Below are 230,686 nucleotides of genomic sequence, written 5' to 3' on the forward strand. Positions count from 1 at the left end.
GAGCAGTTGCTGCGGTGCTACGGCGTGGAGATCGCCGCCTTCCGCACGGTGACGGACGAGGCCGAGGCGGTGGAGGCGGCCCGCGAGCTGGGAGGACCCGTCGCGGTGAAGGCCACCGGCGATCAGTGGCGACACCGCCCCGACCTGAGCGGAGTCCGCCTCGACGTCGTGGGGCCGGACGCCGTCGCCCGCGCGTACCGGGATCTGTTCGAGGCATCGGGCACCCCGGTGATGCAGGTGCAGCGGATGGCGACCAAGGGGATCGGGTGCCTGGTGCGGGTCCAGGACGATCCGTCGTTCGGCTCACTGGTGTCGTTCGGGCTGTCCGGCATCATGTCGGATCTGCTGGGAGACAGGGCGTACCGTGTGCTCCCACTCACCGAGAGGGAAGCCGCGGAGCTCATCGACGCGCCGCGGGCCGCGCCGATGCTGTGGGGGTACCGCACCGCGTCCCCGGTGAACAAGGGCGCGCTGGTGGACGTCGTGCTCCGGGTCTCCACACTGGCGGACGATCTGTCCGAGGTGCGCGAGCTGGTGTGCGACCCGGTCCTCGCGTCACCGAGTGGCGCGGAGACCACCGACGCACGGATCCGCATCGGGCCCGAGCCCAGCCGTATCGATCTGGGCCCCCGCCGCCTGCGCTGAGCCCGTGAACGACAACAGGCCCCCGGCGAGAGCCGGGGGCCTGTCTCGTGATGCGGGGGACGATCAGCTGGCGTAGGACCGCAGTCGCTCGGCGCGGTCGCCCTGACGCAGCTTGCCCATGACCTCACGCTCGATCTGGCGTACGCGCTCACGCGAGAGGCCGAACAGCTTGCCGATCTGGTCGAGGGTGCGCGGCTGACCGTCGTCGAGGCCGTAGCGCAACCGGATGACCTGCTGCTCACGCTCGTCCAGCGTGGCGAGCACGCTGCGCACGTCGGTGTGCAGCAGCCCGGCGATCACGGCGTTCTCGGCGGACGTGGCCTCCGAGTCCTCGATGAAGTCGCCCAGCGGTGCCTCCTCGTCGCTGCCCACGGGCATGTCGAGCGACACCGGGTCTCGGCTGTGGTCGAGCAGATCCGCGATCTTCTCGACCGGGATGCCGGACTCCTCGGCGAGCTCGTCGTCGGTGGCCTCGCGGCCGAGCTGCTGGTGCAGCTCACGCTTGATCCGCGCGAGCTTGTTCACCTGCTCCACCAGGTGCACGGGGAGACGAATGGTGCGGCTCTGGTCCGCCATGCCGCGCGTGATTGCCTGACGGATCCACCAGGTGGCGTACGTCGAGAACTTGAAGCCCTTGGCGTAGTCGAACTTCTCCATCGCACGGATCAGACCCAGGTTGCCCTCCTGGATGAGGTCCAGCAGCGGCATCCCGCGGCCCGTGTAGCGCTTGGCGAGTGAGACGACGAGACGGAGGTTGGCCTCGAGGAGGTGTGCCCGAGCGGACTGGCCCTCGCGGACGATGAGCGCGAGGTCACGCTTCTTGGCGGGGGAGAGGCGCTTGCCGGTCGCGAGCACATGGGTCGCGTACAAACCCACCTCGATCTTCTTCGCCAGATCGACTTCCTCCGCGGCCGTCAGCAGAGCCGTGCGGCCGATGCCGTTGAGGTAGACGCGAACGAGGTCCGCTGCCGGGCTCTGTGCATCCAGGTCGGCATCACTCGGTCGAGGGCGAATGGTGGTGGGGCTGGTCATGACGTGCCTCCTGATCGGTGGTGTCTCACTGGCTACAACGCCGGGACACGTCAGAAAAGTTCCCGAAGCCCACCTCCGTCAAACACTCTGAGCTGCGGTTTCACCACCTCAGCCCTGAGAAGTTGCTGAGAGAAACGACTGCTCGGCTCAGGTGGGGATCACCAACCCGTGCACGACGAGCCCCGCGACCAACGCGACGACCGAGTCCGTCAGCTCCGCCGCGTCCCCACCGCGTGCGGCCGCGAGAAGCTCGGTGAGGTCGCCGACCGTCAGTCCGCCCGCGCGCATCCCGGCCAGGAGTGCCGCCCCGTCCGCGTCGATCTCGTGGGACCACGCGGGCCCGTCGCCGCGGTGGACCCGGCGTACGACGGTGGTCCACCCACCGGCCGGATCGGGGGTGGAGACCTCCTCGAGTGCCGTGGTCGGGGCGACGGCCACACACTCGTCGAGCAGATCGTGTGTGCGGAGCCAGTCCACCCGGTCCAGGACGTCGAGTGCCTCGTCGCCGAGGGGATCCTCGTACCCGTGCATCAGGTCCTCCGCGAGGACGCTGGTGGGCCGGTCGGTCCGGCGGAGGTACACGAAGCCGAAGCCGACACCCGTGACGCCGGCGGCGTCGAGGTGATCGAGCCAGGAGGTCGCCGTCTCGTCGACGGCCGGGTCTCTCAGATCGAGTCCACCGTCCCGCAGCCACGTGCCCACGTAGAGAGCGGGGTCCGCGATGTCGCGCTGCACTATCCACGCGTCGACACCGTGGTCCGGCAGCCAGGAGGCGACCCGTGACCGCCAGTCCTCACCGTCCACGTGAACCCAGGAGGCGAGCAACGAGGCGGTCCCGCCGGGTGCGAGATGCTCCGGTGCCGCTCCCACGACGAGGCTGCTGGCACCGTCGAGGTCCAGGCCGGAATCGCGGTAGGAGTGGGAGACTCGGCCCGATCCGACGACGAAGGGCGGGTTGGCGACGATGCGATCGAAGGTCCGCCCCGCGACGGGTGCGAACCACGAGCCCGGGATCGTCTCGAAGTCCAGACCGTTGAGGGCAGCCGTCATGCGGGTGAGGGCGATGGCCCGATCACTGACGTCGATGGCGGTGATCGACCGAGCGTACGGCGCCGCGTGGAGCGCCTGGATGCCGCAGCCGGTACCGAGATCCAGGACGGTGGGCGGACTCCCGTCGACACGGGTGGGTGTCCCGCGGACCAGCGACAGCGACGCGTGCCCGACGCCGAGCACGTGATCGGATCCGATACGGACGTCGCGCATGCTGCCGTCGATGTCGGACACCACCCACCGCGTGCCCGTGCCGAGATCGAGGGGGCGGATGTCGAGCAGACTGCGCACGGAGTCGCTGCCGGTCTCGAGGAGGCCCGCAGCGACCGCCCCGTCGAGTGTCGTCGGCGCGAGGGCGGTGGTCGCGGCGTCGATCGCCACGTCGTCGGAGAGCAGGAACAGCCGGACGAGCGTGCCGAGTGGACCGAGTTCTCCGCAGCGGCGACGCACCGGTGCGGGTTCGCCACGTCCCAACGCGGCATGGACCGAGTCGCCCAGTGCCTCCAGGATCCCGTCCGCGGTGAAGTCCGCTCGGTCGAACGCGACCCGCAACGTGGACGCGAGGTCGACGAGGCGGTCTGCGTCCACCGGGACGGACGGGGGAGGCGAGGTGCGGTGGTTCGAGTCGGTCACCGCGTCAGTGTGTCAGCAGACCGATCTCGGCACGGACCCGTCTCAGGACGTGGCGCGCGGATTCGAGATCGCGCGGCGGTCGAAATCGGGTTCCTCGTCGAGGTTCACCACCGGGTGGCTGCGGGCCTCCAGCGCGGTGGAGTCGGTCGCCCGCCAGCCGTAGCGGCTGGGCTCGTCCGCGGTCCGCGGCGGTCGGTCGTTGGCGATCAGGACTGCCATCCACGGGAGAGGAATGGACACGCCGACGATGGCCATGGCGATCCACGGGTTCTGCCACGCGCCGTACGACAGCGCCGCGAGGACCAGCGCCGGGATACGGAAAGACATGATGAAGAGGTATTTGCGCACGCGCGCTCGGTGCTGTTCCTCGACCGACGTTCGTGCCTCGGTGATCAGTACGGCCTCGCGAACGCTGTCGCGGGGTGAGATGCCGTCGTGTGCCATGACTCCACTGTGTCACTACTGAACGAAGTGTGCAGTAATCGGAGGTGGTGAGATGTGCGACGCGCGTGTCGGGAACAACCGTCATAATCGATGCATGAGCACGCAGACCAAGGAACGCCCCGACGTCAGCACCGACGAGACCACCGACGACGACACTCCGAAGTTCTTCCACTACGTGAAGAAGAACCGCATCGCCGAGAGCGCGGTGATGGGCACCCACGTCGTCGCACTGTGCGGCGAGGTCTTTCCCGTCACGAAGTCGGCCAAGCCCGGGTCACCCGTGTGCCCCGACTGCAAGAAGGTCTACGACGGCTTGCGCAAGGGCGAGTGATCCTGCCGATCACGCGTCACCTGACGCTTCTCCGGTGACTCGCCGCCGTCCCGATCCGACCGTGCGATGCGGATCGGGCCGGTGGCCAGCCGGCCGAGAGCGCCGACGGTGCCCGCACCCGGATCGGCTGCTTTCTCGGCGATCCATCCCTTGACCTGGTCCATGCGTGTGGCGCGCGCCGGCCAGAACTCCTGGACCGTGGCGTTGAACTCCGCCCCCAGCACCACCGCGAATCCCAGGAAGAACGTGAAGAGCAGGAAGGCGATCGGAGCCGCGAGCGCGCCGTAGGTGTAGCCCGTTCCGGTCACCCAGGACAGGTAGGTGCGCAGCACCGCACTCGCGAGCATGAAGAACACTCCGGCCAGCAGCGATCCGCCGAGCAGGCGGTGCCACGGCAGCGAGGTGTGCAGAGCCACCTTGTAGAGCGTCGTCAGGCCGACGATGAGCAGCAGTCCGACACCCGGGTAGTACGCGATGTCGATCACCTGCGAGCCGATCTCGAACCACGACGACGGCAGCACCCGACCGATGATGGTGGGCCCCAGCGCGACGAGGGGCAGGACGAACACCGCGACGATCAGGAACGCGACGTACAGCAGCAGGGCGAAGATGCGCTGCCACACGGGGTTGCGCGCGTCCTGCTGACCGTGTGCCTCGACGATGGAGTCGACGAAGGTGGAGATCGCCGACGAGCCGGCCCACAACGACAGCAGGAAGCCCACGGACACGACGGGACCGTGTCCGCTGTTGAGGATGTCCGTCAGCGTGGGGGCGATGATCTCGTCCACGACGTTGTCGCTGAACAGCGTGGAGCTGAACGTCACGATCTTCGACTCGATGATGTCGAGAGTGTTCGGTCCGAACCACCCCGCGATGTAGGTGAGGCTGCCGAGGAGTGCGAGCACCAGCGGCGGCAGCGACAGGGTCTGCCAGAAGGCGGCGGTGGCGGACTTGCCGAAGATGGAGTCGTCCCACGCCTTGCCCGCCGTCCTCGCGACGACGCGCCAGGCCGTGCGCAGCGGCCGTCCCGGGACGGGACCGGGCCCCGGCTCTCCGTCGGGCGTCGACGCTGCCGCGGTGTCCCGATCGGACGTGTTGTCGGCGGGTGCGCTCATGATGACTCCAGCATGGCCCACCGGCGTCGCTCGGGCACGTCCCGGCCCGGTGTGTCGCCGTCGCGGGCACCGGCGGCGACGTGCGCATTGGTGGGCGCGCCGACGTCCGCGATAGTCTGATCGACGGATGTGCACACGAGACGACGAGCCGAACGGGAGTTCCATGCCACGGGTGGTTCGCATCCTTTCAGGTGGACGTACGGCGCCGGACGAGGCCCGTTCATGACGGCCGAGATCGGCGAGAAGGTCGACAGCGCAGGAGGTCTCCCTGTGACAGGGCCGGCCGGAGTCGCCCTGCCGCCACTGCGCGCCTGGCAGCGGCGAGCGCTCACGAAGTACCTGTCGGCGGGTCCGACCGACTTCCTGGCCGTCGCCACTCCGGGAGCCGGCAAGACCACGTTCGCGCTCCGCGTGGCGCTCGAGCTGCTGAGCGACCGCACCGTGGACCAGGTCACGGTCGTCGCTCCCACCGAGCACCTCAAGCACCAGTGGGCAGAGGCGGCGGCGCGCGTCGGACTCGCCCTCGACTCCCGCTTCTCCAACAGCACCGGGCAGACGTCCAGCGACTTCCACGGCATCGTCGTCACGTACGCACAGGTGGCGTCGCACCCTTCCCGCCACCGGGTGCGGACCGAGAACCGCAAGACGCTCGTGATCCTCGACGAGATCCACCACGGCGGTGACGCCAAGAGCTGGGGCGAGGGCATCCGCGAGGCCTACGGCGACGCGACGCGCCGCCTGGCATTGACGGGAACGCCCTTCCGCAGCGACGACAGCCCCATTCCTTTCGTGAACTACGAGCCGGACGACGAGGGCCTGCCCCGGTCGCGCCCGGACCACAGCTACGGCTACGCCGACGCGCTGGCGGACGGTGTCGTGCGGCCGGTCGTCTTCCTCGCGTACTCGGGCGAGGCACGCTGGCGCAACAGTGCGGGCGAGGAGTTCGCCGCCCGTCTCGGGGAGCCGCTCAGCGCCGAGCAGACGGCGCGGGCCTGGCGTACCGCTCTCGACCCGTCCGGTGAGTGGGTGCCGTCGGTGCTCGCCGCGGCCAACACCCGGCTGCACCAACTCCGTCAGGGCGGCATTCCAGACGCGGGTGGCCTCGTCATCGCGTCGGATCAGACCACCGCGCGCGCCTACGCGGGAATCCTCGAGGCGGCGACGGGGGAGACCCCGACGCTCGTCCTGTCCGACGATCCCGGGTCCTCGGCCCGCATCGCCGAGTTCGGCGCGGGAACGTCGACCTGGATGGTGGCCGTGCGCATGGTGTCGGAGGGCGTGGACGTCCCGCGCCTCGCGGTCGGCGTCTACGCGACCAGCGCCTCCACACCGCTGTACTTCGCCCAGGCCGTCGGGCGCTTCGTGCGTTCTCGCCGCAAGGGTGAGACGGCGAGCGTGTTCCTGCCCTCGGTGCCGGTGCTCCTGGACCTGGCCAGCCAGCTCGAGGCGCAGCGCGACCACGTCATCGGGAAGCCGCACCGGGAGAAGGACGGTCTCGACGACGACCTGCTCATCGAGGCGAACCAGCAGAAGGACGAGCCCGGCGAGGAGGAGAAGGCGTTCACCTCGCTCGGTGCCGACGCAGAGCTCGACCAGGTGATCTTCGACGGCTCCTCCTTCGGCACCGCGACGTTCTCGGGCAGCGACGACGAGGCGGACTATCTCGGCCTGCCGGGCCTGTTGGACGGCGACCAGATGCGCGCGCTGTTGCGGAAACGGCAGGAGACGCAGCTGGCACGCCCGGCGACGCCCACGGAGACTCCGGCTCCGGTCACCCTCCCGCCCGCCGGGCGGTCCGCGGACGCCGCGAAGCTGGCAGATCTGCGCAAGGAGCTCAACGGCCTGGTGGCGATGCATCACCACCGCACCGGCAAGGCCCACGGCATCATCCACGGCGAACTCCGACGGAGCTGTGGTGGGCCGCCCACCGCGATCGCGACGGCGGAGCAGCTCACCGAGAGGATCTCGGCCCTGCGTTCGTGGTGATCGCAGCACTGCACGAGCCCCGCGCACGACGAAGGGCGACCACCGGATCGGTGGTCGCCCTTCGTGGTGTCAGGAGTCGAGTGCTGATGCTGTGGGACCGAGTGCCCCGGTCATCACGCCATGGCGTCGGAATCCGCGTCCGCGACGATGGTGGCGTTCATCTCGAGGAGACGCGCTTCGTGCTCGTTGGCGTGGTGACGGCAGAACAGCAGTTCTCCGCCGGTGGGGAGGACGGCACGCACGCGCGCTCCCGCTCCGCAACGATCACACCTGTCGGCAGCGGTGAGGGTGGTGTCGGTCAACAATTCGGGCATGACTCCTCCGTACTGACCGTGACTACCACGGTCCTGGGGTCGGTCCGCCACGTCGGTTCGACGCGGTTCGTTCACTCTTACAGACGTATGGGGTTCGTGCGTTGTTCCCACGCGGATGGCCGTGTGTTGTCACAGACACGAAACATGCTGGTGAACCACGTCCCTCCCGAGCATCGTTCGCTGTCGGCAGAACGCACCCGCCCCTGTGCGCCCGTGTCGCGACCGGTGGATACGGTTCGACCATGACGGATGTGGACGCGCGCGGCCTCGCGTCGGTGGGGCGTTCGTTCCCGCCGTGGTCGGTGCCGTTCGTCTTCGTGGTCGGAGCGCTCGCGCAGTATCTCGGTGCCGCCATCGGCGTCCATCTGTTCGACACCATCTCGCCGGCGGCCGTGGCGTGGCTGCGCGCGGCAGGCGCAGCGGCCGTTCTGCTGGCCTGGCGTCGTCCCTGGCGCACGCGATGGACGGCCCGCACCATCGCGGTGGCCGGTGGGTTCGGTGTCGTCACGGTGGGAATGAACCTGGCGTTCTACGAGGCGATCGCCCGCATCCCGTTGGGCACCGCCGTGGCGATCGAGTTCCTCGGTCCTGTCCTCGTCGCCGCACTCGGATCGCGGCGCGCTCGGGACGTGCTCGCACTCGTCCTGGTGGTCGCGGGAGTCGCGCTGGTGGCCGGAGCGCGATTCGACGTGGGCCTGGTCGGGGTCGGTTTCGCACTCCTCGCCGCCGGACTGTGGGCCGGCTACGTGGTGCTCGGGAAGTCGGTCGCGACGGCGGGCGACGGGCTGGACTCCCTCGCCGTCGGCATGGCGGTGGCGTCGGTGATTCTCGCCCCGCTCGCGTTGACGCCCCAGGTCCTCGAGGATCCGTCGGTGTTCACCGCGCCGTCCACGTGGCTGCTGGGTGTCGGGGTGGGTGTGTTGTCGAGCGTGATCCCCTACGCGCTCGACCAGGTGGTCCTGCGCACGGTCGGACGGGCGCGGTTCGCGTTGTTGCTCGCGTTGCTGCCCACCACTGCGACGGTGGTCGGCGTCGTGGTGCTGAGGCAGGTGCCCTCGATCGCCGAACTCGCGGGCATCCTGTGTGTGATCGTCGCCGTCGCGCTGGGCGGTGTGGAACGACGCGCACGACCGGCGCCGCCGGCCGACACGACGCGACTGCAGGACCCGACACGAGAGGACGGCCGATGACCGAGATCCTGGTGCACATGTGCCCGGCGGCGGACTGGGAGGCGAGTGTGGCCGCGGGGGAGGTGGCACCCGCGTCGCTCGCCGAGCAGGGGTTCGTCCATCTGTCGACGCCGCAGCAGGTTCATCTGCCAGCCAACCGGCTGTTCGCTGGGCGCCGGGACATCGTGCTGCTGTCGTTGGACCCCACTCGACTGAAGGACCGTCTGGAATGGGAGCCGGGAGTACCCGGCGATCCGAGTTCGATGCTGTTCCCACACCTCTACGGACCGGTCCCGCTCACCGCGGTGGTCGAGGTGCAGCCCTACCTGCCCGACGACGACGGGACGTTCGTCGCCGTCGGGTGAGGTGCGGAACTGTCAGTCGAGGTAGTCGCGCAGCACCTGCGACCGGCTCGGGTGCCGCAGCTTCGACATGGTCTTCGACTCGATCTGTCGGATGCGCTCACGCGTGACCCCGTAGACCTGGCCGATCTCGTCGAGCGTGCGCGGCTGGCCGTCGGTGAGGCCGAAACGCAGTCGCACGACACCCGCCTCGCGCTCGGAGAGAGTCTCGAGAACCGACTGGAGCTGGTCCTGCAGGAGGGTGAACGACACCGCGTCGACTGCGACGACGGCCTCGGAGTCCTCGATGAAGTCGCCGAGCTGGCTGTCGCCCTCGTCGCCGATGGTCTGGTCGAGGGAGATCGGCTCGCGAGCGTACTGCTGGATCTCCAGCACCTTCTCGGGCGTGATGTCCATCTCCTTGGCGAGTTCCTCGGGAGTGGGCTCACGACCCAGGTCCTGCAGGAGCTCACGCTGGATGCGTCCGAGCTTGTTGATGACCTCGACCATGTGCACCGGGATACGAATGGTGCGGGCCTGGTCCGCCATGGCGCGGGTGATGGCCTGACGGATCCACCACGTCGCGTACGTCGAGAACTTGTAGCCCTTGGTGTAGTCGAACTTCTCCACCGCGCGGATCAGACCGAGGTTGCCCTCCTGGATGAGGTCCAGGAACGCCATGCCGCGGCCCGTGTAGCGCTTGGCCAGTGACACCACGAGGCGCAGGTTGGCCTCGAGCAGGTGGTTCTTCGCCCGGTTGCCGTCGCGGCAGATCCAGGTCATGTCGCGGCGCTGGGCCACGGGGAGCTTCTCGCCCTTCTCGGCGGACTCGGCCATGAGCTGGACGGCGTAGAGACCGGCCTCGATGCGCTTGGCGAGCTCGACCTCCTCTTCGGCGTTGAGGAGGGCGACCTTGCCGATCTGCTTGAGGTAGGCGCGGACGGAGTCGGCGGAGGCGGTGAGTTCGGCGTCCTTGCGGGCCTGTCGCAGCGCCTCGGACTCCTCCTCGTCCCACACGAAGTCGCCCGACGCCTTGTCCTCCGGCGTGGGTTCGGTGGTCGCGTCGTCCTCGACCTCGTCGCCGACGGCGACGACCTCGACGACGTCCGACTCGGCTGCGAGCTCGCCCTCGGGAACGTCGATGTCCTCGATGTCCGCGGTGGGCTCGTCGGCGTCGTCGCCGGTCGCAGGAGACGTCGCCTTCTTCGCTGCGGTCTTCTTCGATGCGGCCTTGCGCGGCGCGGCCTTCTTGGCTGCTGCCTTGCGCGGGGCCGCCTTCTTGGCCGGGGCCTTCGCGGGTGCGGTTCCGACGGCGCCGGGTGCGGTGCCGTCGGCCGACGCGGTGTCGACGGCCGGAGTGCTGTCGACTGCCGGCGCGGTGTCCGCGGTCTGACGAATATCGATGGCTGCCACGTACGCCCTTTCGTGACGGTGTCGTGCGGCGTCACGCCAGAGTGATGATCCGGCGGAGAGGTCTGTGGATTTCCCGGCGTGAAACCGGGGCGTGGACCATTGTAACGACCGCCGCGAGTGCACAGCACCAACGCGCGGGAGGACGCCGAGGTTCCCGGCTCACCGGCAGTGGGGTGTGAGTCACATCGCGCAGCGGCGAGCCGACGCGGCGCAGGTCAGAGGGGCGCGTGGTCGCCCTCGACGAGAATCAGGGCGCCACACCGGACTGTGCGGCGAGGGCCGCGCCGACGATTCCGGCGGCGTTGCGCAGCGTCGCGGGCTGCACCGGGGTGCGGTTGGTGAGCAGGGGGATCCACTTCTCGGCTTTGCGGCTGATGCCGCCGCCGGCGATGAAGAGGTCCGGCCAGAACAGATCCTCGATGCGCTCGAGCACGCGCGAGACCTCTTTGGCCCACGCCTTGTACGACAGTCCGTTGTCGTCCTTGACCGACGACGCGGCGCGGTGCTCGGCCTCCTTGCCGTCCACCTCCATGTGCCCGAGCTCCGTGTTGGGCAGGAGGACACCGTTCTGCAGGATCGCGGATCCGATGCCGGTGCCGAAGGTCAGCAGGATGACCACACCCTTGGAGTCCTTGCCGCCGCCGAACTTGTCCTCCGCGATACCCGCGGCGTCGGCGTCGTTGAGCACGGTCACCGAACGACCCCCGAGATGGTCGCGGAACAGCGCGCCGGCGTCGGTCCCGATCCAGCCCTTGTCGACGTTCGCGGCGGTTCGCGCCACGCCACCGGTGACGACGCAGGGGAGGGTGATGCCCACGTCCCCGGTCCACTCGAAGTGGTCGACGATGGCCGCGACCGTCTCGGCCACGGCCGTGGGAGTCGACGGTTGCGGGGTCTCGATCTTGTAGCGCTCGCCGATCAGTTCGCCGGTGGCGAGATCGACCACGCCACCCTTGACGCCACTGCCACCGACGTCGACACCGAAGCCTCGGCCCTCGGGGTGCGAGCCCGTCTTCCCGGCGATGGAGACCGGGCCGGGTTCGGTGTGGTCGTTCGTCATGACAGAACCTCCTGGTGGCGTACGCACGCGTCGGCGACCGGCGCGTTCGTGCGAGATCTGGTGCGCGCACGTCACCCTAGTTGCTGGCGGCGTTCCCGGTCGCGCGGCACCGCGGCGGGTGGCGCGCCGTACCGTTCCGCCGCCCGATGTGTTCGGATTACCGGGTGACTCCTCATGACGATCTGCCGCAGGACGACTCGACGAGCGCCCTCGACCCGGAGATGTTGCGCCGCATCGCCGTCGACGTCGCACGTGAGGCGGGACGCCACGTACGTCGGCGTCGGCCGGAGGTGTTCGGCGCGGGCGGTGCGGCGGTGGACGCCGTCCGGTCGAAGTCGACGCCCACCGATCCGGTGACGGTGGTCGACACCGAGACCGAACACGTCATCCGGGACCTGTTGAGCCGGCTGCGTCCCGACGACGCGGTACTGGGCGAGGAGGGCGGCGGGGAGGACATCGCCCCGTCCGGTGTCCGATGGGTCCTCGATCCGATCGACGGCACCGTGAACTTCCTCTACGGCATCCCGGCCTACTCGGTCTCCGTGGCCGCGCAGATCGACGGTGCGTCGGTGGCGGGCGCCGTGGAGGACGTGGTGGGGGATCGCACGTACGCGGCGTCGCTCGGCGGCGGCGCGTGGTGCTCGGACGCGGGCGGAGACTGGGTGCGCCTGCGAGTCAACGACATCGACGACGTGGCACTCACGTTGGTGGCCACGGGATTCGGTTACGACGCGGCGCGCCGCCGCCGTCAGGGCGCGCTGATCGCGGCTCTGCTGCCCGAGGTGCGGGACGTTCGTCGCATCGGCTCGGCGGCATTGGATCTGTGCATGGTGGCGGCGGGGCGCGTCGACGCCCACTTCGAGCACGGGCTCAGCCCGTGGGACTGGGCGGCGGGCGCTCTGGTCGCGGCGGAGGCGGGTGCGCGGGTGATCACTCCGTCGCCGCACTCCCGCAGCGACGACGGCGAGGTGACGATCGCCGTGGCGGAAGGTGTGGCAGACGGGTTCCTGTCCGTACTCGACCGTCTCGGTGGCGTCGCCGCCATCGCGAAGGCCTGACCCGCGTCAGCAGTTGACGCGGTGCGCGGCGGCGAGCAGATCGACGTCCAGGTTCGGTGCCGCGGCGCCCGGAGCCACGTCCGCGAGCGAGCGGATGACCTCCTCGCCGTCGGTGTTCGGTTCCAGCGCACGGAAGTTGGTGCCCAGCGCGAGATCCACGGTGTCGTCCTCGCGGGTGTCCTGAACGAACTCGGCGCACGGCGCGACCAGTGCGACGGTGCCAGCGGCGGCCACGCCGGCCGCGCCGAACCGGATCTGAGCTATGCACTGCATGTTCTGGTCGACGTAGACCGGGTCGTTGCCCACCTGCACGTCCGGTGCGCTGGCGAAGCCGAAATCGCTGAGATCGGCGGCGATCTCGGCGGCCTGGCCGCCCTGTCCGTTCGCGTTGAACACGCGCACGCGGGTGGCGGACAACGGGGCGGGCTGGGTGTCCGTGACCACCGAGGCGTCCACGACGCTGCCGGGCTCGGCGGCCGCGGGGGCGGCGGGATCGGAGGCCGGCTGGGGGGCGTTGCAGGCGACGGCGTCCGTGCCGGTCTCGGTCGTGGTCAGGATGTTCACCCACACGGCCGCACCGGCGAGGGCGAGCACGACGAGCACCACGAGGATCGGGAAGGCCCGACGCCGCGCGTACGGCCGCCCCTTGTCGTCGGTCGAGGAGCCGTGAGTGATGAGTGAGACCACGGGAGCGTGCCCTTCTGCTGATACGTGTCGCGCTGTCGTGTCACGGGCGGTGACTCGCTCACTGTAGTGGGCCGCGCCGGCATGTGACGCGCGACGCACGGCGGGTGGGAACGTCTGCACGGTCGACGGCGTTGGGCGGGGTGAACAGGGGAGATGCGGTTCCTGCGGGAGCCGTTCGCGCCACGACACACCGCGCTGGGCAGGGTGTTTTCCACACCGGCTCGTCGTCGGCTATTGTCTGGCGGCCCGGCGGATCGAACTCACGGCCGGTCGGGCTCCTCGGGCCTGCACGCCCGCAGCAAGAGAATGTTTCCCGTCACGGGGATTCGGGCACAGTCGGCTCACCCGCACGCCGGCCGTCATCCGTCAGGACGACGGCTGCGAATAGGTGAGCGAGAAGGACGGAGATCCTCCCGGCGGAAGTCGGGAAGAAGTCCGACCGGATCGATGTTCTGCCACGAACAGCAGACGAGGAACACGAACGACCTGCATCGGGATCCGAGGGTGTGAGTCCGACAGAGGACGAGTTCGTCGAACAAGAAGCGGTCGACGTCTTGAACATCCCCCATGAAGGCGATCGAAGGAGACCGGGCACACCCGGTCTCAGCAGGAAGGTAAGGGGAACAACATGGCCACCGATTACGACGCACCACGCCGTACCGAGTCCGACGACGTGTCGGAGGACTCCCTCGAAGAACTGAAGGCACGCCGCAACGAGGCGCAGTCCGCCGTCGTCGACATCGACGAGACGGACACCGCGGAGTCCTTCGAACTGCCGGGCGCAGACCTGTCCGGTGAGGAACTGTCCGTGCGTGTCGTGCCGAAGCAGGCCGACGAGTTCACGTGTTCGAGCTGCTTCCTGGTGCATCACCGCTCGCGGCTGTCGTCCGACAACGGCGGCGTTCTGGTCTGCCGCGACTGCGCGGCCTGACCGAGGAGACCTCCGTCAGGAGGTCGGTGGCTGCGGAGTCAGAGCCGCAGCCACCGCATCCGGGTTCCGGGTGCTCACCAACCAGTACGGTGTCGGGTCGTTCTCGTCGTCGAGGACGACCAACACCATCGGCTTGACCCACGAACGATGCTGAACGAAGGCGGAGGGGTCGAGCTGGCGTCCGAGGGCGGCACTCTTCGCCGTCCCCGGCACCACCGCCACCCGATCGATCACCGATGCGGGGAGCCGAGCCTTGCCGGCGTGCAGCATGCGCTCGCCGTTCTGCTCCGTCACCTCGACGCGCATCCGGCCCAGGTACGTAACCACCCAGATCGCGAACGGCACCAGCACCACGTACGGCAGCCAGGCCATCACGCCGGGTGATCCCATGTGCACCTCGGCCGACAGGATCGCCGCGACGCCGATCGCGGCCACCCAGTACCAGACGGGTACGCGGAGCCGTTCGCTGTAGACGACCGTCTCACCCCCGCCGTCGTGTGCCGTCCCGGACGTCCGGGTGGCGTGATCTGCTGAGGTCTCTCTCGAAGCTGCGTCGGACACCCCTCCAGAGTAGAGGGTCGGACGGGCGGGAGGTCGACGGTGCATCGGCGAGTAATCTCGACCGATGTGAGCGATCTGACGGCCGAGACGGCGACACGCACGACCCGCGGAGACCAGGGATCGGCACAGGCCGTCGAGACGGTGGCCGTCAGACGACTCGATCCGGACATCCCGCTGCCCGTCCGTGCACACGCCGGTGACGCGGGTGTGGACCTGTGTTCTACCGTCGACGTCGTCATCGAACCCGGTGAGCGTGCCATGGTCGGTACGGGCATCGCCGTGGCGCTGCCGGTCGGCACCGTCGGCCTGATCCACCCACGGTCCGGCCTCGCCGCGCGAGCGGGATTGTCGGTGGTCAACACGCCGGGAACGGTCGATGCCGGTTATCGCGGCGAGATCAGGGTCTGCCTCATCAACCACGATCCACGCACCCCCATCGAACTGCGGCGCGGGGACCGCATCGCCCAGCTGCTGGTGCAGCGGGTCGAACTGCCCGACTTCGTCGAGGTGGCCGAGCTGGACGACACCACCCGGGGTGTCGGCGGCTACGGCTCCAGCGGCGGACACGCGGTTCTCGATGCCGTCACCGCCAGCGAGAAGGAGAACTGAGCATGTTCGGACGCAAGAAGAAGGGGCGCGACGACGTCGACGCCACCGATCTCGACTCCGCGCAGGACGTCGAGGTCGAGGAGGTGGACGAGGTCGACGAGGTGGACGGTACGGCGGACGACACCACCGGGCCGTGGTCGATCGACGACCTCGACGGCGACCGCGAGAGCATCGCGGAGGGACGGCTCGATCTGGGATCTGTGCTGCTGATGCTTCCGGCCGGCGGACAGCTGCAGGTCGAGATGACGCAGGCCGGCGCACCCCAGGCCGTCCACATCGTCACTCCGAACGGGCGCATCACCGTGGCGGCCTTCGCCGCTCCGAAGTCGCCCGGTCAGTGGCGTGACGTCGCCGCCGAGTTGGCCGACACGCTGCGCCGCGACAACGCGCGGGTGGCCACCGAGACAGGCCCGTGGGGCCGTGAGGTGGTGGGCTCCGCGGCCGGCGGGGATCTGCGTTTCATCGGCGTCGACGGGTACCGCTGGATGATCCGCGGCGTGGCGAGCGGACCGGCAGGCAGTGTCGAGGCCGGATCGCCGCTGGTCGAGCAGGCGCGTGCCGTCGTGGCGGCGACCGTGGTCGATCGCGGCTCGGATCCGCACCCGGTGCGGACGCCGTTGCCCATCAGTCTGCCGCCGGCACTCGCTCAGCAACTCGCGGCCGCGCAGCAACAGCAGATGGCGGCCGCACAGGCGCAGGCACAGGCGGCGGTGCAGCAGCAGGTGCCCCAGCAGCAGGTACCTCAGCAGCAGGCCCCCGACGTGGACGCCGCTGCCGAGGCGCAACGTCGGCGCGGGCCCTCCGGTTCGGCGATGCAGCAGCTCGACTGAGTTCTCGGCGAGAGCAGCTCGACTAGGACCCGCCCGTCGCACGCCGGAACGCGGTGACGCCCAGCCTCCCGAGCTCGCCCGGGGACGCGGCGAGGACGTCGAGCGCGAAGGTGTCGAGGTGCGCCGTGGGAAGAGCCGCGCACCAGTCCTGCGCGACGCCGAGCGGATGCACCGGGTCGTCGATCGCTGCCACCACGCCGACCGGCACCGCGAGGGATCGCAGGTCGTCGAGGGTGGGTGCCACGTACCGGGCGGCGTCGTCCAGCGCCGTCGGCAGCTGCGGCCACTGTGCTCGCCACGACCGCGTCAGCGCCTCGGCGAGCCACCGCGGACTCGACTGCGCCATCGCAGCCACCGACGCATCGAGGCCGTGGGCCCGCAGCGTCGCCGCCGTCGCGGCGGCACCGACCGCAGCGGGGGAGTCGCCCGGAGATCCGGTCCACGCCGGCATCGCGAGGACGGCGCCCTGCGCGGCGCCCCGACGGTCGAGCGCCCACCGCGCCGCGACCGCCGCGCCGAGTGAGACACCGCCCACGATCAGGTCCCCTCGAACGGCGCCTCGTACGTGGTCGAGCGCCCGCACGTAGCCCCCGACGACGTCGGCGGGTTCGGGCTCGATCACCCGCAGTGACCAGCCGAGATCCGCCACGGCATCACCGAAGGCCCCCTCGACGAACGACGCGTCGGAGCCGGTGCCGGGTAGCAGTACGACGGTGGTTGTCTCCATGGTGTCCGCATCTTCTCGTGGCGTTCACCGACCCGACCGGCCGGGTGTGGTGAGGCGTGCTCGGAAAGGTCTACAGTGGCGCTGACAGAAGCAGAACATCCGCCGCGGAAGGCCCGCGCGAACCGCTCCAGGAGCACTCATGGCACCCGCTGCCGCAGGATACTTCCGCCGCATGGCCCGGAAGTTGACCGAGGACATCGATCAACTCGATGCCGAGGAGTTGGAGTCGACGTCGAAGGCGTCCGGCGCCCAACGAGCATGCGATTGCACTCGCGGTGACGAGGTCACCATGGTCGGACGGCTCCGCAGCGTCGAGACGTGCAGCAAGGCCGCCAACGCCATCGTCGAGGCCGAGTTCTTCGACGGCACCGACACCATCTCGCTGATCTGGATCGGCCGACGCAAGATCGCCGGCATCGAGTCCGGCACGCAGTTGCTGGTCCGTGGTCGCGTGGGGGAGCGTGAGGGCCGCAAGGTCATCTACAACCCGTACTACGAGCTGCGCACCGAGGACTAGTTCTTCGGGAGCCGCATCGTCTGGCACCCTGAACTGCATGAGCGAGTCACCGAACAGTCAGCCCACCGAGGACGCGCCTCCCGAGACGATCCTGTCCCAGCTCGGTGGGGTCAGCGGACTGGTGTTCTCCACCCTGCCCGTGCTGGTCTTCGTTCCGGTCAACTCCCTCGCCGGTCTCACCGCGGCCATCTGGGCCGCCCTCGGTCTGGCCGTGGCGATCCTGGTGTGGCGCCTCGTGAAGCGGGATCCGATCCAGCCGGCCGTGTCGGGATTCTTCGGCGTGGCTGTGTGCGCGTTCATCGCCTACCGCACCGGAGACGCCAAGGGCTACTTCCTGTTCGGGATCTACACCTCGCTCGCGTACGGCGGGGTGTTCCTCGTCTCGATCCTCGCTCGTCGGCCGCTCGTCGGCATCGTGTGGGGCTACCTCAACGGCACCGGCAAGGCCTGGCGCGAGCATCGGGCCGCCGTCCGCGCGTACGACATCGCGACGTTCGCCTGGGTTCTCGTGTTCGTCGCGCGGTACGTCGTGCAATCGCAGCTCTACGACTCCGACCAGACCGGGTGGCTCGCGGTCGCCCGCATCGCGATGGGCTGGCCGCTCGCGGCGGTCGCGTTCGCCGTCACGTTCTGGGCCGTGCGACGGGCCGACGCTGTCGTGGCCGCAGCGACGCACCGGGAGAGCGAGACCACCGAGGTCGTGGACGCGGACCGCATCGAGCCCTGACGGCTGTCGGTCGGTCCTGTCCGTCAACGCTGGGAGAGTCCCAGCACCTCGCGGAGTTCGTCCTCGACGTCGACGGTGGTGACGAACAGCAGTTCGTCGCCGCCCTCGAGCGGGTCGTCCTTCTCCGGGACGATGACGCGGCCACCGCGCAGGATGGTGACCAGCGCGACGTCGCGAGGAAGCGTGATGCGGCGCACCGGCTTGCCCGCCAGCGGTGTGTTCGCCGGCAACGTGATCTCCACGAGGTTCGCCTTGCCCTGGCGCAACGTCATCAGGCGCACCAGATCTCCCACCGAGACCGCCTCCTCGACGAGCGAGGCCAGCATGCGCGGTGTCGACACGGCGACGTCGACTCCCCACGACGCGTCGAAGAGCCACTCGTTGCGCGGGTCGTTGACGCGGGCGACCACTCGGTCGACGCCGAACTCGGTCTTCGCCAGCAGGCTCAGGACCAGGTTGGCCTTGTCGTCGCCCGTGGCGGCGATGACCACGTCGTACGACTCGATGCCGGCGCCCTCGAGGGTGGCCAGCTCGCAGGCGTCCGCGTGGATCCACTCGGCCGCCTCGACCGATGCAGGGTCGACGTGGTCGGCCTTGCGTTCGATCAGCAGGACGTGATGGTCGGACCTGAGGAGCTCGCGGGCGATCGAACGGCCCACGGCTCCCGCTCCGGCGATGGCGACTCTCATGACGGATCCTTCGGTGACAGGTCTGGTGCGGGGACGGACACGAGGTGAGGCAGGAGCCGTCAGTCCTCGGGCGGAGGGTTGCTCGCGAGCGCCACGGCCTCGGCGACCATGCCGTCGACCGCCGCGATCCACACCTCGTCGTCGGCCTGGATCACTGTCTTGCGGTCGGGCAGGAGTCCGGCACCGAAGCGGATGATGAAGGCCACTCGGGACTTGGTCGCACTCTCGAGCGCGGTCACGCCCTTGCCCACCCATCCCTCGCCGATGTCGAGGCGGGCCACCGCGACGCTGCCCGACGGATCGCGCCACTTGGTGAGCTCGTTGTCGTGGATCAGCGTGTGCAGGAATCGATCCGTCGTCCACGGCACCGTGGCCACCGTGGGGATGCCGAGGCGTTCGTAAACCGCGGCGCGCTTGGCGTCGTAGATGCGCGCGACGACGCGCTCGACACCGAACGTCTCGCGGGCGACACGCGCGGAGATGATGTTGGAGTTGTCGCCCGAGGACACCGCGGCCAGTGCGTCGGCCTTCTCGATGCCCGCCTCGACGAGCACGTCCCGGTCGAACCCCATGCCGATCACCTGACGTCCGGTGAAGTTGGGACCGAGCCGGTGGAACGCGGTGGGATCGCGGTCGATGACCGCGACCTCGTGGCCGATGCGGGTGAGTGCACCCGCGAGGGCGGAGCCGACGCGGCCACACCCCATGACGACTACGTACAACAGACGCTCCGTTCGGGAGTCGAGAGGACGGTGCCCAGGTGATTGCTGCCGGGAGGGACTTCGCGCAACGCTATCGGTCACCCTGCCCCACGGTCGAGCCCGGTACGGCCTACGCTCTGCGATGTGTCCAAGCTTTCGACGGCCACCAAGAGGCTGCTGCTGGGTAGGCCGTTCCGTAGCGACACGCTCGGACACACGCTCCTGCCCAAACGCATCGCCCTCCCGGTGTTCGCGTCCGATGCCATGTCGTCCGTCGCCTACGCGCCCGAAGAGATCTTTCTGGTGTTGTCGGTCGCCGGGATCTCGGCGTACTCGTTCTCCATCTGGATCGGTCTCGCCGTCGCCGTCGTCATGGCGGTGGTCGTGGCGAGCTACCGCCAGAACGTGCACGCCTACCCGTCCGGCGGTGGCGACTACGAGGTGGCCACCACCAACCTGGGACCGACCGCGGGCCTGACCGTCGGCAGCGCCCTCCTCGTCGACTACGTGCTCACGGTCGCCGTGTCCATCTCGGCCGCCGCCTCCAACATCGGATCGGCCCTGCCGTTCGTCGCGGAGCACAAGGTGCTGTTCGCGGTCGCCGCCATCGTGCTCATCACCTCGATCAACCTGCGCGGCGTCCGCGAGTCCGGTACCGCGTTCGCGATCCCCACGTACGCCTTCATGGTGGGCATGGTCGTCATGCTCGTGTGGGGCCTGGTGCAGGTGTACGTCCTCGGCGACGACGTGTCGGCCGAGTCGTCGAACTTCGAGCTGCAGGCGGAGGACAGTCACCTCTACGGCATCGCGTTCGCGTTCCTGCTGGCGCGCGCGTTCTCCTCCGGGTGTGCGGCGCTGACGGGTGTCGAGGCCATCTCCAACGGCGTGCCCGCCTTCCGCAAGCCGAAGTCGCGCAACGCCGCCACGACGCTCCTGCTGCTCGGCTCGATCGGCATCACGTTGCTGCTCGGCATCATCCTGCTGGCGGAGAAGATCGGTGTGAAGTACGCGGCGGACCCCGCGACCCAGCTCGTCGGGGCTCCCGAGAACTACCAGCAGAAGACGCTCATCGCGCAGTTGGCCGAGGCCGTCTTCCGGCACTTCACGCCCGGCTTCTACTTCATCACCATCGTGACGGCGCTGATCCTGGTGCTGGCCGCCAACACCGCCTTCAACGGGTTCCCGGTACTCGGGTCGATCCTGGCCCAGGACCGCTTCCTGCCCCGCCAGTTCCACACCCGCGGCGACCGGCTCGCGTTCAGCAACGGCATCCTGTTCCTCTCGGCCGCCGCCATCTTCTTCGTCGTCATGTTCGGCGCGGAGGTGACCAAGCTGATCCAGCTCTACATCGTCGGAGTGTTCGTCTCGTTCACGCTCAGTCAGACCGGCATGGTGCGGCACTGGACGCGGTTGTTGCGTACCGAGACCGACCCCGCGCAGCGCCGGTCGATGATGCGGTCGCGTGTCGTCAACGGCATCGGCCTGGCCATGACGGGAGCCGTCCTGGTGATCGTCCTGCTGACCAAGTTCCTCGCGGGCGCTTGGATCGCGATCATCGCGATGCTCGCGATCTTCGGACTGATGAAGCTGATCCGCAAGCACTACGACTCGGTGGCCACCGAGCTCGCCGACGTCGAGTGGGACGGTGTGCTGCCCAGCCGCACACACTCCATCGTGCTCGTGTCCAAGCTGCACAGCCCGACGCTGCGCGCCCTCGCCTACGCCCGTGCGACCAGGCCGGACACCCTCGAGGCGATCACGGTCAACGTCGACGAGGCGGACACGCGCACCCTGGTGCGCGAGTGGGAGAAGAGCGACCTCAGCGTCCCGCTCAAGGTGGTCGAGTCGCCGTACCGCGAGATCACCAAGCCCGTGCTCGACTACGTGCGCCGGGTCAAGCGGGACTCACCGCGCGACGTCGTCACCGTGTTCATCCCCGAGTACGTGGTGGGTCACTGGTGGGAGCAGGTGCTGCACAATCAGAGTGCGTTGCGACTGAAGAGTCGCCTGCTCTTCCAGCCCGGCGTCATGGTCACCAGCGTGCCCTGGCAGCTCAACTCGTCCGAGCGGGCGAAGCGCGAGAGCCTCGAGAACGCACCGGGCTCGTCCCGTCGTGGTTACGAGCCCACCTCGGCCGAACGGCGATCCGAACGATGACCGACTCGTGGCTCGGCGCGGTCGTCGAGGTCCGCGTGGGCAAGCCGGGACACGGCGGCTTCTGCGTCGCACGGCACGAGGGACGCGTCATGTTCGTCCGGCACAGCCTTCCCGGCGAGCTGGTGACGGCGCGGGTCACCGAGGACACCGGCAAGTCCTTCTGCCGCGCGGACGCCGTCGAGATCCTGGAGGCCTCGCCCGACCGCATCGCGCCGCTGTGTCCCATCTCCGGCCCCGGTGGGTCGGGATGCTGCGACTTCTCCCACGCGACCGCCGAGGCCGGACGCCAGATCAAGGCGGCCGTGGTCGCCGAGCAGTTGAGCCGCGTCGGGGGCATCGAGCGCACCGTCGAGGTGGAGTCGCTCGGTGATCAGACCGGCTGGCGGACGCGCATCCGGTTGGGTGTGGACGACGAGGGACGGCCCGGTTTCCACCGGCTCCGCAGCGCCGACATCGTGACGGATCTGGCCTGCCCACAAGCGGTTCCGGGGATGTACGACGGGCTGGCCGCCCGGTCGTGGACGCCGGGCGCCGATCTCGCGGTGGCCGTGGACTCCGACGGGACCCGTCACGTCGTGGAGATCGCTCCTGCCGTCGACCGTCGCGTGCGCGCCGACACCGGTCGTCGCGGCGCCTCCTCGCGCCGCGCCGCGAAGTCCGGTGACCGCGCGCACCGGGTGCGCGCGGGCTCGGGTCGGGCCGTCGAGCGCGTCGGGTCGCGCGAGTGGACCGTGGACTCGTGGGGGTTCTGGCAGGCTCACCGGGCGGCTGCCACGCAGTACGCCGAGGTGGTCCGGGAGTGGTCCGGTGCTCGGCCCGGTGACACGGCCTGGGACCTCTACGCCGGTGCGGGCACCTTCGCGTCCGTCGTCGCCGAGGCGGTCGGACCGGGCGGCACCGTCGCAGCGGTCGAGTTCTCCCACCGGGCGGTGGTGGACGGGCGTGCGGCGGTGACGGACCTGCCGCAGCTGTCGATGCAGGCAGCGCCCGTCGAGCGCGCGATCGGATCCCTGCCGCCGCAGCCGTCCGTCGTCGTCCTCGACCCGCCACGATCCGGCGCCGGCAGACAGGTGATCGCGGCGGTCGCCGGTGCGCACCCGGATCGTGTCGTGCACATCGGGTGCGACCCCGCGTCCTTCGCACGGGACGCGGGGCTCTACCTCTCGCACGGCTACCGCCTGGAGAATCTCCGTGCGTTCGACGCCTTCCCGATGACCAGCCACGTCGAGTGCATCGGATCGTTCGTCCGGGACTGACGCGTCACTTGGCGTTGTACAGGCGCATCGTGATCGGTCCGAACACCGCCAGCAGTCCGACGGACCAGATGCCGGTCCACATCAGCGCGTCCGTCTCGAGCACACCGTCGGCGAAGCCGCGCAGCGTCGTCACCAGATGCGACACCGGATTGACCGACACGAACGCCTGCAGCCACTTGGGCATCGTCGTCGGGTCGACGAAGATGTTGCTGGCGAAGGTCAGCGGGAACAGCACGAGCATGGACACGCTCATCACCGCGGTCTCGCTGCGCAGCATCAGCGCGAACATCGTCCACACCCACGAGACGCAGAACGAGAACGCCAGCAGCAACGCCACCGACGCCAGCACGCCGAGCACGCCGCCCGCGGGCCGGAAGCCCAGCGCGAGACCCAGCACGAGCACGATCGTCGAGGCGAGGGTGTAGCGGACCACGTCTCCGAGCAGGGCGCCGACCAACGGCGCCGGCCGCCAGATGGGCAGCGACCGGAACCGGTCGAAGACCCCCTTCTCGATGTCCTTGTTCAAGGTCAGACCCGTGTACATGGTGATCATGACGACGGTCTGCACCAGGATGCCCGGCAGCAGGAACTGGATGTAGGCACTGGTCGAGCCCGCCAGGGCGCCGCCGAACAGGAACGTGAACATCAGCGTGAACATCACCGGGAACATGGTCACGTCGAACAGCTGCTCGGGGACGTGCTTGATCTTCAGCAGTGCTCGCCACCCGAACGAGAGCGCCGCCGACATCGACGACGGTCGATCGGGACGGGGACCGGAGTCGCGGAGCAACTCGGCGATGGTCGGCTGCGCGGTGCCCGTCGCGGCGGTGGGGGAGTTGGTGGTGGTCATTCTCAGGACGCCTCCAGTTCTGTCGTTCGTCCGGTCAGTGCCAGGAACACCTCGTCCAGGCTGGGTTGCCCGAGGGCGTAGGTGGTGACGCCGATGCCGTCGTCCGACAGCGTCGCGAGTGCGCGGGCCACCAGGGCGGTGTCGTCGACCAGCGCGGTGACGGCGAAGGGATCGGACTCGAGAGTCACGTCGGTGTGCAGGGTCGCGCGCAGGACGTCGGCGGCGTCGTCTCGGCGCGACTGTTCCGCGACGCGGACGTGCAGCGACCCCGAGCCGACCGACGCCTTGAGCTGACCGGTGGTGCCCTCGGCGATCACACGGCCCCGGTCGATGACGGCCACCCGGTCGGCCAACTGATCGGCCTCGTCGAGGTACTGCGTGGTGAGCAGGACCGTCGTGCCGCCGGCGACCAGGGAGCGCACGATCTCCCACACCTGGTTGCGGCTGCGGGGATCGAGACCCGTGGTCGGCTCGTCCAGGAACATCAGCTCCGGCGTGACCACCAGACTCGCCGCGATGTCGAGACGGCGCCGCATACCGCCGGAGTACGCCTTGACCTGCTTGCCGCCGGCCTCCACCAGATCGAAGACGCCCAACAGCAGATCGGCACGCTCCCGCGACGCCGGGCGCGAGAACCCGTACAGCCGCGAGAGGAGCACCAGGTTCTCCACTCCGGTCAGGTCCTCGTCCAGCGAAGCGAACTGGCCCGTGAGCGCCACCTTCGACCGCACCGCGTCGGACTCCGTCGCCACGTCGTGGCCGAGCACGCGGGCCGACCCGCCGTCGATGCCGGTCAACGTCGCCAACATGCGCATCGTCGTGGTCTTGCCGGCCCCGTTCGGCCCCAGCACCCCGTAGACCCCGCCCCGCGGGACGGCGAGATCCACGCCGTCCACCGCCACGGTGTCCCCGAACCTCTTCACCAGACCGACCGCCTCGATCGCCAGGCCTCCGGCCTTCCCGTCCGTCGGCGGCCGGCCTCCGGCCTTCCCGTCATGTGTCGTCATGTGAGTGCTGACTCCTGATCCGCCACGATCTCATCGGTATGTCCGGATCGTCCGATCCGGTGCGACGAGCGTCCCGCAGTCATTGCAGGTCCGCAACGGGTTTTTCGCCGGAGACGCCGGTCACCGATCCACTCACGCCCCGGTGACGAATGATTCCTGCACGATGTTCGCGCCGTGGCGTGGGCGCCACTGCCCGGCGACGTGGGCGCCATGACCCGGTGGCGCGTACGCCAGGACCGCGACGCGCAGGACCACGATCGCCGAGGGGGTGAGGATATGACGACGATGGCCACTAGTCTCATGGTCGATGAACTCGACGATGAACGTCTCGCAGCGAGGTGGGGGTCTGTGAGCGCCGGAGGTACGAGCGCAGCCGACCCGAGCGCCGGCGAGCCTCGGCACCGACGCGCCCCGGACGACACCGCCGATCCGTCGTGCCCCGTTCCCGATCCCGACCTCAAGCGTCGGCGTGTCGCCGAGGCCGACGAACTGCGTGCGTTGCTCGCACGTGTCGCCACCGGTGACCGCCGAGCGTTCGCCGATCTGTACGACGCGACCTCGTCTCGGGTGTTCGGCATGGTGCTGCGTGTGCTGCGCGATCCCGGGTTCAGCGAGGAGACCGCGCAGGAGGTGTTCCTGCAGATCTGGAAGACGGCCGACCGATACGACCCCGCGCAGGGGTCTCCGCTCGCCTGGATGATGACGTTGGCGCATCGCCGCGCCGTCGACCGTGTCCGGTCGGAGCAGTCCGGCACGGATCGCGAGGCGCTCTACGGCTCCTCGACCCACAGTCCCGCGCACGACGAGGTCCTCGAATCCGTGACCCAGACCCTGGAGTCGGAGTCGGTGGTCCGATGCCTGGACACGCTGACGGAGACCCAACGCGAATCGGTACGGATGGCGTACTACAGCGGGTTGACGTATCGGGAAGTGGCCGAGCGCCTGGGCGTGGCCGTTCCCACCGTGAAGTCCCGGATCCGGGACGGTCTGATCAAGTTGAAGAATTGTCTGGGGGTGGAGACCGGTGAGTGACGGAGAAGGTCGCCATCGCCGCCATGACGACGCGTCCGCACCCGACGACGTGTCGGAGCAGGATGCGATGCAGGACGTGAACGAGATGAACGACAGCGTGGTGGACGACGCCTACGCCTACGCACTGGACGCGATCGACCCCGCCGAGAGGGCGGACATCGAACGCAGGCTCGCGCAGTCGGACGCGGCGACGCGGTCGTGGTTCGAGAGCATCGTCGAGTCGGTCGACGAGACGATGGCGCTCAGCGCGTCGTCCACGGCCGCGGAACCGCCCTCGTCGTTGCGTGCGAGCATTCTCGCCGCGGTGGAGAGCACTCCGCAGGGTGATGCCCGGCCACTGGCCGATCCGATCGACGACGCTCCGGTCGCCCCGGTGGTGTCGCTCGACGATCGCCGCCGCACACGCCTGCGCGTGCTCGCGGCAGCCGCGGCGGCCGTCGTGATCGTCGGAGTGGGCGGCGCCGTGGTCACGCAGCAACTGGGAGACGCACCGTCGTCGCCCACGTCGCAGGTGCTTGCGGCCGGTGACATCAGGACCAGCACCGTCGAGGTCGAGGGTGGCGGTACCGCCACCGTGCGCTGGTCGCGCTCGCAGGACGCCGCCGTGGTCACGCTCGACGGGCTCGCGAAGCCCGGCGACGGCAAGGTGTTCGAGATGTGGCTCATCGGAGAGGATCCCGCGCCGCGCCCGGCAGGTCTCGTCCCCGCCGATGCCGCCACGCCCGCGCGCGAGCACGTCGTCACAGGCTTGAGCGACGCGACCACGTGGGCGGTGACGGTCGAGCCCGAGAGCGGTTCGGACGCACCCACCACCACGCCCATCGCCGCGGTCACGCTCGACGCCTGAGCGCAGCCGCCGGCTCAGACGACGCCGGAACGGCGCAGTGCGGCGACGATCGACTCGGCCTGCTCGTACGCGCGATCGAGAAGCACCTCCAGCAAGGCTGTCTTCGCAGCGGGGTTGCTCTCGGTCAGCGCGTCGAAGTCCTTCGGGCCGAGGATCGCGACCGTGGTGTCCTTCACCGCGGTGATGCGGAGCCCGAAGCGCGAGCGCCGGACCAACGGCATCTCACCGAAACTCATGCCGGCGGACAGCGTCGACACGGCGCGGGCCCGGCCGTCCGCGCCGATGAAGTCGACCGCGACGCGGCCGGACAGCACCATCACCAGACCCAGTGACACGTCACCGACCTCGGCGATGACGGTGCCTGCGCCGTACTGCGCGTCCGTCGTGCGGGAGGTGACCGCATCGCGGTGGGCCTCGTCCAGCGCGGTGACGATCGGGTGCTGACCGACCGTCACCTCCGTGGGTTGCCGTGCGCCGCCGCACCACCGGTCGAGGACGGTGTCCTCGCCCCAGCGCAGTGCGGAGTCCAGATCGTCGAAGACCCGGCCACTGCCGTCGTGTTCGGACAGGGACGACACGGTGTGCGCCATCGCAGCTCGGGGATCGACCAGGACGGCGGCACAACCCTGTCGGCGGAGCCCGGCGGCGAGGGTGTCCAGCATCGAGCGGGCGACGTCGCTCACCTCGTCGACCCGACGCATGTCCAGGATCACGCCGTCGAGTGCGCTCCCGTCGTCGGCGCCGTGGTCGACGGCCGTGGACACCGCGCGCACGACGCTCTCCGCTGCGGAGAACAGCAGATCGCCGTGCAGTTCGAAGACGCGGACTCGGCGTCCCCGCGCGGCGAGCGTCTCCTGTTCGGCGGCGGTGCGCCGGCGACGAGAGGGGGAGTCGGCGACGGTGTACTCGGCGCGCACGGCGCTGCGTGCGGCCCGGCCGACGTGGAGGAAGTGCAATTCGAGGCGCGAGGACAGCTCGCGGCACGCCTTGACTCCGCGCACGCTGTTGCCGTGGGCGTCGAGTCTGGGTGAGAACACCGAGATACCGAGCTGACCGGGCAGGACCGCGAGCACCGCACCGGCGACACCGCTCTTGGCGGGGAGTCCGACGCGGTTGACCCAGTCGCCGGCTCCGTCGTACATGCCGCACGTCGTCATGACGCTCAGCACACGCTCGACGAGCACCGGTTCGAGGGCTAGGACGTCGGTACACGGGTTGAGGCCGTTGTTGGCGAGGGTCGCCGCCATGACGCCGATGTCGCGGCACGTGACGTCCAGCGAGCACTGGCGGAAGTAGAGATCGACCATCGCGTCGGGATCGCCCTCGACGATGCCGAAGGAGCGCAGCATGTGGCCGATGGCGCGGTTGCGATGGCCGGTGCGTGATTCGGAGGCGTGCACGGCGGCGTTCATGGCGAGTTCGCGTCCCGCGTACCGCGAGAACGAGGCCCGGATCCGTTCGAACTGCTCGTCGGGCGTCGCGCCTCGCACCAGCGACGCGGAGGTGATGGCGCCCGCGTTGATCATCGGGTTGCGCGGGCGCTCGGTGACGGGGTCGAGGCTGATCTCGTTGAACGGCTCACCGGACGGCTCCACGTCGATCTTGCGGGCCACCGCGGTCTCGCCGCGATCGGTGAGAGCGAGGGCGTAGGTGAACGGTTTGGACACCGACTGGATCGTGAAGGGCACGTCCGTGTCGCCCACCTGGTACACGTGGCCGTCGGCCGTCGTGAGGCAGATACCGAAGCGATCGGGGTTCGCGGCCGCCAGTTCGGGGATGTAGTCGGCGACGCCACCGGAGGTGTCCGCCACACACAGCGCGTGGACCTCCTCCAGAATCTCCTGCACGACGTCGGTCATCGTCACCACTCTCTCGATTCTGTGCCGCGGCTCGGCGCTCGTACGGTAACCCGCCGATCCGGGTCCACGTAGACTTGTCCGAACTGGCCTGTCCGAGTGCCTCACGGCACGACGGACGACAAGGCAATCTTCGGAGGGGAGCGATTTCGTTGGGTGTTCTGGACGGCGTGCACGAGCCCAGCGACCTGCGTGCCCTCGGCCCGGTGGAGCTGGCCGAACTGGCGGACGAGATCCGTCGGTTCCTGGTCGAGAAGGTGTCTGCCACGGGTGGCCACCTCGGACCCAATCTCGGTGTCGTCGAGCTGACTCTGGCCATCCACCGCGTGTTCGACTCGCCTCGTGACCCGGTGATCTTCGACACCGGCCACCAGGCGTACGTGCACAAGATGGTCACCGGTCGGGCGGACCGATTCGACTCCCTGCGCAAGGAGGGTGGGCTGTCCGGCTACCCGTCCCGCAGCGAGAGCGAGCACGACTGGGTCGAGTCCTCGCACGCCTCGGCATCCCTCTCCTACGCCGACGGCCTCGCCAAGGCCTTCGAGCTGACCGGGCGCGGCGATCGTCACGTCGTCGCGGTCGTCGGGGACGGCGCCCTCACCGGTGGCATGTGCTGGGAGGCGCTCAACAACATCGCGGCCGGCAAGGATCGTTCCGTCGTGATCGTCGTGAACGACAACGGTCGCTCCTACTCGCCGACCATCGGCGGCCTCGCCGACCATCTCGCGACGCTGCGCCTGCAGCCCAACTACGAGCGCGCGCTGGACACCGGCCGTCACATGGTGAAGAACCTGCCCGTGGTCGGGTCGGCCGCGTACGCCATGTTGCACGGCATGAAGGCCGGCCTCAAGGACGCGATCAGCCCGCAGGTCATGTTCACCGATCTGGGCATCAAGTACCTCGGTCCGGTCGACGGACACGATCAGGCGGCTCTGGAATCGGCGCTGCGCCGCGCGAAGGCCTTCGGCGGGCCGGTCATCGTCCACGCGGTGACGCGCAAGGGCATGGGCTACTCGTTCGCCGAGAACGACGTCGCCGACCAGATGCACTCGACGGGAGTCATCGACCCGCTCACCGGCCTGGCGACCAGCGTCGCGGCTCCGGACTGGACGTCGGAGTTCTCCCGTCAACTCATCGCCCTGGGAACCGACCGCGAGGACGTCGTGGCCATCACCGCCGCGATGGCCGGACCCACCGGGCTCGCCGCGTTCGGCGAGGTGTTCCCGGACCGTTTCTTCGACGTGGGCATCGCCGAGCAGCACGCGCTCACGTCCGCCGCCGGTCTCGCACTCGGTGGTCTGCATCCCGTGGTGGCGATCTACTCGACGTTCCTCAATCGGGCGTTCGACCAGTTGCTGATGGACGTGGCACTACTGAACCTGCCGGTCACCCTGGTGCTCGATCGCGCCGGGGTCACCGGATCGGACGGCGCCAGCCACAACGGCATGTGGGACATGTCGCTGCTCGGCATCGTGCCGAACATGCGCGTGGCGGCGCCTCGCGACGGAGCGACCCTGCGCGAGGAACTCGCCGAGGCACTCGCGGTGTCCGACGGTCCCACCGCGCTGCGCTTCCCCAAGGGCGCCATTCCCGACGACATCGAGGCGGTGCGGCGTCTGGACGACTCCGTCGACGTGCTGCACGAACCCGAGGGGGAGTCGGACGTACTCCTCGTCGCCGTCGGTCCGTTCGCGTCGTTGGCACTGGACACGGCGCGAGAACTCGCCGCGGACGGTGTCTCGGCCACAGTCGTCGATCCGCGGTGGGTGCTGCCCGTTCCGGACTCGCTCGTGAAGCTCGCCGCGGACTTCCGCCTGGTGGTCACGCTCGAGGACAGCGGTCTGCACGGCGGCATCGGTGCATCCGTGTCGGCTGCCCTGCGCGCCGGCGGCGTGGACGTCCCCTGTCGGGATCTCGGTGTGCCACAGCAGTTCCTGGACCACAGCTCGCGGGATCGCATTCACGCCGACATCGGCCTCACCCCGTCGGACATCGCCGGCCGGGTGCGCGGATGGATCGCACACCGGCCCGGCGACATCTGACGGTCGCTACGTCGCCTTGGTGGCGGCGTCCTTCAACTGCGGGAGGATCCGGTCGAGTACCCACGGGGTGCTCACCGGGTTGACGTTGCTCAGACCGGCGATGACCTGCTCGTCACTGAGCGCGACCGCGGATCCGGAGGCGACCGCGGGCAGCGTCGCCACAGCCGGAACCGAGGTGAGGTCGAAGCCCTCCGGAGTGAACGCGACGATCACGTCGGCGTCGAAGCTCTGCACGTTCTCCAGCGACACGGTGGAGAAGAAGGTGTCCGCGGAGTCGGCTTCGTCGAGTGCCACGACGCCGGGGGCGTTGACGAAGCCCATCTCGTTGAGAACCTGCACGCGTGGATCGGACGGCATGTAGACGTTCGCCTGACCGGCGTCCGTGTCCAGGTTCACCACCGCGACGGTCTTGCCGGCGAACTCCGGATTGGCCTCGGCCTCCGAGGCGAGCCGCTGGCCCATACCGTCGATGAGAGCCTGTGCCTCCGTAGGCTTCCCGACTGCCTCACCGATCATCGTGGTCTGGTCCTGCCACGTCGTCTGCCAGGCCTCACCGGGGTAGGCGACGACGGGCGAGACAGCGGACAACGTGTCGTAGTACGACTGCGGGAAACCCTCGTAGGGCGCGAGCACCAGGTCGGGTGCCAGGGCCGCGAGGGCCTCGACGTCGGGCTCACCCGCAGCCGGATCCTCGTACAGGGTGGTGGCGTCCGCGTCGTAGAACTCCTGTGCCCACGGCATCACGCCGTTCTCGTCGGCACCATAGGTGTACTTCGGCTGGCCGACGGGCGTGATGTCGAGGGCGCCGAGGATGTCCTGTGCGTTCCAGCCCATCGTGACGATGCGCTCCGGTGCGGCGTCGATGGTGGTCGAACCGAAGGCGTGGTCGATGGTGACGGGGAACGCGCCACCCGACGCGGCGGCGGGCACGTCGGAGTCGGCATCGGACGAACATCCGGCGACGAGGGCGAGCGCGGCGGTGGCCGCGACGGCGGGCAGAAGGCGAGAGCGTTTCACATGGTTAGCCTAACCTATGTATGGCCTCCGGCCCCGTGCGCCCTTCGCGTATCCAGGGATGCGCAAAGGGCGCACGAGGGCGCAGCCCCATCACACGCTGGCGACACCCTTGTCGAGGAACCGGTGACCGGTGACGGCCTCGGAGGTGCCCGTGCGATCGAGGTACGGAACGATGCCGCCGTTCCAGAACCCGAAGCCGCCGCCGAGGATCAGGCAGAGGTCGATGTCCTGAGCGGCCGCGACGACGCCCTCCTGCAGCATGATGTCGATCTCCTCCGCGAAGGCGCGGCGGGTGCGATCGAGCACCTGCTCGGCCGTCGACGGTGAGTCGCCCTGCGGCCACAGATCGGCGATCTCGGGGTCGACGGTCTTGGCTCCGTCGGCGCCGTAGGTCCACACCGCGGACTTCTTGTTCGCGACCATCGCCTGCAGGCCGGGGGAGTCGTGGAACCGCTCCGGGTAGTACTCGGCCATGGTCTCGCCGGTGTGCAGTGCGACGGCGGGGCCGACGAGCGAGAGCAGCGTGAGCGGGCTCATCGGCATGCCGAGCTCGCTGATGGCGTTGTCCGCGACGTCGAAGGGCGTGCCCTCGTCGATCGCGTTCATGACCTCGCCGAGGGCGCGGGTGAGCAAGCGGTTGAAGACGAAGCCGGGTTTGTCGGCGATCAGCACGGCCGACTTCTTCAGAGACTTCGCCGTCGCGAATGCTGTTGCGAGCGTGGCATCGTCGGTCTTCTCGCCGCGGACGATCTCCAGCAGCGGAAGAACGGCCACGGGGTTGAAGAAGTGGAATCCGACGACCCGCTCGGGGTGCTTCAGCTCCGCCGCCATACGGGTGATGGACAGCGACGACGTGTTCGTCGCGAGGATCGTCTCGGGGGAGACGAACTCCTCGAGCTCGGCGAAGACCTTCTTCTTCACGTCGAGATTCTCGAACACTGCCTCGATGACCCAGTCGGTCGTCGCGAATGCGGACTTGTCGAGCGATCCGGACACCAACGCCTTGAGACGGTTCGCCGCGTCGGGGGAGAGTCGCTTCTTGCCCTGCAGCTTGTCGATCTCGGCGTGAACGTAGCCGACGCCCTTGTCGATGCGCTCCTGGTCGATGTCGGTGAGGATCACCGGCACCTTCAACTGACGTACGAACAGCAGGGCGAGCTGGCTGGCCATGAGGCCGGCGCCCACGATGCCGACGCCGGTGACCTTCCGGGCGAGGGACTTGTCGGGCGCTCCGGCAGGCCGCTTGGCACGCTTCTGCACGAGGTCGAATGCGTAGAGCCCGGCCCGCAGTTCGTCGGCCATGAGAAGGTCGGCCAACGCCTCGTCCTCGGCAGCGAAGGCGGCGTCGAGCGACGCGGAGTCGGTGATGTCGGTCGACTTCGCCAGCTCGAGCAGCTGCACGGCGCGCACCGGTCCCGGTGCGTGGTCTCCCGTCTTGCCGGAGACGATGGCCTTGGCCCGCGCGATCGCGTCGTCCCAGCCCTGGCCGCGGTCGATGTCGGGGCGGGCGGGGGTGACGTCACCGGAGACGACCTTCGCGGCCCACAGCAGCGACTGTTCGAGGAAGTCGGCGCCGCCGAAGACCTCGTCGGCGATTCCGAGCTTCTGCGCGTCCGCGGGCTTCAGCATGCGGTTCTGGTTGAGCGCGTTCTCGATCACCACGGTGACGGCATTGGCCGGCCCGATCAGGTTGGGCAGCAACTGCGTTCCGCCCCAGCCGGGAACGAGGCCCAGGAATGTCTCCGGGAGCCCCAGTGCCGCAGCGTTGTCCGCGACGGTGCGGTAGTGGCAGTGCAGCGCGATCTCGAGTCCACCGCCCAGAGCGGCGCCGTTGACGAACGCGAACGTGGGCACCGTGGACTCGCGCAGGCGGCGGAACACCTTGTGCCCCAACGTGCCGATCTCCAGCGCGACGGCGCGGTCGGAGATGTTCGGCACACCGTTGAGGTCCGCGCCGACGGCGAAGATGAACGGCTTCCCGGTCACCGCGACGGCCACCGGATTCGCCGCGTAGGCCGCGTCCAGTGCCGCATCGAGCTCGGTGAGTCCGGCGGGTCCGAAGGTGGACGGCTTGGTGTGGTCGAAGCCGTTGTCGAGCGTGACGATGGCGACCGGGCCGTCGAGGCCGGGCACGGTGACGATCCTGGTGAACGCGTGGGTCACCACTTCATCGGAGAAGGCAGAAGTCATGGCAATCACTTGCTTCCGTCGTAGGCGGGATTTTCCCAGATGACGCTGCCGCCCATGCCGAGGCCGATGCACATGGTGGTGAGGCCGTAGCGGACATCGGGGCGAGTGGCGAACTGCCGGCTGAGCTGGGTCATCAGTCGAACGCCCGAGGACGCGAGGGGATGGCCGCAGGCGATGGCGCCGCCCCACTGGTTGATCCGGGCGTCGTCGTCGGCGATACCGAAGTGCTCGGTGAACGCGAGGACCTGGATGGCGAAGGCCTCGTTGATCTCGAAGAGGCCGATGTCCTCGATGGACAGGCCGGTGCGTCCGAGCAGCTTCTCGGTGGCGGGGACGGGACCGATGCCCATCACGGCCGGATCGACGCCGGCGAACGAGAAGCCCACCATGCGCATCCCGACCTTCAGGCCGAGTTCCGCGGCGGTGTCCTCGCCGGCCAGGATCGCCGCTGTCGCACCGTCGTTGAGTCCGGCGGCGTTGCCGGCGGTGACGCGTCCGGCGGGCCGGAACGGAGTCTTGAGCTTCGCCAGATCGTCCAGGGTCGTGCCGGGGCGCGGCGGTTCGTCCTCGGTGGCGAGGCCCCACCCGGCGGCGGACTTGGTCGCAACGGGAACGAGCGTCTCGCCGATGAGTCCGGCCTTCTTCGCCGCGTCGTACTTCTCCTGGCTCGCGACGGCGTAGGCGTCCGTGCGGTCCTTGGTGATGGACGGGTAGCGGTCGTGCAGGTTCTCGGCCGTGTTGCCCATGACGAGCGCACTCGGGTCGACGAGCTTGTCGGCCAGGAAGCGCGGGTTCGGATCGACGCCCTCGCCCATCGGGTGCCGGCCCATGTGCTCGACGCCGCCGGCGATGACGACGTCGTACTGTCCGAAGCCGATGCCCGACGCGGTGGTGGTCACCGCGGTCATCGCGCCCGCACACATCCGGTCGACGGCGAAACCGGGCACGCTGCGGGGGAGCCCGGCGAGCAGTGCCGACGTGCGGCCGATGGTCAGACCCTGGTCGCCGGTCTGCGTCGTGGCGGCGATGCCGACCTCGTCGACGCGCTCGGGTGGCAGTTCGGGATTGCGGCGGAGCAGTTCACGGATCGCTTTGACCACGAGGTCGTCCGCTCGGGTGTCCGCGTACATACCCTTGGGGCCGGCCTTGCCGAACGGCGTACGAACACCGTCGACGAACGCGACGCCACGACTGGACGCGGATCGAGCGGGAGCGGATTTCGGAGAAGACATGGTTCCTTCCGGCAGGCGCTGGAACGAGCCGGACGCCCGGCTCGCGCGCCCACTCTAACCCGTGCCTACTCGCCGGTAACTTCGGCCGTCCTCGACTCAGCGGCGGTCCGTAGGCCTGCTGCCACGACGGGGCCCGCCACCGCGCGCTGCCAGGGCCGCGACCCGTGCGCCTCGAGGAAACGGTCGACGATCACGTCCTCGTCCGTCCCGTACTCCGCGACGAGAGCGGGGTGGTCCCAGCAGATGCGACGGACGAGATCGGGAGTCAGCAGGTTCTCGACGGGAATCGCGACATCCGCGGACAGGGCGGCCATCGCGTCGCGGACGGCGGACAGACGCCCGGCGGCCTCCGGATCGCGCCGCGCCCACCGACTGACCGGCGGCGGCCCCACGAAGGGCTGCGTCACCGGGGGCAGCGCATCGTCGGGAAGTGCGCGGGCGTGCTCGATCGCGTCCATCCACACGCGCGCCTGGCGACGCTGACGAGGTCCGCCGAAGACGGGCAACGCGTTCAGCTCGGACACCGTGGCGGGGTTCCTCTGCGCGGCGGCGACGATCGCGGAGTCCGGCAGGACGCGGCTCGGCGCGATGTCGCGGCGGCGCGCGAGATCGTCGCGGGCGGTCCACAGAGCGCGGACGACGGCGAGCGTCCGCGCGTTCTTGATGGTGTGGATACCGGAGGTGCGGCGCCAGCGGTCGGGCTTGGGAGGCGCCGGGGGTGCGGTGCGAATGTACTCGAATTCCTGTGCGGCCCAGTCGGTCTTGCCCTGGCTCTCGAGCTCCTCGGCCATGGCGTCACGCAACTCGACGAGCACCTCGACATCGAGTGCCGCGTAGTTGAGCCAGGTGTCGGGCAACGGTCGGGTGGACCAGTCCGCCGCACCGTGACCCTTCTGCAGCGACAGGCCCAACGTCCGTTCGACGATGGCCGCCAGACCGACACGGTCGAAGCCGGCGAGTCGGCCCGCCAGCTCCGTGTCGTACAGCGACTCGGGCGTCATGCCGAGCTCGGCGAGCCCCGGCAGATCCTGATCGGCGGAGTGCAGTACCCACTCCATGTCGTTCACGACGGCGGCGAAGCCCGCGAGCGCCTCGACACCACCGTCGCGGACCACCGGAATCGGATCGAGCAGGACGGTGCCCGCACCCCGGCGACGGAACTGCAGCAGATACGCGCGAGCCGAGTATCGGAAACCCGATGCGCGTTCCGCGTCGACGGCCAACGGTCCGGTTCCCGACGCCAGCAGCTCCGCGGCCGCTCGCACCGCGTCCGCCGTGTCCGTCAACGGCGGGACCCCCTCGCGTGGAGCGAGAAGGGGAGTCGCCTCCGGCTCGACGGCGGTGTCGCCGGAGGAGGCAGGAGTCGAGTCGGGCGTGTCGGGCATTGTTCGAACTCTAGGCTGTCCGACGATCAGGCGTCGGAGCTGCCCGAGTCGGCGCGTGCACCCAGCGCCGTGATGCCCGCCGGGGGCAGCCCCGCGGCGTAGGCGAGAACCTCACCGAACGCCTCGACGTGCACCGACAGTTCCTCGCTGAGCGCGGTCCACGAGGCCCGCAGCTCGAGCTGGTGGGCACGCGGCGGGCCGGCGATGTCCCCGTACCGCACCGAACTCGTCGAGGTGACCGTGCCGCCCAGCGCCGTCAGCGGCTCGGACCGCGCCTCGAACGCGTCGACCAGCCAACTCCACGCCACCTCGGGCAGCAGCGGATCCGACGCCAGCGACGCGTCGACGTCGGCCTGGATGTAGGCGACCAGGCGCATGGTGCCGTTCCACGCCTCGTCGCCGTCCGGGTCGTACAACAGGATGAGACGCCCGAACGCGTCACCCTCGCTCTGCTCGGGCACCGACTCCGTCTCGGAGTGGCGCACCTCGGCCCCCAGTGCGTAACTGAACGGTGCCAGGCGCTGCGGAGGCCGGATAGGCCCGACCTCGATGCTCGGGTGGACCGTCGCCCGGTGCATCGCGTCGATGGCGGCGCGGAAGGGCGCAGGCTGCGAGGCGCTCTCGGACGTGGTCACGTGTGCGGACGTTAGCCGCGACCGTCGGCCCAGCGGAGGAGGCGCGCCGGGCAGGTGTGCGTCTCTGGCAGCATGGACGCCGATGAACACCATCCCTGACGCCGTCGGCCCGCGTCGAAGCCTGCCCGAAGCTCCCTTCCTCGCGGCCGCGACGGGACGGACGCCGTCGCGTCGGCCCGTGTGGTTCATGCGTCAGGCCGGTCGGTCGCTGCCCGAGTACCGCACGCTGCGGGAGGGCACCTCCATGCTCGCCTCGTGCTTCGACCCCGAGATGGTCTGCGAGATCACGATGCAGCCGGTCCGGCGGCACGGGGTCGACGCGGCGATCCTGTTCTCCGACATCGTCGTGCCGCTCAAGGCGGCCGGCGTCGACCTCGAGATCGTGGCCGGCACCGGTCCCGTCGTGGCGAACCCGGTGCGGTCCGTGGCCGACGTGCAGTCGTTGCCGGTCCTGCAGTCGGAGCAGATCGAGCCGGTCGCGAAGGCCATCTCCCTGCTCCTGGCCGAGTTGAAGGACGTGCCCCTCATCGGCTTCGCGGGCGCACCGTTCACGCTGGCGTCCTACCTGGTCGAAGGCGGTCCGAGTCGTAACCACGAGCGCACCAAGGCGCTCATGCACTCGGATCCGCAGACGTGGCACGCATTGCTCTCGTCGCTGGCCGACATGACCATCGCCTTCCTCACCGCGCAGGCCGATGCCGGCGTCGACGCGGTCCAGCTCTTCGACTCGTGGGCCGGGGCGCTGTCACTCGCCGAGTACCGCGAGTTCGTGTTCCCCCACTCCAGCCGCGTGTTCGAGGCCATGGCGTCGGCCGGCGTGCCGCGCATCCACTTCGGTGTCGGGACGGGCGAGCTGCTCGGGGCGATGGGGGAGGCGGGCGCGGACGTCGTCGGTGTCGACTGGCGGATCCCGCTCGACGTCGCCGCTCGTCGAGTCGGTCCGGGCAAGGCTCTGCAGGGCAATCTCGATCCCGCCGTGCTGTTCGCGGGCCCCGACGCGGTGCGCCGTGAGGTCACCCGCATCGTGGGCGAGGCGGACGCCGCACTCGCGGCCGGCGCCACCGGGCACATCTTCAACCTGGGCCACGGGGTCCTGCCCGCCACCGATCCCGACGTGGTGACGTCGGTGGTGGAGCTGGTGCACTCGCTGTGACCTCGGTCGCCGTCGTCGGAGCGGGCATCAGCGGACTGGTGGCCGCGTACCGGCTGCGGCAGTCGCTGGGACCAGCCGCGCGGATCGTGGTGGTCGAGAAGGCGCCGCGCATCGGGGGCAAACTCCGGTCCGTGGACCTGGCGGGTGGCCCGGTCGACGTCGGTGCCGAGGCGTTCATCGCGCGTCGTCCCGAGGTTCCCGCTCTGCTCGACGAGCTCGGACTCGCCGACCAGCTCGTGCGGCCGTCGCCCGCCGCCCGCCCGCTCCTGCGCTCGGGCGGCGCACTGCACGGACTGCCGACCGGCACGTTGATGGGCATCCCGGCCACGTCCGACTCGGTGCGGACTCTGGTCGACGACGCCACGTGCCGCCGCATCGACACCGATCGTGACCGGCCGCTGCGGTGGACGCCCGGCGACGATGCGTCGGTGGGTGACCTGGTGTCCGAACGCTTCGGCTCCCAGGTGACCGCGCGGAGCGTCGACCCGCTGCTGGGCGGCGTCTACTCCGGGCTGGCCGTCACCACGAGCATCCGCGCCGCGGTGCCGACTCTCGCCGCGGCCCTCGACGCCGGTGCCCCGTCGCTGGTGGACGCCGTCGAGCGAGCGCGCCCGACGCCGGCGCCGGGACCGGTGTTCGGCGGACTGCGCGGTGGCTACGGCGTGCTTCTCGACGCGCTGCTCGCCGCCTCCGGTGCCGAACTCGTCGCCGCGGACGTGCGGCGCGTGACGTCCGACGGCCGGGGCGCGTGGCACGTCGACGGCGTCGGGGTGGTGGACGGCGTCGTCCTCGCCGCGCCCGCACCGCAGACGGTCTCGATGCTGCTCGACACGGCGCCCGCACTCGCGCGGGAACTCGGGGACGTGGAACTCGCCTCGTCGGCGGTGGTGGCCCTCGGGTTCGAGGACGGGGGACTACCGCAGAACTCGGGTGTCCTGGTCGCCACGGGGGAGCTCGATTCCTCCGGTGTTCCGTTGCGCGCCAAAGCATTCACGCTGTCTAGCCGCAAGTGGCCGCATCTCGCCGAGCGCGGCGGCCAGCTGGTGCGGGTCTCCTTCGGACGCTTCGGGGACGCGGACATCGTCGACCGGCCCGACGTCGACCTGGTGTCGGCGGCCCGCACGGATCTGCGTGAGGTGCTCGGTGTGGACGAGGAGCCGACGACGACGTTCGTGCAGCGCTGGCACGGCGGACTGCCGCAGTACCGCCCCGGCCACACCGACCTCGTGGCCCGCGTCGAGGACGCCGCCTCGGCGGTGCGCCGACTCGAACTCGCGGGCGCGTACCTGCACGGCGTCGGAGTTCCCGCGTGCGTCGCGACGGCATCCGCGGCGGCGGCCCGGCTGGCGGAGGCGCTGGCCTGACGGCCCGATCGGGACGGCCGGGTGGCACGATGGGTGTCATGGCACGTCTCGATTTCGAAGCACTCAATTCCACGTTGCGCTACTCGATGCATTCGGTGTTCACGGCTCGGCCGGGCGCCCTCGGTGAAGATCGGGAGGCGGTGCTCGCCGAGGCCCGCGCGTTCTTCGACGGTCTCGACGAGACCGACGTCGTGGTGCGCGGGATCTACGACGTGGCCGGACTGCGCGCCGACGCCGACTTCATGATCTGGTGGCACGCGGAGAAGATCGAGGACCTGCAGGCGGCGTACGCGCGCTTCCGTCGGTCCACGGCTCTCGGCCGCGCGTGCGACGCGTTCTGGAGCAACGCCGCGTTGCACCGCCCCGCGGAGTTCAACAAGTCGCACGTCCCGGCCTTCATCGCCGGCGAGGAGCCGGGCGCCTACATCTGCGTGTACCCGTTCGTCCGCTCGCTCGACTGGTACCTGCTGCCCGACGCGGAGCGTCGCACGATGCTCGCCGACCACGGCAAGGCGGCACGCGGCTACAAGGACGTGCGCGCCAACACCGTCCCGTCGTTCGCCCTGGGCGACTACGAGTGGATTCTCGCGTTCGAGGCTCCGACGCTGGACCGCATCGTCGACCTGATGCGTGATCTGCGTGCGACCGAGGCCAGACGTCATGTGCGGGAGGAAGTTCCGTTCTTCAGCGGACCCCGGGTGACGGTCGAGGCGCTCGTCGAGTCACTACCGTGACCACGCCGGCCGCGGTGCTCTTCGACTTCTCCGGCACGCTGTTCCGTCTCGAGGAGGACGAGAGCTGGTTCACCGATCTGCGTGTCGGCGACGACGAGCAGATCGACGGTCATCTCCAGGCCGAGTTGATGCGCCGCATGACCCAGCCCGTCGGGTCGGTGGTCACCCTGGACGACGACGGCCACCGGGCCTGGGAGGCTCGCGATCTCGACCCCGCGATGCACCGGGCCGCCTACCTGGCAGTGCTGAAGGCGTCGGGTGTGCACCGCGTCGAGCACGCCGAGGCGTTGTACGACAAAGTGATCGACCCGTCCTCGTGGACGCCGTACCCCGACACGGCGCGAGTGCTGCACGGCCTCGCCGATCGCGGCGTTCCCGTGGCGGTGGTCAGCAACATCGCGTTCGATCTGCGCGCGGCGTTCGATCTGCTCGGCGTGCACGACACCGTCGCGCACTACGCTCTGTCGTTCGAGGTGGGCGCCGTCAAGCCCGATGCCGCGATCTTCCGTTCCGCCGTGGACGCTCTGGGCGTCGACCCGGCCTCGTGCCTGATGGTCGGCGACAGCGAGGAGGCCGACGGCGGAGCGCAGGCGCTCGGTATGTCCTTCGCGCTGCTCGATCCACTGCCGACGTCCGAACGACCGTCGGCTCTGCTCGACGCCGTGGCGGCGCACGGTCTCGCGCTCGCGTAGGGCGCCGTGACGTCCGCGCGCCGTGGGGTGCAGCACATGGCCCACTTCGGTATGTACACCGCCGACACGGACGGCCGGGACGTGGTCGCGGTCCGTCCGCCGACGGGCGACGCCGATCCGTCCCCGATCCTGGGCAACGTTCCCGGGTCGGTGACCCATCGCTCGCGTATCCGTCGACCGGCGGTGCGTCGGGGCTGGCTCGAGAACGGCCCCGGACCGTCCACCGCGCGTGGCGCCGATGCGTTCGTCGAGATGGAGTGGGACGAGTTCCTCCCCCTGCTCGCCGGCGAGCTCCGTCGAGTCGTGCGCGAGCACGGCAACGAGGCCGTCTTCGGCGGGTCGTACGGGTGGGGCAGCGCGGGCCGGTTCCACCACGCGCAGAGTCAGGTTCACCGGTTCCTGAACACCCTGGGTGGCTACACGCGGTCGGTGGGCAGCTACTCCCTCGGCGCCACCGGCACGATCATGCCGCGGGTCATGGGGACGCACTGGAAGATGTTCTCGCGCTCCACCTCGTGGGACGTGATCGCCGAGCACACCGATCTACTGGTCGCGTTCGGCGGCGTTCCGCTGAAGAACACGTCGGTCAATCACGGTGGCACCAGCGATCATCCGACACGCGACGCGCTGCATCGCCTCCGTGCGCGCGGCGGCCGGATCGTCTCGATCTCGCCGCTGCGTGACGACACGGACGGAGCGGCGGAGTGGATCGCACCCGTACCGGGGTCGGACGTCGCCCTCATGTTGGGGCTGGCACACGTGCTCGCCTCGGAGGGGTTGCACGACACCGCGTTCCTGCAGCGGTACACCACCGGGTACGACGTCTTCGAGCGCTACCTGCTCGGCGAGACCGACGGTGTCCCGAAGTCACCGGAGTGGGCGCAGAACCTGACGGGGGTCCCGGCGTCGGACATCACCGCCCTGGCGCGGCGCATGGCTCGCGCCACCACGCTGGTCACCGTCACCTGGTCACTGCAGCGCATCCGCCACGGTGAGCAGGCGCCGTGGATGGGTCTCACGCTCGCCGCGATGCTCGGCGGCGTCGGTGTGCCGGGCGCGGGCTTCGGCCACGGCTACGGGTCGATGAACGAACCCGGCCTGGCACCCGTGCCGTATCCGCTGCCCACGCTTCCCCAGGGCATCAACGGTGTGTCGACGTCGATTCCGGTCGCCGCGATCTCGGACATGCTGTTGAACCCTGGTGGGCCGTACGACGCGGACGGCACCGCGTCGACGTATCCGGACATCCGGCTGCTGCACTGGGCCGGCGGCAACCCGTTCCATCACCACCAGGACATCGGCCGGTTGCGCACCGCGCTGGCTCGCCCCGAGACCATCGTGGTGCACGAGCCGTACTGGACACCGATGGCACGACACGCCGACTTCGTGGTGCCGTCGACGACGACCCTCGAACGCGACGACCTGAGCTGCACCCGCAACGACCCGCTGCTCGTGGCGATGCAGGCCGCCGTCCCGCCCTTCGCCGACAGCCGCGACGACTACGACACCTTCGCGCTGCTCGCGCGAGAGCTCGGCGTCGAGTACGACTTCACGGAAGGTCGCTCGTCCGCGGACTGGCTGCGGCACCTCTACGACCAGTGGCGACGTTTCGTGTCCGATGCGGGGCGGGTGACGCCGCCGGTGTTCGACGAGTTCTGGACCGAGGGAACGTTCCGGATGGACACCGAGGACGGTCTGACGCTGCTGTCCGATTTTCGCGACGATCCCGAGCGGGCCCCCTTGCGGACACCGAGCGGGCGCATCGAGATCTTCTCGGCCGACATCGAGTCGTTCGGCTACGCCGATTGCGGGGGACACCCACGGTGGTACGCACCGGACGAGTGGCTGGGCGGTGAACGCGCACAGGCGTTCCCGCTGCACCTGATCGCGAACCAACCGCGGACCCGGTTACACAGCCAACTCGATCACGGGGCCGTGAGCCTCGCGTCGAAGATTCAGGGCCGGGAACCGATGCGGATGCATCCCGCGGACGCCGCAGCGCGCGGACTCCGCGACGGCGAGGTGGTGCGGGTGTTCAACGACCGTGGCTCGTGCCTCGCGGGGCTCGTCGTCGACGATCGCCTGCGCGAGCGCGTGGTGCAACTGTCGACCGGCGCCTGGTACGACCCGCTCGATCCGTCGGACCCGCGCTCGATGTGCGTGCACGGCAACCCGAACGTGCTCACCGCCGACCGCGGCACGTCGTCGCTCGCGCAGGGGTCCACCGGCCAGCACGTCCTGGTGGACGTCCAGAAGTGGACCGGCGAACTGCCGCCGATCCGCGCGCACGATCAGCCGGAGTTCGTCGATCGTGGGGACGTGCGTCAGAAGTAGACGCGGCTGATGACCTGGGCGACCAGCGCGGGCTTCGTCGCACCCTCGATCTCGATGGTCGAGTCGACGGTCATCTGCACCGCTCCGCCCTCCAGCCGATCTGCTGCGGCGAGGACGGCCGTCAGACGAACGCGCGACCCGACGAGCACAGGATTGACGAAGCGAACCTTGTTGCTGCCGTAGTTGACTCCCATCGTGGAGTTCTCGACCGTGTAGGTCTGCCAGGACAGGGCCGGCAGCAGGGACAGCGTGAGGTACCCGTGGGCGACGGGACCACCGAAGGGGCTCTCCTTCGCGGCGCGCTCGGGATCCACGTGGATCCACTGGTGGTCGCCGGTGGCGTCGGCGAACTGGTTCACGCGCTCCTGCGTGATCTCCAGCCAGTCGCTGGTGCCGATGGTCTCGCCGAGGGCGGACACGATGTCGTCCGCGGACGTGAAGGTACGCATGGAGCCGACACTAGCGGCGGCGAGCCGTTCTGCACAGAACCTCTGTCGGGGCGCCACATCCGGCCCTGCGGACCCGGCCTGTGTGCAGGACGAGCGCAGTACGATGCGCCGATGATGTCCCACCCGGAACCCACCGGCCTACTCGAGCGCGCCGAGACGGGTGTCGATCTCGTGCTGGAGCGCGTCCTGGACGTACCGATCGACGACGTCTGGGACAGTCTCACCGTCAGTGAGCGCACCGCGCGGTGGTACGGCAGCTGGGAGGGAACGCCGGGAGCCGGCAGCACCGTGCGGGTGACGATGGGGTTCGAGGAGAACGCACCTGCCTCCGACCTGACGATCCTGGCGTGTGACGCGCCGAGGTATCTCGCACTGGAGTCCGACGGATGGACGTTCGACGTGACGCTCAGGACCACGGGAGACGGGACCACGCTGATGTTCCGGCACCACCTGACGACGACGGACGGCCTCGAGGACATCGGCCCGGGATGGGAGTACTACCTCGACATGCTGGTCTCCACACACACGGAAGGGTGGTCGCCGTCCTTCGACGACTACCACCCGTCCCAGTGTGGGTACTACGGCTCACTCAGCCCTTCGGCTCCAGCGTGAGCGAGATCGAGTTGATGCAGTACCGCTGATCGGTCGGGGTGGGGTACCCCTCGCCCTCGAAGACGTGGCCGAGGTGACTGTGGCAGTTGCTGCACAGGACCTCGGTGCGCTTCATGCCCATCGACCGGTCGACCTTCAGGATCACGGCGTCGGTGTCCTTGGGATCGAAGAAGGACGGCCACCCGCAGTGGGACTCGAACTTCTCGGTGCTGCGGAACAGTTCGGCGTCACAGGCGCGGCACTTGTAGACGCCCTCGGTGGTGGTGTCGGTGTACTCGCCGACGAACGGCCGCTCGGTGCCGGCCTTGCGCAGCACTGCGTACTCGGCTGCGGTGAGCTTGGTACGCCACTCGTCGTCGGACAGCTCGAACGTGGGCTTCTTCTCTGGTGCGGAACTCATGCCTCCACGCTAATGCGTGGCCGCGGTTCCCGCTGTCGTCGCAGGTACAGGCTTCGGTGAGGTCGTGTTCTCGTCGAGCAGGAACGCCGGATCGATGCCGCCGTCCAGCCGGCCCTCGCGGCGCGCGGTGAGATAGCGACCGACGAGCACGGCGAAGATCACGACGATGATCAGCGACCAACCCCACGTCGTGCGGAGGTACTCGATGGAGCGCCCGAACTCCGGGAAGCGGCCGACGAGCCAGCTGTCATAGCTGAGGAACCCGTATACGGCGAGCCACGCCGGCCAGTTGCGCATCACCGAGTTGCGCAGCACCACCGACATGATCAGCGGGAACAGCATCATCGAGTAGTACATCTGGCCGAGCGACGCGAGCAGGAACGATGCGACCAGCAGCAGCCCACCCGCAGTGGTCACGAAGAACAGTTCGTCGTGGCGGTAGTACTTCCACAGCAGCCACAGGGACACGAGCACCATCACGGCGAACACGGCGCGGAGCGCGAGCACCAGCGCGGTGGGCAGTCCGTAGTAGAGGCCGTTGCCGACGATCGCGCTGTTGAAGTAGTCCCGCGTCTCGAGGAGGTACGGCACCGTGTGGGAGACGAAGGCCATCGGGTCGACCGACAGCGGGAGGGCGAGCAGCGTCAGAACGACGGGGATACCGACGGCGGTGACGAAGACCCGCCACTCCTTGCGGACGAGCGGCAGCAGAAGCAGCGGTGCGAGAGTCGGTTTGACGGCGATGGTCAGGCCGATGGCGGCGCCCGACCAGTACGGGTGCCGCCTCAACAGCAGCATCATGAACAGCACTTCGCCGAGCAGGATCAGGCCGTTGATGTTGGTGAAGATCAGTGTGTTGGTGACGGTCTCGGTGGAGAACGCGGCGAGCAGCACCACCGGTGCGGCCACCGACGACAGGCCGAGCTGGAACATGCGCAGCAGCAGGTAGAGCGCGACGATCACGGCGACGGCGTTGACCCCGATGAACAACCAGCGCGAGCGCTCGGGGTCCAGCACGGCCAGCGGCGCGATGATCAGCGTCCCGCTCGGCGGATAGAGATAGTGCGGGTCGACCGAGTCGAAGTTCGCCGTGTAGACCTCGCGCCGGTTCAGAAATGCCAACGCGGCGTTGTAGACCGGGCGGAAATCGTCGGTGATGTTGCCGTTGACGGCCTTGACGATCACGCGATTGAGGACCGTCAGGATGGCGATGGGCCACAACGCGAAACGGATCACCTGCGCGGTGGTCTCACCAGTTCGCGGTTCGAGATGACGGAACGACACCCGGAGACGGTACCCCGGCAACTAGGCCGGACACGCATTACCGCCTTCCGGCACGTCGCCCGTTTCGAGGTACGCCGCGACGGCCGCGCGCCCGCACCCCGAGCCCACCGACACGGGGTGTCCGATGCCGTCCCAGGTGATCGTCGTGGTGGCCGCGCCGGCCGCGCCCAACGCTCCCGTGACCGCCGGAAGCGGCTCCGTACCGGTGACGGCGTCGGCGTTCCCGCTGAGCACCAGGACCGGGAGCCCCAGGGTGGAGGGGACGGGCGGCGGGGTGGTCGCCGGCCACGCCGAGCAGGTGAGCAGGTTCAACGCCGCCGTCGCACCGAAGGCCGGGTACTGGCCCGACCACGACGTCTGCAGCTCCCGGACCCGGTCGGGTGCGGGCCACTGCTGGCCGTCGGTGCAGCGGCTCACGAAATGACCGTCGGTCTCGGTCAGGGCACGCACCTCGTCGACCGCGTCGTCGAGTGCGGTGGTGTTCCCGGCGAGCGCACCTGCCACCGTGTCCGACGTGGAGCGCACCCGCGCGGCGCCGTCGGCGGTGGACGGATACGCCAGCAGGTGGACGACTGCCTGTCGAACGGTGGCACCGGACAGCGGTGCGAGATCACCGGCGTCGGCGCGGCGGAACAGCTCCACCACCTGTGAGCGCGGATCCGCCCCGAGCGAGCATCCGACGGCGGCGCATCGGGTGGCGAACGCCGTCAGGGCGGCCTCCTCCCCGCGCACGGTCTGCTCGGCGCTGGTGACGGCGTCGGTGATGACGCTGGTGGGGGAATCGAGCACGAGGCGGGCGACGTGGTCGCCGTACGCGGCCGCGTACCCGAGCGCGACGAGGGCGCCGTTGCCCGATCCCAGGAGCGACAGGGCACGCACTCCCCACGCCTCCCGGAGCGCCTCGAGGTCGTCGGCGCTGTTGGTGACCCCGAAGATGAGTGCCTCGGGAAGCAGGAAGTCGGTGCACGCGATCGTCGCGTCGCGGGCGAGGGTCGCGACCTTGTCCGCCGCGTCGGTGCCGGGTGAGTACTGCCCGAGGTCGGTCAGCGCGTCGCGGGTGGACGTGGCACCCGAGTAGCAGTCGAACGGCGCGGAGTTGCCGATGCCGCGCCGATCGACACCGACGATCGGGTGGGCGTCGAGGAGCGCGGTGTCCGGCTGCGCGGCGAGCGCCGCCATGTCCGCGGACGACGGTCGATCGGTGCCGGACGTGTAGACCAGCGGCGCCGCGTCCGCCGGCGTGGCGGCCGTGCGCACGCGGACCGCGGAGAGTTCGAACGTGCCGTCCGAGGCGACGGTGCGGTCGATGGGAGCGGGGAAGGTCGCGCAGTCCACCAGCACTCCGGGCGCGGCCGTGACCCCGCGAGCAGCGGTGGTGCGGGCCGTGCAGTCGGTCCAGTTCAGGTCGGTGACCGGTGCCTCGAGAGGACGTGGCCCCTCGTCGGTGGGTTCGGTCGTCGCGGGCCCGCCGTCGGACCCGGCCGATCCACCCTCGATCGCCACGTCCGGACGGGTCGACGGTCCGGCCCCGCACGCGGCGGCGACCACGACGACGGCCGTCAGGGCGGCGAGCCGTGACCCGAACCTCGACATCTGCATACGTTCAGCGTGCCATCTCGCGCGCCCGTACCCAGCGCACCAGGATGGTCCCGTCGTCGTCGAGCAGGATGTGGCCCGGGGTCATCGGGCGGTCGACGGCGGCATCGGACGTCGCCATCCGGCCCGAGGTCCCGGCGCTGAGGGTGGGCGAGGTGGTCACGCAGACCTCGTCGACGACATCCGCGGCGAGAAGCGACCCGAAGAGTCCGGGCCCGCCCTCGCACAGCACTCGCTGCAGGCCGAGGTCCTGCAGCAGCGCGACCACGACGTCGCCGGTGAGGTCGCCGTCGGCGCGGACGACGGTGAGCCCGGCGTCGCGCAGTGCCTGCACCTTGTCCTCGGGCGCGTGCGAGGTGGTCAGCACGATCGGCGGCACCTCCGCGCCCGTCACCACCGTCGACTCGGGATCGACGCTCGCGGAGCCGGTCACCACGACGATCGGAGGGACCTCGCTCTGACCCCGCGCGGTGCGCGCGGCGCGCACCGCGTCGGACACCTCCACACCGCCGTAGTTCTCTGCCGTGACGGTGCCCGATCCCACCAGGACGGCGTCGGCGAGCGAGCGGAGCTCGCCGAAGACCGCCTTGTCAGCAGGGGTCCCCAGCCCACCGGACACCCCGTCCTGCGACACCGCACCGTCGATGCCCGCCACGAAGTTGACGCGGATCCAGGGGGAGTGGAGCTCGGCCGGATACGCGTAGAGATCGGTGAGATCGTCGTCGGTCACTGTGAGGTAGGTCCCATTATCGATACGCTGCACAAAAGCCATCACACCACGTCGTTAACCTCGTCCCATGCCACAACGCCTCGTCGACCGCGATCCCGTGGTGCCCGCCGACCAGCTGATCGCCCAGATGGTGCCGCCGGCGATGTTCGACGACGTGAGTTTCGCGTCCTACATCCCGGACCCGAACGAGCCGACGCAGGCCGAGGCCGTGCGCAAGGCGGAGGAGTTCGCCGGCAAGGTCGCGAAGATCCGGTCGGGCGGGAAGCGCGGTCTGTTCGGCAAGAAGACGCCGGCCTCCGGCGCAGGTCTGTACCTCGACGGTGGGTTCGGCGTCGGCAAGACCCACCTGCTGGCGTCGATCTTCCACGCGTCGCCGGAGCCCAAGGCGTTCGGCACCTTCGTCGAGTTGACGCACGTCGTCGGAGCTCTCGGATTCACGAAGGCGCTCGACGAGCTGTCCGGTCACAGCGTGCTGTGCATCGACGAGTTCGAGCTCGACGATCCGGGCGACACGATGTTGGTGTCTCGGTTGCTCACCGAGTTGGCCGCCAAGGGCGTCTCCATCGTCGCGACGTCCAACACGCTGCCCGGCCAGTTGGGCGAGGGTCGCTTCGCCGCTCAGGACTTCCTGCGAGAGATCAAGAAGCTCGGCTCGATCTTCGAGTCCATTCGTGTCGACGGTCCCGACTACCGACACCGCGACCTGCCCCCGGCTCCGGATCCGATCGGCGCGGACCAGATCGAAGCCGCCGCGGCGGCCGTCGAGGGATCGACGCTCGACGACTTCGACGCGCTGGTGAAGCATCTGAGCACCCTGCACCCGTCGCGCTACGGGAAGTTGATCGAGGGTGTCACGGCCGTCTTCATCGAGAACGTCCACGCGGCACCCGACCAGTCCGTGGCGCTGCGCCTCGTCGTGCTGGCCGACCGCCTGTACGACGCGGGTACGCCGGTCACCGTGTCGGGTGCGAAGCTCGACGAGCTCTTCACCGAGGAGATGCTCCAGGGCGGATACCGGAAGAAGTACCTGCGCGCGACGTCGCGTCTGCTGGCGCTCTCGCGCTTCGCCTCCGTCTGAGTCGCTACCGTCCGAGTCGGCGTCAGGTGAGGTCGCGCTGCATGACGAAGTCCTCGTGCAGCACGGCTCCCAGCGCGAAACGCTTCTCTCCCAGCTGCCGGAAACCGCTGCGCCGATAGAACGCCAGCGCGCGGGCGTTCTGCTGGTTCACTCCGAGCCACAGCGCGCTGCGTCCGAGCCGTCGAGCCTCGTCCGCGGCCGACTCCATCAGTGCTGCAGCAACTCCCGTGCCGTGGGCGGCGGGGTCGCTGTACATCTTGCTCACCTCCACGGCGTCCGTGGCCGTGAGGGCGCTCGACACGTCCGGGTCGGTCGACGCCGACAGGATCAGCATCGTGTACCCGACCAGTGCCGTGCCCTGCGGAGCGACCCGCACGATGCGCTCGTCGTCGTCGAGGTAGGTGCGGAACGCCGACTCCGACAGCACGGTCGCCACGAAATGGTCGATGTCCTCCTGCAGCGTTCCGGGTGGACACGCCAGGGGGAAGGTCCGTCCCGCCAGATCGGCGAGGGCCGGCACGTCGGCGTGCGTGGCGCGTCTCGTGGGCTGTGTCGCCACCCGTCAGGCCGATCGAGGGTGGGCGGCGTGGGGGCGGTCCGTCGCCTCCACGGCGTCTACTACGTTCTTCGCTTGTCGCAGAGGCATTCCCGTGCGATCGCGCAGCAGCGACATCGCCTGCGCCGGCTTGCGCGCGTGCACAAGAGCGGCCACGGCGGTGTGCGTCTCGGCGTCGACGGGATGACGGTCGACGGTCTCGGTCCGTGCGGCGGCGGTGCGGTGTCGCAGCGCGAACCAGGTGACGACGACGGCGAGATCGATGACCACGAGAGCCACGACGAACCAACCCCAGGTAGGCATGAGGCAAGTCAATCACCCTGCGCCGGACGCACACGGCGATTCGGGTGATCGGCGGGCGATCGCCGTTGTGTCTTCTCACTCCCGACGTCCGAGACGTGTCGTTCACGACACCGGACGATCGGGTAGGCGGAGGATGAACGACGAACGATGGCGCGGGGTCACGACGCCGCAGCGTGGCGACGACGAGAGGATCGACATGAGCGAACAGATGACGGTGCAGTACTTCACGGGTCGCGTGGACCGGGTCAAGGCAGCGGTTCAGAAGGCCGTCGACGAGGCGGGCGCGTACGGCAGCGATCAGCTGGTGGCGGATTTCGAGTGGATCCAGTACGCCCACGATCACGTGCACGTGACGACGCGCGACGAGGTGGACTACGTCGACGACGAGACGACGACGCGGCACCTCGACGAGCTGTTCGAGCGGTACCGAGTGGGATGAGGCGGAATGCACGAAGCCCCCGTCCGAGGACGGGGGCTTCGTGTGGTGGTGCGCGATACTGGGATTGAACCAGTGACCTCTTCCGTGTCAGGGAAGCGCTCTCCCGCTGAGCTAATCGCGCGGGACCCGGTGACGGGTGACGAGGTGGAGACGGGAATCGAACCCGTGTGCACGGCTTTGCAGGCCGTTGCCTCACCACTCGGCCACTCCACCGTGGTGACGAGAACCCCGGCTCGTGATAACCGGGGGACTCGATACCCTCGAGCGGACGACGGGATTCGAACCCGCGACCCCAACCTTGGCAAGGTTGTGCGCTACCAGCTGCGCCACGTCCGCACACTCCTCGGTGGCGTTTCCGCCTCCGTGGTGCGGTTCGAAACATTAGCCCACGTCGGCCGGAAGTCACAAATCCGCTGTTCACACCGTGTTTCCCTGCCGTCACTCCTGTCACGACCGCCGCAGGGTCGGTCGGCCGCAGCGGTGGCCGGCGCGGGTCGGGGTCCGTGTTGGGAGCACCCTCGGGGACGTGTTAACGTTTCCCCTCGTTCGGACGGCGTGCTCGCACGCGGCCCGGTCCCGTGGCTCAGTGGAAGAGCGTCCCGTTCACACCGGGAAGGTCGCTGGTTCGATCCCAGCCGGGACCACAGAGAAGACGACAGGCCCTCGCTGCAGCGGGGGCCTTTCGCCGTTCCGAGGTCGGTGTCCCCGGGTATGGTGACCTGGTGAGTACCGACAAGGCCCCCGCAGACAGGGTCGCCCCCGCAGAGCGCGCAGCGACTGCCGACCCGTCCGCGGTGACGGACTCCGGATCGCGTGAGCGCGGCAGCCGCGGGCGCGAGGAGCGCAGCCGGTACCGCGAGTGGCGTGACGGCATCGCCTCGCGCCCGACCGTGGATCGTGCGTACCGCATCGCGGTGGCCGCGGTGGGAACCGTCGTCCTCGCCCTCGGCATCGTCGCCATCCCGTATCCCGGTCCCGGATGGCTCATCGTCTTCGCCGGTCTCGGCATCCTCGCCTCGGAGTTCGCGTGGGCCAAGACCGTCCTGCACTGGGTGCGGGCCCGGTACGACACGTTCATGGAGTGGTTCGGTCGGCAGAACATCGTCGTCAAGGGACTCGGCGCACTGTTGACCACCGTGGTCGTGCTCGCCACGCTGTGGCTGCTCGGCGCCCTCGAGCTGGTCGCCGGTTGGGTGGGCCTGGACTGGGCGTGGCTGCAGAGCCCACTCTGACCGCCGCGGACGTCGTCACGCGCACCGCGAAGGCGCTGCCGTGGACCGCGAACCTCATGGTGGTCCCGCCCGGGGACGGCTGGGACATCCCCGATCCAGCGCTGCTGGACGTCGCACTGGCTCGGTCCGCCGCGCGGTGGCCCGACGTCTCGGACACCACGTGCGCGACGCTGTGGTGGTACGGCTCCAGCTCGACGCTCGCTCTGGTCCTCGGCGCTCAGATGCTCGTCACCGGGCACTGCGTCGACCCGACGGCTCCCGATGCGGTGGTGGCCATCGGCGACACCGGGACCGTTGCCGCACTGATGTCGCCCACGGTGGCGACGTCGGCGGGCACAGTCGTGGCGGACCTGGTCGAGCGCCTGGTCGGGGGGCTCGCACAGCGCGTGCCGGGGCTGTCCGCACCGAGCCTGTGGGCGATCGCCTCGGACTCCGTGGCCAACCGGGTGCTCGACGTGGCCTCCGCACTCGGACGCGTGGCCGACGCCACCGCGATGGCGCGGCTCCTCACGTCGCAGGCTCGGACGCACCGGTTCCCCGAACCGCGTTTCGTGGACGTGACGGCGGACGCGATCGTCACACCGGCGACTGCGAGTGCGCCGGATGCGCACTCGCGCCGTGTAGTCCGTCGTGGATCGTGCTGTCTGGTCTTCGAGGCCGGGGTCGACATGTGCGTCAGCTGTCCGCGTCGCACCCCCGAGGACAGAGCCCGACGGTGGTCGGCGCTTCTCTGACGCGCCAGGCGTTCGGGCGAGGTGTCTGCCGCGTCCCCGATGCCGATACGCTGTGCACGACACCCGACCCACACCTGTCGCCGCCGCCCCACCCGGGCGGCACCGACCCACGTCCGTAGGAGCGCATCACCGTGAGCATGCCCGATTCCGCTGTCCTCGCACCTCGCATCAGCGTGGCCGCAGGGACGACCGCCGGAACGGCGCTGCGCGACACCGGCCTTCCCAACAAGGGGCCGGACGCCATCGTGGTGGTCCGGGACGAGGAGGGTCGACTCCGCGACCTGTCGTGGGCGCCCGAGGCGGACACCGAGGTCGAGCCCGTGCGCGCCGACAGCGAGGACGGCCGTAGCGTCATCCGCCACTCGGCCGCGCACGTGCTGGCCCAGGCGGTCCAGGAGATGTTCCCGAACGCGAAGCTGGGCATCGGCCCGCCCATCGAGAACGGCTTCTACTACGACTTCGACGTGGAGAACCCGTTCACTCCGGAGGACCTGACCAAGCTCGAGAAGAAGATGAAGCAGATCATCAAGAGTGGTCAGCGGTTCTCGCGGCGCGTCTACGACTCCCTCGACGCCGCCAAGGCCGAGCTGGCCGACGAGCCGTACAAGCTCGAACTCGTCGACGACAAGGGCTCGGTCGACGATCCCGAGGTCATGGAGGTGGGCGGGGGAGAGCTCACCGCCTACGACAACCTGAACCCGCGGACCGGCGATCGCGAGTGGGGCGATCTGTGCCGCGGACCGCACGTGCCCACCACCAAGTACATCCCGGCGTTCAAGCTCACCCGCAGCTCGGCCGCGTACTGGCGCGGCGATCAGTCGAAGGCCGATCTACAGCGCGTGTACGGCACCGCCTGGGAGTCGCAGGAGGCGCTCGACGCGTACCTCGAGCTCCTCGCGGAGGCCGAGCGTCGCGATCACCGCAAGCTGGGGTCGGAGCTCGATCTGTTCAGCTTCCCCGACGAGTTGGGATCCGGCCTGCCGGTCTTCCACCCCAAGGGTGGCATCGTGCGCAAGGAGCTGGAGGACTACTCGCGCCAGCGCCATGTCGAGCAGGGCTACGAGTTCGTCTACTCACCGCACATCACCAAGAGCACGCTGTACGAGGTCTCCGGTCATCTCGACTGGTACAAGGACGGCATGTTCCCCGCGATGCATCTCGACGCGGAACTCGCCGAGGACGGCACGGTGCGCAAGCCCGGCCAGGACTACTACCTCAAGCCGATGAACTGCCCGATGCACAACCTGATCTTCGACTCCCGCGGCCGCTCCTACCGCGAACTTCCGTTGCGGCTGTTCGAGTTCGGGTCGGTCTACCGCTACGAGAAGTCGGGCGTCATCCATGGTCTGACCCGTGTGCGCGGTATGACGCAGGACGACGCTCATATCTACTGCACTCGCGAGCAGATGCACGAGGAGCTCACGAACACGCTGAACTTCGTGCTCGGACTCTTGAAGGACTACGGCCTCGACGACTTCTATCTCGAGCTCTCCACCCGTAACCCCGACAAGTCCATCGGCTCCGACGAGGTGTGGGAGGAGGCCACCGCCACCCTCGCCGAGGTCGCCGCTGCCTCCGGGCTGCACCTCGTTCCCGATCCGGGCGGCGCCGCGTTCTACGGACCCAAGATCTCGGTGCAGGCGAAGGACGCGCTCGGCCGGACATGGCAGATGTCGACCATTCAGCTCGACTTCAACCTTCCCGATCGTTTCGGCCTCGAGTACACCGGTAGCGACGGTGTGAAGACGCGCCCCGTCATGATCCACCGCGCACTGTTCGGTTCCATCGAACGCTTCTTCGGTGTGCTGACCGAGCACTACGCGGGTGCCTTCCCGGCGTGGCTCGCCCCCGTGCAGGTGGTGGGCATCCCCGTCGCCGAGGCGTACGCGGACCACCTCTTCGGTGTGATCGCCGCGCTGCGGAAGGCGGGCATCCGCGCCGAGGTCGACGCCAGTGACGACCGCATGCAGAAGAAGATCCGCAACCACACCACGCAGAAGGTGCCGTTCATGCTGCTGGCCGGGCAGAACGACGCGGATGCCGGTGCGGTGAGCTTCCGCTTCCGCGACGGCACCCAGATCAACGGTGTCCCCGTCGACGACGCGGTCACGGCGGTCGCCTCCTGGGTGGCGCAGCGCCGCAACGAGTCCCCGACGGCGGACACCTTCGACACCATCCCCGGCGGGAGTGACGGAGCATGAGCGAGGACGACGCCACCGCCGACGCGGGAGCCATCGTGGACACCGGGACGGGTGACGAGGACCGCCTTCAGCGGCTCTGGTCGCCGCACCGGATGTCCTACATCGCGACGGCTCCGAAGGTCGACGACAAGATGGCGTCGGAGCCGTTCACCCAGATTCCCACGCTGGAGGACGAGGACGGGCTCATCGTCGCGCGCGGAGAGCACGTGTACGCGGTGCTGAATCTCTACCCGTACAACCCGGGTCACCTGATGGTGGTGCCGTACCGCAAGGTGGCCGACCTCGAGGACCTCACGGACGAGGAGAGCGTGGAGCTGATGCGGTTCACGCAGCACGCGATCCGCACGATGAAGCGGGTCTCACGCCCGCACGGGTTCAACGTCGGGCTCAATCTCGGTGCGCCCGCAGGCGGTTCGCTCGCCGAGCACCTGCACCAGCACGTCGTCCCGCGGTGGGGCGGTGACGCCAACTTCATCACCGTCATCGGCGGTGCAAAGGTCATGCCGCAACTCCTCCGAGACACTCGCGCGTTGCTCGCCGCCGCGTGGAAGGACTGACTCCGTCGTGCTGAGCATCTTCGGTAGGGCATCGGCGTCCAAGGTCACCGCGCCGCTGGGCCGCGCCCTCAACAGCACGGGTCTCACGCCGGACTCCGTCACCATCATCGGCACCGTCGCGAGCGTCGTCGCCGCGATCACGCTGTTCCCCGCGGACCATCTGTTCGTCGGCACGCTGGTGATCTGGCTGTTCGTCATGTTCGACATGCTCGACGGTGCGATGGCACGTGCGCGGGGCGGCGGCAGCAAGTACGGCGCCGTGCTCGATGCGACGTGCGACCGCGTGGCCGACGGCGCCATCTTCGCCGGGTTGTCGTGGTGGGCGGTCTTCCACCAGAACGATCGGCCGTTGTTCGTCGCGATGCTCGTGTGTCTGGTCACGTCGCAGGTCATCTCCTACGCCAAGGCCCGTGCCGAGGCGAGCGGACTGTCCGCCGACGGTGGCCTGATCGAACGTCCGGACCGCCTGGTGATCGTCCTCGTCGGATCCGGGCTCACCGGCATCGGCCAACTCGCCGATCTCACCTGGCTGCAGTTCGCTCTGCCCGTCGCGACGTACTTTCTGGCCGCGGCGAGCATCGTCACGGTGTTCCAGCGTGTACTGGCCGTCCGCAACTCCGCCGGTGCCCGCGACATCATTCCGATCCAGCCGAAGGCCAACCGGATCGAGCCGGACAGCACGGCTGGATGAGTCTGTCGGAGCGGCTCGGCGCCGCGGGATACATCGCCGGATGGCGGGTCGTCCGGGCGCTGCCCGACGGCGTCGCGACCCGACTCTTCGACGCCGGCGCCGACCTCGCCGCGCGCCGCAACGGAGGACCGGAGCAGCTGCGCCGCAACCTCGCCCGCGTGCTGGGCACCACCGCGGACGCGGTACCGGACGACCTCGTGCAGGCGTCGGTGCGCTCCTACGCGCGGTACTGGCGCGAGGCGTTCCGGTTGCCGTCCATGGATCTCGCGGCCCAGGCCGCGGCCATCGACGACACCGTCGTCGGCCAGGAACATCTGGACGCGGCGCTGGCGTCCGGCCGCGGCGCCGTGCTCGCGCTCCCGCACAGCGGGAACTGGGACATGGCGGGCGTCTGGCTCACGCGCACCCGCGGCCAGTTCACGACGGTGGCCGAACGGCTGAAGCCGGAGTCGCTCTACCAACGCTTCGTCGCGTACCGCGAGTCCCTCGGGTTCGAGATCTTCCCGCTGAGCGGCGGCGAACGCCCGCCGTTCGAGCAACTCTCCGAGCGCCTGCGAGACGGAAAGGTCGTGTGCCTCCTCGGTGAGCGCGACCTCGCCCGCCACGGGGTGCCCGTCACGTTCTTCGGGGAGCCGACCCGCATGCCGGCCGGGCCCGCGCGTCTCGCGATCAACACCGGTGCGGCTCTGCTCCCGGTGCACTGCTGGTTCACCCCCACCGGCTGGGGTTTCTCGATCGAGCCCCCGATCGACGTCTCCGCCGGCGTCGAGCAGGCCACCCAGTCGCTCGCCGACCACTTCGCCGCCAACATCGCCGCGCATCCGGCCGACTGGCACATGCTGCAGCCGCTGTGGTGGGACGACCTCTCGCAGGGCCGGCGTGACCGCATGACCGGTGAGGCCGACCGGTGAAGATCGGCATCGTCTGCCCGTACTCGTTCGACGTCCCGGGTGGCGTGCAGGCGCACGTCGCGGAACTGGCCGAGGTACTGATCCAGCGCGGTCACCGTGTCAGCGTCCTGGCCCCGGCGAGCGACGAGACGGCGCTGCCCGACTTCGTCGTCTCGACGGGCAAGGCCCTGAGCTTCCCGTACAACGGCTCGGTGGCGCGCCTGGCGTTCGGTCCGGTGACCTACACCCGCATCCGGGCGTGGATCGAGAAGGGCGAGTTCGAGGTCCTGCACATCCACGAGCCGAACGCGCCCAGTCTGTCGATGCTGTCGCTGAAGATCGCGGACGGTCCGATCGTGGCCACGTTCCACGCCTCGACCACGAAGTCGTTGCTGCTGAGCACCTTCCAGGGTGTGCTGCGCCCGTATCACGAGAAGATCGCCGGGCGCATCGCCGTCTCGGAGCTGGCGCGACGGTGGCAGGTGGAGGCTCTGGGGTCCGATGCGGTGGAGATCCCCAACGGGGTCCACGTCCCCGCGTTCGCGACGGCGCCCCTGTTGCCCGGGTATCCCCGGCCGGGCCGGACGCTGGTGTTCATCGGCCGCTACGACGAGCCCCGCAAGGGCATGCAGACCCTGCTGGCCGCGCTCCGGCCCATCGCCGCGGTGTTCCCGGACATCGAGGTGCTGGTCGTGGGCCGCGGCGACGAGCAGAAGCTGTGCCGAGAGGCTGGCGATCTGGCGAAGCACTTCCGCTTCCTCGGCCAGACGACGGACGCCGAGAAGGCGTCGGCACTGCGCAGCGCCGACATCTACTGTGCTCCGAACACCGGCGGCGAGAGCTTCGGCATCGTGCTGGTGGAGGCCATGGCCGCGGGCGCGCCCGTGGTCGCGAGCAATCTGGACGCGTTCCGCCGCGTGCTGCGGGACGGCACGGCCGGTGTGCTCTTCCCGGTGGGAGATTCCGAGGCCATGGCGGACGCGGTGATCCGCGTGCTGTCGAACGACGACGAGCGGGCCGACCTGGTGCGCCAGGCGAGCCGCGCCGCCGTGTCCTACGACTGGCCCGTCGTGGCGGAGCAGATCGTCCGGGTGTACGAAGCGGTCGCGGTGGCCGGTCGCACGGTGAAGGTGATCGACTGATGACGTTCTGGGTGGCCGCCGCCGTCGTGGTCGTGGCACTGCTGGTCCTGCTCCTCGGCCTGTGGGCGTACTCGACGGCGCACCGTCTCGACCGACTGCACGTGCGCTCGGACCGGTCCTGGCAGTCCCTCGAGGCCGCCCTGGCCCGTCGGTCGGTGGTGACACGTGCGGTCGCCGCCGCCCTGGACGCGCCGGGATCGGTGGAGAGCCGCACCCTGACGACGCTCGCGGATCGGGCGGAACGGGCGGAACGTGCCGACCGGGAGCGCGCCGAGAACGCGGTGTCCGTCGCGCTCGGCCGCATCGACCTCGCCCGGCTGAACCCGCAGATGATCTCCGAACTCGCCGACGCGGAGGCGCGGGTGCAGATCGCCCGGCGGTTCCACAACGACGCGGTCCGCGACACCGTCGCACTGCGATCGCGTCGACCCGTCCGCCTGCTCCGACTCGGCGGGACGGCCGCGATGCCGACCTACTTCGAGCTCTCCGAGAGCGAGGCGACCCTCGAGGAGGTCGAGGGCGCGTCGACCCGGACCTCGGCGCGCGTCGTGCTGCTCGACGGGCGCGGCCGCGTGCTGCTGCTGCGGGGTCACGATCCGTCGGTGCCCGACGTGCACTTCTGGTTCACCATCGGTGGGGGCGTCGAGGTGGGGGAGACCCTGCGCGACGCCGCCGTTCGCGAACTGCGCGAGGAGACCGGCATGGTCGCCTCGGCGGAGGACTTGCGCGGGCCCATGTGGCGTCGGACCGCGACGTTCTCCTTCGACGGTGTCGTGATCCGGTCGGAGGAGCTGTTCTTCGCTCTCCGCGCCGAGGCGTTCGAGCCGGTGCGCACGGGCTTCACGGAGCTCGAGCGTCGCGTCGTCACCGGGCATCGCTGGTGCACGGCGGACGAGATCCGGTCACTGGCCGCCTCGGGCGACGCGGTCTATCCGCGCGCGATGGCGGAGCTGCTCGACGAGGCGGACACGGTGCTGGCTCTCCGCACCGATCCGGACGTGCGCGCCATCCACTGACCTGGTGTGATGGCAGCCATAGCGGGCCAGTGCGGTCGAAGTGGTTATCGCGACGAGGTCCAGCCGAGCCTAGGCTCGCGGTGCACACATTCCCGCATGCCTGAGGAGATCACCGTGACCACCACCCTCCCGTCCGAGCAGGACGCCACTCCGTCCACCGGAACCGCTCGCGTCAAGCGCGGTATGGCAGAGATGCTCAAGGGTGGCGTCATCATGGACGTGGTCACCGCCGAGCAGGCGAAGATCGCCGAGCAGTCCGGCGCCGTCGCCGTCATGGCTCTCGAGCGGGTGCCCGCGGACATCCGCGCACAGGGCGGCGTCTCGCGGATGAGCGATCCCGACATGATCGACAGCATCATCTCCTCGGTCAGCATCCCCGTCATGGCGAAGGCGCGCATCGGCCACTTCGTCGAGGCACAGATCCTGCAGAGCCTCGGCGTCGACTACGTCGACGAGTCCGAGGTGCTGACACCCGCCGACTACGCGAACCACATCGACAAGTGGAAGTTCACAGTTCCCTTCGTCTGTGGTGCGACCAACCTCGGCGAGGCGCTGCGCCGGATCACCGAGGGCGCGGCCATGATCCGCTCGAAGGGCGAGGCCGGCACCGGTGACGTGTCCAACGCGACCACGCACATGCGCACCCTGCGTGACCAGATCCGCCACCTGACGTCGCTGCCCGAGGACGAGCTGTACGTCGCCGCGAAGGAGCTGCAGGCTCCCTACGATCTCGTCGTCGAGGTCGCCCGCGCGGGCAAGCTCCCCGTCACCTTGTTCACCGCCGGTGGCATCGCCACCCCGGCGGACGCCGCGATGATGATGCAGCTCGGTGCCGAGGGTGTCTTCGTCGGGTCCGGCATCTTCAAGTCCGGCAACCCCGAGCAGCGCGCCGCCGCCATCGTCAAGGCGACCACCTTCTTCGACGACCCGGACGTGCTGGCCAAGGTCTCCCGCGGCCTGGGCGAGGCCATGGTCGGCATCAACGTCGACGAGATCCCGCAGCCGCACCGCCTCGCCGAGCGCGGCTGGTGATCTGACACCACCTCCGGTCTGCGGGGGGTGGTCAGCGCTCGACGAGCAGGGCCGGGCGGTCGGGGTGGTCCATCCGCACCTCGACGTCCGCCCGTTCGCCGTGCTCCGCGTGCGCCGTCAGGGCAGGCACCGTCCAGCGCTCGTCCTCCGGGGTGAGGCGCGACGCGGTGCGCTCGGTGAGCGTCAGCGCCACCGTGACGTCGAGATCGAGGCCACGCCCCAGCAGCATGGGGCCCGCGACGACCACCACCTGATTCTGCGCCGCCGTTCGCGGCCGAGCGCGAGCGGAGCGATCGGACCGCTCGTCCCACAGCGCGGGCAACCACTGATCGCGCGTGCGCACCGCCGTGATCACCTCGCGCGTCAGTGCGTCGTAGTCGAACCATAGGGTGCGGTAGGAGAGTTCGTCCTCGTGCCCGTACTCGAGTCGCAGCGACGCGGGCCGCACCCAGTCGTGCAGGGAGACGAGATCGGCGGCGCGGCCGTCCGCGCGGAGCCGGGCGACGACGCGCTGAGCGAAGGCCACCGGATCGGCGGCGTCCGCACCGTCGACGGCCACGACACACCGTCCGTCGACGGCGTCGATGCGGTCCACGACGTGGTCCACCACCGCGTCGGGAGTGGTGGGGGAGAAGCGGGGCACGGCCTCGATCCTGCCCGACGCGCCGCCTCCGCCCCCCGCGAGTACGGCCGAAGTGTCGTTCCGGGGCCCGATTCTGCGACACTTCTGCCGTACTCGCGGGGCAGGTCCCGTCTGTCCCGACCGGAAAGGGTGATCATGGCCGGAATCGAAGAGATCCTCGAGCTCGAGCGCATCGAGAACGACATCTATCGCGGGAGTTCCGTCCCGAGTCAGCTGCAGCGCACGTTCGGCGGCCAGGTCGCCGGGCAGTCGTTGGTGTCCGCGGCGAAGACGGTGGATCCCGCGTTCCGCGTGCACTCGCTGCACGGATACTTCCTGCGCCCCGGAAACCCGAACGAGCCCACCGTCTTCACGGTCGACCGCATCCGCGACGGTCGGTCGTTCGCCACGCGTCGGGTCACGGGCATCCAGGACGGCAAGGCGATCTTCACGATGTCGGCGTCGTTCCACGTGGAGGACGAGGGCATCGAGCATCAGGACCGGATGCCGGCAGTGGTGGGTCCGGAGGACCTCCCCGACGTCGCCGAGGACGAGGCGTTGCGGCAGAAGATGTTCTACAAGGAGTGGAACCGGTGGGACGTGCGCCTCGTCCCGCAGGACCGCATCACCCGGAGCTCCAGTCTTGCTGCGCAGCAACAGGTCTGGATCCGATACCGCGATCCGCTGCCGGACGACCAGGTCTTCCACGTGTGCGCTCTGGCGTACATGTCGGACATGACGCTTCTGGGTTCGGCGAAGGTCCCGCACGAGGACGTCGCCACGCAGACCGCGTCGCTCGATCACGCGTTGTGGTTCCTGCGCCCGTTCCGTGCGGACGAGTGGTTGCTGTACGACCAGACGTCGCCCTCCGCCGGCCTCGGCCGCGCGTTGACCCAGGGACGGATCTACGACCGTCAGGGCCGTATGGTCGCGGCCGTCACGCAGGAGGGTCTGATGCGCTACGACCGCTCGGCGCAGCACACGCCGGGCCTCGAGACGTCACGGTGACAGCTCCGACGATCGGAGTGCTCGCGCTGCAGGGTGACGTGCGAGAGCATCTCGAGGCGCTCACTGCCGCCGGTGCGAGCGCGGTGACGGTGCGCCGTCCCGAGGAACTCGACGCCGTCGACGGTCTGGTGCTGCCCGGCGGCGAGTCGACCACGATGGGGAAGCTGCTGCGGATCTTCGATCTCCTCGATCCGCTCCGCGAGCGCCTCGCCGCCGGTATGCCCGCCTACGGGTCCTGCGCCGGCATGATCCTGCTGGCCTCCGACATCCTGGACACCACCCCGGATGCCGTGCATCTCGACGGCCTCGACATCACGGTGCGGCGCAACGCCTTCGGTCGTCAAGTCGACTCCTTCGAGACCGACCTCGACGTCGCTCGGGTGGGCGGCGAGCCGATGCGTGCCGTGTTCATCCGGGCGCCGTGGGTCGAGCGGGTCGGCGACGGAGTCGAGGTGTTGGCCACCGTCCCGGAGGGTCCCGCGGCGGGCCGCGTCGTCGCCGTGCGGCAGGGCGACGTGCTCGCGACGTCGTTCCACCCCGAGGTCACGGGGGACCGCCGGGTCCACGCCCTGTTCGCCGACATGGTGCGGGAGCGAAGGACCTCGTCCACGCCCGCGTAAGATAGGCACGTTCTCTGCCGGTACGAAAGGGGCTATTGCCGATGAGCGGCCACTCCAAATGGGCGACCACGAAGCACAAGAAGGCTGTCGTCGACGCCCGCCGATCGAAGTCCTTCGCCAAGTTGGTGAAGAACATCGAGGTCGCCGCGCGCACGGGTGGTGGTGACCCCGTCGGTAACCCCACGTTGTACGACGCCATCCAGAAGGCGAAGAAGACCTCGGTGCCCAACGACAACATCGAGCGTGCGCGCAAGCGCGGCGCCGGTGAGGAAGCGGGCGGCGCCGACTGGCAGACCATCATGTACGAGGGCTACGGACCCAACGGTGTCGCCGTCCTCATCGAGTGCCTCACCGACAACCGCAACCGCGCGGCCGGCGAGGTCCGTGTCGCGATGACTCGCAACGGCGGCAACATGGCCGACCCGGGTTCCGTGTCCTACCTGTTCTCCCGCAAGGGCGTCGTCACGCTGGAGAAGAACGGCCAGTCCGAGGACGACGTCCTCATGGCCGTGCTCGACGCCGGCGCCGAGGAGGTCAACGACAACGGGGACACCTTCGAGGTGGTCTCGGAGCCGACCGACCTCGTCGCCGTGCGCACCGCGCTGCAGGAGGCGGGCATCGACTACGACTCCGCCGAGGCCAGCTTCCAGCCGTCCGTCAGTGTGCCCGTCGATGTCGACGGAGCGCGCAAGGTGTTCAAGCTGATCGACGCGCTCGAGGACAGCGACGACGTGCAGAACGTGTGGTCCAACGTCGATCTGTCCGACGAGGTGCTCGCGCAGCTCGACGAGGACTGACTCCAGCGCGCCGCCCACACTCGTCACCCACTCGCCGCTAAGGTATCGAACAACAGTTCTACGTGTTCGAAGGTCCGGAGCGGCCGAATCCGGTGAGGGAGTGGGCGTTGCGTGTCATGGGAGTCGACCCCGGGCTGACCCGGTGTGGACTGAGCCTGGTCGAGTCCGGCGCAGGCAGAGCGGTCACGGCGCTCGACGTCGACGTGGTGCGGACGCCGGCCGACATGGAGCTGGCGCAGCGACTCCTCCTGATCGCCGAGTCCGCCGAGTACTGGCTGGACACCCACCGGCCCACGGTGGTCGCCGTCGAGCGGGTGTTCTCCCAGAACAACGTGCGCACCGCGATGGGCACCGCGCAGGCCGGGGGAGTGATCGCCCTCGCGGCCGCCCGGCGCGGTATCCCGGTCGCCTTCCACACCCCGTCCGAGGTCAAGGCCGCGGTCACCGGGAACGGCACCGCGGACAAGGCTCAGGTGACGGCCATGGTGACCCGCATTCTCGGCATGCAGCAGGCCCCCCGCCCCGCCGACGCCGCCGATGCTCTCGCCCTGGCGATCTGTCACTGCTGGCGGGCACCCATGATGGCGCGGATGGCCGCCGCCGAGGCGCAGGCAGCCGCGGCGAAGGCCGCGTACGAGAAGAAACTGAAGCAGCAGCGCGCGGCCGTGCGGGCCGCCGCGAGGACGGGAGCGCAGCCGCGATGATCAGCTCGGTACGGGGCGAGGTGCTCGAGATCGCCCTCGACCACGCGGTGGTGGAAGCGGCAGGCATCGGCTACCGCGTCAATGCGACGCCGGCGACGCTGGCCGGGCTCTCTCGCGGAACCGAGGCGCGCCTGGTCATCTCGATGATCGTGCGCGAGGACTCCATGACGCTGTACGGCTTCGCGGACGCCACGTCGCGCGATCTCTTCGGCCTGCTCCAGACGGTGTCCGGCGTCGGTCCCCGGCTCGCCATGGCCGTGCTCGCCGTCCTCGAACCCGATGCGCTGCGCACCGCGCTGACCGACGGCAACGTCACGGCCCTGATGCGGGTACCGGGTATCGGCAAGCGCGGTGCCGAGCGTCTCGTGGTCGAACTGCGCGACAAGGTGGACGCGGTGGTGTCCGGTCCGGCCGGTGTCGCCGCACCCGGCCACTCGTCGGGCCCGGTGCGTGATCAGGTGGTCGAGGCGCTGCTCGGCCTCGGGTTCCCGGCCAAGCAGGCCGAGCCCGCCGTCGATGCCGTGCTGGCAGACGACCCCGCCGTCGGAACGGCGCAGGCTCTGCGCTCGGCCCTGGTGAGCCTGGGCAGGTCGCGGTGACGGACCCGGACGGCACGGACGACTCACTGGTCACCGCCGAGATGGTGCCGGACGACGGCGATCTCGATGCGAGTCTGCGGCCGAAGTCGCTCGACGACTTCATCGGTCAGCCCCGCGTGCGGGAGCAACTGCAGCTCGTCCTGCAGGGCGCGACGCAACGCGGCGGAACACCGGACCACATCCTGCTGTCCGGTCCGCCCGGACTCGGCAAGACCAGCATGGCGATGATCATCGCGGGGGAGCTGAACTCGGCGCTGCGCCTGACGTCCGGGCCGGCCCTCGAACGAGCGGGAGACCTCGCGGCGATGCTGAGCAACCTCGTCGAGGGTGACGTGCTGTTCATCGACGAGATCCACCGCATCGCGCGGCCGGCCGAGGAGATGCTGTACCTGGCGATGGAGGACTTCCGCGTCGACGTGGTCGTCGGTAAGGGGCCGGGCGCCACCTCGATTCCGCTCGACGTCGCACCGTTCACGCTCGTCGGTGCCACCACTCGGTCCGGCGCCCTCACCGGCCCGCTGCGTGACCGCTTCGGCTTCACCGCGCACATGGACTTCTACGACCCCCGTGAACTGCAGCGCATCCTGACGCGGTCTGCGGGAATCCTCGGAGTGCGCATCGAGGCGGATGCTGCCGCGGAGATCGCGGGACGATCGCGCGGCACACCCCGTATCGCCAACCGCCTGTTGCGCCGGGTGCGGGACTACGCCGAGGTGCGTGCCGACGGCCGCGTGACACTCGAGGTCGCCCGGGCGGCGCTCGAGGTCTACGACGTGGACGAGCTCGGCCTCGATCGCCTCGACCGGGCCGTACTCGGCGCACTCGTCCGCAGCTTCGGCGGCGGGCCCGTGGGGGTCTCGACGCTCGCGGTCGCGGTCGGGGAGGAACCGGCCACCGTGGAAGAGGTGTGCGAGCCCTACCTCGTCCGCGCGGGCATGATCGCGCGGACGCCGCGCGGTCGGGTGGCCACGGCCGCCGCGTGGGAGCGGATGGGTCTCACACCCCCGCCGGATCTCGCGGTCGGCGGCATCTCGGTGCGGACGAACGAGCCGCAACGCATGCTCTTCGACGAGACCTGAGCCGGTGGATCCGGACGATCCCGGCGTTTCGGGCGGTCGACACGCCCGATCGCCCGGCCGAACGTGGCACACTGAAGGTTCCGAGTCCCAAGATCTAAGGATTGACGTTTCTGATGGAACTGCTGTTTCCGCTTCTCGTTCTCGCCCTGCTCGTGCCCATGTTTCTCGGCATCCGCCGCCAGAAGCGTGAGGTGGCCAAGACGGTCGAGCTGCAGGAAGCGCTGTCCATCGGTGATCGCGTCCTGACCACGTCCGGGCTGCACGGCCTCGTCGACGGACTCACCGAGACCACCGTCGACCTGGAGATCGCTCCCGGCATCATCACCACCTGGTCGCGTGCCGTCGTGCGCGACGTGCTGCCCGACGAGGACGAGCTGGACGAGTCGGCTGCGGAGAACGCCGCTCCGACCAGCGACTTCGAGGACCACAGCGACGCCGGATCGCGCGTCGACAGCCTGGAGAACGGCCTCGGCGGAGCGGACGACGGCCGATCGCAGGCACGACTCACCAAGGAGTGAGACAAAGCGGATACACCGCCCCCGAGGTCGTCCTCGGGGGCGGTGCGTCGTTGTGGAGAGGGTACGGTCGGTCAGGCTCCGGCCGTCCGTGACGCCCGCCGCCGCCGCGCTCCACCCCCGTCCGACCAGCAGCAGGTCCGTCTCCTCCAGCCGGTCCGTCTCACTCAGGAGAAGCACTCACCGTGGCCCCATCCAGCGGATCCTCGTATCCGGTGCGGTATCTCGCCGTGTTCGGCGTCTTCATCGCCCTCGTGTACGTCCTGGTCTTTTTCACCGGTGACAAGTCCCCGACTCCCAAGCTGGGCATCGACCTGCAGGGTGGAACACGCGTCACGCTCACCGCGCGCACGCCCGACGGCAGCGCCCCGAGCCAGGAGAGCCTGCGTCAGGCGCAGCAGATCATCGAGACCCGCGTCAACGGTCTCGGTGTCTCCGGCTCCGAGGTGGTCGTCGACGGTCAGAACCTGGTCATCACGGTTCCCGGCGACGACAGCTCGCAGGCCCGCACACTCGGTCAGACGGCCCGGCTGTACATCCGCCCCGTGCTGACGTCCCAGGCCCCCACTCCGGCGGGCACTCCCGCTCCCGCGGCGACCGACCCCGCTGCCGACCCCGCGGCTGCCGACCCTGCGGCCACCACGGCTCCGGCGACACCGGCGCCGCAGAACCGCCCCTTCCCGGCGCAGGACCCCACGGACACCCCCGCCCCGTCCGAGACACCCGCGCCGTCCGACACCTCCGCCTCCGAGCCCGGTGCCGCCCCGCCCGCGTCGTCGGCGGACGAGACCGCCGACGCGATCGCCGAGGCGAAGGCGCAGCGGCAGAGCACCGACCCGACAGTGCAGCAGCAGGCCATGGCCACGATCGACTGCTCCGCGCCCGACCCCCTGCAGGGCAACGACGATCCGGCCCTGCCGCTCGTCGCCTGCTCCACGGACGGCACCGCGGTCTACATCCTCGAGCCGTCGATCATCGACGGACAGCAGATCGCCGACGCCAGCTCGCAGTTCGACACCCAGCAGTCCCGCAACGTCGTCTCCCTCAGCTTCACCACCGAGGGTGGCAACACCTGGGCTCAGTTCACGTCGGCGAACATCGGCAAGCAGGCCGCGTTCACCCTCGACTCCAAGGTCGTCAGCGCACCGGTCATCCAGGGCGCGACCCCCGCGGGCAGCGCCACGCAGATCACCGGCAATTTCACCGCTGACAGTGCCCGCGAGCTCGCCAACACGCTGAAGTACGGATCGCTGCCGTTGTCGTTCGCCGCCTCCGAGGCGGAGACAGTGTCGGCGACGCTGGGACTCGCGTCGCTCGAGGCAGGCCTGATCGCCGGCGCCATCGGCCTCGTGTTCGTCCTCATCTACTGCCTCCTCTACTACCGCATGCTCGGCATCCTCACGGCGCTGTCGCTGGTGCTGTCGCTGGTCGCCATCTACGGGATCCTCGTCCTGCTCGGTCGATGGATCTCGTTCACGCTCGATCTCGCCGGCATCGCCGGTCTGATCATCGGTATCGGTATGACCGCCGACTCGTTCGTGGTGTTCTTCGAGCGCATCAAGGACGAGATACGCGAGGGCCGCAGCTTCCGCTCGGCGGTTCCGCGTGGTTGGGCCCGTGCGCGGCGCACCATCCTGTCCGGCAACGCGGTGAGCTTCATCGCGGCGGCGGTGCTGTACGTGCTCGCCGTCGGTCAGGTGCGCGGCTTCGCGTTCACGCTCGGCCTGTCGACCCTGCTGGACATCGTCATCGTGATCCTCGTGACGTGGCCACTGGTCAATCTCGCCTCGCGGTCCGAGTTCTGGTCCAAGCCGTCGATCAACGGTCTCGGTGCGGTCCAGGAGATCGCCCGCGCGCGCAAACGCGCTGCCGCCGCCAAGACCACCCGCGATGCTGCTACCGCGGCCGCCGGCCCGAGCAAGGAGGCCTGACCCGTGGCCGAGACGACCACCACCACCGAGGACACCGTTCCCGACGCACCCGAGGCCGGTCGCGGACTCCTGTCGCGGCTCTACACGGGCACCGGCGCATTCGACATCATCGGACGCCGTCGCCTCTGGTACGGCGTCACCGCGGCCTTCGTGCTGGTGTCGTTGCTGTCGATCGCGGTCCGCGGCTTCACGCTCGGTATCGATTTCGAGGGCGGCACGCGCGTGCAGTTCCCGGCTCCGCAGGGCGTCGACACCGCGCAGGTCGAGGAGATCTACACCGACACCCTCGGTCAGGACGCCGTCGCCGTCCAGACCGTGGGCACCGGATCCGGCGCCACCGTGCAGATCCGCTCCGAGTCGCTGGACCAGGGGCAGGCGTCCGCGCTGCAGACGGCCCTGTTCGACGCGTTCCAGCCCGCCAACGCGGAGGGCGAGGCCACGCGCGATGCGGTCTCCTTCACCGACGTCAGTGAGACCTGGGGTTCCCAGATCACCGACAAGGCGCTGATCGCGCTCGTGGTGTTCCTGGTGATCGTCAGCATCTACATCGCCGTCCGGTACGAGCGGGACATGGCGCTCGCCGGTATCGCGGCCTTGTTCTTCGACATCCTCGTCACGGCGGGTGTCTACTCGCTGGTCGGGTTCGAGGTCACTCCGGCGACCGTCATCGGACTGCTGACCATTCTGGGCTTCTCGCTGTACGACTCCGTGGTGGTGTTCGACAAGGTCGAGGAGAACACTCGCGGCATCCTGCACCTCAACAGGCGCACCTATGCCGAGCAGGCCAACCTCGCGGTGAACCAGACGCTGATGCGCTCGATCAACACCACCGTCATCAGCGTGCTCCCTGTCATCGCCCTCATCGTCATCGCGGTCTGGTTGCTGGGTGTGGGGACGTTGAAGGATCTCGCACTGGTCCAGCTCGTCGGCATCGTCATCGGCGCCTATTCGTCGATCTTCTTCGCGACCCCGCTGGTGGTCACGCTGAAGGAACGGTGGGGCCCGGTCGCGGCGCACACGAAGAAGGTGCTCGCGAAGCGCGAGGGCACCACGCGTCCGCGCGCCGAGAGCGCGGTTCCGGCCGGCGCCACGGGCACGGCGACCGCCACGGCAACGGCAACGGGTGCTCCGGCCAAGACCGCACGCGCTGCGGCCGCGGCGCCCCGCGCAGGCGCACGCCCGACGGGTAAGCGCGGCAAGCGGAGGAGCTGACATGCGTGCGTCGTCAGGGGTCAGGACAGGCGTCGCCGTCGCGGCGCTCGCCGCGATCACGGCCACGACACTCGTGGCGTGCGGCGACGAGGACACCCGCATCCCGTCCATCGGCTACGCCGTCGACAACACCGTCACCACCTACAACGGCGGAACCGTCGCCGGATCGGTCTCGGCTGCGCCGCAGGCCTTCTCGCGAGTGCTGCCCGGATTCGCGCTCACCGCCCCGAGCGGCGGTGCCGTGAGCGACACCGACATCGGGACGGCCGTGGAGGTACCCGGCGAGCAGCAGGTGGTCACCTACACGCTCGCCGCGCCCGCCGTGTGGTCCGACGGTGTGCCGATGACGTGCGACGACCTCGTGCTGGCGTGGGCCGCACGCAGCGGCCGGACAGCCGCGGACGGAGCGCCGCTCTTCGACGCCGCGTCCACCGCCGGTTACACCGACATCGAACGCATCGACTGCGCTCCCGCGGACAAGGTCGCGACCGTGACGTTCCGCTCGGGACGCGGGTACGTCGAGTGGCAGTCCCTCTTCGGCGCCGGGACGATGATGCCCGCACACGTCGCGGCCCGCATCGCCGGCGTGCCGGACGTCGTGAGCACCCTCGCCGGCGGTGACCAGGACGCACTGCGGCGCATCGCGGACGTCTGGAACACCGGATGGAACCTCACCCCGGCGGAGGGGGAGGACGTCGGAACCGTCGACCCGGCGGTCTTCGTGTCGTCCGGGCCCTTCCGCATCGAGTCGTACTCGGTCGAGAACGGTCTCGCGCTCGTTCCCAACGAACGGTGGTGGGGTGTTCCCGCCGCCACGGATCGTGTCGTCGTGTGGCCCAAGGGCGCCGACATCGCGGCCAAGGCGGCATCGGGCGACATCGAGGTCGTCGACGCCGACGGCGGCACGGCGACTCCCGACGGCTTCACGTCGACGGCTCAGCCGTCCTTCGGCGTCGAGCAGTTGACCATGGCCACGTCCGGTGTCTTCGTCGACCCGGCCGCACGCCGCGCCTTCGCTGCATGCGTTCCCCGCGGCGAGCTGTACGCGCAGCACGGCCACCCCGGATACGAGGCGGAGACCGGCCGCGGGTCCGGCATCGTCGACAGCCGGACCACCCTTCCCGCGACGCTGCCCTACCGCTCGGTGGCGGCCACCGCGGCGGAGCGGTACCGCACCGCGGACGTCGCCGGGGTGACCGCGGGTCTCGCCGAAGCGGGTCTGACCGACCCCGTCGTCCGTGTGGGCTACCTGGGGCCCGACGAGCGCCGCGCGGCCGTCGTCGCCGCCATTGCATCGTCCTGCGCACCTCTCGGCATCGAGATCGTGGACGCGTCGTCGCCGACCTTCTCGCCGCTCGCTCTGCGCGCCGGGGAAGTGGACGCCGTCCTGGCCTCCACCGCCGGACAGGCGGGAGCGTCGGGCACGTCCTCCGCGGATCCCGGTCGCTTCGCCCTGCGCGGCGGACAGGGCGTCAACGTCGGCGGCTACGCCAACGGGCGTCTCGACGAGCTGATCGATCGCCTGGCCGTCGACCAGTCCGACGCCACCGTGCTCTCCGCGGCGGTCGAGGCGGAGAACATCCTGTGGACCGACATGCCCACCCTCCCGCTCTACAACGCGCCGCGCGTCACCGCGGTGGCGTCCGGAATGCGTGGTGTGGAGTCGAACCCGACGGTCGCGGGTGCGGGCTGGAACATGGACAAGTGGATACTCGTCGGATGAGTACACCCGGATCGAGCAGCCCCACCACGAGCGCACCCGGTGGATCGGACGTCGTCGCCCGGTTGACGCGCTGGGCCGACGACTTCCCCACGCCGGGAGTGCGCTTCGCCGACCTCACGCCCGTGTTCGCCGACGCGGAGGGGCTGCGCACCGTGGTGGACTCGCTCGCCGAGGCGGGCCGTGACGCCGACGTCGTGGCCGGTATCGACGCGCGCGGCTTCCTTCTCGGTGCCGGCGTCGCGCTGGCGTTGAACACCGGCGTGATCGCCGTCCGCAAGGCGGGGAAGTTGCCCCCGCCGGTGCACCGGCAGTCGTACGAACTCGAGTACGGCACGGCGGAGCTCGAGATCTCCGCCGAGGGCATCGCGCTCGAGGGGCGCCGCGTACTCGTCGTCGACGACGTGCTCGCGACCGGCGGCACACTCGAGGCCGCCGCCGAACTGTTGACGCGGTGCGGAGCGATCGTGGTGGGTGCCGCCGTCGTTCTCGAGGTGGAAGTTCTGGGCGGCCGCGAGCGTTGGAAGCATGGACCGCTCACGACATTGGGCGTCGTCTGAGCATCCGACCTCGAGAAGATGTGAGGGCGTGCGCTGTGCGCTCCGGTGACGGCGGATAGAGTCGGGTCTCTCGAGCAGCTGAGGAGGTGTCGATCATGACGCGATACATCGGTCGTACCGCCGAGGAATCCGCAGCAGTGCCGCCTGCCGCGGGGGAATCCCTGCCGTCCGACGCCGTCCTGCCTGCCGACGCTGCTGCTGACGAGGCCGCGACGGAGCCCGTGCCCTCCAGGGTGGAGCCTGCCGATCCGACAGCGCGCACCGATGCCCTGACACCGGAGCCGGTCGCACCCGCCGCGGAGCCCGTGCCCGATCCGGCACCCTCCTCCGCCACCCCCACTGCGCCGTCGTCCGCGTCCCGGCGCGTTCGTGCGCGGCTGGCCCGCCGCATCACCGCGCAGCGCAACACCGCGGTCAAGCCGGTGCTCGAGCCGTTGGCCGGCACCCACCGGTCGATGTACCCGAAGGCGGACCTCGGGCTGCTGCAGCGCGCGTACGACGTGGCCGACGAGCGGCACGCCACGCAGATGCGCAAGTCGGGTGACCCGTACATCACGCACCCGCTCGCGGTCGCCAACATCCTGGCCGAGCTGGGAATGGACACCACGACGCTCGTCGCGGCGCTGCTGCACGACACCGTCGAGGACACCGGCTACTCGCTGGACCAGCTGCGCACCGAGTTCGGCGACGAGGTCGCCCATCTCGTCGACGGCGTGACGAAGCTCGACAAGGTCGCGCTCGGCACCGCCGCCGAGGGCGAGACCATTCGCAAGATGATCATCGCGATGGCGCGGGATCCGCGGGTGCTGGTCATCAAGGTGGCCGACCGGCTGCACAACATGCGCACGATGCGCTTCCTGCCGCCGGAGAAGCAGGCGCGCAAGGCGAAGGAGACCCTCGAGGTCATCGCACCGCTCGCGCACCGCCTCGGCATGGCGACGGTCAAGTGGGAACTCGAGGACCTCGCGTTCGCGATCCTGCACCCCAAGAAGTACGACGAGATCGTGCGCCTCGTCGCCGACCGGGCCCCGTCACGCGACACCTATCTCGCCAAGGTGCGCGCCGAGATCAACGCGACCCTGTCGGCCTCCCGCATCAGTGCCGTGGTCGAGGGTCGGCCCAAGCACTACTGGTCGATCTACCAGAAGATGATCGTCAAGGGCCGCGACTTCGACGACATCCACGATCTGGTCGGCGTGCGCATCCTGTGCGACGAGATCCGGGACTGCTACGCCGCCGTCGGCGTGGTCCACTCGCTGTGGCAGCCGATGGCCGGACGGTTCAAGGACTACATCGCGCAGCCGCGCTACGGGGTCTACCAGTCGCTGCACACCACGGTCGTCGGTCCCGAGGGCAAGCCTCTCGAGGTGCAGATCCGCACCCGCGACATGCATCGCACCGCCGAGTTCGGCATTGCCGCGCACTGGCGATACAAGGAGACGAAGGGCCGTCACTCCGGTGACGCCACCGAGCTCGACGACATGGCGTGGATGCGCCAGCTGCTCGACTGGCAGCGGGAGGCCGCGGATCCGGGGGAGTTCCTCGAGTCGCTGCGGTACGACCTCGCGGTCAAGGAGATCTTCGTCTTCACCCCCAAGGGCGACGTGGTGACCCTGCCCGCCGGATCGTGTCCCGTGGACTTCGCCTACGCCGTGCACACCGAGGTGGGGCATCGGTGCATCGGTGCCCGCGTCAACGGGCGCCTCGTCGCACTGGAGCGTCAGCTCGACAACGGCGAGGTGGTCGAGGTCTTCACCTCGAAGGCCCCGACGGCCGGACCGAGCCGCGACTGGGCCACCTTCGTCGCGTCGCCGCGTGCGAAGACCAAGATCCGCCAGTGGTTCGCCAAGGAACGTCGCGAGGAAGCGCTCGAGGCCGGCAAGGACGCCATCGCCAAGGAGGTGCGGCGCGGGGGACTTCCGTTGCAGCGCTTGATGAACGGCGAGTCCATGTCGGCCATCGCGCACGAGCTGCGGTATGTCGACGTCTCGGCTCTCTACACCGCGGTGGGGGAGAACCACGTCTCGGCGCAGCACGTCGTGCAGCGTCTCGTCGCTCACCTCGGCGGTGTCGGCGATGTCGAGGAGGAACTGGCCGAGCGGTCCACCCCGTCCACCATTCCCACCCGTCCGCGCCGCGTCGGCGACGCAGGGGTCATGGTGTCGGGTGCGGACGGCGTCGTCGCCAAGCTGGCGAAGTGCTGCACCCCGATGCCGGGAGACGACATCATGGGCTTCGTCACCCGCGGTGGCTCGGTGAGCGTGCACCGCACCGATTGCACCAACGCCGGGTCGCTGCAGACGCAGTCGGAGCGGCTGATCGAGGTCGAGTGGGCCCCGTCGCCGTCGTCGGTGTTCCTCGTCGCGATCCAGATCGAGGCACTCGATCGCCACCGTCTGCTCTCCGACGTCACGAAGGCGCTGGCCGACGAGAAGGTCAACATCCTGTCGGCGTCGGTGACCACCTCGGGCGATCGGGTCGCCATCTCGAAGTTCACCTTCGAGATGGGCGATCCCAAGCATCTGGGCCACGTGCTCAACGTGGTCCGCAACGTCGAGGGTGTCTACGACGTGTATCGCCTGACCTCGGCTGCCTAGAGCTCGACACTCCCCCGGCGAGTACGTCCGACGTGTCGTGATCCCGTCCGGAATCACGACACTGTCGGCGTACTCGCGGAAGTGTGCGGGGTGAGCCGTCAGGCCAGGTCGAGCCGCACCGTGTTCAGGGTGGTCGCGAGAGCCGGCGCACCGTCCTGCGCGCCACCCTCGACGCCCGCTGCGGCGATCTTGTCGAGCGTCGCGAGGCCGGTCTCGTCGATCGTGCCGAACACCGTGTAGTTCGGGGGCAGCTGCGAATCGCCGAACACGAGGAAGAACTGGCTGCCGTTGGTGTCGGCGCCGGCGTTCGCCATCGCGATGGTTCCGCGGGGGTACAGGACGGGCGACTGCAACGCGGCCGGATCGTCGGCGTACTGGTCCGTGGGGAACTCGTTGGCGTACTGGTAGCCCGGGCCGCCCGTTCCGGCGCCGGTCGGGTCACCGCACTGCAGGACCTTCAGGCTGTCGGCCGTGGTCAGACGGTGGCAGGGAGTGGCGTCGTAATAGTTCTGCCCGGCCAGCGAGGCGAAGCTGTTCACGGTGCACGGCGCCTTCGTGGCGTCCAGCGACAGGCCGATCGGGCCCTGCGAGGTGTCCATGCTGACGCTGACGTTGTCGTCCGTGGTGGGCACGTTCTCGGTCTGCGGAGCGTTCGCCGGCTTCGCGGCAGTGCCGCCCGCAGGGTAGGAGCAGCTCACGGTCTCGGGCAGCGGTTCCGAGCGGCCGGCGGGCAGCATGCCCTCCGGGGTCGCGTTCTCGCTGGTGGGGGAGTCGGAGGCCTCGACGGCGGTGTCGTCGTCGCCGCGTGTCACACCGATGGCGACAGCGACGCCGCCGATGACGACGACCAGTCCGATGACGGCGGCGGCGATGGTCGCCTGCTTGCGTCGTCGCGCCCGAGCGGCACGGTTCTCGAGCTGGCGTTCGAGCTTGCGCTTGGCAGCGTCACGTCGTTGTTCGTTCGTCGGCACGGTTGGCGTTCCTCTTCTCGCTGGAGCGGGTGAGCAGCAGAAGTGTGCCAGGCTTCCCTGAGAGGCACCTGACCCGGTGGACGGCCGAGGTGCCTGCCCCACGTTCCGGGGCGCCCGGTCGCACCGCCTACGCTGGTGGCATTCGTCCGATCGCGGATCGCTGCACCGCAAAGCATGAGGAGTCCTTCACTGTGCGTGTCACCGGATTCCCCGCCGGCATGTTCCAGACGAACTGCTACGTCGTCAGTCGGGACGAGGGGACGGACTGCATCGTCGTCGATCCCGGCCAGGACGCCGCGGCGCCGCTCTACTCGTTCCTCGACGACGCGGGCCTGACGCCCATCGCAGTGCTCCTCACGCACGGCCACCTCGATCACATGTGGGACGCGACGCCGGTGTGCGCGCGCTTCGACATTCCCCTGTACGTGCATCCCGACGACCGCCACATGCTCACCGATCCGGCGTCCGGTATCGGCCCGGTCCTGGCGCCGCTGATCGCGCACTCCACCTTCGAGGAGCCCGCGACGGTGGTGGAACTGGCGCACGGCGACGTTCTCGACGTGGCCGGACTCGGTGTCACCGTCGCGCACACGCCCGGTCACACCCGTGGCTCCGTCGTCTTCCGTCTCGACGGGGGCGAGCAGCAGGTGATCTTCTCGGGGGACACGCTCTTCGCGGGATCGATCGGCCGCTCCGATCTGCCCGGCGGCGATCACGAGCAGTTGCTCGCCTCGATCGCCGAGCACCTGCTGTGCCTCGACGACGAGACCGCCGTGTTGCCCGGACACGGCGAGTCCACCACCATCGGCGCGGAACGCGGCAGCAACCCGTTCCTCGTGGGACTCGGTGGTGTGCGATGACCGGCGACACACAGCGCATCCAGCCGTTCGCCGCCCCCAAGGGCGTCCCGGACTACCTGCCACCCGACTCCGCGACCTTCGTGGCCGTGCGCGACGGTCTCACCGCCGCTGCCCGGGCGGCGGGCTACGGCCACATCGAGCTCCCCATCTTCGAGGACACGGCGCTGTTCGCACGCGGCGTGGGTGAGTCCACCGACGTGGTGAGCAAGGAGATGTACACCTTCGCCGACAAGGGTGACCGCAGTGTCACGCTGCGACCCGAGGGCACCGCTGGCGTGATGCGCGCGGTCATCGAGCACAGCCTCGACCGCGGAGCGCTCCCGGTGAAGGTCAGCTACTCCGGCCCGTTCTTCCGCTACGAGCGCCCCCAGGCCGGTCGGTACCGGCAGCTGCAGCAGGTCGGCGTCGAGGCGATCGGGGTCGACGATCCTGCGCTCGACGCCGAGGTCATCGCCGTGGCCGACAGTGGGTTCCGGAGCGTCGGTCTCACCGGTTTCCGGCTCGAGCTCACCTCGCTCGGCGACGAGACCTGCCGCCCGCAGTACCGGGAGCTGTTGCAGGACTTTCTGTTCGGTCTCGAGCTGGACGAGGACACGCGTCGCCGCGCCGAGATCAATCCGCTCCGCGTCCTGGACGACAAGCGACCGCACGTCCGTGACATGACGGCCGACGCACCGTTGATGATGGACCACCTGTCGGAGTCGGCTCGCGTCCACTTCGACACCGTCCGCGCCCATCTCGACGCGATGGGCGTGCCGTACGTGGTCAATCCGCGCATGGTGCGCGGTCTCGACTACTACACGAAGACCACCTTCGAGTTCGTCCACGACGGTCTCGGTGCGCAGTCCGGCATCGGCGGCGGTGGACGGTACGACGGCCTCATGGCGCAGCTCGGCGGGCAGCCCCTGTCGGGTATCGGTTTCGGTCTCGGCGTGGACCGCACGGTGCTCGCTCTCGCGGCCGAGGGCGTCGCGCCCGCGTCGACGGCCCGGTGCGAGGTGTACGGCGTGCCCATGGGTCCGGAGGCCAAGCTGCGTCTCGCGGTGATCGCCCGGGAACTTCGGGCCGCCGGCGTCCGCGTGGACCTCTCCTACGGCGACCGCGGAATGAAGGGCGCCATGAAGGGTGCCGACCGTTCCGGTGCCCGCCTCGCGCTGGTGCTCGGTGATCGCGATCTCGAGGCCGGAGAGATCGGCCTCAAGGACCTGGCGACCGGCGAGCAGTCGTCGATCCCGCTGTCCGAGGCCACCGCTCGCGTGCGTGCCACGCTGTCGCCAGTGAGCTGACCATGGCCGACAGAGGGCTGGTGGCGCTCGATCTGGTGCCGCCGGAGCTCATCGTTCCGCGGCTCCGCGTCGCCGGTGCGGTGTTCGCTGTGGTCGGTGCCGTGCTCGGTGTCGTCGCCGGACTGTTGATCTCGCCGTACGTCGGTGTCGCTCTGGGAGCTGCGCTCGTCGCCACTGCAGGGTTCGCCGTCGTGTCGGGCGGCCGCAGACGCGTGTGGATCGATCACGGTGTGGTGAGCCGGCGCGGGTCGTTCCGCGTGCGACGGGTCAACCTGTCGGACGCGACGAAGGTCGAGGTCCTCGTGCGGGTCGCGCGCGTCAGCCAGGTGCTGATCCGTGTCGGCGACTCGTCCGGCGACGTCACGGTCGGCGTGGCGATGTACACGACCGACGGCGGTCGCGAACTGCAGCCGATCGCGCTGCGCGCGGTGGCGGACGGACTGGCCTCGTCCCCGCTCGCGTCGGCTCTGGCGCTGTCGTCGGTACTGGTGACCCAGCTTCGCGCCGAGGCCCGCGAGGCCGGGCTGTCGGAGCGCCCGCTCTATCGGGCGATCGACGTGGTCCGCACGTCCGGGCGAGCCCCGGCGACCGTGCTCACCGACGCCGAGGTCGCGGCTCTCACCGACTGATCGGCCGAGCGGCGTCGAGCAGTGTCGTGGCCGTGTCACGCAGCGACGCCGTCGAGCCCGTCCACCCCAGCACGCGCACCGCGGCGTCGGCGATCGTGTCGGGCGTCGCGAGGGAGTGCTGCGTCGATTCCGCATCGGACCGGGCGCTGATCACCGATTCGACGATGCGGAACGGGAGGTGTGTGAGTTCCTCGGAGACCACCAGCGTGCCGATGTCGACGAGAGCGTCCCGCGACAGCGAGGCGTAGAGCGCCATGAGGTCGGAGCGACGAGTGCGGAACTGTTCGAACCGTGCGCTGCGCAGTTCGGGGACGAGGTACAGGGCGCCGAGGTTCCATCGCGAGGTCATGAGCTGGTCCGCGTCGAACCACACCAGGGCATACAGCGCGCTCGGAGCGTCGGCCGCGGCGTCACGCAGCGCCTGCGCACAGGCCAGGGGTGCGTCGACGGTCCCCACCAGCAGCGCCGCGAGCATGTCGTCCTTGGTGGCGAAGTGGTGGTACAGCGACGCCTGCCGGACCCCGACCGCGTCGGCGATCATGCGGGTGGAGGTGCTGGTGACACCCCGCGTCGTGAACAGCTCCGCAGCCGCGTCGAGGATCTCCTCCCGCGCCGTGGCTCCCGGTCGCTTACGGGTGGTGAGCCTGGGACGCCCGGCACCGGTGGTGGTCATCGACTACGTGACCAGGAACGCGTCGACCACGGACTGGGTGCCCTGACGCGAGCCGGAGGTGACGATCACGGCCCTGTTCAGGTAGGCGAGCGTCCGGATCGACGTGGACACCGTGAGGGTGCCGCGGAAGTAGTAGAGCGCGGACTCGACGTCCTCCCCGCGATCGAGGGCCTCGACGACCTCGGCCGATCCGAAGCGGACGGAGTTCAGCGTCAACCGCATCACGGCGCCCGGGTCGTCCGACTCGACGTCGGCCAACAGGTCGGTGGAGTACGTGGTCGATCCGTCCGCTCGGACGTGGGCGTGCTCGGCACCGACGGCGCGGACGACGGCCTCGACCCCGGGCCCACTCAGCACACCACCCACGACGGGTGCCACGGACTCCGCGCCGACGGGAGTGTCGCCGAGCTGCACCGGATCCGCGGTGCGCAACACGATGCGCAGCAGCGGCTCGAGCGTGGGAGCGGTCGGTTCGATCGACGCGGACGGGTCCGTGGTTTCGGTCACGCGCTCGACCGTATCCGATCCACCTGGTGCCCTCCTGCCGACTTCCCGGCCGGGCTCCGCCCTCCCCGCCTACTTCCCGGCCGGGCTCCGCCCTCCCCGCCTACTTCCCGGCCGGCCTCCGCCCTCCCCGCCTACTTCCCGGCCGGCCTCCGGCCTCCCCGCCTACTTCCCGGCCGGGCTCCGCCCTCCCCGCTCCGACGCCCGGCGCCACGCGCTGAACGACCGCACCGACGATCGGGTCGGACGCACCAACCACGGCCACGGGTGCACCTCCACCGGATCGAGGGCGGCCGCGATGCGTGCCCACCCCGGTACCGGGGCGTGGGTCGCGGCGAGGCGCCGTCCGGCGAGCTCCTCGGTGACCCGTCCGCGCCGTACCTCCAGAGGCCGGACGGCGGCGAGCTCGCCGAGTGTCTCGGCGAGGAAGACCAGTCGCTTGCCGGACAATCGCAACCGTCGGAGCAGCGGCTCGTCGAACACGAACACCGCGGGGCGGGCGTCGTCGGCCGCGAGGGCCGGATCCGCGCTGCCGAGCGACTCCGCCGTCAGCCACACCTCGTCGCCGTCCTCACCCACGGTGTCCGCGGGGCCGGCCGGGGTATCGCCGGTGGCCAGGCTCGGTCCGTCGACCGACGGGCCGAGAGCGGCCGTCGGCCAGTCCTGAATGGGACACGCTGACGACAGCGCGCACGATCGGCACAGGCTGGGTGCGCGTTTCTCCACCTGCCAGCGACTGAACCCGTAGACCTTGCCGCTGCCGGTACCGACGGTCCACTGCCAGCCGAGTCGGTTGGCCGCCCTCGAGCCGTCGAGGAGATGGGCGAACATCTCGTCCTCGCCGTCCCGCCATGTCGCGCCGGCCCGCACGGCCCACTGCGACGCCAGCCACATGCGCGTCTGGTTCACCAGCCACCCGTCCTCGTGCAGCTCGTCGACGACGGACTCCATGCAGCGCATCCGGGCCGGCCACGGATCGTCCGACCAGGTGTCGTGCGCCGAGACGGCCGGACGGGGCTGCTCGCGCGTGAGTGACGCCCCCAGGTGCGAGCCCACCCGTGCGTACAGGTGGCGGGCGTACTCCTGCCACAGCAACTCGTCGCGGTAACGAGACCGGTCGCGGGTCGGCGCGTCCGCCACCGCGTCCCACACCTCGCTCAGCGTGAGCAGGCCGTGCCGGATGTACGGCGACATGCGACTCGCCCCGCGCCGCGACGGCGGTTCCACCGTGCTGCGGGACCGGGCGTAGCCCGTGATGTCCAGGCTCGCGAGAGCGGCGTCGGCTGCCGACTGTCCGCCGCGCAGACCGCCCGCCCGGATCTCCTCGGGCTCTTCGAGGGTGAGGTCACCGAGGTGCTCGGCGACCCAGGCGACGACATCGTCGGACCGGGCGCCGTCCGCAGGTGACGGGGGAGACGGGAGGAGGGCCATGTCCACCGACACTACCGAAGAGTTGACACCTCGATAGAACGTATGTTCGACTGTCTGCGATTCGTCGATCGATCGTGTGTTCGAGGCATCGGTGTGCCGGGGTCGCCGGAGAACAGGAGGGGTCATGCGGTGGGACGGTCAGACACTCGACGCTCCCGACGGGGCGCTTCCCGGCCTCGAGCGCACCGGGCTGGTGCGTGCCGGTCTGGTCCGCACCGTCCGCACGCCCGAGTTCGAGGGCGTCACCTTCCACGAGGTGCTCTGCAAGAGCGCCCTCAACCGGGTGCCCGAGGAATCGGCGCTGCCGTTCCGCTGGACCATCAACCCCGCGCGCGGGTGCTCGCACGCGTGCCGCTACTGCTTCGCCCGGCCGACCCACGAGTACCTCGACCTCGATGCGGGCCGCGACTTCGACTCGCAGATCGTGGTCAAGACCAACATCGTCTCGGTGCTGCGCAAGGAACTCGCCCGCGCCTCGTGGAAACGTGACCCGGTCGCCCTGGGCACCAACACCGACCCGTACCAGCGCGCGGAGGGTCGCTACGAGCTCATGCCGGGCATCATCCGGGCGCTCACCGAGTCCGGTACCTCGTTCTCGATTCTGACCAAGGGCACGTTGCTGCGACGGGATCTGCCGCTGCTCACCCTCGCCGCTCAGCAGGTGAACGTGCAGGTGAGTGTCAGTCTCGCCTTTCACGACGAGGATCTGCAGAAGTCTCTCGAGCCGGGGGCGCCGTCACCGCGCGCTCGCCTCGACATGATCCGGGCCATCACGGACGCGGGTCTGTCGTGCCACGTGCTCATCGCGCCCGTCATCCCGTTCCTGACCGACAGTCCCAAACACCTCGGCGCCCTGATGGCGGCCCTGGAAGACGCGGGCGCGACCGGTGTGACCGCGCTGCCGATGCATCTGCGGTCCAGCACCAAGGAGTGGTTCATGAGCTGGCTCGCCGAGCATCATCCGGCTCTCGTGCGCCGCTATCGGGTGCTCTACGGACGCGGAGCGTACGTCAGCCCGGAATACAAGCAGTGGCTTCGCGACAAGGTGGAACCGTTGCGGGAGAAGCACTCTCTGACGGGGCTCGATCCGGCCGGTGCGCGGCGTGTGGCCAGGGCAGCTCCCGCGGAACCCGCTCCGGAACCAGCGATGACCCTGTTCTGAGTCGGTCAGAAGCCGGGGGTCACGCCGATGTGCTCGAGGTAGCGCCGCGCCGAGCGGACCACCGCGCCGTGAGCGTCCTCCTCGACGACCCGGTCCCACCACGCCCCGACGATGCGCTCGAAGGCCACGTTCTCGAGGAGGGCGACCGTCCGGCGGATCGTGTCGGGATGTTCGGGGATCAGGTTGGGGTAGCTGTACATGAACGAGACCCATCGGCGATCGGACACCACCTGGACGATGTCCCCGGTGCAGAGCGCGCCGCGGCCGTCGGTGCCCGGCCAATGCAGCACCGAGCCGCCGGCGAAGTGCACCCGGGTGTTGATCAGCGTCCGCCCCGGCAGTATCTCCAGGGAGTCGCCCGACCACGTGCGGATGTTGCCGGCGCGGGGCAGCCACGCACGGTCGGACTCGTGCACGTAGATCGGTACGTCGCCGAAGGCCTCGCTCCACTCGACCATCGCGCTGTAGTAGTGCGGGTGGGACAGAGCGACGGCCGACACGCCGCCCAGTTCGGTGACACGGGCGATCGCGGCGTCGTCGATCGTGGTGATGCTGTCCCACAGCAGGTTTCCGCCGTCGCCGGGGACCAGCAGCGCGCGTTGGCCGATCGCGAAGGTCGGCTCGGTGCCGATGCCCCACAGGCCCGGGTACTCCTCGCGCACCACGGTCCGGTGCGACGCCGACACCTCGGCGACGGTGGTCCACCGCTGGCCGCCGCGTCCGACGTACTGGCGCTCGTCGGTGCAGATCGGGCACTCGTCCGGATCGACTCGGTCGAACTGCACGCCACACGTCTCACAGACCGGCAGCTCCGTGCGGGACGACATCAGCGGACGGACGACGGGTCGTTCAGATCCGACGCGTCGTAGGTGTTGCAGGCGGCGACAGCTCCCGTGCGGTAGCCGGCGTCGAACCACGCCTGTCGCTGGTCGGACGAGCCGTGGGTCCAGCCCTCCGGGTTCACGCGGCCCGTCGAGGCCTGCTGGATCCGGTCGTCGCCGACGGACGACGCGGCCGACAACGCGTCGGACACGTCCTGGTCGGTGAGCGGATCGAGCAGCGGCTCGGAACTGCCGGGTGCGGGAACGTCGTCGGCCTTGTTCGCCCACACGCCGGCGTAGCAGTCGGCCTGGAGCTCGGTGCGCACGGCGCCGGACTCGGGTCCGTTCGGGTCGGCCTGCGCCCGGCCGATGTCGCCCAGCTGGTTCTGGATGTGATGGCCGAACTCGTGGGCCACGACGTACTCCTGCGCGAGCGGGCCGCCGCTGGAACCGAACTGGTCGACGAGCACCTGGAAGAAACCGGTGTCGAAGTACGCGGTGGAGTCGGCGGGGCAGTAGAACGGCCCGACGTCGGACGTCGCGGCGCCGCACCCGGTGGAGACCTGACCGGAGAAGATGTCGACCTCGGGGCGCTCGTACGGCACGCCCGTCTGCGCCGCCAGCTCGGCGTCCCACACCTGATCGAGACTGTTCACGGTGGCCGTGACCCGGCAGTCGACATTCGCGTTGGCGTCGGCCCCGGTGTCGCAGTTCTCGATGGCGCCGCTGCCCGAGTCCTGCGACGTGGCCTCACCGCCGCCGAGCTGCCCGATCACCGACGACGGGTCGCCGCCGAGCAGCAGGGTGATCACCACGATGACGATGCCGCCGAGACCGCCGCCGACGGCGATGCCCTTGCCGCGGCCACCGGAGGACCGTCGAACCCGGGAGGAGTCGATCCTGGCGTCGGGGTCGAACGTCATGAGTCACCACTTTCGTCGGCGTGTGCGGCTCACAGCTTCGCACGTGGCCACCACCGACACAGCGCTGTTTCTCCCGGCGTCGGGGTGGGCTCGAATGGTCCGTAGGATCACCAGCTGTATTCGTCTACTTCTGGAAGGACTCCTGTGCTGCGCACGCACCTCGCCGGTTCGCTTCGAGCCGAGCACGCGGACCGACACGTCACCCTGACCGGTTGGGTCGCTCGACGGCGCGATCACGGCGGAGTCATCTTCATCGACCTGCGTGACGCCTCCGGAGTGGTCCAGGCCGTGTTCCGCGACGGTCCGGCGGCCGAGCAGTCGCACCGCCTGCGGTCGGAGTTCTGCGTCAAGATCACCGGCATCGTCGAGCTCCGCCCCGAGGGCAACCAGAACCACGAGATCCAGACGGGCGCCGTCGAGGTGAACGTGACCGAGCTGGAGGTATTGGGCGAGAGCGCGCCGCTGCCGTTCCAGCTGGACGAGACTCCGGGCGAGGAAGCGCGGCTCAAGTACCGCTACCTGGACCTGCGTCGCGCCGGACCCGGTCATGCGATCCGACTGCGCTCGAAGGTCAACGCGGCGGCACGGTCCGTCCTGGCCCACCACGAATTCGTCGAGGTGGAGACGCCCACGCTGACACGCTCGACCCCCGAGGGTGCCCGCGACTTCCTGGTTCCCGCGCGACTCCAGCCGGGAAGCTTCTACGCACTCCCGCAGAGCCCGCAGCTGTTCAAGCAGTTGCTCATGGTCGGCGGCATCGAGCGGTACTACCAGATCGCCCGCTGCTACCGGGACGAGGACTTCCGCGCCGACCGGCAGCCGGAGTTCACCCAGCTCGACGTCGAGATGAGCTTCGTCACGCAGGACGACGTCATCGTCCTCGCCGAGGAGATCCTCACCTCGCTGTGGAACCTGATCGGCCACGAGATCACCACACCCATCCCGCGCATGACCTACGCGGACGCGATGCGCCGCTTCGGTTCCGACAAGCCCGATCTCCGCTTCGGAGTCGAGCTCGTGGAGTGCACCGAGTACTTCGCCGGGACGCCGTTCCGCGTCTTCCAGGCGCCGTACGTCGGCGCCGTCGTCATGCCCGGCGGTGCGTCGCAGCCGCGTCGTCAGCTCGACGCGTGGCAGGACTGGGCGAAGCAGCGCGGCGCCAAGGGCCTCGCGTACGTCCTGGTCCAGGAGGACGGCACCCTCGGTGGTCCCGTCGCCAAGAACCTGTCGGACGCCGAGCGCGACGGACTCGCCGCCCACGTCGGCGCGAAGCCCGGTGACTGCGTCTTCTTCGCGGCCGGCCCCGCCAAGGCGCAGCGCGCACTGCTCGGTGCCGCCCGCGGTGAGATCGCCCGCAAGCAGGGCCTCATCGACGAGAACGAGTGGGCCTTCGTCTGGATCGTCGACGCGCCGCTGTTCGAGCCGACGTCCGATGCCACCGCCAGCGGCGACGTCGCCGTGGGTTCCGGCTCGTGGACCGCCGTGCACCACGCCTTCACCTCGCCGAAGCCCGAGTCGATGGACACCTTCGACACCGACCCCGGCAACGCCCTGGCCTACGCGTACGACATCGTCTGCAACGGCAACGAGATCGGCGGCGGCTCGATCCGTATCCATCGCAAGGACATCCAGGAGCGCGTCTTCGCGATCATGGGCATCGACGCGGAGCAGGCGCAGGAGAAGTTCGGCTTCCTCCTCGACGCCTTCGCCTTCGGTGCGCCGCCCCACGGTGGTATCGCCTTCGGTTGGGACCGCATCACGGCCCTGCTGGCCGGGGTGGACTCCATCCGTGAGGTCATCGCATTCCCGAAGTCGGGCGGCGGCGTCGATCCGCTGACCGACGCGCCGGCTCCGATCACCCCGGCGCAGCGCAAGGAGTCGGGTATCGACGCGAAGCCGGTTCCTCGTCAGACGCCGGGTGGCGCATCGGGCGAGAAGCCCGCGTCGGAGGGCCCCACGACCTAGGGTCGAGGGGTCGCCGGTCACGCGTCGACGACGCGCGGACGGAGAGTGCATGCAGAACCTCAGGGTGGTCAGTCCGGCGGACCGGACCGAAGAGGTGCTGCGGGTGCTCGACGAGACTCCCGGCGTCGCTCACGTCGTCGTTCTGCGCGGTGCCGCCGTGCGCCCGGAGGGCGACGTCGTGGACGCCGTCGTCGTGCGGGAGTGCGCGAATCAGGTTCTCGACGGTCTGCGTTCGCTGCGCCTGACCCACGACGGAGCCATCACCATGCAACCCGTGGAGACGGTGCTGTCGGACGCGGCGCGCACCGCGGAACAGGACGCGCCCGGTGACCCGGACGACTCGATCGTCTGGGACGAACTGGTCGGACGTACGCGGGAGGAATCGTCCCTCACCCTGACGTTCGTCGCCTTCCTGACCATCGCGTTGCTGCTGGCGGCCATCGGCGTCGTGACCGACTCGCCGGTCACCATCGTCGGTGCGATGGTGGTGGGACCCGAGTTCGGTCCGCTGGCAGCGCTGTCGGTCGGCCTGGTGCGTCGTCAGCGATCACTGATCCGTCGATCGTTGCTGGCGCTGCTCGTGGGTTTCCCGACCGCGATGGTCATCACGGCGCTGGGGGCGTTCGGGGCCGAGGCCCTCGGATGGATCCGACCGGAGGCGATGGACGACCTGCAGCAGGTCGACTTCATCTACCAGGTGGGTCCGTTCTCTCTCGTCGTGGCTCTGCTCGCCGGCGCCGCCGGCATGCTCGCGCTCGTGTCGGCGAAATCGGCCGCCCTGGTCGGGGTCTTCATCTCCGTGACCACCGTTCCGGCAGCAGGTTTCGCCGTCGTCGCGGCCACGGTGGGGAGCTGGCGCATCGCCGCTCTGTCCGCAGGACAGCTGGGTATCAACCTCCTCGGCATCGTCGTCGCGGCGACCTTCGTGCTCTCCCTGCACCGGCGATCGGCTCGGGCTCAGGCGGACAGGTAGATTTCTCGCGGACGTGCGCCGAGCGCGGTGCCGGTCGTCTGCGGAGGGGGAGTTGCGTGCAGCAGGGTGAGGCCACATCTCCCGTGCTCGCGGCGTACCTCGACGAGATCCGTCCGGACGGCCACGACGACCTCGTGGAGAACGCCGTCGACGGTGGTCCGCGGCTACGAGAGCGCTGGGCGGCCCTCCCCGGCGCCGAGGACGTGACCCCGGCTGATCTCGCCGCCGCACAGTTGCGCGTGGGCCGTCTGGTGGACGACTCCGGCATCACCTACAACGACACGGCGGACGCGTCGTCCGAATCGCCGTCGTCGACGCAGTCCGGTGCGCGGTGGGAGCTCGACGTGGTGCCGACGGTGGTGTCGGCGCCGGACTGGGACCGGCTCGAGGCCGGCATGCTGCAACGCTCGCGCATCCTCGACGCGGTGCTCACCGATCTGTACGGCGAGCGCACCCTGATTCGCCGCGGTCTGCTGCCGCCGGAGATCGTCTTCCGGCATCGCGGCTATCTCCGAGCCGCGCACGGCATCACCATCCCCGGCCCACATCAGCTGTTCTTCCACGCGGCGGACATCGCCCGATGCACCGACGGCGAGTTCCGAGTCCTCTCCGACCGCACTCAGGCACCGTCGGGCGCCGGCTACGCCCTGGCGGACCGGTCGATCGTCGCGCGTGCGGTACCGGCTGTCTTCGGCCGGGTGGCGCCCCGTCCCGCGAGCACCTACGTCGGTGCGATGCGCGTGGCCCTCGTCGAGGTGGCGCCTGCCGCCGCCGAGAACCCGCTCGTGGTGGTGCTCAGTCCCGGTGTCTGGTCGGAGACGGCGTTCGACCAGGCGCATCTCGCCTCGGTGCTCGGATTCCCCTTGGTCGAGTCCGCTGATCTGGTCGTCCGCGACGGCGCCCTGTGGATGCGCTCGCTCGGCACCCTGCGCCGCGTCGACGTCGTGGTGCGCCGTGTCGACGACGACTACGTGGATCCGCTCGACCTGCGCCCCGAGTCACGCCTCGGTGTCGTGGGACTGCTCGAGGTCGCGCGGCGCGGAGCCGTCACCGTGGTCAACACGATCGGCAGCGGCGTCCTCGAGAACGCGGCGCTGTTCGGACGGCTGCCGGAGCTGGGCCGGGCGCTGCTCGGGGAGGAGCCCCTGCTCGACTCGGTCCCGGCCTTCTGGGCGGGGGATCCACACGGCCTGTCGCACATCGTCTCTCGTATCGGTTCGCTCGTGGTGTACGCGATCGGCTCGCACGAGAGCGTCGTCGGTCCCGCGCTGTCCATGCGCGAGCGGGACGAGCTGGTGCGGCGGATCGGGGCGGACCCGACGGGGTGGGCGGCGCGGGCGATACCGGACCTGGCGACGTCGCCCGTCGGGCCGGTCGGTCATCGCCGGCACGACGCCGCCGTGCTGCCGAGGCCCGTCGGCATCCGACTGTTCGACGTGGCCGGGCGCCGGGGCTACACCCCGATGACGGGCGGTCTCGCCCAGGTGTTGGTCACGGATCCGCCGTCGGAGCCCATGGCCACGACCGCTGCCAAGGACGTGTGGGTGCTGGCCGAGCGTCGCGGCCGGTCGGATCAGCCGGACGTGTCGAGCGCCGTCGACGCACCGCGTCCGATGGGTGGACGCCGTCCCCGTGTCATCGACTCGGTGAGCACGCCGCGTGTGCTCGACGACCTGTACTGGATGGGTCGCTACGGCGAGCGTGCCGAGGCGACGGCCCGCCTGCTGGTGGCCGCGAACCAGATGGTCCGCGATCATCGCGGCGAGACGCCGTTCGGGGAGCAGGCGCGGTCCGACACGGACGTCGCCCTGGCCGTGGTGCTCGACGCGGTGACCGCGGTGACCGCGACGGCGCCGGGGTTCCGCGCCGCGACCACGCGGTCGGACCTGCTCGCGGAGTTCCGGTCGCTGACGGTGCGGACGCGGCGCACCGGTTCGCTGGCGCACGCCGTGGCGGCGTTGCAGACGTGTGCCCGCGCGGTGCGGGATCAGCTGGGCGAGGACACCTGGGCGGTGTTCAACCGGCTCGACACCGCGCTCGCCGAGTGTGCGGCGTCGCCGGTGTCCGACGAGGCGGGGCTCTGGTCGACGCAGAGCCGTGTCGTGGGGTCGATGCTCGCCGTCGCCGGTCTGTCGGCCGAGTCGATGGTGCACGATCCGGGCTGGTTCCTCATGGACACGGGCAAGCGCATCGAGCGCGCTCTGCAGATCACCGCCCTGCTCGCCGAGACCGTGGGCACCGCGCGCCCACCGGCCGTCGAGCAGGCCGTGCTCGGGGCGGTGCTGAACGCCGCCGACTCGTCGGTCACCTACCGGCGCCGCTATCGCGGTGCTCCCGAGGTGGGCGCCGTGGCCGAGCTCGTGCTCTTCGACGGCGGCAACCCGCGCTCGGTCATCCACTCGGTGGAACGAGCAGCGGTGAACCTTGGGTCGCTGCCCGGGTCGACGGGGACCTCCCGCACCGATCGGGCGCTCGAGCGCATCGTCGCGACGCTGCGCCGAGTCGACCCGTCCGATCTCGAGGACGTCGACGCCACCGGGACCCGATCGGAGTTCGACGACGTCGTCCGGTCGGTGCACACCGATCTGCTCGACCTCTCCGAGTCGATCACCGCGGCGCACCTGACGCTGCCCGGCGGCACGCAGCCGTTGTGGGGACGCGGCGGCGGACGGGTGTTGTCGTGACCGATCACGAGGGTGCGCGGTGGTACGCCATCACCCACTGCACCGAGTACGTCTATCAGGGCACCGTGTCGTCGTCGTACGGCCGCGGCCACCTCTTCCCGCGCTCGACCTCGGAGCAGCGGTGTCTCGACGCCTCCGTCACCGTGACGCCGACGCCGACCGACCGGTCCACCGGTGTCGACCTCTTCGGGAACGAGGACGTCTACTTCCACGTCACCACCGATCACGACCGGTTGTGCGTGACCGCGCGCGCCCTGGTCGCCGTGGACCCTCCCGACCCCGCTCGCCTCACCACCCGGGCTGCGACGACGGCGTGGGAGAGTGCTCGTCCCACCGGGGTCGACGGGGCCCTGGACGTCGACTTCGTGCTCGATCTCGTGCCACCGGAGATCACCGACGAGGTGCACGAGTACGCCGCGCTCTCGCTGACCGAGGGCCGCGCGTTGGTGGAGGCGGTGTTCGACCTCAACCACCGGATCCACACCGACTTCGCCTACCTGTCGGGGTCGACGACCATCTCGACGACCGTCGCGGACGTCCTCGCCGCCCGGACCGGTGTGTGTCAGGACTTCGCGCGGGTCGCCGTCGCGTGCCTGCGCTCGCACGGCCTCGCCGCGCGCTACGTCTCCGGCTACCTCGCGACTCAACCGCCGCCGGGCAAGGAACGCATGGTGGGTGTGGACGCCACCCACGCCTGGGCGGCGGTGCGGTCACCGGACGGCTCGTGGCTGGCCTTCGACCCGACCAACGACCAGTGGGTGGACGAGCGCTACGTGACGGTGGCGTGGGGCCGTGACTACGACGACGTCCCTCCGCTGCGCGGCATCATCTACACGGAGTCGGCGGGGAGCCGCATCGCCGTGTCGGTCGACGTCGCGCCGATCGTCCGAGCCGTCTGACCTCGGATCTTGCCTCTCGTGGGCACCGCGGTGCCGGCGGCGCCCCCGAGCTGTCGGGAGAGTGCGATAGGGTCGAGAAACCGCACAGCGAGCCCGTTTCATCGACTGTGGAGCGGGGAACCCGATCCTGCTCCGGCAGTACGCACACAGCATCACAGGCGGCCCTCACGGGCCGACGCGAGTACGGAAACGAGGAATGACCTGCCCGTTCACGAACGAGGTGGGTCGGACAATCGATGACGGCAATGTTGGCAGATCCGGTCACCGAAGCAGTGGCAGCAGCACGAGAACTCCTCACCAGACGCACGGGAGCATCGGTGACCCTGGTCGACCCGGTCGATCTCGGCGGCAGCGGGCGCACCGTGGTCATCCGTGTCCGGGTGGCCGAGAACCCGTTCCAGTTGCCCCGCACGCTCGTGATCAAGCAGGTCCGCGAGACGTCCACGGAGTCGGTGTCCCGCACGGGTCTCGGCGCCGGAGACCACACGGCGTTCCTGCGCGAAGCGGTCTCGTACCAGTTCGCCACCGCCCTCGCGACGCACACCCGTCCCGGTCCGTCCCTCATCGCGTACGACCTGAAGGAACGGCTCCTCGTCCTCAGTGACCTGGGGGACGCCGCGCCGTTCACCAGTCTGATCGCGAACCCCGATCCGTCGTCCGTCACCAACTCGCTCATGGCTCTGGCCCAGGCACTCGGGCGGATGCACGCCGCCACGTTCGGCCGCGAGGAGGATTTCGGGGCGCTCCTCGGTCGCGCCGGCGTCGCCGATTCTCGAGACGGGCTGGCCGATCAGGTCGCGGTGGCCCAGTCGGACGTCCCGGCGATGCTCGCCGCGGATCTCGGCATCGAGGTGCCGCCCGCGGTCGCCGCCGCCGTCGCCCGCGCGGCCAAACTCTTCGGTTCCGGCGGACACCGCGCCTTCAGTCCGTCGGACCTGTGCCCGGACAACATCATCGTCAACGACGAGGGCGTGCGATTCCTGGACTACGAGTGGGGAGGCTTCCGGGACGCCACGCTCGACGTGGCCTACACGCTCCTGTCCTACCCCGGCTGCCTGTGCCGTCTCGATCTCACGCCGGAACGCGCCGAGGCCATGGTCGATGCGTGGCGCGCCGAGGTGGTCGGAATCTGGCCGCACCTCGCCGACGACGACGTGCTGCACGCCAAGTTGCTGGACGCCCAGTTGGTGTGGGCCTGGCTCACGACGCACTGGTTCCTCCCCGACGACGACACCCGCAACGCCGCACTGCGTCGGCACCACCTCTCGGTGCCCCGCGCCGCCGCGCTGACCACGCGGTGGTCCATCCTCTCGGAGTACGCGCGCTTCGTCGGGCACCACGATCTCGCGGACTTCGCGGGCGATGTCCGGCAGGCACTCGCGGCGCGGTGGCCCGCCGCCGCGTCCTGACCGTCCGATGAGCGCCGACGACTCCCTCTTCGACGACGACACCGCTGCTCCCGACGGGGACGCGTTCGTCCCGTCCCCGCGTGCGAGCACACCGGGTGCGCCGCTGGCCGTGCGGATGCGTCCACGGTCGTTGGACGAGGTCGTGGGCCAGGGCCACCTCCTCACCCCGGGTGCCCCGCTGCGCCGCCTGGTGGAGGGGTCCGGGGCAGCGTCGGTCATGCTCTACGGCCCACCCGGCACCGGCAAGACCACGCTCGCGTCCCTGATCTCGGGTGCCACCGGCCGCAAGTTCGAGGCCCTGTCCGCGCTCTCCGCGGGCGTCAAGGACGTCCGGGCCGTGATCGACCTGGCGCGTCGCCGGCTGCTGAACAACGAGCAGACCGTGCTCTTCATCGACGAGGTGCACCGGTTCTCCAAGACCCAGCAGGACGCCCTGCTCGCCGCCGTCGAGAACCGGATCGTGCTGCTCGTCGCCGCGACGACGGAGAACCCGTCGTTCTCCGTCGTGTCGCCGCTGCTGTCACGGTCCCTGGTGCTGCAGCTCCGGTCGCTCACCGACGACGACATCCGCGAGGTTCTCACGCGGGCCCTGGCGGACGAGCGCGGTCTCGGCGGGTCGGTGACGGTGACCGACGAGGCGCTCGGACACCTCGTGCGGCTGGCCGGCGGTGACGCTCGACGGGGTCTGACAGCGCTCGAGGCGGCCGCCGACACTGCGGGTGCGGGCGGCACCGTGGATCTCGAGACCGTGGAGAAGAGTGTCGACCGAGCCGCGGTGCGGTACGACCGGGACGGTGACCAGCACTACGACGTCATCAGCGCGTTCATCAAGTCGATCCGCGGTTCCGACGTCGACGCGGCCATGCACTACCTCGCCCGGATGATCACCGCCGGTGAGGACGCACGCTTCATCGCCCGCAGGCTCGTGGTGCACGCCAGCGAGGACATCGGCATGGCCGACCCCACCGCGTTGCTGGTCGCGACGGCGGCGTCGCAGGCGGTGCAGACGATCGGGATGCCCGAGGCGCGGCTCGCCCTCGCCCAGGCCACCATCCACCTCGCCACCGCACCGAAGTCCGGTGCCGTCACCAGCGCGCTGTCCGCGGCGATGGCCGACATCGCGGCGGGGAAGGCAGGCGCCGTGCCGCCGCACCTGCGCGACGGGCACTACACGGGAGCCGCCTCACTGGGCAACGCGGTGGGCTACAAGTTTCCGCACGACGACCCCGACGGTGTGCTCGCCCAGCAGTACCCGCCGGACGAGCTGGTGGGCACCGACTACTACCGGCCCACCAACCACGGAGCGGAGCGCGACCTCGAGACGCGCGTCGGCAAGCTCCGCAGAATCGTGCGTGCTCTCGCGCGCTAGGGTGTTTCCGTGCAGACTCACGAGATTCGCCGTCGTTTCCTCGACCATTTCGAGAAGCTGGGACACACCCCCGTCCCCAGCGCCTCGCTGGTCCTCGACGACCCGAATCTGCTGTTCATCAATGCCGGCATGGTGCAGTTCGTCCCGTACTTCCTCGGGCAGCGCACCCCGCCGTTCGCGCGTGCCGTGAGTGTGCAGAAGTGTGTGCGCACCGGCGACATCGAGAACGTGGGCGTGACCACCCGCCACAACACGTTCTTCCAGATGGCCGGCAACTTCTCGTTCGGCGACTATTTCAAGCGCGAGGTCATCGGCTTCGCGTGGTCACTGCTCACCTCGTCCGTCGAGGACGGTGGCTACGGCTTCGATCCCGAGAGGATCTGGGCCACAGCGTATCTCGACGACGACGAGGCCATCCAGATCTGGAAGGACGTCGCCGGTCTGCCCGACGAGCGCATCCAGCGCCGAGGCATGGCCGACAACTACTGGTCCATGGGCATTCCCGGACCCTGCGGGCCGTGCTCGGAGATCTACTACGACCGCGGACCCGAGTTCGGCAAGGAGGGCGGTCCGGAGGCGGACGAGGACCGCTACATCGAGATCTGGAATCTCGTGTTCATGCAGAACGAGCGCGGACAGGGGACGTCGAAGGACGACTTCGAGATCCTGGGGCCGTTGCCGCGCAAGAACATCGACACCGGTATGGGTGTCGAGCGCGTGGCGTTCCTGCTGCAGGACGTCGACAACGTCTACGAGACCGATCTGGTCCGTCCCGTCATCACCGAGGCAGAGGCACTGTCCGGCCGTCGGTACGGGGAGAACCACGACGCGGACGTACGGTTCCGCGTCATCGCCGATCACGCCCGCACCGCGGTCATGCTCATCGCCGACGGCGTGACGCCGGGCAACGACGGCCGTGGCTACGTGCTGCGGCGTCTGCTGCGTCGGATCGTGCGCAGCGCACGCCTGCTCGGTGCCGAGGACCCCTCGATGGCGCGGTTCGTCACGGTCGTCCGCGACACGATGGCCGAGTCGTACCCGGAACTGGTCGAGGACTTCGCGCGCATCGAGTCCGTCGCCGTCGGCGAGGAGAAGGCGTTCCTCGCGACCCTCACGTCCGGATCGCGCCTTTTCGACAACGCTGCTCAGGCCGTGACCGCGTCCGGCGGCACCCGCATCAGCGGTGACGAGGCCTTCGTCCTGCACGACACGTACGGCTTTCCCATCGACCTCACACTCGAGATGGCGGCCGAGGCGGGCCTGCAGGTCGACGAGGCCGGATTCCGCACGCTCATGGCGGAGCAGCGTAACCGTGCGAAGGCCGATGCGCAGTCGCGCAAGCACGCGCACACCGACCTGACGGTGTACAAGGAGTTCGTCGACCGTGGTCCCACCGAGTTCACCGGTTTCGACGAGCTGGACAGCGAGGCAACGGTTCTCGCGATCATCGCCGGGGGCGTGCGGGTGCCCACCGCCGCTGCGGGGGAGAAGGTCGAGGTCATCCTCGACCGCAGCCCGCTGTACGCCGAGTCCGGCGGACAGCTCGCGGACATCGGCACCCTCACGGGCCCGGGACTGAGTGTCACCGTGGGCGACGTGCAGAAGATCGCGAAGACCGTGTGGGTGCACAAGGTCACCGTCGACGAGGGGCAGCTCACCGAGGGCGACGTCGTCACCGCGCACGTCGACCAGCAGTGGCGCCGCGGCGCCACCCAGGGACACTCCGGCACGCACATGGTGCACGCCGCACTCCGCCAGATCCTGGGCCCGAACGCGGTACAGGCCGGATCGCTGAACAAGCCCGGCTACCTGCGGTTCGACTTCACGTACCAGGGTGCGCTGTCGGAGTCGCAGCGCGAGGACATCGAGTCCGTCACCAACGACGCCGTCGCGTCCGACTTCGCGGTCAACACCTTCGTCACCGATCTCGACGACGCCAAGGCCATGGGGGCGATGGCGCTGTTCGGTGAGAACTACGGCGACGAGGTCCGGGTCGTGGAGATCGGCGGACCGTTCTCGATGGAACTGTGCGGCGGCACCCACGTCCAGCACTCGTCGCAGATCGGCCCGGTGACGCTCCTCGGGGAGTCGTCGGTCGGGTCGGGCGTGCGACGCGTCGAGGCCTTCGTCGGCCTCGACTCGTACAAGTACCTCGCCAAGGAGCGGGCGCTGCTCGCCGGTGTCGCCTCGTCGCTCAAGGTGCCCACCGACGAGGTGCCCGCGCGGATCGAGAACCTCGTCGAACGGCTCCGCGTCGCCGAGAAGGAGCTCGAGGCCACTCGCGCCGCCGCCGTGCTCTCGTCCGCCGGGTCCTACGTCGACACGGCGCGCCGGGTCGGGTCGCTGCTCGTCGTCGCGGAGCCCGCGCCGGCCGGCGTCGGTGCCGCGGATCTGCGCACCCTCGTCGGCGACGTTCGCGGCCGGTTCGGCACGCAGCCCGCGGTGGTGGCGCTGTTCGGAGACGTCGACGGCAAGGTGCCGTTCGTCGTGTCGACGACCAAGGCCGCGCAGGAACTCGGCGTGAAGGCCGGTGAACTGGTGGGCGCCTTCGGTCCGAGCATCGGCGGCCGCGGCGGTGGCAAGGCCGACACCGCGCAGGGAGCCGGGTCCGACGCGTCGGGTGTTCCCGCGGCGATCGAGGCTCTGCTCGGTCGCGTCACCGAGATCGCCGGGAACTCCTGACGGTGGCCGCCGGCAGCTCCGCGCCCGACCGGCCGGGCGCCGACGACCCGGGGCGAGGGCGGCGGCTCGCGATCGACGTCGGGAGCGTGCGCGTCGGAGTGGCGTCCTCCGATCCCGACGGCACCCTCGCCACACCCGTCGAGACGGTCCCGCGCGCAGCGAAGACGCACACCGACTCGGCCGACGTCCAGCGGATCGTCGCGCTCGCCGAGGAGTACGAGGCCGTCGAGATCATCGTCGGTCTGCCGCGCACGCTGCGCGGCGAGCGCGGAACCGCCGCCACGCTGGCTGTCCGTTTCGCCCGAGTCCTGCACCGTGCGCTGCCCGGCGTGCCGGTGCGGCTGTCCGACGAACGCTTGACTACGGTGAGTGCCGCGCGTGGTCTTCGAGACAGCGGCGTCCGCGCGAGAGACCAACGGTCGATGATCGACCAGGCGGCGGCGGTCGCCATCCTGCAAGGGTGGCTCGACGAGCGCCGCAGTGTCCTGGCGCGCGAGATGGTCGCCCAGGCGAACGAGGAGGGGGCAACGGTGCCCGAGAATCACGGTCCGGAGCAGGACACACCGGGGACGACCCCGTGACGGACGACGGTCGTGGACAGCGGCCCGGCCGACGCGACGAGTGGGACACGGACGAGCTGAATCTCCCGGTCGACGACCTGCGCCGTCAGCCGCTCGCGGACGACCGCCGCGCCCGTCCTGCGCGAGTGGCGTCGGGTCCCGGTGACCGCCCGAGCCGCGCGAGCCGCGCGGACACCCGCCGCGACCGCGCCGCGGCCGGTCGCAAGCGTCGCTCGCGCATCATCGGCGGACTCGGTGTGCTGGTCCTGGTCGGCCTCGTGGCCGTCGGAGGTGTGTGGGGAGTGTCGAAGTTCACCGGCGGCGGGGCCGCGGTCGCGGAGGACTACCCGGGTCCCGGCGGCGACGCCGTGGTGGTGCAGGTCGCCTCGGGCGACACCGCACAGGAGATCGCGACCGAGATGGCGGACAAGGACGTCACCGCCAGCTCGGCGGCCTTCTACGAGGCCGCGGTCCAGAACACCGCGATGACCTCCGTGCAGCCCGGTTTCTATCGGATGCGCTCGCAGATGGCGGCGGCCGACGCCGTCTCCGCACTGGTGGACCCGGCATCGCGAGTGGGCCAGATCCAGATCGCCGAGGGCCGTCAGCTGCACGACTCGACCGACGTCAACACCGGCGCCGTCCGCAAGGGCATCTACACGCTGATCTCCGAGGCCAGTTGTGCTGTCGGAGAGGGTCTTCCGTGCGTGACATACGACGACCTGAACCTCGCGGGTGCGGGGGACGATCCTTCCGCACTCGGTGTCGCCGACTGGGCGACCGACGCGGTGCGGCAGGTGCCGGATCGCGATCGTCAGCTCGAGGGGCTCATCGCCGCGGGCACGTTCAACTTCGACCCCAGCGCCGCACCGACGGACATCCTGCGTCAACTCGTGTCCGAGAGTGCTGCGATCTACGAGGACACCGGTCTACTGGAGGCAGGCGCCTCCTCGGGTCTCGACCCGTACCAGGTGCTCGTGGCGTCGTCCCTCATCGAGCGCGAGGCGTTGCCGCAGGACTTCGCCAAGGTGGCGCGCGTCATCCTCAACCGTCTCGCCATCGGGCAGCGTCTGGAATTCGACTCGACGGTCAACTACTCGCTGGACACCACCGAGGTGGCCACCACCGACGCCGACCGTGCGAACGTCACGCCGTGGAACACGTACGCCAAGGAGGGTCTGCCGGCGACGCCGATCTGCTCTCCCGGTGTGGCAGCGGTGCAGGCTGCCGAGGCTCCCGAGCCCGGCAACTGGCTCTACTTCGTCACCATCAACGCGGCCGGTGAGACGCTCTTCACCGACGACTACCAGGTGCACCTGGACAACATCACGAAGGTCGAGGGCGGGTTCCTCGACAGCGGCCGGTGACGTCCGTCTCCGACGCCTCGTCGACGAGGCGCGCGGCCGTTCTGGGGTCGCCGGTGGCGCACTCGCGTTCACCGATCCTGCACGCGGCGGCGTACCGGGAGCTCGGGCTCACCGGGTGGACCTACGAGCGGGTGGAGTGCACCGCGGAACGGCTTCCGGAGTTCGTGGACGGCCTCGGACCCGAGTGGGTGGGACTGTCGGTGACGATGCCGGGCAAGTTCGCGGCTCTGGCCTGTGCGACCGAACGAACGCAGCGCGCGGTCGCCGTCGGCTCGGCGAACACCCTGGTACGCACCGACTCGGGCTGGCGCGCCGACTGCACCGACGTCGACGGTGTCACGGGCGCCCTCGGCACGGTCGGTGTCCGTGACCTGTCGGGAGCGTCGGTGGTCGTCGTCGGGGCGGGCGGAACGTCCCGCCCGGCGCTCGTCGCTCTGCGTGATCTCGGGGCGAGTGCGGTCACCGTCGTCTCGCGGGACGAGGAGCGGGCGGAGGGAGCTCTGGTCTGTGCGCGCGACGCCGGTCTCACCGCCCGGTGGAGTGCACCGGACGACGACGCGCTACCGCGAGCGGTCGCGGACGCGGCAGCCGTGGTGTCCACCGTCCCGCCCGAGGGCGGCGCTGCGATGATCGACGCACTGCGCGGGACGCGCGTGCTGCTGGACGCGATCTACCACCCGTGGCCCACGCCGCTGGCCGCCGCGGTCGAGGAGTCCGGTGGCGTCGTCGTCGGCGGCCTCGCGATGCTGCTGCACCAGGCCTTCGGTCAGGTGGAGCAGTTCACCGGTATGCCTGCCCCGCGTGCTGCGATGGAGCGGGCTCTGCGGGAGTCCTGACCATCCCCGGGTGCGCCGTCGTCCCCGGGCGGGTCGCCGCGGCACGGATCATGGGAGTCACCGGTGCCACCGTGACTGCATGACCGTCCTCCTCGGATCCGCGCTGTGTTGCCTCGCTCTTCTCACCGTCGGTCGGTGGGTGACGCCGACGGTGCCCGACCTGCTCGCGGCCGCCGTCGTCGGTGCCGCGCTCGGCGCGGTCACCACCGACGTGGCGATCCTCGCGGTCGGGGCGTGGTCCTGTGCCGTCGCGCTCGTCGACCTGGTCCGTCACCGCCTGCCGGACGATCTGACGCTGCCCGCCGCGGGTGCGGTGCTCCTGGCAGCCGCCCACCAGGGTGGGGGCGAGTCGGCGCTCCTCGGCGGCCTGGCTCTGGCCGGTGTGCACCTCGTCGGGTCGGTGGCGTCACCCGGATCGATCGGAGGCGGCGACGTCAAGCTGTGCCTCGCACTCGGGGGACTGGGCGCGGTCTCGGGGCCGTCCGTGTGGACGGTGGCCGCCGTGCTGGCACCGACGACGACGCTGGTGCTGGCGGCGATGACGGGACGAACCGGGGGAGCGGCGGTGATTCCGCACGGACCCGCTCTGTGTGCGGCGACCCTGGTGGCGTGGGTGAACGCCGGGACGTGAAAAGATCGATCCGTGTTGCGATGGATCACTGCCGGAGAATCTCACGGCCCTGCCCTGGTTTCCATTCTCGAGGGCATGGTGGCCGGAGTCGAGGTGACCTCCGAGGACATCGGAGCTCAGCTCGCCCGACGACGCCTGGGCTACGGCCGCGGCGCCCGCATGAAGTTCGAGGCCGACAAGGTCACCGTCATCGGCGGTGTCCGGCACGGCTCGACGCTCGGCGGTCCCGTCGCCATCGAGATCGGCAACACGGAGTGGCCGAAGTGGGAGACCGTCATGGCGGCCGACCCGGTCGATCCCGCCGTGCTCGCCGACCTCGCGCGCAATGCGCCCCTGACCCGTCCGCGCCCCGGCCACGCCGACTACTCGGGCATGCTCAAGTATGGCTTCGACGACGCCCGGCCCGTGCTCGAGCGTGCCAGCGCACGGGAGACTGCCGCCCGCGTCGCGGTCGGCACCGTCGCGCGACAGTTCCTGAAACAGGTCCTCGGCGTCGACGTCCTGTCGCACGTCATCTCGATCGGCGCGTCCGACCCGTACGAGGGCCCGGAGCCGTCGGCGGGAGACATCGAGGCGATCGACGCCAGCCCCGTGCGGGCGTTCGACGCCGTGGCCGAGCAGTCCATGATCACCGAGATCGAAGCGGCAAAGCGCGACGGGGACACCCTCGGCGGCATCGTCGAGGTGGTCGTCCACGGCCTTCCCGTGGGACTCGGCTCGTTCGTCACCGGCGACAGCAAGCTCGACGCGCAGCTCGCCGCGGCACTCATGGGCATCCAGGCCATCAAGGGTGTGGAGGTCGGCGACGGGTTCGAGACCGCACGCCGCCGCGGCAGCGCCGCCCACGACGAGATCCTCCCCGGCCCGGACGGGATCGTCCGCACCACCAACCGCGCCGGCGGCATCGAGGGCGGCATGACCAACGGCGCCCCGCTCCGGGTGCGCGCGGCCATGAAGCCCATCTCCACGGTTCCGCGTGCCCTGGCGACGGTGGACATGTCCACCGGCGAGGGTGCGGTGGCCATCCACCAGCGCAGCGACGTCTGCGCCGTGCCGGCCGCGGGGGTCGTCGCGGAGACCATGGTGGCTCTGGTACTCGCCCGCGCCACGCTGGAGAAGTTCGGAGGCGACTCCGTCGCCGAGACCGCCGGCAACGTGCGCCGCTACGTGGAGAACGCGCAAGCCCGTCCGCCGCGATGACCGGGCAGGCCGGGGCGGGGCAGGCCGGGGAGGTCTCCGGTCCGCCGCGCGCGGTGCTGATCGGGCCACCCGGCGCCGGGAAGTCCACCATCGGCCGACGGCTGGCTCAGGCCCTGGGCACGCAGGTGTACGACACGGACGTGGCCATCGAGAAGGACACCGGCCGCACCATCCCGCAGATCTTCGCCGAGAGCGGTGAGGCGGAGTTCCGTGCCATCGAGGAGCGCATCGTGCTCGATGCGCTACGCACGTATCCGGGCATCGTGTCCCTGGGCGGTGGGGCGATCCTGTCCTCGCGCACTCGTGCGGCGCTCCGCGGTCATACCGTCGTCTACCTCGAGATCAGTGTCGGCGAGGGCCTCCGGCGCACCGGTGCGACCACTGCCAACGCTTCGCGACCCCTCTTGGCCGGCTCGGACCCGCGGGCGAAGTACCGCGAACTGATGCGCACTCGGCGACCCCTGTACCGCGAGGTGTCCACCATCCGTGTCCGCACGGACGGCCGCAGCCCTGCTCGCGTCGTCACCGCTGTGCTCGGCCGTCTCGGCGTCGCCCCCGCCGACCGCGTCCCCGCGCCGGCCGCACCACCGCAGCGGACCTCGCCGCGGCGCCGGATCCGGCGCAAGGGCGGACGTCCGATCCCCACCGATCCGGGACCGTTGCCGCGGCAGTCGTCACCACGGACCGGCCGTACCCGACCACCGCAGGATCCACCCCCAGCACAGGAGACGCTCTCGTGACAGAACCTGTTCGTATCGACGTCCGGACGGCGAACCCGTACCCCGTGATCATCGGTCGCGGTCTGCTCACCGACCTGGTGGAGCAGCTCGCGGGCACGCGCACCGTCGCGATCTTCCATCAGCCTCCGCTCGCCGAGACCGCTGAGGCCGTCCGAGCAGCACTGGCGGACAACGGGATCGACGCACACCGCATCGAGATCCCCGATGCCGAGGACGGCAAGGAACTGGCCGTCGCCGGCTTCTGTTGGGAGGTGCTCGGCCGCATCGGTCTGACGCGGAGCGACGCCGTGGTCAGCCTGGGCGGCGGCGCGGCCACCGATCTCGCCGGCTTCGTCGCGGCCACCTGGATGCGCGGCGTCCGCATCGTGCACGTGCCCACCACGCTGCTCGCCATGGTCGACGCGGCCGTGGGAGGCAAGACCGGCATCAACACCGACGCCGGGAAGAACCTCGTCGGTGCCTTCCACGAGCCTGCGGCCGTCCTGGTGGACCTGGCGACCCTCGAGACGGTGCCGCACAACGAGATCGTGGCCGGGCTCGCCGAGGTGATCAAGACCGGATTCATCGCCGACCCGGTCATTCTCGACCTCATCGAGGCGGATCCCGCTGCCGCGCTGGACCCGACGGGCGAGGTGTTGCCCGAGCTGATCCGGCGCTCCATCGAGGTGAAGGCTCGGGTCGTCGCGGCCGATCTCCGGGAGTCCGATCTTCGCGAGATCCTGAACTACGGCCACACCCTGGGACACGCGATCGAGCGCCGCGAGAAGTACAAGTGGCGCCACGGCGCCGCGGTCTCCGTGGGTCTGGTGTTTGCCGCCGAGCTCGGACGTCTCGCGGGGCGACTGTCGGACGATGTCGCCGACCGGCACCGCAGCATCCTGCAGGCGGTGGGACTGCCCGTCAGTTACGACGCGGACGCGTTCGCCCATCTGCTGTCGGGCATGCAGACGGACAAGAAGAACCGCAACGGGCTGCTGCGCTTCGTCGTGCTGGACGGACTGGCCAAGCCGGGCCGCCTCGAAGGACCGGATCCGGCGCTGCTGGCCGCCGCGTACTCCGCGGTGGCGCGTGAGGAGCCGACGACGGGGTCGTCGATCTTCCTCTGACGACGGGGTCGGTCAGGAGGAGCGGTCGCCCTTCGCGAGGTTCGGGCGCGGATCGGAGTCCCGGACCGGCGCGAAGACCTCGGTGTCGGCGTCCGACTCGCCCCGTGCGGGTGCTCCGGAGGTGACGCGGTCGCGCTCGGTCGCGTCCTCCTTCTTGCCCGGCCGCAGGTCCTCCTGCTTGTCGTCGCCGCGTCCGGCCAGCCAGCGGCCCACCGTGACGGCGATGACCGTGGGGATGAAGACGAGCAGAATCGTGAACGCCGCGCCGGAGGTGACCTCGAAGAAGAGGGAGTTGCTGCTCACCGCGAGGTTCGCCACCGCCGAGAACACCCAGCAGACGAGCCCGGCGAGAACACCGGCCACGACCGACGCCTTCAGCCACAGCATCGTGAAATCGGTCCGGCCCTCGCCGTGGTCACCGCGGCGGTGCGCGTTGATCCCGTCGATTCCGCCCCACACGACGGCCACGAGAACGACGGCGGCCAGCGTGATCATGCGCAACACGGACCCTTGCGCGGGCCAGGCGGAGACCGCCAGCGCGAGCAGCACTCGTGCAACCACATGAACCAGCGCCATCCCCACACCGCGAACCACCCACCCAGTCATGCTGCACACAGTAATCACCCCGGTCGGTCGCGTGTGCTTCTGCCCACATATCCGGGTGCGGTGTCGTCGGGCGGACCGGTGTCGCCGGCCGTCGGTGACGGCGGCGGTAGGTTCGAGAGATGCCGTCCTCCGACCGCGCCGCACGGCGCGACGCTCTCAGAGAACTCGTCCGCGACCGGGAGGCCGACGCGCTCCTGGTGACCGATCTGCTCAACGTCCGGTACCTCACGGGGTTCACCGGTTCCAATGCCGCGCTGCTGCTGAGTGCGCACGACTCCGCCTCCGACGAGTCCGGCACCGTGGTGTGCACCGACGGTCGGTACGTGACGCAGGTGGCCGAGCAGGTGCCCGACCTCGCGGCGGTGATCGACCGCGCGGGCCCTGTTCGCCTGCTGCAGGACGCCGGCGGTGCGCGAGGCGGGCAGACCGTCGGATTCGAATCGCACGTCGTGTCCGTCGACGAGCATCAGGCATGGTCCGACGCCGCGTCCTCGCTCTCGCTCCAGCGCATGCCGCGCCTGGTGGAGAAGCTGCGGATGATCAAGGACGAGAGCGAGATCGACGCGCTGCGACGCGCCTGCGGTGTCGCCGACGCCGCGCTGGCCGCGTTGATCGAGCGGGGCGGCATCAGCGCCGGCCGGACCGAGAAGCAGGTCGCGATCGATCTGGAGTTCCTCATGCTCGAGCTGGGAGCGCACGCCATCTCGTTCGAGACCATCGTGGCCGCGGGCGCACACTCGGCGGTGCCGCACCACCGCCCCACCGGTGCGGTGCTCGAGCAGGGTGACCTGGTGAAGCTGGACTTCGGCGCGGAGGTGGACGGGTACCACTCCGACATGACGCGTACCTACGTGTTGGGCACCCCCGCGGACTGGCAGCGCGAGCTGTACGCCCTCGTCGAACAGTCCCAGGCCGCCGGACGCGCCGCCGTCCTCCCCGGCGCCGACGTGCAGGCGGTGGACGGAGCGGCTCGCTCGGTCATCGTGGACGCGGGGCACGGGGACAAGTTCCTGCACGGACTCGGCCACGGCGTGGGACTCGAGATCCACGAAGCGCCGGGAATCGGTGCCACCGGCACCGGTACACTGCTCTGCGGTGCTGCGGTGACAGTCGAGCCCGGCGTGTACTTCTCCGGTCGCGGAGGCGTACGGATCGAGGACACGCTCATCGTTCGAGAGAACGAGCCGGAACTGCTGACGCTCACCAGCAAAGAGTTCACCGTTCTGTAGGCGAGGGCCTGCCGACCAGTGCTTGTCAGGCCCGGAGGCCGTGCGCGGCGTCCGGGTACCGAGAGACCGAGACGACAGTCGACGAGGAGACGCGAAGCAAGTGGCTTCCACCAGTGATTTCAAGAACGGACTCGTTCTCAACATCGAGAACCAGTTGTGGTCCATCATCGAGTTCCAGCACGTCAAGCCTGGTAAGGGACCGGCCTTCGTGCGCACCAAGCTCAAGAACGTCACGTCGGGCAAGGTCGTCGACAAGACCTTCAACGCGGGCGTCAAGGTCGAGACCGCGACGGTCGACCGACGCGATATGACGTACCTCTACCACGACGGTTCGGACTACGTCTTCATGGACGGCGACACCTTCGACCAGATCTCCGTCGCCGAGGCGACCATCGGCGAGGTCTCGCGCTTCCTGCTCGAGAACATGAAGGTCCAGGTGGCGATGCACGAGGGTCTGCCGCTGTACGTCGAGTTGCCGGTCACGGTCGAGCTGATCGTCCAGCACACCGATCCGGGTCTGCAGGGCGACCGCTCCACCGGTGGCACCAAGCCGGCGACCCTCGAGACGGGTGCCGAGATCAACGTGCCGCTCTTCATCAACACCGGCGACAAGCTCAAGGTGGACTCCCGCGACGGCAACTACCTCGGGCGCGTGAATTCCTGAGTGAGCGAGCCTTCCAAGAACCCTGCCGCACCGGGCAAGCCGGCGGCGAAGAAGCTCGGAGCACGGCACAAGGCGCGTAAGCGCGCCGTCGACTTCCTCTTCGAGGCCGAGGCTCGGGATCTCGATCCCGTGGTGCTCGCGACCGAGCGCGGCGAGCTGTCCGCTCACGAGGAGACGGTGGCGCCGGTCAACGCGTACACCACGACTCTCGTGACCGGAGTGGCCGAGAACCTCGACCGCGTCGACTCGGTCATCGGGGATCACCTGCACCAGTGGACTCTCGATCGTCTCCCCGCCGTCGACCGCGCGATCCTGCGCGTCGCGGTCTGGGAACTGCTCAACGCGGTCGACGTCCCGCCGGTGGTGGCCGTCGACGAGGCGGTCGAGCTGGCCAAGCAACTCTCCACCGACGACTCGCCGTCCTTCGTCAACGGGGTGCTGGGCCAGATCGTGCTCGTCGCACCCCAGGTGCGCGCCGCCGCGGCGGCGCGTCCGGCGGCGCAGAGCCGGCCCGTGACGGAGAACACCGCCGACGACGCCGTACCGCCCGCCTCGAGCTGAGTTCGAGCCCGGCGTGGTTGGTATAGTCACCGCGTCAGACATCCTTTAACGATCCGTCCAGTGAGGCGGAGAAGGAGGTCACCTGTTCTCGTGTCCTCAGACGAGCCCGGTACCCCCGGTCCAGCAGGCCAGTCCCGCGAGCTGTTGTCGTCGGCGGACGTCGGCCGCACCATCGCCCGGATGGCCCACCAGATCATCGAGAAGACCGCGTTCGGCTCGGCCGACGCCGCTCCGCTGGTTCTCGTGGGTATTCCCACTCGCGGTTCCACTCTCGCCACGCGCCTCGCGGCGCGGATCGAGGAGTACTCCGGACTCCGCCCGCCGGTCGGCTCTCTCGACATCACGCTCTACCGCGACGATCTGCGCAGCAAGCCCCATCGCGCGCTCGAGCGCACCTCGATGCCCGACACCGGTGTGGACGGCGCCCTCGTCGTGATCGTCGACGACGTGCTGTTCTCCGGCCGATCGGTGCGCGCCGCGCTCGACGCTCTCCGCGATCTCGGGCGTCCGCGGGCCGTGCAGCTCGCGGTGCTCATCGACCGCGGCCACCGCGAACTCCCGCTCCGCGCGGACTACGTGGGCAAGAACGTGCCGACCGCGCGCACCGAGGACGTCTCGGTGCTGCTCGACGAGCACGACGGTCGAGACGGGGTGGAGCTCTCGTGAGTGCCCGGCACCTGCTGTCGACGATGGACCTGAGCCGCGACGACGCCACCGACATCCTGGACGAGGCGGAGCGCTTCGAGCAGGCGCTGCTCGGCCGCGACGTGCGCAAACTCCCCACCCTGCGCGGCAAGACGGTCATGACCGTCTTTTACGAGAACTCGACGCGCACCCGGGTGTCGTTCGAGGTCGCGGGCAAGTGGATGAGCGCGGACGTCGTCAACGTCAGCGCGAGCAGCTCCTCCGCGTCGAAGGGTGAGTCGCTGCGCGACACCGCCCTCACGCTGCGAGCGGCCGGCGCGGACGCCCTGATCGTGCGGCACCCCGCGTCCGGTGCGGCGCACCGCATCGCCCAGTGGACGGCCCTGCCCGACGGATCGGGTCCGGCCGTGATCAACGCCGGCGACGGCACGCACGAGCATCCCACCCAGGCTCTGCTCGACGCGCTGACGCTGCGCCAGCGTCTCGGCGGAATCGAGGGCCGCCGCATCGCCATCGTCGGTGACGTCCTGCACAGCCGCGTCGCCCGGTCCAACGCGTTCCTGCTGGCCACGCTCGGTGCCGAGGTGGTGGTCGTCGCGCCGCGCACTCTGCTGCCGGTCGGCATCGAGACCTGGCCCGTCACCGTGGCACCGTCGCTCGACTCCGAGCTGCCGGCGCTCGACGCCGTCATGATGCTGCGCGTCCAGGCCGAACGCATGAACGGTGGCTTCTTCCCGTCGGCACGGGAGTACTCCATCGGATACGGGTTGTCGCAGAAGCGGTTCGATCTGCTTCCCGACCACGCGGTGGTGCTGCACCCCGGTCCGATGCTCCGCGGCATGGAGATCGGCTTCTCGGTCGCCGACGCACCCGAGACCGCCGTCCTGCAACAAGTCCAGAATGGAGTGCACGTGCGTATGGCAGTGCTGTTCCGCCTGCTCATCGGGTCCGAGCCGACCACGGGACTCGCGCGATGAGCGGGACCGTGGTGCTGCGCTCGGTGCGCCCCTACGGCGAGGGTGATCCCGTGGACGTGGTGGTGTCGGGCGGCGTCATCGACGCGATCGGCGCGGACGTCACCGTTCCCGAGGGTGCCGAGATCGTGGACGGTGCCGGTGGCGTTCTGTTGCCCGGCTTCGTCGATCTGCACACTCATGTCCGGGAGCCGGGCCGCGAGGACACCGAGACCATCGAGACGGGTTCCGCCGCAGCAGCTCTCGGCGGATACACCGCCGTCTTCGCGATGGCGAACACCTCTCCGGTCGCGGACTCCGTGGTGGTCACCGACCACGTGTGGCGTCGCGGCCAGGAGGTCGGGCTGGTCGACGTCCACCCCGTCGGCGCCGTCACCGTGGGCCTGCAGGGCAAGGCCCTGGCGGAGATGGCCACCATGAACGCGGGTGTCGGTGCGGTCCGGATGTTCTCGGACGACGGTCACTGCGTCGCCGACCCACTGCTGATGCGCCGTGCCCTCGAGTACGCGGCCGGCCTGGGAGTGCTCATCGCCCAGCACGCCGAGGAGCCGCGGCTCACCGAAGGTGCCGTCGCCCACGAGGGTCCGACCGCGGCGCGCCTGGGTCTCACCGGATGGCCCCGGTCCGCGGAGGAGTCCATCGTCGCCCGCGACGCGATCCTCGCGCGGGACGCGCGCAGCCGCGTCCACATCTGCCACGCCTCCACCGCCGGCACCGTGGAGCTCCTCGACTGGGCGAAGAAGCAGGGCATCGCCATCACGGCCGAGGTGACACCGCACCATCTGTTCCTGGACGACTCGCGTCTCGAGACCTACGACGCCGTGAACAAGGTGAACCCGCCGCTGCGGGAGGCCTCCGACGTCCAGGCACTCCGCGCGGCGTTGGCCTCGGGTGTCGTGGACTGCGTGGCCACCGATCACGCGCCGCACGCCGAGCAGGACAAGTGCTGCGAGTTCTCGCAGGCCCGGCCCGGCATGCTCGGTCTCGAGACCGCCCTGTCGGTGATCGTCACGACCATGGTGGAGACCGGTCTGCTCGACTGGCGCGGCGTCGCACGGGTCATGAGCGAGCGACCGGCGGAGATCGTCGGGCTCACCGACCAGGGTCGGCCCATCGCGGTCGGAGAGCCCGCCAACCTGACGATCGTCGACCCGGACGTCCGGTGGACCGTCGTCCCGAAGGATCTGGCCTCGCTGTCCGCCAACACCCCGTACGAGTCGCTCGAGCTGCCCGCGAAGGTCACCGCGACGCTGCTGCGCGGACGGATCACCAGCCGCGACGGAGTCGCGGCCGCGCCATCGGGAGGGATGAACTAGATGGACAGAGTGCTGTTGGTGGTCGGCTTCCTCGTGTTCTGGGTCGCCATGATCGGCCTGATCATCTGGGGCTGGAAGAACCGTCAGAAGCGTCAGGCCGACGCGATCGGAACCCTGCCGGCCGTGCCGGAGCAGCTCGGCGCCGTCGTCACCCCGGCCTGCACAGGTCTGTACGTGGGATCGACGTTGGCCCCGAGCTGGCAGAACCGGATCGCCGTGGGCGACATGGGCCATCGCGCCACCGGAACGCTGACGCGCTACGAGACGGGCATCCTGCTCGAGCGCACGGGGGAGTCCGACATCTGGATGCCCGCCGACTCGCTCCGCGCCGTGCGGACCGAGCGTGGCCTCGCCGGCAAGGTCATGACCAGGGACGGCCTGCTGGTCGTCCGCTGGGAACTGCCCACCGGCACCGAGATCGACACCGGCTTCCGAGCCGACGACAAGACGGTCTACCCGCAGTGGGTGGACGACACGAGCAGTGACGAGAAGGAGACCGCGTGAGCACCCAGGACGCCGCGGCACTGGTCCTCGAGGACGGGCGCATCTTCCGTGGCACCGCGTTCGGAGCCCGGGGTTCGACCCTGGGCGAGGCGGTGTTCTGCACCGGCATGACCGGCTACCAGGAGACGCTGACCGATCCGAGCTACCACCGCCAGATCGTGGTGGCCACGGCCCCTCAGATCGGCAACACCGGCTGGAACGGTGAGGACAACGAGTCCGTCGGACGCACCGGCGACGCCGACGACTCCCGTATGTGGGTCGCCGGGTTCGCCGTCCGCGACCCCAGCCGCCGCAGCTCGAGCTGGCGCTCGACCGGCACCCTGGGCGAGGAGATGGCGCGGCAGGACGTCGTCGGCATCGCCGAGATCGACACCCGCGCGCTGGTGCGGCACCTGCGCACCCGCGGGTCGATGAAGGCCGGCATCTTCTCCGGCGAGGCCCTCACCGACGTCGACGCGCTGATCGAGACCGTGCGCAGCCAGCCGAGCATGGTGGGTGCGGATCTGGCGGGCGAGGTGAGCACGACCGAGGGTTACACGGTCGACCCCGAGGGCGAGCCCCGGTACTCCGTCGTCGCGGTCGACCTCGGCATCAAGTCGAACACGCCACGCATGTTCGCGCAGCGGGGAATCCGGGTCCACGTGGTCCCCGCGAACGCCGACATCGACCAGGTGCGGGCACTCGGCGCGGACGGCGTGTTCCTGTCCAACGGACCGGGCGACCCGGCCACCGCGGACTCCGTGGTGCGGCTGACCGAGCAGGTGCTCGGCGACGGCACCCCGCTGTTCGGCATCTGCTTCGGCAACCAGATCCTCGGCCGTGCACTCGGCCGCTCCACCTACAAGATGACCTTCGGTCACCGGGGCATGAACATCCCGGTGATCGAACACGGCACGGGCCGCATCTCCATCACGGCCCAGAACCACGGGTTCGCGCTCGAGGGCGAGGCCGGCGAGGAGTTCGACACCCCCTTCGGCCGGGCGATCGTCAGCCACACGTGCGCGAACGACGGCACCGTCGAAGGTGTCCGTCTGCTCGACGACTCGGCGTTCTCGGTGCAGTACCACCCCGAGGCCGCGGCCGGTCCGCACGACGCCGAGTACCTCTTCGACCGTTTCCTGCAGCTCCTCGACAAGAAAGCCGGCCAGTAATGCCACGGCGCACAGACCTCCAGCACATCCTGGTCATCGGATCCGGACCGATCGTCATCGGTCAGGCATGCGAGTTCGACTACTCCGGAACGCAGGCCTGCCGTGTGCTCCGCGAGGAGGGCCTGCGGGTCAGCCTCGTGAACTCGAACCCGGCGACGATCATGACGGACCCCGAGTTCGCGGACTCCACCTACGTCGAACCCATCACGGCGGAGTTCGTCGAGAAGGTCATCGCGAAGGAGAAGGCCGAGGGCCATCCCATCGATGCGGTGCTCGCCACCCTCGGCGGCCAGACGGCGCTCAACTGCGCGGTGGCGCTGCACGAGCAGGGGATCCTCGAGAAGTACGACGTCGAGCTCATCGGAGCCGACTTCGAGGCGATCCAGCGTGGTGAGGATCGCCAGAAGTTCAAGGACATCGTCGCGAAGGTCGGCGGCGAGAGTGCCCGGTCGCGTGTCTGTTACACGATGGCCGAGGTGCACGACACCGTTGCCGAACTCGGCCTGCCCGTCGTCATCCGGCCCAGCTTCACCATGGGCGGGCTCGGCTCCGGCATGGCGTACACGACCGAGGATCTCGAGCGTCTCGCCGGCGGCGGACTGGCCGCGTCGCCGTCCGCCAACGTGCTCATCGAGGAGTCCATCTACGGGTGGAAGGAGTACGAGCTCGAGCTGATGCGCGACAACCGCGACAACGTGGTGATCGTGTGTTCGATCGAGAACGTCGACCCGATGGGTGTGCACACGGGCGACTCCATGACGGTCGCTCCGGCGATGACGCTCACCGACCGCGAGTACCAGAAGATGCGCGATCTGGGCATCGCCATCCTCCGCGAGGTCGGCGTCGACACGGGCGGATGCAACATCCAGTTCGCGATCGATCCGAAGGACGGTCGTCTGATCGTCATCGAGATGAACCCGCGCGTCTCGCGGTCGAGTGCACTCGCCTCGAAGGCGACGGGATTCCCGATCGCCAAGATCGCGGCGAAGCTCGCGGTGGGGTACAGCCTCGACGAGATCGTCAACGACATCACGGGCGAGACACCGGCCTGTTTCGAGCCGACGTTGGACTACGTCGTCGTCAAGGCGCCGCGCTTCGCGTTCGAGAAGTTCCCGGGGGCCGACGCCACCCTCACGACGACGATGAAGTCGGTCGGCGAGGCGATGAGCCTGGGCCGCAACTTCACCGAGGCGCTCGGCAAGGTGCTGCGGTCGCTCGAGACCAAGGCCACCGGATTCTGGACCACGTCGGACGAGGTGCTGGCGGGGGACCGGGCGCACGATCTGCAGGCGGTGCTCGCCGACCTGAAGGTTCCCACCGAGGGACGCATCTACGACGCCGAGTTGGCGCTGCGCCTCGGCGGCACCGTCGAGGAGGTCGCCGCCGCGTCCGGTATCGACCCGTGGTTCATCGACGAGATCGCCGGACTGGTGGAACTGCGGACCCGGCTGCTCGACGCTCCCGTCCTCGACGAGAACCTGCTGCGTCGGGCCAAGCACTCGGGCCTGTCCGATCGGCAGATCGCGGCACTGCGTCCCGAGCTCGCGGGCGAGGACGGGGTGCGCTCGCTGCGCCACCGGCTGGGAGTGCGGCCCGTCTTCAAGACCGTCGACACGTGCGCCGCGGAGTTCGAGGCGAAGACGCCGTACCACTACTCCACGTACGAGCTCGATCCCGGCGCGGAGACCGAGGTGGCCCCGCAGACCACGCTCGGCAAGGTGCTCATCCTGGGCTCCGGTCCCAACCGCATCGGCCAGGGCATCGAGTTCGACTACTCGTGCGTGCACGCGGCCACGACGCTCTCGGCCGCCGGCTACGAGACCGTGATGGTGAACTGCAACCCCGAGACCGTCTCCACCGACTACGACACGGCGGATCGTCTGTACTTCGAGCCGCTCACGTTCGAGGACGTGCTCGAGGTGTACCTGGCGGAGAAGGAGTCGGGCGAAGGTGGACCAGGTGTCGTCGGTGTCCTCTGCCAGCTCGGTGGGCAGACGCCGCTCGGTCTCGCGCAGCGACTGCAGGACGCCGGTGTGCCGATCGTCGGCACGTCGCCCGAGGCGATCGACCTGGCGGAGGACCGCAAGGAGTTCGGTGAGGTGCTCGTCGCCGCCGGTCTGCCCGCGCCGAAGTTCGGCACGGCCACCACGTTCGACGGCGCGAAGCGCATCGCGAGCGAGATCGGCTACCCCGTGCTCGTGCGTCCGTCGTACGTGCTGGGCGGACGCGGCATGGAGATCGTCTACGACGAGGCGTCGCTGGACGACTACATCTCCCGCGCCACCGAGCTCACGCCGGAGCACCCCGTGCTGGTGGACCGGTTCCTCGAGGACGCGATCGAGATCGACGTCGACGCCCTGTGCGACGGCACCGAGGTCTACCTCGGCGGCGTCATGGAGCACATCGAGGAGGCGGGCATCCACTCCGGCGACTCCGCGTGCGCGCTGCCCCCGATCACGCTCGGCCGCACCGACATCGACGCGGTCCGCCGATCGACGGAGGCGCTCGCGTTCGGGATCGGGGTCCGCGGGCTGCTCAACGTGCAGTACGCCCTCAAGGACGACGTGCTCTACGTGCTCGAGGCCAACCCTCGTGCGAGCCGCACGGTGCCCTTCGTCTCCAAGGCCACGGCGGTGCCGCTCGCGAAGGCCGCGGCCCGGATCGCTCTGGGCGCGACCATCGCGGAGTTGCGGGCGGACGGCGTGTTGCCGCCCACCGGTGACGGCGGGCACGCTGCCTTCGATGCACCGGTCGCGGTCAAGGAGGCCGTGCTGCCCTTCAACCGGTTCCGCAAGGCGGACGGCAGTGGCGTCGACACCCTCCTGAGCCCCGAGATGAAGTCGACCGGCGAGGTCATGGGAATCGACGCGGACTTCGGTACCGCGTTCGCGAAGAGCCAGACCGCCGCGTACGGCTCGCTGCCGACGACGGGGTCGATCTTCGTGTCCATCGCGAACCGCGACAAGCGGTCGATGGTGTTCCCGGTCAAGCGGCTCGCCGATCTGGGCTTCCGCATCCTCGCGACCGAGGGAACGGCGGAGATGCTGCGCCGCAACGGCATCAGCAGCGACGTGGTGCGCAAGCACTCCGACGTGCTCGAGGACGGTGAGCGGACCATCGTGGACCTGATCCGCGAGGGGGAGGTCGACATGGTGTTCAACACACCGTTCGGCAACTCCGGCCCGCGGGTCGACGGGTACGAGATCCGCAGCGCCGCGGTGGCGCGCAACATCCCGTGCATCACCACCGTGCAGGGTGCCGCGGCCGCGGTGCAGGGGATCGAGGCGAGCATCCGCGGCGACATCGGGGTGCAGTCGCTCCAGGATCTGCACAGCTCGCTGACGACGTACCTGCGAGCGGGCACCGGGCCGACGGCCACGACCGACCCGGTCACCCCTCGGTGACCGGTAGTCCGGAGGCCGGGGTGTGGCGCAGGAAGCTGACCGCGGCCGTCCGGTCGCGGGGACGCCTGTGTGTCGGCATCGATCCGCACTCCGGGATCCTCGCGTCGTGGGGCCTCGACGACACCGTGGCGGGCCTCGACCGCTTCGCGCGGCTCTGCGTCGAGGCGTTCGCGTCGGACATCGGGGTGGTCAAGCCGCAGGTGGCGTTCTTCGAGCGCTTCGGGTCCGGTGGACTCGCCGTGCTCGAGCGGACCATCGCCGATCTGCGTGCGGCGGGCGTGCTCGTCGTCGCGGACGCGAAGCGTGGGGACATCGGGTCCACGTCCGAGGCGTACGCCCGGGCGTGGCTGGACCCGTCCTCACCACTCGCCTCGGACGCCGTGACGGTTTCGCCCTACCTCGGGGTGGGTGCGCTGACGCCGTTCGTCGAGCAGGCGACTGAGCACGGTTGCGGCCTGTTCGTGCTCGCACGCACGTCGAATCCCGAGGGCGCGGCGCTGCAGCAGGCGGTCACCGCCACCGGTGCGAGCGTCGCGCAGGCCGTGGTCGACGAGGCCGCGGCGGTCAACACGCGGGCGAACGACGACGTCATGGGTCTCGTGGTGGGTGCGACACGCGGACACGGGCTCGATCTGCGGACGTTCTCGGGGCCGATCCTCGCGCCCGGACTCGGCGCCCAGGGTGCCACCGCGCAGGACCTGCCCTCCCTGTTCCAGGGTTCGTCAGAGTTGTTGCTGCCCAACTCTTCCCGCGACGTCCTGCGACACGGTCCGGACGTGGCCGCTCTACGGGAGGCGGCGATCGTCGCTCGCGACACCGTCGAGCACGCCCTCGCATAGACCACCATCGCGGCGACACGGCGGCGGGGGGCAAGTTCGCAATCGGCGCCCTGCCCGGGTACGGTCGCTATCGCCGCTGGTCAATCCGGTGGCAGTGACTGGATGTACCAGAACGGCCGGCTCGCGCACATCGCGTGACGCGGGTACGGAATGCACTTCTCGACAGAGATTCACCGATGAGACGGAGGAACCGTGGCCCTTCCCCAGTTGACCGATGAGCAGCGCGCTGCTGCCTTGGAGAAGGCGGCACAAGCTCGTCGTGTCCGGGCTGAGCTCAAGGAACGCCTCAAGCGCGGCGGAACCGACCTCAAGCAGGTCCTCAAGGACGCCGAAGAGGACGAGATCCTCGGCAAGATGAAGGTGTCCGCACTGCTCGAGGCTCTGCCCAAGGTCGGCAAGGTCAAGGCTCAGGAGATCATGACCGAGCTGGAGATCGCACCCACCCGCCGCCTGCGCGGACTGGGCGATCGTCAGCGCAAGGCGCTTCTCGCCAGGTTCGACTTCGAGGCCTGACAGCGACGTGTCGACCGACAACGAGTCGACGGCAGTGTCGAGCGAGGACTCCTCGCTCAGGAAGGGCCGGCTGGTGGTACTGGCCGGCCCTTCCGCCGTCGGTAAGTCCAGTGTGGTCGCGAAGGTGCGTCAGCAGCTTCCCGATCTGTACTTCAGCGTGTCGGCGACGACGCGCGATCCCCGCCCCGGCGAGGTGCACGGACAGGACTACCGGTTCGTGGACGCCGCGGAGTTCGATCGCATGATCGAGGCCGGTGATCTCCTCGAATGGGCGGAGATCCACCGCGGCCTGCACCGCAGCGGTACGCCCGCCGAGCCCGTGCGTCGCGCGCTCGCCGCCGGTGAGCCGGTTCTCCTCGAGGTGGATCTGCAGGGTGCGCGCGCGGTCCGTGCCGCCGCCCCGGAGGCTCTGCTCGTGTTTCTCGCGCCGCCCTCCTGGGACGTGCTGGTGGGTCGGCTCACCGGCCGCGGCACCGAACCGCAGGACGTCATCGAGCGTCGGCTCGAGACCGCGCGCGAGGAGCTGGCGGCCTCCGACGAGTTCGACACGGTCATCGTGAACGACGATGTCGACCGAGCGTGCGCGGAGTTGGTATCCTTATTGGTCGGTGGCATCCCGAACAGTGAGTTCGGGACCGCGTGACCGCACAGGTAACACCAGTTTTCTCTTCCGAGGCATCCGCCCCGGTGAATCTTCAGGAGCATTTGTGAGTAGTCCCTTGGCGAACGTGTCCGATTCCTTCTCCCGTATCGACGTGGCGACGTACGACACCCCGCTGGGCATCACCAACCCGCCCATCGACGAGCTGCTGGACCGGACGTCGTCGAAGTACGCGCTGGTCATCTACGCCGCCAAGCGCGCGCGTCAGATCAACGACTACTACAACCAGCTCGGTGACGGCATCCTCGAGTACGTCGGCCCCCTCGTCGAACCGGGTCTGCAGGAGAAGCCGCTGTCCATCGCCATGCGCGAGATCCACGCCGACCTTCTCGAGCACGTCGAAGGCGAGTGAGTTCCCTGTCTCCTTCGAACACGACGACACGGCGTCACGTCGTGGTCGGTGTCGGGGGAGGGATCGCCGCGTACAAGGCGTGCGGGCTGATCCGCCACTTCACCGAGGCGGGTGACGACGTCCGCGTCGTCCCCACCGAGTCGGCGCTGCAGTTCGTCGGCCGGGCGACCTTCGAGGCGTTGTCGGGCAACCCGGTGCACACCGGAGTGTTCGCCGACGTGCCGGAGGTACCGCACGTCCGCCTCGGTCAGAACGCCGATCTCGTCGTCGTCGCCCCGGCCACGGCCGACCTGCTGTCGCGGGCCGCTGCCGGACGCGCCGACGACCTGTTGACGGCGACGTTGCTCACCGCACGGTGCCCGATCGTGTTCGCGCCGGCCATGCACACCGAGATGTGGGACCACCCCGCGACCGTCGAGAACGTCGCGACGTTGCGTCGGCGCGGTGTCACGGTGATCGAGCCGGCCTCGGGTCGGCTCACCGGCAAGGACACCGGAGCGGGCCGTCTGCCCGAGCCGGACGAGATCGCCGGCATCGCCGAGCTGCTGCTCGAGCGACCCGATGCGCTGCCTCGTGACCTCGAGGGGCGGCGCGTCGTCGTCTCCGCCGGCGGCACGCGCGAGCCGTTGGACCCGGTGCGGTTCCTCGGCAACCGCAGCTCCGGAAAGCAGGGTTATGCGCTCGCGCGGGTCGCCGCCCAGCGCGGTGCCGACGTGCTGCTGATCTCCGGCTACACCAGCGACCTGTCCGCTCCTGCCGGTGTCCGCGTCGAGACGGTCCGCACCGCCGAGGACATGCGCACCGCGGTCACGGCCGCCGCCGTCGGTGCCGACGCCGTGATCATGGCCGCCGCCGTCGCCGATTTCCGGCCGACGACGCTCGCCACCAGCAAGATCAAGAAGGGTGCCAACGAGCCGGACACCATCCCGCTCACGCGCAACGCCGACATCCTGGCCGGCCTCGTCGCGGCACGCGATGCCGGTGACCTGGCCGCCGACGCCGCGATCGTCGGCTTCGCGGCCGAGACCGGCGACCAGCACGGCGACGTGCTGACGCACGCCCGCGCCAAGCTGGCACGCAAGAAGTGCGACCTCCTGGTTGTGAATGCGGTCGGTGAGGGTAAAGCATTTGAGATGGACGACAACGACGGCTGGATCCTGTCCGCGGACGGGACCGAGCTGGCGCTCGAACACGGATCGAAGGCGCTCATGTCGTCTCGTGTGATCGATGCGTTGGTGCCCCTGTTGCGCGTGCGTCAACCGTCACCGACGTCGCAGGAGTGTACGAGCGCCGACGACTCGCGGTGACCCGCAGTACTCGAGACGTCGGTGGCTCCGTCTATCGTCGACTGGCGTCTCGGGGAGCGGTTCGATCATGTCGACACATTCATGCGTGTACGAGAGGAAACATCTGTGAGCACGTCCGCCAGTCGGCTCTTCACCAGCGAGTCCGTCACCGAGGGTCATCCCGACAAGATCTGTGACGCCATCAGCGACTCCATCCTGGATGCGCTCCTGACCGACGATCCGCGCGCACGCGTCGCCGTCGAGACCCTGGTGACCACCGGGCAGGTTCACGTCGCCGGTGAGGTCAACACCACCGCGTACGCCGACATCCCACACATCGTGCGCGAGAAGGTGCTCGAGATCGGCTACGACTCGTCGGCCAAGGGTTTCGACGGCAACTCCTGTGGCGTCAACGTCGCCATCGGCGCGCAGTCGCCCGAGATCGCCCAGGGTGTCGACAATTCGCACGAGTCCCGCGTCGAGGGTCTGACCGACGACGAGATCGACCGTCAGGGTGCCGGCGACCAGGGCCTGATGTTCGGCTACGCCATCAAGGACACGCCCGAGCTCATGCCGCTGCCGATCGCACTGGCGCACCGGCTGTCGCGTCGCCTCACCGAGGTGCGTAAGACCGAGGTGCTGCCGTACCTGCGTCCCGACGGCAAGACCCAGGTCACCATCGAGTACGAGGGCAACAAGGCCGTTCGCCTCGACACCGTCGTCATCTCCACCCAGCACGCGGCCGACATCGATCTCGACAACATGCTGACCCCGGACATCCGGACCCATGTCCTCGAGGCTGTACTGGCCGAGCTCGGGCACGACTCGCTCGACACCTCGTCGGTACGCCTGCTCGTCAACCCCACCGGCAAGTTCGTCCTCGGCGGGCCGATGGGCGACGCCGGCCTGACCGGTCGCAAGATCATCGTCGACACCTACGGCGGCTGGGCCCGCCACGGCGGCGGCGCGTTCTCGGGCAAGGATCCGTCGAAGGTCGACCGCAGCGCTGCGTACGCGATGCGGTGGGTGGCCAAGAACGTCGTGGCCGCAGACCTCGCAGAACGAGTCGAGGTGCAGGTCGCCTACGCCATCGGCAAGGCCGCTCCCGTCGGTCTCTTCGTCGAGACATTCGGATCCGAGAACGTGGATCCGCTCAAGATCCAGTCCGCCATCACCGACGTGTTCGACCTGCGTCCCGGCGCGATCATCCGTGATCTGGACCTGCTGCGTCCGATCTACGCGCCCACCGCGGCGTACGGCCACTTCGGCCGCACGGACATCGATCTGCCGTGGGAGAACACCGACCGTGCCGAGAAGTTGCGGTCCGCCGCAGGTCTGTGACGTCTCGCTCCACTTCGTGATCATCGTCTGAAAGGGGTCGGTCGGTGAGTGCCACCGCATCCGGTGTGCGCTCACCGGCCCCCACCCGGCCCATTGCCCGCGTGCTTCCCATGCTCGCGTTGTCCCACCTCGATCGCGATTTCGACTACGTCGTCCCCGCCGAACTCGATGCCGTGGCGCAACCCGGTGTGCGTGTGCGCGTCCGCTTCGCCGGGCGTCTGGTCGACGGGTTCCTGCTCGCCCGCCTCGACACCAGCGACCATCCGGGGAAGCTCGGCTTCCTCGACAAGGTGGTCTCCGCCGAGCCGGTGCTCGGCCCCGAACTGCTCGGTCTCGTCGACGCCGTCGCCACGCGCTACGCCGGCACCCGTCCGGACGTTCTTCGTCTCGCGGTTCCACCCCGACACGCGCGGGTGGAGAACGAATCTCTCGCCTCCGGTGCGCAGTCGATCCCCGTCCTTCGCCGCGACGAGTGGTCCGCGTACCGGCACGGCGCCGAGTTCCTCGACGCGCTCGGCGGCGGTCGGGCGCCGCGGGCGGTCTGGCAGGCGTTGCCGGGGGAGGACTGGGCGGCCCGGCTCGCCGACCTGGCAGCCGTGGCCGTGTCGTCGGGACGGGGAGCCGTTCTCGTCGTCCCGGACCAGCGCGATCTCGATCGCGTGGACACGGCCTGCCGAGCCGTCCTCGACGACGACGCGGTGGTCGCGCTCGCCGCGGGGCTCGGTCCCGCCGAACGCTACCGACGGTGGCTCGCCGCCGCTCGTGGCCGCGCTCGCGTCGTGATCGGAACGCGCAGCGCCGTCTTCGCCCCGGTGCACGACCCGGGATTGCTGGTGGTCTGGGACGACGGCGACGACTCGTTGTCGGAACCGCGTGCGCCGTACCCCCACGCCCGCGAGGTCGCGTTGCTGCGTGCACACCGAGCCGGGTGCGCCGCGGTGGTGGGCGGTTTCTCCCGGACGGCGGAGGCACAGGCTCTGGTCGAGACGGGGTGGGCGCACGATCTCGTGGCCACCCGTGACACCGTCCGCGGGCGCGTTCCACGAGTCACCGCTCTCGCGGACAGCGACCACGCGCTCGCCCGCGACCCCGGAGCGCGCGCGGCGCGACTCCCGGCGATCGCCTTCGCGGCGGCCCGAGCGTCGCTCACCGCCGGGCACCCCGTGCTGGTCCAGGTCCCGCGGCGCGGGTACGTGCCCTCCCTCGCCTGCTCCAAGTGCAGGACGCCCGCCCGGTGCCGACGGTGCCACGGACCCCTGGCGCTGCCGTCCGCGCCCGGTGCCGACGGCGCGGGCAGCCCCACGTGCAAGTGGTGCGGCACCGCCGACCCGTCGTACTCGTGCCCCACGTGCGGTTCACGAGCACTGCGCGCCGTCGTGGTCGGCGCAGGACGGACCGCCGAGGAGCTGGGCCGGGCGTTCAGCGGCGTCACCGTGCGACAGTCCGGCGGCACCTCGGTGCTCGACACGGTGCCGGCCGGCCCGGCCATCGTCGTGTCCACCGTGGGCGCCGAACCCGTCGCGGACGGCGGCTACGGTGCCGCGCTGCTGCTGGACGGGTGGGCGCTGCTGGGTCGAGCGGATCTGCGCGCCGCAGAGCAGACCCTTCGCCGCTGGATGGCCGCCGCCACCCTCGTGCGCCCGTCGGCCGAGGGCGGTGAGGTGGTCGTGGTCGCCGATTCGGGACTTCCCACCGTGCAGGCATTGGTGCGGTGGGACCCCGTCGGACACGCGCGCACCGAACTCTCCGAACGCACCGAGGTCGGGTTTCCACCCGCGGTGCACATAGCCGCCGTGGACGGCACCACCGAATCGCTGCGCGCCCTGCTGGACTCGGCGCGGCTCCCGGACGACGCCGTCACGCTGGGACCCGTGGACCTGCCACCCGGCGAGCGGCTGCCGTTCGGCAGCGAGATCGACGCCGACTCGTCCGCGCCCGTCGAGCGGATGCTGGTCCGCGTCCCGCGATCGTCCGGTGCCGCCCTCTCCCGCGCACTCGGTGAGGCACGGGCCGTGGTGGGAGCGAAGAAGACCGCGTCGGCGCTGCGAATCCAGGTCGACCCGCTCCGCATAGGGTGAACGGCGTGCGCCTCGTCTTCGCCGGTACTCCCGACCCCGCTCTCCCGTCGCTGCGGCGACTGCTCGACTCCTCCCGTCACGAGGTGGTCGGTGTGCTCACCCGACCCGACACGGTGGCCGGTCGAGGGCGCAAGGTCGTGCGATCGCCCGTTGCGATGCTGGCCGACGAGCACGGCATCCCGGTGCTGCAGCCCGCGAAGCCGTCCGACCCCGAGGCGATGGCCGCGCTCCGCGATCTGGAACCGGACTGTTGTCCCGTCGTCGCCTACGGTGCGCTGCTGCCACAGCCCGTGCTCGACATTCCGCGACACGGCTGGATCAATCTGCACTTCTCCCTGCTGCCGGCCTGGCGTGGGGCCGCGCCGGTGCAGGCCGCGATCGCCGCGGGTGACGAGGTCACCGGCGCGTCGACGTTCCTCCTCGAGCAGGGGCTGGACACCGGTCCGGTGTACGGCGTCGTGACCGAGAGGGTGCGCCCCACGGACACCGCCGGGGATCTGTTGACCCGGCTCGCGGACAGCGGGAGCCAGTTGCTCGCGTCCACCCTCGACGGGATCGACGACGGTGCACTGCAGGCGGTTCCGCAGTCGGGCGACGGCGTGTCACACGCGCCCAAGGTGACCGTGGAATCGGCCCGCATCGACTTCGGTCGCCCGGCGCACCTGATCGACCGGCACGTCCGGAGTGTGACACCGGCACCCGGAGCGTGGACCGAGATCGGCGACGTCCGCGTCAAGATCGGTCCGGTGACGATCACCGACGAGGAGCTCGAACCCGGGCGCGTCGAGGTACGGAAGAAGGCGGTCCTGGTGGGTACCGCGACGACGGCCGTGTCGCTCGGGCTCGTGCAGCCGCACGGCAAGAAGCAGATGGCAGCGACCGACTGGGCGCGCGGCGCCCGCGATGTGAACGGAGCGACTGCACGATGAGCGGTGAGCAGACACCGGGGTCCGGCGGTCCTCGTAAGCGTGGCGGGAAGGCCGGCGGGAAGGCCGGAGGCTGGCCGAGTGAGAGCGGGAAGGCCGGCGGCCGGCCGGATGGCGGGAAGGCCGGAGGCCGGCCGGCGGTGGCCGGGGGTTCGAGCAAGGCCGGTGGTCGGTCCGGGAATTCGCGTCCGAAGCAGCCGGGTCGCCCGAATCCCGCCGAGGCGGGGTCGGACCCCGCACGGATCGCGGCACGGGACGTCCTGCGCGCGGTGCGGGAACGTGACGCGTACGCGAACCTGGTGCTTCCGGGTCTGCTCCGGGATCGCCGGTTGAACGAGCGTGATGCCGCCCTCGCGACGGAGTTGGCCTACGGCGCGGCCCGCGCGCAGGGGGTGCTGGACGCGGTCGTCGAGCATGCGGCCTCGCGTCCGGTGTCGGACATCGACGGTCGACTGCTGGACGTCATCCGGCTCGGTGCGTACCAGTTGCTGCGCACGCGGGTGGCTCCGCACGCGGCGGTGGCGACGTCGGTCGACCTGGTGCGCAGCGAGGCCGGGCAGGGGCAGGCAGGGTTCGTCAACGCCGTGTTGCGCCGGGTCTCCGAGCGCACGGAAGCAGAGTGGGTCGAGTTGCTGGCTCCCGACGCGGAGCGAGATCCGGTGGGTCACTCGGCGTTCCGGCACGCACATCCCGCCTGGATCGCACAGGCGTTCAACGACGCGTTGGGAGCGGATGCTGCGGAGCTGGACGAGGCGCTGGCCGCCGACGACGCCCGCCCGCTGGTGCACCTGGTGGCGCGGCCCGGCGAGATCTCGGCGGACGAGCTCGCGTCGATCACCGGCGGTGAGCCCGGACCGTGGTCGCCCTATGCGGTGCATCTGGACAGTGGCGGCGATCCGGGTCGTCTCGACGCCGTGCGTGAGGGGCTGGCCGGCGTCCAGGACGAGGGCAGTCAGCTGGTCGCTCGGGCTCTGACGCTCGCGGAGCTCGACGGGCCGGACGGAGGTCGGTGGCTGGATCTGTGCGCCGGTCCCGGCGGCAAGGCTGCGCTGCTCGGCGCCATCGCGGCGATCGACGGTGCGACGGTCGATGCCGTGGAACCGTCCGAGCATCGAGCCGAGCTGGTGCGCAAGACGGTGCGCGATCTCCCGGTCACCGTGCACGCGGTGGACGGTCGCGCGAGTGGACTGGACGCGGGATACGACCGCGTCCTCGTCGACGCACCCTGCACCGGTCTGGGCGCACTCCGTCGTCGACCCGAGGCGCGGTGGCGTCGTCAGGCGAGCGACGTGGCGGGTCTGGTGACGTTGCAACGCGAGTTGCTCGCGGCAGCAGTGGAGCTGGTGCGGCCGGGCGGAGTCGTCGTCTACTCGACGTGTTCGCCGCATCTGTCCGAGACGGTCGGCGTCGTGGCCGATGCGGTCCGACGTCACGGTCTGACCGCGCTCGACACCGCGACGCTCGCGCCCGGCGTGCCGCGGGCGGCCTCGGGAACGTCGGTGCAGCTGTGGCCGCACCGGCACGGAACGGACGCGATGTTCTTCGCCGCGCTGCGCAAGGATGCCTCCTGACCGCGCTCGTTACCGGTCGGCAACGACTCGCGGGTACAACAGGAACGTGACTCCGCGACTCCTTCGACACCGCACGGCCGGGGCAGCGGTGGCCGCCCTCGCCTCGGTCGCGGTGCTGGGTGGCTGCTCGCTGTCCCCGTCGGTGACGGCAGGGACGGCCTCGGCGAGGACCGCCGACGCGGAGCGGGTGGTCGCGACAGAGTCGGAGTGGAGCGCGGTCCGCGTGTCGGTGATCGGCGACTCGTTCTCCGCCGGCTCCATGAACGACGTGGTCTGGCCGGACGTCCTGGCGGAGGAACACGGATTCGAGGTGACCAACGCGAGCCTGGGCGGCGCCGGCTACGAGGCGGGCGACGACTATCTCGGCACCTTCGCGGACCAGGTCGCCTACGCCACCGAGGAGAACCCGACGGTCATCCTCGTGGTCGGCAGCGAGAACGACGTCGACGCGGATCCGGCGGACGTGCTCGCCGACGCCACCGACCTGTACGCGTCGCTGCGCGAGCGCTCACCCGAGGCCCACATCGTCGTCATCGGACCGATCTGGAGCGGGGAGCCGGTGAGCGAGGACATGTGGGACGTGGACGCCGCGGTCTCCGCCGCCGCGGTGTCGGCCGGGCTGGACTACGTCGATGCGCTGCCGCAGGAGTGGCTGGCCGACCCGCTGATCATCCAGGACGACGGTGATCACCCGACCGACGAGGGTCAGTACCTCCTCGCCGGCCACATCGACGACGCTCTAATGCAGGTGGATCCGGACCTACTAGGCTGATCGCCCGTGGCCCCGACTCCGCAGCACCCGATGATCGCACCGTCCATCCTGTCCGCCGATTTCGCGCGGCTCGCCGACGAGGCCGCGGCCGTCGCGGGCAGCGACTGGCTGCACGTCGACGTGATGGACGCGCACTTCGTCCCGAATCTCACCCTGGGTCTGCCCGTGGTGGAGAGCCTGCTGAAGGCGACCGACATCCCGCTCGACTGTCACCTCATGATCGAGGACCCGGCCCGCTGGGCGCCGCCCTACGCCGAGGCCGGCGCGTACAACGTGACGTTCCACGCCGAGGCCACCGACGATCCGCGCGCCGTCGCCCGCGACATCCGGGCGGCGGGCGCGAAGGCCGGGCTGTCGGTCAAGCCCGGTACCCCGATCGAGCCGTACCTGGAGGTCCTGAAGGACTTCGACACGCTGTTGATCATGAGCGTCGAACCGGGATTCGGCGGCCAGAGCTTCATGCCGGAGGTGCTGGACAAGGCTCGCGCCGTCCGCCGGCTGGTCGATTCGGGTGAACTGACGCTGGTGATCGAGATCGACGGCGGCATCAACGCCGACACTGTGCAGCAGGCCGCTGCCGCGGGCATCGACTGCTTCGTCGCGGGCTCGGCGGTGTACTCGACCAGTGACCCCGCGGGTGCCGTGCGTTCGCTGCGTGAGTCCGCCGCGAGCGCGTCGCCCCACCTGTCCGGCCGGTGACCGGGAGCCTCGACCCGATCGATGCCGCGATGCGGCGGGCGATCGAGGCATCGGTCGCGGCGCGCGGTGTCAGCACTCCCAATCCTCCCGTCGGCGCCGTCGTCCTGGACCGGGACGGGTTGGTGGTCGGAGTCGGCGCCACCGCGGCACCGGGCGGCCCCCACGCGGAGATCGCCGCGCTCGCGGAGGCGGGCGAGCGAGCGCGCGGCGGCACCGCCGTGGTGACGCTGGAGCCGTGCGACCACACGGGACGCACGGGTCCGTGCTCGCAGGCGCTGCTGCGAGCGGGTGTCGTCCGCGTCGTGCACGCGCTCGGCGATCCGAACCCGCTGGCGGCAGGCGGCGCGGAGACTCTGCGCGGTGCCGGCGTCGAGGTACGGTCCGGCGTTCTCGCCGATCTCGCCGAGGCCGGGCCGATGCGTGCCTGGCTGCATCGGCAGCGCACCGGGCGCCCGATGCTCACGTGGAAGTACGCCGCCACGCTCGACGGCCGCACCGCGGCGCCGGACGGCACCAGCCGCTGGATCACGGGGGAGACGGCTCGCGCACACGTCCACGCCGAGCGCGCGCGGATCGATGCGGTGGTGGTCGGTACCGGGACCGTGCTTGCCGACGATCCGGTGCTGACGGCGCGACTGCCCGACGGGTCGCTCGCTGCGCACCAGCCGGTGCGCGTGGTCGTCGGGCTGCGCGACATCCCTGCCGGGTCTCGGATCCTCGACGACTCCGCCCCCACCCGCGTCGTGCGGACCCGCGACCCGTTCGCGGTGATGGAGGCCCTCACGGATCTGACCGACGTGGTGCTGGAGGGCGGATCGACGCTCACCGGAGCGTTTCTGTCGGCGGGCCTGGTCGACCGCGTCACGGCGTACCTCGCCCCTGTCGTGCTGGGCGAAGGTCCGACCGCTGTGCGGGGGACGGGTGTCGGAACAATTGCCGATGCGATGAGGTTTCGACGAGAGTCGGTGGAGACGCTGGGCGACGATCTGCTCGTCCGACTCGCTCCGCTACGGTCGTCCGACCACTGAGCCGAACAGAGATCACTGCACCAGCTGGTGCCGAGAGGATGACGAGCATGTTCACCGGAATCGTCGAGGAACTGGGCAGTGTCACCGCCAAGGAGGATCTGGCGGACGCGGCTCGCTTCACCGTCCGTGGCCCGCTGGTCACCTCCGATGCGTCGCACGGGGACTCGATCGCCGTGAACGGTGTGTGCCTCACCGTCGTCGAGGTCGCGGACGGCGCGTTCACGGCCGACGTGATGCAGGAGACACTGAACCGTTCGTCACTGCAGTCCCTGGCCGTGGGGTCACCGGTCAACCTCGAGCGTGCCGCCTCGCTCGCGTCGCGGCTCGGTGGGCATCTCGTCCAGGGCCACGTCGACGGGACCGGGGTGGTGCTCTCGCGCACCCCGTCGGACAACTGGACCGTGGTACGCATCTCGCTGCCCCGTGACATCGCGCGATACGTCGTGCACAAGGGGTCCATCACGGTCGACGGAGTGTCGCTGACGGTGTCCGCACTGGGCGGCGAGAAGGACGATCAGTACTTCGAGATCTCCCTGATTCCTACCACCCTGTCGCTCACCACACTGGGCGAGGCGGAGGCGGGAACGCAGGTCAACCTCGAGGTCGACGTGATCGCCAAGTACGTCGAGCGGCTGCAGAAGGTCGACTGAACATCGGCCCCCGCAGCGGGGGTCGTAGTCTTGAGAACACAGGATCTGCCCGACACTGCGGGCAGCAGACGTGGGGAGCGCACGGCGTGACCAGGTTCGACACCATCGAGCGCGCTGTCGCCGACATCGCCGCCGGCAAGGCCGTCGTCGTCGTCGACGACGAGGACCGCGAGAACGAGGGCGATCTCATCTTCGCCGCAGAGAAGGCCACACCCGAGCTGGTGGCCTTCATGGTGCGGTACACCTCGGGATACCTCTGCGTTCCGCTGTCGGGTGAGGACTGCGATCGCCTCGGACTGCCTCCGATGTACTCCACGAACCAGGACAAGCACGGCACCGCGTACACCGTGACCGTCGACGCTCGCGTCGGTATCGGTACGGGGATCTCGGCATCGGACCGCGCGGCGACCATGCGTCTGCTCGCGGACCCCGACACCGGTGCGAACGACTTCACCCGTCCCGGTCATGTCGTCCCGTTGCGGGCGAAGGAAGGCGGCGTGCTGCGCCGCCCCGGCCACACCGAGGCCGCGGTCGACCTCGCCCGGATGGCGGATCTGCGCCCGGCCGGCGTCATCTGCGAGATCGTGTCGCAGAAGGACGAGGGCGAGATGGCCCGCACGGACGAACTCCGTGTCTTCGCCGACGACCACGACCTCGCGCTCATCTCCATCGCCGACCTGATCGCGTGGCGACGCAAGCACGAGAAGCACGTGGTGCGCATCGCCGAGGCGCGCATCCCGACGGCGCACGGCGAGTTCCGTGCGGTGGGCTACCAGAGCGTCTACGAGGACGTCGAACACGTGGCGCTGGTGCGCGGCGACATCGCCGGGCCCGACGGCGACGGCAGCGACGTACTGGTCCGCGTCCACTCCGAGTGTCTGACCGGGGACGTGTTCGGCTCGCTGCGCTGCGACTGCGGTCCGCAGCTGGACGCGGCGCTCGACATGGTGGCGCAGGAGGGTCGCGGAGTGGTGCTCTACATGCGCGGTCACGAGGGCCGTGGCATCGGCCTGCTGCACAAGTTGCAGGCCTACCAGCTGCAGGACGCCGGCACCGACACCGTCGACGCCAACCTCGCGCTCGGCCTGCCCGCTGACGCGCGGGACTACGGCATCGGAGCGCAGATCCTCGTCGACCTGGGCATCTCGTCGATGCGTCTGCTGACCAACAACCCGGCGAAGCGGGTCGGCCTCGACGGCTACGGCCTGCACATCACCGAGCGGGTGCCGATGCCGCTGCGTGCCAACGCCGAGAACCTCACCTACCTGCGTACCAAGCGTGACCGGATGGGCCACGACCTCGTCGGGCTGGACGATTTCGAGACGCCGGTGGTCACCCCCGACGCGGGCGGCCTCTGATGAGCGGCGAGGGCGAACCGGTACTGCAGCTCTCGGGCGCCGAGGACCTCGAGGTCGCGATCGTCGCGGGCCAGTGGCACGAGAAGGTCAGCACGGCACTCGTGGACGGCGCACTCCGCAAGGCCGACGAGGTGGGACTGCGGAACGTGACTCTCGTGCGTGTCGCCGGAGCCATCGAGATCCCCGTGGTCGCACAGCAGCTCGCCCGCACCCACGACGCGGTGGTCGCTCTGGGCGTCGTGATCCGGGGCGGGACACCGCACTTCGAGTACGTGTGCGACGCCGTGACCGCCGGGCTCACCCGAGTGTCGCTGGACGAGTCCACCCCGGTCACCAACGGAGTACTCACCGTGAACGACGAGCAGCAGGCACTCGATCGCGCGGGTCTTCCCGGGTCGAAGGAGGACAAGGGTGCGCAGGCTGTCGCGGCGGCCGTCGACACGGCGCTGACGCTGAAGGGCCTGCGTCACGGGAGTCCGTCGTGACCGACACAGCGAGTCAGCAGTGGGAACTCGAGGCGCGGCCGCGCAAGAGCGCGAAGTACGCCGTCGGTGTCGCCGCTCTTCTCGTCATCGTGCACACCACCCTGGGGATTCTGCTGCGGACCGGCAACACCGGCGTGTTCTTCCAACGCGTGGACCAGTTCGCCATGATCGCCATCGGGTGTGGCATGGCGGCGGGCGTGCTGTTGCTGACCCGTCCGCGGATCAAGGTCGGTGCGCAGGGCGTGCTGGTGCGCAACCTCGTCACCGAGAAACTGATTCCGTGGGATCTCGTGCGCGGCTTGTCCTTCTCGCCCGGATCGAGCTGGGCTCGCGTGGAACTGCCGGACGACGAGTACGTGCCGGTCATGGCGATCCAGTCCAACGATCGCGAGTACGCGGTGCACGCCGCGCGTACGTTCCGCTCTCTTGAGCAGAAGTACGCCGCAGCGAGCTGACCGAGGTCACTCGATCCCGTCTCCCATGACGACACCCTCGCGTCGGGGATCGGCACCGCCGATCCAGCCGTCGGCCGTCCGGACCAGGGCGCTCGAGCCGCTGGACTGATCGGCCACCGACACCTGGTGGCCCATCGCCCGCAGAGCCGACACCAGCGGATCCGCGGCACCGTCGTTCTGCGCGTCGATGTTCGGATGCTCGCCGCCCACGTTCGTCGTCGGCGCGTTGGCGGCACCCACGTTGACGGCGGACACGGCCTGCTGTGGGTCGAGACCCCAGTCGAGCATGCCGACGAGGTTCTTCACGACGAACTGGATGATGACCGAACCGCCGGGTGATCCGGTCACCAGCCGCACGTCACCCCGCGCACCGTCGTCCCCGCGGTCGAACACGATCGTCGGCGCCATGGAACTGCGGGGACGCTTGCCGGGCTCCACGCGGTTGGCCACGGGTACCCCGTCGGGCCCCTCTGGTGCGGCCGAGAAGTCGGTCAACTGGTTGTTGAGGAGGAAGCCCTCGGTCATGTGGAAGGAGCCGAACGCCGACTCCACCGTGGTGGTCATCGACGCGACGTTCCCCGCGCTGTCCACGATGCTGAGGTGACTGGTCCCTGCCTCCGGTCCGGCGTAGCTGCTCAGGGGTATCGGACCGAAGTCGCCCGGTTGAGCCGTGCCCATGCTGCGGGCGGGATCGATCATGCGGGCGCGCTGCTCGAGGTAGTCCGGATCGAGCAACTCGGCGGGGCTGCCACCGGGCAGGGGGATGTAGTCGGGATCGGCGACGTACTTGTCGCGGTCGGCGTACGCGAGGCGCTCCGCCTCGGCGATGAGATGGACGCCCTCCGCGTCGGGGACTCCGCCGTCGGCATCGGGGGAGGCGGGTGCGTACTGCGCCATGTCGAAGTGGGACAGGATGCCCATCGTGGACGCGACCGCGATACCGCCCGACGACGGGCCCGGCATGCCGCACACGTCCGTGTCGCGGTACGGCACGCACACCGCGTCCCGCTCCTTCGCCTCGTATCCGGCGAGGTCGTCGAGTGTCAGCCGGCCGGGGGTGCGCCCGCCCGTCGTGTCCGCCGTCGCGTCGACGATGGACTGCGCCAGCGCACCGGTGTAGAACGCGTCGGCACCCTCGGTGGCGATCGCGCCGAGCGTCTTGGCCATCGCGGGGTTCGTCAGCGTCGTCCCCGCCGCCTTCGGGCTGCCGTCCGGCTCGAGGAAGTAGTCGCGAGAGGCCGGATCGAGTGCCAGTTCCGGCGCCGAGTCCGCGATGGACGACGCCATCCGCGGACTGATCTCGAAGCCGTCGTCGGACAGCGCGATGGCCGGATCGAACAGTGACCGCCACTCCTTGCTCCCGTGATCGCGGTGGACGTCGTCCAGCATGCGGACGACGCCGGGAACGCCGATCGCGCGGCCGCTCGATCGGGCATCGGGCTTCGGCACGGACAGATCGGCGGGCGCACCGGGGGCAGCCGTGTCGTCCACGAAGCGCAGATAATTCGCGGTGGCAGAGGCGGGAGCCGTCTCACGGCCGTCGTAGGCACGCAGAGTCCTCGACTCGGCGTCGTAGTAGAGGAGGAAGGCGCCGCCGCCGATACCGGAGCTCTGCGGCTCGACCAGTCCGAGCACCGTCTGCGCCGCGACCAGCGCGTCGGCCGCGGTCCCGCCGTCGCGCAGCACCTCGCACGCCGCCTCCGTCGACACCGGGTTGGCGGTCGACACCGCGTACGTGGCGGTGCGCACCGCGGTCATTCCGGTGCGGTAGCCGGTGGCGACCTCCGGCGCACCGTCCGGTCCCGTGCCCGCGTCCGCAGTGACGGGGGTGCCGCCTCCGCCCGCGACGCACGAGGGGGCCGAGCCGGAAGCGTCGTCACCGCTGCCCGAGGAGCAGGACACGGCGGTGAGGGCGACGACGGCCGCGAGGGCGAGAGGTCGAGTCAGTGATCGGCGGGAAGTCACCGATCCATGACACCGCGTCCTCGCGTGGTTCGCAGCCCGAACGGCGGATTTCGACTGTCGGTCACGACGACTACCGTGGAGGTGTGTCCGACCCCGCTACGTACCGCCCGGCCACCGGAACCATTCCGGTCGAGCCAGGGGTCTACAAATTTCGTGATCCGCACGGCCGCGTCATCTACGTCGGCAAGGCGAAGAGCCTGCGCAGCCGTCTCAATTCCTACTTCGCCGACATCGCCGGCCTGCATCCGCGCACTCGTCAGATGGTCACCACGGCTGCCAGCGTCGAATGGACCGTCGTCACCACCGAGGTGGAGGCGCTCCAGCTCGAGTACAACTGGATCAAGGAGTTCGATCCTCGATTCAACGTCCGGTACCGGGACGACAAGAGCTACCCGATGCTCGCGGTCACGCTCAACGAGGAGTACCCGCGGTTGTTCGTCTACCGCGGGCCCCGGCGCAAGGGTGTGCGCTACTTCGGCCCGTACGCGCACGCGTGGGCGATTCGAGAGACGTTGGACCTGCTGTTGCGGGTGTTCCCTGCGCGGACGTGCTCCGCTGGAGTGTTCAAGCGGCACAACCAGATCGGTCGGCCCTGTCTGCTCGGGTACATCGACAAGTGCTCGGCGCCGTGCGTCGGACGCGTGTCGGCGGCCGAACACCGTGCGACCGTCGAGAACTTCTGCGACTTCCTGTCCGGCAAGACCGACAAGCTCGTCCGCGAGCTCGAGAACCGGATGCAGAAGGCGTCGGAGGACCTGGACTTCGAGACGGCGGCCCGGCTGCGTGACGATGTGGGGGCACTGCGGCGCGCGCTCGAGAAGCAGGCCGTGGTGCTCGGCGACGGCACCGACGCGGACCTCGTCGCCTTCGCGAGCGACGACCTCGAAGCGGCGGTCCAGGTGTTCCACGTCCGCGGCGGTCGCGTGCGCGGCCAGCGCGGGTGGGTCGTGGAGAAGGCAGGCGAGGTGATCGACGCCGCGGTCGCGGCCGAGGCGACGTCCGCCGGGGCCGACGACCGTACCGAGGCGCAGGACGCTCCGGTGGACGCGGAGGCGGCGTCCGATCTGCCGGCTCTCGTCGAGCAGTTCCTCACCCAGTTCTACGGCGAGCAGGCCTCGCTGTCGTCGTCCACCGAGGACGCCGCTGCCAACGCCGTACCCCGCGAGGTGCTCGTTCCGGTGCTGCCGCCGAACGCCGACGAGGTGCAGGCGTGGCTCAGTTCGCTGCGCGGGTCCGCGGTGCAGCTGCGGGTGCCTCGTCGCGGCGACAAGAAGGAGCTCGCCAAGACGGTGTATCGCAACGCCGTCGAAGCGCTCCAGCAGCACAAGATGAAGCGTGCGGGTGACTTCACGTCGCGCTCCGCAGCGTTGCAGGGCATCCAGGAAGCGCTCGACCTCGACAGTGCACCGTTGCGCATCGAGTGCATCGACATCTCGCACGTCCAGGGCACCGACGTGGTCGCGTCGCTGGTGGTGTTCGAGGACGGGTTGCCGCGCAAGAGCGACTACCGCCACTACTCCATCAAGGAGGCTGCGGGAGACGGTCACTCGGACGACGTCGCGAGCATCGCCGAGGTCACACGGCGACGGTTCCTGCGTCATGGCAAGGACTCCGGCGGCGATCTGGCTCCCGAGGCCTCCCTCGACCCGCAGACGGGTCGGCCCCGCCGCTTCGCCTATCCGCCGAACCTCTTCGTCGTCGACGGCGGCGCACCGCAGGTGGCCGCGGCGGCCGAGGTGCTCGACGAGCTGGGTGTCACGGACGTCGCGGTGGTGGGTCTCGCGAAACGGCTCGAGGAGGTGTGGGTGCCGGGTGAGAGCGACCCCGTGATCCTGCCGCGCACCAGCGAGTCGCTGTACCTCCTCCAGCGGGTTCGCGACGAGGCGCACCGCTTCGCCATCACGTTCCACCGCAGCAAGCGGTCCAAGCGCATGACGGCGTCCGCGCTGGACTCGGTGCGCGGGCTCGGTGAGGCGCGTCGCACGGCGTTGGTGACGCACTTCGGCTCGGTGGCCAAGCTCAAGCAGGCCGAGGTGTCCGAGATCGTGAAGGTGCCGGGTATCGGCGAGACGACGGCACGCGCCGTCCTCGAGGCACTGGGAGTTCCACAGGACCAGGACGCGTCGGCTGCCGCGGCCGCGTCGGAACCGACCGCGGTCCCCGACAACGAAGCGGACAGCGCCCCGGTACGACATGATGAACGCACCGACGGCAGCGACCGTGACGAGCTGCCGGCACCGTCCGGTGAGCCGCTGTCGGTGGCCGCGCATCGAGGAACAGGACACCGGGACGAGTGAACGTGCAGCGAGAGCAGGTGGGTGACCCCGTTCGACCGCACTCCGACATCGACGTCGCTCTGGTCACAGGGCTGTCCGGTGCCGGGCTCGGCACGGCGGCGAAGGTCCTCGAGGACCTGGGCTGGTACGTCGCCGACAACATGCCGCCCGAGCTGATCACTCGCATGATCGAGATCGGTCGCACCTCGGACCCCGGCATCGAGCGGCTCGCCCTGGTGGTCGACGTGCGCAGCCGATTGTTCAACGGCGACGTCGGCACCCTGCTCGCCGACCTGGCAGCGGACGGGGTGCGCCCGCGCGTGCTGTTCCTGGACGCGTCCGACGACGTGCTGATCCGGCGATTCGAATCGGTGCGCCGCAGCCACCCGCTGCAGAACTACGGTGTGGACGGCACGCTCACGGAAGGCATCTCGGACGAGCGGGCCCGGTTGGCCACCGTCAAGGAGGCCGCGGACATCGTCATCGACACGAGCTCGCTCTCCGTGCACGGTCTGCGCGATCGTGTCGCCGCGGCGTTCGGCGACGACGTGGTGGGCACCGTCGCCGTCACCGTCGAGTCCTTCGGCTTCAAGTACGGGGTACCGCTCGACGCGGACGTGCTGTGCGACATGCGTTTCCTCCCGAACCCGCATTGGATCCCCGAGCTGCGCCCGCTCACGGGCAAGGACGCCGGCGTGCGGGACTACGTGCTGGGGCAGCCGGACGCGGAGGAGTACCTCGAGCTGTATCACCGCCTGCTGACGATGACGCTCGCCGGCTACCGGCGCGAGGGCAAGCGGTACATGACCGTCGCCGTCGGTTGCACCGGCGGCAAGCATCGCAGCGTCGCCATGACCGAGGCGCTCGCCGAACGGCTGCGTGCCGATGCCGACACCAGTGTCCGCGTCGTGCACCGCGACCTGGGTCGAGAGTGAGCGCGGACGGCGGACGCGGCGACGACGACGCTCCGCACATCGTCGCGCTCGGCGGCGGACACGGCCTCTACGCGACCCTGTCCGCCGTACGGTCGCTCTCCACCCGGGTGACGGCGGTGGTCACCGTGGCCGACGACGGCGGGTCGTCCGGCCGATTACGCGCGGAGCTCGGCATGATCCCGCCCGGCGATCTGCGCATGGCGCTCGCGGCGTTGGCCGCAGACTCTCCGCAGGGCAGGCTCTGGGCCGACATCCTGCAGCACCGCTTCGGCGGCAGCGGCGCGCTCGCCGGGCACTCGGTGGGCAATCTTCTGCTCGCCGGACTGTCCGAGGTGCTCGGTGACCCGGTCGCCGCACTCGACGAGGCCGCGCGGCTGCTCGGTGTCGACGGGCGGGTGCTGCCGATGTCGCCCATCGCCCTGGACATCGAGGCGGACGTGTCGGGACTCGAGTCCGACCCGCGCGTGAGCCGCGTCATCCGTGGGCAGGTCGCCGTCGCCACCACTCCCGGCAAGGTGCGGCGCGTCCGACTGCGCCCGTCGGATCCGCCGGCCACCGAGCAGGCCGTCACCGCTGTGGGCGCCGCCGATCTGGTCGTTCTCGGACCCGGGTCGTGGTTCTCCAGTGTGTTGCCGCACGTCCTCGTGCCCGAGCTCGCCTCGGCGCTGCGCGCCACCGAGGCCCGCAAGGTGCTGGTGCTCAATCTCGGGCCGGAGCCGGGGGAGACCACGGGATTCTCGGCGGAGCGTCATCTCCACGTACTGTCCCAACACGCGCCGGGTTTTCGGGTGCATCACGTGGTGGTCGACTCGACGTCGGTGCCGCCGGGGTCCGAGCGTGATCACCTCGCGCGGGCCGCCGCGGTGTTCGGCGCCGACGTGATCCACGCCGACGTCGCGGGGGCGACACCACACGCACACGACCCGAGCAAGCTCGCGGCCGTGTTCGCCGCTGTTCTCGAGGGCGCCGACCGGGCCGACCTCGACAGCAGCACCGACAGCAGGAAGGGATCGACGTCGTGGCCATGACAGCCGATGTCAAGGACGAACTGAGCCGCCTCACCATCACGGCGGTCAGCTGCCGCAAGGCGGAGGTCGCCGCGTTGCTGCGCTTCGCCGGGGGGCTGCACATCGTGGCCGGTCGCGTCGTCGTCGAGGCGGAGGTGGACCAGCTGTCCATCGCCCGGCGGCTCAAGCGCGAGGTGTTCGATCTGTTCGGCTACAACGCGGACGTGCACTCCATCGGCGCGGGCGGGCTGCGCAAGTCGACCCGCTACATCGTCCGGGTGGCCAAGGACGGCGAGGCCCTGGCGCGCCAGACCGGGCTCCTCGACATGCGTGGTCGGCCGGTGCGCGGACTTCCCGCCCAGGTGGTGGGCGGCACCGTCGCCGATTCCGAGGCGGCGTGGCGCGGTGCGTTCCTCGCGCACGGCTCGCTCACCGAACCCGGTCGATCGTCGGCGCTCGAGGTCAGCTGCCCCGGACCCGAGGCAGCGCTCGCGCTGGTCGGCGCCGCCCGCCGGCTCGGTGTGGCGGCCAAGGCGCGAGAGGTGCGCGGCGCCGATCGCGTGGTCGTACGCGACGGCGAGGCCATCGGTGTCCTCCTCACGAGGATGGGCGCCCAGGACACTCGACTGACGTGGGAGGAGCGCCGGATGCGCCGCGAGGTGCGGGCCACGGCGAATCGTCTCGCGAACTTCGACGACGCCAACCTGCGCCGCTCCGCGCGGGCGGCCGTCGCGGCCGCGGCGCGGGTCGAGAGGGCGCTGGCGATTCTCGGCGAGGACGTCCCGGACCATCTCGCCGCGGCGGGTCACCTGCGCGTGCAGCACCGCCAGGCGTCGCTCGAGGAGCTCGGGCAGCTCGCCGATCCGCCCATGACGAAGGACGCGGTGGCGGGCCGGATCCGCCGACTGCTGTCCATGGCCGACCGCAAGGCGAAGGACTCGGGCATCCCGGACACAGAGTCGGCCGTCACGGCCGACCTGCTCGACGAGGCATGAGCGCGGGTGCCTGACCGAGAACTGCACCACCCCGAACCATTAGGGTGATCACAGGTCACGGAGCGGCTCGGTCGCCCGGGACGGACACGTCCGCACCATCACGTGCGGTGGAGGAAACCGATGCACGACCCGTGCATCGACGAGGAACACGAGTTTCAACACAAAGGAGCGAACAGTGACGGTTCGGGTTGGCGTGAACGGCTTCGGTCGTATCGGACGTAACTTCTTCCGGGCGGTCGATGCGCAGAAGGCGCTCGGCACCACCGACATCGAGATCGTTGCGGTGAACGACCTCACCGACAACGCAACGCTCGCTCACCTGCTCAAGTACGACTCCATCCTCGGCCGCCTCCCGCACGACGTCTCGCTCGAGGGCGACGACACCATCGTCGTCGGCGACCGCAAGATCAAGGCTCTCTCGCTGCGCGAGGGTCCCTCCGCCCTGCCGTGGGGAGACCTGGGCGTCGACGTCGTCGTCGAGTCCACCGGCATCTTCACCGACGCGTCGAAGGCTCAGGGCCACATCGACGCCGGTGCCAAGAAGGTCATCATCTCCGCGCCGGCCAAGGGCGAGGACATCACCATCGTCATGGGCGTCAACGACGACAAGTACGACGGCAGCCAGAACATCATCTCGAACGCTTCGTGCACCACCAACTGCCTCGGCCCCATCGCCAAGGTGCTCGACGACGAGTTCGGCATCGTCAAGGGCCTCATGACCACGATCCACGCCTACACGCAGGATCAGAACCTGCAGGACGGTCCGCACTCGGACCTGCGTCGCGCCCGCGCCGCCGCGCTCAACGTCGTGCCCACGGGCACCGGCGCCGCGAAGGCCATCGGCCTGGTGCTCCCGCAGCTGCTCGGCAAGCTCGACGGCTACGCGCTGCGCGTCCCGATCCCCACGGGTTCGGTCACCGACCTCACCGCCCAGGTGCGCAAGACCGCCTCGGTCGAGGAGATCAACGCGGCCATGAAGGCTGCGGCCGAGGGCCCGCTGAAGGGCATCCTGAAGTACACCGACGCACCGATCGTCTCCTCCGACATCGTCACCGACCCGGCGTCGTCGATCTTCGACTCGGGCCTGACCAAGGTCATCGAGGACCAGGTCAAGATCGTCTCCTGGTACGACAACGAGTGGGGCTACTCCAACCGTCTCGTCGACCTCATCGGACTCGTCGGAAAGTCGCTCTGACCCGATGGCCGTCAAGACACTGCAGGATCTCATCGACGAGGGCGTCGACGGACGCGGCGTCCTCGTCCGTGCCGATTTCAACGTTCCGCTCGACGACGGGCAGATCACGGACGCCGGCCGTATCGAGGCGTCGCTCCCGACGCTGAAGACGCTGCTCGAGGCGGGTGCCAAGCTCATCGTGACCGCGCACCTCGGCCGGCCGGAGGGCAAGCCGGACGCCGCGTTCTCGTTGGCTCCGGTCGCGGCGAAGCTCGGCGAACTGCTGGGTCGCCACGTCCAGCTCGCCGGTGACGTCGTCGGTCAGGACGCCGAGGCTCGCGCCGAGGGTCTGACCGACGGAGACGTTCTCCTGCTCGAGAACATCCGCTTCGATCCGCGCGAGACCAGCAAGGACGACGCCGAGCGGCTGGCGCTGGCGAAGGAACTGGCCACGCTGGCCGGCGACGACGCCGCGTTCGTGTCCGACGGCTTCGGTGTCGTGCACCGCAAGCAGGCGTCGGTCTACGACGTCGCGACGCTGCTCCCGCACTACGCGGGCACGCTGGTCGCGACCGAGGTTGACGTCCTGACGAAGCTGACCGAGACCCCCGAGCGTCCCTACGCCGTAGTGCTCGGCGGCTCCAAGGTGTCCGACAAGATCGGTGTCATCGAGGCGCTGGCGCCGAAGGTCGACACGCTGGTCATCGGCGGCGGCATGGCTTTCACCTTCCTTGCGGCGCAAGGGTATTCCGTGGGCACGTCGCTGCTGCAGGAAGATTGCATCGAGACGTGCAAGGACCTGCTCGAGCGATTCGGTGACGTCATACACCTTCCGACGGACTTCGTCGTCGCCGACAGCTTCTCCGCCGACGCGGAGTCGAAGACGGTGAAGGCGTCGGAGATCCCCGACGGCTGGATGGGTCTGGACGTGGGACCCGACTCGGTGGATCGGTTCGAGGCGGTGCTGAGCAACGCCAAGACCATCTTCTGGAACGGTCCCGCCGGAGTCTTCGAGTTCGAGAAGTTCTCGAAGGGCACCGAAGGTATCGCTCGGGCGATCATCGCGGCGACCACGAAGGGCGCGTTCAGTGTCGTGGGCGGTGGCGACTCCGCCGCGGCCGTGCGCACGCTGGGTCTCCCGGACGCCGGTTTCTCGCACATCTCCACCGGTGGCGGTGCCTCCCTCGAGTACCTCGAGGGTAAGCATCTCCCCGGCCTGTCGGTCCTGGAGGGCTGAACCATGACATCTCCACGAGCTTCGCTCGACCGTAAGGCCAGGACCCCGTTCATCGCCGGTAACTGGAAGATGAATCTGAACCACCTCGAGGCCATCGCCCTGGTGCAGAAGATCGCCTTCTCGTTGCCCGCGAAGTACTTCGAGAAGGTCGACGTCGCGGTGATCCCGCCGTTCACCGACATCCGCAGTGTCCAGACGTTGATCGAGGGCGACAAGCTCCTGCTCACGTTCGGCGCGCAGGATCTCTCGCCCCACGACTCCGGCGCGTACACCGGCGACATCAGCGGTGCCTTCCTGGCCAAGCTGGGCTGCACGTACGTCGTGGTCGGGCACTCGGAGCGTCGCGCCGGACACGGCGAGACCGACGAGACGGTGCTCGCCAAGACCAAGGCCGCGCTGAAGCACGGACTCGTGCCGATCGTCTGCATCGGTGAGGGTCTCGAGGTGCGGGAGGCCGGCGAGCACGTGGCGTTCAACGTCGAGCAGCTCCGCGGGTCCCTCGCGGGTCTGAGTGCCGAGGAGATCGGGAAGATCGTCGTCGCCTACGAGCCGGTGTGGGCCATCGGTACCGGCCGCGTGGCCAGTGCCGCGGACGCGCAGGAAGTCTGCAGAGCTATCCGTCAGGAGCTGGCGTCGCTCGCCGACGTCGACACCGCGGCGGCGGTCCGTGTGCTGTACGGCGGATCGGTCAGCTCGAAGAACGTGGGCGAGATCGTCGGCCAGACCGACGTCGACGGTGCACTGGTGGGCGGAGCGTCGCTGAAGGCGGACGAGTTCGCCACCCTGTGTGCCATCGCCGCCGGGGGACCGCTTCCCTGACCCACCGCGCATCACCGATCGAAGGGCACGTCGCACACGCGACGTGCCCTTCGTCGTTCGGCGGCGCGCGGCCTGTAACATTGGCCATCATGCGCACGTTCCTGGACATCCTGCTGGTGGTCACCAGCATCGGCCTGCTCGTCTTCGTCCTGCTGCACCGCGGCAAGGGCGGCGGCCTGTCGAGCCTGTTCGGTGGTGGCGTGCAGTCGTCTCTGTCCGGGTCCAGCGTCGTCGAGAAGAACCTCGACCGTGTCACCGTCTTCACCGGTGTCGTGTGGCTCATCTGCATCCTGGGCATCGGCCTGGAGATCAAGTTCGCCTGATCGGGTGACGTGACCCCTGCCGTGAGCCCCGCGCTGCGGTCCGGGGGTGCGCCGACGATACTGTCCTCATGACAGTCGTGGATCCAGGTCTGCCCGCCACCGAACCTCTGCGAGAGGACATTCGGCTCCTCGGTGGAATACTCGGTTCCGTCGTCCGGGACCACGAGGGCGAGGAGATCTTCGACCTCGTCGAGCAGGCCCGAGTGGAGTCGTTCCGCGTGCGGCGGTCGGAGATCGATCGCGGCGAACTCGCCCGGCTCTTCGACGGTATCGACATCACGCGTGCCATCCCGGTGATCCGGGCGTTCAGTCACTTCTCGCTTCTCGCCAACCTGGCGGAGGACATTCACCGCGAGCGCCGCCGCGCCGTGCACGTGCGTGCCGGGGAGCCGCCCCAGGACAGCAGTCTCGCCTCCACCTACAGTAAGCTCGATGCGGCGCGCCTCGACGCCGCCACGGTGGAGGACCTGCTCCGTGACGCCCTGGTATCGCCCGTCATCACCGCGCATCCCACCGAGACGCGTCGCCGCACCGTGTCGGAGATCCAGAGCCGCATCACCGATCTGATGCGCTTCCGTGAGCGCACGGAACTGGACGACACGGAGATCGCGGAGACCGACGCGAAGATCGAGCGGCAGATCCTCGCACTGTGGCAGACGGCGCTGATCCGGCTGTCCCGCTTGCGGATCCAGGACGAGATCGAGGTGGGTCTGCGCTACTACGACATGTCGCTCTTCGACGTGATCCCACGCATCAACACCGAGCTGCGGGCAGCGCTCCGCAGCCGTTGGCCGGATGCCGACCTGCTGACGCAGCCGATGCTGCGACCCGGATCGTGGATCGGCGGAGACCGGGACGGCAACCCCTTCGTCACCGGGGAGATCGTGCACCGCGCGACCAACCGTGCCGCGCAGGTCGCGTTCACCCGGTATCTCGCGGATCTCGTCGGTCTCGAGCACGAGCTGTCCATGTCGGCTCGGTTGATCGACGTGGACGCGGACCTGCAGGCCCTGGCCGATGCGTCGAAGGACGAGTCGGCGTTCCGTGCGGACGAGCCTTTCCGCCGAGCTGTGCGCGGTATCCGCGGGCGACTGTCGGCGACGGCACGCCGCATGCTGGACGTGGTTCCGGACAACACCCTCGACTCGCCGGAACTCGAGCCGTACGGCGCCCCGCAGGAGATGCTCGACGATCTGGACCTGCTGGACCGCTCGTTGCGGCGCACGGCCAACGGCGTCATCGCCGACGACCGACTCGCGACGCTCCGGCAGGCGCTCGAGACCTTCGGGTTCCACCTGTCCGGGCTCGACATGCGGCAGAACTCCGAGATCCACGAACAGGTCGTGGCGGAGTTGCTGGCCTGGGCGGGCGTCCACGCGGACTACGCGTCACTGTCGGAGGACGAGCGCGTCGCGATCCTCGCCGCCGAGCTCGAGACGCGGCGACCCCTCATCGGGCCCCGCGCGGAGTTCAGCGAGCAGACGGCCAAGGAGCTGGCGATCGTCGAGTCCGCCGCGGACGCCGTGCGCACCTTCGGCGGCGGCGCGGTGCCGAACTACATCATCAGCATGTGCACCTCGGTCAGCGACATGCTCGAGGCCGCGGTGCTGCTCAAGGAGGCGGGCATCCTCGATCCCGGCGACGCCGAGACGGGTCCGTCCTCGCCCGTCGGTGTGGTGCCGCTGTTCGAGACGATCGACGATCTCCAGCAGGGCGCGGCGACCCTCACCGAGACGTTGTCCATCCCCGTCTACCGCGCGCTGGTGACGTCCCGCGGGGACAACCAGGAAGTGATGCTGGGGTACTCCGACTCCAACAAGGACGGCGGGTACCTGGCCGCGAACTGGGCGCTCTACCGTGCCGAACTCGACCTCGTCGAGGCTGCACGCGCCGCCGGGATCCGGCTACGACTGTTCCACGGCCGCGGTGGCACCGTGGGCCGCGGCGGTGGCCCGAGCTACGACGCCATCCTCGCTCAGCCCACCGGTGCGGTCACCGGCTCGCTGCGGATCACCGAGCAGGGCGAGGTGATCGCGGCGAAGTACGCGGAACCCCGCCTGGCGCGCCGCAACCTCGAAACGCTGTTGGCGGCGACCATCGAGAGCACGTTGCTCGACGTCGAGGGGCTCGGGGACGACGCCGAGCCGGCCTACGCGCTGCTCGACGATCTGGCGGCACGCGCCCAGGCCGCGTACGGGGCACTGGTCCACGAGACGCCGGGCTTCGTCGAGTACTTCCGGATGTCCACACCGGTCGCCGAGATCGGGGAGCTCAACATCGGCAGCCGGCCGGCGTCGCGGAAGCCCACCAACTCGGTGTACGACCTGCGGGCGATCCCGTGGGTGATGTCGTGGAGTCAGTCGCGGGTGATGTTGCCCGGCTGGTACGGAGTGGGTACCGCGTTCGAGGACTGGGTCGGCGGCGACGCGGACAAGCTGGCCACGTTGACCGATCTGTACCGGCGGTGGCCGTTCTTCCGGACGGTGCTGTCCAACATGGCGCAGGTCATGGCCAAGTCGGATCTGGGGCTCGCCGCCCGGTACTCCGAACTGGTGCCGGACGAGCAGCTCCGCAAAACCGTGTTCGACATGATCTCGACCGAGCATGCCAAGACCGTGTCGATGTACCTGAAGATCACCGGGCACGACGGGCTGCTCGACGACAACCCGGCGCTGGCGCGGTCGGTGTTCAACCGCTTCCCGTACCTCGAGCCGCTGAACCACCTGCAGGTGGAACTACTCGCACAGCTGCGGGCGGGAGACGATCGCGAGCAGGTCAAGCGCGGCATCCTGCTGACCATGAACGGGCTCGCGACCGCGTTGCGCAACAGCGGATAGAGGGAACCGCGAGGACCCTCCCGGCGTCGAACAGAACAGACCCATTCGACGCCGGGAGGATCTCCGTCATGACTCCGCAGAACGAACACCGTTGCACCGCAACCGCATCCGCGTGGCGCAGGGGAGTGCCCCGGCGTCGACCAGCGGCCTCGACACCCGTCCGACCGAAGGACGATCAGCCCGGACGGCCGCCGGCCTGACCGTCGCTCAGAGGCGGGACGCCGACCCCGCGTCCAGGAACCACACGGTCGACTCGAGGCCGTGTGCCCCGGCGGCCGGATGCTCGACCGGGTCCGCGCCCCCGACACAGGCGGCGACGGCATCGGCCTTGCCCTCGCCCGAGACGAGGAACCACACGTGCCGAGACCTGTTCACCGCCGGGAGCGTCAGCGTGATGCGCACGGGAGGCGGCTTGGGGGAGTCGGTCACGGCCACGACCCAGCGTGACTTCTCCTGCACCGCGTCACCGTGGGCGAAGAGGGAGTTGACGTGAGAATCCGGGCCCATGCCGAGCAGGTGGATGTCGAAGGCGGGTCCGTCCTCCGGTGCGAAGGCTGCCACCGACTGCAGGTAGGTCACCGCCGCGGCCTCGACGTCGTCGCCCAGCGGCGAGTCGGACGGGGCCATGACGTGCACGCGGTCGGGATCGACGCCGACGTGATCGAGCAGGGCGTCCCTGGCCTGCACGTAGTTGCGTTCCGGGTCGCCCTCGGGGAGGAAGCGTTCGTCACCGAAGAAGACGTCGACGGCGGACCAGTCGATGTCGCCGCCGAGGTCGCGGACAGCGGCCAGGGTCGCGACGCCGGTGCCGCCACCGGTCAGCACGACGGATGCGGTACCGCGTGCTCGCTGGGCGTCGACGACCACCGACACGAATCGCTCGGCCGCGGCGCGGGCGAGAGCCGCCGTGTCGTCGGAACGGTGGATCTCCGGTCGTGTCTCACTCATAGGTCACCTTCGTCAGGCCGGCGAGGGCCTCTTCGTAGATCTCGTCACGGTCGAGTCGACGCAGCTCCTCCGCGAGGCAGTCGCGGGTCTCCCTCCGGGCGAGTGAGACCAGCGTGTCCGGTTGTCCGGTGCGGATGAGCGTGGCCGTGGTGCCGGTCTGCGGCCTGCTGATGGACACGGTGCTGTCGGCCAGCACCATCTCCACACGCAGGTCGCCGACCTTGCGCACCACGGGGACGTCGAGGCGGGCGGCGAACCACCCGGCGAGGATGTCCAGTGCGGGCTCCTCGCGCAGACCCGACACGGTCACCGATCGCACCGGCTCGGCCTGCTGGTCGAGTGCCGTGGTGAGCAGCGCACGCCAATAGGTGATGCGCGACCAGGCGAGGTCGGAATCCCCCTCGGCGTACGACTCGAGTCGCGACGAGATGGCGGCGCGCGGGTCGGGTGAGTTGGTCGCGTCGGTGATCCGGCGGATGGCGAGTCGGCCCACCGGGTCCTCCTTCGGGACCGCCGGTGCTCCGCTCGGCCACCAGGCCACCACGGGGGTGTCCGGCAGCAGGAAGGGGAGGACGACGCTCTGCTCGTGTTCCGACAGCTCGCCCCGTAGTCGCAGGAAGACCACCTCGGACGCGCCCGCGTCGCCGCCGACGCGGATCTGTGCGTCCAGCACGTCGTCGTCGTCGCGATCACCGCGGGCCAACACGATCACACGACACGGGTGCTCCCGGCTGGCCTCGTTGGCCGCCTCGATCGCGGCTTCGAACTTCGCGGGATCACGGATGACGACCACCAGGGTGAGCACCCGACCGAGCGTGACGGCGCCGCCCGATTCGCGCAGCTCCACCAGCTTCTTCGAGACGGCACCGGTGGTGGTGGCGGGCAGATCGACGATCACGGCCTTCTCCATTCGCGTCCGGTGCGCTGCATCATCTCGTTGGCCGAATCGGGGCCCCACGTGCCGGCCTCGTACGGATCGGCCGCACCTCCGGACGCCCAGTAACTGAGGATGGGGTCGAGGATCTTCCACGACAGCTCGACCTCGGCATTGACCGGGAAGAGCGACGGCTCACCGAGCAGCACGTCGAGGATGAGCCGCTCGTACGCCTCGGGCGACGACTCGGTGAAGGCCTGGCCGTAACTGAAGTCCATGCTGACGTCCCGCACCTGCATGCTGGACCCCGGCACCTTCGATCCGAAGCGCAGCGTGACGCCCTCGTCGGGCTGCACGCGGATGACGAGTGCGTTCTGGCCCAGTTCCTCGGTCATCGTGGCGTCGAACGGCAGGTGCGGTGCGCGTTTGAAGATCATCGCGATCTCGGTCACGCGCCGCCCGAGCGACTTTCCCGTGCGGAGGTAGAACGGCACGCCGCCCCACCGCCGAGTGTCCACCTCGAGGGTGATGGCCGCGTAGGTCTCGGTGTTCGACTCCGCGTCGAACCCCTCCTCCTCCTTGAGCCCCTTCACCTTCTGGCTGCCCTGCCACCCCGAGGTGTACTGCCCCCGGGCAGCGGTCTGCGCGAACGGCTCCGCCAGACGCGTCGACGAGAGGACCTTGATCTTCTCGCTCTGCAGTTCGCTGGGGCTGAAGCTGACCGGCTCCTCCATCGCGGTGATGGCGAGCAACTGCAGCAGGTGGTTCTGGATGACGTCGCGCGCAGCGCCGATGCCGTCGTAGTACCCGGCTCGACCCCCCAGGCCGATGTCCTCGGCCATCGTGATCTGCACGTGGTCCACGTAGTGGGCGTTCCAGATCGGGTCGAACAGCTGGTTGGCGAAGCGCAGCGCCAGGATGTTCTGGACCGTCTCCTTGCCGAGGTAGTGGTCGATGCGGAAGACGCGATCCTCCGGGAACACCCGGTTGACGATCGCGTTGAGCTCCTTCGCGCTCGCGAGATCGTGGCCGAAGGGCTTCTCGATCACCACTCGACGCCAGTGCCGCGGCGCCTCGTCCTCGGTCTCCGGTCCGGTGGCGAGACCGGACGCCGACAACTGCTCGAGCACCGTGGGGAACGCGCCCGGCGGGATGGACAGGTAGAACGCGTGGTTCCCACCGGTTCCGCGCTCGACGTCGAGTTCCGCGAGCGTTCTCGTGAGCTGATCGAACGCCGCGGCGTCGTCGAACGACCCCTGCACGAAGCGGATGCCTTCCGACAACCGTTCCCACACGTCCTCACGGAACGGCGTCCGGGAGTGCTCCCGGACCGCGTCGTGGACGATGGTGCCGAAGTCCTGGTCCGACCATTCACGCCGGGCGAACCCGACCAGCGCGAATCCGGGCGGCAGAAGCCCACGGTTCGCGAGGTCGTACACCGCCGGCATCAACTTCTTGCGCGCCAGGTCGCCGGTGACACCGAAGATCACCAGGCTGCAGGGCCCGGCGATCCTCGGGAGACGCTTGTCTCTGCTGTCACGGAGCGGATTCACCCAGGGTGTGGCTGACTCCGTCGCCACGGTTCAGCTCTTCGACGCGGCGGAGAGTTGCTCGGAGGTGGCGTCGAGCAGTTCGCCCCACGACGCCTCGAACTTCTGGACGCCCTCGTTCTCGAGCACGAGGAAGACGTCGGTCAGGTCGATACCCAGTGCACTGATGGCGTCGAAGACGGCCTGCGACTCCTGACCCTTGCCCGTGATGGTGTCGCCGGTGACCTCGCCGTGGTCGGCGAAGGCGTCCATCGTCTTCTCGGGCATGGTGTTGACGGTGTTCGGGGCAACCAGCTCGGACACGTACAGCGTGTCGGGCAGGGTCGGGTCCTTCACTCCGGTGGAGGCCCAGAGCGGGCGCTGCGGCCGGGCGTTGTCGGTCAGCATGCCTTGGAAACGCGACCCGATCTCGAACACCTGCTGGTAGGCGACGTACGCGAGGCGTGCGTTGGCCAGTGCAGCCTTGCCCTTCAGGTCGGTCGCCTCCGGTGTTCCGATGGCATCGAGACGCTTGTCGATCTCGGTGTCGACGCGCGAGACGAAGAACGACGCGACCGAGTGGATCGACGACAGGTCGTGGCCCGCGGCCTTCGCCGACTCGAGTCCCTCGAGGTAGGCGTTCATGACGGCCTCGTAGCGCTCGACCGAGAAGATGAGCGTGACGTTGACGCTGATGCCCTCGCCGATGACCTTGGCGATGGCGGGGATGCCGGCCTCGGTGGCGGGGATCTTGATCAGGACGTTGGGCCGGTCGACGATCTTCCACAGCTCGATCGCCTGCGCGACCGTCTTGTCGGTGTCGTGGGCCAGGCGGGGATCGACCTCGATGGACACCCGACCGTCGACTCCGTTGGTCGCCTCGTACACCGGTGCGAGCACGTCGCACGCATTGCGGACGTCGTCGGTGGTGACCGTGCGGATGACGGAATCGACGTCGGCACCGCGAGCGGCGAGCTCGTTCACCTGCTCGTCGTACGAGGTGCCCTTCGACAGGGCGGCCTGGAAGATCGACGGGTTCGTGGTGACGCCGACGACCGACTTGGAGTCGATCAGGTCCTTCAGGTTGCCCGAGGAGATCCGGTCACGGGAGAGGTCGTCCAGCCAGACCGAGACTCCGGCGGCGGACAGGTCTGCGAGATTCTGGTTCTGAGTCATGCTGTCATCCCTTCACGTTGGTGATGGAGCGCTGAGCTGCGGCCACGACGGCCTCGGCCGTGAAGCCGTACTCGCGGAAGAGCGTCGCCGCGTCCGCGGACTCGCCGAAGTGCTCGAGCGAGATGATCTCGCCGAAGCCGCCGACGATCTTGTACCAGGGCATCGCGATGCCGGCCTCGATGGAGACACGGGCCTTCACGGTGGGCGGAAGGACCTGGTCGCGGTAGTTCTGGTCCTGGCTCTCGAACCACTCGACACACGGCATCGAGACGACGCGCGCCGCGATGTCCTGCGCCTCGAGAAGCTTCTGTGCCTCCACGGCGTACTGCACCTCGGAACCGGTCGCGACGATGATCACGTCGGGTGCGGCCTTGGACGACTCGACCAGGACGTACCCGCCCTTGGAGACACCCTCGTAGCTGGTGCCGTCGAGAATCGGGATGCCCTGACGGGTGAGCGCGAGGCCGACGGGTCCGCTGCTCGACGAGCGCGCGAGCACCGCGCGCCAGGCGTGGGCGGTCTCGTTCGCATCGCCGGGGCGCACGACCGAGAGGTTCGGGATCGCGCGCAGCGCCGCGAGGTGTTCGACCGGCTGGTGCGTCGGGCCGTCCTCGCCGAGACCGACGGAGTCGTGGGTCCAGACGTAGATGGGATCGATGTCCATGAGGGACGCGAGGCGCACCGCGGGACGCATGTAGTCACTGAACTGCATGAAGGTGCCGCCGTACGCACGCGTCGGTCCGTGCATGACGATGCCGGACAGGATCGCGCCCATCGCGTGCTCGCGGATACCGAAGTGCAGCGTTCGGCCGTAGGGCTCGGCGTCCCAGTCGTCGGTGGAGATCGACGTCGGGCCGAAGGACTTGGCGCCCTTCATGGTGGTGTTGTTGCTGCCGGCGAGGTCGGCGGAGCCGCCCCACAGCTCCGGCAGGACCGGGCCGACGGCACTGAGGACCTCACCGGACGCGGCGCGCGTCGCGATGGCCTTGCCGCCCGGCTCCCAGGTGGGGAGGACGTCGGTCCATCCGTCGGGCAGCGTGCCCTCGGTCAGACGGTCCAGCAGGCGGCGACGGTCGGGCTCGCGCTCGCTCCACGCGTCGAAGTCCTTGCTCCACGCCTCGTGCGCCGCGCGGCCACGCGCCTGCAGGCCGCGGGTGTGCTCGATGACCTCGTCGGTGACCTCGAACGTCTTCTCGGGATCGAAGCCGAGCGCCTTCTTCACGGCGGCGACCTCGTCGTCACCCAGAGCGGCACCGTGGACGGCACCGGTGTTCATCATCGTGGGGGCCGGGAAGCCGATGATGGTGCGCAGCACGATGATCGAGGGCTTGTCGGTGACGGCCTTGGCCGCCTCGACCGCCTCCTCGATGGCGGTGACGTTCTCGCCGCCCTCCACGACCTGCACGTGCCAGCCGTACGCCTCGTAGCGCTTGGCGGTGTCCTCGGACAGCGCGATGTCGGTGGAGTGCTCGATGGAGATCTTGTTGTCGTCGTAGAACAGGATCAGGTTGCCGAGCTGCTGCGTGCCGGCGAGTGAGGACGCCTCGGAGGTGATGCCCTCCTCGATGTCGCCGTCGGACGCGATGACGTAGACGTAGTGATCGAACGGGCTGTCGCCCCATGCGGGCTCGGGATCGAAGAGTCCACGCTCACGGCGCGACGCCATGGCCATGCCGACGGCCGAGGCCAGGCCCTGACCGAGCGGGCCGGTGGTGATCTCGACGCCCTTGGTGTGGCGGAACTCCGGGTGGCCGGGAGTCTTCGACTTGAACGTGCGCAGCGCCTCGAGATCGGCGAGCTCGAGGCCGAAGCCGCCCAGGTAGAGCTGGATGTACAGCGTGAGGCTCGAGTGACCGCACGAGAGCACGAAGCGATCGCGGCCGATCCACGTGGTGTCCGTGGGATCGTGGCGCATCGTGCGCTGGAAGAGCGAGTACGCCAGGGGAGCGAGGCTCATGGCGGTTCCGGGGTGGCCGTTGCCGACCTTCTGCACCGCGTCGGCAGCGAGAACACGCACAGTGTCCACCGCCCGTGTGTCCAGATCGGTCCAGTCGCTCGGATGGTGAGCGCTGGTGAGAACGGTGATGTCGTCTGTGATCGACACGGGTGGAGATCTCCTGACACTGTCGGGGTGGGGGTGGCCAGTAGTGCACGGACGCGGCGCACTCGTCGCCGCTCCGCGCGTGATGAGCCTAGTTCCCCGGCGGGTCGGTCGGGGATACCCGGTTCACGGTCGAGCCTAGTTCCGTCCGGGACGCCTCGCTGGTTCCGCGACGGGTGGTCCGCCGCCGATCCGTCACACGACGCCCGAACCATCCGACTACCCGCCGATTGGGGTGATGACACAGGCGGCGTCTACCATCGCTTGTAGTAGCACCATTCCGCTCGGTAACTGGGCCGGGTGGTGGAGCGGACGGTGCGAGAGGGAGATTCGAGTGGGTATGCGGCAGAGCCCGAGCGGACACGGGTTCACCGACAGTCCGACCCGGGACGTGTCGACCGCTCCCACGTCGAGACTCGGCCGGCTGACGGCCAAACCCGCCGCCTACATCGCGCTGACGAAACCGCGCGTGATCGAGCTCCTCCTGGTCGCGACCATCCCCACGATGCTCCTCGCGGACCGCGGCACGGTGAACCTCCCGCTGCTGTTCGCCACGCTGTTCGGCGGGTGGATGGGTGCCGCCAGCGCCAACACGCTGAACTGCGTCGTCGACGCGGACATCGACAAGGTCATGAAGCGCACCGCGCGGCGGCCTCTGGCCCGCGAGGCCGTGCCGACGTCGCACGCCTTCGTCTTCGGCGCGCTCCTCGGAGTCGGATCCTTCCTCTGGCTCTGGTGGGCGGCGAACCTCCTCAGTGGGGTCCTGGTCGTCGCGACGATTCTGTTCTACGTCCTCGTCTACACGATGGTGCTCAAGCGCCGGACCTCGCAGAACGTGGTCTGGGGCGGTGCCGCGGGATGCATGCCCGCACTCGTCGGATGGTCCGCCGTGACCGGGACCGTCGGGTGGCAGGCGATCGTCCTGTTCCTCGTCATCTTCTTCTGGACTCCGCCCCACACATGGGCCCTGGCCATGCGCTACAAGGACGACTACAAGGCGGCGGGTGTGCCCATGCTGCCCGTCGTCGCCACCGAACAGGTCGTCACCCGGCAGATCGTCCTCTACACCTGGGCCACGGTTGCGGCCACGGCTGCGTTGATCCCGGCGGCCGGTGTCGTCTACGCCGCGGTCGCCCTGGCGGCGGGTGCCTGGTTCCTCCTCATGGCGCACCAGCTCTACTCGGGCGTGCGACGCGGCGAGGCCGTGAAGCCGCTGCGCCTGTTCCTGCAGTCGAACAACTACCTCGCGGTCGTCTTCATCGGTCTCGCCGTCGACTCCGTGCTCGGGATGTCCACGGTCTCCGACTTCTTCTCCTGACACCCGCTCCGCGTCAGGGTTCCAGCACGATCGATCCCGCCGTCCGCCGGCTCTCCAGGTCGATGTGCGCCTGCCGGGCCTGCTCGAGCGGATAGCGATGCTCGACTCGGACCGTCAGGGTTCCGTCCGCCAGCGCACGCACCACGTCTCCGCCGCGCCATTCCAGCTCTGCCCGGTCGCGGATGTGATGCGCGAGGGTGGGGCGGGTCAGGAACACCGAGCCGGCCTTGTTGAGGCGTTGCGGGTCCACCGGCGGTACCGGCCCGCTCGCGGCACCGAAGAGGGCCACCGTCCCGCGGATGCGCACGCTCTCGAGGCTCGCGTCGAACGTCGAGGCACCGACGCCGTCGTACACCGCCGCGACGCCGACACCGTCGGTGATGTCGCGCACGCGTGACGGGATGTCGTCGTCGTACCGGAGAACGTGAGTCGCGCCTGCTTCGCGCGACAACGCCTCCTTCTCGTCGGTGGACACGGTGGTGATCACCGTCGCGCCCTTCGCCGTGACGAGCTGCGTGAGAATCAGCCCGACTCCGCCCGCGCCGGCATGCACCAGCACCACGTCGCCGGACCGCACGGGGTACGTCGACTCGATCAGATAGTGCGCCGTCATGCCCTGGAGCAGCACGGATGCCGCCTGAGGGGGATCCACACCCGCCGGCACCGCGATGGCAGAGGCGGCCGGGACCCGCACGAGTTCGGCGTAGCTCCCGGGCGCTGCGGCCCATGCGACGCGGTCGCCGACCGAGAACCCGGACACCTCCGAGCCCACCTGCTCGACGACGCCGGTGCCCTCGTCGCCCGGGACGTACGGCAGCTCCCGCGGGTAGGACCCGCTGCGGAAGTACGTGTCGATGTAGTTGATCCCGGAGGCCTGGACCCGGACCAGTAGATCGGCCGGGCCGGGTACCGGATCGGGGACGTCGGTCACGTCGAGGACGTCGGGTCCGCCGGTTCTGGTCACGAGTACAGCGCGCATGGGAAAAGTCTGCCACCGCGCCCGCGACAGCGGGGGCGGGACGGACCCACCGCTGAGTTACCGGCCAGTAGGGACGCGTGGGACGGACCGGGTATTCTCACGATCATGAGCACCGAGAGCATCGAGAACGCACCCAAGGGTGACTCCGGGCAGAGCACCGAGACGGCGGCCCCGCCGTCGAACCTGGTGTCCTCGATCGAGTCGTTCGTCGCAGCGCACGGCGGGTCCGCGACGGTGGTGTTGCAGCCGCTCGGCCGCGCCGGTGTCCGCATGACCCTGGTCGGTGCCGACGGGATCCTGGGGGACCGGGTCGCCGGCAATCTCCGCATCGCGCACGCGGTGGTGGACTCGCTCGACTCCGTGACCCTCGGTGACTGGGACCGCGAGCTGACGAGCATCGTCACCCCGCGCAAGGGTCACTTCGCGCAGATGGCGGGATGGGTGGCGCGTCAGTCGCGTTTCCCGAAGGCGCGCAACGGTCTCTGACCGCGTCCGATCAGTCCGCGCGGGCCAGCCGCGGCGAGGTCACGTCGGTGTCCTCGGCTGCCGGCACGGTCTCCCGCTCCCGCAGAGACACCCAGAGAGCGGCCGTGGCGGCCGTGGCCGCGGCAGCACCGGCGACGTGGACGGCCACGAGGGCCGCAGGGACGTCGGTGAAGTACTGGACGATGCCGACGCACGCCTGGGCGACGACGATCGCGATGACCACCTGCAGACGTTTCTTGATGGCCGAGGCTCCGGACGGACTGACGGCGTAGACGGCGAACGTGAGCCCCACCAGCAGCGCCAGGTACCCCACCAGAAGTTCGGCGTGCAGGTGCACCAGCGTGACGATCTCCACCTCGAGCCGAGCCACGTCCGCGTCACCGGCATGCGGTCCCGCGCCGGTGACCATGGTGCCCGCCACCAGAACTCCGGCGAGAAGGACCGCAGACAGCACGGTCAACCACCGCAGCGGCGCGGGCACGGCGGGTACCGAGACGCCCTCGTCCTTCTCACCGATCTTGTGGAACAGCAACGTCGCGAGCCAGACCATCAGCATCGAGATCACGAGGTGCACCGCCACGGTCCACCACAGCAGCCCGGTGAGCACCGTGATGCCGCCGACGCCGGCCTGCAGCACCGTGCCCGCAGGCATGAGCCACGCGTAGACGACCACCTCGCGGCGGCGCCGTGCCCGTGTCACCGCCAGGACGATGGCAGCCGCGGTGAGGACCACGGCGAAGGTGAGCATGCGGTTGCCGAACTCGACCGCCTGGTGCAGGACGGGCACCTCGGACACGCCGACGGGCGTGAAGCTGCCGGGGAAACACTGCGGCCACGTGGGGCACCCGAGCCCGGAGCCCGTCACCCGGACCACGGCGCCCGTCACCGAGATACCGCCCTGCGTCAGGATCACGACGAACGCGATGATTCGCTGGACGCGAACGGAGGGGACCGGGAGGCGGTCGACCACGGAGAAGTACGCACGGGAGAGCACACGTCGATGGTAGACGGCATCTCCTACGCTGCGTAGTTGGCCTGCGGCCTGGGGTAGTCGGCCTGCGGCTTCGGGTGGTCGGACTGCGGCTTCGGTGTCAGGTGAACGAGAACTTGCGGGTCGCCCAGAAGCCGCAGATCGCCGCCCACACGACGAGGACCAGGATGCCGAACAGATCGGCTCGTCCCACGACGGCCTGCTCGAGCGTCTCCGCCATCGCGCCCGACGGGATCAGTCGCGCGATCATGCGGACGCCGCCGGGAAGTGCCTCGTTCGCGAACACCACGCTGCCGATGCCGAGCATCACGAACCACGCGATGTTGGCGAGGGCGAGCACGATCTCGGCCCGCAGCGTCCCGCCGAGCAGGAGGCCCATCGTGGCGAAGGTGACGGTGCCCAGAGCGATGACCAGCGCGCCCAGCACGAGTCCGCCGGGAGTCGGACGCCACCCGAGGGCGAGGCCGATGGCGCCGAGCAGTACCGACTGCAGCACGACCACGAGGAGCACGGCGATCGACTTCCCGGCGATCGCGCCCCACTTCGGCAGAGCGGTGGCGCCGAGTCTCTTGAGAGCGCCGTAGCGCCGGTCGAAGCCGACGGCGATGGCCTGACCGGTGAACGCGGTCGACATCACCGCGACGGTCATCACGGCGGGCACGACGGTGCCGACGCGCTCGGTGCCGAAGTCGCCGAACGGCAGCAGCGTGAGGCCGATGAGCAAGGTCACCGGGATGAACATCGTCAGCAGCAGCTGCTCACCGTTGCGCAGCAGCAGAAGCAGTTCGAGGCGGCTCTGCGCCAGCAGCATGCGGCGGCGCGGTGCGGGTCGCGGATCCGGTGTGAACGTCCCCGGTGCGAATCGGTCGGACGCACGTTCGGACCGTGATGTCACGCTCACCCTCTCAGTTCCCGCCCCGTGAGGTCGAGGAAGACGTCCTCGAGGCTGCGCTGCTCCACACGGAGATCGGTGGCCAGCACGTTCAGTCGAGCACACCACGAGGTCACCGTCGCGAGCACCTGGGGGTCGATGGTCCCCTCGAGCAGATACGAGCCCGGCGAACTCTCGACCGGATCGAACCCCTCGGGCAGCACCATCTGCAGCAACGACAGGTCGAGGCCGGAGGGTGCGGAGAAGCGCAACTGGCCCTCGGCGCCCCGACGGGTGAGCTCGGTGGGCGTCCCCGAGGCGACGACCTGGCCGTGGTCGATGATCACCAGGTCGTCCGCGAGGTGCTCGGCCTCGTCCATGAGGTGGGTGGTCAGCAGGATGCTCACGCCGTCGCGCCGCAGCGCCTCGACGAGGTCCCACACGAGGAGCCGGGCCTGTGCGTCGAGCCCGGCGGTCGGCTCGTCGAGGAACACGAGCTCGGGGCGGCCGACCAGCGCACAGGCCAGCGAGAGGCGTTGTTGCTGACCGCCGGAGAGTCGTCGGTACGGCGTGCGGACGGCATCGGTGAGCCCCAACTGTCCGAGGAGCCACTTGGGATCGAGCGGGTCGGCCGAGTACGCGGCGACGAGGTCGAGCATCTCGCCCGCACGCGAGCCGGGGTAGGCGCCGCCGCCCTGCAGCATCACCCCGATCCGCGGCTTGAGACGGTCGGAGTCGACGATGGGATCGAGCCCCAGGACGCGGACCTCACCGGAGTCGGGCGTGTGGAAGCCCTCGCACATCTCGACGGTGGTGGTCTTGCCGGCCCCGTTGGGACCGAGGAGTGCGAGCACCCGGCCGCGCTGCAGCTCGATGTCGAGTCCGTCGACGGCCGCGACGTCACCGAAGTGCTTGACCACACCGCGGAGGGACACCGCCGGAGAGTCCGTCGGCGTCCCGGCATCGGACGCCGTGGGCGGAGGGACAGGTCGGGCGGTCACGATGATCCAGCGTAGGCGTCCGACGGACGGTCCGGCGCCGCCGCCCCGTCGCGTGCCCGCCAGGGCAGCAGTCGCCTCGTCGAGGCGTACAGCACGGCGATCGTCAGGACTGTCGCCACCGCCGCCTGGACGATGACGAAGGGCTGGACCTCACCGCCGGTCGGCATGACGATCAGCGAGACGAACGCGGAGAAGACGATCACCGGCACCCGGAACGCCGGTCGGGTGGCCCAGGCGGCCAGCGGGGTGACGGCCCACAGCAGGTACCAGGGCTGGACCACGGGGAAGAGCAGCACGAGTGCCCCGAGCGACACGCCGAGGGCTCCGATGGGGTGGAGCCGACCCAGCAGGACCGACACCAGCATCCGCACGATGATCAGCGCGGCCACCAGGGAGGCGATCGGGCGGGTGAGGGACAGCACGGCAGTGGTGTGGTCGCCGATGCCGAGGAGGACGCCGGCGCCTCCCGTGGCGAGGCCGAGCAGTGTGGGCAACGACATCCAGCTGCGCACGGCGTTGGCCGTGCCCAGGGTGTCCAGCCAGCCGAATCCGAGCCCGCTCGCGGCGCTGACGCCCAGGATCACGGCGACGGTCACCGCGCCGAGCAGGGCGGCGGCGGCGGCGACGTCGCGGGGCCGACCACCCCATCGACGGGCCAGGGCCATGCCCACGAATCCGAGCGCGAGCACCGACGGGATCTTGATCGTCGCGGACAGGGCGATGACCGCCGCGCCGGCGAGCAGCAGCACGCCGGTACGGCCCCGCAGTGGTGCCGCGGACTCGACCGCACGGAACGAGAGTTCGAGCCCCGCGAGCATCAGGCCCAGCATTGCGGCCTCGTTGTGGATCCCGGCGACGAGGTGGAAGAGCAGGAGCGGATTGGCGGCACCGAGCCACAGCGCCGCCACGCTGGACACTCCGCACCGGGCGGCGAGGCGGGGGAGAGCCCACACGATGAGCGCGACGCCGATCAGCGCGACGATGCGATGCAGGAAGATCCCGGCGACGATGTCGTCACCGGTGAGCGCGGTGATGCCCCGACCGATCCACAGGAAGAACGGTCCGTAGGGCGCCGGGGTGTCGCGCCAGATGGTCGGCACGGTCCTGGTGAGCACATGGTCGACGCCGAGTGCCGCCTGCGGACCGATGGCGTACGGATCGAGTCCGCGGGCCGTGATCTCGCTCTGCGCCAGGTACGAGTAGACGTCCTTGCTGAACATCGGTGGCGCGACGCACAGCGGCACGATCCACAGCGCGAGCGTGCGGTCCAGCTGGGAGCGAGACATCCGGCGCGGCGACGAGTGCGCGCCGAAAGATCCCACGGCGAGGCGGCCGAGGAGCAGCCATGCGAGCACCACGACGGCGGTGCCGATCATCGTGATGGTGAGTGCGGCGGGGAGCGCGCGAGCGAAGAGCCCGAGCACGCGGACACCCTGCACCGGGTTCTGGAGAACCGGTTGTGCGCCGGCGCCCAGTGCACCGAGGGCCATCATCGCGGCGCCGATGGCACCGAAGCGGCGGATCCGTGTGAGATCGCGCACCTCGGCGGCGTTCAGTTCGGGGCGCTCGGGCTCGTTGTCGTGCAGAAACGCGACGCGGTCGCTGCGCGGAGACCCCTCGATCCCCAGCACCCGACGCGTCGCTCGACGGGCCGTCGCCCGCATCCGCGCGGCGGTACCGGAGCGGCTCGGCTCCGTCGCACCCGCCGTGACCACGTGGTCGGTGCCGCCCGCGAGGGCCGCCGAGGCGTCGGTCGGTGTCACCGGCGCGGAGGGCACGGAGTCGTCGGCAGGTGCGGGCACAGAACGGAGCGTATCGACACCGGCGCCGATCACGAACGTCGCCGCGGCATCGGCCCTGCTACCCAGGGTGCCCTTGCTGGAACCTCACCGGTAATTCGGTCACACTGGTGTTGTGAAAACGACTACCGAACGTTCCGGCGAGCGCGTCAGCGCCCGCGCCGACGTCGCGTCGGTCAATGTCACCCCGGCTTCGGGATCTGGTCCAGCAACGTCGGGCTCGGCAACGTCGGGCTCGGCAACGTCGGAGGGTCGCACGCGGTCGTCCGTCGTGACGCTCCTGCTCGAGGAGGGTCCGATCAGCGCCACCCAGGTCGGGTCCCGTCTGGGCATCAGCGCCGCCGGCGTGCGGCGCCACCTCGATGCTCTCATCGACGCGGGCGACGCGCGCGTCACGATGACCTCGCGTCCCGGTGCACGTACCCGCGGTCGCCCCGCGAAGCTGTTCTCCCTGACCGCGCACGGACGCTCTCGACTCGGCCACTCGTACGACGATCTCGCGGGTGCGGCCATGCGGCACCTACGGGAGATCGGCGGCGACGACGCGGTGCGCACGTTCGCCCGCCGACGCATCCAGTCCATCGTGGGCGACGTCGAGCCTGCCGACACGTCCTCGCAGCAGTCCGTCTCCGAGACGGCCGACTCCATCGCCGAGGCGCTGACCGAGTCCGGCTTCGCCGCCTCCACCCGCCCGGTCGGCAACGGGGTGCAGATCTGCCAGCACCACTGCCCGGTCTCGCACGTCGCGGCCGAGTTCCCCGAGCTGTGCACCGCCGAGCGCGAAGCGTTCGCCGATCTGCTCGGAACGCACGTGCAGCGCCTCGCCACCATCGCCAACGGCGACTGCGCGTGCACCACCCATGTGCCCCTTCGCACACTCTCGACTCCCGAATCAGGCAATACCGACGACGATGTCGGCGTTGCACCGAGTGATGCTGCCGACAGCGGCACGGTCCACCACGACCGCACAGCTCTCGATTCGGCCCGTACCACCAGCTCCAGCCCGAACAGCCCGCTCGATCGTCTCCGGAAGGAGCCCGCATGACCGTCACACCAGACCAGGTGACCCCCACGGTGCCCGCGACACTCACGCAGGACGAGACCATCGCGTCTCTCGGGACCTACGGATACGGCTGGTCCGACTCCGACGTCGCCGGTGCGAGCGCCAAGCGCGGCATCAGCGACGCCGTCGTCCGCGACATCTCCGACAAGAAGAGCGAGCCCGAGTGGATGCTCGAGGCACGCCTCAAGGCGTTGCGCACGTTCGAGCGCAAGCCCATGCCGAACTGGGGCTCGAACCTCGACGGCATCGACTTCGACAACATCAAGTACTTCGTGCGGTCCAGCGAGAAGCAGGCCGCCACGTGGGACGATCTGCCCGCCGACATCAAGAACACGTACGACCGCCTCGGCATCCCGGAGGCGGAGAAGCAGCGCCTCGTGTCGGGTGTCGCCGCTCAGTACGAGTCCGAGGTCGTCTATCACTCGATCCGCGAGGATCTCGAGGAGCAGGGCGTCATCTTCCTGGACACCGACTCGGGTCTGCGTGAGCACCCGGAGCTGTTCCAGGAGTACTTCGGCTCGGTGATCCCGGCCGGTGACAACAAGTTCTCCGCGCTGAACACCGCGGTGTGGTCCGGTGGGTCCTTCATCTACGTGCCGCCGGGCGTCCATGTCGACATCCCGCTGCAGGCCTACTTCCGCATCAACACCGAGAACATGGGTCAGTTCGAGCGGACGCTCATCATCGTCGACGAGGGTGCGTACGTGCACTACGTCGAGGGCTGCACCGCCCCGATCTACAAGTCCGACTCGCTGCACTCGGCGGTCGTCGAGATCATCGTGAAGAAGGGTGGTCGGTGCCGCTACACCACCATCCAGAACTGGTCGAACAACGTCTACAACCTCGTCACCAAGCGCGCGAAGGCCGAGGCCGGCGCGACGATGGAGTGGATCGACGGCAACATCGGCTCGAAGGTCACGATGAAGTACCCGGCCGTGTGGATGACCGGTGAGCACGCCAAGGGCGAGGTTCTGTCGGTGGCGTTCGCCGGCGAGGGCCAGCACCAGGACACCGGCTCGAAGATGCTCCACCTCGCGCCGAACACGTCGTCCAACATCGTGAGCAAGTCCGTCGCTCGCGGCGGCGGCCGGGCGTCGTACCGCGGCCTGATCCAGATCAACAAGGGCGCGCACGGGTCGAAGTCGACCGTCAAGTGCGACGCACTCCTGGTCGATCAGATCAGCCGCAGCGACACCTACCCGTACGTCGACATCCGTGAGGACGACGTGACGATGGGCCACGAGGCCACCGTCTCCAAGGTCAGCGACGATCAGCTGTTCTACCTGATGAGCCGCGGCATGACCGAGGACGAGGCGATGGCCATGGTGGTGCGCGGCTTCGTCGAGCCCATCGCGAAGGAACTCCCGATGGAGTACGCCCTCGAGCTCAACCGTCTGATCGAGCTGCAGATGGAGGGATCGGTCGGATGACCCTGCCCCACACCGACACCGGGGTGAAGGCTGCCGTCACCGGCGAGAACCCCGCCACCGAGAACAAGCGCGCGATCGTCGCGAACAAGGGCGCGCAGTTCTCGTCCTACGACGTCGCCGCGTTCGAGGTGCCGTCCGGCCGCGACGAGATCTGGCGCTTCACACCGCTGCGGCGCCTGCGCGGTCTCCACGACGGCACCGCCGTGGCCACGGGCTCCGCGACCGTGACGGTCACCGACGCGCCCGACTCCGTGCGCGTCGAGACCGTCGGTCGTGACGACGCGCGGCTCGGCACCGCGGGTGCGCCGGCCGATCGGGTCGCTGCCCAGGCGTACTCGTCCTTCGACTCGGCCACCGTCGTCACGGTGGCCTCCGAGGCAGAGCTCGCGGATCCGCTGATCGTGACGGTCGACGGTCCGGGAGCGGACGTCGTCGCCTACGGCCACGTCCAGATCCGCGTCGAGGCGTTCGCCAAGGCGACCGTCGTGCTCGAGCAGCGCGGCAGCGGAACCTACGCCGAGAATGTCGAGTTCGTCGTCGCGGACAGCGCACACCTCACGGTCGTCGCGCTGCAGGAGTGGGACGACGACGCGGTGCACGTCGCGTCGCATCACGCGAAGGTGGGCCGCGACAGCGTCCTGCGTTACGTGTCGGTCAGCCTCGGCGGCGACCTGGTGCGCCTGACCCCGACGGTGAACTTCACCGGTCCGGGTGGCGACGCCGAGCTCCTGGGCCTGTACTTCGCGGACGACGGTCAGCATCTCGAGCAGCGCCTGCTGGTCAACCACACCGCGCCGCACTGCAAGTCCAACGTGGTCTACAAGGGCGCCCTGCAGGGCGACCCGGCGTCGAAGAAGCCCGACACCCACACCGTGTGGGTCGGCGACGTCGTCATCGGTGCGAAGGCGGAGGGCACGGACACGTTCGAGCTCAACCGCAACCTGATTCTCACCGACGGCGCGCGCGCGGACTCCGTCCCGAACCTCGAGATCGAGACCGGCGAGATCGTCGGGGCCGGTCACGCGAGTGCCACGGGTCGCTTCGACGACGAGCAGCTGTTCTACCTCCGTGCTCGCGGCATCCCTGAGGACCAGGCACGCAAGCTCGTCGTGCGCGGTTTCTTCCACGACATCATCGCGAAGATCCCGGTCGCGTCCATCCGTGAGCGTCTCTCCGACGCGGTCGAGGCGGAACTCGCCATCACCGGCGTCTGACCCCTCGCGCGACCACCTTCTCCCGATTCACAGACAGGCAAGGAACATCATGTCCACTCTCGAAATCCGCGATCTGCACGTCGACGTCGCGAACACCGACGACGCCGCGCAGCCGATCGAGATCCTGAAGGGCGTCGATCTGACGGTCTCGTCGGGCGAGACGCACGCCATCATGGGCCCCAACGGCTCGGGCAAGTCGACGCTCTCCTACGCGATCGCCGGTCATCCCAAGTACCGCGTCACCTCGGGCACCATCCTGCTCGACGGTGAGGACGTGCAGGAGATGTCCGTGGACGAGCGTGCTCGCGCCGGCCTGTTCCTCGCGATGCAGTACCCCGTCGAGGTTCCCGGTGTCTCCATGTCCAACTTCCTCCGCACCGCGGCCACCGCCGTGCGCGGCGAGGCCCCGAAGCTGCGGCACTGGGTGAAGGAGGCCAAGGAGGCGATGACCGAGCTCGACATCGATCCGGCCTTCGCCGAGCGCAGCGTCAACGAAGGCTTCTCCGGCGGCGAGAAGAAGCGCCACGAGATCCTGCAGCTGGGTCTGCTCAAGCCGAAGATCGCCATCCTCGACGAGACCGACTCGGGCCTCGACGTCGACGCCCTGCGGGTCGTGTCGGAGGGTGTCAACCGCTACAAGGAGCGGGAGAACGGCGGCATTCTCCTGATCACGCACTACACCCGCATCTTGCGCTACATCACGCCCGATCACGTACACGTGTTCTCCGCGGGCCGCATCGTCGAGTCCGGTGGACCCGAGCTGGCCGACGAGCTCGAGGCCAACGGATACGAGCGCTTCACGAAGACCACCGCGGGCGCATGACGGCCGTCGCGTCGGTCGGCACCCTGGACGTCGCGAGGCTTCGGGAGGACTTCCCGATCCTCGGTCGTACCGTGCGCGACGACAAGCCTCTCGTGTACCTCGACTCCGGCGCGACGTCTCAACGTCCGGTGCAGGTGCTCGATGCCGAGCGGCACTTCCTCACCACCTGCAACGCCGCCGTGCACCGCGGGGCCCACCAGCTGGCCGAGGAGGCCACGGACGCCTACGAGGGTGCCCGCGCGGGCATCGCGGCCTTCGTGGGTGCCCGCGCGGACGAGATCGTGTTCACCAAGAACGCCACCGAGTCGCTGAACCTCGTGACGCACGTCCTCGGCGACGACCGCTTCGCGCGGTCACTGCGTCCCGGTGACGAGATCGTCATCACCGAGCTCGAACACCACGCGAATCTGGTTCCGTGGCAGGAGCTCTCACGTCGCACCGGTGCGACGCTCCGGTGGTACGGGGTCACCGACGACGGCCGGATCGACCTCGACTCGCTCGAGCTCACCGACCGCACGCGCGTGGTCGCGTTCACCCACCAGTCCAACGTGACGGGCGCGGTGGCTCCCACCGAGGAACTCGTCCGTCGTGCACGGGCGGTCGACGCACTGGTCGTCCTCGACGCCTGCCAGTCGGTGCCGCACATGCCGGTGGACGTCTCCGCGCTCGACGTCGACTTCGCGGCGTTCTCCGGGCACAAGATGCTCGGACCGTCCGGGGTCGGTGTCCTGTACGGCAAGGCTGCGCTCCTGGCCGACATGCCTCCCTTCATCACCGGCGGGTCGATGATCGAGACCGTGACGATGGAACAGACCACCTACGCACCGCCCCCGCAGCGGTTCGAGGCCGGTGTGCCCATGACGTCGCAGGTCGTCGGTCTGGGTGCGGCCGTGGAGTACCTGAACGCGCTGGGGATGGACGCCGTCGCCGCGCACGAACAGACGCTCACTGCTGCCGCACTGTCGGAACTCGCCACCATCGACGGGCTCCGCATCATCGGGCCCACGGTCACGCAGGATCGCGGGGGAGCCGTGTCGTTCGTCGTCGACGGCATCCATGCGCACGATCTGGGGCAGATCCTCGACGACGAGGGCGTCGCCATCCGCGTCGGGCATCACTGCGCGTGGCCGCTGCACCGTCGTTTCGGCGTGGCCGCGACGGCCCGTGCCTCGTTCGCCGTCTACAACACGGTGGAGGAAGTGCACGCGCTGCGCGACGCGATCCGCACGGCACAGACGTTCTTCGGCGTCGGCGGTGCCGCGTGAGAATGGAACAGATGTACCAGGAAGTGATCCTCGATCACTACAAGCACCCGCACGGTCGTGGGCTCCGCGAGCCGTTCGGCGCCGAGGTGCACCACGTCAACCCCACGTGCGGTGACGAGGTCACGTTGCGCGTGAACGTCGCCGACGGTGTCGTGGCCGACGTGTCCTACGACGGGCAGGGGTGCTCCATCAGTCAGGCGGCCACCTCGGTCCTGACCGACCAGGTCGTCGGACTCTCCGTCGAGGACGCGCTTCTCACGGTGGACGCCTTCTCGGCGATGGTCGGCAGCCGCGGCACCGTCGAGGGGGACGAGGACGTCATCGGCGACGGCATCGCCTTCGCGGGTGTGGCGAAGTACCCGGCACGCGTGAAGTGCGCGCTGCTCGGATGGATGGCATTCAAGGACGCCGTTGTTCGTACTGTGGAGACGCAGGACGAGCACGCGAACAGTGGAGGACGATCATGACCGATACCGACAACGGCGCAGTGGCGCCCGATTCCGTCATCGAAGACCTCGAGGAGGCCATGCGTGACGTCGTCGACCCCGAGCTCGGCATCAACGTCGTCGACCTCGGACTGGTCTACGGAATCACCATCGACGACGAGGCCGTGGTCACCCTCGACATGACGCTGACGTCCGCGGCGTGCCCGTTGACCGACGTCATCGAGGACCAGAGCCGCACCGCCCTGGTGCGCAGTGGCTTGGCCGAGGACCTCAAGATCAACTGGGTCTGGATGCCGCCGTGGGGACCGGACAAGATCACCGACGACGGCCGCGAGCAGCTGCGCGCGCTCGGCTTCACCGTCTAGAGCCGGCTCACCCGATTTCACGCGAGAAGATGCGGTACGTCCTGCTCGGGTCCACCGGGTAGGACGAACGCACCGAGTGGAACCAGCCTCCGTCCGCCAGCACGGGGGCTGCTTCCACGGAGGCGTATCCGCCGTCGTGGATGCGCTGGAACAGTTCGAAGATCAGCAGTGCCGAGGTGCCCTTGTCGGGGCAGCTCGGGTCCACGAACATCATGTCGAGCCGCACGTGCGTGCGGTGTCTGCGTCCGCCGGGCCCCCGCCACCGCGCGATCGTGTGGAGATCGCGCACGATGCCGAACCGTGAGCGCACCGCTCCGAGGGCCGCCTTGTTCACGTCCGGGATCCCCATGACGAAGCCGACGACCTCGCCGTCGAGTTCGGCGAACAGCACGATCTCGGGATCGAGGATCGGACGCATGGTCGCCACGAGCGCATCGAGTTCGTCGGGTTCCACGGGCGTGAATCCCCAGAACGACGCGAATGCGGTGTTGTAGAGCACGCGCAGCTTGGCCACGTCCTCGTCGAACGTCGCCGGATTCATCGGCCGGACGACGACGGACGATCGCGCCTTCCACCTCTGGCCCATCGCGTACTTGCGTGCGAACGGCGGCGACTGGACGAGCGTGTGCGGGTCGTCGTGATAGAAGCTGTGGAACTCCTTGATGCTGGTCATACCCCACGACTCGAGGAGATCGGCGTAATACGGGGGATTGTGGGGCATCCCGACCAGCGGCGGAATGTCGTTGCCGTGCACCAGCACTCCCGCGCTCCACAGCAATGACGGGCTCATCGGACCCACCACGGTGCTCAGCGACCGCCCCCGAGCCCAGGCGGCCACGGCGTCGAGCAGAGCGTGCGCGGCCTCCCGGTCGTCGAGGCACTCGAAGTAGCCGAAGTACGCGGTCTGCTCCTCGTAGTGCGAGATGAAGACCAGGTCGGCGATGGCCGCGATCCGCCCCACGAGCCGCCGACCGCGATACGCGAGGAACGCCTGACTCGTCATCCGGCTCTGCGTCTCCTCAGAGGGCCGACGCAGCATCGAGCCCACGTCCGCGATGTCGCCGGGGATCCAGTTCGGGTCGTTCCGATAGACCGCGAACGGGACCTTCGCGAAGGCCGACCAGTCGCGACGGGTGCGTACCGCTGTGATGGTCACGGCCGCGGTCGTGACCGGCCGACCGACCGTACGTGAGGTCATGAGAGGGCCTCCTCGAGGTCGTCCTGCATCGTGCTCCGGGTCGTCGGTGCCGGCCGCACGACGGACCGGGCGAGCACCGACTCACCGGCCCACACGTACTGCCCCGGCCGTACCAGGACGTCGCCGTCGAGCAGAGCGTCGGGAAGGAACACGTCGCACTGTGACCCGAAGCGGATCAGGCCGTACTGCTCGCCGCGAGCGAGATTCTCACCGACCTCGACGTGGGCGACGATCCGGTCCACCCACAGATCGGCGATCTGCGTGACGAAGACGGTGGGACCGTCGGCGTGCCGGACACCGATGGTGAGCCGCTCGTTGGTCAGGAGGTACTCGCACCCCTCGTCGTAGGGCGTGCGGTGCAGGAACAGGTTCGCCGTCATGCGAGCCATCGACCTGTTGAACGGCGCCGCGCCGCGGTGTTCACGCACCACCACCGCCCCCTCGATCGGTGCGCGATTGCGGTGGACCGAGTGCTCGGTCATGTAGGTGCCGACGAGCCACCCGCTGGCGTCGGAGTCGATCCCGGCGTACTCGGACAGCCGGATGGTGCGCCGCTTCTTCACGGCGACCGGCATCTGGCCCGACTCGACACGCTTGACGTAGGTGATGTAGCCGTCGGCCGCCGACACGATGGACGACGGGTCCGGGGGCACCGACCGCTCGGGATCACGGAGAAAGGCGGCGCTGCGCCAGTACGAGTACCCGCCGACGAGCGCGGCGAGAGCCACGGTTCCGGCGGTGGTGGCTGCTCTGGTCACGACGGCTCCACCACCGTCTCCTTACCGTGGTCGATGCGCTCGACCAGTGCGATGAACGCGTCGTAGAGATGGGTGCGCAGCACGGCGTCGATCGCGACGGCGAGCACTCCGAGGGTCGCGCAGGCGACGTAGTAGACGAGCCCGAGGGTGAAGTTCACGAAATCGCCGAGGAACACCCGGACCCGGTACCTCGCGCCGGTTTCCAGGAACATCGGTTGCGGCGGGACGCGACTCATCGTGCACGACCGAGGACGTCGCGTGTCTGTGCGCTTCTGCTCACGCGGTGACCAGTCGGGGTCGGCGCGCCGTCGCGTCGCGGAACTGGATGACCGACAGGTACAGCGCGAAGAGCGCATCGTGATCCCACGAGGATCCGTCGAAGGACGACGGCATGAGCGACGGTGCGTTGGAACGGCGGATGAGGTCGTTGACGTCGGACCCGAGCAGGGACGCCGTCTTCTCCGCCGGGATCTTGCTGTCGACGATCGCCTTGAACTCCGCCCACGGCACGAGGTCCAGGCCGAGAGCCGATGCCAGGACGGCGTTGCTGTAGGGCACCGGATTGGACGGCACGAGGTGGGGGAGCGTGCCGTCGCCGAGAGCGTTGTCCGCCAGCACGCGCGCGAGCACATCGACGGGCGCGTAGTTCATGCCCGGTCCGTCCCACATCGCACCGACACTGTTCGCCAGCTCGATCGCGCGCCAGAAGCTGTAGACGCGACCCGGGTCCTTGCCGACGGTGGTGCTGCCGAGCACGTAAGGCGACTCGACCAGGGTGACGGAGGCGACGCCGTCCCGTGCGAGCCATCCGAGGAGCTGACCGTTGATCCACTTCATCTGGCAGTAGCCCGAGTACCACCAGGAATCGGGACGCAGGAAGTCCTCCGGGCTGGTGTAGATGAAGGCGCCGATCGACCCCATGTAGGTGAGGTGCTTGCGACGGTCCTCCAGGGTGAACTGGACGACGCGCAGCAGGGAGACGAACCAGTCCTGTCGCAACTCGAGGTAGCTGGAGTCGTAGTCGGTGGAACTCGCCGAGTTGAACACCTGGTCGACGGTGCCGCGGAGCCGCAGGTAGGTGTCCTCGTCCAGACCGAAGTTCGTCCGGGTCGGAACCGCCTCGATGACGACGATCTTCGCGAGATCGATCCCGGTGATCGAGTACTGGGCGACGGTCTCCTCGAAACGCTCGGCGGCGGAGGAGTCGCCGGCGGATCGGACACCGGCGTAGACCGTCGTGATTCCGGGGCGCAGAGACAGTTCCGCGACGAGATGCGCTCCGACGAAGCCGTTGGCACCGAACACCAGCGCGATCTCGTCGGCGGGCGGCGCCATGGGGCGCACCTGCTCGGCGGTGCTCGGATCGACGATCGGTCGCAGCAGCTCGTGGTCGCCGGCGGACAGCGCCGCGACGTCCGCATACTTTCGCGAGAACAACAGCGACGGCGCGTCGCCCGTCAGAGCGACGACCGGACTGACCAGGTGCCCGTCGTTGGCGACGGTGCTGAACGTGTACTCGTCGAACATGTGATCTCCCCCGATGGATGCGGCGCCCGTCGCCGGTGTGACCGGGACGACTCGCTGTGTCTCTCCAGAGAGAGTAAAAGCATCCTTGGGGTGATCAACCACGTTTGGCGTTGTGAGACATACGGTTCCGTGGGCACTTGATTGTGAGGCCCGTGCGGACGCGCACGCCGTGGTCGTGAGACCTCACGCCCCCTTGCGCTGCTGGTCCTCGTCGCCCGACGACGTGCCGCTCCCGGCCTTCTTCGCCGCCGCCTTCTTCGCGGCCGTCTTCTTGGCGGGCGCTTTCTTCGCCGCCGCCTTCTTGGCCGGTGCCTTCTTCGCGGCTGCCTTCTTCGCCGGAGCCTTCGTCGCGGACTCTTCGTTCCCCGACTCGTCCTTCGTCGATGCCGAGTCGGTGTCGCCGCGACGACCACGGCCGGACCGGCCCGCCGCCTCGACGCTGCGTTGGAGTGCCGCGACCAGGTCGACGACCTCGGCGTCCTCTCCCGAGTCGGTGTCCTCCGGTTCGGCGTGCACCACCTTCTCGCCGCCGTTCTCGATCATCTCGTCGAGGACCTTGCGGAGTTCGATCTGGTAGTCGTCGGTGTACTCGGACGGGTCGAAGTCGCCCGACATGCTCTCGACGAGTGCCCCCGCCATCTTCAGTTCGTTGGGGCGGGGCGCGGTGACGTCGTCGAGCGAGGAGAACTCGGCGGCCCGCACCTCGTCGGGCCACAGCAGCGTCTGGATCATCAGCACGTCGTCGTGCACGCGCAGGGCCGCGAGGCGCGTCTTCTGTCGCAGCGTGAAGTGCACCAGTGCGGTGCGATCGGTCGTGGACAAGGTCTCCCGGAGGAGCACGTACGCCTTCGGGGACGTCGAGTCGGGCTCCAGGTAGTAGCTCTTGTCGAACAGGATCGGATCGATCTGGTCGGTCGGCACGAACTCGAGAACCGGGATCTCGTGCTTCTCGGCGGCGGGCAGCGACGAGAAGTCCTGATCGGTCAGGATCACCCGGTCGCCGTCGGGGGTCTCGTAGGCCTTGTCGATGTCGGCGAACTGCACCGACTCACCGCACACGGAGCACTTCCGGTCGTACTTGATGCGACCGCCGTCCTTGCCGTGGACCTGATGGAACTTGATGTCGTGGTCCTCGGTGGCCGTGTACACCTTGACCGGGACGTTCACCAGGCCGAAGGCGATGGAGCCTTTCCAGATCGATCGCATGTGTCCAATCTTGGGGCACGCCCGGTCACATTTCCACCACCCGTCACGAACGCGTCCCCACCGCTGCGGAGAACACCGCCCGACGGACCGCTCCGAGGATCACGCGGCGGTCGGACGAACCGATCCGCGAGAACAGCGTCAGCATCGCCCGGGACATGCCGGCGACGTCGTCGTCCGACGACAGATAGGCCCGTTGCAGCGTCGACGGCATCTCGAAGAATCGGTCGAAGAACGGCGCGAGGGCATCGGGCGGGAAGGACAGCAGAGCGTCCGCGCCCACCGACCGCAGCCGGGTGACCGCCCGCGATCCCGCCGAGTCGACGCCGCTGCCGTCCAGCACGGCCGACGCGATCACGTCCGCTCGGCGCAGGGAGGCAGCGACGCTGTACCCGGTCGCGGTGTGCAGAGCCGGACTCCGCGTGCCGGTGGTGACGACCCCGCGGGTCGATCGGGTCGGCGGACGCATCGCGAAGCGCACCCGCTCGACGGGCTCGTCGCCGCGCAGAGTCACACCCCGCGCGGCCAGTCGTGCGAGCAGCCGACGCGCGAGCTCGGGTGAGGTGAGGCCGGGCCGGCCGACCAGGCAGGTCTCCTCGAGCAGGACCGCGCCGCCGCCCAGCGGCACGACGTACAGGAAGGACGGCACCGCGTCCGCGTCGGCACCGTTGTCCCGCCGCCAGTCCATGATCACCGCGGACTCGCCGCCGCAGGCACGTGCGGCGGTGTCCTCGTCGACCACGACCCCGTGGGCCGTCTGCTCGGGGACTCCGGGGCCCACCGCCGAGCCACGGGCGTCGATCACCGTCCGGCCGGACAGGGTCGTGCCGTTCCGCAGGGTCACCGACGTGGGCGTGACCTCCGCCGCGGACTCCGCGACCACCGACACTCCGTCGAGCGTGAGGCCGCCCTGCAGTCGGCCGGTGTCGAGCACCGAGTACTCACGGTCCACCACGTGTCGGCGTGTGCCGACCACGACGGGGGAGCGGGACGTGGACGCGCGCGTCGACTCCGGCACCCAGTCCGGAATCTCGTCGGTCCACATCCCGTACGTGTTGATCCATCGACGATCCGGACGGGGGTCGACGAGAGTCACCGATGCCCCCGCGGCCGCGCAGCGATGTGCCGCCGCGCGGCCGGACGGGCCGGCGCCGACGACGAGGACGTCGGTCAGAACGTTCCCGTCGCCAGCAGTCCGCCGTCGACGCGCACCGTCTCACCGGTGATCCACGACGCGGCGTCGGACACGAGGAACCCGACGAGCGAGGCCACGTCCTCGGGCGTTCCAAGCCGCTTCATCGGGTAGCCGGCGGCCGCCGCCTCCTCACCATTGGCGACGAGTGCCTCGGCGAACTTGGTCTTGACGACGCCCGGGGCCACCGCGTTCACACGGATCGAGGGTCCGAGCTGCCACGCGAGCTCCTCGGTCAGCCGGATGAGCGCCGCCTTGGACGAGCCGTACGCGGCGATGACTCCGGTGGATCGGATTCCCGCCACGCTGGCGAGGTTCACGACCGAGCCGCCGTGCTCGCCCATCCACGCTCGGTGCGCCTCCTGGATGAAGCCGAGTGTCGCGACGACGTTCACCTCGAAGATCTTGCGGACGCCGGCCAGATCGGCCTCCATCAGCGATCCGTACACCGGATTGATGCCGGTGTTGTTGATCAGAATGTCGAGTGAGCCGAGCTCGGCGACCGTGCGGTCGACCGTCTCGCGGCGGGACTCCTCGTCCCCGGCGTTGCCGGCGATGGCGAGCACGGTGGCCCCCGGTACCGCGGCGCGCAACTCCTCGGCGGTGGCGTCGAGCTGCTCCTTCTTGCGGGCGGTCACCGTCACGGCGGCGCCGCGAGCGAGGAGGTCGGCCGCGATGGCCCGACCGATTCCGCGGCTCGCGCCGGTGACCACGGCGACACGCCCCTGCAGATCCTGTTCCTTCTCCATGCGTCGAACGTTAGCGGAGTCACGTCTGCGTGGACCGTGGGAGCCCGCGGAGGCGTTAAAATGAGGGATTGCTGCGCAGTCGACTTCGCGCTGCGCCCGGTCTGCCACCGGACAACTACGACGATCGAGGAGTTCGCACCGTGATCACCGCCACCGACCTGGAGGTTCGTGCCGGCGTGCGTACTCTTCTGTCCGCTCCCGGGCCCGCCCTGCGCGTACAGGCCGGCGACCGCATCGGCCTCGTGGGCCGCAACGGCGCCGGAAAGACCACCACTCTCCGCATTCTGGCAGGAGAGGGCGAGCCCTACGCCGGCTCGGTCACCCGCACCGGGGACATCGGTTACCTGCCGCAGGACCCCAAGGAGGGCGACCTCGACCTGCTGGCCAAGGACCGCGTCCTGTCCGCCCGCGGACTCGACACCTTGCTCCACGACATGGAGAAGCAGCAGGCGCTCATGGCCGAGGTGGCCGACGAGGATCGCCTCGACAAGGCCGTCCGCCGATACGGCGAGCTCGAGGAGCGTTTCGCCTCGCTCGGCGGATACGTGGCCGAGAGCGAAGCGGCGCGCATCTGCAACAGCCTCGGACTTCCCGACCGTGTCCTGGCGCAGCCCCTGCGCACCCTCTCCGGCGGTCAGCGCCGCCGTGTCGAGCTGGCACGCATCCTGTTCGCGGCGTCCGACGGCAGTGGTGGTCGCTCGGCCACCACGCTGCTGCTCGACGAGCCCACCAACCACCTCGACGCCGATTCCATCACCTGGCTCCGCGGCTTCCTGCAGAGCCACGAGGGTGGGCTCATCGTCATCAGTCACGATGTGGAGCTGCTGAACGACGTCGTGAACCGAGTGTGGTTCCTCGATGCCGTCCGCGGCGAGCCGGACGTCTACAACATGAACTGGAAGAAGTACCTCGACGCGCGCTCGACGGACGAGCAGCGTCGTCGCCGCGAGCGTGCCAACGCGGAGAAGAAGGCCGGCGCTCTGCGCGCGCAGGCCGCCAAGATGGGTGCGAAGGCCACCAAGGCCGTGGCCGCCCAGAACATGGCCAAGCGTGCCGACAAGCTGATGGCGAACCTCGACGAGGAACGCGTGTCCGACCGGGTGGCACACATCCGCTTCCCCGAGCCCGCACCGTGCGGCAAGACGCCGCTCATGGCGTCGAACCTCACCAAGATGTACGGGTCCCTGGAGATCTTCGCGGGTGTGGATCTGGCCATCGACCGCGGTTCCCGCGTCGTGGTGCTCGGCCTCAACGGCGCCGGCAAGACGACGCTGCTCCGCATCCTCGCCGGCACGGAGAAGAGCGACTCGGGCCAGATCGAGCCCGGTCACGGTCTACGCATCGGCTACTTCGCCCAGGAACACGACACCCTCGATGACATGGCGTCGGTCTGGGAGAACGTGCGGCACGCGGCACCGGACACCCCGGAGCAGGAGCTGCGGTCTCTGCTCGGTGCGTTCATGTTCACCGGCCCGCAGCTCGAACAGCCGGCCGGCACTCTCTCCGGCGGTGAGAAGACGCGACTCGCGCTCGCCGGCCTGGTCTCGTCGGCGGCCAACGTGCTGCTGCTCGACGAGCCGACCAACAACCTCGACCCGATCTCGCGTGAGCAGGTCCTCGAGGCGCTGCGGAGCTACAAGGGCGCCGTCGTGCTGGTGACGCACGATCCGGGTGCGGCCGAGGCACTGTCTCCCGAACGAGTGATCCTCCTGCCGGACGGCAACGAGGACCACTGGTCGCAGGACTACCTCGACCTGATCACGCTCGCCTGAGTCGGCTCACGGCCGATCGCGACGGACCGACTCCTCGACCAGATCGAGGACGGCCGACAAATTCTCGGTGCCCTGGCCCGACGCGATGCGGGTCACGAGACCGTCCATGACGAGGTCGAGGTATCCCAGCAGTACCGCGGTGGGCACGTCGTCCCGCAGTCGGCCCGCAGACTTCTGACGCTCGAGACGTGACAGGACGGCGTCCTGCAGCTCGACCGAGCGCTCCGACCACCCGGCCCGGAACTCGGCGTCGGTCTTGAGCCGTCGGGCGATCTCCAGACGTGTACCGAGCCAGTCGAACTGGTCGGGAGCGGCCAGCATGTCCCGCATCACCTGGACGAGCCCCTGCTCGGCGGCGACGTCCGCCATGCGGCGCGCGTCGTCGCGGGCGAGCGCGAGGAACAGCCCGTCCTTGTCCTTGAAGTGGTGGAAGATCGCTCCTCGCGAGAGCGAGGTGGCCTCCTCGAGTCGCCGCACCGTGGCGCCCTCGTAACCGTATTCGGCGAAACAGCGGCGCGCGCCGTCGAGGATCTGACTTCGGCGCGCCGCGAGATGGTCGTCACTGACCTTCGGCACTCGGTGCTCCTGTCGTGTGCTGGGGACATCGTGCTGATCGCAGAACGCGCACGACCGAACCGGCGATACACGCGGTATCGCGGCGCGGTCGTGCGCGTTCTGCTCCCCTCACGGGGCAGTGATCACTGCGGTGATCAGCCGATCATGTTGCGCAGCACGTACTGCAGGATGCCGCCGTTGCGGTAGTACTCCGCCTCGCCGGGGGTGTCGATGCGGACCACGGCGTCGAACTCGACGGCAGAGCCGTCTTCCTTCGTCGCGGTGACGTGCATCGTCTTCGGCGTGCGGCCCTCGTTCAGCTCGGTGATGCCCGAGATGTCGAAGGTCTCGGTGCCGTCGAGCTTCAGCGACGCCGCCGACTCGCCGGCGGGGAACTGCAGCGGGACGACGCCCATGCCGATGAGGTTGGAGCGGTGGATGCGCTCGAACGACTCGGTGATGACGGCCTTGACGCCGAGCAGGCGGGTGCCCTTGGCAGCCCAGTCACGCGAGGATCCGGAGCCGTACTCCTTGCCGCCCAGGACGACCAGCGGGATGCCGGCGTTCTGGTAGTTCTGCGACGCGTCGTAGATGAAGGCCTGCGGGCCACCGTCCTGCGTGAAGTCGCGGGTGTAGCCACCCGAGACGTCGTCGAGGAGCTGGTTGCGCAGCCGGATGTTCGCGAACGTTCCGCGGATCATGACCTCGTGGTTGCCGCGACGCGAGCCGAAGGAGTTGTAGTCCTTGCGCTCGACACCGTGCTCGTCGAGGTACTGCGCAGCAGGCGTTCCTGCCTTGATGTTGCCGGCGGGGGAGATGTGGTCGGTGGTGACCGAGTCTCCGAGGTACGCCAGCACGCGCGCACCGGAGATGTCCGTGACGGCTTCCGGGTCCTTGGGCATGCCGTCGAAGTACGGGGGCTTCCGCACGTAGGTCGACTGCGGGTCCCACTCGAACGTCTTGCCGTCCGGGGTGGGCAGTCCGCGCCAGCGTTCGTCGCCCTTGAAGACGTCGGCGTAGCCCTTGGTGTACATCTCCTTGGAGATGGACGAGTCGATCGTGTCCTGGATCTCCTTGGGCGAGGGCCAGATGTCCTTCAGGAAGACGTCGTTGCCCTCGTTGTCCTGACCGAGTGCGTCGTGCTCGAAGTCGAAGTCCATGGTGCCGGCCAGCGCGTAGGCGATGACGAGCGGCGGGGACGCCAGGTAGTTCATCTTCACGTCGGGGGAGATGCGACCCTCGAAGTTGCGGTTACCGGACAGGACCGCGGTGACCGTGAGGTCGTTGTCCTGGATGGCCTCGGAGATCTTGGGATCGAGCGGTCCCGAGTTACCGATGCACGTGGCGCAGCCGTATCCGACGAGGAAGAAGCCGAGCTTCTCCAGGTACGGCCACATGCCGGCCTTGTCGTAGTAGTCGGTGACCACCTGTGAGCCCGGCGCCATCGAGGTCTTGACCCACGGCTTGCTGGTCAGACCCTTGTCGACGGCCTTCTTGGCCAGCAGGGCAGCGCCGAGCATGACCGACGGGTTCGAGGTGTTGGTGCACGAGGTGATCGACGCGATGGCGACGGCGCCGTGGTCGAGGACGAACGAGCCCTGCTCGTCCGAGTCGACGCGCACCGGGTTGGTCGGGCGACCCTCGGCGTTGCCGGCGGCGGAGTGCAGCGGAGCCGCATCGTCGTCGGCGAAGGACAGCGTGGCCGGATCCGAGCCCGGGAACGTCTCGTCGAGTGCCTCGTCCAGCTTCGACGGGGTGGCGTCGACGTCCTCGCCACCCACGTAGTTGTGGATGTCCTTGCGGAACGCGATCTTGGACTCCGACAACAGGATTCGGTCCTGCGGACGCTTCGGTCCGGCGATGGACGGCACCACGTCGCCGAGGTCGAGCTCGAGGTACTCGGAGTACGTCGCCTCGTTCTCGGGGTCGTGCCACATGCCCTGTTCCTTGGCGTACGCCTCGACGAGCGCGAGCTGCTCGTCGGAGCGTCCGGTCAGGCGCAGGTAGTCGACGGTCTCCGAGTCGATCGGGAAGATCGCCGCGGTGGAACCGAACTCGGGGCTCATGTTGCCGAGCGTCGCGCGGTTGGCCAGGGGGACCTCGGCCACACCCTCGCCGTAGAACTCGACGAACTTGCCGACGACGCCGTGCTTGCGCAGCATGTCGGTGACGGTGAGCACGACGTCGGTCGCGGTGACGCCGGGTTTGATCTCGCCGCTGAGCTTGAAGCCCACGACACGGGGGATGAGCATGGAGACGGGCTGGCCGAGCATGGCCGCCTCGGCCTCGATGCCGCCGACGCCCCAGCCGAGCACACCGAGGCCGTTGACCATCGTGGTGTGCGAATCGGTGCCGACACACGTGTCGGGGTAGGCCTGACCGCCCCGCACCATGATGGTGCGGGCGAGGTGCTCGATGTTGACCTGGTGCACGATGCCGGTGCCGGGCGGGACGACCTTGAAGTCGTCGAACGCACCCTGGCCCCACCGCAGGAACTGGTAGCGCTCACCGTTGCGCTGGTACTCGATGTCGACGTTGCGCTCGAAGGCGTCCGCGCGGCCGAACACGTCGATGATGACGGAGTGGTCGATGACCATCTCGGCCGGAGCGAGCGGGTTGACCTTCTCCGGGTCGCCGCCGAGAGCGGTGACGGCCTCACGCATGGTCGCGAGGTCCACGATGCAGGGGACACCGGTGAAGTCCTGCATGATCACGCGGGCCGGCGTGAACTGGATCTCGATGCTCGGATCGGCGGACGGGTCCCACGCGGCGATCGCGTCGATGTGGTCCTTGGTGATGTTCGCGCCGTCCTCGGTACGCAGGAGATTCTCCGCGAGGACCTTGAGGGCATAGGGCAACTTCTCGGTGCCGGGGACGGCCTTCAGGCGGAAGATCTCGTACGAGTTCTCTCCGACCTCCAGCGTTCCCTTGGCGCCGAACGAATCGATACTTGCGGTCACGTCAGCTCCACTCGTCTTCTGGGCTGCCGTCGACGGGGCTGTGTCGACGGCGTGGCGAGAGCGGGCGGACATCGCCGTGGGTGAGGGTGCACCCGGGTGGCGTCGAGGCCGCCGCAGTCTCGGTGTTTCGATTCTAACAGTACGCTTGTCCTGTGAGAACGAGTGGCCGAATCGCCGTGTCGCTCTCACCGTGGTGCGCACTCATCGTTCCCCGGCAGCGTTCCGGGCGCAACGAAGGGCTGCCTCCGTGCACCTCGGTGCGCCTCGGACTCGGCGACGGTCCCGTCCCGTAGGGTCCCGCTCGACGGCGCACACACTTCGACCATCATCGCCTCGCGATCCACCGCATCGCCTCGCGATCCACGACAACGGACGGACGATGTCTCTCTCTCCTCTCCCGGCCCTACCGCTGAGTGATCAGCCGCTGGTCGCCCTCCCGATGATCAGCGAGGTGCCGACGTTCGTCGACCTGCAGGCGACCCTCGCCGACGTCGCGGACGACGGGGTGGCCGCGCCGGGTCAGGACGTCGTCGGGCTCGAGGGTGTCGTGGCGCGCGCCGGCGAGCACGGTATCGACCTGAGCATCGTCGTGCTCGACGCGCCGGCGCCGCTCGATTCGCAGCTCCGCGATCTCGCCACGTCAGTCGGTGCCACCGACGGTGGGACGGTCCTCGTGATCGGTCCGGGACAGGTCGGCACGTTCAGCGACTCGATCGATCGCGTGACGCTCGAAGCGGGTCAGGATCAGGCGTACACCGGCAACGCGGTGCAGTCCGCGGACAACTTCCTCGACGTGCTCGTCGAGCCCGGCCCACCGTGGACCGGCATCACTCTGGGCCTCGTTCTCGTGGTCGTCGCCGTGCTCGGCGGCACCTGGTGGGTGAACGAACGCCGTCATCGTTCGGGAGATGTCACCGATCGAGAGGCCGTCACGCCCGACGGGCAGTGACCGTTCCCAAAAAAGTCTCAACGAATCTTTCTCGGACAACGTCCTGATCAGCGCGGATGCGGTCGGCGGAATGACACATGTGTCATTTGTGACTGGAGTTCCTTAAGCGTTCGAAGTGTCGTACGGTTCGCATGGCACTGCTTGGGGAAGAAGTGTCGCAGAGGGGCTGATCGTTGCTCCCGGGTCGGCCGTTGTCGGCTGTGGTCCGGGATCCTGTCACGCTGCGTCGTGTCCTCCCCACGCGTGCGGTGGGTGAATCCGCACTGCGGACGTGAGGGAGACGAACAGGTGAAGCGATACTCCGGAGGTCGACGGCACGTCGGTCGATCGCGGGCTCTGCGTCGCACGATCGGGGGCGCCGTCGTCGCGACGACGCTGCTGCTGTCCGGGACGGGGTTCCTCGCACCGAGTCTCGCGTCCGCCGTGCCGCCGCCCCCGCCCAATCCCTCCGACTCCGACATCGCCGCCGCCGGCGCGCGCGTGGGGGACCAGCTCGGACGAGTCGGTCGACTCATCGACCAGGTTGCCTCGGCCAACCAGCAACTCGCCGCGATCGACGCGCAGGTGGCCGTCAAGCGCGAGGACGTCAACAAGGCCCTCGTCGACCTGCAGAACGCTCGTACCGTCGCCGACGCCGCCGCCGCGGCCGTCGGCATCGCGCAACAGGCCCTCCGCGACGCCGGCCAGATGATCTCCGACGCGCAGAAGAAGTTCGACGCCTTCGCCGTCACCGACTACGTCAAGGGCACCGGGTCCGCCGGTGTCTCCTCACTCCTGGACGCGCAGGGGCCGCAGGACGTGCTCGATCGCGCGCAGATCCTGCGGATGCTGTCCGCCAAGCAGAACGCCACCCTGGACAGCCTGCAGCGGGCGCGTACCGAGGAGGCCAACCGAGACTCCACCGCACGCCAGAGCAAGATCGAGGCCGACCGTGCCTCCGCGGAAGCGGACGCGAAGAAGGACGAGGCGGAACAGGCCATCGCCGCGGCCGTGTCCGCACAGCAGGAGCAGGCAGCGCAGAAGGCGGCCGTCGAGGCACAGCGGGACAGCGCCTCCGCCGAGCTCGAGCAGGCGCGCAACGACGCCGCGGGGCTCGAGGGACAGCGCGACGCGTACTCGCAGTGGGACCAGCAGCGTCAGGCGGAGGAAGCCGCCGCCGCGGCAGCCGCGCAGGCAGCGCAGGAGGCAGCGGTGGCCGCGGCCGCCCGGGTGGCCGCGAACCAGGCCGCCGCCGATCGTGCCGCAGCGTTGGTGGACGGGGAGCGCGACCACACCGACCTGACCGGATCGACGTCGAGCGGCACCTCGTCGGGCGGCACGTCGTCCGGTACCTCGTCCTCGGGCGGCACGTCGTCCGGTACCTCGTCCTCGGGCGGCACGTCCTCGGGTACCTCGTCGTCGGGCAGCACGTCGTCGGGCAGCACGTCGTCGGGCAGCACGTCGTCCGGCAGCACGTCGTCCGGCGGCGGTCGCGGGACCGCCACCAAGGATCCGTCGCTCACCGGGTCCGCAGCCATCGAACTCGTCATCGACCGCGGCATGTCCGTGTTGGGCACCCCCTACTCGTGGGGTGGCGGCAACGAGAACGGGCCGACCAAGGGCATCCGCGACGGCGGTGTCGCCGACAGCTACGGCGACTACAACAAGGTGGGCTTCGACTGCTCCGGCCTCATGATGTACGCCTTCGGTGGACTCGGGATCTCGCTCCCGCACTACACCGGCTACCAGTACACGGCCGGCAAGCAGGTGCCGTCGTCCCAGATGCGCCGCGGCGACATGATCTTCTACGGTCCGGGCGCCTCGCAGCACGTCGCCCTCTACCTCGGTGACGGCAAGATGCTCGAGGCTCCGCAGTCGGGATCGGTGGTGAAGGTGTCGCCCGTCCGTTTCGACGGCATGACGCCGTACGCCGTCCGCATGGTGGAGTGACACCCCGTCCGAGCAGGTAGAACGTCATGTGTCCTCGCCACCTGCAATAGTGGTGCTCGGCAGCAGAGTCCGGGTAGAAAGCGGTGGTTCCACAGGTGACGTCACGAGAGACCGACACGACCGACATCTCTCGGGACGTGCAGACGCTCGAGAAGGCCGTCTACGAGGTCAAACGCGTCATCGTCGGTCAGGACCGACTGGTCGAACGCATCCTCGTCGGGCTTCTCGCACGGGGGCACGTCCTGCTCGAGGGTGTTCCCGGTGTGGCGAAGACGTTGGCGGTGGAGACGTTCGCGACGGTGGTCGGGGGCTCGTTCTCCCGCGTGCAGTTCACGCCCGACCTGGTGCCCACCGACCTCATCGGTACGCGCATCTACCGTCAGGGCAAAGAAGAATTCGACACCGAGCTCGGCCCGGTGGTCGCGAACTTCGTGCTCGCGGACGAGATCAACCGAGCTCCGGCCAAGGTGCAGTCGGCTCTCCTCGAGGTGATGGCCGAGCGCCACGTCTCCATCGGTGGTCACACGTACCCCATGCCGGATCCGTTCCTGGTCATGGCGACGCAGAACCCCATCGAGAACGAGGGCGTGTACCCCCTTCCCGAGGCGCAGCGCGACCGCTTCCTGTTCAAGATCGTCGTGGACTACCCGACGGTCGAGGAGGAGCGCGAGATCGTCTACCGCATGGGCGTCGCGGCACCGAAGCCCAAGCAGATCCTCGACCCGGTCGAGTTGGTGCGCCTCCAGAACGTCGCGGCGTCCGTGTTCGTCCACCATGCTCTGGTCGACTACGTCGTGCGCGTCATCGCCGCCACCCGTACTCCGCGCGACGTGGGCCTCGACGACGTGGCCGGCTGGATCGCCTACGGCGCGTCACCCCGTGCGACCCTCGGCATCATCAGTGCCTCCCGTGCGCTGGCGTTCCTGCGTGGACGGGACTACGTCGTGCCGCAGGACGTCCTCGACGTGGTGCCGGACGTGCTGCGGCACCGTCTCGTACTCTCGTACGACGCCCTGGCCGACGAGATCACACCCGAGCAGATCATCACGCGCATCCTGCAGACCGTGGGTCTGCCGCAGGTCGGCGCCCAGCCGGTCCAGCAGCAGGCGCCGGCTCCCCAGCACAACGGTCCTCAGCAGAACGGTCCTCAGCAGAACGGACCCCTACAGAACGGCCCCCAGCAGCAGGGACCGGGCGGACCGCAGCAGTTCCAGCCCGGACCCCCGCAGCCCGGTCCCGACGGACCGTCGCAGCAGGGTGGCCCCCAGCAGAACGGTCCTCAGCAGGGTGGCCCGGCGCCGTGGATGCAGAAGCAGACTCCCGCGACCGATCCCACGCGGTGACCATGGCGTCACCCACGGGTGGCCGGCCCGGTGATCCGGTGTTAGGCGCGCCCGCCGTGCAGCAGTCGTTGCGCGGTGCGCCCCCGTCCTTCGCCTCGGGATCGCTGGAGGACCCTCGGTTGTCGGCTGCGCTGCGCACCCTCGAGCTGACCGTTCGTCGGCGCCTCGACGGCGTTCTGCACGGCGATCATCTGGGCCTCATCCCGGGCCCGGGTTCCGAGCCGGGCGATGCACGCGAGTATCAGCCGGGCGACGACGTACGTCAGATGGACTGGTCCGTCACCGCGAGGACGACGCACCCCCACGTTCGGCAGAGCGTCGCGGACCGCGAGCTCGAGACGTGGATGGCGATCGACCTGTCGGCCTCCCTCGACTTCGGCACCGCGGGGTGCGAGAAGCGGGACCTCGCCGTCGCGGCCACATCGGCCATCGCGCATCTGACCAGTGGCGGCGGCAACCGCATCGGCGCCGTCGTCGCGACGGGCGAACGCGTCGTCCGGGTCCCCGCGCGGGGCGGTCGGGCGCACATCCAGTCCCTGCTCCGCACCGTGGCCACCACACCGCACGCACCCGACGGCACCCGCGGCGACTTCGTCGGCGCCATCGACGCTCTGCGACGGCCCGAACGTCGACGCGGCATGGTGGTCGTCGTCAGCGACTTCCTCGGTCCGACGGACTGGGAGCGTCCGCTCCGCGCCCTGGCGGCCCGCCACGACGTGCTGGCCGTGGAGGTCGTCGACCCCCGCGACCTCGAGCTGCCGGATGTCGGTGACGTGGTGTTGCACGACCCGGAGACGGGACGGACGCGGGAGTTCAGCACGACACCCCGGTTGCGGGAGGACTTCGCGGCCGCCGCTGCGGCGCACCGCGCGAACGTCGAGAAGATCCTGCGTGGCTGCAGCGCGCCTCGGCTCACCCTGCGGACGGACGGCGACTGGATCGCCGACGTCGTCCGCTTCGTGTCCCGGCGACGCCACGGCGCGAGCATGGGAGCGAGTACGCGGTGAGCCTGTCCGATTTCTCGTCACCCTGGTGGCTGCTCTTCCTCCTCGTGGTCGCGGGCCTGGTGGTGGCCTACGTGCTCGCGCAGCGCCGCCGTCAGCGCAACACCATGCGCTTCACCAACATGGAGTTGCTCGAACGCGTCGCACCGCAGCGCCCCGGACTGGTGCGCCACGTCCCCACGGCGCTCGTGCTCGTCGGGTTGCTCTTCCTGACCGTCGCCCTGGCCGGACCGACGTCCGATCAACGGGTTCCGCGTAATCGGGCGACGGTCATGCTGGTCATCGACGTGTCGTTGTCGATGGAGGCCACCGACGTCCAACCGACGCGACTGGCAGCGGCGCAGGAGGCCGGCAAGCAGTTCGCCGACGGCCTGACTCCCGGCATCAACCTCGGACTCGTCGCGTTCGCGGGCACGGCATCGGTGCTGGTCTCACCGACCACCGATCGTGAGGCGACGAAATCGGCCATCGATCGGCTGCAGCTGGCCGAGCGGACCGCCACGGGCGAGTCCATCTTCACGGCGATGCAGTCGATCGAGACACTCGGCGCGGTGCTCGGTGGATCGGACGCGGCGCCGCCGGCACGGATCGTGCTGCTGTCCGACGGCAAGCAGACCGTTCCCGAGAACCCGGACGACCCGCGCGGTGGGTACACGGCGGCCCGCGAGGCGGAGACGAAGGGGATCCCGGTCTCCACCATCTCGTTCGGCACCAGTTACGGCACGGTGGACATCACCGACGAGCAGGGCGACACCCAGCGCGTCGCGGTGCCCGTCGACGACCCGTCGCTCGAGGAGATCGCACGCCTGTCGGGTGGCAACTTCTTCACGGCGTCGAGTCTCGAGGAACTCACCGAGGTGTACGACACGCTCGAGGAGCAGATCGGCTACGAGACCACCCGCGGTGACGCGAGTCGGCCCTGGTTGATCGCCGGAGTGCTGTTCGTGTCGGCGGGACTTGTCACAGCATTGTCACTACGCCAGCGAGTCCCCTGACACGCATCGGTAAAGTACGCGCGGGTCGAGGCGATCGACGACGTCCGTGATCGCCCACCGACTGGCCGTTGCTGCGAGCAGCACCCCCGAGAGAGAAGGTTCATCCGTATGTCCTCTGCGCCCGAGTCCGCGACACCCGACGCGACGGCCGGCGGGGGATTCGTCTCCCGGTCCGTGCTCGTCACCGGCGGTAATCGGGGCATCGGCCTGGCCGTGGCCCGCCGACTCGCCGCGGACGGCCACAAGGTCGCGGTCACGCACCGCAGCTCGGGTGCACCGGACGGACTGTTCGGGGTGCAGTGCGATGTCACCGACACCGCGTCCGTCGATGCCGCGTTCACTGAGGTGGAGAAGCATCAGGGCCCCGTCGAGGTGCTCGTCGCCAACGCGGGCATCACGGACGACACCCTGCTGATGCGGATGACCGAGGAGCAGTTCACCTCCGTCATCGACGCCAATCTCACCGGCGCGTTCCGGGTGGCCAAGCGAGCGAGCCGCTCGATGCTGCGGGCACGCTTCGGACGGTTCGTCTTCCTCGGTTCCGTCGTCGGTCAGGCCGGCGGACCCGGCCAGATCAACTACGCGTCCTCCAAGGCGGGTGTCGTCGGCATGGCGCGCTCGCTCACCCGTGAGCTGGGCTCGCGTTCGATCACCGCGAACGTCGTGGCACCCGGGTTCATCGAGACCGACATGACGGCCGAGCTCGACGACAAACTCCGGGACACCGCGCGCGAGTACATCCCGCTGAAGCGACTCGGTACTCCCGAGGACGTCGCCGCGGTGGTGAGCTTCCTCGCGTCACCCGATTCGAGCTACGTCTCCGGCGCGATCATCCCGGTCGACGGCGGTATGGGCATGGGCCACTAGCCCACCTCGTCCCGACTCCTGCCCGATCGACTCGGGCACACCAGACTTCACACGAAAGGCACACGCACATGGGCGGACTGCTCGAAGGCAAGACCATCCTGATCACCGGGATCATCACCGACGCGTCCATCGCGTTCCACGCGGCCAAGGTCGCGCAGGAACAGGGCGCCAAGGTCGTCATCACCGGGTTCGACCGGCTGCGACTGATCGACAGGATCGCCCAGCGACTGCCGGAGCCCGTGCCGCCGGCGATCGAGCTGGACGCGACGAACGAGGAGCATCTCGCCGCGCTCGCCGGTCGCATCTCCGAGGTCGCTCCGGAGGGCATCGACGGCGTTCTGCACTCCATCGCGTTCGCTCCGCGCACCCTGATGGGTCCGGGGTCCAAGCCGTTCCTCGAGGGACCGGGTCCCGACGCCGCCGCTGCGTTCCAGATCTCCGCCTGGTCCTACGCCTCGCTCGCACGCGCCGTGCTCCCCGTCATGAACGAGGGTGGATCGATCGTCGGCATGGACTTCGATCCGCGCACGGCGATGCCGTTCTACAACTGGATGGGCGTGGCGAAGGCTGCGCTCGAGTCGGTCAACCGCTACGTCGCCCGCGAGGTAGGCGAGGCCAAGAAGGTCCGTTCCAACCTGGTCGCCGCGGGCCCGATCAAGACGCTCGCCGCCAAGGCCATCGCGGGTACCGCGACGGGTGACGCGGACAAGATGAACCAGCTCAACGAGTACTGGAACGGTGCGTCCCCGATCGGCTGGAACTTCAACGACCCGACGGCCGTGGCCAAGTCGATCTGCGCGCTGCTGTCGGACTGGCTGCCGGCGACCACCGGGTCGATCGTCTACGTCGACGGCGGCGCGAGCCACAACACCTGGCTGCCCGAGAATCTCTGACATCTCGCCTCGATCCGAGCATCCTCTCGGGTCCACCGAAACGGGTTCCGGCACAATGGCGTCATGACCTACGACGCGCTTCTGCTGCTGTCCTTCGGTGGGCCCGAGGGGCCGGACGAGGTGCGGCCGTTCCTGGAGAACGTCACCCGTGGCCGCGGAATCCCGCCCGAGCGCCTCGATGCCGTCGCCGAGCACTATCACCACTTCGGTGGGGTCTCGCCGATCAACCGACTCAACCGCGAGATCATCGCCGCGGTCGAGACCGAGTTCGCGCTCACGGGCATCGACCTGCCCGTGTACTTCGGCAACCGCAACTGGCATCCCATGGCGGAGGACACCGTCGCCGCGATGCAGGCCGACGGTGTGCGCAACGCGCTGGTGTTCCCCACCTCGGCCTGGGGCGGGTACTCGGGCTGTCGGCAGTACCACGAAGACATCGCCCGCGCCCGCGCCGCCGTGGGGGAGGGCGCTCCGCAGCTCACGAAACTGCGGCAGTACTACGACCATCCGCTCATGGTGGATGCCTTCGCCGACGCGATCCGCGCGGCGATCGGCAGGCTTCCGGCGGATCGCCGGGCCGGTGCTCGCGTGGTCTTCACGGCGCACTCGGTGCCCGTCTCGGCGGACGAGGCCGCGGGTCCGCCGTCGGCGGGCGGCCACCTCTACAGCCGTCAGGTCACCGAGGCGTCCCGATTGTGCGCCGCCGCAGCAGGTGTCGACGAGTTCGACGTCGTGTGGCAGTCCCGGTCGGGACCGCCGCAGATCCCGTGGCTGGATCCCGACATCTGCGATCACCTCGAGGCCCTGGCGGAGACGGACGTCGACGCCGTGGTGATCTGCCCGGTCGGGTTCGTCTCGGATCACCTCGAGGTGGTGTGGGACCTGGACACCGAGGCGGTCGAGAAGGCGCAGGAACTCGGCATCGCTCTCGAGCGTGCCGGCACCCCGGGTGCGGACCCTCGATTCGCCCGGCTCGTGCGCACGCTGGTCGAGGAACGCACCGTGGGCACCGCGCCGCTGCGTCTGGGTTCCGAGCCCGCCTTCGGGACCACCGTCGACGGAACGCCGTGCAATCCCGGCTGCTGTGAGCCCCCGGTGCGTCGCCGCCCGGCCTGACAGCTCGAACATCCCGGGAACCACCCACCCGCGAGTACGCCGAAAGTGTCGTGATCCGGGCATGGATCGCGACACTACGGACGTACTCGCGCGAGGGGGTACCGCTAGCGTCGATCGGGCGACAGGTACCCGTCCACGGCGGCGCGCACGGCGGCACGGCGCGCGGCGCGCACGGCGCGACGCAACGGTCGGAGCACGGCTTCGCGGGCCTCGGCACCGCTGCTGCTGGGTGCCTCCGAGGGCGCCGACGTCTGCGCGGCCGCGAGGATGGCGTCCACCCGGTCGGCCGTGTCGAGAACTCGGGTGGTGCGTTCGGGGAGCGGCGGGTAGCGATGGCGGCTCGCGATGGCGAGGCGCTCGGCAATCATCGTGTGCGGGTCGCCGCCGGAACGGCCGGTGTCGACCGTCTGCACCGCGGTGAGGGCCTCGGCCGCACTCCGGACGGTGTCCCGCATCGAGTACTCGATCTCCCCGAGCGCCAGCTCCTGGTAGGTGACCGGCACGGTGACGGTGAACACCGTCCACCGCATGACGTCGGGGCCCTCGTCGGTGGGGACGAGTCCGACACCCCGCTGCCCCGGCACTCCGATGACGACGCCTTCGCCCGCGAGCACGGCGGCTGCCGAGAACGCGGAGTCGGTCGGCAGCCCGGCGACGTCACCGGGGGCGGGAAGAACCATGTCGACGGTCACCTCGCGGTCGCCGACGGGCGCCGCGGCGCGGACGACTCGGAGCAACTGGGCGATGCCGACGTCACGAGGAGTGGGCCACGGGAGGTCGTGCCGCTCGGCTGTCTCGGGATCGGCGGCGACGACGAGGGCCAACGGTGCCCACTCGGTGAGGGCATCGATCACGTCGTCGGGCGGCGCGGCTCCGGCGAGCCAGGCGCCGCACCAGATGGCGAGGCTCGAGGATGGGGACGACACCGTCCGATCATAGGCGGCGTCGGAGGCGACCGGCGTGGCTGCGGTCGGGGAGTGCGCGGCGCCGATACCGTGGGACGGCCCGGTGACCCGACAGTCCTGTCCCGGGAGTGAGCGCGGAGGGCGAGGGAAGACGATGACAGCGGACAACCGGTACGGCGGCGACATCTTCGCCGGGCACGCGAGGCGAGCGCGACGCGTGGTCCCGACGATGGCGGCCGAACGGGACGTGGTGGTCGAGGACGCGGCGACCGGATTCTGCGGCGCCGTGGTGGGTTTCGAGCGCACGTACGACGGTGACTTCGTCCGGCTCGAGGACGGCCGAGGCGTACGGAGGCTCTTCGCGATGCGCGAGGCCGCCTTCCTCGTCGACGGAAGCCCGGTGACGCTGACGCGTCCGGCGCCGACCCGTGCCGTCGCTCCGACCCGCTCGGCCTCCGGGTCGACGCGGGTGGAGAACGTACGAGCGAAAGTGGCTCTGCCCAGCCGTATCTGGGTGGAGGGCATTCACGACGCCGCCATCGTCGAACGGGTCTGGGGCCACGACCTGAGGGTCGAGGGTGTGGTCGTCGAGCATCTCGAGGGACTGGACAACCTGGCAGAGCGGTTGCAGGAGTTCGGACCCGGGCCGGGACGCAGGGTGGGGGTTCTCGTCGACCACCTCGTCGACGGTTCGAAGGAGGACCGCCTGACGCGGTCGCTCGGCCCGTACGTGACGGTCACGGGACACCCCTACATCGATGTGTGGGAGGCGGTGAAGCCCGCCGCGGTGGGCATCGAGGCATGGCCACGGATCCCGCGCGGCACCGACTGGAAGACCGGCATCTGCCGCGAGTTGGGTTGGGGCACACCGCAGGACGGGTGGCGCCGGGTCTACGGTGCGGTGTCCAGTTTTCGCGATCTCGAGGCGCCGCTCATCGGCGCGGTGGAGCGCCTCGTCGACTTCGTCACCCTGGATGACGAGAACGGGGAGACAGGTCGGTAACGATCTCCCCACGACGGTCGCGCGCACCCCACGGGCTCGTCGTTCGTCGCTACTGTGGAGTTCGTGGTTGCACTTCTGTGGCTCGTCGGAGCGGTGATTCTCGCTGCGGGTGAAGCGCTGTCCGGAGATTTCTTCCTTCTCATGCTGGCCGGCGGGGCCCTGGGTACCGCGGGCATCTCGGCGCTGACCGACTTCCCCGTGTGGGGCGACGCGATCGTGTTCGCGATCCTGTCCGGAGCCCTCATCCTGGGTGTCCGGCCGGTGCTGACCCGCCGGTTCTCGACGCCCCCGCCGACCCCCACCGGGATCGCCGCGCTCACCGGGCGATCCGCGCAGGTGCTGGATGCCATCGATCAGCACTCCGGCACGGTGCGGCTGGACGGTGACGTGTGGACGGCTCGTCCGCTCGATCCCACCGAGGTGTACGCGGCCGGAACGACCGTGACCGTGATGAAGATCGACGGCGCCACGGCCGTCGTGTGGAAAGGACCCTAGATGGGTGACTATGCCGCCTTGATCGCCCTTGCCGTGGTGGTGCTGTTCGTCGCCGTGGTGGTGGCGAAGTCGGTGACGCTCGTGCCGCAGGCCGAGGCCGCGGTGATCGAGCGTCTGGGCCGATACTCCAAGACGGTCTCCGGGCAGCTCACGTTCCTCGTGCCGTTCGTCGACCGTGTCCGAGCGAAGGTCGACCTGCGTGAGCGCGTCGTGTCCTTCCCACCGCAGCCGGTGATCACGCAGGACAACCTGACGGTGTCCATCGACACCGTCGTGTACTTCCAGGTCACCACCCCGCAGGCCGCGGTCTACGAGATCAGCAACTACATCGTCGGTGTCGAGCAGCTCACCACGACGACGCTTCGCAACGTGGTCGGCGGTATGACCCTGGAGGAGACGCTCACCTCGCGTGACTCCATCAACGGCCAGCTCCGCGGAGTGTTGGACGAGGCCACCGGGCGATGGGGCCTGCGTGTCGCCCGAGTGGAGCTCAAGAGCATCGATCCGCCGCCCTCCATCCAGGAGTCGATGGAGAAGCAGATGAAGGCGGACCGCGAGAAGCGCGCCACCATCCTCACGGCCGAGGGACACCGTGAGTCGTCCATCAAGACGGCCGAGGGTGACAAGCAGTCGCAGATCCTGTCCGCGGAGGGCGCCAAGCAGGCCGCCATTCTCTCCGCCGAGGGTGAGCGTCAGTCCCGCATCCTCCGTGCGCAGGGTGAGCGGGCGGCCAAGTACCTCAACGCACAGGGTGAGGCGAAGGCCATCGAGAAGGTGTTCGAGGCGATCAAGGCCGGCAAGCCGACGCCCGAGTTGCTCGCCTACCAGTACCTGCAGACGCTGCCGAAGATGGCGCAGGGTGATGCGAACAAGATGTGGGTGGTGCCGTCCGACTTCGGTGATGCCCTGAAGGGCTTTGCCAAGAATCTCGGTGCGCCGGGCGACGACGGCGTCTTCCGTTTCGAGCCCAGCGACCAGGGCGAGACGCACTCCAAGCCGGAGGACGACTCCGCGGAAGTGGCCGACTGGTTCGACACGAAGACGGACCCGGCCATCGCTCGGGCGGTGGCCGACGCCGAGGCCGTGGCACGCAAGCCTGTCGACACGTCGTTGGCCGCCGCACCCAACCCGGCGCGGGACTCGGCTCCGGAGCCCGCAAAGGCCGTCGAGGCCTCCACGCCGGACGGGTCCGGGTCGGGCGACGACGCTCCGCGCGAACTGGACCGCTGACGGTCAGGCAGCCAGACCCGCGCCGATGCCGCCCGCGGCGAGTGCCCAGAGCACGCTGGTGAAGGTGCCGATGATGAAGTACTCGGACGCCCGCGGATCGCGGAGTTCGGGGTAGCGCGCGAGTCCCTTCACCGCGAGCACGACGGCGATGCCCTCGGGCCACCCCGTGAGCACTGCGACCACGACGGCGATGCGTTCGAGTGTGCCGATGACGAGCCCCCCACGCAGGACGGGGCGCTCGTCGTCGGCATCGCCGTCTCCGGGCTCGGGCCGTCGGCGCGCGAGATGGAAGACCGCGGGAACGACGACGGTGCCGCCGGTGACGGCGACCGCGACGACCAGGACCATCGCGACGACGAGTGGTGGCCCGGTGACCGGTGCGCCGGCGATCGCGGCGGCGAGACCCGCCAGTGCGAGCATCCCGGCGGACAGGAGTGCCGGAATCCACCAGCGCAGCGGCGGCAGCCACCGGACGCGGCGTCCCGGCGCAGCCGTCGGTGGGATCGTCGGCACCGGTCGGGCGGGAAGCAGTGCTGCTCCGGCGGAGAGCGCGAGTGCGAGCAGCGCGAGGGTGGTCGCCATCAGGCGTCCGTTCCGCGTGCGCGCAGATCGGCGAGCGCGAGCATCCGCGCCACGACCGGTCGTGCTGCACGCTCGGCCTGCCACCCCGCGACGGCCAGTCGTTGGGACACGGCCTGCGGTGTGATGGACAGTTCCTCGGCGACGGCGGTCTGCGATCCGAGCCTGCGGACACTGTCGACCGCGGCGCGGCCCTGCTCGGTGCGCCGGACCAGGAGCAGTGCCAGCAGTGCCACGACGGCGTCGGCATCGCCGGCGGACTCGGCGTCACCGCCGCGGACCGCGATGTGGGCGACGGCGTTCTTGGCGCTGTCGACGGCGTCCCGCGCGGCTTCGAACGCCGGGCCCCGACCCGCTCTGGTGGAGCGTGGCAACGGATCCTCCACGGCCCCCACCCCGATCCCGACGCTCCAGTGCCCGTCCTCGAGGAAGTCGAGGGCGAGGTCGAGTGCCACAGACGCGTCGTCCGCCACACCCTGGACCTCGTCGCCGGCCGTGCGTTCGAACGGGCGCACCAGGTCGGTGGCTCGGTCGAGGATGTCGGCGACGCGATCGATGTCGCGTCGACTTCCGCGTTGGTCCACGGTCAGAACGAACATCGATCAACCCTAGAAGCTTGATCAGCCGGAATCAAGCCTCGAGTCTTGATGCGTTGCGACGCACAGAGTTCATCGTCGACCTTGATCCGGCCACATCAAGCCCGTGACCTTGACCTCATCGATCGCCGGTCACCGGCATCCGCGCGTCCAGGATCAGTCCCACGACGCCCACGGCAATGCAGACCCCCGAGATCGCGAGCAGGACCGGATCGCCGTGACCGGCCAGAGCGTCGCCGAGCAACACGATGCCGACCGTTCCCGGGATCACCCCGACCACCGTCGCCAGCGCGAACGGCACCACGGCCACCGAAGACAGGCCGGCGGAGTAATTGACCACCGAGAACGGCACCGGCGCGATGAGTCGAAGACTCCCCACCGCCAACCATCCCCGTCGCGCGAGACGGGAATCGACGGCCCGGATCACCGGATGGTCCCAGCGTGCGGTCACCACGTCGCGGCCGAGTGCTCGGACCAGCAGGAACGCGAGCACTGCACTCACGGTCGTCGCTGCGACCGCCACACCGACCCCCGTCACGGGTCCGAACAGCACACCCGCCGACACCGTGAACAGGGTGCGGGGGATCGGCGCCACCGTGATGATCGCGTGCGCCGCGAAGAAGACGAGGGGAAAGGCCGGCCCGACGGCGACGGCCCACTCCCGCACGCGGTCGATGGTGGGGAGGGGTACGAGCAGTGCCACGACGATCAGGGCGGCGAGCACGGTGACGGTCGCGGCCACGCGCAGCACGAGCGCGCGGCGGCCTCCGACGACGATCGACTCCTCCGACGGCACTGTGTCGTGCGGGTCGATGTCGGGGGTCGTCACGTCTGCTCACGCTACCGAAGAGCGATGCGAGCGGTGCTCGTCGACGCGGGTCGGAACGGTCACTAGGAGGACCGATGCTCGGACGCCCTACTAGTGTGAAGTTTGTCTCAGGCCACTGTGATGGGACTCGGGATAGCGTGCCCGGAGTGCGGTTAACATCACAGCATCCGCAGGCGCGAAAGGGACACATGGCCACGTCACACACCGGGACACCGGATTCCGTCGCTGCCGAGGACGTCGGCGCGGCCGTACCGGTGAGCAGCGCCGAGGAGGGTTTCGCGACCTGGCGCCGCGGCGTGGCCGGGGTGCTGGCCAAGGCTCGTCGGGTGGACGTCTCGGAGCTCCCCGAGCATCCGGAGACGCTGCTCGAGGTGACCACGTACGACGGGGTCACGGTGCGGCCCCTGTACGGGCCGCTGGACGAGACTGCCGAGGCTCCGCTGCCCGGCACCTTCCCCTTCACGCGCGGCACGGACGCGCATCGCGACGTCAACGTCGGGTGGCTGGTCGCCGGTCGGTTCGGTCGTCCCGCCGGTGCGGACTCGGACGCGGCGACGCTCAACGACCAGCTCCTCGACGCGCTGCAGAACGGCACGAGCGCCCTGTGGCTCGACACGGCGTCCGTGGGCGCCGAGGGCCTGGCCCGCGCACTCGACGGGGTCCTGCTCGACCTCGCGCCCCTGACACTGGACGCGGGTGCGGACGTCACAGCGGTGGCCGACGCGCTGTTCGCGCTCCTGGACGAGCGCGGTGCCGCCGCCGACGTCCGACTGGGGGCGTCGCCGCTGACCGATCGATTCGCCGACCTCCCGGGTGCGAACGAGCAGGACGCGATCGATCTCGCGGTGCGGGCAGTGGCGCGCACCGAGCGGGTGCGCGCGATCACGTTGGACGGCACCGTGTTCCACGCTGCCGGGTCGGCAGACGCGCAGGAGGTCGGCCTGACCGTCGCGGCCGGACTCGAGTATCTGCGCGCGCTCACGGCGGCGGGACTGTCCACTGTCGAGGCATTGGGACAGGTGGAGTTCCGGCTCGCGGCCACCGACGAGCAGTTCGAGACCATCGCCAAGTTCCGTGCGGCCCGGCGGGTCTGGGCCCGGGTGGCCGAGGTGCTCGGGGCGCCGGAGCACGGCGGGGCCCCACAGCACGCCGTCACCTCGGCGGCGATGATGACGCAGCGCGATCCCTGGGTGAACATGCTGCGCACGACGCTGGCCGCGTTCGGCGCCGGTGTGGGCGGAGCCGACGCGGTGACCGTCCTGCCGTTCGACGCCGCGATTCCCGGCGGCGCCGCGGACGTCTCGCAGACCTTCGCCGCACGGATCGCGCGCAACACCCAGCTGCTCCTGCTCGAGGAGTCCCACCTGGGTCGGGTGGTCGATCCGGCCGGTGGTTCCTGGTACGTCGAGTCGCTCACCGACGCGCTCGCGGACTCGGCGTGGTCGGTTCTGCAGGCGGTCGAGGCCGCCGGCGGTTACCGCGCCGCGCTGGAGTCCGGTGAGATCGCGCGCCGGGTCGACGAGACCCGAGCTGCCCGTGCGAGCGACATCGCCCACCGCCGCACCGCGGTCACCGGTGTCAACGAGTTCCCGAACCTGCAGGAGCCGTCGCCCGCGGCCTCGGGGAACGGCACCGTCGCCGGACGTCCCGCGACGCGGTACGCCGCCGAGTTCGAGGCGCTGCGTGATCGCAGCGACGCGGTGTTGGCGGACAAGGGCAGTCGCCCGGTGGTGCTGCTGGCGCCGTTGGGCAGCGTCGCGGAACACAACGGACGCACCACGTTCGCGGCGAACCTCATGGCGTCGGGCGGGATCGAGGCGGTGAACCCCGGTGCGGGAGCCGATCTCACCGCGGTGGCACGCGAGACCGCCTCGCCGATCGCCGTGCTGTGCGGCACCGACAAGCGGTACGCCGCCGAGGGACCGGACGCCGTCGCCGCTCTGCGGTCGGCGGGGGTGCGGACGGTGCTCGTCGCCGGCGGTGCCTCGGCCTTCGCGGACGCGTCGCCGGAACAGACCCCGGACGGACATCTCACGCTCACCATCGATGCCGTCGCCGAACTGAGTGCTCTTCTCGATGCACTCACCGGCGAGGCTCGTACGGAAGGACACACCGCATGACCGACGACGCTGGTGACATGGGCCCCGTGGGCAGTTTCGCGGACGTTCCGCTCGTCGACCCCCGCGGTGCGGACGCGGCAGCGCCGGCGGCCGACGATGCGCGCGCCCACGTCGAGGCGGCCGCGGCGGCTCACGGCTACTCGCCCGAGCAGGTGGTGTGGTCCACCCCCGAGGGCATCGACGTCCGACCCCTGTACACCGGCGCCGACCGGGCGGAGGCGGCCGAGGCCGGGTACCCGCTCGACTCCTACCCGGGCACGGCTCCGTTCCTGCGCGGTCCGTACCCGACGATGTACGTCAACCAGCCGTGGACGATTCGTCAGTACGCCGGATTCTCGACGGCGTCGGAGTCCAACGCGTTCTACCGTCGCAACCTCGCTGCCGGTCAGAAGGGGCTGTCGGTCGCGTTCGACCTCGCGACGCACCGCGGCTACGACAGTGACCACCCGCGCGTGCAGGGCGATGTCGGCATGGCGGGTGTCGCGATCGACTCGATCTACGACATGCGCCAACTCTTCGACGGGATCGACCTGGGGTCGGTGTCGGTGTCGATGACCATGAACGGCGCCGTGCTGCCGATCCTGGCGCTGTACGTCGTCGCGGCGGAGGAGCAGGGCGTCGGACCGGAGAAGCTCGCCGGCACCATCCAGAACGACATCCTCAAAGAGTTCATGGTGCGCAACACCTACATCTATCCGCCCGAGCCGTCGATGCGGATCATCTCCGACATCTTCGCGTACACCTCGACGCACATGCCGAAGTTCAACTCGATCTCCATCTCCGGCTACCACATCCAGGAAGCCGGCGCGACGGCCGATCTGGAGCTCGCGTACACCCTCGCCGACGGGGTGGAGTACATCCGCGCCGGGCTGGCCGCGGGCATGGACATCGACACGTTCGCCCCGCGGCTGTCCTTCTTCTGGGCCATCGGCATGAACTTCTTCATGGAGGTCGCCAAACTGCGCGCGGGCCGGTTGCTGTGGGCGGAGCTGGTGCAGAAGTTCGACCCGTCCAGCGCGAAATCACTGTCGCTGCGTACACATTCGCAGACGTCCGGCTGGTCGCTGACGGCGCAGGACGTCTTCAACAACGTCTCCCGCACGTGTATCGAGGCGATGGCCGCGACGCAGGGACACACGCAGTCACTGCACACCAACGCGCTCGACGAAGCGCTCGCGCTGCCCACCGACTTCTCCGCCCGGATCGCCCGCAACACCCAGCTGCTGCTGCAGCAGGAGTCCGGCACGACGCGGCCCATCGATCCGTGGGGCGGCTCGTACTACGTGGAGTGGCTGACCCACCAGCTCGCCGATCGGGCCCGCGCGCACATCGCCGAGGTCGAGGAGGCCGGCGGAATGGCCAAGGCCATCGGCGAGGGCATCCCGAAGCTCCGCATCGAGGAGGCGGCGGCGCGGACGCAGGCGCGCATCGACTCCGGTCGGCAGCCGCTGGTGGGTGTCAACAAGTACGTGCCCGACGAGCCCGACGCCATCGAGGTGCTCAAGGTCGAGAACTCGCGGGTGCGCACCGAGCAGATCGAGAAGCTCGAGCGGCTGCGAGAGGAGCGCGACCCCGGCCGCGTCGAGGCGGCGCTGTCCGCCCTCACCGCGGCGGCCGCGTCCACCGACGGCGGGATGGAGAACAACCTGCTCGCCCTCGCCGTCGACGCGGCGCGGGCCATGGCGACGGTGGGCGAGATCTCCGACGCTCTCGAGAAGGTCTACGGACGGCACCGCGCCGAGATCCGCACGATCAGCGGTGTCTACCGGGACGAGGCGGGGAAGGCCACGAACATGGTGCATGCAGGCGAGCTGGCGACGGCGTTCGCGGAGGCGGAGGGCCGCCGACCCCGCATCCTGGTGGCGAAGATGGGGCAGGACGGACACGATCGCGGGCAGAAGGTCATCGCGACGGCGTTCGCCGACATCGGCTTCGACGTCGATGTCGGCCCCCTGTTCCAGACCCCCGAGGAGGTGGCGAACCAGGCCGCCGACAACGACGTCCACGTCATCGGGGTGTCGTCGCTCGCCGCCGGTCACCTGACGCTGGTTCCGGCGCTGCGGGAAGCACTCGCCGCCGTCGGCCGGTCCGACATCATGGTCGTGGTCGGCGGCGTCATCCCGCCGGGCGACTTCGACGCGCTGCGTGAGGCCGGGGCGGCCGCGATCTTCCCGCCCGGCACGGTGATCGCCGACGCCGCGGTCGATCTCATCGGCCAGCTCGCGGAGAGCCTGGGTCACGGCGCGGCCGTCTCGGACGCAGGAGCGAACGCCTGAGCATGTCCGACGCGACCGCAGCACGTCCCACGCGTCCGGCGATCGATCTCGACGCGCTCGTGGCCTCGGTGCGGGCCGGTGAGCGTGCCGGGCTGGCGCGTGCCATCACCCTCGTCGAGTCCACCCGCGACGACCATCGCGACCTCGCCCAACAGATGCTGCTCGAGCTCCTTCCGCACGCCGGGGGGTCACATCGGGTGGGCATCACGGGCGTACCGGGAGTCGGCAAGTCGACGTTCATCGACGCCCTGGGCATGACGCTCATCGAGAAGGGCCACCGCGTCGCGGTTCTCGCGGTGGATCCGTCGTCGACCCGTACCGGGGGCTCCATCCTCGGGGACAAGACGCGGATGGCACGGCTCACGGTCGCGCCCGAGGCGTACATCCGGCCGTCCCCGACGTCGGGAACCCTCGGCGGTGTCGCGAAGGCGACCCGCGAGACGATCGTGCTGCTCGAGGCGGCCGGCTACGACGTCGTGTTGGTGGAGACCGTCGGGGTCGGGCAGTCCGAGATCACGGTCGCGGGCATGGTGGACACCTTCTGCTTCCTGACGCTCGCGCGCACGGGAGATCAGCTGCAGGGCATCAAGAAGGGTGTCCTCGAACTCGCCGACGTGGTCGCCGTCAACAAGGCCGACGGGAACCATCTCCGCGACGCCAAGGGTGCCGCGCGCGAACTCGCCGGAGCGCTCAGACTGATCTACCCGCACGACGCCCTGTGGACGCCGCCCGTGCTGACGATGAGCGCGATCGAGGAGACCGGACTCACGGAGTTCTGGGACACCGTGTGCCGCCACCGCGACGTCCTCACCGCGGCAGGCGACTTCGACGCCCGCCGCCGCGACCAGCAGGTCCAGTGGGTGTGGACCATGGTGCAGGACCAGCTGATGCGCCGACTGTCGTCGAGTCCCGCGGTGACCGCCGTCCGCGCCGACGTGGAGAGGCGCGTGGCCGACGGGTCTCTCACCGCGGCCCTGGGTGCGCAGGAGATCCTGACCGCCTTCGACGGCTGAACTCAGCGCCCGGCGGCGAACGCCCCGACCGTCGCGAGCAGGTGATCGAAGAAGGCGTCAGGATCGGTCGACACGGCGATCGCGGCATTGGGGCGACGTCCCCAGAACCCGCGCCGGTCGGCCACCGTCGTTCCCCGCGTGAGGGTCCCGACGAGTTCGACGTCGACGGTGGCCAGGGCGTACTCGGCGATCTCCGGGTGCAGTGCGACGGCCGCCGCGAACGGGTCGTGCATGTGCGCCAGGTATCCCTCACCCTGCGCGTGGTGGAACTCCATGTAGAACCGCACCGCGTCCGTCAGGTATCGCACGACGGGCACGGACGCCGTCGAGCGTGCTCCCACCTCGTCGATCGAGAGGTGCTCCACCGGAACGGATCCGGCGATCTCTGCCAGACGTGCCACGTGCGACGGACGCATCTCGATCCGTTCCGTCAGGCCCAGGGCGCACACGATCGGCTCCCGGCCCGAAGGCACCGCGTCGAATGCGTCGAACACCTCCTTTGCGGCTTCCGGGTCGACCGCCACGTTCCATTCGGAGGTGGGCGTCGTGTTCCCCGGGTGATCGATGCTGCCGCCCATGATCACCAGACGCTTCAGCAGCACGGGTAGTGCGGGCTCGAGCCGCAGTGCCAGAGCCAGATTCGTCATCGGACCGGTCACCAGTCCGACCAGCTCGCCCGGGTTCTCGCGCGCCAGGTCCACCCACGCCTGCGCCGCCGTCCGATCGGAGACGGTCATGGTGGGCGCCGGCAGATTCGCGTAGCCCACTCCCAGCGGACCGTGCGTGTCCTCCGTCGTCATCAGCGGGGCGACCAGAGGTGCGTCGACGCCGACGGCCACCTCCACGTCGGTCAGACCACAGATCTCCAACCAGGACAGCGTGTTCCGTGTCACCTGCGCGGTGGGCACGTTGCCCGCCGTGCAGCACACGGCCACGATCTCGGCCTCCGGACTCGCAGCCAAATAGACCAGAGCGAGGGAGTCGTCGATTCCGGTGTCGACGTCGACGAGGAGTCGAGTGCGGGCGGGGGAGTCGACGTCGGTCATGCCGCCATCCTGTCAGGACGGGAAGCGTGGCTCGTCGCGTCCCCACGGGCGGGCCGGGAAGGGGTGATCGTCGTACTCCGCGAGCGCCGGTCGGGCCGTGCGCACGTCGTCGTGGAGGACGGTGTGCTCGTCCGTCGGCAGCACGGGGTCGGCCGGAGTGTCGACCCTGCCTTCGGCATCGAGCAGCCAGGCGGCAGTGCGTGCCAACGAGACCGACACCGTCCTCCCGATGCCACCGTCGAGGCGCTGGGTCAGAGCGTCGACGATCCCCGCCGCCAGCAGGTGGCCGGACGCGTGGTCGAGCGCCTGCACCGGCAGCGCCCCCGGAACCCCGGTCGTCCCGCCGTCATCCGACCGGCCCCCGGCCTTCCCGCCGTCATCCGACCGGCCTCCGGCCTTCCCGCCGCACATGTTCGCGATGCCGGACGCCGCCTGCACCAGGCTGTCGAATCCGCGCCGCCGTGCCCACGGCCCCCGGCCGCCCCACGCACTCACCGTCCCGATGATCGCTCCGCTCGGCCGGTGCGCTCGGAGGTGGTCGTCGATGTAGGAGCCCGGCCGGTAGCCGCCGACCACCACGTCCACCGACGACATCAGCGCCGTCAGTCGCTCGTCGTCGTCGTCGTCGACGAGCACGTCCAGGAGTGTCGAATACTTGCCGGCGCCGGTGTCGAGGTGCTGGGCTTCGATCTCCGGCAGCAGTGGGGAGTCGACCCGCAGTACCGATGCACCGAGGAGGGCCAGATCGCGCGTGGCGACCGGGCCGGCGATGACCCGCGTGAGATCCAGTACGCGCACCCCGGCCAGCGGTCGCATCGGGTCGGTCGGTGGTTCGGGGAGCGACGGCAGACCGTCGGGACGCACGGTGGACGAGACGATGGGGCCGGAACGCGTGAAACGGCCGGGCGCCGAGCCGAACCACTCGTCCGGGGTCCGCACCGCCACGACGAGCGCGCCGAGTTCTGCTGCACGCTCCTCCACGTCCAGAGCCTCGCGGCGGAGGAGTGCCGCCGCGACGGCGGTGTGGTCGGCGTCGTCGGCGAGCTCGAGTAGCGAGAGCAGTCGCGCCCGGTGGTGCGGGTAGTTGGCGTGGGTGCGCACCCACCCGTCCGCGGTGAGGAAGAAGCCGGACAGGGCGGCGAACCCTGCGACCGGCCGCCCGTCGATGCGCAACAGTCTGTCTCCCGCGAACGACGCGGCGACCCGATCGCCGACCACCACGCGCGGTGACGGTGCGGTCAGCCCCGAGGCGACGCGGAACCGGTCGACCGCGGAACCGAGTGCAGCGACCGCACCGACGGCCAGCGCGGCCACCGGCAGGGTCGACGACAACACGCCCTCGGACACGGGTCGCACGGTGATGTCGGCGGCCTGAGCGAGACCCAGGTCGGCCTGGTACCGGTGCAGCAGGTCGGTCATACCTTGCGCGCGGAGATCTCCATGCCGGCGCCGCGGAGTCGGTGGATCAGCGCGTCACCGATTCCGGAGGCCGGGGTGAGCACGCCGCCGCAGACGGAGGGGAGTGCGTCACGGTCGAGCGCGAGCGCCAGTGCCGATTCGCCCAGCATCATGGCGGTGGCCGCGTAGCCGGGATCGCCCTTCGCCTTCACGCGCGAGACGTACCGGTCACCGCTGCTGGTGGTGGTGTAGACGTCGATCGTGAAATGCCCCTTCTGCCGGGTCTTCTCGCTGGGACCGTCGCCCGGCTTGGGCAGGATCTTGTCGAGCAGGAATCGGGTGGGCTTGAAGGCCATGCCCGCGACGAACGCGCCCAGTCCGGCGAGCACGGCACCGGCGATCACCGGGGAGGCGGGCGACGAGCCGACGCTCATGACCTCGCTGTAGCGGAAGTTCTTGCCGTACGGGTATCCGAGCAGCGCGTTCGTGCGGCGCACGACCCGAGTGTTGTACGAGGACATCACGAACGGTGCCTTCCACCCATTGAGATCGGGGTGGATGTCGGCGCCCTTGACGATGGGGGTGTCGCTCTGACGTCCCAGATCCGGCTCGATCGAGCGGTCGGGGCTGAGCGAGTAGGGGCTCGCCGCCATCTTCGCCGCGGCGCGGTCCTTCGTGATCTCGTCGATCTGGCCGCGCAGCGAGTCGATGGTGCCGCCGCTGACTCCGCCGCTCATCGACGTCACGACGAGGGTGGTGTCTGTCAGGTCGCCTGCTCCGTCCTCGTGGACCTTGGAGTAGAGCGCGTGCACGCCGATGTCGGACGGCACCGAGTCGAAGCCGCAGGAGTGCACGATCCGAGCGCCGGTGGAGTGTGCGAGATCGTGGTTCTGGTCGGCACTGAGACGAGCGAACAGCACTTCGCCGGTGAGGTCGACGTAGTCCGTGCCCTGCGCCGCGCAGACGTGCGCGAGCGTGCGTCCGAACTTCGCGTACGGCCCGACCGTGGTGATGACGACCTGTGTGCGAGAAGCGATGTCGGTGAGCGCGGCCTCGTCGTCTGCGTCCGCGACGAGCAGTGGCCAGTCGGCGGCGCGGGACGGCAGACCGCGACGGGTCGACTCCAACTTGGATCGGGACCGGCCCGCGAGAGCGATCGACGTGCCCTGCGGGGCATAGTTCGCCAGGTACTCGGCGGTGAGCGCGCCCACGAAACCGGTGGCGCCGTAGACGACGACGTCCAACTCGCGATCCCCTGCCGTGTCGAGATCGGACGCAGTGTCGAGTTCGGATGGGTCAGGTGCGGAAGTCTCGGCCATCACCCGAGCCTACAAGCGCTCCTGTGACCCACCACCACTCACCACGACCACGTGTGGACGGCCTCGCCCTCGTGCATGAGCTGCAAGTAGTCGGACAACATGCCCGCCACGGCGCGCTCGCGCGACTCCCCGGCACGCTCGCGTGCGACGACGGCATTGCGTTGCCACACCGATCCGGACTGACGGCGCAGGCATCGACCCTCGATGACCCGGAGGTAGCGGTCGCGCACCTCGGTGTCCACGCCGTACGACGCGAGACCCGCCTCGGCCATGGGCAGCAGTCGGCGCAGGACCAGCTCCTGCGGCGAGATCCAGCCGACCTCCGGCCAGTAGAGCCGCGAGTCGAACCCGCCGCGGGCCGCCGAGTGCAGGTTCTCCACGGCGGCATCGAACGACATCTGCGTCCACACCGGCCGGTCCGCGTCGACGAGCGACCGCAGGGTGCCGTAGTACAGCGCCGCGTCGGCGAGGACGTCGAGCACGGTCGGCCCCGCGGGAAGAACGCGGTTCTCGAGGCGGATGTGCTGCTCGCCGTTCGAGGTGTCGTAGATCGGACGGTTCCATCGATAGACGGTGCCGTTGTGCATCTTCAGCTCGGTCAGGCCGGGCGCTCGGCCCGCCGCGAGTTCGGCCATCGGATCCTCGTCGGACACGACCGGCAGCAGCGCGGGGAAATACCGCGAGTTCTCCTCGAACAGATCGAAGATCGACGTGATCCAGCGCTCGCCGAACCACACGCGGGGTCGTACTCCCTGGTTCTTGAGTTCCTGTGGGCGCGTGTCCGTCGCCTGTTCGAACAGGGGGATCCGGGTCTCGTGCCACAGTGCCTTGCCGGCGAGGAAGGGGGAGTTGGCGGCCAGTGCCACCTGCACTCCCGCCAGCGCCTGCGCGGCGTTCCAGTGCGCGGGGAACTCCGTCGGCGAGACCTGCAGGTGTAGTTGCACGGAGGTGCACGCGGCCTCGGGGAGGATCGTGTCGGAGATCTCGTTCAACGACTCGATGTCGTGGCTGCCGGGCAGAGGGACCCCGGTGATCGACAGTTCGATGTCCTCGCCGCGCGCCGCGAAGATCTGTTGGTTGAGCAGGTCGTATCGCGGATTGCTGGACAACCACTGGTGGGCGAAGTGATCCTTGCCCAGCGTGGGCAGCATCCCGATCATCGCCAGGGCGCATCCCTGCTCACGAGCACGGGCGTCCGCGGTGTCCAGGGAGGTGCGTAATCCGTTCTCCAGGATGCGCATCCGGTCGCCCGCCAGCGGTTCCGGGGCCACGTTGATCTCGATGTTGAACTGGCCCAGCTCGGTCTGGAAGTCCGGATCGGCGATCGCCTCGAGCACGGCCGCGTTGGCCATGGCCGGCTGCATCGACTCGTCCACCAGGTTGAGCTCGATCTCCATGCCCAGGCGTGGCTCGTCCACCCGGAAGGTGTCGTCCGCCAACATCGCCGCCAGGGCGTCCAGACACTCCTGCACCTTGTGCCGGAACATCTGCCGGTCCTTACGGCTGAACGTGCGCTGCTCGACCTCGTCGCCCATCACGACATTGCACCACGTGGGCGGCCGCCAGGCGCACGACACGGGGGTTCGGCGGTGTCACCAGGGCGAGGCCGCGTAGTCCTTGAGGAACTTCCCGTGCAGATCGACACCGAGCTCACCCTGGACGATGGGGTCGTAGACACGAGCCGCGCCGTCCACCAGATCCAGGGGCGCGTGGAAGCCCTCGTCGGCGAGGCGGATCTTCGTCGGGTGCGGGCGTTCGTCGGTGATCCAGCCGGTGTCCACCGCGCTCATCGAGATGCCGTCGTCGAGCATCTCGTTCGCACTGGTGCGCGTCAGCATGTTCAGTGCGGCCTTGGCCATGTTGGTGTGCGGATGCCCCGGTCCCTTGTAGCCGCGGCCGAACTGGCCCTCCATCGCGGAGACGTTGACGACGTAGGACCGGCGATGCGGCGACGCCGCCAGGGCGGCGCGCAGGCGCGAGACGAGGATGAACGGCGCCACCGAGTTGCACAGCTGCACCTCGAGCAGCTCGACGGGATCCACCTGGTCGACGGTGTGCACCCAGCTGTTGGTCGGCGCCTCGTCGGGTACCAGCCCACCCGCGTCGATCGCCGTTCCGGCAGCCATGCGCTGCAGGGACGCCGAACCGGCGACGAGGGCCATGGAGGTCACCTGCGACGGCCCCATGTTCGCCATGACGGCGGTGTCGAGAGCGACGGTGTCGCCGTCGGTCTCGCCGAACGCTCCCACCAGCGCTGCCGGGTGGGCATCGCTCGTCGCGCCGAACGTGCGCACCCCGAGCGCTGCCAGATCGACGCCGTGCTCACCGTCCTCGAGGGCGGTGTACGAGCCGGCGGACCGCTTGACGGTCTGAGCGGCGTTGTTGATCAGGATGTCGAGCGGGCCCTCCGCCGCGACGGAGTCCGCGAACGCGACCACCTGCGCGGGATCACGCAGGTCGATGCCGACGACGGACAGCCGATGCATCCAGTCGTGGCTGTCGGACATCGAGGAGAACCGGCGCACCGCGTCCGCGGGGAAGCGCGTCGTGATGGTCAGGTGAGCACCGTCGCGCAGCAGGCGCAACGCGATGTACATGCCGATCTTCGCGCGCCCGCCGGTGAGCACGGCGCGGCGGCCGGTGAGATCGGTCCGGGCGTCCCGCTTCGCGTGGTTCAGGGCGGCGCACTCGGGGCAGAGCTGGTGATAGAACGCGTCCACCGTCGTGTACCGCTGCTTGCAGATGTAGCAGGGACGCGCACGCTGCAGTGTGCCCGCGGTCTCGGTGGTGGTGGCCGACGTCAGCGCCAGCCCGGCGGTCTCGTCGTCGATGCGGTCGGGTGATCCGGTCGCCGTGGCGGCGACGACGGCGCGGTCGGCGTCGGCGACGCGGGCGCGCGACTCCAGGCGGCGACGCTTCTTCGCGGCCTTGAACATGCCGGCCGTGGCACGCTGCACGGTCACGGCGTCGGGGTGATCGTCGTCCAGGGCCGCCGCGCGGTCGAGCACGCGCAGGCACGCGGCGAGTTCGTCGGGGTCGATGCCCGTCACGCTGTGCTCCGTCATCGCCGCCTCCACGCTCCCGTGTCATGACGAAAGCCCCGATTCCGTGAGGAATCGGGGCTTTCGTCGGTCTGTCTTCGGTGTCCGAGGGGGGACTTGAACCCCCACGTCCGTTAATAGGACACTAGCACCTCAAGCTAGCGCGTCTGCCATTCCGCCACTCGGACAACCCGCGTCACACCCTGCTGGTCACACACAGTTCACGATCGCGTCGCACCCGTGTTCTCGGTGCGGTCGCTAAATCTAGCCGATACCGCGCCCTGGACCAAAACCGCACGTCGGAGCACCTGCCGAGGCACCTGCAGTGGTAGGAACGAGCTGTGTCCGCAACAGGAGAGAACGACCACCAGACCGAGAAGCAGACCGTGGCCGTGGACGAGGTGGTCGACCTCGTCTCGTCGCTGATCCGCTTCGACACCTCCAACACCGGTGAGCTCGAGACCACCGCCGGCGAGAAGGAGTGCGCCGAGTGGGTGGCGCGCCAGCTCGAGGCCGTGGGGTACGAGACCGAGTACGTCGAGTCGGGTGCGCCCGGCCGCGGCAACGTCTTCGCCCGACTGGCCGGCGCCGACAGCTCACGCGGCGCGTTGCTCGTGCACGGCCACCTCGACGTCGTTCCGGCCGAGCCCGCCGACTGGAGCGTGCATCCCTTCTCGGGTGCCGTCGAGGACGGCTACCTGTGGGGACGCGGCGCCGTCGACATGAAGGACATGGTCGGCATGGCCCTGGCGCTGGCCCGACAGTTCAAGTCGGCCGGCACCGTCCCGCCCCGCGACCTGGTCTTCGCGTTCCTGGCCGACGAGGAGGCCGGCGGCAGGTACGGGTCGCACTGGCTCGTCGAGCACCGACCCGATCTGTTCGAGGGTGTCACCGAGGCCGTCGGCGAGGTCGGCGGCTTCTCGCTGACGGTGTCCACCCCCGAGGGCGACGAGCGTCGCCTCTACCTCGTCGAGACGGCGGAGAAGGGGCTCGCCTGGATGCGTCTGACGGCCAAGGCTCGCGCCGGTCACGGATCGTTCCTGCACGAGGACAACGCCGTGACGTACCTCGCCGAAGCCGTTGCAGCACTGGGTAACCACCAGTTCCCGCTGGTGATGACGGACTCGGTGACCGAGTTCCTCGCCGCCGTGAGCTCGGAGACCGGCCTGGCCTTCGACCCCGAGTCGCCCGACATCGACGGCACCCTCGCCAAGCTCGGCAGCATCGCCCGCATCGTCGGCGCGACACTGCGCGACACGGCAAACCCCACGATGCTCTCGGCCGGGTACAAGGCCAACGTCATCCCGCAGACGGCCTCCGCCACCATCGACTGCCGCGTCCTGCCGGGACGCAAGGCGCAGTTCGAGCGCGAGGTCGACGCGCTCATCGGTCCGCACGTCGAACGGTCCTGGATCACCGACCTGGAGCCGTACGAGACCACATTCGACGGGCACCTCGTCGACGCGATGAACGACGCGATACTGGCGTTCGACGAGAACGGTCGCACGGTGCCCTACATGCTGTCCGGCGGCACCGACGCCAAGGCGTTCGCCAAGCTGGGCATCCGCTGCTTCGGCTTCGCGCCGCTCAAGCTGCCGCCCGAGCTCGACTTCGCGGCGTTGTTCCACGGCGTGGACGAACGGGTACCCGTCGAGTCGTTGATCTTCGGTACCAAGGTCTTCGAGCACTTCCTTCTGCACAGCTGACAACCCCCGAACCCATATCTCCCGAGAGGACCTCATGTCACACGATCCCTACGCCGCACTGCCGTCGCTGCCGTCGTTCGAGCTCACGTCGGACAACGTCACCGACGGTCAGCCGCTCCACGAGGACCAGGTCAGCGGCATCATGGGCGCGGGCGGCCACGACAACTCGCCGCAGCTCTCGTGGTCGGGTTTCCCGGAGGAGACCAAGAGCTTCGCCGTCACCGTCTACGACCCCGATGCGCCGACGGCGTCCGGTTTCTGGCACTGGGCGGTGGCGAACATCCCCGTCTCGACCACCACCCTGGTCACCGGAGCGGGCGACGACAGCTCCACCGGGTTGCCGAACGACGCGATCACGCTGCGCAACGACGCGGGCCTGGCCCGGTTCATCGGTGCCGCACCCCCGCAGGGGCACGGACCGCACCGCTACTTCGTGGCGGTACACGCCGTCGACGTCGAGAAGCTCGAGATCGACGAGAGTGCGTCACCGGCGTACCTCGGATTCAACCTCTTCAGTCACGCCATCGCGCGTGCCGTCATCGTGGGCACGTACGAGCAGAGCTGACGAGAACCGAGTCAGCGCGGCCCGGGCCGCGGGACAGTCTCCGTGCCGACCGCGTCGGCCACCGAGGCGAATCCCGCGGCCCGGGCTCGTCGAGCCAGGCCGACGGCGACGCGACGCGCCCAGAACGGACCGCCGTAGACGAAGCCGGTGTACCCCTGCACGAGGGTGGCACCGGCGAGGATGCGTTCCCACGCGTCGTCGGCGGTCTCGACACCGCCGACCGAGATCAGCGTCATCGAGTCCCCGACGCGTGCACGCAGTCGGCGCAGCACCTCGAGTGATCGGTCCGCGACGTACGGGCCGGAGACGCCACCCGCTCCGAGATCCGCGGCCCCGGCCGTCCGCAGCCCGTCGCGCCCGATGGTCGTGTTGGTCGCCACGATGCCGGCGGATCCCAGCTCCATGGCCAGGTCTGCCACCGCGTCGACGTCGTCGTCCGACAGGTCGGGCGCGATCTTCACCAGGACGGGCACCGTCACGACGCTCGCCACGGCGGCCAGCAGAGGCCGCAGCGATTCCACCGCCTGCAGATCCCGCAGTCCGGGGGTGTTCGGCGAACTCACGTTGACCACGACGAAGTTCGACAGCGGGCCGAGCAGCCGCGCACTCTCCGTGTAGTCGATCGCGGCGTCCGCCGCGGGAACCACCTTGGTCTTGCCGATGTTGGCGCCGACCGGGATGTCCCCGCGTCGTCCGCGCAGACGCTCGGCCACCGCCGCAGCACCCGGATTGTTGAAACCCATGCGGTTGAGCAGGCCTCGGTCGGCGGGAAGCCGGAAGAGTCGAGGCTGTGGGTTTCCGGGTTGCGCCTGCGCGGTCACGGTGCCGACCTCCGCGAAACCGAACCCCAGCGGACCCCACGCGTCGACACCCTCACCGGTCTTGTCGAAACCGGCGGCCAGCCCGACCGGGGTGGGGAACGTCACGCCGAAGGCGGTCGTCCGCAGTGCCGGATCTCGGACCGAGAGCACGCGCGAGACCAGCGCACGCAGGGGCGCGAATCGAGTCACCGCGACCATCGCCGCGAATGCGAGGTGATGAATGCGTTCCGGAGGGAGCAGGAACATCGCGCGGAGCAGCAGCCGGTACGGGCTCACAGCCTGGAAACCTCTCGTCGGGGAATCTCGTCGGTGGTGCGGCGCCGCCACTCGGTCAGAGACCGGGATCGGGCACGTGGTGCGCGGTCTTGCGTCGTTTGAGAAGTACTCGCCTGCTGCCGTCGGTGTACAGCCGGACCCGGGAGAGCTCCCATCCACCGAACTCGGCGGAGATGGCCAGCCGCATCGAGGCCGTCACTCGGGTGACGTCCGGCGGCAGCTTGATGGGCACGTACTCCCAGTCGTCCGACTGGGTCTCCCAGCCGACGGGCATCGCACGGTTGTTCCGGTTCACTGATCTCGCTCTCGTCCTCGCGGGCACTCACGCCCGGGTCGGGATCACCTGGACCCCGGCGCCACTGTTCGAGCCTACGAAAAGTTCGCCGGACTGCGAGTCCACGGCGAGCGAGTCGGGCTGGCGCACTGTGGGGAACCGTGCCGACTCGACGGGAATTCCGGAGGTGATGTCGAATCCCACCACCTCGTTCAGTGCGGTCACGGTCACCCACACGGTGCCGTCGTCGTCGCACGCGACGGCGAACGGGGAACCGGCGACGGGGTAGCGCTGTCGCATGATCAGATCGGGGTCGCCCGTGAAGACGAGCAGTTCGTCGTCGGTCGTGTCGGCGACCACGACGGCACCGTCGGCGCATCCGGTCATGCGGGTGGCCCCGTCGCCTGCGCGCAGCGCGGCGCCGAGACGTTCGGCACCGACGTTCACGGACGTCACCGACGTCTGCCGGGTGTCCAGGGACACCAGATCGTCTCCGGTGCGTACGAGACCGTCGACCGACGCCTGACCGGGGATGGTGCTCTCGACCGCGCCGTCGGCTCCCGTGATCACGACGGTTCCGGTCAGCGTCCCGACGGCGTACCCGTCGTCCCACGGCGTCACCGAGGCGGCGCCGCCGTCGACCGCGACGTCCGTCGTCGCACCGGACTGCGCGTCCACCCGGCTGATGCCCGACGACGTCGTGACCAGCAGTTCCCCGTCCCTGCCGGCGGAGACGGACGTGCCGGGTGCGGAGAATCGCACCGAGCGCGGATTCTCCTCCGAGTCGAGCGGGGTCAGCAGCAGCGTCGTACCGTCGTCGGTGAGGATCCCGGCGATCCGGTCGCGAGGCTCGATCGCGAGGCCGTCGACGGTGGCCGGACCGCCGAAGCGCGGGTCGGCCGTGACGCCTGCCGGCGTGACGGTCGTGTCGGGGGACGCCGCGGCGACCTCCGGCTCACGCGTGTTCAGCTGCTCCGGATCGTCGGAGTTCGCGCATCCCGCTGTGACCGTCGTCACCAGGGCGAGGCCGAGAAGGACGAAACGGGTACTGCTGCGTCGTGCCGGGTGGGCACTGGTCGGTCGGGGTGCCATGGGGGTGATTCTCCTTCAGGTCTTCTCTCATCCGATCATCTCGCCGTCCCGGCGCGAGCACAGGGGAGGGATGTGGCCACCATGACGCGTCTGTACGTTTCGACGAGTGCCTGTCGACGAGAGAGAGCGAGGGAGGGCGCATGACGGGGCCGAGCAATGCGGAGTTCTCGGTGGAGGACGTGTCGGTGGGGGCGCACGCCCACGGGTTCGGGTCCACTCCGGACGGGCGGAGCTTCGCCTTCCGGGTACGCGGTAAGTCGTTGCGCGTGGAGGTCTACCGCTCCGACCTGGCGCAGGCCGTTCCCGACGATCTCGACGTCGACGCGGTCGCGGAGCGCGATGTCACGGACGTCGACCTCTCGGACGAGCGCTCGATCGTCGCCGCGGTCCGGGACGCGGTCGCCGACGTCCGTCCGCTCGACTCGCCGCAGCCGCCCGACACCACGCTCCTGCGATCGCTGCTCGGGCGGCTGGGCAACGCGATCGACCCGAAGTGACGGTCAGGAACTGACGTCGTCCAGCGCGGAGGTGATGGCCGACGGAAGCGCGACGTCCTCGGCGGCCAACACACCCGTCAGCTGACCGATGTCTCGCGTCCCGACCACGACCGACGCGACACCGGGGCGATCCCGGGCCCACGCCAGAGCCACCGCGAGTGGCGACGTGCCCAGACCGTCGGCCGCCGTGAGGACAGCCTCGACCACCTTCCCGCCGTCCTCACCGAGGAAGGGTGCGAGCGCGTGGCGTCGGTGATCGTCCGCGCCGCGTGAATCCGCGGGCACACCGTCCCGGTACTTGCCCGTGAGCACGCCGCCCGCCAGAGCCGACACCGCGAGAACGCCCACGCCGTGGTGGTCGGCCGCGGGGAACAGCTCGTCCTCGGCGCCGCGCGCGAGCAGGGAGTACTCCGCCTGCGCCGCGGTGATGTCGACGGACGCCGACACGGTGGCCAGCTGCCACGCCGTGAAGCCGCGAACACCCGCGTAGCGGACCCGCCCGGACGAGACCGCGTGCTCCAGTGTCGCCGCCACCTCACCGAGAGGAGTCTGCGGATCCCACGCGCCGACGCTCCACAGATCGAGGTGATCGGTGCCGAGCTCGCGCAGTGTCCTGTCCAGGTCTGCGAGGAGCGCGCGCCGCGAGCAGTCGACGGTCCAGTGCCCCGAGGTGTCCGGACGCGAGACGCCGGAATCGATGCTGAGCACCAGCTCACCGCGCGGAACCACGTCGTCGACGATTTCGGCCAACACCCGCACCGCGCGTCCGTCTCCATACGAGGCGGACGCGTCGACGAGGGTCCCGCCCGCGTCGACGAACGCCGTCACCTGCGCCGCGGCGTCGTCACCGTCGACTCCGCGTCCCCATTCACCCGTTCCGAGCCCCAGGCGTGACACCCGCAGCCCGCTGCTCCCGACCGTTCTGTGCTTCATGAAGGCAGTGCATCCGTTTCGCCGTGTTCCGTCCGTGTCTCGTCCTGCCGACACGGTGGTCGAGGCACGACCCTAGTACGGTCGTGCCTCGTGACTTCGACAGGAAACCTCGTCGGTGGCGTCTGCGCGCCGCGGAATCGGACGGCAGGAGAGCAGCGATGATCGCGGAATCGATGTCCTGGGTGCAGGCCCTCGTGCTCGGCGCCGTGCAGGGGTTGACCGAGTTCCTCCCCATCTCCTCCTCGGCGCACCTGCGCATCGTCTCCGAGGTCTTCTTCGGTGACGACGCCGGAGCGTCGTTCACCGCGGTGACGCAGCTCGGTACCGAGGCCGCGGTCCTGCTCTACTTCGCCCGCGACATCGGGCGCATCGTCGCGGCGTGGTTCCGCGGAATCGCCGACAAGTCCCAGCGCGACACGCTGGACTACCGCATGGGGTGGTACGTCATCTTCGCCACCATCCCGATCGGGGTGCTCGGCTTCGTCTTCAAGGACGCGATCCGGACGGGTGCGCGCAACCTGTGGATCATCGCGACGCTGCTCATCGTGTTCGCCGTGGTCATCGCCGTCGCGGAGAAGGTCGGCCGACAGACGCGACCGATCGAGAAGCTCACCACCCGCGACGGCCTCGTCATGGGCGCCGCGCAGTGTCTCGCGCTCATCCCGGGCGTGTCCCGATCCGGCGCCACCACGAGTGCCGGTCTGTTCATGGGCCTGACGCGTGCCGCCGCGGTCCGCTTCTCGTTCCTGCTCGCGATCCCGGCCGTCACCGCGTCCGGACTCTTCTCCTTGCCGGATGCCTTCGAACCGGCGGGCGAAGGTCTGCAGGCGTCGGGATCCCAGCTCGTCGTGGCGACGCTCGTGGCCTTCGTACTGGGGTACGCCTCCATCGCCTGGTTGCTGCGCTTCGTCGAGAACCACTCGCTGTACTGGTTCGTCGGGTACCGCATCGTCGTCGGCGTCGCGGTTCTCGGCCTCCTCGCCACGGGTGTCGTCGCAGCGAACTGACGCCACCGCGACGCCGGGCGCCCCTCGCGTCTCACTAGGCTGAGGTCATGACGGTGATACTTCTGCGCCACGGACGCTCGACGTCCAACACGGCCGGCACGCTCGCGGGCAGGTCGGACGGCGTGGAACTCGACGATCTCGGTCGGGAGCAGGCGGAGCGTGTCGTCGCCCGTCTCGAGGTGCTTCCGCTCGCGGCGATCGTGCGATCACCGTTGCTCCGGTGCGAACAGACGGTCGCGCCCCTCGCTGCGGCGCGCGAGCTCGAACCCGTCGTGGAGGATCGGCTGCTCGAGGTCGACTACGGCGAGTGGACCGGCAAGCCGATCAAGGATCTCGTGGGGGAGCCACTGTGGAAGGTGGTGCAGCAGCACCCGTCCGCTGCCGTCTTCCCCGGGGGTGAGGGCCTCGCCGACGTGCAGATCAGGGCGGTGCGCGCGATCCGTGATATCGACGCGCGGCTCGCCGCCGAGCACGGCGCCGACGTGCTGTGGGTGGCCTGTTCACACGGCGACGTCATCAAGTCCGTCCTGGCCGATGCTCTGGGGTCGCACCTGGACCAGTTCCAGCGCATCGTGGTGGACCCGGCGTCGATCAGTGTCGTCCGGTACACCGAGACGCGGCCGTTCGTCCATCGTCTCGGCGATCTCGGTGGGGATCTGACGCAGTTCGTTCCGACGCCGCCCGCCGAGACGGACACCACTGCCGGGGCCCCGTCCGACCAGGCTCCGACCGCGTCGGAATCGGACGCCGTCCCCGGTGGTTCCACCGGACAGTGACAACACGCGGATAATGGGAGTCACAGCCGCGGCAGTTCGGCGGCGCGATCTTTGGAGGTGCAGATATGCCACGCGCGATTCACGTCTTTCGCACCCCCGACCGGTTCGTCGCCGGAACGGTGGGTGAGCCCGGCGATCGATCCTTCTACCTCCAGGCAGTGCACGACGCCCGAGTGGTGTCGGTGGCGCTCGAGAAGCAGCAGGTTCAGGTCCTGGCCGACCGTGTCGGGCTCCTGCTCGACGAGGTGGCGAGGCGCTTCGGTACCGATGTGCCACCCGAGGAAGCCGATCCGAGCGACGTCGACCCACTGGTGATGCCCGTGGATGCCGAGTTCCGGGTCGGGACCATGGGGCTGGGCTGGGACGCCGACGCCGGCGCCGTCGTGGTGGAGCTGCTCGCCATCACCGAGACCGAGATCGACGAGTCGGTGGTGCTCGACGACACGGACGAGGGTCCGGACGCCGTGCGGGTGTTCCTGAGTCCGGAGCAGGCCCGTGAGTTCGCCGCGCGCAGCGAGCGCGTCATCGCTGCCGGTCGGCCCCCGTGCCCGCTCTGCGGTGAGCCCCTCGCGCCCGGTGGTCACATGTGCGTGCGGACCAACGGGTACCGGCGCGGCACCGTGCTGGGAAGCGACACCACCGAGTTCGGGGACGAGTCCTGACCTCCGCCGGCGACGCCACCGCGCCCTGGACCGACGACGACACGGACCTGCTCGCGCACGGCGAGATGACCATCGTCGGTCGCGTGGTGCAGGCGTCCAACGCGACGCTCGTGTGCGAGATCGAGCGTGAGGATCCGGCGCCGGCACTGCGCTGTGTCTACAAGCCGGTGCGCGGGGAACAGCCGCTGTGGGACTTCCCCGACGGCACGCTGGCGGGCCGCGAGATCTCGTCCTACCTGATCTCCGACGCACTGGGCTGGGGCGTCGTGCCCACGACCGTGCTACGGGACGGTCCGCTCGGTGTCGGCATGGTGCAGCGGTGGATCGACACCGTCGAGCGCCTCCCCGAGAAGGGCGAGGGCTACGACATGGTGGACCTCTGCCGCCCCGACCTCGTGCCCTCGTCCTACATCCCCGTGCTCCGGGCCTACGACGATGCCGGCGACGAGGTGGCACTGGTGCACGCGGACGATCCGCGGCTGCACCGGATGGCTGTTCTCGACGTCGTCATCAACAACGCCGACCGCAAGGGCGGACACGTGCTCGAGGCACTCGACGGCTCCGTGTACGGCGTGGACCACGGCATCGCCCTGCACCGGCAGAACAAGCTGCGGACCGTGCTGTGGGGGTGGGCCGGTCGACCCGTCGACGCCGCTCTGGTGGCCGACCTCGTCGACTTCTCCCGCGACCTGCGCGGTGCCTTCGGGGACACCCTCGCGCCACACATCACCGACGAGGAGATCGAGGCGCTGGCCGGTCGCGTGTCGCGGTTGCTCGCGGAACCGGTCATGCCGGCGCCCGACTCCAGCAGGCCCATTCCCTGGCCCGCGTTCTAGACCGGGCACGCGGCGGCGGCTCCGGCCCGACCGGATAGTCTTCACCCATGCAGTCGTGGCCCGAAGTGGACGTTCCCAGCGTGCCGGGCGAGGGCCCGCCGCTCCGTTTGTACGACACGGCCGATCGCGCCGTGCGTCCCGTCGCGCCCGGTTCGACCGCCACCATGTACGTCTGCGGCATCACCCCGTACGACGCGACGCACCTGGGCCATGCGGCCACCTACCTGACGTTCGACCTCGTCAACCGGGTCTGGCGCGACGCCGGCCACGATGTGCACTACGTCCAGAACGTCACCGACGTCGACGACCCGCTCTTCGAGCGCGCGGCACGCGACGGCGACGACTGGGTGTCGCTCGGACAGCGCGAGACCGACCTCTTCCGGTCGGACATGACCGCGCTCCGCGTCATCCCGCCGCGCGACTACATCGGCGCGGTCGAGTCCGTGACCGAGGTCGTGGAGCTCGTCGAGAAGCTCGTCGCCTCGGGCGCCGCCTACGTGGTGGACGACGCCGAGTACCCCGACGTGTACTTCCGCGCTGACGCCACCGAGCAGTTCGGCTACGAGTCCGGGTACGACCGGGCGACGATGGACACCTTCTTCGCCGAGCGCGGCGGAGATCCCGACCGCCCCGGCAAGCGCGACCCTCTCGACGCCCTCGTCTGGAAGGCCGAGCGTCCGGGCGAGCCGTCGTGGCCCTCGCCGTTCGGTCCGGGGCGCCCCGGCTGGCACATCGAGTGCGCGGCGATCGCGTTGAACCGCATCGGATCCGGCTTCGACGTGCAGGGCGGCGGCAGTGACCTCATCTTCCCGCACCACGAGTTCTCCGCGGCCCACGCCGAATCGCTCACGGGCGCAGACCGTTTCGCGCGACACTACGTGCACACCGGCATGATCGGCCTCGACGGCGAGAAGATGTCCAAGTCGCTGGGCAATCTCGTCCTGGTCTCGAAGCTCACCGCTGCGGGTGTCGATCCCGGTGCCATCCGCCTCGGTCTCCTCGCCGGCCACTACCGGCAGGACCGCACCTGGACCGACGAGATCCTCGCCGCTGCGCAGGACCGACTCGCGTTGTGGCGCAAGGCCGTGGCGCTCGAGTCGGCACAGTCCGCCGAGGACACCGTCGCCCGCGTGCGCCAGCACCTGGCCGACGATCTCGACTCCGCCAAGGCACTCGACGCGATCGATGCGTGGGCACACGACGCCGTGACGCTCGGCGGCTCCGACCCCGCGGCGCCGGGGCTGGTGTCGCTGGCGGTGGACGCGCTGCTGGGTGTGAAGCTCTAGCTCGTCGGGAGTGGTGTTCCACTCGTGGTTCGTGATCGCGGTTCTCCGCGCTGTGACCGATCGAGTGGAACACCACGCCCACGTCGTCCACAGGGTCGCTCGATCCACAGCTTCTCTGTCGACCCTGGTCGGCTGCGCTGACGATCGCACACACTCGTCGACGATCTCGGACATGACCACGTATGGCCTGGCGACACGTCGGCAACTGTTGGCGGCAGGAGTCTCCAGCAGTTCCCTCTCTCGCGACTATCACCGCGTGTTACCGCAGATCTACTCTCGCACCGAACCGAGCTGGACCGGACGGTGCGCCGCCGTCCTGCTGTGGAGATCGGACGCCGTCCTCAGTCATCGGACGGCGGCCCGCTTGTACGGGTGGCTCGCCGAACCGGCCATCATCGAGGCCACGGTTCCCCGGGCGAGAAAGGGCCGTACTCCGTCGTGGCTCGTCCTTCATCGACGTGACCTGGCCGGTGATGCCGTCACTCGGGTCGACGACCTGTCCGTCGTCACGGAGGCGCAGGCACTGCTCGACTGCGTCGCGATCATGGAACCTCGCGCCGCGGGTCGACTCGTCGATCATCGGCTGGCCGCGGGCATGACACGGGATTCCGTGCAGCGACTCGTCGCGTCGGCACCGGGGCGCTCGGGGAACGCTCGCCTGACCGAGCAACTCAGATCTGCCTCGACGAGGTTCGCATCCGAGCCCGAGCGGGTTCTGGACCGTGCCCTCATCGCCATCGGGCTGCGCCTGAAGGTCAACGCGCGGGTCGGGGCGTTCATCGTCGACTTCTACGACGAGGCGTCGCGAGTGATCATCGAGGTGGACGGCCGGGAGTTCCACATCGACGGGGATGTCTTCCGACGAGATCGCGTGCGCCAGAACATTTTGGTCCTGGCAGAATTCCGTGTGCTCCGCTACGCGGCATTCGATGTGCTGCGTGATCCGGACAGCATCGCTCGACAGATCGCCCACGAGGTCAGAAGGCGACGGCACGCTCGTCGCTGAGGGAGTGCTGTACCAGTGTCAGCCCGAGAGAGCGGATTCCCGCCGCGAACACCCGGTAGTGGAGCACCACACCCACCATCACACCTCGGCGAAGTCCAGCCCACCCTCCGCGGGGAGGTCGACGCGGCGGCTCAACGGCGAGCCCAGTGCCGCGGCGAGGTCGGACCCGTCGTGCTCCGCGAGCAACTCCCCGTTCTCCCACACGAGAAGCGCTGCGCTGACGGTGTTCTCGACCGTCGAGTGCGCGAGGTCGTAGTGGGCGCACCCGGGCACGTCGCGGTACGTGATCCAGAGGTCGTAGCCGGTCATGAACAAGTCCAGGTCGAACTGCACACTGAGACCGAGGAGTTCGCTGCGACCGTTGTCGTCGACACCCGCGAACGCCTCGTCCAGTGCGAGCAACCGCGGTGAGTGCGGGTCCGCGGACGACAGCATCACGTGCGCCGCCGCGAAGAGCGGGAGGTGCAGCGACACCGACTGCTCGCCGCCCGAGAGCGCACTGTGGCGTGCGACGGTGAGCCTGTCCTCGGAGCCGTCACCGGAGATGAGCGTGAACGCGAAGACGCGCCACTGCCGGTAGTCCAGTGCGGCACTGAGGATCTCGGGGTACGAGCGCTCAGGATGCTGCGCCCGCGCCGTCCGGATCTGTGCCGCGAAGTGCACACGCATCTCGGCCAGTTCCTCGGGTCCGAGCGCGGAGGCGTCCCGCTCGAGCAGCTTCGACACGGCACGGGTGCTGTCGTCGAGGTTGTCCGCGAGCACCCAGTGCACGCCGATGGTGTTGCCCGACGACATGCGGCGCTGCTTCATCTCCGATCCCATACGGGCGATCAGTTCGCGGGCGTCGACCGTGCGCTCGTGGATCTGCTGCGCCAGGCCGGTGAGCAGAGCGTCCTCGAGGATGCGGCGCTCGGCATCGGTGAGCAGCGTCTCCTGGTCGCGTCGTGCCGCGTCGATGCGATCCGCGAAGTCGGCGATGGTGGAGTGGCCCTGCTCGTCCTGCACCCGCACCACGGTGACCCCGTCGGCCGCGTCCCAACTGAGCCGGAAATCCTGACCCGACGCGGCCAGCTGAGCGTCGAACTCCTGCAACGCCGCCGTCAGCGCGCTGCGTGTGGAGCGGCGGCTCGCATCGCTGACCTTGATTTGCGCCGTCGCCTCGGTGAGCTCGGTGTGCAGTCGGTGCACTTCCGGGGGCAGCACGTCCGGGGCCTCGTCTGGCCCGGCAGCCGTGTCGGTTCGGTAGAGCAGCTGCTCGACCGTCGACCAGGCCGCGTCGCTCGCCGGCCAGGAGCAGTCGCGCGCCGCACCGAGCACCGCCAGCAGATCGCGGTGCGCGTAGGGAGCCAGTCGCGCGGCGTCGCTGAGCGCTTCGGTCAACGCGGTCGTCAGTCCGGCGACGGCCGTCTCGTGCGCGCCCTCCGCCTTGCCGATGGCCTCGCCCGATTCACGGTCCGCCTTCGTGGCGGCGCGCTGCTCGGTCTTGCACGCCTCGATGCGCATCCTGATCGCGTCGAGTTCGGCGTCGATCTTCTCGGCGGTCGCACCGAGCGAGTCCCGCAGCATTTCCAACTTGGCGTGCTGTTGCTCGTAGTCGGATTCGGCGATGGCCGCTTCCTCCGCGTACTCCTCGGCCAGAATCATGGCCTCGTCGAGGCGCCCGGCAGCTTCCCGGTCGCGCTCGGCGGACCGGTCCGCGTCGCCGCGGTGGCGCAGGATGGCAGAACCGGTGTTCTCGAAGTGGCGGATCGCCGCCGCGAGCGCGTCGAGGTCTCGCGGCGTGAACGGAGCCCGCCGCGCGACGGCGTCCGTCCGCAGACGTCGTTCGGCGGCAGACAGTTCGGCGATCGCGTGGTCCAGTTCTCGGTCGGCGGACGCGACCGACTCGGTCGTCGATCGGAGAGCGCCGGCGGCCGACGTGACCGCCCGGAGCGCCGCGGTGACCTCCGACGTACGAGGAACCGTCGAGACGGCGGCGCGGATCGAGTCGAGACGTTCTCGACACTGCTCGGCGACTCGATCGGCCTCGTCGCGCCGCGCGGTGGCCACCTCGAGGGCCTCGTCGATCTCCGCGATGCGGGACGTGCGCCGTGCAGCTCGTGCCGTCGCGCCGATGTACTCGGCGGCGTCCTTGTGGTGGGCGCCGCGCACGAGACCGTGCGCGAAGCTCCCGTCCCGTCCGACCCCCGCAGAACTGCCCACGTCGTCCAGCGCGATCGAGTCGAGGATCGCCCGCACGGTGCTGTGCTGCACGGGGATGTCGTCCTCGACGACGAGGACGTCGGCCAGCGATCGCCCGGTCACCGGTTCGCCGGCGGTCAGGTACTGATCCGAGACGAGCCCCGTCGGAGCCGTGTCGGCGACCCACGCGTCCAGCAGGGTGGCCGCGTCGAGCGCGGCCTCGAGGGCCGCGGCATCGTCGGCGCTGACGTCGTCGGCGAAGCGGACGAGTGTCCAGAACGGTGCGCCGTCGAGACCCGCACGGTCGCCGGTACGGGTGCGCAGCGCCGGGGGAGCGTCGTCGTGCTCGGCGGCGACCGACGCGCGCTCGGCCGTCGACTCGGTGATGATGCGCGCCGCGTCGTCCCGGTCCTGCAGTGCAGCACTCCGTCGGTCCCGCACCGTGTCGAGCAGCTCGCGAACTCCGTCGCCGAGTACCTCGCCGAGCGTGGGTGCGTCGTCCTCGCCGATGCGTGCGAGCGCGGTGTGCAACGACTCGAGGATCTCGCCGTCGTCCAGCACCGAGGCGTGCGTGGCCCACCACGCGCGCAGCGATTCCGCTGTCGCGGCACGGGACGACTCGACGGCGGCCTCGGCCTCGCGGACGGAGGCCACCGCGGCGTCGTGCAGTGTGTGGGCGCGGTCGGCGGCCCGTTCGGTACGGGCACGCTCGGTGGTGGCACGGTCGACGACGGACAGCGCGGCACGCACGGCCCGGACGTCCCCGTCCCGCTCCTCGGCATGACCGCGTACCGCTGCCGTGATCTGGTCGGTACGGGCGTCGCGGGGGAGTGGCGTCCAGGCGATGCCGGCGTCCTCGGCGGCCGCGAGGAGCTCGTCCTCGGCGCGGACGATCGACGCGGTCGACTCCCGCAGCGCCACTGCGGCCTCGTCTGCCTCTCGTCGCCGGACGTCGACGGCCTCCGTCGCCTTGCGAGCCTTGTCGCGCTGCTGCGCGGTGGACACCTCGAGCTTGCGGACCGCATCCGCGAGATCGTCGAGCTGCTGCTTGCCCTCGTAAGCGGTGGACCGTTGCAGGGTCTGCTGGTCGGCGACGGCGAGATCGAGTGCGCGCTCGGCTGCCTCGTACCGCTTCTCCGCCTCGACGCGCTCGACCCGTCGTCGTTCACCCAAGCCCTTGGCGGCGAAGAGGGCGACGGTGGCGTGGTCGACGGCCTCGAGACGTCGACCGACCTGATCGACGTCGGTGCGCGCCTGGACGGCGAGGTACTTCGAGTAGACCTCGACGAACCTCTTCGACGCGTGGTCGGCCTGCACCAGTCCCTCGAGGGCGCGGCCCACCTCCTCCATGTCGCTGAAGGAGCGCGCCGCCTCGAGGACGAGGTGCTCGTCGAGGGGGCGCAGTCCGTCGGACAGCGCACGGGACAAGCCCTTCGGGTCGAGGTTCTTCGCCAACTGCGGGCGTCGCAGCGTGAGAATCAGGGTGATGAGCTGGTCGTACCGCTCGGCGCCGAGACCGAACAGTCGCGCGTCGATGGCGGCGCGGTAGTCCACCGGCCGATCGACGATGGCGTCGGTTCCGATCTGCTCGGCCAGTTGCTTCTTCGTCAGCGGCCTGTCGTCGGTGCCCAGCAGCGAGAAGTCGACGCCCACGCGGCCGTCGGCGACGAAGTACCAGCGCGTCACCTTGTCCGCCGACCGTGTCGCACGCATGCCGATGCCGACGGTCACCGCTTCGGGCTCGTCCCGATCGCCACGTGCGAACTCCATCCACACGTACGAGTGCGCGGAATCCTGGCCGCGGTAGAGCAGATTGGACTTCATGGTGCGTTCCTCACCCGCGAACGGGTTGAGGCGACGCGGCTCGATCCGGCCGTCGAACACGAACGGGAACAGCACCTCGAGTGCCTTGGTCTTGCCGGATCCGTTGGGGCCACGCAACACCAGCCGACCGTCGGCGAACGAGAACTCCTGATCGCGGTAGTCCCAGAGGTTGATGATGCCGGCGCGCGTGGGCCGGAATCGGGTGCTGCGCGTCACGGGGTGTGCTCCTCGAGGGTGCTCGTGTGATCGGTGGGAAAGAGGCCGGCGGACGCCTGTTCTCGGACGGTGACGACCACTCCCCGATAGCGCGCCAGGGCCGGCAACGCGACGATGCCCCCGCGTACCGGTGCCACCAGAGTGAGGTTCGTCAGGAGTGCGACAGCGGCCGCGCGAACCCCGGCACGGTCCGCCTGCCACTGAGCGGCGAAGGTGCGGCCGTAGGCGTCGACGAGGGCGCCGACGGTCTCGTCGAGCCAGGAGTCCGCGACGAACGGGTGCCGGATCGTCTCGTCCGACGCCTCCACCGTGTCCGGGGCGACCGAGTCGTCGACCAGGTCGTCCACGACGCCGCCGTCCGGGATCGCGCTGTCGAGGGCCGCGAGCAGCGTGTCGGTGGGGTCGATGTCCGCCTCGAGCGTGGTCCGATCGTCGGCATCGGGATCGAGTACCCGCTCCGCGATCTCACCGGCGAGGAGAAGGGCGACCTGCGCGACCGTGCCGGTGGACGGAAACCTGATGTCCGACAGGCGTCCCGACGTGTCGATGAGCGCGATGCCCTCCGCCCGGCGTTCGACGGACAGTCCGGTCAGCAGCCGGACATCCTCGACGGACCGGTCGTCCGGCACCGAGTCGGGGCCGTGGACCACGGGCTGCTCGACGAGCGCACGGCGGGCACGGCGAGCGCGATCGGCCGGGTCGTCCGTGGTGCTGTGCAGCAGGTGTGCCGTGCTGCGCAGATGCTGGAGCGCGCGCGGTGGACGAAACAGGGCCACGACGACGGATCGGTCGATGTCGTACAAGGCCTCTCCCGCGTCGGGGTTGTGCGCCCACCCGCCGGCATCGCCGTCGGCCAGGGTGATCGCACCGCGAACGGACAACCAGCCGACGGCGTCGACGAAGGCGTCCCGGTCGGTCGCGCGTTCGGTGTCGAGGTCGACCCCGACCACCCGTCCGGCATCGGAGGCGACCTGAACCGCCAACTCGGACAACGTGATCTGGTCACCCGCGCGACCGAGTGCCGCCAGGGTGAGCGCCAGGAATGCGTAGCGGCGACGGTCGAAGACGCGGTCGGAGGTCGTGCGGGCCGGTCGACTCGCGTCCAACCGGTCGAGTACGGGGTAGAGCCGGGCCGTGGTCTCCGTGACCTCGAGTCGGTATCCGAAGAGATCGAGCATGTCCTCGCGCAGTTCCGTGGCCCATCGGCGAACCAGGGGCAGGGCGATGCGGTCCGGGTAGGTGCGGGTGATCAGGTGGTGGGACAACACGACTCGGGCGGCGCGCTGGTACGAGTCGAGTGCCAGGCTCGGAATGGTGCGTGCTCTCATCGCCGCGCGCCGATGGTGAGTGACAGCCGTTCGAGGTGCAGTAGACCGCGTTCGGTGCGCACCACGGTGGACTGCTCGTGCGGTGCCAGTGTCAGGGTGACGCCACCCTCGGAGCCGGTCGAGCTGCCCACGCGGCCGCTGACCGGGACGCGTGCGGTGAGGGCGGCGTTGAGCAGCCCCAGCAGCACGTCGGTCTCCTCGTTGGTCAGATCCCGTTCGTACACCCCGTGTTCGGCGAGTGATCGCGCGGCCTGAGCGCGGCGACGCTGCACGCTCAGCTGTTCCTCGCGCAGACGCCGGACACCGGCGTCGTTGCGGTGGACCCTGGCAGGAGCACCGGCGGCGGGGGGCCGACCGGTCTCGGCGAGCGTGCGCGAGATCTCGACAGGCGGAGCGTCCCACCACGATCGCGTGGTGGGAATGATGTCGTCATCGGGGTGGACCATCGACAGGTGACGAGGCCGGCCGAGGCCGAACACGGCACCGAACAGGGCGTGGGCGGACTCCTCGGAGGGAGCGGACGCGAACCACCCGGCGAGATGTCGCAGCTGGGACTCGCGACTGACTCCGCCCCTGCGGGTCTCGGTGACGCGGCGCAGCAGCGACAGCACGGCGGCGATGGCGCTCATGGTGCCCTCCCGCAGACGATCCGACTCGGTGAGCTCGCCGTCGGTGGAGGTGAACCAGTGCACGAGACCGGTCCACCGGCCCGCCCAGTCGGCGCGGCGCTCCTCGCGGCTGAGGAAGACGCGTTCGTCACTGGCTGCCACCCGGTCGAGCAGCGAGTCGAGTCCGGTGGCATCCACCTGCTCGATGGCGGCGGTGAGCTTGGGGCCGAAGCGGGCGAGGTCGAGGGAGAACTCCCGCATGTGGGAGAGCAATGCGTCCTTGTGTGCCAGGAACGACTCGGGTGTGACGTCCGTGGTGCGGACGAGGTCGCCCAGCGACAGGTAGAAGTGCGCGGCGCGGGTGGCCATGTCGTTGAGAGCGGTGTCGAGCCGATCGAGTTTGCGGTACACCAGGTCGGCGTCCCCGGCGAGGTTCGCCGCCGCGAGATCCTCCAGGTCGGCGAGCAGCTCGGGCAGCACCAGACGCGAGAGCGAGGCGTCCTCGGGGCGGGCGGCCAGGACGTCCTCGACGGCGCGGTATGCCTGGTAGCCGACCTGACCGAACTGGTAGACGTAGTGGCGATTGCGGTACTCGGCGAGCGTGGCCGCGCGGGTGCCGTCGTAGCTGCGTTCGAGGACGCCCCACGTGTGCAACTGTTCGAGCAGCGGGCCGATCTCGACGCCGGTCAGAGTGTCGCCGCCGTCGGTGCGGGCCAGGATCTCGGCCACCTCGCCGGCGTGCAGCAGAACGACGTAGCCGGTGCGTGCATGTTCGAAAGCGCGCAGAACCCGCAGGTAGTCGGCCCGTTTCTCGGCTGTCGCGAACGAGAAGAGCCGGAGCCTGTCGTCCACCACGAAGGAGTCGGCGGATTCGGTCACTGCAACAGGGTAGGCGGTCAGGACAGTCGGACAGCCACCTGCCCGTCGACGACGTCGGCACGGTGGGTCGCGACCGTTCCGATGCCGTCGGTGGTGCACCGGCCGGTGTCCAGGGAGAACTGGTACTGGTGCAGGGGACACACGACGACGGCCCCGTCGATCTGCCCGTCCGCCAGCGGCCCGCCGCGATGGGGGCACACCGCGTCCATGGCGCGGACCGTCCCGTCGGTCAGGAGGAAGACGGCGATCTGTCGTCCGTCGACCACGTAGGTCCGGCCCTCGCCGGGGGTGAGATCGTCGAGGGTTCCCACCACGGTCGCCTGTGCCGTCGTCATCGAACCGGCACCTGAGGCAGCGGGAGAAGCGGGAGGGAGGGCGCGAACTGGGCCGGTGACCGCGGCGCCGCGCGTTCCTTCCACGGATCGGTGTAGCCGTCGATGGATATCTGGATGCGCTCGTCGAGTCCTGCACAGAGACCCTCGGCGTCGTCGACGAGCAGTCGCTGCAACGTCTCGAGGCCGACCCGCGGGACGAAGGCGTAGGTCCGCTCGAGCCACTTCGCCTCCTCGCGGTAGTACTGGATGAATCGGCCCGCGAGGGTCAGGACCTCCTCGGGGGAGTCGACCGTGGCGAGGACGTCGCCCTTGCGGATGTGTGCGCCGGCCGCGCCGCCGATGTAGATCTCCCAGCGGCCGTCGCCGACGGCCACCACACCGAAGTCCTTGCAGAGCGCCTCGGAGCAGTTGCGGGGGCATCCGGCCACGGCCAGCTTGAGCTTTGCGGGAGTTTCGAGACCCTGGAACCGTTCCTCGATCGCGATGCCGAGTGCGGTGGAGTCACCGAGTCCGAAACGGCAGAAATCGCTGCCGACACAGGTCTTCACGGTGCGCATGCTCTTGCCGTACGCGAACCCGGACGGCATGTCGAGATCGCCCCACACCTTCGGCAGGTCCTCCTTCTTGATGCCGAGAAGATCGATGCGCTGTCCACCGGTGACCTTGACCAGCGGGACCCCGTACTTGTCGGCCACATCGGCGATGCGCCGCAACTGGTCCGGGGTGGTCACGCCGCCCTTCATCTGCGGCACGACGGAGAAGGTGCCGTCTCGCTGGATGTTGGCGTGAACGCGGTCGTTGATGAACAGCGCGCCTCGCTCGTCGACCCAGTCGGGTCCCCAGACCACGCGCAGCAGCGAGGCCAGCGGCATCTTCGCGGTCGCGTCCTCGGCGTCGGCCAACGCATCGAAGACTGCGGAGACGGACCGGAGGTTCTGCGAGCGGACGGCCTCGATCAGCTCGGGCTTGGACATCGGGATACAGGGGACGTACCAGTCCGCCGCGGGATCGACCGCGAGCGCTCCACCGGCGGCGCAGGCGACGATGTCGGCGACCAGGCCCTTGCAGGATCCGCATCCCTTGCCCGCACGGGTCTTTCCCACGACCTCGGAGACGGTGGTTGCCCCGCCGTGCACGCAGGCGACGATGTCGCCCTTCGTGACCCCGTTGCAGTTGCACACCTGGACATCGTCGGACAGTTCGGCGGCGCCGGTCTCCGCGCTCGGCGTGCCCATGTCGAACAGCATGCTGATGCGCTCGTCGGGAAGCGGTACCTTCTCGTCGAACGCCTGAGTCAGGAAGCTCACCTTGCTGATGTCGCCCAGCAGCATCGCGCCGATCAGCTTGTTGTCGCGCACGACCACCGACTTGTAGGTGCCGCTGCGGGGTTCGTAGAACTGCACGAACTCGTCGGTGTCCCGCTCGGGACCCTTGACGCCCATCGCCGCAACGTCGACGCCCGCGACCTTGAGCTTCGTCGTCAGTCGCGAACCATGATAAGCCGCAGCCGGATTCGCACCGGTCAGCACGTCGGCCAGGACCGACGCCTGCTCCCACAAGGGAGCCACGAGGCCGTACACCTCACCGCGATGCTGGCAGCATTCTCCGACTGCGTGGATCGCTCCCTCGTCCTCGCACCGCATCTGATCGTCGACGACGATGCCGCGCTCGATCACCAGTCCGGCACGCCGCGCGAGGTTTACGTTGGGGCGGATACCGGCCGTCACGACGATCATGTCCGCGGGCAGGGTGGAACCGTCGTTGAACGCGACCCCGGTGACGGCACCGCTCTCGTCCCGCAACACAGCCGTGGTGCGCTTGGACGTGTACACGCCGACGCCGAGGTCCTCGATCTTGTTGCGCAGCACGCGTCCACCACGTTCGTCCAGCTGCTGGTTCATCAGGTGTCCGGGGGAGTGCACGACATCCACGTCGATGCCCTGCGTGCGCAGACCGTAGGCGGCTTCGAGGCCCAGCAGTCCGCCACCGATGACGACGGCGCGGATGCCGTCGCGGGAGGACGCCATCTGCAGCATGCCGTTGGTGTCCTCGATCGTCCGGAAACCGAAGACGCCGCGCGCCAGTCTGCCGTCGGCCTCCCGCAGTCCGTCCATGTTGGGAAAGAACGTCGTGCTCCCGGTCGCGATGATCACGGTGTCGTAGGGGACGACGCGTCCGCTCTCGCACGTCACGTTCTTGGCGAAGCGGTCCAACGCCACCGCCCGGTCTCCGACGTGGAGGGTGACGTCGTTCTCCCGGTACCAGGCCATCGGGTTGAGCATCAGATCGTCGTCGTCGATGGACGACTCGCCCGAGAGCACGTGCGAGAGCATGATGCGGTTGTAGTTGCCGTACGGCTCGTCGCCGATCATCGTGACATCGAACTTCTCACGGTCGCGGCCGAGGATCTCCTCGACGGTGCGGGCCCCCGCCATTCCGTTGCCGACGACGAGCAGGCGATGCCGTTCTCCTGCAGCCGGCATCAGAAGATCATCATCCCGAAATCGACGACGACCTCGCCGCTGCAGCCGTCGGGCGCCGCGACGGTGAGCTCGAGAACCGAGTCGGGATCGACGTCCTCGACGACGCGCAGCGGAACGTTGACGCTCGCCTTCGCGCCCATCGGGAACACGCGCATCGACTCTCCGTCGCGCGTGAGCGTGACGACGACCAGTTCGTCGGAGGAGTTACCGCCGCGGAAGTAGAGCGGCTGGGCGGTCAGGCCCGGCGGAACGGTGTACGCCGTGGCGGCGTCGAGAAGCTCGGACTTGCCCAGGCCGTGCCCGACGAAGGGAAAGACGCCTTGGATGAACTTCGGAGTGCTGGCCATGGGACGACTGTCCGTGCACGCGGTGACGGCACTGCTGCGCCCGTGTTACGGCGGCGTCATCATTCACTCTCGAGCGCGGCCGCCGCAGTGTCAGGTCTTCCGCCCGGTCATCACCAGCGGCGCGACCACTGCCAGCAGGACGGCGGGTATGAGGAAGGCCGACGTCGGGTGCACCCCGTACAGCGGGGTGAGCGCGAGAGGAGCGAAGGCCGCCCCGGAGAACCGGAACGACTGGACGACCGACACGGCGCCGCCGCGGTTCGCCCCCGACGAGCCGAGGACAGCGGCGTTGACGCCGACGAGGATGAACTGGCTGGCGACACCCGCTGCCGCCCAGACGAGGCCGACGACCACCAGGCTGGGCATGGTGCCGGCGAGGGCGATGAGGACCGCGCCGACAGGAGCGGCACCCACGATCGCTCGGCGTGGCCCGATGCGGTCGATCAGTCCACCGACGCGTCGCGCCACCAGGATTCCGGCGACCCCGAACACGGTCAGCAGCAGTCCGCGCTGTGTGGAGGACAGACCGAAAGTGTCCTCGGCGCGGAAGGCGACGAGGAAGTTGAGTCCCCCGAGCGCGCCCCAGCCGAGGAGCGCGACCACTGCCACGCGGAGGACCGGGACGGTGAGAGCGTCGCGCAACCGTTCGGGACGACCGCCGGGGGTGGACGGCGCGGTGGCCGCGGGGAGCCCGACCAGCCCGAGGATCGCGGCGACGACGGCCAGCACGACGAACGCGTACCGCCAGTCGAACTCGGCGGCGAGGCCCCCGACCAGCGGCGCACTGGTCTGACCCGCCGCCTGCAGGGCGCCGAAGGTACCCAGCACCCGTCCCAGTCGCTCGCGGGGAGTGACGGCCGCCAGTGACGCGAGGAGCAGCGGCGTCGTGAAGGAATTGCCGATGCCCTGCAGTGCGCGCGCACCCAGCAACAGGTCGAGCGTGGGCGCGACCGCACACAGGAGCGAGGAGACGACGTAGAGCAGGTAGGCGAGGCGCACGGTGCGCACCCGGCCCCATCGCGCGCCGAGGGTGCCCGACACGAGCATGGCCAGAGCGAACGGAAACAGGTACGCGCTGAGAGTCGATGCCGCCGACCCGGTGGACACCCCCAGATCCGCGCCCATCTCGGGCAGCATCGAGGACACCACTCCGCCGCCGAACGGGCCGAGGAAGCCACCGGCGTACAGAGCGCCGATGCGGAGCCGTGCGAGTCGTGCGCTCACCGGTGACGAGCGCGCGTCACAGCCCGAAGCTGCCCGGCCCGCGTCGGCGCAGGTAGCGCTCGAACTCGGCGGCCAGCGCATCGCCGTCCACCTTGGAGACGGCCTCGGACATGTCGACCTCGGCGTCGCCGCGCTCCTCGAGGGTGCGGACGTACTCGGCGATCTCGTCGTCGTCCTTGGTCATCTCGGTGACCGACTCCTCCCAGTCCTCCGCCTGGGACGGCAGCTCGCCGAGCGGCACCTCGATGTCGAGGACGTCCTCGACACGCTGGAGCAGGGCGACGGTGGCCTTGGGGTTCGGCGGCTGGGACACGTAGTGCGGGACCGCCGCCCACAGGGACACTGCCGGAATCCCCGCTTTGACGCACTCGTCCTGCAGAACACCGGTGATGCCGGTCGGGCCCTCGTACCGGGTCTGCTCGAGGTTGAACTGCTCCGCCGACTCGGTGCTGTACGCGGTGCCGGTCACGGGAACGGGCCGGGTGTGGGGCGTGTCGGCGAGCAGTGCGCCGAGAATCACGACCGTCTCGACCCCGAGCTGGTCGATGAACTCGAGCAGGTCGTCGCAGAAGCTCCGCCACCGCATGTTGGGCTCGATACCGCGCAGCAGCACGACGTCGCGGTCGCTGCCGGGAGGCGAACACACCGACAACCTCGTCGACGGCCACTCGATCTCGCGCGTCACACCGTCCACCTGTCGGACCGTCGGGCGGTTGACCTGGTAGTCGTAGTAGTCCTCGGAGTCGAGCTCGGCCAGGGGCGTCGCGTCCCAGATCAGTTCGAGATGCTCCACCGCGCCGCTCGCGGCGTCGCCCGCGTCGTTCCATCCCTCGAACGCCGCGACGAGAATCGGGCTGCGCAGGGTCGGCAGGATCTCGTCCAGGTCGGACTCGTCCGTCGCGGAGTCCTGATCGTCCGCTCCGACACCGGCCACCAGCTCGGCAGCGACGCCGGCGGCGAGGTCTGTCGGGGGGTCCTGGACCACGGGGAGATCGCCCTCGGGCGTTTCTGGCGCACTCACCCGCCCAGCCTACGACCAGAGCTGTCGGGACAGACCACTACGCTTGGGGGTATGCCTGTCGAATTCCGATCACGCCTGCTCGATGCGCTGTCCCAGCGTGTTGTCATCGGCGACGGTGCCATGGGAACGATGCTGCAGGCCGCAGACCTGACGCTGGACGATTTCCGCGGCCTCGAAGGCTGTAACGAGATCCTCAACGACACGCGTCCCGACGTGCTCCGCCAGATCCACCGGGAGTACTTCGAGGCGGGCGCGGACGCCGTCGAGACCAACACCTTCGGGTGCAACCTCCCCAACCTCGCCGACTACGACATCTCGGACCGCATCCGCGAGCTGTCGTACAAGGGAACGATCCTGGCCCGCGAGGTCGCCGACGAGATGGGTACCGGGCGAGACGGCATGGGCCGCTTCGTGCTCGGGTCCATGGGGCCGGGCACCAAACTGCCCACCCTCGGCCACGCCCCGTTCCGGGCGCTGCGCGACGCCTACGCCGAAGCTGCGCTGGGAATGATCGACGGTGGCGCCGACGCCGTCCTGATCGAGACGTGCCAGGACCTGCTCCAGGTGAAGGCCGCCATCCTCGGCAGTCAGGCCGCGATGGAGCAGCTGGGCATCCGCATCCCGATCATCACGCACGTGACGGTCGAGACCACCGGCACGATGTTGCTGGGCAGCGAGATCGGCGCGGCACTGACCGCGATCGAGCCGCTCGGGGTCGACCTGATCGGCCTCAACTGCGCCACGGGCCCCGCCGAGATGAGCGAGCACCTGCGTCACCTCAGCAGGCATGCCACCGTGCCGGTCTCGGTCATGCCCAACGCCGGCCTGCCGCAGCTCGGCCCCAAGGGTGCCGAGTACCCGCTCGGTCCCGACGAGCTGGCCGAGGCGCTCAGCGGCTTCGTCACCGAGTTCGGCCTCTCCCTGGTGGGTGGCTGCTGTGGAACCACCCCGGAGCACATCCGCCAGGTCGCCGACGCGGTGCACGACGCGCGCCGCGGAGTGCGGGACCCGAAGCCCGAGAAGGGTGTCTCGTCTCTCTACGCAGCGGTGCCGTTCGAGCAGGACGCCAGCATCCTCATGATCGGCGAACGCACCAACTCCAACGGTTCGAAGGCGTTCCGTGACGCGATGCTGGCCGAGGACTACCAGAAGTGCCTCGACATCGCGAAGGACCAGACGCGCGACGGCGCGCACATGCTCGATCTCAACGTCGACTACGTCGGCCGCGACGGTGCTGCCGACATGTCGGCTCTGGCCTCGCGCCTGGCCACCTCCTCGACGCTGCCGATCATGCTCGACTCCACCGAGCCCGCAGTCCTGGAGGCCGGGCTCGAGCACCTCGGTGGGCGCAGCGCGGTCAACTCTGTCAACTACGAGGACGGCGACGGGCCCGACTCGCGCTTCCAGCGCATCATGACGCTGGTCAAGCGTCACGGAGCGGCGGTCGTCGCGCTGACGATCGACGAGGAGGGTCAGGCCCGGACGGCGGACTGGAAGATCCGCATCGCGGAGCGGCTCATCGCCGACATCCGCGACAACTGGGGTCTGCCGGAATCGGACATCATCCTCGACACCCTGACGTTCCCCATCTCGACGGGCCAGGAAGAGGTCCGGCGGGACGGCATCGAGACCATCGAGGCCATCCGTCGACTGCACGAGAGTCATCCCGAGGTGCACTTCACCCTGGGTATCTCGAACATCTCGTTCGGCCTCAATCCTGCTGCGAGGCAGGTGCTCAACTCGGTCTTCCTGCACGAGTGCACGGAGGCCGGCCTCGACACGGCCATCGTTCACGCGTCGAAGATCCTCCCCATGGCGCGTATCCCCGAGGAGCAGCGCCAGGTCGCGCTCGACCTCGTGTACGACCGTCGCCGCGAGGGCTACGACCCGTTGCAGGCGCTCATGGCGCTGTTCGAAGGCGTCTCCGCGGCGTCCGCACGCGAGTCGCGGGCGCAGGAACTGGCCGGCCTTCCCTTGTTCGATCGCCTCGAGCGCCGCATCGTCGACGGTGAGCGTGCCGGGCTGGGAGACGATCTCGACGAGGCGATGCAGGAGAAGCCGCCGCTCGCGATCATCAACGAGACGCTGCTGTCCGGCATGAAGACCGTCGGTGAGCTGTTCGGGTCCGGGCAGATGCAGCTTCCGTTCGTGCTGCAGTCCGCCGAGGTGATGAAAGCGGCTGTGGCACACCTCGAGCCGCACATGGAGGCATCCGACGAGGACGGCAAGGGCCGCATCGTGCTCGCCACCGTCAAGGGCGACGTCCACGACATCGGCAAGAACCTCGTCGACATCATCCTGAGCAACAACGGCTACGAGGTGGTCAATCTCGGTATCAAGCAGCCCATCTCGGCGATTCTCGACGCCGCGGTGGACAAGCGTGCCGACGTCATCGGCATGTCCGGTCTGCTGGTGAAGTCCACGGTGGTCATGAAGGAGAACCTGCTCGAGCTCAACGCCAAGGGCGTCGCCGAGAAGTTCCCCGTCATGCTCGGTGGCGCAGCGCTCACCCGGTCCTATGTCGAGAACGATCTCGCCGAGGTCTACGAGGGTGAGGTGTCGTACGCGCGTGACGCGTTCGAGGGCTTGCGCCTGATGGACACGATCATGAACACCAAACGCGGTGTGGCGCCGGCTCCCGACAGCGAGGAGGCGCTCGCCGCTCAGCAGAAGACCGCGGAGCGCAAGGAGCGGCACGAGCGGTCCCGGCGCATCGCCGAGAAGCGCAAGGCCGCGGAGACACCGGTCGTCGTTCCCGAGCGCTCCGACGTCTCCGTCGAGAAGGAGCTTCCGGCGCCGCCGTTCTGGGGCAGCAGGATCGTCAAGGGCATCTCGCTGTCCGAGTACTCGGGGCTTCTCGACGAGCGTGCCCTGTTCCTCGGTCAGTGGGGTCTGCGCGGCGCACGCGCCGGTGAGGGCCCGTCCTACGAGGACCTGGTGGAGACCGAGGGCCGTCCGCGCCTGCGGTACTGGCTCGACCGCCTCAGCACCGACGGCATCCTCGCACACGCGGCACTCGTGTACGGGTACTTCCCGGCGGTGTCCGAGGGTGACGACGTGGTGGTCCTCGAGTCCCCGGAACCCGATGCGGCGGAGCGCTTCCGGTTCACGTTCCCGCGCCAGGACCGCGGCAGGTTCCTCTGTATCGCGGACTTCGTGCGGTCGCGAGACCTCGCCCGTGAGACGGGGGTGGTCGACGTCCTGCCGATGAACCTGGTGACGATGGGTCAGCCCATCGCCGACTTCGCCAACGAGCTCTTCAAGGCGGATGCGTACCGCGACTACCTCGAGGTGCACGGCATCGGCGTGCAGCTCACCGAGGCGCTCGCGGAGTACTGGCATCGCCGGGTCCGCGAGGAACTGGTGCTGCCCAGCGGCCGCTCCCTCGTGGATCAGGATCCGTCCGACGTGGAGGGGTACTTCAAGCTCGAGTACCGCGGTGCCCGGTACTCGTTCGGGTACGGCGCGTGCCCCGATCTGGAGGACCGCATCAAGCTCGTCGCGATGCTCGAACCCCAGCGCATAGGGGTGGATCTGTCCGACGAGTTGCAGTTGCACCCCGAGCAGTCGACGGATGCGTTCGTGCTGCACCACCCGGAGGCGAAGTACTTCAATGTCTAGCGGGCAGGCCGGAGGCCGGTCGGAGTTGAGCGGGCAGGCCGGAGGCCGGTCGGATGTCTGAGCTCCAGGCCGTCTTGTTCGACATGGACGGGACGCTGTTGGACTCGGAGCGCCTGTGGGACATCGCGGTGTACGAGCTGTCCGAGTCCCTCGGGCGCGAGCTCACTCCGGAGGTGCGGGAGTCGACTCTGGGCAACTCGATGATGAGTGCGCTGGCGAAGGTCTACGCGCACGTGGGACGGGAGGCGTCGCCGGAGAACCTGGCGGAGTCCGCTGCCTGGCTCAACGGCCGTGTTGTCGAGCTGTTCGCGGGTGGTCTGCCGTGGCGTCCGGGTGCGGAGGCGGCGCTGGATCTGGTGCAGTCGGCCGGTCTGGGCTGTGCCCTCGTCACCAACACCGAGCGCATGCTGACGGAGATCGCGCTCGAGACGCTGGGCCGTCACCGCTTCGGCGCGACCGTGTGCGGCGACGAGGTGACGCACGCGAAGCCCGCTCCCGATCCGTACCGCCGGGGCGCAGAGCTGCTCGGTGTCGACACGGCGTCGTGCGTCGCCGTCGAGGATTCGCCCACGGGAACCGAGTCCGCCGTCTCGGCGGGATGCGCCGTCGTCGTGGTGCCCTCCGAGGTGCAGGTGCCCAGCGGACCGGGCCGTACGTTCCGCACCACCCTCGAGGGGCTCACCCTCGACGATCTCCGGTCTGCGCGCGCCGGGGGACACTGATAGCGGTCCGCGGGCCGCGTCGTGGAACAATCATCACCCGTGAAGAACTTCGAGTCCCTGTTCGCCGAGCTCACCGACCGCGCTGCCACCAGGCCCGAGGGCTCGGGCACCGTCGCCGCGTTGGACGCGGGTGTGCATCAGCAGGGCAAGAAGATCCTCGAGGAGGCCGGCGAGGTGTGGATCGCCGCGGAGCACGAGACGGACGAGGCGCTGGCGGAGGAGATCTCGCAGCTCCTGTACTGGATCCAGGTGTTGATGGTCGGGAAGAACCTCTCCCTCGAGGATGTCTACCGACATCTGTGAGCGGACCGACCCACTTCCACCGCCACCGATCTTCCCGCACCCCAGGAGTCCCACCATGCTTCGCGTCGCCGTCCCCAACAAAGGTTCCCTGTCCGAGCTCGCCGGAGAGATTCTGAGCGAGGCGGGTTATCGCCGCCGCGCCGATTCCCGCGATCTCACCGTGCTCGACAACGCCAACAACGTCGAGTTCTTCTTCCTCCGTCCCAAGGACATCGCCATCTACGTGGGCTCGGGTGAGCTCGATCTCGGCATCACCGGCCGGGATCTGTCGCTCGATTCGGGCGCACCCGTGACCGAGCGGCTCGCACTCGGATTCGGCAACAGCACCTTCCGCTACGCCGCGCCGGCCGGCAAGGAGTGGACCCCGAACGATCTGGCCGGGCTCCGCATCGCCACGTCGTACCCCAACCTGGTCCGCCGGGACCTCGCGGCGCGGGGCCTCGAGGCCACCGTGATCCGTCTGGACGGAGCCGTCGAGATCTCCATCCAGTTGGGTGTCGCCGATGCGATCGCCGACGTCGTGGGCTCGGGACGCACACTGCGCCAACACAACCTGGTGGCGTTCGGTGAATCCCTGTGCGACTCGGAGGGCGTGCTCATCGAGCAGGCGGGCTCGCCAGTCGACGACAAGGCGCGCAACCAGCTCATCGCGCGTGTCCAGGGCGTCGTCTTCGCCCAGCAGTACCTGATGCTCGACTACGACTGCCCGCGCAGCATCCTCGACGACGCCGTCAAGATCACG

210 protein-coding genes, 5 tRNA genes and 1 pseudogene (2 of these 216 cut by a window edge) are annotated in these 230,686 nt (G+C 69.5%); 135 read left to right on the plus strand and 81 right to left on the minus strand.

Annotated elements, in window-relative coordinates; all coding sequences use genetic code 11:
- Positions 1-645 carry the final stretch of a bifunctional acetate--CoA ligase family protein/GNAT family N-acetyltransferase gene (locus tag BR07_RS0109020; protein WP_027505170.1) on the plus strand. Its footprint begins 1,962 nt before the window's first position, so 645 of the gene's 2,607 nt are visible here — the last part of the coding sequence; its start codon lies off the left edge, out of view; it ends in the stop codon at positions 643-645.
- Between the two features lie 63 nt (positions 646-708).
- Here BR07_RS0109020 and BR07_RS0109025 read toward each other — a convergent pair whose 3' ends face one another.
- From BR07_RS0109025 to BR07_RS23925, 3 genes are all read right to left on the minus strand, one after another.
- Complete coding sequence (locus BR07_RS0109025) at positions 709-1,677, minus strand: sigma-70 family RNA polymerase sigma factor (RefSeq protein WP_027505171.1); 969 nt, start codon at positions 1,675-1,677, stop codon at positions 709-711.
- A gap of 147 nt (positions 1,678-1,824) precedes the next feature.
- Positions 1,825-3,315: a DUF7782 domain-containing protein gene (locus BR07_RS0109030; RefSeq protein ID WP_027505172.1), complete on the minus strand. Its 1,491-nt coding sequence runs from the start codon at positions 3,313-3,315 to the stop codon at positions 1,825-1,827.
- An 87-nt stretch (positions 3,316-3,402) separates the two neighbouring features.
- Positions 3,403-3,804 carry a DUF3099 domain-containing protein gene (locus BR07_RS23925; RefSeq protein ID WP_051613200.1) on the minus strand — a complete coding sequence of 134 codons (402 nt, stop codon included), beginning with the start codon at positions 3,802-3,804 and terminating at the stop codon, positions 3,403-3,405.
- 94 nt (positions 3,805-3,898) lie between these two features.
- On the opposite strand from BR07_RS23925, the gene BR07_RS0109040 reads away from it, so the two are divergent.
- A complete protein-coding gene (locus BR07_RS0109040; RefSeq protein ID WP_027505173.1) occupies positions 3,899-4,135 on the plus strand; it encodes a DUF3039 domain-containing protein in 237 nt (78 codons plus the stop codon).
- On the opposite strand, the gene BR07_RS23930 is transcribed toward BR07_RS0109040, so the two are convergent.
- On the minus strand, positions 4,108-5,250 hold the full coding sequence (locus BR07_RS23930; protein WP_081821180.1) for a YihY/virulence factor BrkB family protein: 1,143 nt from the start codon (positions 5,248-5,250) through the stop codon (positions 4,108-4,110). The two genes, BR07_RS0109040 and BR07_RS23930, sit on opposite strands and share 28 nt — an antisense overlap.
- The gene (locus tag BR07_RS0109050; RefSeq protein WP_155956976.1) at positions 5,247-5,420 is read right to left on the minus strand and encodes a hypothetical protein; all 174 of its coding nucleotides are present in this window, start codon (positions 5,418-5,420) and stop codon (positions 5,247-5,249) included. The genes BR07_RS23930 and BR07_RS0109050 overlap by 4 nt, the downstream gene beginning before the upstream one ends.
- A 52-nt stretch (positions 5,421-5,472) precedes the next feature.
- On the opposite strand from BR07_RS0109050, the gene BR07_RS0109055 reads away from it, so the two are divergent.
- Entirely contained in the window at positions 5,473-7,236 is a 1,764-nt protein-coding gene (locus BR07_RS0109055; protein WP_027505175.1) for a DEAD/DEAH box helicase, read from the plus strand.
- Between the two features lie 113 nt (positions 7,237-7,349).
- Here BR07_RS0109055 and BR07_RS0109060 read toward each other — a convergent pair whose 3' ends face one another.
- On the minus strand, positions 7,350-7,550 hold the full coding sequence (locus BR07_RS0109060) for a DUF7455 domain-containing protein (protein WP_027505176.1): 201 nt from the start codon (positions 7,548-7,550) through the stop codon (positions 7,350-7,352).
- A gap of 242 nt (positions 7,551-7,792) precedes the next feature.
- Between BR07_RS0109060 and BR07_RS23935 the strand changes: the two genes are divergently transcribed.
- The gene (locus BR07_RS23935; RefSeq protein ID WP_081821181.1) at positions 7,793-8,740 is read left to right on the plus strand and encodes an EamA family transporter; all 948 of its coding nucleotides are present in this window, start codon (positions 7,793-7,795) and stop codon (positions 8,738-8,740) included.
- A complete protein-coding gene (locus BR07_RS0109070) occupies positions 8,737-9,084 on the plus strand; it encodes a DUF952 domain-containing protein (protein WP_027505177.1) in 348 nt (115 codons plus the stop codon). Before BR07_RS23935 ends, BR07_RS0109070 begins: the two co-directional genes overlap by 4 nt.
- Before the next feature lie 12 nt (positions 9,085-9,096).
- On the opposite strand, the gene BR07_RS0109075 is transcribed toward BR07_RS0109070, so the two are convergent.
- Together BR07_RS0109075 and ppgK are read right to left on the minus strand one after the other, a co-directional pair.
- Complete coding sequence (locus tag BR07_RS0109075; RefSeq protein WP_027505178.1) at positions 9,097-10,473, minus strand: RNA polymerase sigma factor; 1,377 nt, start codon at positions 10,471-10,473, stop codon at positions 9,097-9,099.
- Between the two features lie 247 nt (positions 10,474-10,720).
- Positions 10,721-11,533 (minus strand): polyphosphate--glucose phosphotransferase, encoded by an 813-nt coding sequence (gene ppgK / locus BR07_RS0109080; RefSeq protein WP_081821182.1) that lies wholly within the window; start codon positions 11,531-11,533, stop codon positions 10,721-10,723.
- A gap of 146 nt (positions 11,534-11,679) precedes the next feature.
- On the opposite strand from ppgK, the gene BR07_RS0109085 reads away from it, so the two are divergent.
- A complete protein-coding gene (locus BR07_RS0109085) occupies positions 11,680-12,591 on the plus strand; it encodes an inositol monophosphatase family protein (protein ID WP_037185531.1) in 912 nt (303 codons plus the stop codon).
- 6 nt (positions 12,592-12,597) lie between these two features.
- Here the strand turns inward: BR07_RS0109085 and cei are convergent, their stop codons facing one another.
- Positions 12,598-13,278 carry an envelope integrity protein Cei gene (gene cei / locus BR07_RS0109090; RefSeq protein WP_027505181.1) on the minus strand — a complete coding sequence of 227 codons (681 nt, stop codon included), beginning with the start codon at positions 13,276-13,278 and terminating at the stop codon, positions 12,598-12,600.
- Positions 13,279-13,906: 628 nt separating this feature from the next.
- Here cei and BR07_RS0109095 point away from each other — a divergent pair.
- Positions 13,907-14,209: a DUF4193 domain-containing protein gene (locus BR07_RS0109095; RefSeq protein WP_027505182.1), complete on the plus strand. Its 303-nt coding sequence runs from the start codon at positions 13,907-13,909 to the stop codon at positions 14,207-14,209.
- A gap of 15 nt (positions 14,210-14,224) precedes the next feature.
- Here BR07_RS0109095 and BR07_RS23940 read toward each other — a convergent pair whose 3' ends face one another.
- Positions 14,225-14,770 carry a DUF3093 domain-containing protein gene (locus BR07_RS23940; RefSeq protein WP_268788562.1) on the minus strand — a complete coding sequence of 182 codons (546 nt, stop codon included), beginning with the start codon at positions 14,768-14,770 and terminating at the stop codon, positions 14,225-14,227.
- 141 nt (positions 14,771-14,911) lie between these two features.
- On the opposite strand from BR07_RS23940, the gene dut reads away from it, so the two are divergent.
- Positions 14,912-15,379 (plus strand): dUTP diphosphatase, encoded by a 468-nt coding sequence (gene dut / locus BR07_RS0109105; protein WP_027505183.1) that lies wholly within the window; start codon positions 14,912-14,914, stop codon positions 15,377-15,379.
- A gap of 2 nt (positions 15,380-15,381) precedes the next feature.
- Positions 15,382-16,209, plus strand: a complete 828-nt coding sequence (locus tag BR07_RS0109110; RefSeq protein ID WP_027505184.1) for a DUF3710 domain-containing protein — start codon at positions 15,382-15,384, stop codon at positions 16,207-16,209.
- Positions 16,210-16,231: 22 nt separating this feature from the next.
- On the opposite strand, the gene BR07_RS0109115 is transcribed toward BR07_RS0109110, so the two are convergent.
- Positions 16,232-16,936 (minus strand): alpha/beta fold hydrolase, encoded by a 705-nt coding sequence (locus tag BR07_RS0109115; RefSeq protein ID WP_027505185.1) that lies wholly within the window; start codon positions 16,934-16,936, stop codon positions 16,232-16,234.
- 139 nt (positions 16,937-17,075) lie between these two features.
- Here BR07_RS0109115 and BR07_RS0109120 point away from each other — a divergent pair, with 139 nt between their 5' ends.
- Entirely contained in the window at positions 17,076-17,453 is a 378-nt protein-coding gene (locus tag BR07_RS0109120) for an OB-fold nucleic acid binding domain-containing protein (protein ID WP_027505186.1), read from the plus strand.
- A gap of 37 nt (positions 17,454-17,490) precedes the next feature.
- Positions 17,491-18,180 carry a DUF3159 domain-containing protein gene (locus tag BR07_RS0109125; RefSeq protein WP_051613201.1) on the plus strand — a complete coding sequence of 230 codons (690 nt, stop codon included), beginning with the start codon at positions 17,491-17,493 and terminating at the stop codon, positions 18,178-18,180.
- A gap of 23 nt (positions 18,181-18,203) precedes the next feature.
- Here the strand turns inward: BR07_RS0109125 and BR07_RS0109130 are convergent, their stop codons facing one another.
- Positions 18,204-18,869, minus strand: a complete 666-nt coding sequence (locus tag BR07_RS0109130; protein WP_027505188.1) for a potassium channel family protein — start codon at positions 18,867-18,869, stop codon at positions 18,204-18,206.
- Between the two features lie 59 nt (positions 18,870-18,928).
- The gene (locus BR07_RS0109135; RefSeq protein WP_027505189.1) at positions 18,929-19,591 is read right to left on the minus strand and encodes a potassium channel family protein; all 663 of its coding nucleotides are present in this window, start codon (positions 19,589-19,591) and stop codon (positions 18,929-18,931) included.
- A 123-nt stretch (positions 19,592-19,714) separates the two neighbouring features.
- Between BR07_RS0109135 and BR07_RS0109140 the strand changes: the two genes are divergently transcribed.
- Together BR07_RS0109140 and BR07_RS0109145 are read left to right on the plus strand one after the other, a co-directional pair.
- Positions 19,715-21,727, plus strand: coding sequence for an APC family permease (locus BR07_RS0109140; protein WP_027505190.1), 2,013 nt, complete (start codon positions 19,715-19,717; stop codon positions 21,725-21,727).
- A complete protein-coding gene (locus BR07_RS0109145; RefSeq protein ID WP_027505191.1) occupies positions 21,724-22,983 on the plus strand; it encodes a class I SAM-dependent RNA methyltransferase in 1,260 nt (419 codons plus the stop codon). Before BR07_RS0109140 ends, BR07_RS0109145 begins: the two co-directional genes overlap by 4 nt.
- Before the next feature lie 4 nt (positions 22,984-22,987).
- Here the strand turns inward: BR07_RS0109145 and BR07_RS0109150 are convergent, their stop codons facing one another.
- Together BR07_RS0109150 and BR07_RS0109155 are read right to left on the minus strand one after the other, a co-directional pair.
- Positions 22,988-23,833: an ABC transporter permease gene (locus tag BR07_RS0109150; protein ID WP_027505192.1), complete on the minus strand. Its 846-nt coding sequence runs from the start codon at positions 23,831-23,833 to the stop codon at positions 22,988-22,990.
- A 2-nt stretch (positions 23,834-23,835) separates the two neighbouring features.
- Positions 23,836-24,840, minus strand: a complete 1,005-nt coding sequence (locus tag BR07_RS0109155) for an ATP-binding cassette domain-containing protein (RefSeq protein WP_051613202.1) — start codon at positions 24,838-24,840, stop codon at positions 23,836-23,838.
- A gap of 348 nt (positions 24,841-25,188) precedes the next feature.
- Between BR07_RS0109155 and BR07_RS0109165 the strand changes: the two genes are divergently transcribed.
- Positions 25,189-25,872: a sigma-70 family RNA polymerase sigma factor gene (locus tag BR07_RS0109165; protein ID WP_268788561.1), complete on the plus strand. Its 684-nt coding sequence runs from the start codon at positions 25,189-25,191 to the stop codon at positions 25,870-25,872.
- Entirely contained in the window at positions 25,865-26,719 is an 855-nt protein-coding gene (locus BR07_RS0109170; RefSeq protein ID WP_155956977.1) for an anti-sigma factor, read from the plus strand. Before BR07_RS0109165 ends, BR07_RS0109170 begins: the two co-directional genes overlap by 8 nt.
- A gap of 14 nt (positions 26,720-26,733) precedes the next feature.
- On the opposite strand, the gene glsA is transcribed toward BR07_RS0109170, so the two are convergent.
- The gene (gene glsA, locus BR07_RS0109175; RefSeq protein ID WP_027505196.1) at positions 26,734-28,578 is read right to left on the minus strand and encodes a glutaminase A; all 1,845 of its coding nucleotides are present in this window, start codon (positions 28,576-28,578) and stop codon (positions 26,734-26,736) included.
- A 149-nt stretch (positions 28,579-28,727) separates the two neighbouring features.
- Here glsA and dxs point away from each other — a divergent pair, with 149 nt between their 5' ends.
- A complete protein-coding gene (gene dxs, locus BR07_RS0109180; protein WP_027505197.1) occupies positions 28,728-30,617 on the plus strand; it encodes a 1-deoxy-D-xylulose-5-phosphate synthase in 1,890 nt (629 codons plus the stop codon).
- A gap of 6 nt (positions 30,618-30,623) precedes the next feature.
- On the opposite strand, the gene BR07_RS0109185 is transcribed toward dxs, so the two are convergent.
- The 5 genes from BR07_RS0109185 to BR07_RS0109205 form a co-directional block, all read right to left on the minus strand.
- The gene (locus BR07_RS0109185) at positions 30,624-31,634 is read right to left on the minus strand and encodes an iron-siderophore ABC transporter substrate-binding protein (RefSeq protein ID WP_027505198.1); all 1,011 of its coding nucleotides are present in this window, start codon (positions 31,632-31,634) and stop codon (positions 30,624-30,626) included.
- A 90-nt stretch (positions 31,635-31,724) separates the two neighbouring features.
- Positions 31,725-33,824 carry a 3-hydroxyacyl-CoA dehydrogenase NAD-binding domain-containing protein gene (locus tag BR07_RS0109190; protein ID WP_027505199.1) on the minus strand — a complete coding sequence of 700 codons (2,100 nt, stop codon included), beginning with the start codon at positions 33,822-33,824 and terminating at the stop codon, positions 31,725-31,727.
- 5 nt (positions 33,825-33,829) lie between these two features.
- Entirely contained in the window at positions 33,830-35,056 is a 1,227-nt protein-coding gene (locus BR07_RS0109195) for a thiolase family protein (protein WP_027505200.1), read from the minus strand.
- Positions 35,057-35,121: 65 nt separating this feature from the next.
- Positions 35,122-36,441 (minus strand): HRDC domain-containing protein, encoded by a 1,320-nt coding sequence (locus BR07_RS0109200; protein ID WP_027505201.1) that lies wholly within the window; start codon positions 36,439-36,441, stop codon positions 35,122-35,124.
- A 26-nt stretch (positions 36,442-36,467) separates the two neighbouring features.
- Complete coding sequence (locus BR07_RS0109205) at positions 36,468-37,076, minus strand: DUF3000 domain-containing protein (protein WP_027505202.1); 609 nt, start codon at positions 37,074-37,076, stop codon at positions 36,468-36,470.
- 82 nt (positions 37,077-37,158) lie between these two features.
- On the opposite strand from BR07_RS0109205, the gene hemE reads away from it, so the two are divergent.
- From hemE to BR07_RS23945, 5 genes are read left to right on the plus strand one after another with little or no spacing between them, the layout of a single operon-like run.
- Positions 37,159-38,229, plus strand: a complete 1,071-nt coding sequence (hemE, locus tag BR07_RS0109210; protein ID WP_027505203.1) for a uroporphyrinogen decarboxylase — start codon at positions 37,159-37,161, stop codon at positions 38,227-38,229.
- Entirely contained in the window at positions 38,226-39,593 is a 1,368-nt protein-coding gene (locus tag BR07_RS0109215) for a protoporphyrinogen oxidase (RefSeq protein WP_027505204.1), read from the plus strand. The genes hemE and BR07_RS0109215 overlap by 4 nt, the downstream gene beginning before the upstream one ends.
- Before the next feature lie 38 nt (positions 39,594-39,631).
- Positions 39,632-40,327 (plus strand): hydrogen peroxide-dependent heme synthase, encoded by a 696-nt coding sequence (gene hemQ, locus BR07_RS0109220; protein ID WP_027505205.1) that lies wholly within the window; start codon positions 39,632-39,634, stop codon positions 40,325-40,327.
- Positions 40,324-41,019 carry an HAD family hydrolase gene (locus BR07_RS0109225; RefSeq protein WP_037185352.1) on the plus strand — a complete coding sequence of 232 codons (696 nt, stop codon included), beginning with the start codon at positions 40,324-40,326 and terminating at the stop codon, positions 41,017-41,019. The genes hemQ and BR07_RS0109225 overlap by 4 nt, the downstream gene beginning before the upstream one ends.
- A gap of 36 nt (positions 41,020-41,055) precedes the next feature.
- Positions 41,056-43,353: a molybdopterin-dependent oxidoreductase gene (locus BR07_RS23945; protein WP_051613204.1), complete on the plus strand. Its 2,298-nt coding sequence runs from the start codon at positions 41,056-41,058 to the stop codon at positions 43,351-43,353.
- On the opposite strand, the gene BR07_RS0109235 is transcribed toward BR07_RS23945, so the two are convergent.
- Complete coding sequence (locus BR07_RS0109235) at positions 43,344-43,802, minus strand: MaoC family dehydratase (RefSeq protein WP_027505207.1); 459 nt, start codon at positions 43,800-43,802, stop codon at positions 43,344-43,346. The two genes, BR07_RS23945 and BR07_RS0109235, sit on opposite strands and share 10 nt — an antisense overlap.
- Before the next feature lie 111 nt (positions 43,803-43,913).
- Here BR07_RS0109235 and BR07_RS0109240 point away from each other — a divergent pair, with 111 nt between their 5' ends.
- Positions 43,914-44,414, plus strand: coding sequence for an SRPBCC domain-containing protein (locus BR07_RS0109240; protein WP_027505208.1), 501 nt, complete (start codon positions 43,914-43,916; stop codon positions 44,412-44,414).
- Here the strand turns inward: BR07_RS0109240 and msrB are convergent.
- The 4 genes from msrB to BR07_RS0109260 are packed head-to-tail and all read right to left on the minus strand — an operon-like array spanning position 44,392 to position 48,466.
- Positions 44,392-44,814 carry a peptide-methionine (R)-S-oxide reductase MsrB gene (gene msrB, locus BR07_RS0109245; RefSeq protein ID WP_027505209.1) on the minus strand — a complete coding sequence of 141 codons (423 nt, stop codon included), beginning with the start codon at positions 44,812-44,814 and terminating at the stop codon, positions 44,392-44,394. The two genes, BR07_RS0109240 and msrB, sit on opposite strands and share 23 nt — an antisense overlap.
- A 9-nt stretch (positions 44,815-44,823) precedes the next feature.
- Entirely contained in the window at positions 44,824-46,098 is a 1,275-nt protein-coding gene (locus BR07_RS0109250) for a glycosyltransferase family 87 protein (RefSeq protein ID WP_155956979.1), read from the minus strand.
- A 21-nt stretch (positions 46,099-46,119) separates the two neighbouring features.
- A complete protein-coding gene (locus BR07_RS0109255) occupies positions 46,120-47,697 on the minus strand; it encodes an alpha/beta hydrolase (protein ID WP_051613205.1) in 1,578 nt (525 codons plus the stop codon).
- Positions 47,698-47,701: 4 nt separating this feature from the next.
- Positions 47,702-48,466, minus strand: a complete 765-nt coding sequence (locus BR07_RS0109260; protein ID WP_081821184.1) for a pyrimidine reductase family protein — start codon at positions 48,464-48,466, stop codon at positions 47,702-47,704.
- Positions 48,467-48,491: 25 nt separating this feature from the next.
- Between BR07_RS0109260 and zapE the strand changes: the two genes are divergently transcribed.
- Positions 48,492-49,502 carry a cell division protein ZapE gene (gene zapE, locus BR07_RS0109265; protein WP_027505213.1) on the plus strand — a complete coding sequence of 337 codons (1,011 nt, stop codon included), beginning with the start codon at positions 48,492-48,494 and terminating at the stop codon, positions 49,500-49,502.
- Between the two features lie 22 nt (positions 49,503-49,524).
- On the opposite strand, the gene BR07_RS0109270 is transcribed toward zapE, so the two are convergent.
- Positions 49,525-50,061: a GNAT family N-acetyltransferase gene (locus BR07_RS0109270; protein ID WP_027505214.1), complete on the minus strand. Its 537-nt coding sequence runs from the start codon at positions 50,059-50,061 to the stop codon at positions 49,525-49,527.
- Between the two features lie 3 nt (positions 50,062-50,064).
- Entirely contained in the window at positions 50,065-50,361 is a 297-nt protein-coding gene (locus tag BR07_RS23950; protein WP_162246766.1) for a hypothetical protein, read from the minus strand.
- A gap of 196 nt (positions 50,362-50,557) precedes the next feature.
- Between BR07_RS23950 and BR07_RS27340 the strand changes: the two genes are divergently transcribed.
- Positions 50,558-50,800 carry a hypothetical protein gene (locus BR07_RS27340; RefSeq protein ID WP_162246765.1) on the plus strand — a complete coding sequence of 81 codons (243 nt, stop codon included), beginning with the start codon at positions 50,558-50,560 and terminating at the stop codon, positions 50,798-50,800.
- Between the two features lie 46 nt (positions 50,801-50,846).
- Here BR07_RS27340 and BR07_RS0109285 read toward each other — a convergent pair.
- The 3 genes from BR07_RS0109285 to BR07_RS0109295 all read right to left on the minus strand — a co-directional run bounded on the left by BR07_RS0109285 (position 50,847) and on the right by BR07_RS0109295 (position 51,136).
- Positions 50,847-50,921, minus strand: a tRNA-Val gene (locus BR07_RS0109285).
- 21 nt (positions 50,922-50,942) lie between these two features.
- Positions 50,943-51,013: transfer RNA gene (locus BR07_RS0109290), tRNA-Cys, on the minus strand.
- A gap of 50 nt (positions 51,014-51,063) precedes the next feature.
- Positions 51,064-51,136, minus strand: a tRNA-Gly gene (locus BR07_RS0109295).
- Positions 51,137-51,372: 236 nt separating this feature from the next.
- On the opposite strand from BR07_RS0109295, the gene BR07_RS0109300 reads away from it, so the two are divergent.
- The 10 genes from BR07_RS0109300 to pdxS all read left to right on the plus strand — a co-directional run bounded on the left by BR07_RS0109300 (position 51,373) and on the right by pdxS (position 60,295).
- Positions 51,373-51,444: transfer RNA gene (locus BR07_RS0109300), tRNA-Val, on the plus strand.
- A gap of 150 nt (positions 51,445-51,594) precedes the next feature.
- A complete protein-coding gene (locus BR07_RS23955) occupies positions 51,595-52,032 on the plus strand; it encodes a TIGR02611 family protein (RefSeq protein WP_051613207.1) in 438 nt (145 codons plus the stop codon).
- On the plus strand, positions 52,011-52,766 hold the full coding sequence (locus BR07_RS23960; RefSeq protein WP_051613208.1) for a (2Fe-2S)-binding protein: 756 nt from the start codon (positions 52,011-52,013) through the stop codon (positions 52,764-52,766). Before BR07_RS23955 ends, BR07_RS23960 begins: the two co-directional genes overlap by 22 nt.
- Positions 52,767-52,903: 137 nt before the next feature.
- Positions 52,904-54,967, plus strand: coding sequence for a threonine--tRNA ligase (gene thrS / locus BR07_RS0109315; protein WP_027505216.1), 2,064 nt, complete (start codon positions 52,904-52,906; stop codon positions 54,965-54,967).
- The gene (locus BR07_RS0109320; RefSeq protein WP_027505217.1) at positions 54,964-55,524 is read left to right on the plus strand and encodes an HIT family protein; all 561 of its coding nucleotides are present in this window, start codon (positions 54,964-54,966) and stop codon (positions 55,522-55,524) included. The genes thrS and BR07_RS0109320 overlap by 4 nt, the downstream gene beginning before the upstream one ends.
- 7 nt (positions 55,525-55,531) lie before the next feature.
- A complete protein-coding gene (gene pgsA, locus BR07_RS0109325) occupies positions 55,532-56,215 on the plus strand; it encodes a phosphatidylinositol phosphate synthase (RefSeq protein ID WP_027505218.1) in 684 nt (227 codons plus the stop codon).
- Positions 56,212-57,126, plus strand: a complete 915-nt coding sequence (locus tag BR07_RS0109330; protein ID WP_027505219.1) for a phosphatidylinositol mannoside acyltransferase — start codon at positions 56,212-56,214, stop codon at positions 57,124-57,126. Before pgsA ends, BR07_RS0109330 begins: the two co-directional genes overlap by 4 nt.
- On the plus strand, positions 57,123-58,247 hold the full coding sequence (locus BR07_RS0109335) for a glycosyltransferase family 4 protein (protein WP_027505220.1): 1,125 nt from the start codon (positions 57,123-57,125) through the stop codon (positions 58,245-58,247). Before BR07_RS0109330 ends, BR07_RS0109335 begins: the two co-directional genes overlap by 4 nt.
- Positions 58,247-59,263, plus strand: a complete 1,017-nt coding sequence (locus tag BR07_RS0109340) for an NUDIX hydrolase (RefSeq protein ID WP_027505221.1) — start codon at positions 58,247-58,249, stop codon at positions 59,261-59,263. The genes BR07_RS0109335 and BR07_RS0109340 overlap by 1 nt, the downstream gene beginning before the upstream one ends.
- A 96-nt stretch (positions 59,264-59,359) precedes the next feature.
- Positions 59,360-60,295: a pyridoxal 5'-phosphate synthase lyase subunit PdxS gene (pdxS, locus tag BR07_RS0109345; protein ID WP_051613209.1), complete on the plus strand. Its 936-nt coding sequence runs from the start codon at positions 59,360-59,362 to the stop codon at positions 60,293-60,295.
- A 31-nt stretch (positions 60,296-60,326) separates the two neighbouring features.
- On the opposite strand, the gene BR07_RS0109350 is transcribed toward pdxS, so the two are convergent.
- On the minus strand, positions 60,327-60,938 hold the full coding sequence (locus BR07_RS0109350) for a hypothetical protein (protein ID WP_197027759.1): 612 nt from the start codon (positions 60,936-60,938) through the stop codon (positions 60,327-60,329).
- A gap of 135 nt (positions 60,939-61,073) precedes the next feature.
- Here BR07_RS0109350 and BR07_RS0109355 point away from each other — a divergent pair, with 135 nt between their 5' ends.
- From BR07_RS0109355 to BR07_RS0109410, 12 genes are all read left to right on the plus strand, one after another.
- On the plus strand, positions 61,074-61,925 hold the full coding sequence (locus tag BR07_RS0109355) for an acyl-CoA thioesterase (protein WP_027505223.1): 852 nt from the start codon (positions 61,074-61,076) through the stop codon (positions 61,923-61,925).
- Complete coding sequence (pdxT, locus tag BR07_RS0109360; RefSeq protein ID WP_027505224.1) at positions 61,922-62,545, plus strand: pyridoxal 5'-phosphate synthase glutaminase subunit PdxT; 624 nt, start codon at positions 61,922-61,924, stop codon at positions 62,543-62,545. Before BR07_RS0109355 ends, pdxT begins: the two co-directional genes overlap by 4 nt.
- Before the next feature lie 41 nt (positions 62,546-62,586).
- Positions 62,587-63,342: a YebC/PmpR family DNA-binding transcriptional regulator gene (locus tag BR07_RS0109365; protein WP_027505225.1), complete on the plus strand. Its 756-nt coding sequence runs from the start codon at positions 62,587-62,589 to the stop codon at positions 63,340-63,342.
- A 107-nt stretch (positions 63,343-63,449) separates the two neighbouring features.
- The gene (ruvC, locus tag BR07_RS0109370) at positions 63,450-64,046 is read left to right on the plus strand and encodes a crossover junction endodeoxyribonuclease RuvC (RefSeq protein WP_027505226.1); all 597 of its coding nucleotides are present in this window, start codon (positions 63,450-63,452) and stop codon (positions 64,044-64,046) included.
- A complete protein-coding gene (gene ruvA, locus BR07_RS0109375) occupies positions 64,043-64,645 on the plus strand; it encodes a Holliday junction branch migration protein RuvA (RefSeq protein ID WP_027505227.1) in 603 nt (200 codons plus the stop codon). The genes ruvC and ruvA overlap by 4 nt, the downstream gene beginning before the upstream one ends.
- A 41-nt stretch (positions 64,646-64,686) precedes the next feature.
- Complete coding sequence (ruvB, locus tag BR07_RS0109380) at positions 64,687-65,724, plus strand: Holliday junction branch migration DNA helicase RuvB (RefSeq protein ID WP_051613269.1); 1,038 nt, start codon at positions 64,687-64,689, stop codon at positions 65,722-65,724.
- A gap of 113 nt (positions 65,725-65,837) precedes the next feature.
- Positions 65,838-66,242, plus strand: coding sequence for a preprotein translocase subunit YajC (yajC, locus tag BR07_RS26555; RefSeq protein WP_081821185.1), 405 nt, complete (start codon positions 65,838-65,840; stop codon positions 66,240-66,242).
- A 182-nt stretch (positions 66,243-66,424) separates the two neighbouring features.
- Positions 66,425-68,170, plus strand: coding sequence for a protein translocase subunit SecD (secD, locus tag BR07_RS23970; RefSeq protein WP_051613210.1), 1,746 nt, complete (start codon positions 66,425-66,427; stop codon positions 68,168-68,170).
- Positions 68,171-68,173: 3 nt separating this feature from the next.
- Entirely contained in the window at positions 68,174-69,382 is a 1,209-nt protein-coding gene (secF, locus tag BR07_RS0109395) for a protein translocase subunit SecF (protein ID WP_027505229.1), read from the plus strand.
- Position 69,383: 1 nt separating this feature from the next.
- Positions 69,384-71,105, plus strand: coding sequence for an ABC transporter substrate-binding protein (locus BR07_RS0109400; RefSeq protein ID WP_027505230.1), 1,722 nt, complete (start codon positions 69,384-69,386; stop codon positions 71,103-71,105).
- On the plus strand, positions 71,102-71,662 hold the full coding sequence (locus BR07_RS0109405) for an adenine phosphoribosyltransferase (protein ID WP_027505231.1): 561 nt from the start codon (positions 71,102-71,104) through the stop codon (positions 71,660-71,662). The genes BR07_RS0109400 and BR07_RS0109405 overlap by 4 nt, the downstream gene beginning before the upstream one ends.
- Positions 71,663-71,757: 95 nt before the next feature.
- On the plus strand, positions 71,758-74,259 hold the full coding sequence (locus tag BR07_RS0109410; protein WP_231476268.1) for a RelA/SpoT family protein: 2,502 nt from the start codon (positions 71,758-71,760) through the stop codon (positions 74,257-74,259).
- A gap of 98 nt (positions 74,260-74,357) precedes the next feature.
- Here the strand turns inward: BR07_RS0109410 and BR07_RS0109415 are convergent, their stop codons facing one another.
- Complete coding sequence (locus BR07_RS0109415) at positions 74,358-75,230, minus strand: peptidylprolyl isomerase (RefSeq protein WP_027505233.1); 873 nt, start codon at positions 75,228-75,230, stop codon at positions 74,358-74,360.
- 191 nt (positions 75,231-75,421) lie between these two features.
- On the opposite strand from BR07_RS0109415, the gene BR07_RS0109420 reads away from it, so the two are divergent.
- The 3 genes from BR07_RS0109420 to BR07_RS0109430 are packed head-to-tail and all read left to right on the plus strand — an operon-like array spanning position 75,422 to position 78,005.
- Entirely contained in the window at positions 75,422-76,090 is a 669-nt protein-coding gene (locus BR07_RS0109420) for an MBL fold metallo-hydrolase (RefSeq protein WP_027505234.1), read from the plus strand.
- Positions 76,087-77,376 (plus strand): histidine--tRNA ligase, encoded by a 1,290-nt coding sequence (hisS, locus tag BR07_RS0109425; RefSeq protein WP_027505235.1) that lies wholly within the window; start codon positions 76,087-76,089, stop codon positions 77,374-77,376. The genes BR07_RS0109420 and hisS overlap by 4 nt, the downstream gene beginning before the upstream one ends.
- A gap of 2 nt (positions 77,377-77,378) precedes the next feature.
- Entirely contained in the window at positions 77,379-78,005 is a 627-nt protein-coding gene (locus BR07_RS0109430) for a hypothetical protein (protein WP_027505236.1), read from the plus strand.
- Here the strand turns inward: BR07_RS0109430 and BR07_RS0109435 are convergent.
- The 3 genes from BR07_RS0109435 to BR07_RS0109445 form a co-directional block, all read right to left on the minus strand.
- Entirely contained in the window at positions 77,995-78,678 is a 684-nt protein-coding gene (locus BR07_RS0109435; protein WP_027505237.1) for a TetR/AcrR family transcriptional regulator, read from the minus strand. The genes BR07_RS0109430 and BR07_RS0109435 overlap by 11 nt on opposite strands.
- Positions 78,679-78,681: 3 nt before the next feature.
- Entirely contained in the window at positions 78,682-79,185 is a 504-nt protein-coding gene (locus BR07_RS0109440; RefSeq protein WP_051613212.1) for a DUF3237 domain-containing protein, read from the minus strand.
- Between the two features lie 162 nt (positions 79,186-79,347).
- Positions 79,348-80,613 carry an FAD-binding domain-containing protein gene (locus BR07_RS0109445; protein ID WP_027505239.1) on the minus strand — a complete coding sequence of 422 codons (1,266 nt, stop codon included), beginning with the start codon at positions 80,611-80,613 and terminating at the stop codon, positions 79,348-79,350.
- A gap of 124 nt (positions 80,614-80,737) precedes the next feature.
- Here BR07_RS0109445 and BR07_RS0109450 point away from each other — a divergent pair, with 124 nt between their 5' ends.
- A complete protein-coding gene (locus BR07_RS0109450) occupies positions 80,738-81,775 on the plus strand; it encodes an Rv2578c family radical SAM protein (protein ID WP_027505240.1) in 1,038 nt (345 codons plus the stop codon).
- Between the two features lie 5 nt (positions 81,776-81,780).
- On the opposite strand, the gene BR07_RS0109455 is transcribed toward BR07_RS0109450, so the two are convergent.
- Both BR07_RS0109455 and ypfJ read right to left on the minus strand, forming a co-directional pair.
- Positions 81,781-82,560 carry an MBL fold metallo-hydrolase gene (locus BR07_RS0109455; RefSeq protein ID WP_222631021.1) on the minus strand — a complete coding sequence of 260 codons (780 nt, stop codon included), beginning with the start codon at positions 82,558-82,560 and terminating at the stop codon, positions 81,781-81,783.
- Positions 82,561-82,601: 41 nt separating this feature from the next.
- The gene (ypfJ, locus tag BR07_RS0109460; RefSeq protein ID WP_027505242.1) at positions 82,602-83,519 is read right to left on the minus strand and encodes a KPN_02809 family neutral zinc metallopeptidase; all 918 of its coding nucleotides are present in this window, start codon (positions 83,517-83,519) and stop codon (positions 82,602-82,604) included.
- Between the two features lie 144 nt (positions 83,520-83,663).
- Here ypfJ and aspS point away from each other — a divergent pair, with 144 nt between their 5' ends.
- The 14 genes and pseudogenes from aspS (at position 83,664) to aroB (ending at position 101,940) form a co-directional block, all read left to right on the plus strand.
- Positions 83,664-85,484 carry an aspartate--tRNA ligase gene (gene aspS, locus BR07_RS0109465; protein WP_027505243.1) on the plus strand — a complete coding sequence of 607 codons (1,821 nt, stop codon included), beginning with the start codon at positions 83,664-83,666 and terminating at the stop codon, positions 85,482-85,484.
- A 49-nt stretch (positions 85,485-85,533) separates the two neighbouring features.
- Positions 85,534-86,457: a DUF389 domain-containing protein gene (locus BR07_RS23975; RefSeq protein WP_037185360.1), complete on the plus strand. Its 924-nt coding sequence runs from the start codon at positions 85,534-85,536 to the stop codon at positions 86,455-86,457.
- 56 nt (positions 86,458-86,513) lie between these two features.
- Positions 86,514-89,141, plus strand: a complete 2,628-nt coding sequence (locus tag BR07_RS23980) for a circularly permuted type 2 ATP-grasp protein (RefSeq protein WP_051613213.1) — start codon at positions 86,514-86,516, stop codon at positions 89,139-89,141.
- Complete coding sequence (locus tag BR07_RS0109480; RefSeq protein WP_027505244.1) at positions 89,138-90,040, plus strand: transglutaminase family protein; 903 nt, start codon at positions 89,138-89,140, stop codon at positions 90,038-90,040. The genes BR07_RS23980 and BR07_RS0109480 overlap by 4 nt, the downstream gene beginning before the upstream one ends.
- A gap of 236 nt (positions 90,041-90,276) precedes the next feature.
- The gene (locus tag BR07_RS0109485; protein ID WP_027505245.1) at positions 90,277-91,449 is read left to right on the plus strand and encodes a kinase; all 1,173 of its coding nucleotides are present in this window, start codon (positions 90,277-90,279) and stop codon (positions 91,447-91,449) included.
- Positions 91,450-91,456: 7 nt separating this feature from the next.
- Positions 91,457-92,818 carry a replication-associated recombination protein A gene (locus BR07_RS0109490; RefSeq protein ID WP_027505246.1) on the plus strand — a complete coding sequence of 454 codons (1,362 nt, stop codon included), beginning with the start codon at positions 91,457-91,459 and terminating at the stop codon, positions 92,816-92,818.
- A gap of 9 nt (positions 92,819-92,827) precedes the next feature.
- The gene (alaS, locus tag BR07_RS0109495) at positions 92,828-95,500 is read left to right on the plus strand and encodes an alanine--tRNA ligase (protein ID WP_027505247.1); all 2,673 of its coding nucleotides are present in this window, start codon (positions 92,828-92,830) and stop codon (positions 95,498-95,500) included.
- A 2-nt stretch (positions 95,501-95,502) separates the two neighbouring features.
- Positions 95,503-96,081, plus strand: a complete 579-nt coding sequence (ruvX, locus tag BR07_RS23985) for a Holliday junction resolvase RuvX (protein WP_051613214.1) — start codon at positions 95,503-95,505, stop codon at positions 96,079-96,081.
- Complete coding sequence (locus BR07_RS23990) at positions 96,078-97,427, plus strand: endolytic transglycosylase MltG (protein ID WP_051613215.1); 1,350 nt, start codon at positions 96,078-96,080, stop codon at positions 97,425-97,427. The genes ruvX and BR07_RS23990 overlap by 4 nt, the downstream gene beginning before the upstream one ends.
- A complete protein-coding gene (locus tag BR07_RS0109510; protein ID WP_027505248.1) occupies positions 97,424-98,263 on the plus strand; it encodes a shikimate dehydrogenase in 840 nt (279 codons plus the stop codon). Before BR07_RS23990 ends, BR07_RS0109510 begins: the two co-directional genes overlap by 4 nt.
- 79 nt (positions 98,264-98,342) lie before the next feature.
- Positions 98,343-98,894, plus strand: a complete 552-nt coding sequence (locus BR07_RS0109515; protein WP_051613216.1) for a prepilin peptidase — start codon at positions 98,343-98,345, stop codon at positions 98,892-98,894.
- Between the two features lie 12 nt (positions 98,895-98,906).
- On the plus strand, positions 98,907-100,094 hold the full coding sequence (aroC, locus tag BR07_RS0109520; protein WP_027505250.1) for a chorismate synthase: 1,188 nt from the start codon (positions 98,907-98,909) through the stop codon (positions 100,092-100,094).
- Positions 100,091-100,639, plus strand: a pseudogene (locus BR07_RS23995) (shikimate kinase); the annotation flags it as partial. The gene aroC and the pseudogene BR07_RS23995, both read left to right, overlap by 4 nt.
- A gap of 191 nt (positions 100,640-100,830) precedes the next feature.
- A complete protein-coding gene (aroB, locus tag BR07_RS0109530; protein ID WP_027505251.1) occupies positions 100,831-101,940 on the plus strand; it encodes a 3-dehydroquinate synthase in 1,110 nt (369 codons plus the stop codon).
- Between the two features lie 12 nt (positions 101,941-101,952).
- Here the strand turns inward: aroB and BR07_RS0109535 are convergent, their stop codons facing one another.
- Positions 101,953-102,546: a B-4DMT family transporter gene (locus BR07_RS0109535; RefSeq protein WP_027505252.1), complete on the minus strand. Its 594-nt coding sequence runs from the start codon at positions 102,544-102,546 to the stop codon at positions 101,953-101,955.
- A 119-nt stretch (positions 102,547-102,665) separates the two neighbouring features.
- Here BR07_RS0109535 and BR07_RS0109540 point away from each other — a divergent pair, with 119 nt between their 5' ends.
- The 25 genes from BR07_RS0109540 (at position 102,666) to BR07_RS0109660 (ending at position 128,008) form a co-directional block, all read left to right on the plus strand.
- The gene (locus BR07_RS0109540; protein WP_027505253.1) at positions 102,666-103,775 is read left to right on the plus strand and encodes a M24 family metallopeptidase; all 1,110 of its coding nucleotides are present in this window, start codon (positions 102,666-102,668) and stop codon (positions 103,773-103,775) included.
- 100 nt (positions 103,776-103,875) lie between these two features.
- Positions 103,876-104,439 carry an elongation factor P gene (gene efp / locus BR07_RS0109545; RefSeq protein WP_027505254.1) on the plus strand — a complete coding sequence of 188 codons (564 nt, stop codon included), beginning with the start codon at positions 103,876-103,878 and terminating at the stop codon, positions 104,437-104,439.
- The gene (nusB, locus tag BR07_RS24000; protein WP_051613217.1) at positions 104,440-105,000 is read left to right on the plus strand and encodes a transcription antitermination factor NusB; all 561 of its coding nucleotides are present in this window, start codon (positions 104,440-104,442) and stop codon (positions 104,998-105,000) included.
- Positions 105,001-105,090: 90 nt separating this feature from the next.
- Positions 105,091-105,666 carry a bifunctional pyr operon transcriptional regulator/uracil phosphoribosyltransferase PyrR gene (pyrR, locus tag BR07_RS0109555; RefSeq protein ID WP_027505255.1) on the plus strand — a complete coding sequence of 192 codons (576 nt, stop codon included), beginning with the start codon at positions 105,091-105,093 and terminating at the stop codon, positions 105,664-105,666.
- Complete coding sequence (locus tag BR07_RS0109560) at positions 105,663-106,622, plus strand: aspartate carbamoyltransferase catalytic subunit (protein ID WP_027505256.1); 960 nt, start codon at positions 105,663-105,665, stop codon at positions 106,620-106,622. The genes pyrR and BR07_RS0109560 overlap by 4 nt, the downstream gene beginning before the upstream one ends.
- Positions 106,619-107,935, plus strand: a complete 1,317-nt coding sequence (locus tag BR07_RS0109565; protein ID WP_027505257.1) for a dihydroorotase — start codon at positions 106,619-106,621, stop codon at positions 107,933-107,935. The genes BR07_RS0109560 and BR07_RS0109565 overlap by 4 nt, the downstream gene beginning before the upstream one ends.
- A complete protein-coding gene (locus tag BR07_RS0109570; protein WP_027505258.1) occupies positions 107,936-108,439 on the plus strand; it encodes a PH-like domain-containing protein in 504 nt (167 codons plus the stop codon).
- Positions 108,436-109,590, plus strand: coding sequence for a glutamine-hydrolyzing carbamoyl-phosphate synthase small subunit (carA, locus tag BR07_RS0109575; RefSeq protein WP_027505259.1), 1,155 nt, complete (start codon positions 108,436-108,438; stop codon positions 109,588-109,590). Before BR07_RS0109570 ends, carA begins: the two co-directional genes overlap by 4 nt.
- On the plus strand, positions 109,590-112,994 hold the full coding sequence (carB, locus tag BR07_RS24005) for a carbamoyl-phosphate synthase large subunit (protein WP_051613218.1): 3,405 nt from the start codon (positions 109,590-109,592) through the stop codon (positions 112,992-112,994). The genes carA and carB overlap by 1 nt, the downstream gene beginning before the upstream one ends.
- A complete protein-coding gene (gene pyrF / locus BR07_RS0109585; protein ID WP_231476269.1) occupies positions 112,991-113,833 on the plus strand; it encodes an orotidine-5'-phosphate decarboxylase in 843 nt (280 codons plus the stop codon). Before carB ends, pyrF begins: the two co-directional genes overlap by 4 nt.
- Before the next feature lie 192 nt (positions 113,834-114,025).
- On the plus strand, positions 114,026-114,346 hold the full coding sequence (gene mihF / locus BR07_RS0109590; protein ID WP_027505261.1) for an integration host factor, actinobacterial type: 321 nt from the start codon (positions 114,026-114,028) through the stop codon (positions 114,344-114,346).
- Between the two features lie 73 nt (positions 114,347-114,419).
- On the plus strand, positions 114,420-114,989 hold the full coding sequence (gmk, locus tag BR07_RS0109595) for a guanylate kinase (RefSeq protein WP_027505262.1): 570 nt from the start codon (positions 114,420-114,422) through the stop codon (positions 114,987-114,989).
- Between the two features lie 64 nt (positions 114,990-115,053).
- On the plus strand, positions 115,054-115,359 hold the full coding sequence (rpoZ, locus tag BR07_RS0109600; RefSeq protein WP_027505263.1) for a DNA-directed RNA polymerase subunit omega: 306 nt from the start codon (positions 115,054-115,056) through the stop codon (positions 115,357-115,359).
- Complete coding sequence (gene coaBC / locus BR07_RS24010) at positions 115,356-116,666, plus strand: bifunctional phosphopantothenoylcysteine decarboxylase/phosphopantothenate--cysteine ligase CoaBC (RefSeq protein WP_051613219.1); 1,311 nt, start codon at positions 115,356-115,358, stop codon at positions 116,664-116,666. The genes rpoZ and coaBC overlap by 4 nt, the downstream gene beginning before the upstream one ends.
- A 105-nt stretch (positions 116,667-116,771) precedes the next feature.
- The gene (gene metK, locus BR07_RS0109610) at positions 116,772-117,986 is read left to right on the plus strand and encodes a methionine adenosyltransferase (RefSeq protein ID WP_027505264.1); all 1,215 of its coding nucleotides are present in this window, start codon (positions 116,772-116,774) and stop codon (positions 117,984-117,986) included.
- A gap of 110 nt (positions 117,987-118,096) precedes the next feature.
- Entirely contained in the window at positions 118,097-120,064 is a 1,968-nt protein-coding gene (locus BR07_RS0109615) for a primosomal protein N' (RefSeq protein ID WP_197027769.1), read from the plus strand.
- Between the two features lie 5 nt (positions 120,065-120,069).
- On the plus strand, positions 120,070-120,993 hold the full coding sequence (gene fmt, locus BR07_RS0109620) for a methionyl-tRNA formyltransferase (RefSeq protein ID WP_027505266.1): 924 nt from the start codon (positions 120,070-120,072) through the stop codon (positions 120,991-120,993).
- Positions 120,990-122,561, plus strand: a complete 1,572-nt coding sequence (locus tag BR07_RS0109625) for an RsmB/NOP family class I SAM-dependent RNA methyltransferase (RefSeq protein ID WP_081821188.1) — start codon at positions 120,990-120,992, stop codon at positions 122,559-122,561. The genes fmt and BR07_RS0109625 overlap by 4 nt, the downstream gene beginning before the upstream one ends.
- A gap of 46 nt (positions 122,562-122,607) precedes the next feature.
- Complete coding sequence (locus tag BR07_RS0109630; protein ID WP_197027760.1) at positions 122,608-123,333, plus strand: SGNH/GDSL hydrolase family protein; 726 nt, start codon at positions 122,608-122,610, stop codon at positions 123,331-123,333.
- Between the two features lie 30 nt (positions 123,334-123,363).
- Entirely contained in the window at positions 123,364-124,032 is a 669-nt protein-coding gene (gene rpe / locus BR07_RS0109635) for a ribulose-phosphate 3-epimerase (protein ID WP_027505269.1), read from the plus strand.
- Between the two features lie 29 nt (positions 124,033-124,061).
- Positions 124,062-125,060: a bifunctional diaminohydroxyphosphoribosylaminopyrimidine deaminase/5-amino-6-(5-phosphoribosylamino)uracil reductase RibD gene (ribD, locus tag BR07_RS0109640; RefSeq protein ID WP_051613270.1), complete on the plus strand. Its 999-nt coding sequence runs from the start codon at positions 124,062-124,064 to the stop codon at positions 125,058-125,060.
- A gap of 47 nt (positions 125,061-125,107) precedes the next feature.
- A complete protein-coding gene (locus tag BR07_RS0109645) occupies positions 125,108-125,710 on the plus strand; it encodes a riboflavin synthase (RefSeq protein ID WP_027505271.1) in 603 nt (200 codons plus the stop codon).
- A gap of 86 nt (positions 125,711-125,796) precedes the next feature.
- On the plus strand, positions 125,797-127,068 hold the full coding sequence (locus BR07_RS24015) for a bifunctional 3,4-dihydroxy-2-butanone-4-phosphate synthase/GTP cyclohydrolase II (protein WP_051613220.1): 1,272 nt from the start codon (positions 125,797-125,799) through the stop codon (positions 127,066-127,068).
- Positions 127,068-127,553 carry a 6,7-dimethyl-8-ribityllumazine synthase gene (gene ribH / locus BR07_RS0109655; RefSeq protein ID WP_027505272.1) on the plus strand — a complete coding sequence of 162 codons (486 nt, stop codon included), beginning with the start codon at positions 127,068-127,070 and terminating at the stop codon, positions 127,551-127,553. Before BR07_RS24015 ends, ribH begins: the two co-directional genes overlap by 1 nt.
- Positions 127,550-128,008, plus strand: a complete 459-nt coding sequence (locus BR07_RS0109660) for a PH domain-containing protein (protein WP_027505273.1) — start codon at positions 127,550-127,552, stop codon at positions 128,006-128,008. The genes ribH and BR07_RS0109660 overlap by 4 nt, the downstream gene beginning before the upstream one ends.
- 6 nt (positions 128,009-128,014) lie before the next feature.
- On the opposite strand, the gene BR07_RS0109665 is transcribed toward BR07_RS0109660, so the two are convergent.
- Entirely contained in the window at positions 128,015-129,973 is a 1,959-nt protein-coding gene (locus BR07_RS0109665; protein WP_027505274.1) for a gamma-glutamyltransferase family protein, read from the minus strand.
- Positions 129,974-130,056: 83 nt separating this feature from the next.
- Between BR07_RS0109665 and uvrC the strand changes: the two genes are divergently transcribed.
- From uvrC to ppc, 9 genes are all read left to right on the plus strand, one after another.
- The gene (gene uvrC, locus BR07_RS24020) at positions 130,057-132,270 is read left to right on the plus strand and encodes an excinuclease ABC subunit UvrC (protein ID WP_051613221.1); all 2,214 of its coding nucleotides are present in this window, start codon (positions 130,057-130,059) and stop codon (positions 132,268-132,270) included.
- On the plus strand, positions 132,267-133,184 hold the full coding sequence (gene rapZ / locus BR07_RS0109675; RefSeq protein WP_051613222.1) for an RNase adapter RapZ: 918 nt from the start codon (positions 132,267-132,269) through the stop codon (positions 133,182-133,184). Before uvrC ends, rapZ begins: the two co-directional genes overlap by 4 nt.
- On the plus strand, positions 133,181-134,212 hold the full coding sequence (locus BR07_RS0109680; protein WP_051613223.1) for a gluconeogenesis factor YvcK family protein: 1,032 nt from the start codon (positions 133,181-133,183) through the stop codon (positions 134,210-134,212). The genes rapZ and BR07_RS0109680 overlap by 4 nt, the downstream gene beginning before the upstream one ends.
- Positions 134,209-135,186: a DNA-binding protein WhiA gene (gene whiA / locus BR07_RS0109685; protein ID WP_197027771.1), complete on the plus strand. Its 978-nt coding sequence runs from the start codon at positions 134,209-134,211 to the stop codon at positions 135,184-135,186. Before BR07_RS0109680 ends, whiA begins: the two co-directional genes overlap by 4 nt.
- Before the next feature lie 175 nt (positions 135,187-135,361).
- Positions 135,362-136,381, plus strand: a complete 1,020-nt coding sequence (gap, locus tag BR07_RS0109690) for a type I glyceraldehyde-3-phosphate dehydrogenase (RefSeq protein WP_027505278.1) — start codon at positions 135,362-135,364, stop codon at positions 136,379-136,381.
- A gap of 4 nt (positions 136,382-136,385) precedes the next feature.
- A complete protein-coding gene (locus tag BR07_RS0109695; RefSeq protein ID WP_027505279.1) occupies positions 136,386-137,597 on the plus strand; it encodes a phosphoglycerate kinase in 1,212 nt (403 codons plus the stop codon).
- Positions 137,598-137,600: 3 nt separating this feature from the next.
- A complete protein-coding gene (tpiA, locus tag BR07_RS0109700) occupies positions 137,601-138,416 on the plus strand; it encodes a triose-phosphate isomerase (protein ID WP_037185366.1) in 816 nt (271 codons plus the stop codon).
- An 89-nt stretch (positions 138,417-138,505) separates the two neighbouring features.
- Positions 138,506-138,739, plus strand: a complete 234-nt coding sequence (gene secG / locus BR07_RS0109705; RefSeq protein WP_027505281.1) for a preprotein translocase subunit SecG — start codon at positions 138,506-138,508, stop codon at positions 138,737-138,739.
- Positions 138,740-138,807: 68 nt separating this feature from the next.
- Entirely contained in the window at positions 138,808-141,576 is a 2,769-nt protein-coding gene (gene ppc / locus BR07_RS0109710) for a phosphoenolpyruvate carboxylase (protein WP_027505282.1), read from the plus strand.
- A gap of 207 nt (positions 141,577-141,783) precedes the next feature.
- Here ppc and pgl read toward each other — a convergent pair whose 3' ends face one another.
- The 5 genes from pgl to tkt are packed head-to-tail and all read right to left on the minus strand — an operon-like array spanning position 141,784 to position 148,207.
- On the minus strand, positions 141,784-142,524 hold the full coding sequence (pgl, locus tag BR07_RS0109715) for a 6-phosphogluconolactonase (RefSeq protein ID WP_027505283.1): 741 nt from the start codon (positions 142,522-142,524) through the stop codon (positions 141,784-141,786).
- A complete protein-coding gene (gene opcA / locus BR07_RS0109720; RefSeq protein WP_027505284.1) occupies positions 142,517-143,422 on the minus strand; it encodes a glucose-6-phosphate dehydrogenase assembly protein OpcA in 906 nt (301 codons plus the stop codon). The genes pgl and opcA overlap by 8 nt, the downstream gene beginning before the upstream one ends.
- Complete coding sequence (gene zwf / locus BR07_RS0109725; RefSeq protein WP_027505285.1) at positions 143,419-144,978, minus strand: glucose-6-phosphate dehydrogenase; 1,560 nt, start codon at positions 144,976-144,978, stop codon at positions 143,419-143,421. Before zwf ends, opcA begins: the two co-directional genes overlap by 4 nt.
- 3 nt (positions 144,979-144,981) lie before the next feature.
- On the minus strand, positions 144,982-146,103 hold the full coding sequence (gene tal, locus BR07_RS0109730) for a transaldolase (protein ID WP_027505286.1): 1,122 nt from the start codon (positions 146,101-146,103) through the stop codon (positions 144,982-144,984).
- A 4-nt stretch (positions 146,104-146,107) separates the two neighbouring features.
- Positions 146,108-148,207, minus strand: coding sequence for a transketolase (gene tkt, locus BR07_RS0109735; protein WP_027505287.1), 2,100 nt, complete (start codon positions 148,205-148,207; stop codon positions 146,108-146,110).
- A gap of 337 nt (positions 148,208-148,544) precedes the next feature.
- Between tkt and BR07_RS0109740 the strand changes: the two genes are divergently transcribed.
- On the plus strand, positions 148,545-149,522 hold the full coding sequence (locus BR07_RS0109740) for a heme o synthase (RefSeq protein WP_037185372.1): 978 nt from the start codon (positions 148,545-148,547) through the stop codon (positions 149,520-149,522).
- Positions 149,523-149,535: 13 nt separating this feature from the next.
- Here BR07_RS0109740 and BR07_RS0109745 read toward each other — a convergent pair whose 3' ends face one another.
- Positions 149,536-150,501 (minus strand): quinone oxidoreductase family protein, encoded by a 966-nt coding sequence (locus BR07_RS0109745; RefSeq protein WP_027505289.1) that lies wholly within the window; start codon positions 150,499-150,501, stop codon positions 149,536-149,538.
- 105 nt (positions 150,502-150,606) lie between these two features.
- Between BR07_RS0109745 and BR07_RS0109750 the strand changes: the two genes are divergently transcribed.
- A complete protein-coding gene (locus tag BR07_RS0109750; RefSeq protein ID WP_027505290.1) occupies positions 150,607-150,987 on the plus strand; it encodes a hypothetical protein in 381 nt (126 codons plus the stop codon).
- A 10-nt stretch (positions 150,988-150,997) separates the two neighbouring features.
- On the opposite strand, the gene BR07_RS0109755 is transcribed toward BR07_RS0109750, so the two are convergent.
- The 4 genes from BR07_RS0109755 to mptB all read right to left on the minus strand — a co-directional run bounded on the left by BR07_RS0109755 (position 150,998) and on the right by mptB (position 155,514).
- Positions 150,998-151,981, minus strand: coding sequence for a COX15/CtaA family protein (locus BR07_RS0109755; RefSeq protein ID WP_027505291.1), 984 nt, complete (start codon positions 151,979-151,981; stop codon positions 150,998-151,000).
- Between the two features lie 97 nt (positions 151,982-152,078).
- The gene (locus BR07_RS0109760) at positions 152,079-152,879 is read right to left on the minus strand and encodes an ABC transporter permease (RefSeq protein ID WP_027505292.1); all 801 of its coding nucleotides are present in this window, start codon (positions 152,877-152,879) and stop codon (positions 152,079-152,081) included.
- Positions 152,876-153,850: an ABC transporter ATP-binding protein gene (locus tag BR07_RS0109765; RefSeq protein WP_051613224.1), complete on the minus strand. Its 975-nt coding sequence runs from the start codon at positions 153,848-153,850 to the stop codon at positions 152,876-152,878. Before BR07_RS0109765 ends, BR07_RS0109760 begins: the two co-directional genes overlap by 4 nt.
- A complete protein-coding gene (gene mptB, locus BR07_RS0109770) occupies positions 153,847-155,514 on the minus strand; it encodes a polyprenol phosphomannose-dependent alpha 1,6 mannosyltransferase MptB (RefSeq protein ID WP_051613271.1) in 1,668 nt (555 codons plus the stop codon). The genes BR07_RS0109765 and mptB overlap by 4 nt, the downstream gene beginning before the upstream one ends.
- Before the next feature lie 250 nt (positions 155,515-155,764).
- Here mptB and BR07_RS24025 point away from each other — a divergent pair, with 250 nt between their 5' ends.
- From BR07_RS24025 to BR07_RS0109805, 7 genes are read left to right on the plus strand one after another with little or no spacing between them, the layout of a single operon-like run.
- Positions 155,765-156,694 carry a helix-turn-helix transcriptional regulator gene (locus tag BR07_RS24025; RefSeq protein ID WP_155956981.1) on the plus strand — a complete coding sequence of 310 codons (930 nt, stop codon included), beginning with the start codon at positions 155,765-155,767 and terminating at the stop codon, positions 156,692-156,694.
- Positions 156,691-158,142 (plus strand): Fe-S cluster assembly protein SufB, encoded by a 1,452-nt coding sequence (gene sufB / locus BR07_RS0109780; protein WP_027505295.1) that lies wholly within the window; start codon positions 156,691-156,693, stop codon positions 158,140-158,142. Before BR07_RS24025 ends, sufB begins: the two co-directional genes overlap by 4 nt.
- A complete protein-coding gene (gene sufD, locus BR07_RS0109785; RefSeq protein ID WP_027505296.1) occupies positions 158,139-159,356 on the plus strand; it encodes a Fe-S cluster assembly protein SufD in 1,218 nt (405 codons plus the stop codon). Before sufB ends, sufD begins: the two co-directional genes overlap by 4 nt.
- A 49-nt stretch (positions 159,357-159,405) precedes the next feature.
- A complete protein-coding gene (gene sufC, locus BR07_RS0109790; RefSeq protein WP_027505297.1) occupies positions 159,406-160,179 on the plus strand; it encodes a Fe-S cluster assembly ATPase SufC in 774 nt (257 codons plus the stop codon).
- A complete protein-coding gene (locus BR07_RS0109795) occupies positions 160,176-161,444 on the plus strand; it encodes a cysteine desulfurase (RefSeq protein ID WP_027505298.1) in 1,269 nt (422 codons plus the stop codon). Before sufC ends, BR07_RS0109795 begins: the two co-directional genes overlap by 4 nt.
- Positions 161,441-161,911, plus strand: a complete 471-nt coding sequence (gene sufU, locus BR07_RS0109800) for a Fe-S cluster assembly sulfur transfer protein SufU (RefSeq protein ID WP_027505299.1) — start codon at positions 161,441-161,443, stop codon at positions 161,909-161,911. Before BR07_RS0109795 ends, sufU begins: the two co-directional genes overlap by 4 nt.
- Entirely contained in the window at positions 161,908-162,255 is a 348-nt protein-coding gene (locus tag BR07_RS0109805) for a metal-sulfur cluster assembly factor (protein WP_027505300.1), read from the plus strand. The genes sufU and BR07_RS0109805 overlap by 4 nt, the downstream gene beginning before the upstream one ends.
- Positions 162,256-162,262: 7 nt before the next feature.
- On the opposite strand, the gene BR07_RS0109810 is transcribed toward BR07_RS0109805, so the two are convergent.
- The 7 genes from BR07_RS0109810 to BR07_RS0109840 all read right to left on the minus strand — a co-directional run bounded on the left by BR07_RS0109810 (position 162,263) and on the right by BR07_RS0109840 (position 168,882).
- Positions 162,263-163,453, minus strand: coding sequence for a GNAT family N-acetyltransferase (locus BR07_RS0109810; RefSeq protein ID WP_051613225.1), 1,191 nt, complete (start codon positions 163,451-163,453; stop codon positions 162,263-162,265).
- Positions 163,450-164,211, minus strand: coding sequence for a phosphatidylserine decarboxylase (locus BR07_RS24030; RefSeq protein WP_081821190.1), 762 nt, complete (start codon positions 164,209-164,211; stop codon positions 163,450-163,452). Before BR07_RS24030 ends, BR07_RS0109810 begins: the two co-directional genes overlap by 4 nt.
- Entirely contained in the window at positions 164,208-164,423 is a 216-nt protein-coding gene (locus BR07_RS0109820) for a hypothetical protein (RefSeq protein ID WP_027505302.1), read from the minus strand. Before BR07_RS0109820 ends, BR07_RS24030 begins: the two co-directional genes overlap by 4 nt.
- Positions 164,424-164,487: 64 nt before the next feature.
- The gene (locus tag BR07_RS24035; protein ID WP_081821191.1) at positions 164,488-165,738 is read right to left on the minus strand and encodes an SDR family oxidoreductase; all 1,251 of its coding nucleotides are present in this window, start codon (positions 165,736-165,738) and stop codon (positions 164,488-164,490) included.
- Positions 165,739-165,921: 183 nt separating this feature from the next.
- The gene (ku, locus tag BR07_RS0109830) at positions 165,922-166,944 is read right to left on the minus strand and encodes a non-homologous end joining protein Ku (RefSeq protein WP_027505303.1); all 1,023 of its coding nucleotides are present in this window, start codon (positions 166,942-166,944) and stop codon (positions 165,922-165,924) included.
- A gap of 43 nt (positions 166,945-166,987) precedes the next feature.
- Positions 166,988-168,115, minus strand: coding sequence for a lycopene cyclase family protein (locus BR07_RS24040; RefSeq protein ID WP_037185381.1), 1,128 nt, complete (start codon positions 168,113-168,115; stop codon positions 166,988-166,990).
- Positions 168,112-168,882 (minus strand): SDR family oxidoreductase, encoded by a 771-nt coding sequence (locus BR07_RS0109840; protein ID WP_027505304.1) that lies wholly within the window; start codon positions 168,880-168,882, stop codon positions 168,112-168,114. Before BR07_RS0109840 ends, BR07_RS24040 begins: the two co-directional genes overlap by 4 nt.
- 140 nt (positions 168,883-169,022) lie before the next feature.
- Here BR07_RS0109840 and BR07_RS0109845 point away from each other — a divergent pair, with 140 nt between their 5' ends.
- Entirely contained in the window at positions 169,023-170,654 is a 1,632-nt protein-coding gene (locus BR07_RS0109845; protein WP_027505305.1) for an ABC-F family ATP-binding cassette domain-containing protein, read from the plus strand.
- Positions 170,655-170,660: 6 nt separating this feature from the next.
- On the opposite strand, the gene BR07_RS0109850 is transcribed toward BR07_RS0109845, so the two are convergent.
- Both BR07_RS0109850 and BR07_RS0109855 read right to left on the minus strand, forming a co-directional pair.
- The gene (locus BR07_RS0109850; RefSeq protein WP_027505306.1) at positions 170,661-171,230 is read right to left on the minus strand and encodes a TetR/AcrR family transcriptional regulator; all 570 of its coding nucleotides are present in this window, start codon (positions 171,228-171,230) and stop codon (positions 170,661-170,663) included.
- 134 nt (positions 171,231-171,364) lie between these two features.
- On the minus strand, positions 171,365-174,169 hold the full coding sequence (locus tag BR07_RS0109855) for an aconitate hydratase (RefSeq protein ID WP_027505307.1): 2,805 nt from the start codon (positions 174,167-174,169) through the stop codon (positions 171,365-171,367).
- A gap of 379 nt (positions 174,170-174,548) precedes the next feature.
- On the opposite strand from BR07_RS0109855, the gene BR07_RS24045 reads away from it, so the two are divergent.
- From BR07_RS24045 to BR07_RS0109895, 8 genes are all read left to right on the plus strand, one after another.
- Positions 174,549-175,118 (plus strand): Rv1476 family membrane protein, encoded by a 570-nt coding sequence (locus BR07_RS24045; protein WP_231476272.1) that lies wholly within the window; start codon positions 174,549-174,551, stop codon positions 175,116-175,118.
- Positions 175,119-175,406: 288 nt separating this feature from the next.
- Positions 175,407-177,047 (plus strand): C40 family peptidase, encoded by a 1,641-nt coding sequence (locus BR07_RS0109865; protein WP_051613274.1) that lies wholly within the window; start codon positions 175,407-175,409, stop codon positions 177,045-177,047.
- A 95-nt stretch (positions 177,048-177,142) separates the two neighbouring features.
- On the plus strand, positions 177,143-178,390 hold the full coding sequence (locus tag BR07_RS24050) for an AAA family ATPase (RefSeq protein WP_081821192.1): 1,248 nt from the start codon (positions 177,143-177,145) through the stop codon (positions 178,388-178,390).
- On the plus strand, positions 178,387-179,397 hold the full coding sequence (locus tag BR07_RS0109875; RefSeq protein WP_442970310.1) for a DUF58 domain-containing protein: 1,011 nt from the start codon (positions 178,387-178,389) through the stop codon (positions 179,395-179,397). Before BR07_RS24050 ends, BR07_RS0109875 begins: the two co-directional genes overlap by 4 nt.
- Positions 179,394-180,389, plus strand: coding sequence for a VWA domain-containing protein (locus BR07_RS0109880; protein WP_027505310.1), 996 nt, complete (start codon positions 179,394-179,396; stop codon positions 180,387-180,389). The genes BR07_RS0109875 and BR07_RS0109880 overlap by 4 nt, the downstream gene beginning before the upstream one ends.
- 108 nt (positions 180,390-180,497) lie before the next feature.
- Positions 180,498-181,256 carry a 3-oxoacyl-ACP reductase FabG1 gene (fabG1, locus tag BR07_RS0109885; RefSeq protein WP_037185384.1) on the plus strand — a complete coding sequence of 253 codons (759 nt, stop codon included), beginning with the start codon at positions 180,498-180,500 and terminating at the stop codon, positions 181,254-181,256.
- A 68-nt stretch (positions 181,257-181,324) separates the two neighbouring features.
- Positions 181,325-182,149, plus strand: a complete 825-nt coding sequence (gene inhA, locus BR07_RS0109890) for an NADH-dependent enoyl-ACP reductase InhA (RefSeq protein WP_027505312.1) — start codon at positions 181,325-181,327, stop codon at positions 182,147-182,149.
- Between the two features lie 63 nt (positions 182,150-182,212).
- On the plus strand, positions 182,213-183,265 hold the full coding sequence (locus BR07_RS0109895; protein ID WP_027505313.1) for a ferrochelatase: 1,053 nt from the start codon (positions 182,213-182,215) through the stop codon (positions 183,263-183,265).
- A 104-nt stretch (positions 183,266-183,369) separates the two neighbouring features.
- Here the strand turns inward: BR07_RS0109895 and BR07_RS0109900 are convergent, their stop codons facing one another.
- On the minus strand, positions 183,370-184,191 hold the full coding sequence (locus BR07_RS0109900) for a hypothetical protein (RefSeq protein WP_027505314.1): 822 nt from the start codon (positions 184,189-184,191) through the stop codon (positions 183,370-183,372).
- Positions 184,192-184,324: 133 nt separating this feature from the next.
- Here BR07_RS0109900 and BR07_RS0109905 point away from each other — a divergent pair, with 133 nt between their 5' ends.
- The 3 genes from BR07_RS0109905 (at position 184,325) to BR07_RS24055 (ending at position 186,898) form a co-directional block, all read left to right on the plus strand.
- Positions 184,325-185,173 carry a DUF3097 domain-containing protein gene (locus BR07_RS0109905; protein WP_027505315.1) on the plus strand — a complete coding sequence of 283 codons (849 nt, stop codon included), beginning with the start codon at positions 184,325-184,327 and terminating at the stop codon, positions 185,171-185,173.
- 63 nt (positions 185,174-185,236) lie between these two features.
- The gene (locus BR07_RS0109910) at positions 185,237-185,668 is read left to right on the plus strand and encodes an NfeD family protein (protein ID WP_027505316.1); all 432 of its coding nucleotides are present in this window, start codon (positions 185,237-185,239) and stop codon (positions 185,666-185,668) included.
- Entirely contained in the window at positions 185,669-186,898 is a 1,230-nt protein-coding gene (locus BR07_RS24055) for an SPFH domain-containing protein (RefSeq protein ID WP_051613228.1), read from the plus strand. It begins immediately after the preceding gene.
- A 3-nt stretch (positions 186,899-186,901) separates the two neighbouring features.
- Here the strand turns inward: BR07_RS24055 and BR07_RS0109920 are convergent, their stop codons facing one another.
- The 3 genes from BR07_RS0109920 to BR07_RS0109930 all read right to left on the minus strand — a co-directional run bounded on the left by BR07_RS0109920 (position 186,902) and on the right by BR07_RS0109930 (position 188,815).
- A complete protein-coding gene (locus tag BR07_RS0109920; RefSeq protein ID WP_037185388.1) occupies positions 186,902-187,480 on the minus strand; it encodes a hypothetical protein in 579 nt (192 codons plus the stop codon).
- A complete protein-coding gene (locus tag BR07_RS0109925; protein WP_027505318.1) occupies positions 187,480-188,076 on the minus strand; it encodes a hypothetical protein in 597 nt (198 codons plus the stop codon). Before BR07_RS0109925 ends, BR07_RS0109920 begins: the two co-directional genes overlap by 1 nt.
- Positions 188,077-188,191: 115 nt before the next feature.
- Positions 188,192-188,815, minus strand: a complete 624-nt coding sequence (locus BR07_RS0109930) for a TVP38/TMEM64 family protein (RefSeq protein WP_037185605.1) — start codon at positions 188,813-188,815, stop codon at positions 188,192-188,194.
- 275 nt (positions 188,816-189,090) lie between these two features.
- Here BR07_RS0109930 and BR07_RS0109935 point away from each other — a divergent pair, with 275 nt between their 5' ends.
- Genes BR07_RS0109935 through meaB form a run of 3 tightly spaced genes read left to right on the plus strand, consistent with a single transcriptional unit; the run spans position 189,091 to position 194,311 of the window.
- Entirely contained in the window at positions 189,091-191,022 is a 1,932-nt protein-coding gene (locus BR07_RS0109935) for a methylmalonyl-CoA mutase family protein (RefSeq protein ID WP_081821194.1), read from the plus strand.
- Entirely contained in the window at positions 191,019-193,298 is a 2,280-nt protein-coding gene (gene scpA, locus BR07_RS24060) for a methylmalonyl-CoA mutase (RefSeq protein WP_231476274.1), read from the plus strand. The genes BR07_RS0109935 and scpA overlap by 4 nt, the downstream gene beginning before the upstream one ends.
- A 2-nt stretch (positions 193,299-193,300) precedes the next feature.
- On the plus strand, positions 193,301-194,311 hold the full coding sequence (gene meaB / locus BR07_RS0109945; RefSeq protein WP_027505321.1) for a methylmalonyl Co-A mutase-associated GTPase MeaB: 1,011 nt from the start codon (positions 193,301-193,303) through the stop codon (positions 194,309-194,311).
- A gap of 2 nt (positions 194,312-194,313) precedes the next feature.
- Here meaB and BR07_RS0109950 read toward each other — a convergent pair whose 3' ends face one another.
- From BR07_RS0109950 to BR07_RS0109975, 6 genes are all read right to left on the minus strand, one after another.
- On the minus strand, positions 194,314-195,357 hold the full coding sequence (locus tag BR07_RS0109950) for a nucleoside hydrolase (protein ID WP_027505322.1): 1,044 nt from the start codon (positions 195,355-195,357) through the stop codon (positions 194,314-194,316).
- A 12-nt stretch (positions 195,358-195,369) separates the two neighbouring features.
- Positions 195,370-196,776 carry a CoA transferase gene (locus BR07_RS0109955; RefSeq protein ID WP_081821195.1) on the minus strand — a complete coding sequence of 469 codons (1,407 nt, stop codon included), beginning with the start codon at positions 196,774-196,776 and terminating at the stop codon, positions 195,370-195,372.
- Positions 196,773-198,074 carry a saccharopine dehydrogenase family protein gene (locus tag BR07_RS0109960; protein WP_051613229.1) on the minus strand — a complete coding sequence of 434 codons (1,302 nt, stop codon included), beginning with the start codon at positions 198,072-198,074 and terminating at the stop codon, positions 196,773-196,775. The genes BR07_RS0109955 and BR07_RS0109960 overlap by 4 nt, the downstream gene beginning before the upstream one ends.
- 38 nt (positions 198,075-198,112) lie before the next feature.
- Entirely contained in the window at positions 198,113-199,609 is a 1,497-nt protein-coding gene (locus BR07_RS0109965) for a glutamate-cysteine ligase family protein (protein WP_027505325.1), read from the minus strand.
- Positions 199,610-199,666: 57 nt separating this feature from the next.
- Entirely contained in the window at positions 199,667-201,139 is a 1,473-nt protein-coding gene (locus BR07_RS0109970) for an SDR family NAD(P)-dependent oxidoreductase (RefSeq protein ID WP_037185609.1), read from the minus strand.
- Between the two features lie 78 nt (positions 201,140-201,217).
- Positions 201,218-201,303 (minus strand) — tRNA-Leu (locus tag BR07_RS0109975).
- Between the two features lie 153 nt (positions 201,304-201,456).
- Between BR07_RS0109975 and BR07_RS0109980 the strand changes: the two genes are divergently transcribed.
- Both BR07_RS0109980 and BR07_RS0109985 read left to right on the plus strand, forming a co-directional pair.
- Positions 201,457-202,821, plus strand: coding sequence for a M20/M25/M40 family metallo-hydrolase (locus BR07_RS0109980; RefSeq protein WP_081821196.1), 1,365 nt, complete (start codon positions 201,457-201,459; stop codon positions 202,819-202,821).
- Between the two features lie 34 nt (positions 202,822-202,855).
- Positions 202,856-203,386, plus strand: coding sequence for a YbhB/YbcL family Raf kinase inhibitor-like protein (locus BR07_RS0109985; protein ID WP_027505328.1), 531 nt, complete (start codon positions 202,856-202,858; stop codon positions 203,384-203,386).
- Positions 203,387-203,397: 11 nt separating this feature from the next.
- Here the strand turns inward: BR07_RS0109985 and BR07_RS0109990 are convergent, their stop codons facing one another.
- From BR07_RS0109990 to BR07_RS24065, 3 genes are read right to left on the minus strand one after another with little or no spacing between them, the layout of a single operon-like run.
- Positions 203,398-204,483, minus strand: a complete 1,086-nt coding sequence (locus tag BR07_RS0109990; protein ID WP_269320094.1) for a quinone-dependent dihydroorotate dehydrogenase — start codon at positions 204,481-204,483, stop codon at positions 203,398-203,400.
- A gap of 55 nt (positions 204,484-204,538) precedes the next feature.
- The gene (locus BR07_RS0109995; protein ID WP_037185612.1) at positions 204,539-204,757 is read right to left on the minus strand and encodes a DUF5703 family protein; all 219 of its coding nucleotides are present in this window, start codon (positions 204,755-204,757) and stop codon (positions 204,539-204,541) included.
- A gap of 48 nt (positions 204,758-204,805) precedes the next feature.
- On the minus strand, positions 204,806-205,849 hold the full coding sequence (locus tag BR07_RS24065) for a hypothetical protein (protein WP_037185392.1): 1,044 nt from the start codon (positions 205,847-205,849) through the stop codon (positions 204,806-204,808).
- A 140-nt stretch (positions 205,850-205,989) separates the two neighbouring features.
- On the opposite strand from BR07_RS24065, the gene BR07_RS0110005 reads away from it, so the two are divergent.
- Positions 205,990-206,346, plus strand: a complete 357-nt coding sequence (locus BR07_RS0110005; RefSeq protein ID WP_027505331.1) for a hypothetical protein — start codon at positions 205,990-205,992, stop codon at positions 206,344-206,346.
- A 3-nt stretch (positions 206,347-206,349) separates the two neighbouring features.
- Here BR07_RS0110005 and BR07_RS0110010 read toward each other — a convergent pair whose 3' ends face one another.
- Positions 206,350-207,279 (minus strand): aldo/keto reductase, encoded by a 930-nt coding sequence (locus tag BR07_RS0110010; protein WP_027505332.1) that lies wholly within the window; start codon positions 207,277-207,279, stop codon positions 206,350-206,352.
- Between the two features lie 161 nt (positions 207,280-207,440).
- Here BR07_RS0110010 and BR07_RS0110015 point away from each other — a divergent pair, with 161 nt between their 5' ends.
- From BR07_RS0110015 to BR07_RS0110040, 6 genes are all read left to right on the plus strand, one after another.
- Positions 207,441-208,286: an undecaprenyl-diphosphate phosphatase gene (locus tag BR07_RS0110015; RefSeq protein ID WP_027505333.1), complete on the plus strand. Its 846-nt coding sequence runs from the start codon at positions 207,441-207,443 to the stop codon at positions 208,284-208,286.
- 47 nt (positions 208,287-208,333) lie between these two features.
- Positions 208,334-209,062, plus strand: a complete 729-nt coding sequence (locus tag BR07_RS0110020) for a histidine phosphatase family protein (protein ID WP_027505334.1) — start codon at positions 208,334-208,336, stop codon at positions 209,060-209,062.
- Between the two features lie 65 nt (positions 209,063-209,127).
- Positions 209,128-209,724, plus strand: a complete 597-nt coding sequence (locus BR07_RS0110025; RefSeq protein ID WP_027505335.1) for a DUF3090 domain-containing protein — start codon at positions 209,128-209,130, stop codon at positions 209,722-209,724.
- Positions 209,721-210,560, plus strand: coding sequence for an SCO1664 family protein (locus tag BR07_RS0110030; protein WP_373425285.1), 840 nt, complete (start codon positions 209,721-209,723; stop codon positions 210,558-210,560). The genes BR07_RS0110025 and BR07_RS0110030 overlap by 4 nt, the downstream gene beginning before the upstream one ends.
- Positions 210,561-210,607: 47 nt before the next feature.
- Positions 210,608-211,846, plus strand: a complete 1,239-nt coding sequence (gene mshC, locus BR07_RS0110035) for a cysteine--1-D-myo-inosityl 2-amino-2-deoxy-alpha-D-glucopyranoside ligase (RefSeq protein WP_027505337.1) — start codon at positions 210,608-210,610, stop codon at positions 211,844-211,846.
- A gap of 172 nt (positions 211,847-212,018) precedes the next feature.
- Entirely contained in the window at positions 212,019-212,852 is an 834-nt protein-coding gene (locus BR07_RS0110040; protein ID WP_155956984.1) for an endonuclease domain-containing protein, read from the plus strand.
- 78 nt (positions 212,853-212,930) lie between these two features.
- Here BR07_RS0110040 and BR07_RS0110050 read toward each other — a convergent pair whose 3' ends face one another.
- The 8 genes from BR07_RS0110050 to BR07_RS0110085 form a co-directional block, all read right to left on the minus strand.
- Positions 212,931-217,073: a TIGR02680 family protein gene (locus tag BR07_RS0110050; RefSeq protein ID WP_027505339.1), complete on the minus strand. Its 4,143-nt coding sequence runs from the start codon at positions 217,071-217,073 to the stop codon at positions 212,931-212,933.
- The gene (locus BR07_RS24070; RefSeq protein ID WP_037185396.1) at positions 217,070-218,401 is read right to left on the minus strand and encodes a DUF2398 family protein; all 1,332 of its coding nucleotides are present in this window, start codon (positions 218,399-218,401) and stop codon (positions 217,070-217,072) included. Before BR07_RS24070 ends, BR07_RS0110050 begins: the two co-directional genes overlap by 4 nt.
- Positions 218,398-219,888, minus strand: a complete 1,491-nt coding sequence (locus BR07_RS0110060) for a TIGR02677 family protein (RefSeq protein ID WP_231476276.1) — start codon at positions 219,886-219,888, stop codon at positions 218,398-218,400. The genes BR07_RS24070 and BR07_RS0110060 overlap by 4 nt, the downstream gene beginning before the upstream one ends.
- Before the next feature lie 17 nt (positions 219,889-219,905).
- Positions 219,906-220,223 carry a Rieske (2Fe-2S) protein gene (locus BR07_RS0110065; RefSeq protein ID WP_027505341.1) on the minus strand — a complete coding sequence of 106 codons (318 nt, stop codon included), beginning with the start codon at positions 220,221-220,223 and terminating at the stop codon, positions 219,906-219,908.
- Positions 220,220-222,706 carry a nitrite reductase large subunit NirB gene (nirB, locus tag BR07_RS0110070; RefSeq protein ID WP_027505342.1) on the minus strand — a complete coding sequence of 829 codons (2,487 nt, stop codon included), beginning with the start codon at positions 222,704-222,706 and terminating at the stop codon, positions 220,220-220,222. Before nirB ends, BR07_RS0110065 begins: the two co-directional genes overlap by 4 nt.
- Positions 222,706-223,053 carry a hypothetical protein gene (locus tag BR07_RS0110075; RefSeq protein WP_027505343.1) on the minus strand — a complete coding sequence of 116 codons (348 nt, stop codon included), beginning with the start codon at positions 223,051-223,053 and terminating at the stop codon, positions 222,706-222,708. Before BR07_RS0110075 ends, nirB begins: the two co-directional genes overlap by 1 nt.
- A 90-nt stretch (positions 223,054-223,143) precedes the next feature.
- Positions 223,144-224,277, minus strand: a complete 1,134-nt coding sequence (locus BR07_RS0110080) for an MFS transporter (RefSeq protein WP_027505344.1) — start codon at positions 224,275-224,277, stop codon at positions 223,144-223,146.
- Between the two features lie 16 nt (positions 224,278-224,293).
- Positions 224,294-225,160: a PAC2 family protein gene (locus BR07_RS0110085; RefSeq protein ID WP_197027772.1), complete on the minus strand. Its 867-nt coding sequence runs from the start codon at positions 225,158-225,160 to the stop codon at positions 224,294-224,296.
- Positions 225,161-225,349: 189 nt separating this feature from the next.
- On the opposite strand from BR07_RS0110085, the gene metH reads away from it, so the two are divergent.
- The 4 genes in view from metH to hisG are tightly spaced (at most 55 nt apart) and all read left to right on the plus strand, a layout consistent with a single transcriptional unit that may run on beyond the window.
- On the plus strand, positions 225,350-228,919 hold the full coding sequence (gene metH / locus BR07_RS0110090; protein WP_027505346.1) for a methionine synthase: 3,570 nt from the start codon (positions 225,350-225,352) through the stop codon (positions 228,917-228,919).
- Positions 228,920-228,972: 53 nt separating this feature from the next.
- Positions 228,973-229,641, plus strand: coding sequence for an HAD family hydrolase (locus BR07_RS0110095; RefSeq protein ID WP_027505347.1), 669 nt, complete (start codon positions 228,973-228,975; stop codon positions 229,639-229,641).
- A gap of 39 nt (positions 229,642-229,680) precedes the next feature.
- On the plus strand, positions 229,681-229,944 hold the full coding sequence (locus BR07_RS0110100; RefSeq protein ID WP_027505348.1) for a phosphoribosyl-ATP diphosphatase: 264 nt from the start codon (positions 229,681-229,683) through the stop codon (positions 229,942-229,944).
- 55 nt (positions 229,945-229,999) lie between these two features.
- Positions 230,000-230,686: the 5' portion of an ATP phosphoribosyltransferase gene (gene hisG / locus BR07_RS0110105; RefSeq protein WP_027505349.1), read on the plus strand. Its footprint extends 165 nt past the window's final position; only the first 687 of its 852 coding nucleotides appear in the window; its start codon is at positions 230,000-230,002; its stop codon lies off the right edge, out of view.

This window comes from Rhodococcus sp. UNC23MFCrub1.1 (genome assembly GCF_000686025.1).
Lineage (GTDB): Bacteria > Actinomycetota > Actinomycetes > Mycobacteriales > Mycobacteriaceae > Rhodococcoides.

Excerpts from the sequence above, each read along its gene's own strand:
- BR07_RS0109025 (WP_027505171.1), bottom strand. The coding sequence starts at position 1,677 with ATGACCAGCCCCACCACCATTCGCCCTCGACCGAGTGATGCCGACCTG.
- BR07_RS23925 (WP_051613200.1), bottom strand. The coding sequence starts at position 3,804 with ATGGCACACGACGGCATCTCACCCCGCGACAGCGTTCGCGAGGCCGTA.
- BR07_RS0109040 (WP_027505173.1), top strand. The coding sequence starts at position 3,899 with ATGAGCACGCAGACCAAGGAACGCCCCGACGTCAGCACCGACGAGACC.
- BR07_RS23930 (WP_081821180.1), bottom strand. The coding sequence starts at position 5,250 with ATGAGCGCACCCGCCGACAACACGTCCGATCGGGACACCGCGGCAGCG.
- BR07_RS0109055 (WP_027505175.1), top strand. The coding sequence starts at position 5,473 with ATGACGGCCGAGATCGGCGAGAAGGTCGACAGCGCAGGAGGTCTCCCT.
- BR07_RS0109060 (WP_027505176.1), bottom strand. The coding sequence starts at position 7,550 with ATGCCCGAATTGTTGACCGACACCACCCTCACCGCTGCCGACAGGTGT.
- BR07_RS23935 (WP_081821181.1), top strand. The coding sequence starts at position 7,793 with ATGACGGATGTGGACGCGCGCGGCCTCGCGTCGGTGGGGCGTTCGTTC.
- BR07_RS0109070 (WP_027505177.1), top strand. The coding sequence starts at position 8,737 with ATGACCGAGATCCTGGTGCACATGTGCCCGGCGGCGGACTGGGAGGCG.
- ppgK (WP_081821182.1), bottom strand. The coding sequence starts at position 11,533 with ATGACGAACGACCACACCGAACCCGGCCCGGTCTCCATCGCCGGGAAG.
- BR07_RS0109085 (WP_037185531.1), top strand. The coding sequence starts at position 11,680 with ATGTGTTCGGATTACCGGGTGACTCCTCATGACGATCTGCCGCAGGAC.
- BR07_RS0109095 (WP_027505182.1), top strand. The coding sequence starts at position 13,907 with ATGGCCACCGATTACGACGCACCACGCCGTACCGAGTCCGACGACGTG.
- BR07_RS0109110 (WP_027505184.1), top strand. The coding sequence starts at position 15,382 with ATGTTCGGACGCAAGAAGAAGGGGCGCGACGACGTCGACGCCACCGAT.
- BR07_RS0109115 (WP_027505185.1), bottom strand. The coding sequence starts at position 16,936 with ATGGAGACAACCACCGTCGTACTGCTACCCGGCACCGGCTCCGACGCG.
- BR07_RS0109120 (WP_027505186.1), top strand. The coding sequence starts at position 17,076 with ATGGCACCCGCTGCCGCAGGATACTTCCGCCGCATGGCCCGGAAGTTG.
- BR07_RS0109125 (WP_051613201.1), top strand. The coding sequence starts at position 17,491 with ATGAGCGAGTCACCGAACAGTCAGCCCACCGAGGACGCGCCTCCCGAG.
- BR07_RS0109130 (WP_027505188.1), bottom strand. The coding sequence starts at position 18,869 with ATGAGAGTCGCCATCGCCGGAGCGGGAGCCGTGGGCCGTTCGATCGCC.
- BR07_RS0109145 (WP_027505191.1), top strand. The coding sequence starts at position 21,724 with ATGACCGACTCGTGGCTCGGCGCGGTCGTCGAGGTCCGCGTGGGCAAG.
- BR07_RS0109150 (WP_027505192.1), bottom strand. The coding sequence starts at position 23,833 with ATGACCACCACCAACTCCCCCACCGCCGCGACGGGCACCGCGCAGCCG.
- BR07_RS0109155 (WP_051613202.1), bottom strand. The coding sequence starts at position 24,840 with ATGACGACACATGACGGGAAGGCCGGAGGCCGGCCGCCGACGGACGGG.
- glsA (WP_027505196.1), bottom strand. The coding sequence starts at position 28,578 with ATGACCGACGTCGTGCAGGAGATTCTGGAGGAGGTCCACGCGCTGTGT.
- BR07_RS0109190 (WP_027505199.1), bottom strand. The coding sequence starts at position 33,824 with ATGACTTCTGCCTTCTCCGATGAAGTGGTGACCCACGCGTTCACCAGG.
- BR07_RS0109195 (WP_027505200.1), bottom strand. The coding sequence starts at position 35,056 with ATGTCTTCTCCGAAATCCGCTCCCGCTCGATCCGCGTCCAGTCGTGGC.
- BR07_RS0109200 (WP_027505201.1), bottom strand. The coding sequence starts at position 36,441 with ATGCCCGACACGCCCGACTCGACTCCTGCCTCCTCCGGCGACACCGCC.
- hemE (WP_027505203.1), top strand. The coding sequence starts at position 37,159 with ATGAACACCATCCCTGACGCCGTCGGCCCGCGTCGAAGCCTGCCCGAA.
- hemQ (WP_027505205.1), top strand. The coding sequence starts at position 39,632 with ATGGCACGTCTCGATTTCGAAGCACTCAATTCCACGTTGCGCTACTCG.
- BR07_RS23945 (WP_051613204.1), top strand. The coding sequence starts at position 41,056 with ATGGCCCACTTCGGTATGTACACCGCCGACACGGACGGCCGGGACGTG.
- BR07_RS0109235 (WP_027505207.1), bottom strand. The coding sequence starts at position 43,802 with ATGCGTACCTTCACGTCCGCGGACGACATCGTGTCCGCCCTCGGCGAG.
- BR07_RS0109240 (WP_027505208.1), top strand. The coding sequence starts at position 43,914 with ATGATGTCCCACCCGGAACCCACCGGCCTACTCGAGCGCGCCGAGACG.
- msrB (WP_027505209.1), bottom strand. The coding sequence starts at position 44,814 with ATGAGTTCCGCACCAGAGAAGAAGCCCACGTTCGAGCTGTCCGACGAC.
- BR07_RS0109255 (WP_051613205.1), bottom strand. The coding sequence starts at position 47,697 with ATGCAGATGTCGAGGTTCGGGTCACGGCTCGCCGCCCTGACGGCCGTC.
- BR07_RS0109260 (WP_081821184.1), bottom strand. The coding sequence starts at position 48,466 with ATGGCTTTTGTGCAGCGTATCGATAATGGGACCTACCTCACAGTGACC.
- zapE (WP_027505213.1), top strand. The coding sequence starts at position 48,492 with ATGCCACAACGCCTCGTCGACCGCGATCCCGTGGTGCCCGCCGACCAG.
- BR07_RS23950 (WP_162246766.1), bottom strand. The coding sequence starts at position 50,361 with ATGCCTACCTGGGGTTGGTTCGTCGTGGCTCTCGTGGTCATCGATCTC.
- BR07_RS27340 (WP_162246765.1), top strand. The coding sequence starts at position 50,558 with ATGAGCGAACAGATGACGGTGCAGTACTTCACGGGTCGCGTGGACCGG.
- thrS (WP_027505216.1), top strand. The coding sequence starts at position 52,904 with ATGCCCGATTCCGCTGTCCTCGCACCTCGCATCAGCGTGGCCGCAGGG.
- BR07_RS0109320 (WP_027505217.1), top strand. The coding sequence starts at position 54,964 with ATGAGCGAGGACGACGCCACCGCCGACGCGGGAGCCATCGTGGACACC.
- BR07_RS0109330 (WP_027505219.1), top strand. The coding sequence starts at position 56,212 with ATGAGTCTGTCGGAGCGGCTCGGCGCCGCGGGATACATCGCCGGATGG.
- BR07_RS0109340 (WP_027505221.1), top strand. The coding sequence starts at position 58,247 with ATGACGTTCTGGGTGGCCGCCGCCGTCGTGGTCGTGGCACTGCTGGTC.
- pdxS (WP_051613209.1), top strand. The coding sequence starts at position 59,360 with ATGCCTGAGGAGATCACCGTGACCACCACCCTCCCGTCCGAGCAGGAC.
- BR07_RS0109355 (WP_027505223.1), top strand. The coding sequence starts at position 61,074 with ATGGCCGGAATCGAAGAGATCCTCGAGCTCGAGCGCATCGAGAACGAC.
- BR07_RS0109365 (WP_027505225.1), top strand. The coding sequence starts at position 62,587 with ATGAGCGGCCACTCCAAATGGGCGACCACGAAGCACAAGAAGGCTGTC.
- ruvA (WP_027505227.1), top strand. The coding sequence starts at position 64,043 with ATGATCAGCTCGGTACGGGGCGAGGTGCTCGAGATCGCCCTCGACCAC.
- ruvB (WP_051613269.1), top strand. The coding sequence starts at position 64,687 with ATGGTGCCGGACGACGGCGATCTCGATGCGAGTCTGCGGCCGAAGTCG.
- yajC (WP_081821185.1), top strand. The coding sequence starts at position 65,838 with ATGGAACTGCTGTTTCCGCTTCTCGTTCTCGCCCTGCTCGTGCCCATG.
- BR07_RS0109400 (WP_027505230.1), top strand. The coding sequence starts at position 69,384 with ATGCGTGCGTCGTCAGGGGTCAGGACAGGCGTCGCCGTCGCGGCGCTC.
- BR07_RS0109405 (WP_027505231.1), top strand. The coding sequence starts at position 71,102 with ATGAGTACACCCGGATCGAGCAGCCCCACCACGAGCGCACCCGGTGGA.
- BR07_RS0109410 (WP_231476268.1), top strand. The coding sequence starts at position 71,758 with ATGACGCGATACATCGGTCGTACCGCCGAGGAATCCGCAGCAGTGCCG.
- hisS (WP_027505235.1), top strand. The coding sequence starts at position 76,087 with ATGACCGGCGACACACAGCGCATCCAGCCGTTCGCCGCCCCCAAGGGC.
- BR07_RS0109430 (WP_027505236.1), top strand. The coding sequence starts at position 77,379 with ATGGCCGACAGAGGGCTGGTGGCGCTCGATCTGGTGCCGCCGGAGCTC.
- BR07_RS0109435 (WP_027505237.1), bottom strand. The coding sequence starts at position 78,678 with ATGACCACCACCGGTGCCGGGCGTCCCAGGCTCACCACCCGTAAGCGA.
- BR07_RS0109445 (WP_027505239.1), bottom strand. The coding sequence starts at position 80,613 with ATGGCCCTCCTCCCGTCTCCCCCGTCACCTGCGGACGGCGCCCGGTCC.
- BR07_RS0109450 (WP_027505240.1), top strand. The coding sequence starts at position 80,738 with ATGCGGTGGGACGGTCAGACACTCGACGCTCCCGACGGGGCGCTTCCC.
- ypfJ (WP_027505242.1), bottom strand. The coding sequence starts at position 83,519 with ATGACGTTCGACCCCGACGCCAGGATCGACTCCTCCCGGGTTCGACGG.
- BR07_RS23975 (WP_037185360.1), top strand. The coding sequence starts at position 85,534 with ATGCAGAACCTCAGGGTGGTCAGTCCGGCGGACCGGACCGAAGAGGTG.
- BR07_RS0109485 (WP_027505245.1), top strand. The coding sequence starts at position 90,277 with ATGACGGCAATGTTGGCAGATCCGGTCACCGAAGCAGTGGCAGCAGCA.
- BR07_RS0109490 (WP_027505246.1), top strand. The coding sequence starts at position 91,457 with ATGAGCGCCGACGACTCCCTCTTCGACGACGACACCGCTGCTCCCGAC.
- BR07_RS0109515 (WP_051613216.1), top strand. The coding sequence starts at position 98,343 with ATGACCGTCCTCCTCGGATCCGCGCTGTGTTGCCTCGCTCTTCTCACC.
- BR07_RS0109535 (WP_027505252.1), bottom strand. The coding sequence starts at position 102,546 with ATGACTGGGTGGGTGGTTCGCGGTGTGGGGATGGCGCTGGTTCATGTG.
- BR07_RS0109540 (WP_027505253.1), top strand. The coding sequence starts at position 102,666 with ATGCCGTCCTCCGACCGCGCCGCACGGCGCGACGCTCTCAGAGAACTC.
- BR07_RS0109565 (WP_027505257.1), top strand. The coding sequence starts at position 106,619 with ATGAGCGGGACCGTGGTGCTGCGCTCGGTGCGCCCCTACGGCGAGGGT.
- BR07_RS0109570 (WP_027505258.1), top strand. The coding sequence starts at position 107,936 with ATGGACAGAGTGCTGTTGGTGGTCGGCTTCCTCGTGTTCTGGGTCGCC.
- carB (WP_051613218.1), top strand. The coding sequence starts at position 109,590 with ATGCCACGGCGCACAGACCTCCAGCACATCCTGGTCATCGGATCCGGA.
- BR07_RS0109615 (WP_197027769.1), top strand. The coding sequence starts at position 118,097 with ATGCTCGCGTTGTCCCACCTCGATCGCGATTTCGACTACGTCGTCCCC.
- BR07_RS0109625 (WP_081821188.1), top strand. The coding sequence starts at position 120,990 with ATGAGCGGTGAGCAGACACCGGGGTCCGGCGGTCCTCGTAAGCGTGGC.
- rpe (WP_027505269.1), top strand. The coding sequence starts at position 123,364 with ATGATCGCACCGTCCATCCTGTCCGCCGATTTCGCGCGGCTCGCCGAC.
- ribD (WP_051613270.1), top strand. The coding sequence starts at position 124,062 with ATGCGGCGGGCGATCGAGGCATCGGTCGCGGCGCGCGGTGTCAGCACT.
- BR07_RS0109645 (WP_027505271.1), top strand. The coding sequence starts at position 125,108 with ATGTTCACCGGAATCGTCGAGGAACTGGGCAGTGTCACCGCCAAGGAG.
- ribH (WP_027505272.1), top strand. The coding sequence starts at position 127,068 with ATGAGCGGCGAGGGCGAACCGGTACTGCAGCTCTCGGGCGCCGAGGAC.
- whiA (WP_197027771.1), top strand. The coding sequence starts at position 134,209 with ATGACAGCCGATGTCAAGGACGAACTGAGCCGCCTCACCATCACGGCG.
- BR07_RS0109695 (WP_027505279.1), top strand. The coding sequence starts at position 136,386 with ATGGCCGTCAAGACACTGCAGGATCTCATCGACGAGGGCGTCGACGGA.
- tpiA (WP_037185366.1), top strand. The coding sequence starts at position 137,601 with ATGACATCTCCACGAGCTTCGCTCGACCGTAAGGCCAGGACCCCGTTC.
- secG (WP_027505281.1), top strand. The coding sequence starts at position 138,506 with ATGCGCACGTTCCTGGACATCCTGCTGGTGGTCACCAGCATCGGCCTG.
- ppc (WP_027505282.1), top strand. The coding sequence starts at position 138,808 with ATGACAGTCGTGGATCCAGGTCTGCCCGCCACCGAACCTCTGCGAGAG.
- pgl (WP_027505283.1), bottom strand. The coding sequence starts at position 142,524 with ATGAGTGAGACACGACCGGAGATCCACCGTTCCGACGACACGGCGGCT.
- tal (WP_027505286.1), bottom strand. The coding sequence starts at position 146,103 with ATGACTCAGAACCAGAATCTCGCAGACCTGTCCGCCGCCGGAGTCTCG.
- BR07_RS0109740 (WP_037185372.1), top strand. The coding sequence starts at position 148,545 with ATGCGGCAGAGCCCGAGCGGACACGGGTTCACCGACAGTCCGACCCGG.
- BR07_RS0109745 (WP_027505289.1), bottom strand. The coding sequence starts at position 150,501 with ATGCGCGCTGTACTCGTGACCAGAACCGGCGGACCCGACGTCCTCGAC.
- BR07_RS0109750 (WP_027505290.1), top strand. The coding sequence starts at position 150,607 with ATGAGCACCGAGAGCATCGAGAACGCACCCAAGGGTGACTCCGGGCAG.
- mptB (WP_051613271.1), bottom strand. The coding sequence starts at position 155,514 with ATGCGGGCGACGGCCCGTCGAGCGACGCGTCGGGTGCTGGGGATCGAG.
- sufB (WP_027505295.1), top strand. The coding sequence starts at position 156,691 with ATGACCGTCACACCAGACCAGGTGACCCCCACGGTGCCCGCGACACTC.
- sufD (WP_027505296.1), top strand. The coding sequence starts at position 158,139 with ATGACCCTGCCCCACACCGACACCGGGGTGAAGGCTGCCGTCACCGGC.
- sufC (WP_027505297.1), top strand. The coding sequence starts at position 159,406 with ATGTCCACTCTCGAAATCCGCGATCTGCACGTCGACGTCGCGAACACC.
- BR07_RS0109795 (WP_027505298.1), top strand. The coding sequence starts at position 160,176 with ATGACGGCCGTCGCGTCGGTCGGCACCCTGGACGTCGCGAGGCTTCGG.
- BR07_RS0109805 (WP_027505300.1), top strand. The coding sequence starts at position 161,908 with ATGACCGATACCGACAACGGCGCAGTGGCGCCCGATTCCGTCATCGAA.
- BR07_RS0109810 (WP_051613225.1), bottom strand. The coding sequence starts at position 163,453 with ATGACCTCACGTACGGTCGGTCGGCCGGTCACGACCGCGGCCGTGACC.
- BR07_RS0109820 (WP_027505302.1), bottom strand. The coding sequence starts at position 164,423 with ATGTTCCTGGAAACCGGCGCGAGGTACCGGGTCCGGGTGTTCCTCGGC.
- BR07_RS24035 (WP_081821191.1), bottom strand. The coding sequence starts at position 165,738 with ATGTTCGACGAGTACACGTTCAGCACCGTCGCCAACGACGGGCACCTG.
- ku (WP_027505303.1), bottom strand. The coding sequence starts at position 166,944 with ATGCGATCGATCTGGAAAGGCTCCATCGCCTTCGGCCTGGTGAACGTC.
- BR07_RS0109840 (WP_027505304.1), bottom strand. The coding sequence starts at position 168,882 with ATGGAGAAGGAACAGGATCTGCAGGGGCGTGTCGCCGTGGTCACCGGC.
- BR07_RS24045 (WP_231476272.1), top strand. The coding sequence starts at position 174,549 with ATGTCTCTCTCTCCTCTCCCGGCCCTACCGCTGAGTGATCAGCCGCTG.
- fabG1 (WP_037185384.1), top strand. The coding sequence starts at position 180,498 with ATGTCCTCTGCGCCCGAGTCCGCGACACCCGACGCGACGGCCGGCGGG.
- inhA (WP_027505312.1), top strand. The coding sequence starts at position 181,325 with ATGGGCGGACTGCTCGAAGGCAAGACCATCCTGATCACCGGGATCATC.
- BR07_RS0109895 (WP_027505313.1), top strand. The coding sequence starts at position 182,213 with ATGACCTACGACGCGCTTCTGCTGCTGTCCTTCGGTGGGCCCGAGGGG.
- BR07_RS0109905 (WP_027505315.1), top strand. The coding sequence starts at position 184,325 with ATGACAGCGGACAACCGGTACGGCGGCGACATCTTCGCCGGGCACGCG.
- BR07_RS24055 (WP_051613228.1), top strand. The coding sequence starts at position 185,669 with ATGGGTGACTATGCCGCCTTGATCGCCCTTGCCGTGGTGGTGCTGTTC.
- BR07_RS0109920 (WP_037185388.1), bottom strand. The coding sequence starts at position 187,480 with ATGGCGACCACCCTCGCGCTGCTCGCACTCGCGCTCTCCGCCGGAGCA.
- BR07_RS0109925 (WP_027505318.1), bottom strand. The coding sequence starts at position 188,076 with ATGTTCGTTCTGACCGTGGACCAACGCGGAAGTCGACGCGACATCGAT.
- BR07_RS0109935 (WP_081821194.1), top strand. The coding sequence starts at position 189,091 with ATGGCCACGTCACACACCGGGACACCGGATTCCGTCGCTGCCGAGGAC.
- scpA (WP_231476274.1), top strand. The coding sequence starts at position 191,019 with ATGACCGACGACGCTGGTGACATGGGCCCCGTGGGCAGTTTCGCGGAC.
- meaB (WP_027505321.1), top strand. The coding sequence starts at position 193,301 with ATGTCCGACGCGACCGCAGCACGTCCCACGCGTCCGGCGATCGATCTC.
- BR07_RS0109950 (WP_027505322.1), bottom strand. The coding sequence starts at position 195,357 with ATGACCGACGTCGACTCCCCCGCCCGCACTCGACTCCTCGTCGACGTC.
- BR07_RS0109955 (WP_081821195.1), bottom strand. The coding sequence starts at position 196,776 with ATGACCGACCTGCTGCACCGGTACCAGGCCGACCTGGGTCTCGCTCAG.
- BR07_RS0109960 (WP_051613229.1), bottom strand. The coding sequence starts at position 198,074 with ATGGCCGAGACTTCCGCACCTGACCCATCCGAACTCGACACTGCGTCC.
- BR07_RS0109965 (WP_027505325.1), bottom strand. The coding sequence starts at position 199,609 with ATGGGCGACGAGGTCGAGCAGCGCACGTTCAGCCGTAAGGACCGGCAG.
- BR07_RS0109970 (WP_037185609.1), bottom strand. The coding sequence starts at position 201,139 with ATGACGGAGCACAGCGTGACGGGCATCGACCCCGACGAACTCGCCGCG.
- BR07_RS0109985 (WP_027505328.1), top strand. The coding sequence starts at position 202,856 with ATGTCACACGATCCCTACGCCGCACTGCCGTCGCTGCCGTCGTTCGAG.
- BR07_RS0109995 (WP_037185612.1), bottom strand. The coding sequence starts at position 204,757 with ATGCCCGTCGGCTGGGAGACCCAGTCGGACGACTGGGAGTACGTGCCC.
- BR07_RS24065 (WP_037185392.1), bottom strand. The coding sequence starts at position 205,849 with ATGGCACCCCGACCGACCAGTGCCCACCCGGCACGACGCAGCAGTACC.
- BR07_RS0110005 (WP_027505331.1), top strand. The coding sequence starts at position 205,990 with ATGACGGGGCCGAGCAATGCGGAGTTCTCGGTGGAGGACGTGTCGGTG.
- BR07_RS0110010 (WP_027505332.1), bottom strand. The coding sequence starts at position 207,279 with ATGAAGCACAGAACGGTCGGGAGCAGCGGGCTGCGGGTGTCACGCCTG.
- BR07_RS0110020 (WP_027505334.1), top strand. The coding sequence starts at position 208,334 with ATGACGGTGATACTTCTGCGCCACGGACGCTCGACGTCCAACACGGCC.
- BR07_RS0110025 (WP_027505335.1), top strand. The coding sequence starts at position 209,128 with ATGCCACGCGCGATTCACGTCTTTCGCACCCCCGACCGGTTCGTCGCC.
- mshC (WP_027505337.1), top strand. The coding sequence starts at position 210,608 with ATGCAGTCGTGGCCCGAAGTGGACGTTCCCAGCGTGCCGGGCGAGGGC.
- BR07_RS0110040 (WP_155956984.1), top strand. The coding sequence starts at position 212,019 with ATGACCACGTATGGCCTGGCGACACGTCGGCAACTGTTGGCGGCAGGA.
- BR07_RS24070 (WP_037185396.1), bottom strand. The coding sequence starts at position 218,401 with ATGAGAGCACGCACCATTCCGAGCCTGGCACTCGACTCGTACCAGCGC.
- BR07_RS0110065 (WP_027505341.1), bottom strand. The coding sequence starts at position 220,223 with ATGACGACGGCACAGGCGACCGTGGTGGGAACCCTCGACGATCTCACC.
- nirB (WP_027505342.1), bottom strand. The coding sequence starts at position 222,706 with ATGCCGGCTGCAGGAGAACGGCATCGCCTGCTCGTCGTCGGCAACGGA.
- BR07_RS0110075 (WP_027505343.1), bottom strand. The coding sequence starts at position 223,053 with ATGGCCAGCACTCCGAAGTTCATCCAAGGCGTCTTTCCCTTCGTCGGG.
- metH (WP_027505346.1), top strand. The coding sequence starts at position 225,350 with ATGCCTGTCGAATTCCGATCACGCCTGCTCGATGCGCTGTCCCAGCGT.
- BR07_RS0110095 (WP_027505347.1), top strand. The coding sequence starts at position 228,973 with ATGTCTGAGCTCCAGGCCGTCTTGTTCGACATGGACGGGACGCTGTTG.